The organism is Telluria sp. BA11 (assembly GCF_056680305.1).
Genome location: NZ_CM155275.1, coordinates 518,131 through 748,816 on the forward strand (window position 1 = coordinate 518,131; position 230,686 = coordinate 748,816).

Consider the following 230,686-nt stretch of genomic DNA (forward strand, 5'->3'; position numbering starts at 1 on the left):
AATATGGCCGCCGAGATGCGGGCCTACACGCTGACCGACCGCGCCACCTACGGCGCGTACAAGGCCAGGACGGGGCTGGCGATCGTGGTCGAAGGCGACAAGCGGATGTACAACCCGTACGGGATCATCGCGGTCAACCCTGCGAAGCACCCGGGCGTGAACTACAAGGGCGCGCAGCAGCTGATCGAATGGATCACGTCGCCGCAAGGGCAGCGTCAGATCACGGGGTTCAAGCCAGCGGGCGAGCAGTTGTTCTTTCCGCCAGCGCGCTGACAGCGGTATCGCCAGTGCCGCATGAAAGCTATCGCGCCCACATGCGGCAAACTGGCGTTACCGGTGTTAAAACGTGCTGCCGGCCGCGCCATGGGCCGGATCGACGTCGATCCCGCCATGGTATTCCAGAATGGCGGCAGCCCGCTCGAGCTGGAAGGCTTCTGCAACGGTGACCGTCATCATGCACAGATCGCCGCGAACGGCAGGCTTGAAGACATCCTCGTAATCGGTGCCGCCTTTGACAGCGGGCGAGTCGCCTACATAGAAATTGCTTTCGGCAGGACCGGCCTCGTCGGTGGTGACATTGACATTGATGCCGTCGCCGTCGAAGCCCTCGGCCAGCAAGCCATTGCGGGCTGCCTCGGCCGCTTCGAAGTTGGGCAACATGCGAACGATATGGTGATTCATGTTATCTCCTTGTTTCATTAGCAACCACCGTATCAGAATCCTGTGGCACGCGGCGCAGGCCACCCGAAGTCCGTGAACGTACTCATCGCTAAGGCTGGATCCAAGTCAATTGCCATGCGGCAAACGAACGCCGGGAACGCGAAACCGTGGTGTATGCTGAATGCAATGCACGCAGATACCTGCGCGGCTTCACCAAACCAACGGCGTCACGAACGGCGTGGTATCGGTGATGCTCGAGAACGGCGTACTGCTAATGATCCTGCAAAAAGCGGGGTGACAAAGCACGTCGTCTGACCATCTACTGCGCATCGGGTTCTGCCCGAATCGCGTGATGGTTCGCCGGAACGCACTGCAACGCATGACTGCGAAGCGGTGCGTTTTTTTATGCGTGCAAGTGACGCTGCACAGCGACGCTGCAAAGCACGATGAATCGTCAGTAACAGACCAGTGACGGACCGGATATGCCGTGGCACCGCCAGGCGACAAGGTCCAACACGACACAGTACAACTAACCGAGAGGAGTCGACATGAACGAATCGAACGATCAGGGAAACAACGCAGGTAAATGGATTGGCGCCGCAGTGGCTGGCGCCCTGCTGATGTATGCCTTTGACCCCGACCGCGGCCCGAAACGCCGTGCACGCGCCAAGGGCGCACTGCGCGACGCGCGTCACCGCGGCGCCGACAAACTCGAACACGCGCTGCATACTGCCGGCGAGCGCTTCGACTCGGCGCGCGAGCGTGCCGAATCGGTGTACCTGCGCGCCGGCGCGCGCCTGGCCGGCGCCGCCCACGCTGCCGGTGACCGCCTGGCCGAGGCATCGCACGAAACGCGCGACCGCCTCGAACGCGCACGCGGCCGCCTGGCCGAAGCATCGTACGATGCGCGCGACCGCGCCTCGCACGCTGCTGACTACGCCCGTGACCGCGTATCGCATGCTGCCGACACCGCACGTGACCGCGTGTCGCACGCTGCCGACACGGCCCGCAGCACCGCCGCCCGCGCCGCCGACGATGCACGTGACTACGCGGACGACGTCCGCTCGCGCGCGCACCACGTCGCCAACGACGCACGCGACCGCGCCAACTACGCTGCCGACAAGGCGCGCAGCAGCGCCAGTGACGCTGCCGACAAGGCTCGCAGCAACGCTGATGACGCTGCCGACCGCGCACGCGAACGCGCCGATATCGCCCGTGAAAACCTCGCACATGCCGCGCACAGCGCTGGCAACGGCGCCCGTGCCCACGCCAACGACGTGGGTAACCAGGTACGCGAATGGACCGATCACCTGACGCAGGCCTTCGGCTCGCGTGGCCCGACGCTGACCAACTCGGCGCTGCTGGGCACCAGTGCGCTGAGCATCGTCGGCCTGGCGCGCCGTTCGCCGGCCGTCGCCCTGCTGGGCCTGGGCGCGCTGGCAGTGCTGCTGCGCAGTGACCGTGGCCGCAACCTGGTCGACTCGCTGCGTCACCGCGGCGAAGCAAGCCGGGTCGAAGTCGAGAACAGCGTCTTCATCGATGCCTCGCCACGTGAAGTGTTCGATGCGTGGGCCGACGTGGAAAACTTCCCGCGCTTCATGTCGCACGTGACCGAAGTGCGTGACCTTGGCCACCGCCGTTCGCACTGGGTCGTGCGCGGCCCGGCCGGCATGGAATACGCATGGAACGCGGTCATGACCGAGCAGTCGCGTCCGGATCGCCTGTCGTGGCGCAGCGAGCCGGGCTCGGAAATCGAACAGGACGGCAGCGTCACGTTCGAGTCCGTCAATGGCGGCACGCGTGCAACGGTGCGCATCAGCTATGCGCCACCAGCGGGCGTGCTGGGCCACGGCGTGGCGCGCATGCTGGGCGTCGATCCACAGCGTCAGATGGATGACGACCTGGCGGAGATGAAAGCGTTCATTGAACGCGGTGGTGCGCGTGGCGCCGGCCGCCGTTAACCCGACCCGGCCCCCGCATCGCCGCGCCGAGCGGTAAATGGCACGGCGGTGCAAGACCATGAATGGCCCCCAAGCGGGGCCATTCGTTCGTCCGGGCGGCCCTCAATCCGGAATGATGGCCGTGACCTCGATCTCCACCCGCGCGCGGTCTTCCATCAGGCCTGCCACCTGCACGGCCGTCATCGCCGGATAATGGCGCCCGATGACGTCGCGGTAGGCTGCGCCCAGCGCCGGCCCGGCATCGAGATATTCGCGCTTGTCGAGCACATACCAGGTCATGCGCACGATGTGTTCCGGGCCGGCGCCGGCTTCGCGCAGCACGGCCACGATATTGGCCAGCGCCTGGCGCGACTGCCCGACGAAATCATCCGTCTCGAACCGGCCTGCCGGCGTCCAGCCGACCATCCCGCTGACATGCACCTGCCGGCCGCGCGCGACAACGCCGTTGGCGTAGCCTTTCGGGCGCGGCCAGCCGGGCGGTTGCAAGAATTCCATCAAATCTCCGGGCATGTGGCCTCAGTGTTGCGACGCGAGCAGTTCGCGCGCGATGATCAGGAGCTGCACTTCGCTGGCTCCTTCGTAGATGCGCAGCGCGCGGATCTCGCGGTACAGGCCTTCGACGACCTGGCCCTGTTGCACGCCCTGCCCGCCAAACAGCTGCACGGCGCCGTCGATCACGCGCTGCGCCGATTCGGTTGCGGCCAGCTTGGCCATCGCCGATTCTTTTGTGACGCGCTTGCCGCTGTCGCGCAGCCACGCCGCGCGGTAGGTCAGCAGCGCGACGGCGTCGATCTCGAGCGCCATCTGCGCGAGCCGGGCCTGCGTGAGCTGGAAGTCGGCCAGCAGCTTGCCGAACATGGGGCGCGCCTGCGCATGCGCCAGTGCTTCGGCCATGGCGCGCCGCGCGAAGCCCAATGCCGCAGCCGCCACCGACGTGCGAAATACATCGAGGGTGGCCATCGCCACCTTGAAGCCGTCGCCCTCGCCGCTGATCAGGCAGGCAGCCGGCACCCGGCAACCGTTAAAGCGCAGGCGCGCCAGCGGATGCGGCGCGATCACGTCGATGCGCTCGGCGACCTCGAGGCTAGGCGTGGCCGCATCGACGATGAAGGCCGAAATGCCACGTGCGCTGCGCTCGGTCGCTTCGCCCGTGCGCGCGAATACGACGTAGAAGTCGGCGATGCCGCCATTCGAGATCCAGGTTTTTTCGCCATCGAGCACCCAGACATCGCCGTCGCGGTGCGCCGCGCACTGCAGCGCCGCAACGTCGGACCCCGCAGCAGGCTCGGACAGCGCAAAGGCGGCAATTGCGTTCCCCTTGGCCACGCGCGGCAGCCAGGTGCTGCGCTGCGCAGCGCTGCCGAACAGCGAGATCGCGCCACTGCCCAGGCCCTGCATCGCGAACGCAAAATCGGCCAGACCGGCATGGCGCGCCAGCGTTTCGCGAATCAGGCAAATGGCGCGGGTGTCGATGGTGGCGTGCGCGCCGCCATACTCGACGCCGGCCACGGCGTGGCGCAGCCAGCCGCCCTGCCCCAGCCTCGTGACCAGTGCGCGGCAGACGGCGTCGACATCGGCCCCGTGCGCATCGGCCAGGTTCGCCGCAGCCCAGACGTCGAGTTCACGCGCCAGGACGCCGTGGTGCGCATCGAAAAACGGCCAGTCGAGGACATCGTGTTCCATCAATTGCCTTCGAACTGCGGCCGCTGTTTGCTCACGAACGCCTGGTAGGCGCGCTGGAAATCCTGCGTCATCATGCAGATGGCCTGCGCCTGCGCCTCGGCCTCGATGGCTTCGTCCACGCCCATATTCCACTCCTGCTGCAGCATCTTCTTGGTCATGCCGTGCGCGAACGTGGGGCCGGCCGCCAGCTGCGCAGCAAACCCCTGCGCCTCGGCGAGTACGTCGCCCGGTGCGCACAAGCGATTGAAGAAGCCCCAGCGCTCGCCCTCTTCGCCATCCATCGAGCGGCCGGTGTACAGCAGTTCGGCCGCGCGGCCCTGGCCGATCACGCGCGGCAGCAAGGCGCAGGCGCCCATGTCGCAGCCGGCCAGGCCGACGCGCGTGAACAGGAAGGCGGTGCGGCTGCGCGCCGTGGCGTAGCGGATGTCCGAAGCCAGCGCCAGGATCGCACCGGCACCGGCGCACACACCATCCACTGCCGCGACGATCGGCTGCGGACAGGCGCGCATCGCTTTCACGAGGTCGCCCGTCATACGGGTGAAGGCCAGCAGGCCCGGCATGTCCAGTTGCGTCAGCGGTCCGATGATCTCGTGCACATCGCCGCCCGAACAGAAGTTTTCGCCCGCGCCGGTAAGCACGACCGCCTTGACATCGTCGGCGTATGCCAGCGCGCGAAACAGGTCACGCAACTCGGCGTAGGCGGCGAACGTGAGCGGATTCTTGCGCTCGGGCCGGTCGAGCGTCACGGTTGCTACCCGCGTCGCCGGGTCAAGCGCCAAGCCGACGTGCTGCGCCACGTAGCCGGTCAGGCCGGTTCGATTGCCCGCTAGATCATGCATGCCTGCTCCTGATGACGCGTTGAAAAATGGACGAACCGGTCACGTTTTTGGCCGCCCGCGCGCCAGATTGCGCTCGAGCTGCTGCTTGCCGGGGACGTACTGGCGCGGCCACGCGGCGCCAGTGTAGCCGATGCGCGCTGCCTCGTTCAGCGTCCACGCGGGATTGGCCAGGTGCGGGCGCCCCACCGCGCACAGATCGGCGCGGCCGGCGGCGATGATGCTGTTGACGTGGTCGGCCTCGCTGATGCCACCGACGGCGATCGTCGCGATGCCGGCCTCGTTGCGGATGCGGTCCGAAAACGGCGTCTGGTACATGCGGCCATACACGGGTTGCTCGGCCTTGCTCACTTGCCCGGACGAGCAGTCGATCATGTCGGCGCCGGCTGCGCGAAACAGGCGAGCGATCTCGACGGCGTCTATCGGGGTAATCCCGCCATCGACCCAGTCATGGCTCGAGATGCGCACGCTGATCGGCAGGTGCGCGGGCCAGGCTGCGCGCGCGGCGGCAAACACGCGCAGCGGAAAGCGGCAGCGGTTTTCAAGACTGCCACCGTAGACATCGCCCCGCCGGTTGGTCAGCGGCGAGATGAAACTCGAGAGCAAATACCCGTGCGCGCAATGCAGTTCGAGCCAGTCGAAGCCCGCCTCGCCCGCAGCCAGCGTGGCGCGCACGAAATCGGCTTCGATCTGCGCCATGTCGGCCTCACTCGCCTGGCGCGCCATCTGCGACACGCCGGCCAGGTATTGCTGGGGCGACGCCGCCACGAGCGGCCAGTTGCCCTGCGCGAGCGGCTGGTCGATCCCTTCCCACATCGGCCGGGTCGAGCCCTTGGCGCCAGCGTGCCCCAGCTGGATGCCGATTTTCGCGTCGCTTGCCGCATGCACGAAGTCGACGATGCGGGCCCAGGCCTGCGTGTGTTCGGGCAGGTACAGCCCGGGGCAGCGCGGCGTGATGCGCGCGTCGGCCGACACACAGGTCATTTCGGCGATCACCAGGCCGGCCCCGCCCAGCGCGCGTGCGCCGAGATGGGCCAGGTGATAGTCGCCCGCCACGCCATCGACGCAGGCGTACTGCGCCATCGGCGAGACAACCACGCGGTTCCTGAGCAGCACGTCGCGCACTCTGAAGGGCGTAAACATCGGCGGCGTGGACGCCGCTGGCGCGGCCACGCCGGCCTGCGCTGCCGCCTGCACGGCAAAGCGGCGCTCGAAGCCTTCTATATAGGCGGGGTCGCGCAGGCGCAGGTTTTCGTGCGACAGGCGCTGGCTGCGCGTGAGCAGCGAGTAGGCGAAAGCGTCAGGCGGCATGGCACTGTAGCGCGCCACATTCTCGAACCACTCGGTCGAATTGCGCGCCGCGCTTTGCAGCTTGCTCACGTCGATCACGCGCGCAGCCTGGTAGCGTGCCAGCGCGGCATCGAGGTCGCCATCCGTTTCAACAGGCAGCTCGCTGGCCAGCGCGATGGCGTCTTCCAGCGCCAGCTTGGTGCCCGAGCCGATGGAGAAATGCGCCGTGTGCGCGGCGTCGCCCAGCAGCACCAGCGGCACGCGCCGGCCGTCGACGTCAAGCGCACCCACCCACTCGCGGCAGATCAAACGCGCAAAGCGGTGCCACATGGCACCGCCGCCACGGGTAGCCTGGGTCAGGAGCGGCACGCCGCCAAGAACACGGGCGAACAGGCGCTCGCAAAACGCCAGCGTGCTCGCTGCGTCCATCTCGGCCAGGCCGCTGGCGTGCCAGGTCGACTCCAGCGTCTCGACGATGAAGGTCGCGTTCTGGTCATCGTATTGGTACGCGTGGGCCTGGAACCAGCCATGCTCGGTCGCTTCAAAAGCGAACGTGAACGCGGCGAAGCGGCGCCGGGTGCCAAGCCAGACGTAGCGGCATCGCCCCTCTTTTAGATCGGGCTGGAATACGGCGGCATGGCGCGTACGGATTGCGCTGTGCACGCCGTCCGCAGCCACCACCAGGTCGGCGCCATGGCGGCGCGCCAGCGACACCTCGTCCGTCACGTCGGTGTCAAACACGAGCGCCACGCCCGCTTCTTCGCAGCGCGCCTGCAGGATGCCGAGCAGGCGCTTGCGCGCGATGCCGCAAAAACCATGGCCATGCGAAGTGACGGTGGCGCCGCCGATCTGCACGTCGATTGCATCCCAGCGGTTGAACGCGCCCTCGATGGCGTGCGCGCTGGGCGCGTCGGCCAGCGCAAGATTGCCCAGCGTCTGGTCCGAAAACACGACGCCCCAGCCGAACGTGTCGCCGGCCCGGTGGCGCTCGACGACCGTGATGTTGCGGCGCGGGTCGCGCAGTTTCATGAGCAGGCCGGCGTACAGACCGGCCGGCCCGCCACCGATGCAGACGATGTTCATGGTCTCTCCTGATACTGGCATGGGCCTATCTTACCTGCGCCGATGCTTGACATGGCAACGAGGCGTCGCGCGCACGCGACTGATTCGCTGTGGATAAGCCAATTTTTAGTACAATCAGGAAACGTTACGCCTGTATTCCCGCCATTTTTGGCGGGTCCTATCGATCAATCGTTCGCCACACATGTTCCACATCGCCCGCACATTCGCGCTGTCCATCGTCACCACCACGCCGCATCCGGCGCCGCAGCGATGAACAAGTCACCCGGACGTTTTCGCCTGAACAGCCTGCGCAGCAGGCTGATGCTGCTGGTGCTGCTGGCCATCACGCCGATCGCCATCGTCACCGTGCTGGGGGGCCTGCGCGAACGCGAAGCCGCAATCCGCGCGACCGAAGACAACCTCAAACGCCTGACGGCGCTGGCCGCCGCGAATGAGGCGCAGTCGATCGACCGCGCGCGCCAGATCCTGGTCGACCTGGCCAGCGTGCCGGACCTGATGGGCGACACGGCTGGCTGCAATGCACTGCTGGCCAATGTCCTCGACCGCAATGAACTGTATGTCAACTTTGGCCTCATCCAGCTCAATGGCGACGTCAGTTGCAGCGCGGTGCCGATGGTGCACGCGGTGAACCTGGGCGACCGCAGCCACTTCAAGCGCGCCGTGGCCGAACGCCGCTTCATCGCCGGCGACTATGTGTTCGGGCGCGTGATCCGCCGCCACACGATCAACCTGACCTATCCCGTCACCGACCGCGACGGCAAGGTGGTGGCGGTGGTGTTTGCCGCAATGGACCTGGCGGGCCTGGACACCTTCGTCAACGACATCAGCCTGCCGGCCGGTTCGATCCTCGAGACGGCCGATGCCACCGGCAAGCTGATTTCACGCCGGCCCGACCCCGAGCAATGGTTCGGCAAGCATGTTCCGGCACCGCTGTTTGCGGCGATGCGCGGCCCGCATGACAGCGCCCGCGTGATCCAGGGCGAGGATGGCGTCGAGCGCCTGCACGCATTCGCGCGCGTCGGGCCACCAACGCTGTCCGATTACACAGTGACGATCGGCGTGCCGACCGAAACCATCACGCGCGTGGCGCGTGAAGCGCAGCTGATGTCGCTGCTCGGCCTGGGCCTGACGACGATTCTGGCCTTGCTGGCCGCTTGGCTGGCGGGCGACAAGCTGATTGTCCGGCGCGTGCGCAAGCTGATGACGGTGGCGCGCCGGATCGCCGCCGGCGAACTCGATGCCCGCACCGGCATCGGGTCGAACAGCGAGGAAATCGGCCGGCTGGCCGCGGCCCTGGACGAGATGGCCGAGCACCTGCAGCAAAAAGAAGCCCAGCGCAGCCTGGCCGAGCGCGAACTGCGCGCGGCCGACCAGCGCAAGGACGAATTTCTGGCGATGCTGGCGCACGAACTGCGCAACCCGCTGGCGCCGATCAGCACCGGCGCCCACCTGCTCAAGCTGCTGCATTCGGATAATGCGCAGATCACGCAAACCTGCGCCATCATCGCGCGCCAGGTCGAGCACATGACGAGCCTGGTCGACGACCTGCTGGACGTCTCGCGCGTGACGCGCGGGCTGGTGACGCTGTCGACCCAGATCCTCGACCTGCGCAAGGTGGTCGACGATGCGGCCGAGCAGATTCGCCCGCTGATGCTGGCGCGGCGCCACAAGGTGGTACTCGACATGCCGCCGGAACCGGCAAGCGTCAAGGGTGACCACAAGCGCCTGGTGCAGGTCGTGGCCAACCTGCTGGGCAATGCAACCAAGTACACGCCCGAGGGCGGCCACATCACCCTGCAGCTGGCGCAGCAGGGCGAGACGTGGGTCATCGACGTGACGGATGACGGCATCGGCATGGATGCACGCCTGGTCGAGCGCGTGTTCGATCTGTTCACCCAGGCCGAACGCACCCCGGACCGGTCACAGGGTGGCCTGGGCCTGGGCCTGGCGCTGGCCCGCAGCCTCGTCGAACTGCATGGCGGCAGTGTCGGCGCGATAAGTGCCGGCCCGGGCCTGGGCAGCACGTTCACGGTGCGCCTGCCGTGCTATGCGCAAGCAATCCCGGCGGGGCCGGTCGCGGCGCCGCTGGCCAGCAGCGCCAGCGCCGTCGGCGCCCTGCGCATCCTCGTGGTGGACGACAATCTCGACGCCGCCCAGACACTGAGCCTGTTCTTGCGCGCGAGCGGCCATACCGTGGAAGTGGTCTATTGTGCGCTCGACGCGCTCGATGTCGCTGCCGTGTTCAATCCGCAGGTGTGCCTGCTTGACATCGGACTGCCCGACATCGACGGCAACGAACTGGCGCGGCGCCTGCGCGCGTTGCCCGGAATGGAGGGCGCCATGCTCATTGCGGCGACCGGCTATGGACGTCAGCAAGACCGCGAACAGGCCCGCCAGGCGGGGTTCGACCACTATCTGGTCAAGCCGCTCAACACGCTGCAACTAGGCGATCTTCTGGCGCAGGCGAGCCCTTACTGAGGCGGGCTCCGTGACTGAACCGCCCTTTCGGGCGGGGTCGTTTCATCGGCACAACAGAGCCGAAAATATTGCGTGACAGGTATCATTACACCTGCATAGAATTTGCTGGAATAAAATTTATTATGCTCCGGAGAAATTCCGTGCGGCGTGCCGAACAGGATGCTTCATGCCAATTCCTCCAGATGACATCGCGCAGTGGCGCATCAAGGTCTTTACCACCATCCTGCCGATCGTCGTGGCGCTGGGATTCGTTGCCGCCCTGCCCAGCATCCCGCTTCTGATCAGCAAAGGCAAATGGCCGGTCATCGTCATGGACATGGTGGCAATGGCATGGCTGCTGGCCATCTGGCGCTTCGACCGCATCTCGCACACGGTACGCGTTCTCAATTTCATTGCCATGCTGTTCCTGGTGTCCGTCGGCCTGCTGTTTGCGGTGGGTCCGGTTGGCCTGGTCTATATGACGGCGCTGCCCGCGCTGGCCGTCCTCCTGCTTGGCATGCGTCAGGCGCTCATCGGCCTGGCCCTTGGCGCTGCCTGCGTGCTGCTGCTGGGGCTGAACGGCCAGGTGCATCTGTATGTCCCTGGCCTGGAACAGAACGGCCTGGCATCGGCGGTCGTCGTCGTCATCAACTTCTGCTGCGTCGGCGCGTTGATCACGATTACCAGCGGCACCCTGCTCAAGGGGCTGGACCGGTCACTCCTCGAAGCGCGCACGGCCGCTGCCGGGCTCGAAGCGGGCCAGCTACGCCTGCACGCCGTCAACGACGAGCTGCGCCTGACGTCGGCAGCGGTCGCGCGCCTGAACGACATGGTCATGATCGCGCGCATGGTCGACGTACCCGGCGCCGAGCAGCCGATCATTTTTGCCAACGACGCCCTGCTGCGCCACACCGGCTACACCCGCGAAGAAATCATCGGGCGCAGCGTGCGCATGCTCGAAGGACCGGACACTGACCAGGAGACGGTCCGGCGTGTCATCACGGCCGTGATGCACAAGGAAGCCGCCAGTGCCGAAATGGTCCTGTACACGAAACACGGCACGCCGTATTGGGTAGAGGCCGAGATGGTGCCGTTCTCCGGCGACAGCGGCGCGATCACGCACTGGCTGATTGTCAGCCGCGATGTGACGGAGCGGCGCAACGCCGCCGATGCGATCCACCGGCTGGCCTTCTATGACGTGCTGACCGGCCTGCCGAACCGGCGCCTGCTGATGGAGCGGCTCGATGTGGCGGTAGCCGGCGCCCGCGCGGGCGGGTCGATGGCTGCCGTGCTGTACGTCGACATCGACAACTTCAAGACCGTCAACGACGCGCGCGGCCATGCCATCGGCGACCAGCTGCTCAAGAACGTGGCCGATCGCCTGGTGGCGATGACGGGCAACGACGGCTGCGTGGCGCGCCTGGGCGGGGATGAATTCGTCGTTCTGCTCGACGCGCTGGGCCAGCATGCGGGCCGGGCCACCGACCGCGCGCTGGCCGTGGCCGAGCGGATCCGGGCTGCGCTGGCCGACAAGATCGTCATCGACACCCAGCGTTACTACGCCACCAGCAGCATCGGCGTCGCGCTCACCGCATCCGCCAACGCGCAGCAGACCGTGCACGACCTGCTGCGCGAAGCCGACACCGCGATGTACCACGCCAAGTCGCGCGGCCGTAATGGCGTGGCGCTGTTCGAACCGGGCATGCTGTCCGACGCCGAAGGCCGCCTGACGCTCGAGCGCGACCTGGGCCAGGCGCTCGAGAACGGCGAGCTGTCGTTGCACCTGCAGCTGCAGGTCGACGGCGCATGCGTGCCGAGCGGCGCCGAACTGCTGATGCGCTGGCGCCGCAAGGACGGCAGCAGCGTGCCGCCAGATGTCTTTATTCCGGTGGCCGAATCCAGTGGCCTGATCGTGGCGCTGGGCGACTGGGTGCTGCGCGAAGCGTGCCTGGCCTGGCACGTGCTGGACCGCGCCGGCCACCGCTTCCCGCTGTCGGTCAACGTCAGCCCGATGCAGTTCCGCCAGCACGACTTCGTCACGCGGGTCGAGGCGATCCTGCACGAGACGGGCGTGCCGCCCGGCCAGCTGATCTTCGAGATCACCGAAGGCTTGCTGGTCGATCGCCTCGACCAGACCATCGAGCGGATGCACGCGCTGGCCGCACTCGGGATCCGCATCTCGATCGACGATTTCGGCACCGGCTATTCGAGCCTGTCGTATCTGACCCGGATGCCGCTGTATGAACTGAAGATCGACAAGAGCTTCATCCGCGACACCCCGCACGACAAGAACGGCACCGCCATCGTGCAATCGATCCTGGCGATGGCCGGCCACCTGGGCCTGCGCGTCGTGGCCGAAGGCGTCGAGACGTCGGCCCAGGCCGAGTACCTGGCCGCGCACGGCAACGCCTGCATGCAGGGCTACCTGTTCCACCGGCCCATGCCGCTCGACGCGTTGTTGGCCGAACTGCAGGCTGCGCCCCAGGCCAGTTTGTCCGCCGCCTGATCAACAGCGTCGCCACGGGCGGCGCCAATCCCTTATCATCCTGTCTTGAACAGGGAGATGTTGATGGATGAAGTGGGAATCGTGCTGGCCATGCTGCTGGCGGTGGTGGCCAGCGGCTACCTGGTGCGCATGCTGCCGTTCGCGGTGCCGCTGCCGCTGATGCAGATCGCGCTCGGCGCGGCCATTGCCGGCAGCACTGGCCACGGCGTGCGGCTCGAACCGCACATCTTCTTCCTCGTGTTCCTGCCGCCGCTGCTATTTCTCGACGGCTGGCGCATCCCCAAGATCGGGCTGTTCCGCGACCGCTCCACGATTCTCGAACTGGCCCTGGGCCTGGTGCTGTTTACGGTGCTGGGCGCGGGCTTTTTGATCCACTGGCTGATTCCGTCGCTGCCGCTGGCCGTATGCTTCGCGCTGGCCGCCATTCTGGCCCCCACCGATCCGGTCGCGGTGTCATCGATCGCCGCGCGCGTGCCGATCCCGCCGCGCCTGATGCACATCCTCGAGGGCGAATCGCTGCTGAACGACGCCAGTGGCCTGGTGTGCTTCCGCTTCGCCGTGGCCGCCGCTCTCACCGGCACCTTTTCGCTGGGAGAGGCCACGCTCACCTTCCTGTGGGTCGCGCTGGCGGGCGTGGCCATCGGCGTGGGTATCACGGTGGGCGTGAGCTGGGCCCAGCGCCAGCTGGCCGCGCGCATCGGCGAAGAAAGCGGCTCGCCGATCCTCATCAACCTGCTGCTGCCGTTCGGCGCCTATCTGGCAGCCGAGCATCTGGGCGCCTCGGGCATCCTGGCAGCAGTCGCGGCGGGCGTGACGATGAGCTACGTTGAATTGAGCGGGCGCGCGGCCGCCACGACGCGCGTGCGGCGCGCGGTGGTGTGGGACACGGTGCAGTTCGCGCTCAACGGCATCATGTTCGTGCTGCTGGGCGAGCAGCTCCCCAATATTCTCGAAGCAGCGCTGGTCGCACCCGAGCTGCCGCGCGCAAACGATGTCTGGTGGCTGGCCACCAACGCGCTGGCCATCAGCTTCGGCCTGATCCTGCTGCGCTTTGTCTGGGTCTGGGTTTCGCTGCGCCTGACGCTGCTCAACGCCCGGCGCCAGAAGCTGCCGGAGTACCGCCCCAACCCGCGCCTGATCCTGGCCACGTCGCTGGCCGGCGTGCGCGGCGCGATCACGCTGGCCGGCGTGCTCACGCTGCCGCTGGCGATGCCGGGCGGTGCGCCGTTCCCTGGCCGCGACCTGGTGATTTTTCTGGCCAGCGCCGTGATCGTCGTCTCGCTGGTGCTGGCCAGTGTCGGGCTGCCGCGCGTGCTGCGCGGCCTCGAACTGCCGCACGATTCGGCGCATGAAAGCGAAGAAGCACGTGCGCGCCATGCCGCCGCGCTGGCCGCGCTCGAAGCCATCGCCAATGCACCGCCACCGCCACCCACCTCGGGCTGCGACGCGCAAGGCGCGGTGGAGATGCATGCGAGTGCAGTCGACCAGGTGCGCAGCCTGTACCAGTACCGGCTCGATGGCGGCAACGGCAACGATGTCGATCCGGCGCACGCACGCGCCGCCGAAAGCGCCGAGCGCCACTATCGCCTGGCGGCGCTGGAGCATGAACGGGCCGTCCTGCTGCGCATGGCGCGCAACAACACCTTGTCCGACGAAGTCGCGCGCAAGCTGCTGCGCGAGATCGATCTGGTCGAGGCCCGCTATCGCTGAACCGGGTCTGTATCTGCAGCCCTTCCCGCCTGTCCCGCACTCCGTTATCTTGCGAACAGTGCAGGCCCTGGCCCGGGCGTAGCATCGACGCGATATCCACCATTCGCGAAGCAGCCATGCCCAGTCAGACAACCGACGCCGTCGACGCACTCGACACCAAAGATTCCACCAGCGCCGCGCGTGCGGCTGGCCTGCGCTACGTGCACGATGGGCGCGCCGGCATCCACCGCGAGGCCATCAAGGACGGCTTTCGCTACCTGGACGCGCACGGCGAGCCGGTGAAGGACGAAGCTACGCTGGCGCGCATCAAGGGCCTCGTGATCCCGCCCGCGTGGCAGGACGTCTGGATCTGCGCGCAAGCCAACGGCCACCTGCAGGCAACCGGGCGCGATGCGCGCGGGCGCAAGCAATACCGCTACCATCCAAAGTGGCGCACGGCGCGCGATGAAGTGAAGTACGAACGCATGCTCAAGTTCGGCGACGCGCTGCCGGCGATCCGGCATGAGGTCGACCGCGCCCTCAAGCTGCCCGGCCTGCCACGTGAAAAAGTACTGGCCACGATCGTCTACCTGCTCGAAGCGACGATGATGCGGGTCGGGAACGAGGAATATGCGCGTACCAACAAATCGTTCGGCCTGACGACGCTGCGCAACCGCCACGTCAAAGTCGATGGCAGCGACGTGCAATTCAGCTTCCGCGGCAAGAGCGGCGTGTACCACAAGGTCAAGGTGCACGACCGGCGCCTGGCCGGCATCGTCAAGCGCACGCGCGACCTGCCGGGACAGGAACTGTTCCAGTACATCGACGACGATGGCGAGACGCACAGCGTTGACTCCAGCGACGTCAACGACTACCTGCGCAACATCACGGGCGAAGAGTACACGGCCAAGGATTTCCGCACCTGGTCCGGCACCGTGCTGGCGGCGCTGGCCCTGCAGGAATTCGAAAAATTCGACTCCGAAACGCAGGCGAAGAAGAACATCGTGCGCGCGATCGAGTCGGTGGCCGAAAAGCTCGGCAACACGCCGACGATCTGCCGCAAGTGCTATGTGCACCCGGCCGTGCTGGACGCCTACCTCGAAGGCGCGCCCCTGGACGTGATGCGCGAAAGGACCGAAGAAAAGCTGGCCGAAGACCTGCACGCACTGCAACCCGAAGAAGCAGCGGTACTGGCGATGCTGCAGCAGCGGCTCAGGCACGAAGAAGAAAAGCCACGCAAGAAGGCACCGGCAAAGGAGGCACCTGCAAACAAGGCGGCACCCCCGCAGCGCCGCGCAGCCGCTAGCGGATCACGTACGTGATCGTCTTCCAGTTGCCGTCTGTCTCGCGCATCACGATCACTGTTTCGGTTACGGTCGGCCGATTGGAAAAGCTGGACTGGTATTGCAGCACGACGTAGTCGCCTTCGGGCGCGCCCGGCAGCGTGCGCGTGGCTCGCGCGTCGGCCAGGGTCCGCCTGGTCAGCGCGCCGTATGGCGTGCGCGCCTGCTCGAGCGCGGCCGTCCATTCCCTCTGGCTCACTGCCGCCTGGAAGACCGCGCCTGCGGCATGCCACGTGGCCTCGCCCTTGCCCGCATCGGCCAGTGCCAGCCAGCGCCCGGCCGCTTCGGCGCCTGCCGTGGTCTGGTCGGCCTGCTGGGCATGGACGGCCACGGTTGGGGTAGCGAACAACACGGCGATGGCGAATGGGGCGAGCTGCTGCATGGCGGTCTCCTGGGCGATGGCGGGAAACCGAGAGCATAGCGCGCGTGGCGCTGCCATAAACTCACACAATCTTGCGCACGGCTAGACCGGGTGGTTGAACACCTGACGCAGATAGGCGATGTAGGTCACGTCGGTGCACTGCGACTTGCCCGGTTCGTCCGACAGTTTGGCCACCGGCTGGCCGTTGCAGCGCACGAGCTTCATGACGATATTGATCGCCGGGAAAGGCGTGTCGTTGGTCAGCTTGGTGCCGATGCCGAAGCCCGTCATCACGCGGTCGGCGAAATGGCGGTACAGGTCAAGGGCCTTGGGGATGGTCAGCGCGTCCGAGAACACGAGGCGCTTGGTGCGCGCATTGATGCGCAGGCGCGCGTAATGGGCCAGCGCTTTTTCGCCCCACACGACCGGATCGCCCGAGTCGTGACGCAGGCCGTCGAACAGCTTGGCGAAGTACAGGTCGAAGTCGGCCAGGAAGGCGTCCATGCCGACGACGTCGGTGAGCGCCGTACCCAGGTCGCCCCGGTATTCCTGCACCCAGTTCTCGAGCGCGGCGCTCTGGAAATCGACCAGACGCGTGCCGAAGGCCTGGTGCGCCTGCAGGTATTCATGCGCCATCGTGCCGATCGGGACCAGATTGAACTTGTAGGCCAGGTAGACGTTCGACGTGCCCTTGAAGTACACCGGCAGCTCGCGCGCCAGCGTCTGCACCACTTCGTCGTGCCACTCGCCCGAAAAGCGGCGGCGCACGCCGAAGTCGAAGAACTCGAACGGGTTGGCGCGCGGGGCTTCTTCGCCAAAGGCGCGCAGTTCGTCGATCTTCTGGCGCAGGCGCGCACGCGCTACTTCCATGGCCTCGGCCTGGTCGAAGCGGCGGAAATACAGCTCGTTGACGATGTAGAGCACGAAGATTTCATAGCCCATCACGTGCACCAGCGGGCCGCTGGCGCGGATGCGCAGATGCGGGCCGTCGGTCGTGACCTGGATGAACTTGCGCTGGAAGCGAAACAGCGTGAGGAAGTCGGCGAAGTCGCCCTTGATGAAGCGCAGTCCGCGCAGGTAGGCGACTTCGTGCTCGGTAAACATCATCGAGCACAGGTGATCGAGCTCGCGTTCGATGTCTTCCTTGAGCTCCGCCAGCGGATAGGCCGGCTCGTTACGGCAGCGGAATTCATACTCGCCCGTCGCGCCCGGGTGGCTGTGCAGCAAAGCCTGCCACATCGTGAATTTATACAGATCAGTTTCAAGCAGGCTGCGAACTACTGGTTTCATCGTTGCTCCAGGTCGATGATGGGGCGGGCCGGCCTGACCAGGCCAGCCGGGGCTTGGTTCATTTGCCGGCGGCTGGCGTGCGGGTGCGGCGCTTCGGCGCAAGCATCGTGCCCGTGCAGCCGGGCGTACCGCAGCGGCAGGCGAACAGTTTCTTGAGCTTGGGCGTATGGCGCTCTTCGTAGATCAGGGCGTAATTGTAGTTCAGCTCTTCACCGGCGTCGATGTCGTGCATCGCATGGATGTAGACCTTGCCTTCATCCTCGAACGCTTCGCAGTTGGGCGAGCAGGCGTGGTTGATCCAGCGCGCTTCGTTGCCACGCCGGCCGCCGTCGATCACGCGGCCGTCGGCCAGGCTGAAATAGAAGGTGTGGTTGACCGGGCCGCCGGCCTTTTCGGCGCGCTCGGTCGCGAGGTCCCAGCTGATGCGCTCACCGCGGTACTCGATGATGCGCTCGCCCGCGGCGATGGGCTTCCTGGCGAAAACGCCGTTACCGTGGATCGGCGACTGGCGTACTTCGTACGACGGGCCGTTATCTAGCGTGGCCGTGGCGGTGCTGGTGTCAGCCGGCGTGGCTGGGGTTCGCTTGGTGGTCATCGAGGTGGCGCAAGGACGAGAAAAAGAGAGCATCCATTATGGCTGCATTCGTCCAAAACGCCACGCACTTGCCGCTAGACGGGGAAATCCTCCTCGCGGTATTCAGGCGCATCGCCCGCGCCGCCACTCCGCCCTGCTTCTTCGCGCCGCAACTCGACGCGCCGGATCTTGCCCGAGATGGTCTTGGGCAGCTCGCGGAACGTGATGCGCCGGATCCGCTGATACGGCGCCAGGCGCGCGCGGCTGAACGCGAACAGCGCAGCCGCCATTTCGCGGCTCGGTGCAACGCCGGCGCGCAGCGTGACGAAGGCCTTCGGCACCGACAGCCGCAGCGGATCGGGACTCGGTACGATCGCCGCTTCGAGCACGCTCTCGTGTTCGATCAGCACACTTTCGAGCTCGAAGGGGCTGATGCGGTAATCGGCCGACTTGAACACGTCGTCGTTGCGGCCCACATAAAAATAGTAGCCGTCGCTGTCGATCGCCGCCGTGTCGCCCGTGTGATAGTGGCCGGCGCGCATGACATCGCGCGTCTTGTCGGCATCGCCCTCGTACCCCGCCATCAGGCCAACCGGATTGGCTGCCAGCACCACCGCGATCTCGCCTTCGGTGGCCGGTGCGTCGTCGATGTCGAGCAGCGCGATGCGGTACCCCGGCAGCACGCGGCCCATCGAGCCGGGCTTGAGGGGCTGGCCTGGAGAATTGCCGATCTGGCAGGTGGTCTCGGACTGGCCGAAGCCGTCGCGGATGCGGATGCCCCAGGCGCGCTCGACCTGCTCGATGACTTCGGGGTTGAGCGGCTCGCCCGCCCCCACCAGTTCGCGCAGGGCCGGTTTGCAGGCCGCCAGGTCTTCCTTGATCAGCATGCGCCAGACGGTCGGCGGCGCGCACAGCGACGTCACGCGGCAGCGCTCGATCACGTTCAGCACGGCCGCGCCGGCGAAGCGTTCGTAGTTGTAGACGAACACGGTGGCGCCCGCGTTCCAGGGCGCGAAGAAACAGCTCCAGGCATGCTTGGCCCAGCCGGGCGAGCTGATGTTCCAGTGGATGTCGCCCGCCTGCAGGCCGATCCAGTACATCGTCGACAGGTGGCCGACGGGATAGCTCTGGTGCGTGTGCAGTACGAGTTTCGGCCGCGCCGTGGTACCGGACGTGAAGTACAGCAGCAGCGGATCGGTGGCCAGCGTCTCGCCCTCGGGCACGAACACGCTCACCACGGCGTGGCTGGCGGCGTAGTCATGCCAGCCTAAATTGCTGCCTTCGTGCGCGCCGCCCACCGCGATGCGGGTAAAACAGCCTGGCAGCGCGGCGAACTTGTGCGTCTCGGATGCCTGCGTGATCACGTGCTTGATGCCGCCGCGCGCGATCCGGTCGGCCAGGTCGTCGCCGGACAGCAGCATCGTCGTGGGTACCAGCACGGCGCCCAGCTTGATCCCGGCGAGCATGACTTCCCACAGTTCGACGCGGTTCGGCAGCATCAGCAGCACCCGGTCGCCACGGCGCACGCCGCAGTTGCGCAGGTACTCGGCGACCTGACTGGAGCGGGCGGCCATGTCGGCGTACGTGATCTTGTGCTCGGTGCCGTCTTCGTCGACGACCCACAGCGCAATGCCGTGGTTGTCCCGGGCCTGGTGGTCGAAAAAGTCGAGCGCCCAGTTGAAGGTGGACAGCTGCGGGGGCTGGTAGTCGCGGCAGGCGGTCTCGTAGTCGAGCCGGTGCTGCTGGAGGAAATCGCGCGCCTGCACGAAGCGCTGGGTGGGCGTCATGGTGGTCTCCTGATGGGGTTGCAGGGGGCAGGCTACGCCACGGCGCGCCTGCTGTCGTGCTGCCACGCCCATCATGCCACCAAATGCGCGCCGCTTGCCAATTCCCGTTGGTGGCCCGTTTCAAGAGTAGAATTCGGCTCCAACAAACTAAAGGCACGTGATGAAAAAGACTGACATGGCAAAAGGCGACGCCAAGAAGATTCAAGGCCAGATGGCTGCCCGGGGCGCCGTCGTCGGCGCGCCAGCGAAAGAGGCGGCGCCGGATCGCCGCGAACAGCGCGAACGCGACCGCGCGCTGGGACTGGTGCCGTTCGCCGTCAAGCTCAATGGCGATCTGGTGGCGCAGCTGCAAACGCTGAGCAAAGAGCGCGGCGTCGAACTCAATGCGCTGGTAGCCGAACTGCTGCAAAAAGGCCTGGCCAACTAAGCACGATCCGCACGGTCGGGATGTTCGCAAAATCGCTTGACAATACTTTCTGGCAATCCTAAAGTGATATCACTTTGATGTCACACCCACCCAGAAGAGGTTCAAGCATGAACGCATCGCACACCCGCCGCGAAAAGGCATTTTCGTCCGCGAATGGCTACCTGGCCGCTTGCGCCGGCATTGTTTTCCTGCTGGGTGCAGCCTACCTGTTCAAGACTGGCGTCGAAACGCCCGCCGGCTTGCCGCTCCTGGGTGCCGTCGCGCTGGGACTGGCCGGTCTGCTCTGCCTGACAGGCCTGTTCATGCTGCAGCCGAACGAAAGCGCGATCCTCACCCTGTTCGGCAAGTACATCGGCACCGACCGCAGCGAAGGCCTGCGCTGGGCCTTCCCGCTGTACGTCAAGCGGCGCCTGTCGCTGCGCGCCCGCAACTTCAATGCACCCACGCTGAAGGTCAACGACAAGCGCGGCAACCCGGTGGAAATCAGCGCGGCCGTTGTCTGGCGCGTGCGTGACACGGCGCAGGCCGTGTTCGAAGTCGACGATTTCGAGCGCTACGTCTCCATCCAGGCCGAAGCAGCGCTGCGGCACCTGGCCTCGCAGTACGCGTACGACGAAGGCGAAGATCTGCCGCAGGGCGAGACCACGCTGCGCGCCGGCATGGACGTCGTTGCCGACGCCCTCAAGACCGAGTTGCAGGCGCGCTTCGAAGCGGCCGGTGTCGAGGTGCTCGACGCCAAGCTGACGCACCTTGCCTACGCCGCCGAAATCGCCCAGGTCATGCTGCGGCGCCAGCAGGCCGAAGCCATCATCAGCGCCCGCAGCAAGATCGTGCATGGCGCCGTGAGCATGGTCGAAGCGGCGCTGAAAGGATTGTCGGAGCGCGGCATCGTGGAGCTGGACGACGAGCGCAAGGCGGCGATGGTCAGCAATCTGCTCGTGGTACTGTGCTCGGACAAGGAAACGCAACCGATCATCAACACGGGCACGCTGTACAACTAGCGGCCGACCAGCATGGCAAGTCCAGGAAAAAAAGCATTCGCGCTACGCATCGACCCGGCGCTGTGGGATGAACTGCAGCGCCTGGCCGCGCGCGACCTGCGCAGCGTGAACGCGGAAATCGAATTCCTGCTGCGCGAAGGCCTGGCCCGGCGCGGCGTGAAACTGGCCGAACCAAAGGGCCAGAGCGATACTGACGGGGAAAGCTGACAGCGGGACTATAATCCGGGCTGAACCTCTGCCGGCCTATCCCATGATTCCAGCTTCCTCTTCCCCTTCCGAACCGCTCGTGAGCATCCAGGCACTCAAGTCCTGCGCCAGTTGCAGCATGCACCAGCTGTGTCTTCCGATGGGCCTGGAAGACGCCGACATCGTGCGCCTCGACCAGATCATCGGCCGGCGCCGGCGGCTGGCGCGCGACGAGCGCCTATACCAGGTGGGTGAGCCGTTTCGCAACCTGTATGCGGTGCGCTTCGGCCACTTCAAGACCTTCCAGATCAACGCCGCCGGCGAAGCCCAGATCACGGGCTTCCAGATGGCCGGCGAATTGCTGGGCATGGACGCAATCAGCGGCACCCACCATTGCGACGCCGTCGCGCTCGAGGACAGCGAAGTGTGCGAGATCCCGTTCGTGCGGCTCGAAGAACTGTTCGGCGAAGTGCCGGCACTGCTGCGCCACTTCCACCGCATCATGAGCCAGGAAATCACGCGCGAGCAGAACGTCATGCTTTTGCTGGGCAATATGCGCGCCGAACAGCGCTTTGCCGTCTTCCTGGTCAACCTGTCGGCGCGCTACGCGGCGCGCGGCTACTCAAGCACGCAGTTCCAGCTGCGCATGTCGCGCGAAGACATCGGCAATTACCTGGGCCTGACGATCGAGAGCATCAGCCGCCTGCTGTCGCGCTTCAAGAAACAGGGCTGGCTCGCCGTCGACAAGCGCGAGGTCACGCTGCTCGATCCGGTCAAGCTCAAGGCGCTGGCGGCGGGCACGGATGTGTGCAGCCCGATGGAATGACGCGGGGATCGATGCAGGTAGCGCCGGGCGCACCCTCGTAGCGCAAGTTGTAATACCCGGTTTCAAAGCCAGCAGGCGCAGCCAGGCGGACGTAAGATCGGCATCGAATCGTCGTGACGATTCACCGACGATTTATCGACGATGCCCTGACTACCTACCTGACTATTTGCCATGATGCCTGCCCGCCCGTTCCTTCCCTTGCTGTTGTCTGCACTGATCCTCGCTGCCCCGCTACCGGTGGACGCGTCGATCCTGCCCGAGGTGCCGGACATCAGCGCCGTCACCGACTACCGCCCCAAGATTCCGCTGCGCGTCTACAGTGCTGACAAGGTGCTGATCGGGGAATTCGGCGCCGAGCGGCGCGACTTCGTGCAGATCGCGAAGGTGCCCGCCCTGATGAAGACCGCCGTGCTGGCGATCGAAGACACGCGCTTCTACGAGCATGGCGGGATCGACTGGATCCGGGCACTGGGCGCGGCCAAAGCGAACATCACCGACTTCGGCAGCCAGGGCGCGTCGACCATCACAATGCAGGTGGCGCGCAACTTCTTTCTGTCGCGCGACAAGACGCTGCCGCGCAAGCTCACCGAAATCGCGCTGGCCTACAAGATCGAAAAGGCGCTGACCAAGGACCAGATCCTTGAGGTCTACCTGAACCAGATCTATCTGGGCCAGCGCTCGTACGGCTTTTCCAGCGCGGCGCGCACCTACTTCGGCAAATCGCTGAACGACCTGACACTGGCTGAAACGGCGATGCTCGCCGGCCTGCCGCAGAATCCTTCCAGCAGCAATCCGATCACGAACCCGGCGGCGGCAACGAAGCGCCAGCATACGGTCCTGCGCCGCATGTTCGAGTTAAAGGCGATCACCGAGCCGCAGTACCGGCGCGCGCTGGCCGAGCCGTTGACCCTCAGGCGTGACGGCGCCGGCTACGGCGGGCGCGCCGCCTGGGTCGCCGAGATCGCGCGCCAGGCTGTGCATACGCGCTTTGGCGCGGCGGCCTACGAACGGGGAATCACGGTGACGACGACCGTCATCGCCGCCGAACAGGAGGCCGCCTGGGATGCGGTGCGCCGCAACGTCGTGGCGTACGACCGGCGCCACGGCTACCGCGGCCCGGAAGCGCGCATCACGCTGCCGGCCGCGGGCGAGGCGCGTGACGATGCAGTGGCCGCCGTACTGCAGAAACGCCCGGCCGTGGACGGCTTCGTGCCCGCCGTCGTCGTCAGCGCATCGGCCAAGCGCGTACGGGCTGCCACGACGAGCGGCGAGACGATCGAGATCACCGGCGCTGGCCTGAAGTTCGCAGCAGGTGCGCTGGCATCTGCTGCGAAAGCCGGTGTGAAACTCTCTCCCGGCGCCGTCATCCGCCTGAGCAAATCGGAAGGCGACTGGGCGATCACGCAACTACCCGAAGTGGCGGCCGCCTTCGTCGCGGTCGACGCCGGGACGGGCGCCTACCGCGCGCTGGTCGGCGGCTTCGATTTTGGACTGAACAAGTTCAATCACGTGACGCAAGCCTGGCGCCAGCCGGGATCGAGCATCAAGCCGTTCGTGTATTCGGCGGGCCTGGAACGGGGCTTCTTCCCTGGCACGCCGATCCTCGATGCACCGCTCGACCTTGGCGGCGACAACGGCGCTGCCGGCTGGTCGCCGCGCAATGACGACAATACGTTTGAAGGTTTGGTAACGGTGCGCCATGCGCTGACGCGCTCGAGAAACGTGCCCACCGTGCGCATGCTGCAGGCGATCGGCGTGGACGACACGCGTGCGCATCTGGCGCAATTTGGCTTCGACGCCGCGCGCCATCCGCGCAACCTGACCATGGCCCTTGGCACAGGCGCCGTCACGCCGCTGCAGATGGCAGGCGCCTATACGGTGCTTGCCAACGGTGGTGACCGGGTCGAACCGTGGCTGATCGCCCGCATCCAGGATGGCGACGGCAAGGTGGTCTACGAACACGCCCGCAAGGAACCGGTTCGTGTGCTCGATGCGCGCAATGCCTTCATTACCGACAGCATGCTGCGCGACGTGGCGCGCGTGGGCACGGCTGCTGCTGCGTCACGTCAGCTCGGGCGGAGCGACCTGGCTGGCAAGACTGGCACGACGAGCAATGCGATCGACGGCTGGTTCGCCGGCTACAGCGGTCCGGTGGTGGCGGTGGCGTGGATGGGCTACGACGAACCGCGCTCGCTGGGCGGGCGCGAATTCGGCGCGACGCTGGCGCTGCCGATCTGGGTCGATTACATGCGCGTCGCGCTGGCCAACGCCCCAGAACGCGCGCCGCTGGTGCCCGATGGCGTCGTGAACGTCGCTGGCGACTGGGTGTATGCGGAGTATGCAGATCAGCAGTTGGAACAGCAGCAGCGGCAGCTGGAACAGCAGCCGGCCGAGGTGGACAGCATCGACACACTGATGGAGAACCTGTTGCAGGAACGTTCGCCGCGCGAGTGACTACAGCTCGATGACCAGCGCCGGACGATACCCTTCCTGCTCGCCCTTGCTCAGATACCCGAGCGGGTTGGCCACCACGCGGCAGCCCCAAGACAGCGGGCCGTCGCGGCCCTCGACCACGTAATCGTTCGCGCAGTGCAGGTGGCCATGCATCCACACCTGCGCGCGCTTGAACAACGCGTCCAGCGAATTGCAGAAGCCGGCCGTGCCGGGCGTCTTGCCGTAGCGCGGGTCGGCGCTTTCGAGGCTCGGGGCAAAATGCGTGACGACGACCGTCTTGCCCTCGAACGGCGTGGCCAGCGCCGCGCGCAGCCAGGCCTGGCAATCAAGCGAGAGCGCGCGGATGCCTTCGGCCAGCACCGGTTCCCCATCCTTGATGGTCGTGTTCTTGCTCAGATAGTAGTTCGCGGCGCGGAAGGCCTTGGTGCGCTGCTGCAGCTGCTTCGTCAGCGGCGCGCCCTCTTCCACCAGCGCATCGAAGTCGCTCCACAGCGTGGTGCCGATGAAACGCACGCCATCGATCGTGACGATTTCGCGATCGAGCCAGGTGATGCCCAGGCGCGTGCAGGTTTCCTGCAGGCGCGCGTAGGTGGCATCGTAGTCGAGCGCGTCGAATTCGTGGTTACCGGGGATGAACAGGACCTGCGCCTGCGCCAGGGCAGGCACGAGGAGCGGTGAAAAACGTTCCAGCCCGAAGTCCTGCGTGAGCAGGCGCGAGCCGGGTTGGTACGAGCCGATGTCGCCGGCCAGCACCACGACATCCGTGCCGGGGAGGATCTGCGGCTGGAAGTCGGGGTACCGTTCGAGGTGGAGGTCGGAAAAAAGCTGTATGCGCATGGCCGGCGAGTATAGCGCAAGCGCCCTCCGCCGGCCCGCAACGCACGCGGGTCAGAAGCCGATTTCAGAACCCGATATTGGCCGTCAGGCTGGCCGAACGCGCCACGCCCGGCGTGTAGCGGTAGCCGCTCTTGTTGATCGCGACGACGTATTTTTCGTCGGTCAGGTTATAGACGTTCAGGCGCAGGTCGATGTTCTTCGTCAAGCGGTAACCCAGCATCGCATCGACCACCCAGTACGAATCGGTGTAGGCCGGGGTGCCGATGGCGCCGTCGGTGCCGCGTTTGAGCTTGTCCGAGAAGCGCGCGCCGCCGCCGATGCGCAGGCCCCATGGCAGGTCGTACGAGGTCCAGGCGGTGAACGATTGCTTCGGCGTGTAGGTCAGGCTGTTCTCCCCCGAGGCAGTCACGTTGCGGCCACGTTCGACGCTCGTGTCCATGTAGACGTAACCGGCGCTGACGAGCCAGTGCGGCGCCAGTTCGCCCGTTGCGCCCAGCTCGATGCCCTGCACGCGCTTCTCCCCCGTCTGGTAATACTGCAGGTTGACCGGATCCTGCTCGACCTCGTTCTTGACATCGGTGCGGAACAGCGCGCCCGACAGCGACAGCTTGGACTTGAGCAGATCGAGCTTGCCGCCAAATTCGGTGGTGGTCGACTCTTGCGGATCGTAGATCGGATTCTGCGCGCTGTTGGCATTGCCCGAGACGGTGAAGTTGCCGCCCGGTGGCTGCTTCGAGCTGGCCACCATCGCATACACGCTGCTGTTGGCGGTCGGCTTGTACAGGGCCGACAGCTTGCCGTTGACCAGGTTGTCGCCGACCTTGAAGCGGTTCGGCACGAGCACGTTGTTGGTCAGCGCCACGGTCGAATAATCGGCGCGGAAATGATCGACCCGCACGCCGCCATTGATGATCCAGCGCTCGCCGATCTTGGCGGTGTCAAACACGTACAGGCTCTGGGTATCGACCTCGCCTTCGTTATAGGCGCCGGTGCGGCGCGCATTCACGGGCGTGGTCGGGGCGTCGTTCGGGTTCGGGTTGTAGATGTTCGCAGCCGGCAGCGTGCCCAGACCCGTCAGGCCCCAGGTGGTCTGGCGCTCGCTGGTCAATTCCAGGCCAGCCACGAGCGTGTGCTTGACCGCGCCGGTGTCGAACTGCGACGTCAGCGTCGTCACGTTGGTCAGGATTTTATTTTCCTGATCCTTGCCGGTGCGGATGCTGCGCGCCAGCGTCCACGTGTTCGGGTCGGCCGGGTTCGGGGTGCCCAGGTTGGCGGCGCTGGTCAGGAACGCGCTCAGCAAGTAGTCCTGCGACGTCTTGCCGTAGCGGCTCGTGTTCTGCAGCTTCATCGTCGGCGAGAAGTCATGCTCGATGCGCACCGTGGCCATGTCGGCCTTCACGTCGTCATAGTCGCCGGTCGAGCCATAGAAGTTCTTCGGATCGACCTTCTTGCCGTCGGTGACAAAAGGTCGGGTGCGGTCCGGGCTCGTGTAGCCAGGCAGGCCGATGACGTAGACGCCACCGTCGGGGATGTTGTTCTGGTCGACGTGCAGGTAGTCCAGATGCACGCGCGTGGCGCCGTTCAGGCCAAAGCCGATGCTCGGCGCGATTGCCCAGCGCTTGTTTTCGACCACGTCGCGCGAGGCACTGCCCGCGTCCTGGGCCAGCACGTTCAGGCGCAGCGCGATGCCGCGCTCTTCGTTCAGCACTTTGTTGACGTCGGCCGTGACGCGCTTTTGCGAGCCGCTGCCGCCGGTGATCGCAGTGGACATAGCGTCCGTCATGCTGGCCTTCTTCGACACCAGGTTGACCGAGCCGGTTGGCGAGCCGCGGCCATTGTCGGTGCCCGCCGGGCCCTTGAGCACTTCGATCTGTTCGAGGTTGAAGACGTCGCGCGAGATCGAGCCGATGTCGCGCACGCCGTCGACGAAAATGGAGCTCGACGTATCGAAGCCGCGCATGAGGATCGCGTCGCCGGTGGTGGTGTTGCCGTTCTCGCCCAGGAAGAATGCGCCCACGCCTGGCGTGTTGCGCAGCGCTTCGGTGAGCGTCAGGGCGCCCTGCTGCTCGAACAGTTCTTTCTTGATGACCTGGAGCGTCTGCGCGGTATCGACCAGGCGCTCGGTGTACTTGGGCGACGACGCCTGTTCGGCGCGGAACGCGTTTTCGTATTTGCCGACGATCTCGACCTTGGTTTCTGGAACGACGTCGACGGGGGCCGCTGCATCGATGCCGGCTGCCTGCGCGCCGAGCGGCAGCAGGACAGCGGCCAGCGCGGTGCGCATGACCTGGTTGCGGGTGGACGAATGCTTGCGGCTTGTTATTGCTTTCATGGCGAGGCGGTCTCTTCGGTATGAGTGGGTGGAAACACTGCTTGAAAAACAATGATTCTAACGGGAATGTAAGGACATGTAAACGATAATCATTATCATTTGCATTCGTACCACAGCAACTTGAAACGGGTCAATACCCACGGAAGCATGCGGTTGGCCACACATGCCGCATGCCAAAAGTGTGCAGTCAGAACCAGTTGTTGGTGAGACTGAGTGCGATTCCTATCAATTTCTTTGTGGGAGGAGTTGGTCGAGGACACGGTAGATTGGCGTGCAGCTGCCTTCACCCTGTTAGCATGTCAGGCATCCAGGATAAAAGGAGAGACAATGAGTGATGTGCGCACTCCGGAAAATGCCCCCCCGTCGCGGGCCGCGAGTATAGGCTTGTGGCTGGGCCCGGCCTGGCTGTTGATGGTTCTGCTCACGCCTGCCCCTGCGGAAATGCCCATTACCGCTTGGCACTGCGTCGGTCTCGCTCTGTTGATGGCGACCTGGTGGGCGACCGAAGCGATCCCCATACCCGCCACCTCACTGCTTCCCATCGTGCTTGTCCCCATGCTTGGCATTGCGAAGCTTGATGTGACAACAGCCACGTACGGGAATCCGATCATCTTTCTTTTTCTTGGCGGCTTCCTCCTCGGCATTGCCATGCAGCGCTGGAACCTGCACCGGCGCATTGCGCTTCGTGTGCTGCTACTGGTGGGATCGCAGCCGAAAAACCAGATCGGCGGCTTCATGATCGCCACCGGCTTTCTCAGCATGTGGGTGTCCAATACGGCGACCGCCATCATGATGTTGCCGATCGGGCTGTCGGTCGTCAGCCTCCTGGGGGCGGATAACGATGAGGCGGAGACAGAGCGCTACGCCACTGCGCTGCTGTTGGCAATCGCCTACTCCGCCAGCATCGGCGGCATCGCGACCCTGATCGGCACCCCGCCGAATGCATTGCTGGCTGGCTATTTGGCGAAAAATCACGGAATCGACATTGGTTTCGCACAGTGGATGGCGATAGGCTTGCCGGTCAGCATAGTAATGATGGCCATTACCTGGTGGTGGCTGACGCGCGGTGGCTTCAAGTTCCGCACTGATAGCGACAGTGCGGGTGTGCTGCGTCGCGAATTGGCGCGGCTGGGCCCACTCAGTCCTGCGGAGCGTCGCGTGGGCATCGTCTTTGCTGCCGCTGCCGCAGCCTGGATGGTGCGTCCCATGCTCAATGATGTCGGCGTTGCATGGCTGTCTGACACAGCAGTTGCACTGATTGCCGGCATCACACTGTTTCTCGTACCAAGCGGCACCGGCGGCAACACGCGCTTGCTGGACTGGGAGGCAGCACAGAAGCTGCCATGGGGTGTATTGCTGCTGTTCGGCGGCGGTCTGGCGCTGGCAGGCGTGGTCAAGAGTTCCGGCCTGGCCGAATGGATTGCCATGCAGTTGTCGGTATTCAACATACTTCCGCTGCTACTGCTGGTCGGGATCATCGTACTGGTGATTATCTTTCTCACCGAGATCACCTCCAACACTGCAACCGCAGCAGCTTTCCTGCCCTTGCTGGGTGCCCTTGCGGTCTCCCTCGACATCGACCCGCTTCTGATCACGGTTCCTGCCGCCATCGCAGCAAGCTGCGCATTCATGATGCCGGTGGCAACCCCGCCCAATGCGATTGTATTTGCAACCGGGCATATGAAAATCCAGTCCATGATCCGTGCTGGACTTTTCCTCAATGTGGTTGGCACGGTATTCATTACTTTTCTGGTCGTCTTCCTGATCAAAGCGTTCTGGATCTGAAGGATGGATAAGTTCAGCTTTTGTCTTCACGGACAGGATTGATATCAGATCTGACATACGGGCACTGCCTCTGCACTAAACCAACCGTATCCATCCGACTGGAATACGTGTTTGTGTTGAGCTTGCGTCCGAATGCCAGATCTGCCACATCAATCAGCCTGATACCTCCATGCGCGCGCCTCTTAGGCTGAGAACAGGGTTTCTCGGGGTTGTCTTACGGATTGCGGCAACAGGCTTGCGTGCAACCGGTGTGGGCGAGCCACTGGCAACCGGCTGCACGTTGCCGCCTCGCGTTGTCTGCGCACCCGAAACCAGTTTGAAACTGTCGACCAGCTGGGTCAATTTTCCTGCCTGGCTCTGCATGTTTTCGGCAGCGGCTGACGCTTGTTCGACCAGCGCCGCATTTTGCTGCGTCACCTCATCCATTTGCGTGATCGCATGGTTGACCTGTTCGATGCCTTCACTTTGCTCCTGGCTGGCCGAGGTGATGTCGCTCATGTAGCCGGCGACCTGCTGCACCTGTGTGACGATTTCATCCATCGTCTTGCCGGCATCGTCAACCAGCTTGCTGCCGGCTTCAACTTTCTCCACCGAGTCGCCGATCAGGGACTTGATCTCTTTGGCGGCGCCTGCGGAGCGCTGCGCAAGATTGCGCACCTCGGCGGCCACCACGGCGAAGCCGCGGCCCTGTTCACCGGCGCGCGCCGCCTCGACTGCTGCGTTCAGGGCCAGGATGTTCGTCTGGAATGCGATGCCGTCGATGACGCCGATGATATCGACGATCCTGCGCGAGCTTTCCCTGATCGACCCCATCGTGCCGACCACCTGGCCAACCGCCTTGCCGCCTTTTATCGCCGTTTCGGAGGCAGACGCAACCAGTCGGTTCGCCTCGCGTGCACTGTCAGCGTTCTGTTTGACGGTGCTCGTCAGTTCTTCCATCGAGGAGGCGGTTTCCTCCAGCGAACTCGCCTGCGATTCAGTGCGTGCCGACAGGTTGGCATTGCCAGTTGCGATTTCCGCCGCACCGATATTGACGACATCGGTGGCTTCCTTGATCTGGCCGACCAATAGCTTCACATTCGTTTGCAGCACGCGCAGCGTTTGCATCATCTGCGCAAACTCGTCGTCACCATTGGCGTCGATCCTGGCACTCAGGTCGCCAGCGCTCATTCGTTCGATATCCTGTTTGACGTTTCGCAGTGGCACGACGACGGCGCGGTACAGCAGGAATCCGGACACCAGTCCCAGGACGATGCCGAGAACGGAAGCAGCGACCGACCACGCGTCGAATTGCTGGTTTCCAGACGCCGAGAACAGCAGATTTGCGATGAACAACAGCGTCAGCAGACCGGACGACAGCATGATTTTCGACCTGATCGACAGGATCGCCAGCAAGTCGAAGCGCCGGAAGAATGAGCGTGCAACGATCGAGCCGCCGTGCACCTCGAATTCGTTGCTGCCACTCTTGATCGCCCGATAGGCCTGCTCGGCGGCAGCCACCTGCTCCCGGCTCGGCTTGACCCGAACCGATGTGTAGCCGACCATTTTGCCGTCTTCCAGCATCGGCGCTGCATTGGCCTCGACCCAATAATAATCGCCGTTCTTGCAGCGATTTTTCACCATGCCAGTCCATGCTTTTCCAGCCTTGATCGTGCTCCAGAAGTCCTTGAACGCTTCCGCCGGCATATCCGGATGCCGCACGATGTTTTGGGGGGAACCGATGAGTTCTTCTTCCGAAAATCCGCTGATTTTGCAGAAATCATGGTTGACGTACGTGATATTTCCGTTCAAGTCAGTTTTGGAAACAACCGTTTCCGTCTCCTTCAGGATGTATTCGGAATTGGTAACTGGCATATTGGTTCGCATGGCTGTCTCCCTGGATAGTGCGTTGTCATTCAATCGAGCTGTATTACATTGTCATTGGCGCGTTTGGGCCGCCGGTGCCATGTCAGTACTGCACATCAGCGTTCGGCATTCGATGGCAGCGGATTGGGTGGCCGCCTTGACCGCTGCGAATACTTTGCCCGGCCATACTTACGCACTGCATCGATCACATCGTGCAAGGTCAGCAATAACCTGATGCCTCTGGGCGAACGGTCCAATCCTGTCGCACCTGCACCGCCTATCCAGATTTCCATGCTCTGCGGTACCACGCTGCGCAGTTCTTTTAAATAAGGAAGAATCCGTCGCTTTGGAAATGCTGCGCTAAAGCATAGACAGACGATATCCGCGCGATAATCGGCGGCGGCAATTGGTATTTCTTGAACAGGCGTCTCGGGGCCCAACGAAATGCAGCACGCGCCGTGTAGCGATGCCAAACCATTCACCATCAGGATGCCCAGCGTATGCAGCTCGCCAGATGGCGTCGTGATCAACATGCGGGGGCGGCCGTCGGGTTTTGTTACCTGTGATATTGCCTCTCGGATCAAGCCCTGTATCATTTCTGAATACACATGCTCATCTCGAATGCCGATTTTTCCTTCTTCCCAGGCTGTTCCGACAGCGCCGTTCAGCGGACACATCACTTCCAGGACAAATTTTTCCAGGCCGAGGTGTCCGACTTCCTGCCTGAGTCGGGATTCCAGAGCGATGCGGTCCCGCGACTCAAGCAGCGTCATCAACTCGTTCACTACCTGGGATTCTGTAGCAGGCACTGATGTCGCGATGCTCTGTTCGTGGAGCAGCGATTGCAACGCTTCCTCGCTCATTGGCACCAGCTGGGACGGACGCATGCCGTTGTCGATCAGCCGTTTGATCAGCTTGAGGCGTGCCGTTTGGTGCGCCGCGTAGACCCGATGGCCGCTGGCGTCTCGCTCTGGCACAGGAAAACCATAGCGTTCTTCCCACTTGCGTAACACTTCCTTCGAAATGCCACTATCAAGGGAAATTGCTGCAATTGTGCAAACATCCGACATGGAAACCTCGGTCTTTATCTAAATGTCTTAGACAAAAGTATGATTTATTCCTTGTTCTAGTGCAACATGTATTTACGTATGCAATTTATTATTGCGAACAATTAACTTTAGAATATAAGTGGATTGTTCGATAATGTCGCAACTACTCCCAGCATTGGGGTCTGCGTTTGAGATCGGGTCAGGCCTCGTATTCAGTCAGTGACGATTACGAACCGACAGTTTTCCAAGCTGAGGCTAACAGCCGGGTTCCGCCAAGAGCGAACATTTGAGTCAGATGCGCTGGTTTCCCATTCACTGCAATGCGTCGATCAATCAGACCGAGGTGCCAATGCGTCGCTACGAGCTCACGTTATTTGCCGATTATCACCAGTTCTACATTCAGGACGAGAAAGCCGACGGCGACCTCTCTGATGCCTGGACCGATGCTGCCGTCGAACGTCTTCTGGCGGTTGCCCCAGGTACTGTCGGAATCGGCACAGTCAGGAATGTTGACGTGCCCGTGACGATCTCCGTCCTGGAGCGAGAGCCGGTACTCGACGCCGACAAGTTCGATCACATCGTCGAATGCTCTGTCGCAGTGGAAACCGGAACGATCGTCGCGGCAGGCTGCACGGATTATTTTCCAGACGCAGTGCGCATCAAACTACCGGCAGTTTCTTACCGTGTTCGTGCCAGCTTTGAAGGGCTTGACTCCGTGTCAGCGAATGGGCTTGTGGGCAGCGACCATTACCACCTCCAGCTTTGGCCTGCCCCACTGGGTCCGGTCCAGGTACGCAAGCGACGTGGTGGACGCCGCTGAACGTCATGTTGCGATACCCGCTTCGGAGCGATTCACGTCTGTTGTGACAGTGGGTGACTTTTACTACCGGGCAATCTGATACGCTGAGGCAATCGGCCAGGTTCGGTCAATCGTCGTTATTAAACACTGGGGAGGCCGACTATGTCAGCACGCTCATGGCTTGGGTACATTGCTGCATTCTTTTTGGGAATGCTCGCCATGCTTCCGTATTTCCTCTTCGGCGGAACAGCCTCGTCGAGACTGTTCATCTGGTGCAAGTTAATAACCTGTGCGACTCTTTTATTCAGTCCACTGAGGCTCTTGGGACGACCGCAGTTTCGACTGGTGCCCATCTTCTGCTTGCCGGTCGTCGCACTCAGTTCGGCAATTGGCCTTCCGGGACCACACGCTTTATCCACCGGACTGCAAATTATTGCAGAGCCAATTTTATGCGTCTGGATTGGGGCATTGCTCGCCTGGATTGCGTTAAGCTTCAGGTCATCCAACGCAGTCATCCCGACACCACCACGAACGAATTCATGAAACATCTTGCTGTCGCTGTTGCGCTCATCCTGTGTTCACTCCAGGCTGTTGCATGCCCCTTGTCCGAGGCTTTATCGACCCGTTATGGCATCTCGTTCTCAGGTTTTAAAACGCCGATTCCGGCAGCGACAGCGCCGGACATGACGGATTCTGGATCATTCATTCGGTTTACGGTTCGGGACAACAGCAAGGTGGCAGATGGCTTCCGCCACACGATCGTCATGAACACCAAGACAAAGACAGCGTGGGTCCTTCGCACTGGCGGTTTCGCCAGCGTGTATGACTGGTTCGGCCCGGTGGATGCGCGTCATGTCTCGATCCAGAATTGCAGGTCGGACCATATGTCAGCGAACATACGCGGCTAATGAAACATCCCCGCGCAGGCCAGGCCTGCGCGGGGATGTCGTCATCACACCAACTCTGTAAATAACGCGCTAACGCACTGCGCCCGCCATCACGCCTTCTTCTGCCCCGCAATCCAGTTGTCCACCAGATTACCCAGCACATCCAGCGGCACCGACCCGGCGCCCAGCACCAGGTCATGGAATGCCGGCAGCGAGAACTTGTCGCCCAGTTCGGTCTGCGCCTTCTGGCGCAGTTCCAGGATGCGCAGCATGCCGATCATGTAAGCATTGGCCTGGCCCGGCCAGACGATGTAGCGCTCGGTCTCCTGCACGCCCATGCCGTAGTCGATCGCCTGCTGACGCGTCCAGTTCTTGGTATGCAGACCGGTGTCGGCCACGAGGCGGCGGGCGCGGAACAGTTCCGACCCCAGCGCGCCGAGCAGGCCCGGCACGTCGCCTTCATACCAGCCCTGCTCGACCGCCAGGCGCTCGGTGTAGAGCGCCCAGCCTTCCGAGTGCGCGCTACCGCCGCTGAAGATGCGCTGGCTGCGGAACTTCGGCAGATCTTTCATCTCCTGCTGGATCGCGAGCTGGAAGTGGTGGCCCGGCACGGCCTCGTGGTACGACAGGCTGCGCATGCGGATCATCGGGAACGTCGGGCCGACCAGCGGCACCCAGAAGATGCCCGGGCGCGTGCCATCCGGCGCCGGCATGCTGTAGTGGGCCGCGGCCGACGGCTCCGTCATCGGCGGGACGCGGCGCACATCGACCGGTGCGCGTGGCTTCAGGTTGAACAGCGGCGCACTACGGCGCTCGGCGTCGCGCACCATCTCGTTGTAGCTGGCGATGATGCCCGGGCGTGGATCGCCCTCGCCTTTCGGCTGGAAGCGCGCGTCGAGCTGCTTCATGCGCGCTTCGATGCCGCCTTCGCTCAGGCCCAGCGACTTCAGATGCTTGTCCATCTCCGCTTCGATGCGCGCCACTTCGCGCAAGCCGATCGTGTGGATCTCGTCGGCGGTGAGCTTGGTGCTGGTGAAGTTTTCCAATGCGCGGGCATACGCGGCGGCGCCGTTCGGCAGGCGCGAAATGCCGGCCACGTCGGTGGTCGCCGGATGGATCTCGGCCATGAAGGCCTGCACGCGTGCATAGGCCGGGCGCACTTTCGTCTCGACGATCCTGGTGGCGCGGGCGATGGCGGCGCTGCGCGCTTCCGGGGTCAGGTCTTTCAGCCCGGCGCTGCGCTCGGTCAGCGACGTCACGAACACGTTCTCGGCCGCCGGGGGTTTCAGGAAGTGGTCGACCTGGAACTGCGCGCGCTCGAGGATGAAGCGCGGCGGGATCAGCTTCTTGGCCGCGGCGCCCCGTGCGCGCACCAGCGCTTCGTCCATGCGCATGCCCACCTGGTCCAGGCGCGCCAGGTAGCTGTCGACGTCCTGCTTGTTGCGCATCGGGTGCGTGTTGGTCATGAAGTTGACCAGGCCATTCTGCACGCCGCTGAACTGCGAGAACACGAAGTTGTAGTCTTCGAACGGCTCGTTTGCGATCACGTTTTCCAGCGACCAGCGCATCACCGATGCCGAGATCTTCTGGGTCGCGTCCAGCGGGGCGTTCTTGAAGCCATCGAGGCGCTTGAGGCCTTCGCGGGCCAGCGCCACGGCCTTCTGGCGATGCGCGGCGGTCAGTGGCGTCAGTTCGCGATCCAGACGCGCCTGCTCGGCGCCGCTGAAGTACTGGGTCGACGTGGCCGATTGTGGCGACAGGCGCACCCAGTCTTCGGCGAAGCGGTCGGCCCAGACGTTGAACGCGGCGTCCGGTTTGCTCGCGCTGGCCTGCGCGACGGGCGCCGGCGCGGCTGCTGCCGGCAAGGCCACCCCGGCAAGCATGGCGGGAACAAACAGGGCGGCGATGATGGCGCGCGTGCTGCGCTGGCGGGTCAATGGCATGTCGTGGGCTTCCTTGTGATTGTCTGTCGTCGGCGGTGGCTGCTTTTTGCCGTCAAGAATCTAACATGGAAGTAAACAGATCGACAACATGGGTGTTGCGGTACGGCGTAAGTACCGCGCTACCGACAACGATCGTCCGTCAATCGGTGTAACCGCGCGCCGCCGTGATCATCCGGTCCTTGAAGACGCTCTCGCCGCAGTAACACAGCAGCGCGGCTGCGATGCAGGCCAGCACCTTCCAGCCCAGCAGCAGGCTGCCGATGCACACCACGGCTGCGCCGATGGCGAGGCGGATTGCGAAGGTGCGCCGCGTCATGCCGAAGACGAAACGGCTGCGCGGTCGCGTGTGCAGGAACACGACGAACATCAGCCAGTAGGCAATCGCATAGACAAAATACAGCAGCGCGCCGATGCCCAGCGCGAAGCCGACACCGGGCACGCGAAAAGCCAGCAGCCCGCCAAGGCCAAGGGCCAGCCAGTACAACATGAGGTTCCGGTACTGCACATGTTCTCCCGATCGATCGACAGCGGCATCTTACAATACCGCCACCATTCATCCGACGAGGCGACACACCCATGCAGGCATTGCGCGACAAGCTGGAACACCGGCAGATCGCCATCTACTTCGGCGCCGTTGCGATGGCCGCCATCGTGGCGGGCTTGACGCCGGCAACCTCCAGGCTGGCCGCCGTCGTCAATCCGGCCCTGGCCTTCATGCTGTTCGTGACCTTTCTGCAGGTGCCGCTGGCGCAACTTGGCAGCGCCTTCACGCACCTGCGCTTCCTGGCCGCGCTCCTGGTCACCAACTTTCTCGTCGTTCCCCTGCTGGTCGCGTGCCTGCTGCCGCTGACGCCGCCCGACCCCTTGATCCGGCTTGGTGTTCTGCTCGTGCTGCTCGCCCCCTGCATCGACTACGTGGTCACGTTCTCGCACCTGGGTCGCGCCGATGCGCGCGCCCTGCTGGCGGCAACGCCCGTGCTGCTGGTGGCGCAGATGGCGCTGCTGCCGGTCTACCTGCGCATCCTGCTGGGCGACGCTGCCGCCTCTCTGATCCAGCCGGCGCCATTCATCGACGCCTTCCTCTGGCTGATCGCCGCACCGCTAACACTGGCGGGCGCCGTGCAGTATTGGGCAGCGCGCACGCGCACCGGTGCGCAGGCCGCCGCGGTGCTGAGCGTGCTGCCGGTGCCGGCCACGGCGCTCGTGCTGTTCGTCGTGGTGGCGTCCGTGCTGCCGCAACTGGGTCAGGCGCGCGCAGCCGCGCTGGCCGTCATCCCCGTCTACTTTGCCTTCGCAGTGCTGGCGCCACTGGCCGGCTGGTTTGTCGCGCGGCTGTGCCGGCTGACAGCGCCCGCTGCGCGCGCCGTCGCCTTCAGCGGCGCCACGCGCAACTCGCTCGTGATCCTGCCGCTGGCGCTCGCCGTGCCGGGCGCGCTGCCGCTGCTGCCGGCGATCATCGTGACCCAGACGCTGGTCGAACTGATCGCCGAACTGGTCTACGTGCGCGCCATTGCACGCCTGGGCGCCGGCGACGCCGACTGACGCTTGGGCCAGCGCAGAGCCTGGTGCGGCGTCTTGGCGTGACCTGCCCGGCATCAAGGATGATCCATCGGCGCAAGGCCATGATGTTTCCATATGGAAACCAATGGAGACTGCCGTGGAAACCCTTCTTGAGGTCGCACCGGATGCGCCCCCGACGACGCCCAGCAAGGCCTGCACCCTCGACGCGAGCCTGCCCCTGTGGAATCCGCGCGCGGCGACGTATCTGGGCCTGCTGCTCTCGCCTGCCTTCAGTGCCTATATCCACATGTGCAACTGGGATACGCTGGGCGAAGACGACCAGTCTCTCGAAGCGCGGGCCTGGTGCTGCATGTTGCTGGGTTACTTCGTCACGTTCGGCGTCCTGCTTGGCGTGAGCGACATCGTCGGACGCAACCTGGCCCCGCCCGTCTCGGCCACGATCGGCCTGCTGGCGGGCTGGCATGTCTGGGGTGGTCGCGCCCAGGAACGCTATGTCGCGGTCATTACGGGCGGTGCCTACACGCGTCGCCCGTGGTATGGCGTCATCCTGGCGGCGCTGGGCGTGCTGGCGGTGCTGGTCGTGTTGGTGGCGGTCGTGGTGCGCGTCGTACGGGGCTGACGCAGCGCCTAGATCGTGCGCGAAAAGCGCGGCCCACCGACCTGCTGGCCAAGGTAGTGATCGAACACCATGCACAGGTTGCGGATCAACAGGCGCCCCTTGGGCGTGACGCTGATCCACGCGTCGTCCACCTGCACCAGGCCATCGGCCTGCATCTCGCACAGCGCCGCCAGTTCGGCCGCGAAGTAGTCGGCGAACACGATCGGAAACGCCTGCTCGATGGCGGCGACCGACAACTCGAACTGGCACATCAGCTTCTGGATGATCGCGCGGCGCAGCAGGTCGTCCATGCCCAGACGGATGCCGCGCTGGAGCGGCAGCGCGCCGGCGTCGATCAGCGCGTAGTAGTCCTCGAGCGTCTTGGCGTTCTGGCTGTAGGTCGCGCCCACGGCGCCGATGCTCGACACGCCGCACGCGACCAGGTCGGCGTCGGCATGCGTGGAATAGCCCTGGAAGTTGCGGTGCAGCCGGCCCTGGCGCTGGGCCACGGCAAGGTCATCGCCCGGCTTGGCGAAATGGTCCATCCCGATATACACATAGCCGGCCGCCCCCAGGCGCTCGATGCACAACTGGAGCATGCCGAGCTTGATGTCGGTATCCGGCATGTCGGCCTCCAGGATGCGCCGCTGCGGCTTGAACAGGTGCGGCATGTGGGCATAGTGGTAGACCGAGATGCGGTCCGGGCTGGCCTGAATGACCTTCTCGAGCGTCTGCGCCATGCTGACCAGCGTCTGCTTGGGCAAGCCGTAGATCAGGTCGATGCTCACCGAGCGGAAACCGGCGGCGCGCGCGGCGTCGATGATGGCCACGGTCTCGGCTTCGGGCTGGACGCGGTTCACGGCGCGCTGCACGTCCGGATCGAAATCCTGCACGCCCAGGCTGATGCGATTGAACCCCTGCTGGCGCAGGCTGTGCACCCGCTCGGGCGACACGGTACGCGGATCCACCTCGATCCCGTACTCGCCAAGAGCATCCGGCGCAAAACGGAAGCTGGCCTGCAGATGCGCCATCAGGTCGTCCATTTCTTCGTCGAGCAGAAAGGTCGGCGTACCGCCGCCAAAGTGCAGTTGTTCGACCTCGTTCATGCCGGCAAACAGCTGGCTTTGCATCGTGATCTCGCGCTTGAGGTAATCGAGGTAGGTGGCGGCCCGCTCGTGCTTGCGCGTCACGATCTTGTTGCAAGCGCAGTAATAGCAGACCGTGTCGCAAAATGGGATGTGCACATACAGCGACAGCGGACGCCCGCCGCGCTGGCGCCGCGCTGCGACAGCGGCGAGATAGTCGCCGGGGCCGAAGTCGGCGCCGAAGCGGTCGGCAGTGGGATACGAGGTATAGCGCGGCCCCGACTTGCCCAGGCGGGCCAGCAAGGCACCATCGAACTGGGCGGCAGGAAAGACGATGGCGGAACGTACCGCAGGAGGGATTTCGGCGTGACCCGGCATGATGAACAACTCCAGCAAAAATTTTCAGCAAACTGCGGCAATGATCGCGTTGCAGGAAGCAACGCGGCGCCAACAGCGATCAGCTTATTGATCCATGCCGGATGAATCCATGCGGTGCATCAAACGCGGCCAAGTCGGCTGTAGCCGCCCTCCCCGTGCTCCGGAATTTGAAGACCGACAGCGCCAGCGACAGGCGCGCCGCCTCATCGGCCACGTTGCCCGAGGCCGCAGCGGATTCCTCGACCTGGGCCGCATTGCGCCGCGTGATCGCATCGAGTTCGACCATGGCCGCATTCACGCCGTCGATTTCCAGCGCCTGCTCGCGGCTCGCAGCCGTGATCGCACTCATGATTGCGGCCGCATCCGCCACCTTGCCCACCACGTCGCGCATCGTCTGGCCGGCGGCGCCCACCAGCTGGCCGCCCTGGCCCACGTGCGCCCGTGACGCTTCGATCAGTCCCGTGATTTCGCGGGCGGCGCCGGCCGTGCGCTGGGCCAGGCTGCGCACCTCGCCGGCCACGACCGCAAATCCCCGGCCCTGCTCGCCGGCGCGGGCCGCTTCCACGGCAGCGTTCAGCGCCAGCAGATTGGTCTGGAACGCGATGCCGTCGATCAGACCGATGATGTCGCCGATCCGGCTCGACGAGGCGCTGATTTCCTGCATCGTCGCGCCGACCCGCTCGACGGCCTGACCGCCATGCCCGGCGACGGTGGTTGCATCCAGCACCATGCCATCGGCGCGCACGGCGCTGTCCGTGTTGCGGCTTGCTGCCTCGGCGATCGTGCCCAGGCTGCCCGCGGTCTGTTCCAGGCTCGCGGCCTGCGCTTCGGTGCGGCTGGCCAGATCGGCATTGCCGGCGGCAATCGCGCGGGTGGCGTGTTCGATCGAGCTGACGTTGTCGCGCACGTCGCCGATGATTGCCGTCAGGTTGACGGTCAACTGGCGCAGCGCCAGTTGCAGGCGGCCCATCTCGCCACTGCCGGCCGCCGACGTGGGCGCCGGGTGCGCCAGGTCGCCGCCGGCCAGCGCGTGAACGGTGGCGATCGCGTCGTGCAGCGGCCGCACGATACTGCGTTGCAGCCCGTACCAGGCCGCCAGCGTCGCCAGCGCGCCCACGCCGGCGGCCGCGCGCCAGACGCCGCCCCCCGCCGCCAAGCCCAGCGCCGCCAACAGCAGCGCCTGACCGCCCATCAGCCAGGCGAGCCGCTGACCGAGCGGCGCATCGCGCAGCAAACGCAGCAGACGCTTCAGGCCCAGACCAGTACGCACGACGCGCCCCCGCACAATGGCCAGTCCGCGCGCCTCGTTATCCGTAAACTTGCGGTACAGCGCGCCGGCCGTCTCGACCTGTTCGCGCGTGGGCGCAGTGCGCACCGACATATAGCCCGTTATCTGGCCGTGCTCGCGGATCGGCGCCACATTGGCCACGACCCAGTAGAAGTCGCCATTCTTGCGGCGGTTCTTGACCAGGCCAGTCCACGGCTCGCCGCCCTGCAACGTGCGCCACATGTCGGCGAATGCCTCGGGCGGCATGGTCGGATGGCGCACCAGATTGTGGGCTTTGCCCAGGAGCTCGGCTTCGGAAAAACCGCTGACCTCGACGAAGCTCGGGTTCACATAGGTGATGCGGCCCTTGGTATCGGTTTTCGAGACGATCGACTGCCCCGGTTGCAACCGGTATTCGGTCGTGGTGACGGGCTGGTTGTGACGCACTGCGCTCTCCTTAAAATTTCCTTAATGCAATTTTTTGATTGTACGGACAACTTTCCGAAAAAAATTTGATCTGGATCAAAAATGGGCAGGTCACTTCCCTGTAGCGCGTGCGTGATCATTGGCTGGGGTCAAGGTGTTGCTTTTCAGGATAAACTTTGCAAATGGATAATTTGACCCACTCCCTCGTCGGCCTGGCCCTCGGCGAACTCGTCGACCGCGCCCTGCCTGCCCACCCCGATCCGCAGCGCGGGCGCACCCGTCGCCGCGTCCTGCTGGCCACCGGCGCGCTCGCCAGCAATTTCCCCGACCTGGATCTGGTGCTCACGCCGCTGCTGGCCCCGCCGCTGGGTTATCTGCTGCATCACCGGGGGCACACGCACACGCTGCTGTTCGCGCTGCCGCAGATCGCCCTGCTGCTGGGCCTGATGTGGCTGCTGTGGCCGGGCGCGCGGCGGCTCATGCAGGGCGACCGGACGGCGCGCAACGCGATTCTTGCCACGGCCGCGCTCGGCATGGTGCTGCACCTGTCATTCGATTTTTTGAACGTGTACGGGGTGCACCCGTTCTATCCGCTCGATGCGCGCTGGCTGTATGGCGACATCGTGTTCATCGTCGAACCCGTGTTCTGGACCGCCCTGGGCGTGGCGCTGGCGCTGCAGGTGCGGGGGCGCGTGCTGCGCCCGCTGCTCACCGGGCTGATGCTCGCCGCGCCTGTGCTGTTTTTCGCGATGGGCTTCCTGCAGTGGGGTTCGCTCGTTGGCGTGCTGGTGCTGGCCGGTGTGGTCGCGCTGGCGTCGCGCCGGGGCGGCGCCGCCGGCCTTGTCACGGCAATCGTCGCCTGCATCGGTTTCATCGCCATCCAGGGAGTGGCCGGGCACCTGGCGCGCGAACAGATCCGCAGCGCACTGGCCCAGGTGGAACCGGGCAGCCGCGTGCTCGACATGCCGTTGTCGGCGTTCCCGTCCAACCCGCTGTGCTGGTCGTTCGCGACCGTGACCGACAATGGCGGCGCCGGCAGTTACGCGATCCGCCTTGGCGTGCTGAGCCTGGCGCCGGGTGTGACGGGCGTGGACGCCTGCCCCGCCCGCTTTGGCGGCATGCCGGGCAGCGCGCCCGCCGAATTCGCCTGGAAGTATCGCGAAGGCGGCAGCCTGGCCGGCTTGCGCGGCCTGCAGCGCGACAATTGCCAGTTCGACGCGTGGCTGCGCTTTGCGCGCGTGCCGTCGCTGATCGACGGCAAGGCCACCGACATCCGCTTTTCTGCACCTGGCGAAGACAATTTCTCGACGCTGCCGTACGGTGCGATGGCCAGCCAGCCATGTCCGGCGCCCGTGCCCCAGTGGGGGCGTCCACGGGGCGACCTGCTGGGCGAGGGGCAGGCTCGCCCCTGACCTTCCAGCGGGCCGGTCAGCAGTGCGCGCCTGAACACGGGAAAGGCGCGACACTGCTCCCGTCTACCCACATAACAAGGAAACAACAATGACGACCGAACTGACCCTGCTGGCCTGGACCCTGGTGCTGGCCCTGGTCCAGATCATGCTGACCGCCAACCTGCGCACCGCCGAGACCGGCATCCAGTACAACGCCAGCGCCCGCGACGGTGAAGCCCCGCCACCGCGGCCCGTCACGGCGCGCCTGCAACGCGCGCAGGCCAATCTGTTCGAGACGCTGCCGCTGTTCATCGGCGCCGTCCTGATCGCGCACGTGTCGGGCAGCGAAGGCGACCTGACGCTGTGGGGCTGCTGGATGTATCTGATCGCGCGCATCGTCTACATCCCGCTGTATGCGGCCGGGATTCCGTACGTGCGCTCGCTCGTGTGGCTGGTGTCGCTGGCCGGCCTGGTCATGGTATTGGCGGCTGTGCTGACTGCTTGACCTGCATCAAACGCGCGCCTGACATGGGCGCGCGCCGGGCGTATGCTTTTCGTGTCGTGCATCGTTGCACGCCCCATACGAACGGAGTCAACCATGTTCAAGACTATCCTGCTGCAGGTCGACGGCGGTGCGGGCCAGGCCAGCCGGTTGCGCGCGGCGGCAGTGCTGGCCGAGATGCACGGCTCCCACCTCGTCGGCGCCGGCGCCACCGGTATCTCGCTGGCCAACTATGCGGTGCTCAATGGCGGCATGGCCGTGCCACTGTCCGACCGCGCATTCGAGGCGCTGCGTGACGATGTCCGCATCCGGCTTGACGCGTTCATCGAGCAGGCGCAACGCCTCGGGATCGTCGGCGCCGAAACGCGCCTGTTCGAGGGCAGCACGCACGACGGCCTGCTGCTGCAGTCGCGCTACGCCGACCTGATCGTCGTCAGCCAGCCAGACCCCAACGATCGTTTCGGCGTCGAACATGGCCTGCCGCAGACCCTGGCACTGGGCGGTACACGTCCCGTATTGGTGGTGCCACCGCCTACGACGGCGCGCCGATCGCCGGCAACGTGCTGGTTGGCTGGGATGGCTCGATGCCGGCCCAGCGCGCCATTTGCGCCGCCCTGCCCCTGCTCGCGGGTGCCGGCAGCGTCACGCTCGGGCTGATCAACCCCGAACGCCAGTCCGAGCTGCACGGCGACGAACCGGGTGCGGATATGGCGCTGTACCTGGCGCGTCACGGCGTGAAGGTCAATGTCGCCGTCGCGCATACCCGTGCACGGGAGAGCGACGCGCTGATCGACATGGCGGGCGAGGTCCACGCAGGCCTCATGGTGACGGGCGCCTTTGGCCACAGCCGCTACCGCGAATGGTTCCTGGGCGGCGTCACGCGCGACCTGCTCGGTAGCGCGCCGGTGCCGCTGCTGATCGCGCACTAATCGCGCACTGATCGCGCACTGATCACACCATGGGCTTTCGCCATTATCCGGGCGGCGGGGCGGGCGCCATCGGCGCCGCCATGCGCCATGCCCGGCGCCGCCTGTGCGTGCGCCTGGCGTGTGCGCTCGATCCTGCCCGCACGCCGGATGCCGATTTCGTGCGCGAGTTTACCGTGCTCGTGGCCATGGTCGAAGCGGGATTCCGGCACGAAGAAACGATGATGGAATTGCTCGACTATCACCGTCGGCACGATCACCTGGCCGACAACGCCGTCGTCCTGGCGGCGCTGCACCGCGCCTTGCCGCTGATCGAAGACGGCGACATCGCGCTCGGCCGGCGGCTCGTTGCGGCGCTGCTCGACCTGCTGTCGCTCCATCGAATTTCCACCGACCTCGCGCTGGTGACGATGCCCGGCGCGCCCCCGGGCCGCCAGGGCAGCCACCTGGCGGGCGCACTGAAGCGGCGCGACTACTTCAAGCCGTCGCGCTGACGCCGGATCACCTTGCCCGCCACCATGAACGTGCCATCTCCCTTGTAATGCAGCGTCTCCGGATGCCGCGGCCGCGCCGCCGCGCGCGCCGCCACCACTTCCCAGATGAAAAAGCCGTAGCGCTCGACCAGGCTGTCGTCATGCAGCCGGCACTCGAACTGGGCATGGCATTCGCGAATGGACGGCGCTGCCACCAGCGCGCTGGCCTCCGGCGTCAGGCCGAACGCGGCGAACTTGTCGGTGTCGACACCGGACGTCGAGCCCACGCCCAGCACCGCCTCGAGCTGGCTGCTGGTCGGCAGGTTGATCACGCATTCGCCGCTGGCGCGGATCAGGCCGTGGCTGTGGTTGGCGGACGAGATCACGCAGCCGATCAAGGAAGGGCTGAATTCCATCACCGTGTGCCAGCCCATCACCATCACGTCGCGCTCGCCCGCGTGGGCGGACGTGACCAGCACCACCGGTCCCGGCTCCAGGAAACGGCGCACCTCGTCCAGCGGCAGGTCAGGTTTGCGCGCCATCTCAGGCCTCCGGGGTGACGTGCATTTCTTTAACCAGCAGCGCCACGAGCTGCGCCGCCGGCATGGGCCGCGCCAGCGCATACGCCTGCCCGGCCCAGTTGACCGAATAGTCGGCGAGCCCCTTGCTGCTGGCCGCGGCATGCAGCGCCTTGGCGGCGTCATAGGCGATCGGATAATCGGGCGCGGGCGGATGCCCGGGCGCACCGATCTCGCTGAAGAACCGATTGATGATGCCGCGCGCCGGCCGGCCCGAAATCGTCGCCGTCACGGCCGTGCCAAGATCGGGCTGCGCGAGCAGCGCGCGGTGGTGCGCGGATGTATTGGCTTCGGGGCAAGCCAGGAACGCCGTTCCCATCTGCACGCCGTGCGCGCCCAGGCGCAGGCTGGCGGCAATCCCCTGCCCGTCCATGATGCCGCCCGCAGCGATTACCGGAATGCGCACGGCCTGCGCCAGCAGGCGCACCAGCGCGAACGTGCCAAGGGCCGGATCGGGCACCGACGGATCGAAGATGCCCCGATGCCCGCCGGCCTCGTAGCCTTGTGCGACGACGATGTCGATGCCGGCCGCCTCGATGGCGCGCGCTTCGGCCGGGTTGGTGGCGGTGGCCATCAGCACGCAGCCGGCGGCGTGCAGCGCGTCGATCTGCCGCGCGCCGGGCAAGCCGAAATGAAAGCTGACCACGGCCGGGCGTGTGCGCACCAGCACCTCGAGCATGTCGGGGTCGGCCAGGAAGCTGCGGTAGATTTCGCGCAGCGCCGTCGGCGGCGCCTGGCCCGTGCGCGCGAAGTGCGGCGCAAGATGATCGAGCCAGCGCGCCTCGCGCGCCGCGTCAAGCTGCGCCGGCGCGTGCGTGAACAGGTTGACGTTGAACGGGCCGCTCGTGATCGCCTGCAGCGCCGTGATCGTGCTTTCGGCCTGCGCCGCCGTGCCGGCGCCCAGCGCCAGCGAACCCAGGCCGCCGGCATCGGTCACGGCCGCTGCCAGCTGCGGTGTGCCGAAACCGGCCATCGGCGCCTGGATGATCGGATGGCGGATGCCGAGCAGCGAAGTCAGGGTGTTCACAGGCACTCCATGGGCGGTTGAGATTGGTCCACCAGTATAGAGTGTCACCCGGTGCGTCGCCTGCTGCCCTGCGCTAGCGCGGAATCGACAGCGCCAGCGTCTCCTTCAGTTCTTCCATCACCACATAGCTCTTGGACTGGCCCGCATCGGCCACGTGCAGGATCTCGCCCAGGAGTCGCCGGTACTCGGACATCTCGGGAATGCGCGCCTTGATCAGGTAATCGAAGTCGCCCGACACGAGGTGGCATTCAAGCACCTCGGGAATAGCCAGCATCGCGCGCCGGAAGCGCTCGAAGGCCTTGTCCGATTTCTGGTGCAGGTTGATCTCGACGAATACCAGGATCTGCATGCCCAGCGCCTGCGGATTGACGCGCGCGTAGTAGCCCATGATCACGCCGTCGCGCTCCATGCGCTTGACGCGCTCGATGCAGGGCGTCAGCGACAGCCCGACCTGCTCGGCCAGATCTTTCATGACAATCCGCGCATCCTGCTGCAGCACCGACAGGATATGCAGGTCGATGCGGTCGAGGATGCGGTTCGAGGCCTTTTGTACGCGCATGGGCAAACTCCGTAATTTTTGCTGAAAACTGCCGTATTAACAGAAACAATTATCAGCCTTCTGGCGGTACGATGGCAAGCTTTACCAAATCCTGATTCTTTTCGAGGAAATTATGCGTGTCATCGTATTGGGCAGCGGCGTGGTCGGCGTCACCACCGCGTATTACCTGGCCCTGGCCGGGCATGAGGTCACCGTGATCGACCGCCAGCCCGGTCCCGCCCTCGAAACCAGTTTCGCCAATGCCGGCCAGATTTCGCCCGGCTACGCGTCGCCCTGGGCCGCGCCCGGGATCCCGCTGAAAGCCGCCAAATGGCTGTTCCAGCGCCACGCGCCGCTGTCGATCAAGCCCGACGGCACGCTGTTCCAGCTGCAGTGGATGTGGGAGATGTACCGCAACTGCGACCCGGCGCGCTACGCCGTCAACAAGGAGCGCATGGTGCGCCTGGCCGAATACAGCCGCGATTGCATGCGCCAGCTGCGGCGCGACACCGGCATCGCCTACGAAGGCCGCCAGCAAGGCACCGTGCAGCTGTTTCGCACGCAGCAGCAGTTCGACAGCGCCGCCAAGGACATCAACGTGCTGCGCGACGCCGGCGTGGCATACGAAGTGCTGCAAGGCGCGCAACTGGCGGCGGCCGAACCGGCGCTGGCCAATGTCGCCCACAAGCTGGTCGGCGGCCTGCGCCTGCCGAACGATGAAACAGGCGACTGCCAGCTGTTTACCACCCGCCTGACCGCGATGGCGCGCGACCTGGGTGTGCGCTTCGAATTTGACACCAAGGTACGGCGTCTGGAACAAGCCGGCGGCGAGATCGCCGGCATTGTCACCGACAAGGGCGTATTGACGGCCGACCGCTATGTGCTGGCCACGGGCAGCCACACGCGCGCCCTGTTGCAGCGCTGGTTCCCGGTGCCGGTGTACCCGATGAAGGGGTATTCGCTGACCGTGCCGATCATCGACGCGGCGCGCGCGCCCGTCTCGACGATCCTCGACGAAACCTACAAGATCGCCGTGACGCGCTTTGATGATCGCATCCGCGTGGGCGGCATGGCCGAGCTGTCGGGCTTTAATCTGGAGCTCAATCCGCGCCGCCGCGAAACGCTCGAGCTGGTGGTCAACGACCTGTTCCCCGGCGCGGGAGATACCGCGCAGGCGAGCTTCTGGACCGGCCTGCGCCCCATGACGCCGGACAGCACGCCGATCGTCGGTCCCACGCCGCTGCGCAACCTGTTCCTCAACACGGGCCACGGCACGCTGGGCTGGACCATGGCGGCCGGTTCGGCGACCGTCATCGCCGATCTGGTTGGCGGCAAGACGCCGGCGATCCGCGCCGACGACCTGGCCGTGTTCCGCTATGCCGGCGCACGCGACGTTTCACCTGACGCCGAACTGGCGCGGAACTGAAGCGATGCCTTCCGCAACGCGCGCTGGCGCGTATCTCACCGTCGACCTGCACGCGGTGCGGGCCAATTACCGCCATCTGCGTCGCCTTGGCGGCGGCGTCGAATGCGGCGCCGTCCTCAAGGCCGATGCGTATGGCCTGGGCATGGCGCCGGTGGCGGCTGCGCTGGTGGCCGAAGGCTGCCGCACGTTCTTCACGGCGCACCTGGACGAAGGCATCCGCCTGCGGACGCTGCTGCCGGCCGGGACCACCATCTATGTGATGCACGGCGCGATGCCGGGCGCAGCGCGCGATTGCCTGGCGCACGACCTGGTGCCGGTGCTGAACGATCCGGGCCAGCTCGAAGAGTGGCGCGCACTGGCGCGGGAAACCGGCCGCGTGCTGCCGGCCGCGCTGCAGTTCGACACGGGCATGGCGCGCATGGGCCTGGCCGGCGCAGATGTCGACCGCCTGCGCCAGGACCCGGCCTGGCTGGATGGCCTGCAGCCGCAACTGGTCATGAGCCACCTGGCCTGCGCCGACGAAGCGCAGCACCCGCTCAATGCGCGCCAGTGCGAGCGTTTTGACACTGTGCGCGCGCTGTTTCCCGGCGTGCCGGGCAGCCTGGCCAATTCGTCGGGCGTGTTCCTCGGCCCGGCCTTTCATCACGACCTGCTGCGCCCGGGCGCGGCGCTGTACGGCATCCACCCGCAGCCGGGCGGCGTCAATCCGCTGGCGCAGGCGGTGTCGCTCGCTGCGCGCGTGGTGCAGCTGCGCAGCATCGACGCGGGCGACATCGTCGGCTACGGCGCGCGCTACGTGGCGCCCGGCCCGCGCCGCATCGCCACGATCGCCATCGGCTACGCCGACGGCTGGCTGCGCGCGCTGAGCGGCCGCTCGTACGCGTACGTCGACGGCGTTGCCGTGCCCTTCGTCGGCACCGTATCGATGGACAGCATCACGCTCGACGTGACTGGCGTTCCGGACGAGCGCATTGCGCCGGGCCAGAGCGTCGACCTGCTGTGCGCGCAGCAGACGGTGGACGATGTGGCGGCGCAGGCCGGCACGATCGGGTACGAGGTGCTCACGCGCCTGGGCAGCCGTTTCCACCGAGAGTACATCGGCTTGTAACCCGCGGGGCTTGATCCATCGTCCACCGGTTACACTATTCGCCCGGCGACCCGCCGTATCCTGGTGAAGAGGTAACCCTTGTTTGAAATCAGCCAGCTGCGCTGCTTCGTCGCGGTCGCCGAGGAACTGCACTTCAGCCGCGCGGCCGAGCGCCTGAACATGACGCAGCCGCCCCTGAGCCGTCAGATCCGCCTGCTCGAACACAGCGTGGGCGTGGCCCTGCTCGAGCGCACCAGCCGCTCCGTCACGCTGACCGCCGCCGGCGCGGCTTTCCTGCCCGAGGCGACACGGATCCTGCGCCTGGCGCAGGAAGCCGCGGTCAAGGCGCGCCGTACCGCCAGCGGCGAACAGGGTTCGCTGACGATCGGCTTCAGCGCCGCATCGGGTTACAGCCTGCTGCCGGCCGTCGTGCGCGGCATCCGTCAGGCCTGTCCCCAGGTCGCCCTCAATCTCAAGGAGCTGGTCAGCACCGCGCAGGTCGAAGCGCTGAACGCCGGCGAAATCGACCTTGGCCTGATGCGCCCCCACACCATCAACAGCGAACTGGAAAGCATCCTGATGGTGACCGAATCGCTGATGCTGGCCATCCAGGAAAGCGACGCCCACTTGTGGCCCGAGGCCCCGACGCTGGCGTGCTTTCACGGCAAGCCGTTCGTCATGTACTCCCCCTACGAGGCGCGGCCGTTCTATCAGATGCTGAGCGAACGGTTCGCCAGGGCCGGCGTGGTGCCCGACATCGTCGAGCACATCGGCCAGGTGCACACGATGCTGGCCCTCGTCGGCGCCGGCATGGGCGCGGCCCTGATCGCGGAAGGCGCGGCGCGGCTGAAGTTCGAAGGCATCGTCCTGCGCAAGGTGGCCACCGACCCGGTGCACCTGGTGGCCACGTACCGGCGCGACAATGACAATCCTGTCCTCGCACTGCTCAAGCAGCAGGTACTGGCGCCGTTCCACCCTGCCTGACCGCGGCATTGATTCAATTCCTGTATTGGTGGCGACAGCCTTTGGATTGATTCGGCATTGATCTCCGCTCTATGATGGACCCAGCCCCAGGCATGTGACTGCTGAAGGCTGCGTACGGATCACATAAGGTCCGACCACATAACAAAGGAGACAGTCTTGAAAACAGCAGCAGCGCTTGTCCTGTTACTCGGCGCCGGCACGGCCCATGCCCAAACATCGGTCGCGTTCTATGGCCTGGTGGACGCCGCCATCGTCGTCGAGGATGGCGGCACCGCCGGCCGCGTCACCAAGGTCACCAGCGGCGCCGCTGCCGCCTCGCGCTTCGGCCTGCGCGGCGTGGAGGAGCTGGGCGACGGCATGGCCGCCTTCTTCACGCTCGAAGGCGGCACCAAGATCGACACCGGCGAAATCGATGCTGCCGGCACCATCTTCAATCGCCAGGCTTACGTCGGCTTGCGCACCAGGTTCGGCTCGGTGGCCCTCGGGCGCCAGTACACGCCGTATCACACGGCGATGGTCTCGATCGTCGACCCGTTCAACACCGGCTATGCGGGCAGCGCCAAGAGCCTGTTTCCCCACAACGGGACCAATATCCGCACCAGCAACACGATCACTTACGCCACGCCGAAGAAGAACGGCTTCGACGGTGAACTGGCGTACAGCGTGGGCGAGCAAAGCCGCTCGGCCGCGGGGCGCCAGTTCGGCGGCGCGATTGGCTACGCGGCCGGCCCGCTGGCCGTACGCCTCGTGTACAACAACAAGAATACCGATGTCGCCGCTAACGGCGCCACGCCCGCTGTTGACCGGTCGATCGGCCGCAACATCCTGCTCGCGGCTTCCTACAACGCCGGCTGGATCAAGCTGCACTCGGGGATCAGCAGCGACAAGGGCGACAATGCCGCGCCGCTGATCAACCCCAACAATCCGTACGGCGGGACGCGGCCGACACCATCGCTTGATGGGCGCAGCTACCTGCTCGGCATCTCGGCCCCGGTCATGGGCGGCACGCTGCTGGCGTCGGTCCTGCACAAGGATGATCGCACCCGTTTCAACCAGGACGCCAATGCCTGGGGCATCGGTTACCTGTACGCGCTGTCGAAGCGCACCGGCCTTTACGCCGCCTACGGCCACGTCGACAACCGCAATGGCGCCGGCTACACGGTGGCGAACAATACCGAATCGGGCAGCGGCGACACCGCGTACAACCTGGGCGTGCGCCACAGCTTCTGAGTTCTGACACCACAATAACGAGGAGACACAATGACGATCCGTACCAAGGTTTCATCCCTGTTCATCGGACTGGCAATCGCGGGCAGCGTGCAGGCAGCAGGTTTTCCCGACAAGGCGATCAATGTCGTCGTGCCGTTCCCGGCGGGCGGCTCCACCGACGCCATCGCGCGCGCCATCGGTCCGAAGGTCAGCGCCAAACTGGGCCAGCCGTGGGTGGTCGACAACCGTCCGGGCGCCACCGGCGCGCTGGGCGGCGGCTACGTCAAGCGCGCAGCGCCCGATGGCTACACGCTGATGGTCGCCTCCATCGGCGTGTATTCGGTCAACCCGCTGCTGCAAAAGACGCTGCCCTACGATCCGTCGAAAGACTTCGACTTGCTGACCGTGGCCGTGCAGGCGCCGAACGTGCTGGTGACGAATGCCACGGTGCCGGCCAACACGGTCGCGGACTTCGTCGCTTACCTGAAGAAAAATCCGGACAAGATCACGTTCGCCACGTCCGGCGCCGGCAGCTCGGACCACCTGACGACGGCGCTGTTCTGGCAAAAGACCGGCACCTCGGGCCTGCACGTTCCGTACAAGGGCGGCGCACCGGCGATCACCGACCTGCTGGGCGGCCACGCCAACGCGTCCTTCCAGAACATCAACGTCGTGCTCAGCCACATCAAGGCGGGCAAGCTCAAGGCGCTGGCCGTCACGGGCAGCAAGCGCTCGGCGGTGCTGCCGAACGTGCCGACGCTGGGCGAAGCCGGCGTCAAGGAAGTCGACGTCTATTCGTGGCAAGGCATCGCGGCACCAAAAGGCTTGCCGAAGGATGTCAAGGCCACGCTGCACACGACGATCACGGGCGCACTGCACGATCCGCAGATTGCGGCCAAACTGACCGAACAGGGTTTCGAGGTCGTGGCCTCGACGCCCGAGCAATTCGCCAGGTTCCAGGCGCAGGAGCTGGCGCGCTGGCGCGAAGTGATCATCAACGGCAAGATCACGCTGGACTGACGCCAGATTCGTTCAACATTTATTTTCAAGCAGCCCATCATGTCCCCTACTTCGGCAAATGCCCCCGTCATCACCAGCCTGCGCGTCGTCCCCGTCGCGGGCCAGGACAGCATGCTCCTGAACCTGAGCGGCGCGCACGGCCCCTGGTTCACCCGCAATATCGTGATCCTGACCGACAGCGCCGGCAATACCGGCCTGGGCGAAGTGCCCGGCGGCGAAAAGATCCGCCAGACCATCGAGGATGCCGGCCCGTTCGTCATCGGCGCCACGCTGGGCGACTACAACAAGGTGCTGAACGCGATGCGCAGCGCGTTTGCCGACCGCGACCTGGGCGGCCGCGGCCTGCAGACGTTCGACCTGCGCACGACCATTCACGCCGTCACGGCCGTCGAATCGGCGATGCTCGACCTGCTCGGCCAGTTCATGGGCGTGCCGGTGGCGGCGCTGCTGGGTGAAGGCCAGCAGCGCACGGCGGTCGAGATGCTCGGCTACCTGTTCTACGTGGGCGACAGCGGCAAGACACCGCTGGGCTACCGCAGCGAGGCCGATGCGCTTGACCCCTGGCTGCGCCTGCGCAACGAGCAGGCGCTCACGCCGGAAGCCATCGTGCGCCTGGCCGAAGCGGCGCGCGAGCGCTACGGCTTCAATGACTTCAAGCTCAAGGGCGGCGTGCTGGGCGCCGATGAAGAGATGGAAGCCATCGTCGCGCTGCATGAGCGCTTCCCGCAGGCGCGCGTGACGCTCGACCCGAATGGCGGCTGGCTGCTGGCCGACGCCATCCGCGTCTGCCGCGACAAGCACGACATCCTGGCCTATGCGGAGGACCCGTGCGGCGCCGAGAACGGGTACTCGGGCCGCGAAGTGATGGCCGAGTTTCGCCGCGCCACGGGCCTGCGCACGGCCACCAACATGATCGCGACCGACTGGCGCCAGATGGCCCATGCGATCCAGCTGCAGTCGGTCGACATCCCTCTGGCCGACCCGCACTTCTGGACCATGCAGGGCTCGGTGCGGGTGGCCCAGTTGTGCGAGATGTTCGGCCTGACCTGGGGCTCGCACTCGAACAACCATTTCGATATTTCGCTGGCCATGTTCACGCACGTGGGCGCCGCCGCGCCGGGGCGCGTCACGGCCATCGACACCCACTGGATCTGGCAGGATGGCCAGCACCTGACCAAAGAACCGCTGCGCATCGAAGGCGGGATGGTCCAGGTGCCGGCGCGTCCAGGACTCGGCATCGAACTGGATGCCGACAAGCTCGAGACAGCGCACCAGGCCTACAAGAATCTGGGCCTGGGCGCACGCGACGATGCGGTGGCGATGCAATACCTGATCCGCGACTGGAAGTTCGACAACAAGCGCCCTTGCCTGCTGCGCTGATCAGAACAACTCGCCATTGACAGGCACCGGCGCTGCGGTCGGCGCTGCTGCGCGCCTGGGCGCCAGCGGTGCCGGCCACGCCGTCATCGCCTCGGCCGGGAAATGGCGCAGGAAGCTGTGCGCCACATCGAGGTCGCGGCTGCCCAGCCAGTCGCGCACCTCGTCGTCGCCCAGCAGCACCAGCGAGCGCTTTTCGTCGCCCGGCCGGTGCATGCGGCGCATCAAGGGATGCGTGTCGGCGTTGATCGTGATCTGCGTGAAGGCACTGGTCATGCTGCCGTCGGCTTCCTGCCATTCGCGCCATAGCCCCGCCACCCAGAAGAGCGACTTGTCGCGCATGCCGATCGCCGTGCGTTCGGCGCGGCCGCTCTCGTAGCAGGGTTCGTAAAACCACAGCATCGGCACTGCGCACAGTTGCAGGCGGCGCCAGGCCGACGCAAACGACCGGCGGGCGACGAGTGATTCGGCGCGCGCATTCATCGTGTCGAACGGTTTCACGTCGGGCGGGATATGGCGGCGCGGGACCATGCCATAGCTCGCCACGCGCGCCTGCGGCGCCAGCCCGGGCGCGGCGCACAGGATCGGCGCATCGTAATCCTTCCATGTTTCTTCGGGCCACTGCCAGTCGTGCGGCAACTGGCTGAACGCACCAATGCGGCCGTTGAACATCTCGGGCGTCGGGGGATGGTAATTCACGCACATGACGCAGCTCCTGAAATATTTCTTAAAAGTAATGACGCGGCACTGCTCGGCAGTAGAAGTGTAAAATACCAGCGTCCTTTTTTAGCATTCTACCCACGATGCCAGCCAGCCTGCCCTTCCTGCCCGAAATCGACGAAACCTCGCGTTTGGTCCTGGCCTACCCCTGGCAAAGCACCGATCTCGGCCCGATCGACGCCTGGCCAACAGTGCTCAAGACGACCGTTGCGCTGATCATGGCCACGCCGACGCCCATCGTCACGCTGTGGGGCGCGGACGGCTACATGATCTACAACGACGCCTACCGGGTGTTCGCGGGCGGGCGCCACCCAATGCTGCTGGGCTCGAAAGTACGCGAAGGCTGGCCCGAAGTGGCCGAATTCAATGACAACGTGATGCGCGTCGGCCTGGCAGGCGGCACGCTCAGCTACCAGGACCAGGAACTCACGCTACACCGCAGCGGCGCGCCCGAGCAGGTCTGGATGAACCTCGACTATTCGCCGATCCGCGACCAGGATGGCGTGATTGCCGGCGTCATGGCGGTGGTGGTCGAGACCTCCAGCAAGGTCAAGGCCGAACGCCACATCCAGGCTGAGCGCGCGCGCCTGCACACGATGTTCGAGCAGGCGCCGGGCTTCATCTGCCTGCTCGACGGCCCGGAACACCACTACGCGCTGGCCAACGACGCTTACCGCGCGCTGACCGGCAGGCGCCCCCTGCTCGGCATGCCGGTGGCGCAAGCCCTGCCCGAACTGGCCGCGCACGGCCTCGTGGAACAGCTCGACCGCAGTTTTGCCGATGGCACGGCGTTTCGCGCCGAAGGTGTCGAACTGGTGCTGAACAATCCCGGCCAGGACGGGCCGAGCAGCACCTTCATCGACGTCGTGCTGCAGCCGCTGCGCGACGCCGATGGCGCCGTGTTCGCCACCTTCGTGCTCGGCAACGACGTCACCGAGCGCGTCCACGCCGAGCGTGCGCTGCGCGCGAGCGAGGCGCGCTTTCGTACCTTCGCCCAGGCGATGCCGAACCATGTGTGGGCCGCGCATGACGACGCCAGCGTTGAATGGATCAACGACCGCGTACGCGAATACGCCGGCTGCAGCGCGTCGCCCGACGCGGCGCTGGGCCTGGGCTGGAAGGCGATCGTGCATCCGGACGACATGGAACGCTACCGCGCCGTGTGGCAGGCCAGCGTGGCGACGGGCGCGCCGATCGACGCCGAAATCCGCCTGCGGCGCCACGACGGCCAGTACCGCTGGCATCTGGTGCGTGCCCACCGCTCGCCTGGCGAGGCTGGCGAAGCGTCGCTCTGGATCGGCAGCAGCATCGACATTGAAGACCAGAAGCGCGCGTCCGACGCGCTGGCCCTGTCCAATGCGAGTCTGGAAGAACGGGTCGAACGCCGCACCGCCGAACGTGACCGCATGTGGCGCCTGTCGAAGGACATCATGCTAGTGGCCGACCTGCATGCCACGCTGTTCGCCGTCAATCCGGCCTTCACGGCCATCCTCGGCTGGACCGAGGCCGAGGTGCTGGGCACGCCGATGCTGGCGCTCGTGCACCCCGACGACCGCGCCGTGACGGCGCAGCAGATGGAGGCGCTGCGCGCCGGGGGCCAGGTGTACCGCTTCGAGAACCGCTGGCAGCGCAAGAACGGTTCATGGTGCAACCTGTCGTGGACCGCGTCGCCCGACCTGCAGTACGTGCACGCCGTGGGCCGCGACATCAGCGCCGACCTGGCGCAAATGGACGTCATGCGCCGCACCGAGGCGGCGCTGCAGCAGTCGCAGAAGATGGAAACGATCGGCAAGCTCACCGGCGGCGTGGCGCACGACTTCAACAACCTGCTGCAGGTCATCGGCGGCAACCTGCAACTCATCGCACGCCGCGCCGACGGCCTGCCCGAGATCCAGAAGCGTGTCCAGAACGCGATGAGCGGCGTCGAACGGGGCGCCAAGCTGGCCAGCTCCCTGCTGTCGTTCGCGCGGCGCCAGCCGCTCGAACCCAAGGCAGTCAAGATCGGCCGCCTGCTGGGCAATATGGACGACATGATGCGGCGCGCGCTGGGCGAAGAGATCGACATCGAGATGGTGATCTCGGGCGGCCTGTGGACCACCGAGGTCGACCCGGCGCAACTCGAGAACGCGATCCTGAACCTGGCGATCAACGCGCGCGATGCGATGGAGGGCGCCGGGCGCCTGACGCTCGAAGTGGCCAACGCGGCGCTGGACGCCACCTATTGCCTGGCACACCCGGAGGTCACGCCCGGCCAGTACGTGATGCTGGCCGTGAGCGACACCGGCAGCGGCATGCCGCAGGACGTCATCGACCAGGCCTTCGAGCCGTTCTTCTCGACCAAGCCCGAAGGCAAAGGCACGGGCCTGGGCCTGTCGATGGTGTATGGCCTGGTCAAGCAATCGGGCGGCCACGTCAAGATCTACAGCGAGGTCGATGAAGGCACCACGATCAAGATCTACTTGCCCCGCTCCCTGCAGGTCGAGGATCATGCGGGCGAGCCGCTGCTGCAACCGGTCACCGGCGGACACGAGACGGTACTGGTGGTCGAGGACGACGAGCAGGTGCGCCTGACGGTGGTCGACATGCTGACCGACCTGGGTTATCGCGTGCTGCGCGCCAACGACGCCAGTGCGGCGCTGACGGTGGTCGACAGTGGCATCCACATCGACCTGCTGTTTACCGACGTCGTGATGCCCGGGCCGCTGCGCAGCCCCGAACTGGCCAGAAAGACGCGCGAGCGCTTGCCGAACGTGGCGGTGCTGTTCACGTCGGGCTATACCGAGAACGCGATCGTGCACGGCGGCCGGCTCGATGCCGGCGTCGAACTGCTCGGCAAGCCGTACACACGCGACAACCTGGCGCGCAAGGTGCGGCATGTGCTGTCGAACCAGCAGCAGAAGAATGCGCTGCTGGCGGCGAGTCTGCCGGCCACTGTGCCGACGCCGGTGGCGGCAAAGGCACGCGTACTGCTGGTGGAAGACGACGACGCCATCCGCGAGAACACGGCCGAACTGATGCGCTTTCTGGGGTACGAGGTATTGGAAGCGGCCGACGCCGAAGCCGCGCTGGACTTGCTGCACCAGGCGCCCGACATCGTACTGACCGACCTGCACCTGCCGAAGATGCAAGGCGATGAACTGGCCCTGAAGGTCAAGGCGCGCCTGCCGCAGGCGCGCATCGCGTTTGCCAGCGGGGCCAGTCAGGCATCCAGCGTCGCGGATGCGATTCTGGCCAAGCCGTATGATGCGCAGCAGCTCGAAGCGTTGCTGGTGCGGCTGGCGTAGGGACGCCGCCGTTACGCACCCGGCCCAGCAACCGCGCGGGGATGCCGCCCCATACCTCACCGGGGCCAATCCGCTCGCCCTTCAGGACGACCGCATTGGCCCCGATGATTGCACCATCGCCGACTGTGACGCCGGCCAGCAGCAGTGCGCGTGCGCCAATCGTGACATCGTTTCCGATTGCAATCGGATAGTGCGCCAGCGTCGTCCCTTCGATCACATGCGGTATCAGCAGTGTAGCCTCCCCCAACAGGCTGTTGGCCCCGACCGTCACGAACATGGGGTCGAACATGATGCCCGCGCAATGTGTATTGGCTCCCATGCGCGCGCCAAGCGCCAGATAGACCTGGCGCATCAGCGGAATCGGGATCAGACGGCAATGGAGCAGCGAATTGAACAAAAACAGATAGGACAGGATGTACACCTGGTACCGGAACTCCTGGCACGATCCGGCTTCGATGACCCCCGCATGCAGCGGCGCGAGGGCCAGCAGGGCTCGCAGCGCCGCGATCGCATACAGGTAGGTAATGAACATCGCTGCGCCGGCGATGACGATGCCCCTGAATTCGCCGAGTCCCGGCAGCAGTCCCGCGCCATGCCAGGCGCTGGCCAGCGCAGCCGCCAGCACCACACCTGCCAGCAATGCGAACCATCCTATCGCCGTCCACCGCATCCTGCGCATCGCGTTCCGCCATTTCAAGAAGAAAATCGTACGCAGTCCTGCGCCACCGCCATGTCGTGAGGCGATGTCCCTCTGATGCAAGACGTTGGATGGCATTGCCCGGCGTGCCGTCCAGACGCCAGAAAATTGCCCGCACCTCCCAGATGCCGTTTGTGCACCAGGGTCCCTGCCGTTCGTTCTGCATCGGACGCGCCGCCAGCGCCGCCGCCCTGCCAATCGTGCATGACGTTCAGGACATGCTGCGGCGCGCCGTGGAAACGGACGTATTCGGGGCCGCCGCAATCGGTGCGCGTAAACAAGAGGATGGCTGTTGGTGCGGCGGGACAAGCAGGTGAAAAACCACAGGTAACGCCGATGACCCCATCCACCTGCTGCTCCTCCATCAGGCTGCGGCGCAGCGCCAGATGGGACGCCGACGTGCCTGTCAGGATATGGCGGGGCACGACGACGGCGGCGCGTCCGCCGCGTTTCAGCAGGCTCAGACACCGGGCAACCATGCGTATTTCGGCCTGTACGATGCTGGACGGACTGGCGGTGACAGGCAGGTGAGACGTCGACGGATGGGCCAGCAGGACCGTATAGCGCCCTTCTGCGCGTTCCGTGTCAGGCGCGACATTGCTGGTATAGCGGATCTCCGGATTGATCACGCCGTGCAGCGCCATGCTCATGCAACCGATGCGCAGCAGGGCGCGGTCGGCGTCATGGGCGTGGAACATCCGATGGTGAAAATGGTTCCGGTCGTCAAGGTCGTCCAGCAGGCCGGGATGGCGTTGCAACAGGTACTCGCTGGCTGCAACCAGGAAATCACAGGCGCCGCCCCCCGGACTGCAGACGATATCCGCCGGACCCGGCGCAACGAAATCGACCATCAGCCGCACGATATGGCGCGGCGTGTGGTAGCGGCGGCGATGGCCAAGCCGGGCCAGCCCGGCAGCCAGACAGTCGTAGGCCGGGCAGGTGCGTTCTTCGTCGATCGGACGCGGCAGTGCCTCGATCAAGCGCACCACCCGCGCCAGCGCGGCAGCCGTGGGAATCTCGAGGCGCGCACCCTTCATGATCTGGGCATAAGCGGAACCGGGGCCGCCCAGGCAGCGCAGACGGGGAAACACGTGATCGGCGAACAGGGCGAGCATCTCCGGCCCGGCGAGATCCTTGAAGCTGGACCAGCGCATCTGCTGGTCGTGCGCAGGGGACGGACTCCAGCACGGGCCGCCGCGCGCGTCATGCAGCGCTGCGGAGCGCGCCTGGACGTCGTCGAGGCGGCGCAGGAACATCAGGTACAGCATCTGTTCCATGATGACGGCCGTATCGTGGATGCCGGCATGCCAGAACTCTTCCCATATCGCGCGGATCGGGGTGCGGATGTCGATTGTCGGCACGGGATACCTCCGCACCGGCTAGACGGTCGCCGCCGTCGCCGCGCTGTGCGCGCCGGCCCGGCCAGGCTGGGGATAGGTGATGCCGACATGCCCCAGCACATCGGCGGCCATGTTGTCCACGCTGAATCGCGCTGCCACATTGCGCGTCTGGCGCGCCAGTTGCCGGTGCAATTGCCGGTCCAGCAGCAGCCGTTCCAGCTGGTCGGCCAGGTCGCCGCTGTCCCAGGCCTTGAACGTGAGTCCGCCGATCCTGTCGCCAGCGCGCACGACTTCGGCAACGCCGCCATAGTCCGGCACCAGCACCGGTGCGCCCTGGGCCATCGCTTCGGCCACCACCATGCCGAACGGTTCGCGATTGACCGATGGATACACAACGCAGTGGCTGTGTGCGAACAGCGCGTCGCGCACCTCTCTCGAAACCGAACCGGCCTGGAACACCGGCAGGCCGAGGTGTCCGGCCAGATCGGTCAGCACCTTGCGGTAGCCGATGCCCTTGGCCGTCGAACCACAGACGACGAGCTGCGCCCGTACGTTGCGGCGCGCCAGCATGCGCATTGCGTACAGCAGCAGGTCGACGCCTTTCTCGACATCCTGGCGGCCGACATACACAACGATCGGAAAATGCGGCGACAACCCGGGAAAGACCGCCTGCAACGCGGCGAACGAATGCTGAATACCGGCCACAGCTTGCTCGACGCCGTTGTACACGACCGCGATATCAGCGCGCGCCACCTCGATCTCGTCAACGATGCGATTGGCGTAATCGGCACTGACGACGATGGCGGGCCACGGCGATGCACGCAGGCTCTCGGCGACCAGGATACGAAACCGCTCGAACACGCCGAGCCGCCTGGCATGGGCGGCAAACTCCTCGTCGCCCTGGAACGTCAGCAAGTAATCGAAGTCGTGCCCGCCCATTTGTTTGGCCTGCAGCGCCAGTGGGCCAATCGATGCGAAGCTCATCATCAGATGGGTGATCTGGTCGCCCGCGAGCAGGTCGCGCAGGCGCCGCGCCAGCGCAGGATCACCCTCGGAACTGCCGTACAGCGAATTGACCAGATTGCCCAGCAGGCGGTCGACATAGCCGCTGCGCCCCTGTACCGAGCGCACCCGGACCCGCTTGGGCAGCAGGAACAGCAAGCGGCCGAGCACCCGGTCCAGCAGCGCTGACGGGCGCGCGAAATGATAACGGGTACCGTGACACAGGATTCGTTGTTCGATGCCGGGGTCAGCCAGGTCGGCATTGATTTCCATCATCCAGTACACCACGACCTTGAAGCCGCGCCGGTGCAGCGCGTTGGCAAGCATCAGGTCGCGCACGGTGGAACCCAGGAAATCGCCGCTTCCCATCGTCACGAAAGCAAAACTCGGTGCAGCTGTCATCGTATTCTCCAAAGGTCGTGCCGCATGCCGTACACGGCCCGCCGGGGGGCGGGCGCGAGCGGGATCGGGATACGGCGCTAGAACGTGTAGGAAGCCCCGGCGAACAGGGACCGGTTCAGCAGGCTGCCGAACTCGCTCTCCCGCGTACCGTGGTACCAGGTCGGAATCACATACAACTGCCAGTGCTGCCCCAGCTCATACTCGAGGTTGACCGTCAGCTGGGACGAGCGGTCATCCAGGTTCCTGGTCGCGCGCGCGTAGACGTTCAGCTTGCCCGCGATCTCCGTCTTGACGAGCTGGAGCATCGCGTAGCGGCGGCGTACCAGCGGCCGGACGGGGTCAAGCAAGGTCCCGCGAAGCAGTACACACACCTGGATCGGGGCGTCAGCGCAACCGTCGTTGTTCCAGAAAAATTCAGCCGACAGCGTCGGACCGGATTCCAGTGTGTAGGATCCGCCCAGCAGCAGCTGGCGATCGCGCCGGCGCGTTCCGAGACGATCGTCAGCGCCGTTTCCGGCTGCACTGACCTCGGCGCGCACGCTCAACGCGTCCGACACGTTCCAGCCGGCAAAACCGCCAAGACGGACGCGCTCGCCGTCCGCCTTCGACGCGATCACGGAAAAGAACGCGCCGTCGCTGGTGTAATCCATCTTGATCGCGCTGGCCTTGCGATAGCGTTGGCCGGCATCCAGCCTGCCCTTGCCGGTATTGACGATGACCGACGCCGTCAGCGCCGGGCTGACTACCCACACGGCGCGCGCGTAATCCAGCCCGGGCAGCTCCAGGTTCGGATTGACCCTGCCGTTGTTTGCATTGAATGGATTGGATGGCGAGAGCAGCGCCGATGGTCCCCACTGCAGGTTTTCCCTGCCGTAGCTCAGCACCAGCCGCTCGCCGGCGAGAAAGCGCACCGTGCCTTCATTGATGTAGGAACTGTCCCGACTCTCGTCGGCGAGAAAGCGCACGATGCCCTGGTAGACGAAGGGAAAGTCGCGACGCAGCGCTCGCGCGACGGGGCCGGTGTACACCACGCTCGCGCGCGAAGTCTGGAAGCGCGGTTTGAGGTCGAATTCGAACTTTTTCCACTTGAGGTTGAAATCGGGACGGAACTGCAGTTCTGCCTCGTTGTGCGCGATGCCGAGGACGTTGCCGGGATTGAGCAGCGACTGCTCCACGTCCTGATACAGATCGTAGCCCAGCAGATTGATGCGCGAATAAAAGCCATTCGCCAGTTCATCGGCAAGGGTCTCGGCAGCGACCGCCGCGCCGGCACCGCAGAGTCCGAAGCCGAGCATGGGAATCAAGGCAAGGTTGCGCATTGTCGGCCTTATCGCATGAACAGATTGAGGTCGAAGACATAGTCCGGGATCGGCTCGATCCGCGGACTGCGTAATTGCAGGTACGTCACGGTGCCGTTCAGCAGTTCACCGCGCAGAGCGATGCGCGACAGGAAGGGCCGGCGCTGACCGTGGAATTCGACACTGTTCCCGTATTCCATCGAGGCCGACTTGAATTTCTTTCCGGACACCGTGAGGTAATCGGCCTTGAGCCCGAGCTGGCGCTGCTTCGACACCCAGTAGACGATCCGGTCATAGGTGACCTTCCCGATCCGGGCCTTCAGGTCGAACACATAGCACTCTTCGCCATCGACGACTTCGTCGGGGAGTCGGGTCGCGCTGTAATGCTCGGCATAATTGGTCGATGCAATGTCGCCGTACGAGGCGTCACCCATCAGCTTCTGGCGCTGCGAGATCGGCACCGGCCGGCTCAGGCCCGGTTTGTAGAACCACATGCTCGTATTGAGCATCAGTATCTTGTTGCCCCGGTACTTGGGTGGCGCCAGGCTGGTACCTGCGATGTTGAACGCCCGCACCTTGATGTCGTACTCCAGCGTATCGAGCACGCGCTCGTTCTCGGTCGATTCGACCGCTACCTGCCAGACCAGTCCACTGATGCTGCCGCGCGCTTCATCAGCTGCCTTCAGGATCGCCTCGGAAGACGGCTCGGCACCGGCGCCCGGGGACAGCAGCAGGCCCAGCAACAGGGACAGCAGCAGCGCGCCCGGCATGGCGGCCCGGCCGCGGCGCGCCGGACGGGGAAAGTGATTCAAGTTCATGGCGGTCCTTTCATGGCGCCCGGAGCAGCATCCGGGCACGGGTCGCTCAGGCATAGCCCAAGGCATGGGTAATCGGCATGCGCGCTGCCTTGCGTGCCGGCACGATGGCGGAAAAGATCGAGAGCAACATCAGCAGGACCGTACTGAACAGCCAGTACGCGGGCACCAGGTGGATCTGCAGCGGGACCCGGCGTGCCATCTGCGGCGGAATCCAGGTCGGCTGCAGCCAGCCGACGATGGCCACGATCAGCAGGGTCAGCCCGATGCCTGCCAGCGCCCCGAAACCGCCCAGCACCACGCTCTCCAGCCCGAACAGCCCGACAATGCCGCGCCGCTTCATGCCCAGCGCGCGCAGCGTGCCGATTTCGCGGGTACGCTCGAGGACCGCCATCGTGAACGTGTTGACGACGCTCATTACCACGATCGTGAACACGATCAGGAAGCTGACCACGAAGATCACGTCGAACATCTTCTTGGCCTTGGTATAGAACGGCGACAGTTCGGTCCAGGTGCGCATGTCGAGCTCCAGACCGGCCTCGCGGAACTCGGCCGCGAGGCGCTGGCGCAGGGTCTCGGGCAGCGCGCTGCGCGTCAACAGCAGCGTGATGCGGTCGACACCGGCCGTGTCGTACAGCTCCTGGGCGAACGCCAGCGGCACCACCGCCAGCTTGTCCTCCAGCGCTTCGATCGGGGCATCGACCAACTGGACCAGACTGGCGTCCAGCGCATTGATCTGGCCGCCGACGGTGGGCGCCATCGCCACTGCGGTGGTGCTGAGTTTCAGGCCGAGCACTTTTGCCAGGCCATGGCTGACGCCGATGCCCTGGCGGTTTTCGTCGGCCAGGGCCCGGCCGTCGTACATCCTGACGCCCTGGCCGTCGTTTGCCAGACCGGCAATCTTCGCGATATCGGACGGTACCCTGCCCGACGCCACGAAGATCGTCGATACCTGGCCGTTGCTCAACAACCCGGAGATCTGCAGTTGCGGCGTACTGACCAGCACTTCCGGGTGTTGCGCGAGCACCTGATGAATCGTGGCCTGCTGTTCGCGGGTCAGCAGGTAGCGGGTCGGGTCGAGTTTGCCCTGGTCGAGGAAGCCGGCACGAAACAGCGTCATGTGCCCGTTGGCCTCGGCATAGATGTAGCTTTCCTTGAGACTGTTGAAGATATAGGTTGTGAAGCCGCCCAGCACATTCACCGCCACAAAGCCGAGGGCGATCGCCAGGACCGTGAACAGGGAGCGCCGTCCATTGCGGAACAGGTTCCTGACAGCCAGTTTCATCCAGGTCAGCATATGTGCTCCCGCAGTGGCACGATGCCTGGCACAACTTGCAGGTCATCGACGATGAGACCGTCATGCAGCATCAGGCGCCGGTCCACGCGCTCGAGCAGGCGCTGGTCGTGGGTGGAAAATACGAACGCAGTCCCCTCGCGCCGGCTGATCGCGCGCATCAGCGCAATGACCTTCAACGCGTTCTCCGAATCGAGGTTGGCGGTCGGCTCATCCGCCACCACCAGCGCCGGCGCGCCCACCAGCGCGCGGGCGATCGCCACGCGCTGCTGCTGGCCGCCGGACAGCTTGGCCGGGCGATGCGCGAGGTGGCTGCCCAGGCCCATCTCGTCCAGGCGCCGGGTCGCAGCCTCGCGCGCAGCGCGTGCGCCGACATGGGCCAGTTGCAGCGGCAACATGACGTTCTCAAGCGCCGACAGAACCGGGATCAGGTTAAACCCCTGGAACACGAAGCCGATGGCGCGGTTGCGCAGCATGCTGCGCTGGTCGTCGCTCAGGCACGAGACATCCCGGCCCTCAAAATGCACACTGCCCGAGGACGGGGTATCGAGCAGGCCAATGAGATTGCAGAACGTCGATTTCCCCGATCCGGACGGCCCCCAGATCGCCGCGAATTCCCCCGCCCGGATCGTCGTGTCGATGCTTTGCAGGGCATCGATCCGGCTCTCCCCCATCAGATAATGTTTGTTTACGCTGCGCATCTCGAGCAGCGGTGCGGCAAGTGACGTCGTCATTGCGCCTCCTCGGTTATTCGCGGTTTCCATTACATTGCCGACAGGTCGACCGCCAGCATCATGTCGCCATCGCACAGGGTGGCGATGCAGGCCGCTACCCCGCTCGGCCAGTGCACCAGCTGCAGGCTGCCGTCTGCACCCAGCGCATGCGCTTCGAAATCCTGGGGAGCGCCATCAACGCCGCTGCCCATGCGTTTGCCCATCGCTTCCTTGGCACACCACAGGCGCGTCACCCAGGTGTCATGCTCCGGGTGGGCGCAGCCGGCGAGCAGGCGGCGCTCGGCCGTGCTGCTGAACGCGGCCAGGAAGCCATCATCGTGCGCGACGACCTGCTCGATATCGATCCCGACCGGGCCTGCTGCGGCCAGTGCCACTGCCTGCCCGGCGCAGTGCGCAATGCTGATGAACGGGACCGGCATGGCGTCCGGCCACGCGGCCAGGTGCGGCTGGCCACGAGCGTCGTTGATGATGGCGAACGCGGCGGGATGCAATTGGGGACCGCCATGCTGCGCGGCGCGCCAGGCCCGGGCTGCGTCCTTGGCCGCGATGCGGCCCAGCAGCCATTCGAGCTGACGCTTCGGCAGCGCCTTCTTGGCGAGAAATTGCGCCATTTCAGTGGTGTGCAGATAATGACGTGCCAGCAATGCCAAGTCGAAGCCGGCGATCTGCGCCTCCGTCACGCGTTGGCAGACGGCGCCGACACCCGCGCCCACGCCAGGCAAGGCTTGCGCTGTGCTGAGCAGCACCTGGCCGGGCCGGCGCTGAAACGCAACCAGCTGCGCCGGCCACTGGAATTCCCAGGATTTCCAGCCGCGAATGCGCATCCAGGTACCGCCGGCACCATCGCCAATGTCGACGTCGGCGCCAAACATCTTCAGTTGGCGGCTGGCGACGTGGAACACGACCGGCACCCGGGTGCCCGGCGCGGGCGTGGGACCATGGAAATCGATCCGGTCGAGGCCGATCGGAAAGGTAGTACCGCCATGTTGCATGCACCAGACCCCAATCAGCTGGCCGACCGTATCGAGCAATGCGGGATCGCACAGCAGCTGCGGGCACGGCTGTCCGGCGAACCAGTCGTGCGCCGGCCTGAGCAGCATCGTCGCGCTGGCGCCCTCCGGGCCGAGGCGGATCGGACCATCCAGGCCCTGGAAACGCGGACCATGGAACAGCTGGCGCGTCGCGTACACGGCGCTACCATCGAGTGTGACCGCATCCGGCGCGGCGCCTGCCGTGCGCGCATCGAAAGCCGGCGGCGCGGCATCATAATGCGTGGCGAACAGCAGCGTTGCCTCGATCGCGGCCGTCGCCTCGCTTCCTGCATGGACCTGCACCGTGATCCGCGCGCAGCCGTCATGGTCCCCGGCCGGTGCCTGGCGCACTACCCTGCCCTCGATCCGCAAGTCCAGCGCGCCGCCATCGGTCACGGCAATCCAGCGCCGTGCAATGACACCTTCGATCCCGACCAGCCCGTATCCGGGTGCCAGGCAGGCCGCGGTTTCGGCCATGACTTCCAGGCTCACCGTCATCGGCAGCACCGGGAAGCAGTCGGCCAGAGGCTTGACTTCCGGCGCGACGAAGTTATGGTCGGCCAGGAACAGGTCGCGTTCCAGCACCAGGCGCCGCGCCACGGTAATGCTTGCACCAGGCCGGCATGCCAGGATGTCGGCAACGAACGGAAGCCGGTGCGGGCTCTCCTCGCCCGCCGGCGCGGATGCAAGTGCAGACGCGGGTGCAGGTGCGAGGCCAGGTGTGGCCGCGTCGTCGTCGTACATGGCGGCTTCGAACATGCGGCCGACGACCGGCGCCGCGCCGGCGGCAAGATGGTGGTGGGGGTGTGCCATCAGATCTTCTCCAGTACCAGGCCGGTTACGGTCAGGCCGGGGCCGAAGCCGAGGCACACGACCCTGGTCCCCGGCGGGATCGCGGTCTCCGCGATGATTTCCTTCAGAATGTGCGGCACCGTCGCCGACGACATGTTGCCGTTTTCGCGAAACACCGCTTTGCTGACGGCGACCTGGTCGTCGCGCAGGCCGAGCTCGTCCTGGATGTGCTCGACGATCTTCGGCCCTCCGGGATGAATGGCGAACATCAGGCTTTCCTTGTCATCCTCGAAATCGATGCCGATCCCCTGCAACAGCGCTTCGACGAAGCGGTACACATGGCGCTTGATCACGATCGGCACCATCACCGACAGCGTCATCTGGAACTGATGCGAGGCAGGCACCCAGGTCATGTCCTCGGCCGAGTCGGGCAACAGGTGCTCATTGAACGCAAGGATGCGCAGCCCCGACAGCCCGCGTTGACGCGCATAGTCGTCCGAGCACATCGAATAATTGATGAAGCCGTCGGCGAACAGGGTCATCGTGATGATGTTCTCGATGCCGAAGTCTTCGACGTTGGTATGGCCCGACAGCAGTTCGGTGTGCACGATATCGACCCGCTGCTTGGGCCGCGTGACCCCCAGACGCGATGAGGCCAGGAAGCCGTGCGCCATCTTGATGGCCGGGAAAGCGCCATAGCACCCCATGTGGTAGCTGTGAGTGACGGTGGTGGCAAACCATTCCTTGCGCGCGACCATGCGTTCGACCGGACTGGGCGCGAGGTAGCCGGAACAGGTGACGTGGATCATGTCGTCCGGTGCAGACTCGGCATCGGCATACATGCGGGTCAGGCAATCCCCGACGATCTTGCCGTAGCTCTCGTGGCGCGCCTTCAGGTCGACGCCCTTGATGTCATCCGGACCGGTAAAAATGCGCAGGTATTCATGTTCCGGCTCGGCCAGCACGAGTTCGCCTTCGGAAAAACGCAGGTCGCTGATCCGGGGGAAGAAAACCAGCTGGCGTCGCTTGATCTGTTCGGCCGACACGGCGTATTTGTCGAATTTGCTCTGAATCTCGGCCAGTATCTGGCCGCGGCCCGCCACATCGTCGATGCCGCGCGCCTTGCAATAGCCGCGCGCCATGCCATAGGCAGACACCTGCAGCGCGATCCTTTGAGAAACTGGCTTCGAGACCTGTACCGGCTCGAAGTTGACCAGTACCGGCTTGGCGTTCGTCGTCATCTGCTGCTCCTGTCTGAAGGCGTGATGGATCGGTGAGGGATGGGCGAACCCGCGGCAGCGCCGCTACGACACCAGGCGCAACGCTGCGATCTGGCTGATGCTGGAAGTAATCACGATCTCGGCCTGACGCTGCGGACCATGCTCGAGTTCTTCGAGGAACAGGCGCCGTCCCGTGGCCGGTGCAATCGGCCGGATGTCGCGCGCCGCATACAGCCGGCGCAGATCGTCGTTGACCATGCCCGCATCCCATGGCCCCCAGTTGATCGCCAGCGCGTGCAGGTGCGGCCAGGCATGGCTTAATTGCCCGGCCAGTTTGTTCAACACTTCGTTGGCGGCACTGTAGTCGGCCTGTCCGATGTTGCCGAAGCGGCCTGCGACCGATGAAAAGAATGCAATGAAGCGCAGCCCTTGCATGCGCAGCCGGCTCGCCATCACCAGTGCGGGAACGACCTTGGTGTCGTACACGGCATCGAACGCAGCCAGCGGCTTGTTCGCGATGAGCTTGTCGCTGATGACGCCGGCACCATGCAGGACACCGTCGATACGGCCCAGGCGCGCATACACGTCGTCAACCAGCGCGCCAAGGGCGGCGCCGTCGCGCACGTCGAGGCAGTGGTACTCGAGCGCGCTGGCGGCCTCGCGCAGGGCCGCAAGGTTGACGCGGATCTGGCGCTCCTTCAAGACCTTGCCCATGGCCGCTTCCACCTGCACCGGCGTTACCTTGCCCCCGTCCGCCTTGAGCTCTGCGGTCAGACGGCGGCGCAGCTCGGCGCTGTCGACGATGCCGCGCGTTACCCCGCTTTCGTCGCCGGGTTCCGGGCTGCGCCCGACCAGCACCAGTCGAGGACGGTATTTCTCGGCCAGCATGCGGGTCAGGTCGGCCGTGATGCCGTAAGCTCCGCCGGTCACCAGCACCACCGCATCGTCGCCCAGCATCAGGTCGGACAACGCGCCGCTCTCGATGGTGCGCGGCGCCAGGCAGATCCGGCAGCGTCCTTGCGCGCTGAAGCCGATTTCGACCTCGGGATCGTCGCTGAACATTTCCTTGAGCACCTGTTCGGCCAGCCAGTCCGGCGCCAGCGCCGGCGCGGCGTCGATGCACTTGACGCGTATCTGGCTCCACTCCCGCGCGGCCGACTTGGCCACACCGAGCGTACCGGCGCTGCCGGGCCCCTGGCCGCCCGGCCCGTCCAGGCCAAAGCGGCCATCGAACGCGGTCACATTCACCAGGCGGCCGGCGCCGTCCGCTGTGTCGCGGCGCAAACCGGGGCCCAGCACTTTGAGCAGCAGGAACAGTGCCCGCGCATCGTTGCGATGGTCCGTTCCGGCCGCAGCCTCATCGTGGCCCATCAGGTTGATCAACGCCGCCACCGGTTCCCCTTCCGCCGCCACCAGTTGCGCGATGGGGAGCACCGATTCAAGCGACGACAAATCGACGTCGAGGCGCCATGTATCGACGGCGCGGGTGGCGGCGCCCGGCACCAGCTGCCGCACCGTGCAGCCCTGCGCAGCAAGTCGCTCATGCAGGGCGTTGGCCAGCGCCGAGACAGCGCCCACCAGCACGATCCTGCAACCTGGTGGCCAGGCCGCAGCGCCGTCAGCCGTGGCGTCAGCGCTGCGCGCCTGAACCACGTAGCTGCGCACGGGGTCGGGCTGTGGCGACAGGTCGAACGACTCCACTTCCTCATCCAGCCGAGAAAGTGGAGCCAAGGCTTTTTTTGGCAGGGCACCTCCTGCCAGTGCCACATCGGTAGACAATGCGGCCGTTGTGGCTTGCGCGAACAGCTGCGCATACCAGGCCTCGACCTCGCGCAAGGTCTTGAATCCGCTCAGCTCTTCGATCATCTTTTCTTCGTCGCGATCACCCACCAGGCTATTGCGCTGGGTCAGGCCGCTGAAGATTTCGATCCGCTTGATCGAATCGATCCCCAGGTCTGCTTCCATATGTGCGTCCAGGTCGAGCATGTCGACCGGATAGCCGGTGCGCGCCGATACCGCCTTTAACAACTCAGCGGAAAATTCGGCGACGGTCGCCGACCCCGCACTGGTCGCCGTGTCTGGCGCGCTCGCCCCGCTGAGAATGGCGGTGACCGGTTGCGGCGCGGCTGCCGGTTCGTGTGAAAACAGCATGGGCACGAGGGGCGCCTCGATGGGCTTGCGCGGCGCCGCGGATGCGGCGGTGGCCAAGGCCGATGGCGCGACCGCAGGCACGGGCGAGAACATGGGGGTTGCTGCAGGTGTGGCCGGCGACATCTGCATGGGTAACGGCGCATTGTCGATCTGCAAGCGGTCGTGGGATGGCGCCATCGTGCTGGCGGACCACATGGCCTGCGGTGGCGGCGCAAGACCCGCCAGTTGCGCCTGGAAGTCGAGGAAATGGCGCAGGCTGTGCTGCTGGTCGGACTGGAACGCAAGCAGGCGCGCCAGGCCATCCTGTATCTGCAACAACTCGTTGGCCCCTGCCGGGCGGGTCGCCAGCGGCGCCGTGGCATGCCGCGCAAGATCATCCGGAACAAACTCGTTGGTGCTCATGGTGGATCTCCTGAAATGATGGGAAACATCGCGCGGCGCCACTGCTGGCACTGGCGGTGGGTTGGCGAAAACCTGGATCGGACGGGCCGGTAACGCTGCACTGGAAATAGTGGCCGCAGGGGCAGCCGGGGCGGCTGTACCCGGGGCGAAAGAGGCAGCTGTTCCCGGGACCGGCGTGGCGGCCACCGCTGCGGCGGTCGGGCCTGCCCAGGGCACGGCGCGGCCACCGTTCACCCGCCAGATCAATGGCCCGTGTTCGGTGCGGCGGCGTTCATGCGCGAAGACGTCGTCGATCCCCTGCACAGCAAGGCCGCGCCCGGCAAACCATGGCGCCATGTCCACCAGCAGGCCAGCAGCCATTGCCTGCGAGAGCAACTGCGCCAGTTGCTCCCATCCATCCCGTTCGGGCGCATCCAGCGCCAGCACCGTATGCGCCCGCACGCCCAGGATGCGCCCCACCAGTCCGGTCAGGATCAAGCCGGGGCCGCACTCGATAAAGACCCGCACGCCGGACGCGTACAGCGCCTCGATTTCATCGACGAATCGCACCGGTTCGGCGATGTGGCGCGCCAGCAGCCTGCGAATCTCGTTCTCGTGTTCCGGATACGGTTCTGCCGTCAGGTTGCTGAACACCGGAATGCGCGGCGCCGCGAAGGGGATGTCGGCCAGTGCGTCGGCCAGCGCGCTCCTGGCCGGCGCCATGTGGCTGCAGTGAAACGCGGTCGACACCGCCAGGCGCTTGACCCGCATGCCGTCCTGCGCCAGTGCCGTCTGCGCCGCCTCGATCGCATCCTCGCTGCCGGCGATAATCGTCTGGTCCGGCGCATTCAGATTCGCGGGCGACACCGCCAGGCCGTGGCGCGCAATCGCGGCCGCCGCCGCTTCGCCGCCGACGTCGAGCGCCGCCATGGCGCCGCCCGGGGCCATGGCCGACAAACGGCCGCGCACCATCGATATCCGTATCAGGTCGTCACGCGAGATGGCGCCGGCGGCGCACAGGGCCACGTATTCGCCGTAGCTGTGCCCGGCCACGAAGTCGGGCCGCAAACCGTAGCTGGTCAGCACGTCGAATGCCGCCAGGCTGGTCATCCCGAGCGCTGGCTGGGCAATGTCGGTCGCATTCAGCGCCTGGCGCTGGGCGTCGCGCGTGGCGTCATCGAAGGCAGGCAGCGGATAGATCAGGTCGGCGATGCGCGGCTGCGACGCGTCGCCTGCCGACGGCTGCTCGAAGCACGCATGCAGCGCGGGAAGGCTCGAGACGAGTTCGCGCAGCATGTTGACCCGTTGCGCCCCCTGGCCGGGAAACAGGAAACAGATGCTGCCCACCGCCCCCACGCTTTCGCGGTAGTGCAGCCCCGGCGCCTGGCGAAACTGGCCCTGCTCGGCCAGCAGCGCCAACGCGCGCTGCAGCTTCTGGCGCAGGTCGGCGCACGATCCGGCCACCAGCACCAGCCGGCACGGCTGACCACCGTTGGCATGGCGCACGACATGCTGTTCGCTGTAGAGCGCGAAGGCCAGCCGGGCAAGGTCGACCTCCGGTGCGCCCGCCAGGCCTTCGAGCAGGCGCCGCACCGTCCCCTGGATCTCGTCACGAGTGGCGCCGGCGAAGGCGAACAGCTCCACGCCGCGCGGCTGCAGGCTGACCACGTCTGCCGGCCGGTAGGTGCCGGTATATTCGGACAGCACCGCGTGGAAATTGGTGCCGCCAAAGCCAAATGCGCTGACCCCGCAGCGCCGCGGATGGGCGCGTCCCAGGTGCAGCCAGGGTCTGGTTTCGCTGTTGACGTACAGCGGCGAGCCGGCCGCCTGCAGTTCGGCGATCGGCCGTTCGACCCCGATCGTTGGTGGCAACACCCGGTTCTGCAGCGCCAGCGCGGCCTTGATCAGGCCAGCCAGACCCGCGACCACCTTGGTATGGCCGATCATCGACTTGACCGACCCGATCGCGCAGGCGGGCGTCGGGGTTTGACCAAGCACCATGCCGAGCGCCGTGATTTCGGACTTGTCGCCCAGCGCCGTGCCCGTGCCGTGGGCCTCGATCAGCGTGACGCTGGCCGGATCGAACCCGGCTTCGCGGTAGGCACGCCGTATTGCCGCCACCTGCCCGGGCGGATGGGGCGCTGTCAGGCTACGGTTGCGGCCGTCGCTGGCGCTGCCGACACCATCGATGACGGCATAGATGCGGTCGCCGTCGCGTTCGGCGTCGCTCAGGCGCTTGAGCACCACGGCGCCCACGCCTTCGCTGATGGCAATGCCGTCGGCGCCCGCGTCGAATGGCCGGGAGCGGCCGCGCGGCGACAGCGCGTGGGTCTGGGCAAACGACATGTAGCCAACCGGGCTGTTGGTGCAGTCGACGCCGCCCACCAGGGCGACATCGGCATCGCCGTCGCGCAGTTGCCGAAAGCCGATCTCGAGCGCAGCGAGCGACGATGCGCAGGCGGCGTCCACGGCGAAGTTGCTGCCGCCCAGGTCGAACCGGTTGGCGACCCGTCCTGCCACCACGTTGCCGAGGATGCCCGGGAACGTATCCTCGGTCCACTTCGGCAGTACCTGCTCGAACAGCGTGTCGACGATGTGGCGCCGGGTCTCTTCCGGCAGGCCGTCGACCTTGTCCAGGTACAGGGGCAGCAAGGTCCGGAAATTGTAGATTGTGCTTAGCTCGTTCACGCCGCCGACGGCCATGATGCAGGCGGTGCGTTCGCGGGCGAACGGGCGCTGGACAAAACCGGCGTCCTCGAGGGCCTGGCGCGCCACCTCGAGCGCCAGCAGCTGCGCCGGCTCGATGACGCTCAAGGTCGCCGGCGCGATGCCATAGTGCTGCGGGTCGAATGCGATGTCGTCGAGGAAGCCGCCCCATTTCGCATAGATCCGGTCGGGCGCGCGCCGGGTATCGAACAATCGGGCGGACGCAAAGCGCTCGTCGCTCACCTCGGTGATCGCATCGACGCCGTGCAGGATATTCTGCCAGTAGGCGCGTAGTCCGTGTGCACGTGGAAAATTGCACGCCATACCGACGATGGCGATTGGTTCACGCGCCCGCGGCGGCGGCGCGGCCGGGATGGCCGCGGCGCGTGCGCGCAGCAGGCCTACGCTGTCGACCGACACCGCGGCGTGCAGCGCGGCCAGGGTGCAGGTACTGCGGCGCAGGCGCGCCACGTCGCCCAGCATGTACAGCCCTTCGCGACGCTGCCCTTCCGGGTCAATCGACACGTAGCGCGGCGCAGCCTCCCCTTCTGGTGCAGTGTTGCGTGTGATGCCCTTGGAGGCGATCCGCAGGCGTCCGATGTTCATCAGCTCCAGCGCCATCAGCGTGTCTTCCTCGGACTTGCTCTCGACGATCAGTTGGCGCCGCATGGCGCCGAATTCGTCGCAGAACGCGGTTCGGGCGCAGCGTGTGTAGATACCAACCCCCGACTGCAGCAGCGCCGTGTCCTCGCAGGCGATGGCCTGGCGCTGGAATTCCTCGACGATGGCACCGCTGGCCACGATCTCGTCCGTGAAGAGATAGGCGGTACCCATCAGGACGCCGACCTTCATGCCCAGCGCAGCCAGCGGCGCGGCCATCAGTGCCACCATCGCCGCCGACGCCGCGTCATGGATACCGCCGGCAAACAGCACCTGCACCGCGCCCGGGTCTTTCAGTCCGGCCTCGAGCAGGATGTCGATGGCCTGCTGCCACAGCACGAAGCTGGTGCGGGGACCGGTATGGCCGCCGCACTCGCTGCCCTCGAACACCAGGCGGCGCGCACCGGCATCGAGGAAGCTGCGCAACAGGCCGGGCGATGGCACATGCAGGTAGGTGACGATGCCCAGTTCGTCGAGTTCGCGCGCCTGGCCCGGGCGCCCGCCGGCGATGACGGCGAATGGCGGCCGCACCTCGCGCAACACCGCCATCTGTTCGTCGCGCAGCTCGCGCGGCATGAAACCGAGGATTCCCACGCCCCACGGCAGATCGCCCATCAGCGCCCGGGTCGCGCTCAGCAGCGTGGAGACCTCAGGACCGCGCAGCACGGCCAGCGCAACGAATGGCAGCGCGCCTGCCTCGGCTACCGCCCGCGCAAAGGGCGCAACGTCGCTGACGCGGGTCATCGGGCCCTGGACGACGGGGAACCGGGTGCCGTGCGCCTGCGCGAGTGCTGCATCGGGCGCCAGGACTTGCTGGGCGGCCGCCTGCACCAGCCGGTCTCCGATGGCCGCACCGATGGCCGTCACGATGCGGCCCACGGTGCCGTAGCGGCGCGCCAGCGGACCGGCCAGGGCGATATCACTGCCGACGGCGAGCAAGCCGTCCTCGGAAGCGAGCAAGCCATCCAGCAGCAGCGCCCGCCAGTCGGTCCCCTGCGCGACTGCGCGCTCGATGGCGCGCAGCCGGCTGCGCCCGCTTCTGGCAAAACAGCGGTAGCTTTCTCCGTCGCTTCCCACGAGCGCGGTTTCCGTACCGTCCAGTCCGTCCCAGTTGGCCGCGCCGGGCGCCGGCGGCGCCTCGGCAGCCAGCCACAGCTGTTCGCCAAGCACCACGCCAGCCGCGCCCGACAGCATGACCGCCGCCGCGCTGTGTATGCCGATGCCCCCCTGGATCCAGTAGGGAATGTCCAGCGCCCCGCTGCACTCCTGCGCCAGCATGAACGACGAACGGTCGCTGACCTGGCCGCCTGCTTCATGGCCTTTCAGGATCACGCCATCGGCCCCCGCCTCCTGCGCCGCGCGCGCCCCGGACAAATCGCGCACCTCGAGGTAGATCAGGCGTGCCAGCGTGCGTGCCAAGCCCACATCGCGGGCCAATGCGCCGGTGCCGACGCCGGCGCCGGCCAGCAGCAGGACCGGCACGGGCTCCTGCAAGCCGATCAGGGCGGGCAAGTGCTCCAGGGTGTCGGCAGCAGCCTCGAACAGGTCGCAGCGCAAGCCCCAGTTGGCCGTCGCACCGGCCGAACGAACGAGTTCGGCCACGGCCGCCAGCATGGCGCCACTGTCCGTCCGGAGCCCCAGATCGAGCAGGCCAAGCGCGCCCGCGCGGCTTGCGGCAATGGCCACCTGGGGCGCAAGCCGGTGTTGCGGGCTGATGGCGATCACCGGCGGCGCGTGATGAACGGGGTGGGCGAGATTCATCGGATTCTCCATGGTTGTGAGTGACAGAAGTCGCATGAACGCCTATGCGCACGAAGGGATCGTCAGTAACGCGCCGGACGACAGCGGACGCCACATTGCGGCGGGATCGGCGCCGCAGCCGGCCAGGGGCGCAGGACTGGGCATCCCGTCCAGAGACCGGGCAAGCCCGAGATGGGTACAGATCCAGATGCACATGCCGCCGCTGTGGGAAAGTCCTGCGAATGCATGCGCTGGTGTGGCGGGTCCCACCGGGACTTCGTCCGGCCAGCCATACGGCAGTTGCGCCGGCTTGTCCTCGCAGTACACAACGCGCATGGCGCCGCCGCCCGGCAGATCGCACGTGGTGCCATGCACGAACATCATTGCCGGACACAAAAGCGCCAGGACTGCTGCCATGCGCGGGGCCGACAGCGCCGGATCGAACTGCAGACAGACGGCGCCGGCCTTCAGGATGGCGAGGATTGCGCGCACCTGTGCCAGTGACGGTTCCATCCGGATGATGCAAAAACTGCCAGCAGCAAGTCCCTCGTTTTGCAGATGGAGCGCCAGTTCGTCAGCCTCGGTATCGAGTTCGCCGTAACTGAGTACCTGATCGCGGCACCGCACTGCGGGAGCGCCGGGATACGTCTGGGCAATGATCTCAAACCGCCGCTGCAAGGGAATGAGCCTCTGAGATAGTGGCCCGTGTGCGCTGCGTAAATGGGCGTTCAGAATGCTGCCCATGCACGCAATGGACTCTGCATCCGTCGAAAAGGATTCGGACGATGGGTCCATATCATTAACCTGCTGCTGTGCAGCATATAAAACCTGATTATCAGCGCACAGATAGAATTCATTAACGCAATGCGCTGAGTTATTATTACTGTAGACGTTCATTGGATTCTCCACATTCACAGCAGTGCAGCTATCAGAATCAATCGGCGTGGCGCTGCGATGCAATTGCTGCATCGCTGGCGTCTTCACGGATTTTCTGCAACATGGATTCCCGCGAAACAGATGGCTAAGTGATTATTTTGAGCGAATCGCCAATATCGTTCGCGCGTTCTTTTTTCCTGGCACTATGCTTGCGCAAGCTGGTAGAAAGTTCCGAAATAACCTCGGTCGCCGCAAACAGGATCTGATTGAAATCGAAGCCTGCCTTGAGCATTTCACGATAAAACGCTCTGGCCAACAGCCTGGCAATCTGATTGGGATGATCAACGATGCCGCCTGTCAAATTGCCGGTAGTCGACTCGTCCATCCTTGAGAGTGCCAGTTGAGCGAATCTGGACTTCAGGATATTTTGCAATTGGTTTACCTGGATGGACCTTGCAACAATCGGCGTCACGACATTGAAGGAATAGAGGTCGTCCATGCTGAAGTCGCGCTGGTGCAATGGACCACGGGCGTGAATGACGCCGACGGTTCTCCCATGCAGAACAATGGCTGACACCATGCTTTCCTTGTGCCCATCAGCATCTCTGCCACTGGCACCGCCCCTCCCTGCGAGCGGAATAACGGGGCTGGCTCCCTTCCCGCGTGCCGACCGCTGGCTTGCCAATGAGCCAAAGCATGCCTCTTCCGGAAAAGCGGCCACAGGCACCTCAGCCTCGTCGAAGAGCAGAATGATGCAATCCCTTGCGCCAACGATGGCGGCGGTCAGCTCCGAAAGCCTGCTCAGGCATTCCTGCATGCTGCCGTCTGTCGATAACTGGGCGAATCCCTCGCGCAGTGTAGAAATCGCACTTTTACGCATTCTCATGGCCAGTCCCTTTTGGTTGCCAATCCAGCTTGCGAAAAACCATCACTACGAATTCACGTCGAGTGTTGCTGCGATTAAAACAGACGAGAGCGATGCCGATGGAATGGCACGGATCCGTGAAATTCCATTAAGAAATTTCGCTCTTGAAATTTTTTATTAAAAATATTCACCAAACTGATGCGTATAACTTGTTACTCCTCAAAGTGGTGCAGTGCCATATAAGTTAATGCCGACCACATGATGACCGTAGCATAGGAAACTTAGGATTTCAACATTTTTTGTGGCGTTTTTTTTCTTCAACACGGGCAAGGCAAGGTGCATCTCCATCACCTCCGTCACTCTCAAAAACCTGTATTTACAGTGATTAAACATTCGATTTTTATTTGAAAAATCCATGCAAGATATTCCATAAAAACGACATTTTTTGTGCGTCGCACAAGATGCAAATACTAGAGGGAAACTTTTAACGGAAATCGAGCCTTCGACGCAAGCACGGACTCGCGCAGATGGCGATCGACCTGCGTGTGAGGGTGCGTGTAAAGCGTCTGGGCAATAGTGCCCTTCACGTGGAGAACGTGAACGCCTGTCAGCAGCAGTTCATCAGCTGGGGTAACGGCGCGCTATCTGCCACCTGCCGAGGTGGGCGCTGGATGCTGGGTGGCGAACGGGTGAGTTCGCCAAAACAATTGCTTAGGGTGGCTATCAGGGTCATCACCAGATAAGGCTGACTGCGCCCCGAATCACATCGAAGCGCCTGGTCGCATGTCAATGCACCGCGCCCAACTGCTGGCGTAACGTGATGATGAACTTCTCCTTGTCGAACAACGTCAGCACGTCCTCGCGCCCGTCGATGCCGGGCACTTCGAGCACTTCGGCGCTGTCCTGGCGCATGTCTTGCGGGCCGTTTACGCGCAGCAGTTGCGGTGACGGGCGGCGCTGGGTGTCCGGCAGTGACAGGATGGTGTCGACGCGGTCGACGATCAGGCCGAACCGCTCGCCGTCGTGCTCGAGCACCAGGATGCGGCGCGCTGCATCGGTCGCCGGCGCTGCCGCCAAGGGCGCCATGCCGTACAACAGGCGCAGGTCGATCACGCATACCATCTGCTGGCGTACCTGGAGCATGCCGTGCACGCAGGCCGGCATGCCGGGCGGGCGGGTGACGAGGCCGTCGAAATCGACGATCTCGCGCACCTGGCTGATGTCGGCGGCCCAGCCGGTATCGAGCGAAAACGCCAGGTACACCTGGCGCGCGCCGGTCATCTTGCGGGCAGCGCACGCGGCGCCGGCTTCTTGTGCATACAGACGGCGATGGCCGGCGCAGATGTCGCTCACTTCCGACTCCGAGAACAGATGGTCATGGTCCAGGAACAGGCTGTCGCCCAGCTCCCCGTTGGGCAGGCAGCCGCGGTACATCGCGCCGCGCGCAGTGCCCAGCAGCGGGATGGGCAGGATGTCGGTGTCGAAGTACGGGCGGATGTCGTCGACCGCATCGACCAGCAGGCCCAGTTGCTCGTCGCCGATGCGCACGATCAGGACGCGCGCATCAAGGGGCTCCGACTGCGACGGGCCGCAACCGAGCAGCGCGCCGAAGTCGACCACGCCGACCGGCACGCCGCGCAGGTTCAGCCAGCCCTTGCACAGGCGGCCAACCATCACCGATGGCAGCAGTTCGGGTACGCGCATGATTTCCTGGATCGCTTCCATCGCCAGCGCGAAACGCAGGCCGCCGACAGTAAACGAGATGCACTTGCGGCCCTGCGCCTGGCGCAAAAAACGCATGCGCCAGGCGTCGCGCGCCACGCTGGCGTGGGCGCGCACCTGGGGCACGTTATCGATCCGCACCAGCGCATCGGCGTCCAGCAGTTGCAGCACGCGCGCGCCATCGGCCAGCGTGATCGTGCCGGCGACAACACCGCGCGCAGCGCCCTGTTGCCAGTGCAGGCCGGCGCGCTGCTCGGGCCGCACGCGCAGCACTTCGCCGGTGGCGTCGAACACGAGGCCCACCTGGATGTCGTCGACATCGATGATTACCACGCGCTGCGCGCCCGTCACACCAGGTGCGGCCGGATCGAAAATGCGGCCCAGGTTCAGCAGCGGGATCGCCGCGCCGCGCAGCGTGAAGATGCCCTCCAGGCAGCGTGGTGACAATGGGATCGGCGTGATCCGCACCGGCATGCCCACCACTTCGCGCACGTTCAACGCCGGCAGCGCGAACTCCTGCCCGGCCAGGAAGAACGTCCCCATCACTTCCATGCCGGCTGCTTCGCGCAGCACGCGCGCGGCAGACGCCGTTTGTCGTTCGATGGCCGTCACGGCCGCGTGCACATCGCCCATCGTTGCAGTCATCATTGCAGTGTCTGTATTCATGCCGCCAGCACCTCCTGTTCGCGCGCGATGCGTACCACGCTGAACGTCTGCTGATCGCAATCGATCGACAGGCGCCGGCCCTGCGAGCCGCCCACATCCTGGAAGCTCACCTGCAGACCGCGCAGTGACAAATGCGAGCGGGCCGCTTCGATATTGCGCGTGCCGACCGCGCCGCCCACCGGGCGCAGGTTCAGCATGCGCGCGCCGCCGGCGATGACGACGTCGACTTCGTCGTACTGCTCGCGCCGCACACCCATCATTGCCAGCAGGCGCGGCACGGCAGCACTCACGTAGCGGGCTGAGCCCTCGCCTGCTTCGACGCCATCAGGCAGGAAGCAGTGCGCCAGGCCGCAGCGGCCCTGCTTGCGCCAGATCATGCCGATCCCGACGCAGGAACCCAGCAGCGCGGTCAGGACCTGTTCGCCCTGGCCGATCTGCATCTGGCCGGACAACACATGCGACATCTGGCTCAGGCTTTGCATACTCATGATGGTTCTCCGCCAATACGATAAACATGGGCCTGCTCGAACGCGAACGCGGTCTGCAGGCGGGTGATGGATTCCTGTTCGCCCAGGACCAGGCGGGCGCTTGGTCCCATCGCGGCCCGGGCGCCGGCCAGCACCTGTTGCTGGTGCTCGGCGTCGAAATAGATCAGCACATTGCGCAGCATGACCAGGTCGAACGCGGCGCCCCGTGGCGGGCGGCCCAGCAGGTTGTGCTGGTCGAAGCGCACGTGCTGCGCGACATCCGGACCGACCTTCACGCCGTCGCCATGCGCGACCAGGTACTTGCGAAACAGGGCCGGGCGATCGGCCTCGAAGCGTGCCACGCTGCGGCCGCAGTAGGCGCCGGCGCGCGCCGTGGCCAGCGCCGCATGCGAGATATCGGTGCCGAGGATCTCGAAGCGCAGGCCGGGTGCGTGCGACTGGTATTCGAGGCAGCTCATGGCCAGCGAATAGGCTTCTTCGCCGGTGGCGGCAGCGGCCGACCAGATACGCAGCGGCGCCGCGCGGTGTTGCGCCGCGAACGCCGGCAGGAACGTCTCCGACAGCCAGGCCCAGACGGCCGGCGTGCGGAAGAACACCGTGTCGTTGGTGGTCACCGAGTCGATGAACGACGTGACCTCGGTGCGGTCGCTGGCCAGGCGCTCGATATAGCCGGCCCACGAGGCGATGCCCAGCGCGCGCAGGCGCGGGAGCAGGCGCCCCTGCAACAGCACACGCTTGTGCTCGTTCATCGCGATGCCCGTGTGCTGGCGCACCAGGGCGATCAGGGCGGAGAGATGGTCGTCGCGCAGTTCCATGGCCGTTTCCTCGTGCTTCAGACCACGAAGCGGGCGACAGTGTTGTTCAGGTGGGTGGCGTGCTCGTTCAGGCCCTCGGTCGAACGGGCGATGCTGTCGCACGAACCGGCCGACCGCTCGGTTTCCTGGGCAATGTAGAGGATCGCGGCCGAGACTTCCTTGGCCGTGAGCGACTGCTCGCTGGCGCTGTCGGAGATCTCGGCGATCGCCAGCGAGGTCTTGCCCACGCCGCTGGTGATGCGGTCGAACGCTTCGCTGGCCTGGCGCGAGATTTCGCTGCCCTGCGCCACGCGGCGCACCGATTCGTTGATCAGCTTCGAGATTTCCTTGGTCGCCTGCGACGAACGCTCGGCCAGCTTGCGCACTTCGTCGGCCACGACCGAGAAGCCCAGGCCGTGCTCACCGGCGCGCGCCGCTTCGATGGCCGCATTGAAGGCGAGCATATTGGTCTGGCCAGCGATCTCGCCGATGACCTTGACGATCTCGCCGATGTCTTCGGACGACTGGTTGATCATCGCCATCGCTTCGATCGAGCGGGCAATCGCCTTGGCGCCGATCTCGGCTTCGTCACGGGTCGACTGGGCCAGGCTGTTGGCTTCCTGCGTGCTGCGGGCAATCGTGTTGATCGATGCGGTCAGGCCGTCCACCGAGGCATTCATCTGTTCGACCGTCGCGCCCAGGGCCTGGGCGCTGGCGGCCACCGTGTTGGAGCGCTCGGCAATCGTGCGCGACGAGACATTCAGTTTGCCGGCGGCCGAGACGGCGTCGCCGATCACGCCGCGCAGGTCGCCGATCATCTTCATCACGCCGCGGCCCAGTTCGTCGAGGGGCTCGGCGCCGCTGGTGTCGATCGTGCCGGTCAGGTCGCCGGCCGAGGCGCGCGCCACCTGCTCGAGCAGCAGGCCGACCTTGCGGCGCTCGTCTTCGGCGCGCTGGACGGCAGCTTCTTCGAGCATCACCTGGGCGGTGATGTCGGTGGCGAACTTGACGACTTTGACCGGCTTGCCGTTGGCGTCGAAGATTGGGTTGTAGGTCGCCTGGATCCACACGGTCTTGCCGTTGTTGCCGTGGCGCTTGTAGCGACCGGCGTCGAATTCGCCACGGTTGAGTTTGCCCCAGAAGCGGCGGTAGGCCGCGCTCGACGCGTATTCGTCGTCGCAGAACACGCGGTGGTGTTCGCCGCGCACGTCTTCCAGCGCGTAGTCGAGCAGGTCGAGGAAGTTGGCATTGGCGTCGAGCAGCACGCCGCTCATGTCGAATTCGACCACGGCCTGCGCGCGGCCGATTGCCGACACGAGGCCGGTCGTCTCGGCGGCCCGAACTTTCTCGGCCGTGATGTCGGTGGCGAACTTGATGATCTTGGCGACGCGCCCCGAGCTGTCCTTGACCGGATTGTAGGAAGCATTGATCCAGAATTCGCGCCCGCCCTTGGCGATGCGCTTGTATTCGGCGCGGTCCGCCTTGCCGGCGCCCAGGTCTTGCCAGAAACGGGCGTAGGCCGGCGAATCGATCAGCTCGCGCTCGCAGAACATCGAGTGATGTCGCCCCGCCAGCTCGGCGTCCGAATAGCCCGTCACGCTCAGGAAGTTGTCGTTGGCGCGCAGGATGTTGCCGTTCAAATCGAATTCGACGATGGCCTGGGCGCCATCGAGCGCCGAGTAGATCGCACGCAGGTCTTGCAGCGCGTCAGGCGATTCCAGATAGATCGTTTCCATAAATTCAGTGAGATAGGTGAGTAAGGCGCTGCGGGCGACGACGCAACGGGTGCATGTCTCCATCATGCGTCATTTCGCACAAACAGTAAATCCAGCAAAGTCAGAGTATTGATTCTGCCAGATTTATCGTTGCCTTACAACAACAAACCAACGCCTTTCAGGGTGTTGAACCCATTTTTCGCGAGATCAATCGGCTTGGTTTGTTGTTCAAGATGTTCCCTCCGCGCAACCAAATCAGTCAAAACGAAATATTTTTCTTGAGAAATTCAGTAAAGACGATAAAATTCATCGCATCAACAATCCAGTAAAAACGAAACCATGACCACTTCCAACCAATACCGTTTGACTGAAACGAATCCCCTGCTGATGCGCATCGTGATGATCCTGCTGTTCTGGACCACGGTGCTGGCCGGAACGAAAGTATTCGCTGCCGATGCGCAGGCGGTCGATGTCCGCCTGCAAGCGTTCCAGGTCGTGACCCAGGACAAGGGCGGCGAAATGCTGGTGCCTGCCCTTGAGGCCAACCCCGGCGACACCATCGAGTACCAGGTCACCTACCAGAACCATGGCAAGTCGACCGCAAAGGGAGTAGCAGCGACGCTGCCAGTCCCCGAGGGCGCGATGGTCTACCTCGACGGCAGCGCTGCCCCGAAGGCGGTCCAGGCCAGTCTTGATGGCAAGCAGTTCAGTCCCCTGCCCCTGACCCGTGAAGTGATGCGCAACGGTCGCCGAACCGTCGAGCCGGTCCCACCTGAGCAATACCGCTTTCTGCGCTGGGACCTGGGCGATCTCGCGCCCGGCAAGGCTGCCACCGTGACATCGCGCATGCGTGTCGGTGTCCCACCGTCGGCCAGGCTCGCACGCTCCTGACCCTTTGATGTCCTGACGTTTCGGCGTCGCTCTGCAACACTGTGCAAAAAGTTGTCTTTTTATTAACACAAACCCCTGATCACCCTGTTCGATCCTGACTCACGCAAGTCCCATTCCAAGGAAGCAGCCATGAAAACCCATCTCAAGCTCGTCGCCGCAGCAGCGCTGCTGGCAACCGCCAACGGCGCCTACGCCGCCACCGCGGCCGGCACCCAGATCACCAACCAGGCCACCGCCACCTATAACGATTCCACCGGCACCAAGACGGTCCAGTCGAACACCGTGATCACGACCGTGCAGCAGGTCGCCAGCCTGACGATGCCGGCCGGTACCGCCAAGAGCGCCGGCGCCGGCGCCTCGGTCACCTACGCCCACAGCGTGACCAACACCGGTAACGGCAGCGATACCTTCGCCCTGTCGCAAACCAATACCGGCACGCTGAACATGACCGGCGTCGTGTTCTACCTTGATGCCAACGGTGACGGCGTGGCCGACAATGCGACCCCGATCACCAGCACCGGCCCGCTGGCTGCCGGCGCCACCTTCCGATTCGTGGCCGTCGCCGCGCTGCCGGCCGGCGCCGCCAACGGCACCACCAATGCGATGACCGTACGCGCCACCAGCGGCTTCAACGGCGCGGTCACCGCCGCCAGCGTCGACACCACCACCGTCTCGGCCGGCGCCGTGATCGACATTACCGCCAACTCGGCCGGCGCCGGTGCACCGGGCGCAGGCCCTGGCGTCGAAGCCGCTGCCGTGGAAACCAAGACGACGACGGCCGGCACGATGACCTCGTTCGTCCTGTTCCTGAACAACACCGGTGGCAGCCCGGACACCTTCAATCTGCAAGCGAGCACCGATGGCACCTTCGGCACGCAAGTCCTGCCAACGGGTTGGACCGTGGTCTTCAAGGACGCCAACGGCGCGGTCATCACCAACGCCACCGTCGCCGCCGGCGCCAACGTGCGCGTGACGGCCGAAGTGACGCCGCCAGCCGGCACCGCGCCAGGTACGACCGACCTGTACTTCCGCGCGATGTCGGGCACCACCGGCGTGGCCGACCGCATCCACGAAGCCGTCACCGTTGCCGCTGCCGATTCGCTCGTCGAGCTGGTCAAGACCCAGGCCCTGGACGCCAACTGCGACGGCACCGCCGATACCGCATTCAGCAACGCACCGATCACGGCCGGCGCCGTACCGGGCGCCTGTATCCGCTACCAGATCGTCGGTACCAACAAGGGCGTGACCACCATCAACGCAATGGTCATGACCGACACGATCCCGGCCAACACGACCTACCACGCCGGCGCCCCGGCCAACACGCTGCTGGGCTCGATCCTGGCGCCGGCTGCCGGCCTCGTCGGCAGCGTCTCGGCCAGTGTCGGCAATCTGGCCCCGGGCCAGTCGAACACGATGGCCTTCGGCGTGAAGATCGACTAAATACACCAACGTAACCCATCGCCACACCAACGCAGCGCCGCTCCGGCGGCGCTGCCTTCGAATTCCCGGACTCCCGCGCGCGCCATGACGACCCTCCTCCGACACCTCGTATTTCTCTGCATGAGCTTTGTCCTGTGGTTGGCCTGCGACGCGGGCGCCGCCATCAACAACCGTGCCAGCGCGACCTTCGTCGGCGCGGCCGGCAACAGCGTTACCATCGAATCGAATACCGTGCGCGCCGTGCGCCCCGATGCGATCACCTATTTCACCTCGGCCGCCTACAGCCGCGTGGCGCGCGCAACCGAACTCAACGGTAATCTGTTCCTCCAGGTCGATGCCGCCGAGTGCAACATCGACAAAAATGTTGCCGAGCAGGTCAGCGTGACGCTGGTCTCCACGCTGACGGGCGACCGGCAAGCTTTTCCGGCGCGCGAGACCGGCGCCGACACGGGCGAATACCGCTTCAACGCCGTCGCGGCGAGCCACAGCGAAGACGAAGACCATGAGGACGACGCTGGCGACGGCATCATCGAAGTCATGAAAAACGACACCCTGCTGGCCAGCGTCGAAGGCTGCGGCAGCGGCATGATCCAGACCGCGATCCTGGTCGACCCGATCGGCATCGTCTACGACAGCCGCAGCAACCTGCCGCTGCCGGGCGCAACCGTGACCCTGATCGACATCACCGGCGAAGGCAACGGCGGCGCGCCGGGCGCACCAGCCCGCGTATTTGACGTGGATGGCGTCACCCCGGCGCCAAGTACCGTCATCACCGATCGCGGCGGCATGTATCAGTTTCCGCTGGTGGAACCGAGCCTGTACCGCCTGCAGGTGACCCCGCCGTCGAACTACGGCTTCCCGTCGAAGCGCGAGATCGGCGAACTGCCGGCTGGCCGCACCACCAACCTGTACGGTTCGTATGGCGGCGAGTTCACCGTCAGCGAAACCTCGGGCGTGGTCACGATCGACGTGCCGCTCGACCCGATTCCCGGCGTGCTGTACGTGGAAAAGAATGCATCGCGCGCCGTCGTCGAGGTGGGCGACGTGCTCGATTACACGGTGCGCGTGCATAACACCGCCGAACAGGCGCTGGTGGACGTGATGGTGGAAGACCGCCTGCCGGCCGGCTTCAGTTTCGTGCCGGGTACGCTGCGCATCGATGGCGCACTGGTGACCGACCGGTTCGAGAACCGCGGCCCGACGCTGCGCATTCCCCTCGATACGCTGGCCGCCAGATCGAACCGCGTACTGCGCTACCGCGTGCGCATTGGCGGCGGCGCGCTGCAGGGCGACGGCATCAACCGCGCCCAGGCCACCAGCGGCGCCCCGCTGGCCCTGGTCTCGTCGGTGGCGGCGGCCAAGGTCAAGGTCGAAGCCGGCGTCTTCAGCAGCAAGGGCTTCATCCTGGGCGACGTGTTCGCCGACTGCAATGTCAACGGCCAGCGCGACCTGGGCGAGCCGGGCATTCCCGACGTGCGTATCTACCTGGAAGACGGCAGCTTCTCGCAGACCGACGCCGATGGCCGCTACAGCTTCGCCGACGTTACCCCGCGCACCCACGTGGCGAAAGTCGACCTGAGCACGATGCTGGCCGGCCAGCTGGCCGTGCTGTCGAACCGCAATGCGGGCGACGCCGGCAGCCGCTTCGTCGACCTGAAGGACGGCGAACTGGCGCGCGCCGACTTCGCGCTGAGCGGCTGCAATCCCGACGTGCTCGATGCGATCAAGGCCCGGGCTGCCCGTCTGCGCGCCGTGCTGGCCTCGGCCGCCGTGCTGACCGCCCCAGGCCCGGCCGCAGCAAAATCCGCGCCCGCGCTGGACCTGGCCACGGTGACCAACCGCCTGGGCTTCGTCGGGCTGACCGATGGCGCGGTGCTGCCGCACGCCCAGCCGACCATCCGCGTCAAGGGCGGCGCCGGTTCGAGCTTCACGCTGCTGGTGGGTGGCGTGGCCGTGGACGACAGCCATATCGGCAAGCAGGACACGGTGGCGGCGCAGGCGCTCGAGCTGCGCGACTATGTCGGCGTGACCCTGAAACCTGGCCACAACCTGATCGAAGTGCGCGAGACCGACAGCTTCGGCAACCCGCGCGGCAGCAGCGTCGTCGACGTCATCGTGCCGGGCGCCCTGGCGCGCCTGTCGGTCGCCCCGCTCACCGAATCGGCGCCGGCCGATGGCCGCTCGCTGGCGATGGTCGCCGTGCGCCTCGAAGACGCGAACGGCGTGCTGATCGCCGAACGCACCCCGGTCACGCTGGAGGCCAGCGCCGGCCAGTGGGACCAGCCCGACCTCGATCCACGCGAGCCTGGCCACCAGGTCTTCGTCGAAGGCGGCAGCGCCGAATTCGCGCTGCGCACGGCGCCGGACGCCGGTGAAGCCCGCCTGCAAGCCACCAGCGGCCTGCTGCGCGCGAAAAACACGCTGCGCTTCCTGCCGGCCCTGCGCCCGATGGTGGCAGCCGGCGTCGTCGAAGGCGCCTTCAGCCTGAATCGCAGCCGCGGTAATACCGCGACCCCGCTGCGCGATTTCGACGGCTTCGAAGACCGCCTGCGCCACGTGGCCGGGGGCGAGACCGTCAATGCCGGCGGCCGCGCCGCGATGTTCGCCAAAGGCCAGATCGGCGCCAATACGCTGCTGACGATGTCGTACGACTCGGACAAGGACACCGAGCCGAAGATGTTCCGCGATATCAACCCGTTTGCCTTCTATCCAACCTATGGCGACGATGCGCGCCGCGGCTTCGAGGCGCAATCGGCCGGCCGCCTGTACGTCAAGGCCGAGCGCAACCGCTCGTACGTGATGTTCGGCGACTTCGTGCCGCCCGGCGTGACCCCGGCGCGCAACCTGGGCGCCTACAACCGCAACCTGACGGGCCTGCGCCAGCACGCCGAACTGGACGGTCTGACAGTCGACTCGTTCCTCAGCTACGACAGCACGCGCCAGATGGTCGAAGAATTCGCCGCCAACGGCACCTCGGGTCCGTTCCTCAGCGGCGGCGGCCTGATGGTCATCAACAGCGAGCGCATCGAAATCATCGTGCGTGACCGCGACCAGACCGGCGTGATCCTGTCGCGCCGCGCCCTGGTGCGCTACGTCGACTACGACATCGATCAGCTCAGCGGCCGCATCCTGCTGCGCGCCCCGGTGCCGAGCCTGGACGAGAACCTGAACCCGGTCAGCCTGCGCCTGGCGTACGAAGTCGACCAGAACGGCGCGCGCTTCCTGGTCGGCGGTGTCGCCGCCCAGTACCAGATCGGCAGCCACGTCGAGGTCGGCGCCAGCGCCGTCGAAGACCGCAACCCGGCCGCCCCGACCCGCCTGGTGAGCGTCAACGCCAGCGTCAAGCCGGATGAAAAAACCGTCGTCATCGTCGAAGCGGCGCAGATGGAAAAAGCCGGCCTGTCGGGTCGCGCCGCACGCTTCGATGCGAACCGCACCGACGGCAAGCTCGAAAGCCACCTGTTCCTGGGCCGCGCCGACGCCAACTTCGACAATCCATCGGCCAATCTGCCGAAAGGCCGTACCGAAGGCGGCGCCAATGTGCGCTACCGCTTCACCGAGCGCACCAGCGTCGGCCTGGAAGGCCTGCACACGGCCGACCTGACCACCGACGCCACCCGCAACGGCGTGCAGCTCTTCGCCGGCTACGCGTTCGAAAATGGCCTGCAAGCCGAAGTGGGCATGCGCCATTCACGTGAAGAAGGCGGCGCCGGGGTCATCGTGGCCCAGCCCGACCTGACCAGCGTGCGCGCCAAACTGGGCATGCAGATCCCTGGCCTGCCGCAGGCCGGCGTGTTCGTCGAAGGCGAACAGGATATCCACGACAATGGCCGCCGCATGGTGGCGCTGGGCGGCGACTACCGCTTCGCCGGCGGCAGCCGCGTGTATGGCCGCCATGAACTGATCAGCAGCCTGGGCTCGACCTATGCGCTGAACCAGGGCCAGCAGCGCCACGCCACCGTGTTCGGCGTCGACACCGACTACATGCACGACGGCCGGGTGTTCTCGGAATACCGCGCCGGTGGCACCTCGCCAGCGGGCACCGTGACCGGCGAGCGCCAGGCCGAAGCAGCCCTGGGCCTGCGCAATCTGTGGACGCTGGGCGACGGCGTGCGCGCCAACACCAGCTTCGAGCGCGTCAAGGTGCTCTCGGGCGCCAACAACAACGAAGCCATCGCGCTGACCGGTGCCATCGAAGTGAGCCGCCATCCGACCTGGACCGGCAACGCCCGCCTCGAACTGCGCCACGGCGCCGACAGCGACGGCCTGCTTTCGACGCTGGGCCTGGCCTACAAGATCGACGACAGCTGGACCTTCCTGGGCAAGAACACGCTGGCCGCCACCCGTTCGAATGCCAGCAAGACCATGCGCGTGACCGAGCTGCTGCAAAGCGGCGTGGCCTACCGCGCGCTGCAGTCGATCGGCCTGAACGGCCTGGCCAAGTACGAGTACAAGCTCGAACGCGACGACGGCCTGGCTGACCTCAAGCGCGCCGTGCACGCCGTCTCGGTTGGCGCCAACTGGCAGCTGCGCCTTGATACCACCGTCAGCGCCCGCTACGCCGCCAAGATGGCGATGGACCAGTCGAGCGGCTTGTCGAACCGCACGGTCAGCCACCTGGTGGCCGGCCGCGTGACCCACGAGATCAATGCCGACTGGGACATCGGCGCCACCGCCCAGATGCTGATGGACCGCGACACGCGCGGCCGCCAGTACGCCGCCGGCATCGAGGCGGGCTACCAGCTGCAACGCAATATGTGGGTCTCGGCCGGCTACAACCTGCTCGGCTTCAAGGAACGCGACCTGGCCGGCGCCGACGCGACCGCCAAGGGCGTGTACTTCCGGGTACGCATGAAGTTCGACGAGAACACGCTGCAAGACCTGCTCTCGGGCGACCTGCTCAAGTAATCAAGGATACCGACATGACTTTCGCACTGCTCTCGTCCCGCCTTCGCCACGCCTGGCTGCGCGTCTTCGTGGCCCTCGCCTGCCTGCTCGGCGCGTTGCCCGCCAAGGCCGACTGCACGGTGACCGGCGCCTGCATCACCGCCGGCCCGCGCCTGGCCAGCGTCGACACCGGCAAGAGCGCCCTGCTCGGCCCGCTGCTGGGCGGCATGCTTGGCACCGGCACGTCGCTGGGTGCCGTTGACTGGAACGCGCTGGCCGGCGGCAACCTGAACCTGCTGAATTTCCTGAACGTGCTCAAGACCGACCTGGGCGTATCGACCCCGGCGCAGGCACTGAGCACCAACGTGACGCTGGTGCAGATCGCCAATGCGCTGGCCATCCAGGCGCAGGCCGAGGCCAAGCCGCAGCTGGCGGGTGCGTTATCTGGCCTGGCCTCGCAACTCAATGGCGTGGGCGGCACCGTGCGCCTGGGCGACCTGCTCAAGGTCACGGCCGATACCGGATCGCTCGGCACCAGCACGGTCAACGCGCTCGACATGTTCACCGGACTGGTCCAGCTGTACAACCGCCGCAACGTGCTGACCACGCCGCAGCCGGTCGGGATTTCGGGTGGCCTCTTGGGTGCGACCGGCGTGGTCAACAACCTGCAACTGTATGCGCAGGCGATCGAGCCGCCGGTGTACGTGTGCGGGCCGACCGGCTCGACCTTTCATTCGGCCGCGATCCGCCTCAAGCTCAAGATGGATCTGGTATCGCTGACCCCGGCCACCGATTCGCTGATCGGTGCGGGGCTGCTGCAAAGCGCGTCGGTTGGCATCGGCAAGCTCGACGTGTACGTGGAAGTCGCGCGCGGCCAGGGCAGCCTCAGCGCCGTGAGTGCCGCGACCAAGGCGGTCACGCTGCAGGTGGCGCCGGGCGTGTCCGACATCTTCATCGGCAAGATCGACGACAGCGTGTTCTTCAACCGCAGCCGCGCGATCCTCGACTCGGACGTCGACTTCGGCACGATCGGATCGCTGCGGGCCGCCGCGCTGGGGCTGCTGCCGGTCGATATTGCGCTCGACATCAAGAGCATCGTGCGTGGCCAGGCGCCGTTCTCGACGAGCGTGACGATGTCGGGCACGTTCCCGCAGACGCGCACCGTGAGTTCGAGCACGACCTTCATCACGAATGCGGCCAACAGCCTGGCGACGAACCTGCAGATTCGCAGCATGCCGGCCCTGGGGCTGTTGCAGGGCGCGGTCGAACCGCTCGTCAAGACGCTGGTCAAGAACGTGGTCAGCCCGCTGCTCGCGCCGGTGCTCAGGGGCGTGGCCGATCCGCTGCTCAAGCTGCTCGGCATCGGCCTGGGCGAAATGGTCGTCACGGTCGAAGGCATTTGCCAGACCTGCGACGAGTTCAAGCTGACCAAGGCAGTCGACAAGGCCAATGCCACGCCGGGCAGCACGATCCTGTACACGATCACGTTCGAGAACAGCGGGACCACCACGCTGACACAATTGAAGATCGAAGACACCACGCCGGCCTTCACGACCTATGCCGACAGCAGCTGCGGTACGCTGCCCTCTGGCCTGGCCTGCGCAGTCGCCGCCAAACCCGATGTGGGCGCCAATGGCAAGATCGAGTGGGGCATCACCGGTACGCTGGCACCGGGGGCCAGTGGCACCGTCACCGTGACGGTAAAAGTACAATAATGCGCCGTTGTTCATGACCGCAAGTTACAATACAGAAACGAGTTATCACGTTTCACTATCGTAATTTGTGATAATTTGATAGATTGTTGCCTTGCCTATGCGTATTGTTACGTATCCAGGTGGCTTGATCCCGCTGTTTCCGACGCGCTGTCGCCCTCACGACAAGCGACGGGGTGGATCGTCGGCCCCCGGTCGGGAGGCTTTTAACCACCTGCACAATTCTATTTCATGATATCGCACAGCAGTCCAGCGCCCGCGCCGACCGACCCCGCTTCCGCAGAAGTCTGCTCGACCAAGGAGGCTGCGAGCCTGCTTGGCGTCTCGCACCGGACCGTGCAGCTCTGGGTCGAAAGTGGTGTGCTGCAAGCCTGGAAGACCGCCGGCGGCCACCGCCGTATCCTGCTTACCTCGGTACACCGCCTGGTCGCACAGCGCAACCACGCGGTCACCGGCGCCCAACCAGCACCGGCGCCCGCTGCCAAGTCAACGCCGGCAGGCCGGCGCATCGTGATGGCCGACGACGACGCGACCCTGCTGCGCCTGTACGAGCTGGAAATGTCAGGCTGGGGCCTCGACGCCCAGCTGATCAAGGCGCGCGACGGGTTCGATGCGCTGATCCGGATCGGCGAAGCGCAGCCCGACCTCTTGATCAGCGACCTGAACATGCCAGGCATGGATGGTTTCCGCATGGTACGTACACTGCGCGCCGACCCGCGCTATGGCAATATGGCAATCATCGTCATCAGCGGTCTTGACCCTGCGACCATCAAGTCGATGGGGCTGCCCGATGACATCCCGGTATTTGCCAAACCGGTGCGCTTCCCTGAACTGCGCGCCCGGATCGAACGCATCTTCAGTGACATCGACGCGGCGGCTGCGCGCGACTGACAGGATCAACATCATGCATTCCGAGCCGGACCGACACCCCCTTGTTGCCCCGACTTTGCCTGCCCCGCAATCCATCCCCCAGTCCGACCAGGCCCGTGTGCGCGCGCTGCACGAACTCGCCCTGCTCGACACCCCGCCCGAAGAACGGTTCGACCGCATCACGCGCCTGGCCTGCCGTTTGCTGGGCGTGCCCATTTCGCTGATCGCGCTGGTCGACACCGACCGCCAGTGGTTCAAGTCGCGCGTGGGCATCGATCTGCACGAAACCACGCGCGTGACCTCGTTCTGCACGCACACGATCGAGCACGAGGACGGCCTGGTGATCGACGACGCGCGTCTCGATCCCCGCTTTGCCCACAACCCGTTCGTGACCGGTGCGCCGGATGTGCGCTTCTATGCAGGCATTCCGCTGGCTGCGCCGGACGGCAGCCGGGTTGGTGCGCTGTGCGTGATCGACCGCGAGGTACGCCATTTTGATGAGGATCAGATGGCCACGCTGCGCGACCTGGCCGCCATCGCCGGAGACGAATTGCGTGCGCGGCCGGCTGGTCGCCCCGCGCCCGAAGGCTGGGAAAAGGCACTGGTGGGCCACCTGCCTGACGGCATCCTGATGCTCAATGCGCAAGGCAATATCGTGGCCGCGAACCCGGCGGCCGAAAGACTGTTCGGCGCATCCGGCCCGCTGCTTGCCGGCCGGCCGCTGCGCGAATTGATGGATGAAGACCTGTTGCGGATGCGCCGCACGGGCCAGTTGCGCGAAGGCGCGCGCTACGAGGCGCTGGCGCGGCGCCTGGACGGCAGCCGCTTCCCGGTCGAGTTTTCGTATTGCCGCATGATGTGGGCGGCGCGGCCGAAGTTCGCCGTGACGGTGCGCGACATTTCGCAGCGACGCGCCGCCGAAGAACGCAACCGCGCCACCGACGAACGGCGCCGGCGCCACTTCGCCACCGCCACCCATGAACTGCGCACGCCGATGTCGAGCGTGCTGGGCTTTTCGGAACTGCTGCTCAAGCGCGAATTCGATCCTGCCGTCAGCCGCGAACTGGTGGAAATCATCCACCGCGAGTCCGGCCGCCTCGTCAGCCTGGTCAACCAGATGCTCGACCTGGCGCGGATTGAAGCGGGCGGACGGGACGACCTGAAGATCGACGCCGTCCCGGTGGGCGATCTGGTCAGCAGGACGCTGGCGTCTCTCGAAGGTCTCGGCCAGGCGCACCGCGTCAGCACCGACATCCCGCCCGGGCTGCCGCCACTGGCGGCCGACGCCCAGAAGATGCAGCAGGCGCTGACCAATATCGTCAGCAACAGCATCAAGTATTCCGCCCCCGGCACGCCGATTGTGCTGCGCGCCGCGCCCGAACGGTGGGGCGACCGGCCGATGGTGGCGATTCGCGTGCGCGACCGCGGCATCGGCATGACGCCCCAGCAGCAGGCCCAGGTCTTCGACGCCTTTTATCGCGTCGACAGCGATTCGGCGGCGCCAGGCAGCGGCCTGGGGCTGACGATCCTCAAGGAGATCGTCGATCTGCACGGCGGGCGCATCGCGCTCGAATCCGAGGCTGGCGTCGGTACTGAAGTCACGCTATATCTGCCGGTGGCGAATGCCGATGACGGTCCCGCATCGGTCCGTCTCTGAGGCGAGTGTTGCAAGTGCCCATCAGTGACGACGAGACCTTCCGGTTTGCCTTGACAGCCCAATGCGAACCGGTAAAATCAGCAAATATGAACATTGCCGACCGTCAAGATATTACTGAGCCCGCCTGTGACCGCTCGGCCTTCTGTACCACCCGGCAAGCGGCCGAACGAATCGGCGTTTCGCACCGCACGGTGCAGATGTGGGTCGAGAATGGCGCGCTGCAGGCATGGAAAACGGCGGGCGGCCATCGCCGCATCACCAATGCCTCGGTCGAGCGCCTGCTCGACGGGCGTCGCGCCGTGCTCGCTGCGCCGCCCGTCGTGGCGAGCAGCGCCCGCCCGATCCTGCCGCTGGGCGCGGCGCGCACGGTGCTGATCGTCGACGACGACGCAACGCTGCTGCGCCTGTACGAACTGGAAATCGCAACCTGGGGCATGGATCTCGCCGTGCGCAAGGCGAGCAACGGCTTCGAGGCGATGATGTGCATCGGCCAGGCGCGTCCCGATGTCCTGGTGAGCGACCTGCACATGCCGGGCATGGACGGCTTTGGCATGATCCGCAGCCTGCGCGACAACCCGGCCACCGCGTCCATGCCGATGGTGGTCATCAGCGGCATGGACAAGCCGACCGTGCTGGCCATGGGCCTGCCCATTGACGTACCTTACCTGACCAAGCCGGCGCCGCTCGCGGCCCTGCGCGCCGCAGTGACATCGGCGCTGCCACCGGCTCCCTGAGACCGCTCCCGCAAGCCCCGATAATGAACGAGACGCCGACGAACCACTTCCCCGCACCCACTTTAGCCCCCCTGCCACCGGATGAAGCCCGGCGCCACGAGGTGCTGCTCGACCTGAACCTGCTCGACACGCCGCCGCAAGCGTCGTTCGACCGCATCACGCGCATGGCCACGCACCTGTTCAAGGTGCCGATCGCGCTCGTGAGCCTGGTCGACACCGACCGCCAGTGGTTCAAGTCGCGCGTCGGCGTGGCGCTGGCCGAGACGCCGCGCTCGGTGTCATTTTGCGCGCACGCCATCCTGCAGGACGACGTGATGGTGGTGCGCGATGCGCGCGCCGACGCGCGCTTTGCCGACAACCCGCTGGTGCGCGGCGAAACGGCGGCGCGCTTTTACGCCGGTTCACCGATCGATGTCGGGGACGGCATACGAATCGGGACACTGTGCATCATCGACAGCGTACCGCGCGAATTTTCCGACGCCGACCGCGCGATGCTGCGTGACCTGGCGGGCATGGTGGCGGGTGAAATCGCCACCATCGAACTGCGCGCTGCGTGCGAGCGTGAGCGCAGCAGCGCACGCTCACTGCGCACGCTGCTCGAGCACCTGCCCGACGCCGTGCTGCTGCTGGACGCGGGAGGCCGGATCCTTTCGTGCAATCCGGCGGCCGAGCAGTTGTTCGGCGCGCCCAATCCCGACCTGGCGGGCCGCTCGTCGGCCACGCTGATCGGCATGGCGCCGCAGGTGGTCTCGCGCCACGAGGGCACTGCCCGCCGGGTCGATGGCAGCAGCTTTGCCGCCGAAATCTCGATTGCCAACATGACGCTCGACGGGCATGTGCACCTGGTAGCGACCGTGCGCGACATGGACGGCCTGCGCGCGGAACGCGACCGGGTGCGCGCCGCCAACCAGCGGCGTCACGATTACTTTCGCACCGCCAGCCACGAATTGCGCACGCCGATGGCCAGCATCCTCGGGTTTTCGGAGCTGCTCCTCAAGCGCGAGTTCGACCCGGCCACCGGGCGCGAGCTGATCGACATCATCCACCGCCAGGCCACGCGCCTGATCGGCCTGGTGAACCAGATGCTCGACCTGGCGCGCATCGATGCAGGCGGCGCGGCCCAGTTGCAACCGACCTTGCTCGACCTGGCCGACATGATGGCCAAGATCCAGGGCGCGCTGGCCAACGACGCGCACGCCGCACGGATCGCGCTGGCCGTGGCGCCCGGCCTGCCGCACGTGACGGCGGACGCCGCGCGCGTGCAGCAGGCACTGGGCAATATCGTCAGCAATGCGCTGGCCTACTCGGCGCCGGACAGCATCGTCGATGTCAGCATCTCGCAGCAGGAACGCGCCGGGCAGGCAGGCGCCGCAGTGCGGGTGCGCGACCAGGGCGTGGGCATGACGCCGGAGCAGCGCAAACAGGTGTATGACGCCTTCTGGCGCGCCAACGCCCTGCCCGACGTGCCTGGCAACGGCCTGGGCATGACCATCGTGCGCGAGATCGTGACGGCGCATGGCGGCGTGATCGAGATCGTGTCGGCGCCGGGGGATGGGACTGAAGTTGCGTTGTGGCTGCCTGCGCGTGCTGGTGTTGGGGATGCAGCAGCTGTCTGATGCACCGGATTCTGCTGGGCGACGGCCAGGCCGGCCTGCGATGGCTGATTGGCCTGAGTCTGCGCACTTCGCAGTCAGGCAAGAAGTACCCCAACGCTGGCCGCTCTGTCGGCTGTCGCCAGGCCTTTGCGGCGCCTCGCCGATCTCCATGCGCAGATACCGGATGCCCCAGCCGTGAAACCGGCTGCACCAGCAATTGCAACGGCCAGTGGTTTAAGGGGAATGCGCGCCCCGGCAGCGCGTGGCCCCGGACTGGTCACTCGCGCTCCGCAGTGCAATCGCCAGCATGCTTGACCTGATCGGGAGTCACCGATACCAGAAGGTCAGCCACGACGTCGCCCCGAAGTGGGCCTTCGACAAGTTCAGCGAATTCACGCATCCGGTCTCGCAGCTCGACCATGCGGGCGGTCGCCTCGGGTTGTGCAGCCCAGAAGGCTTCAGATGGCCATTGCGCATAGGCGAAATAATAGCCATCGGCGCACCGATGCAAGCGCGACCCCAGACCGCCTCGCTCATCGCGTATCAGTTCGGTAAGTGTCAGCCAAGCGCTCTCGAAGAGTCGTTCATTGCCAGAGGCTACTTTCCATTTAAAATAAATAGCGTGCATACCATCCTGTCGCGTTAAGACCTGACCCCGCAGGCCGGAAGTGAATGCCAGCTTGCCGTTATTCGTGCAATCAACAAGGCGCGTCGGCATCTTGATAACCGCGACGACACCCTTCTGGCCAAACGGGGAATGCGTGACAGGATGCGCATCGCCGTCTTTCGTGTCAAACGTTATTATTATGTTTTCAGCATGGGCACTGTGACGCTGAACGATAAGAGAACCAGAGGGCTACTGTGGGCGAACAATAAAGCCTGAAAGTGCAACAATAAAATTGCACGCAATCTGCTGGTTCCTTCGCCTTATACGACCGGTTGAATCCAAGGTCGTTTCCTGCCCTTCGTGACATTCCGCGACTTTTTCAACGTGGTGGTCTGATATGCTCAGCTGAACGGCCGGGTTCGGCCAAGAGCGGATGTCTGGCCGTCGCCATGGTAGTCAATGGATGATTACCCATTCCTTAATACGCTACGCTTCTGCCGTCGCGCTGTTCTCCATTTCTGCATACCGATTGATTTCAAGGGATACCTCCACGCTTACAACCGGAGTATTCTTGATTTCGGCTGCGACACTGTTTTTTCTGAGCTGATACGGCGAAAAAACTAAAGTAAAAAATCAGGGTTAGACCAACTCATGCGTGCATGCTCCAGCGAGCAAATGAGATTTCGCCCAAGGACAGCTACGATGCTGATCTGAACGGCGCTAATCGGCCAGAACCGGTCGGTCAAAGCGGGGGGAACTAATTTCGAAATTAACGATCTGCTAACGTCACAGTTAGTCAACCCGGCCACTCTTGGCGCAAATTCTGTCGTTCACACATTGAAAGATTTGGTAACCCAATGCTACTTTACGTTGATTCTCAGTACACAAGCCCCTATGCGATGTCAGTATTTGTAGCGCTTAAAGAAAAAAAAATATTTCCTTCGAGTTAAGGACCATCGACTTGGAGAATGGGGCAAACCATGGCCCTGAATATGCAACGGCGTCTTTGACCGGGCGGGTGCCCACGTTAGTAGACGGCAGTTTCTCACTATCTGAGTCTTCAGCCATCACCGAATATCTGGATGAAGCCCATCCAGGCGTGGCTCTTTACCCGACTGATCCAACAGCGAAAGCTCGTGCACGGCAAGTTCAGGCGTGGATCAGAAGTGACCTCCTGCCGATCCGCCAGGAGCGCTCAACAGTCGTCGTGTTCTACCAACCTAGCCACGTTCCCCTGTCGCCCGCTGCAGAAATCGCAAGCCGCAAACTGTTCCGGGCGTCGGAGGCCCTGCTTGCGCACAACGGCGATCATTTGTTCGGCAGCTGGAGTATCGCCGATGTCGACCTGGCACTCATGTTGAATCGGCTTGCTCTGAACGGCGATGCTGTACCTGAAAAGCTTGCTGAGTATGCCCGTAGGCAGTGGCAGCGACCATCAGTACAGGAATGGGTGAGCTTGAAACGCCCAAAACTCTGACGAAACCAGCGCAGTCTGAGGTTAACTGCGCCAATCTTTACTTGCCCGCCAGGCTGCCATGGGGCGGTTGCAGCCTATCGTGGTCAGGAGACGAATTTTTGACAAAAGGGCTGGGGCGCGTGAAGACCGAAATGAGCCTGCACGTACTCGCTTATTACGTCAAACGGTTGATGAATGTTACGGCTTATGCAACTCCTGGAGACGGGTAGCAGGATTGGCCAGACGTGGATCGGCACTGAGCGCCTGTTCGTATGCACGTATTGCCAAGCCTGTCTCGCCCAGCGCTTCATAGGCCTGGCCCAAGCTGTCGAAGGTATCGCCGTAGCGCGGATTGATGAAACCGGCTAGTTTGAACAGCTCGACCGCCCCTTTGGCATGTTTGCGCGCCATGAGTTCACCACCCCACGTATACAGCTGCAATGGGCGCAGGGCAAACTCGGGGGACTGTGCACGCATCGCTGTGTAAATCGCTTCTGCATCTGTGAAACCGTGTGCCACGAACGTGGTGACGAAGCTCTCAGCGGTGAGCAAAGGCACGGAGGCGGGGCGTATTTCGAGCGCCATCATCTGCGCAGGTACGCCGTTTTTCGATGGCTGGTCGTGCAGGAATGCCAGTGCGCCGCGGTCCTGACGCAGATAGGCGTCGAGAAATGCCTTCACGTAGCGCAGGCTCCACCGATATGCGGAGGTAACGTCAACCCGGCTATCGTTGGTAGAGCGCGCCTCGCCGTTGAAGCGCAGCGCCCACGATGAAAAGTCCATGTGCAGCATGGGCGCCAAAGTCGCAAGATAGACATCGGAATAGTGCATGCCTTTGAAGTAGTCGGTGGCCACGGCGCGCCCTTGTTCGAACCGTGGGTCGGCTGGCATTGGACGCGAGCCGATCCACAGCAGTGGCATCGCCGTACGCGCTGGCGCGATGGTACGGGACCTGGTAAACAGCTCTGTGTGAGAGCGCGCCGATCCATCCAGGCTGACCAGTGCCTTGATCTTGTTCGAGCTGGCTGCCGCAAGCACGTTGGCTACACCACCCCAGCTAAAGCCCACCACCGCCAGACGGCTGCTGTCGGCATGTGGCAGCGAGTGGGCGAAGGCAACCAGGAACGTGATGTCGGCCGCCTGCGCTTCCAAGCCTTCGACGTCGTCGCTCATATCGGCGCCGCGTGGTCCAGTGCTGGGGCTGGCGATAACGATATAGCCGTGACTGGCCAGGTATTCACACAGGTCGGCGTTTTCATGTGCTCGCGCGCGGTAGCTGGGTGCATAGATCACGACCGGGTACCTGCCCCTCGCCATTACGGCATCGCGCATGGCCAACATTGGCGCGTTAAACAGGGCACGATCTTCACTGCGAAGCAATGCGTCCCGCTCCTTTGCAATTGCGGTGCTGGTGACGCTGAAGTCGTTATCGGAGAGCGCTGTCAACTCATAGTCAATCGCCTTCATTGACATGCCCCCCGCCTTGGCCGGGTACCAGAGCAGCGTTTGCACAGGGCGCGATCCGGCGCGGCGGGCAAGCTCGCCAACCGCGTTCACGGCTTGCTCCATGCCGCGCGCATGGTCGTGTTGCTGCACCACGCGCATGCCCACAGGGTAAGGCCCGATTTGCGGGATCAAGCCAGGGCCGGATGCAGCATGGGCGATAGACGGGGCGATGCAAAGGAAGAGGACGAGAAGAGCGCGCATGGGAACTGTGGCGGATGACGGCGCAGCGCGCGAAGGGATCGAGTATATCGCGACGCTTGTGCGGACAGTGAGGCGAACTGCGACCTTCTGAAACAGATACGACGAAAGGTACTGCGGCACCGGGCTGCGCCCATCAGATTTTGCTCACAAAGTTGCAACCCACTTCGTCCCCGACCTGATAGCGTCGCAACGCCACCAACAGAGGCAGGGACTTGGCCCCCCTGCTTCCGACCCATTGCGGTCATTCATGTCATGCGCTGGCCACGCCTGATTCACCGCAATATGCCATCCTCATAGATTCCATTCGTCGCTTGTACTGCTATTTGCACATCTCCATAATGTTCGCTGTTCACACAAACCACATAGAGCGCCGATGCCCGCTGAATACCCCGCCGCTTCCCGTTTCCTTCTGCTCGTCGCCGTGCTTGCGACGCTGTCCTCCGCCCAAGCCCACGCCGACGACGACGCCGCCATTGCCCGCGTCGAGGCGGGCCTGCGCCCGACGATCGCGCTGTCCAACATGCCTGTCAAGACCGAGACGCTGCAGGACGCGATGGCGCGACTTAACGTACCGGGCGTGAGCGTAACTGTGATCAAGGCCGGCAAAATAGCCTGGTCACGCGGCTATGGCGTGGCATGGGTTGGCGGGCCGGCCATCACGCCCCGGACACTGTTCCAAGCGGCCTCGGTCAGCAAGCCGGTCGCCGCGATGGCGACGCTGCGCATGGCCGAACAGGGCCAGCTCGACCTCGACGGCGACATCAACACCGCTCTCACGAGCTGGAAGCTACCGGAAGGTAAAGGCAAGCCGAGCGTGCGCCAGCTGCTGTCGCATACTGGCGGTATGACAGTCTCGGGCTTCCCTGGTTATGCGGCGGACAAGTCGGTGCCGACGCTGGTGCAGGTGCTGGATGGCGTCTGGGGCGCCAATTCGAAGGTGATCAGGGTCGATACGGCGCCTGGATCGGCAATGCGCTATTCCGGTGGCGGCTACACGGTACTGCAGCAGGCGATGATCGACCGCAGCGGCAAGCCCTTCGACGTGCTGCTACGGGAATCGGTCCTGAAGCCGCTGGGCATGAACGACAGCAGCTTCTCGCAGCCGTTGCCAGCGGCTTTGCAGGCTCAGGCCGCCCGCGCCCATCATCAAGACGGCAAACCCTACCCTGGTGGTGCCCACACCTATCCCGAGCTGGCGGCGGCCGGCCTGTGGACCACGCCGGAAGACCTGGCCAAGTTCGTGATCGCGATCCAGCAAGGTGCAGCGGGCAGCGACAACGGCGTGATTTCGGCGGCCATGACGCGCACCATGCTCACCCCGGTGATGGGCGACTATGCGCTGGGTCTGCAGATTGGCGACGGCGGCAAGGTCTTTGAACACAGCGGCAGCAATATGGGCTTTCGGGCCGTAATGGTCGGCTCGACCGACAGCGGCGATGGCGCGGTGATTTTGACCAATGGCGACGAGGGAGGCAAACTGGCGGCGGGCCTGTTGCGCGCCATCGCGCATGAGTATAAGTGGGCAAGCCACCAGACCCGGCTCCGCACAGCGGTCACGCTGCCGACTGAGACGGCAGCGTGACCGGCCATTACAAGCTCGATGGACTGCCCGACTTCCACATCGCCGAGCGCGACAGCCAGCTAATGATCGCTCCGCGCCCGGACCAGTGGGAGCCGCTGTATGCCGAATCTGACAAGCTGCTTTTCATCCTGTCGCGCGATCTCGAGATATTGCCGACTGATGCCAATAGCGGCTTCAACGTACTGGGCACCTCGAAGCGCTCGTACAAGCGCGCAAGCAGCTGGAGCCTGTTCCGATAGGCAGGAGTCGTTTCTGGCGCGCATATGACAAAGTCTGCCTGGATCAACGAGGGAGCCGGGTGCCATGCCTTTTGATACGCCTGCGCGCCAAGGCCTTTCAGCGAAGGTCGGAACATTCCGGCAATTCGACCTCTGTTGGATTCACGATCACAGATCCGTTCTGATGACAGAATCTCACCAGGATCGCGCCGGACCCAGGGGAAATGGCTCGAGTAGCTCGCCGTTCGACCTTTCACGCATCAGCTTTGCTGAAGAAATGACTTGATCAGCGTTCCCCTGGACGGCTCAGACTTGTCTCGACCATCCGCTTCTGGCCGAAAGCGGAAGGTTTCAGAGCATGTCCACCCGGCCCCTTGTGTCAAACTTTATTGCCTTGTATCCGGCTTTATTGTTCGCTCATAGTTGCGCAGGCGTTCAAAGCTCGGCCCTGTTCGACGCTGGCAGCGTTAACATTAACGATATTTAACGAATTAACCACCCGCGCTTAAGCCTGCGCCGGGCATAGTCGAAGGTAGGGAACAATACGCTCTCCACCTTGCAAACGGATCCGACACCCATGCCCTCGATGACCCTTCCGCGCCGCCCGGCGCTGGCGACCGCCATAACGGCCGCCGCGCTGCTCTCCGCCTGCGGCAACGACCCCAAGCCTGCCCCGCCTGCGGTGCCCGAAGTCGCCATACTGACCATGGCCACCACGAACGTGGCGCTGAACATCGCCCTGCCCGGCCGCACGGCGCCGTTCCTGCTGGCCGAGGTCCGGGCCCGGGTCGACGGGATCGTGCAGGAACGCCGCTTCACCGAGGGCGCGGACGTGCGCAAGGGCGAGCCGCTGTACCTGATCGATCCGGCGCCGTACCGCGCCGCCGTCAAGAGCGCCGAAGCCGAGCTGCAACGGGCGCAGGCGACGCTGGCCAGCAATGTCTCGCAACTGAACCGCAACCGCGTGCTGGTGAAGGAAAATGCGGTCAGCAAGCAGGAATTCGAGACTGCCGAAGCAGCGCAGCTGGAAGCAGCGGCCGATGTCGCAGCGGCGAAAGCAGCCCTGGACGTGGCGCGCATCAACCTCGGCTACACCACCGTGACCGCGCCGATCGCGGGCCGTAGCAGCGTGTCAGCCGTGACCCAGGGCGCGTATGTGCAAGGCAGCGCCGCCACCCTGATGACGACGATCCAGCAGATCGACCCGATGTACGTCGACCTGCAGCAATCGAGCAGCGAAGGCCTCGCGCTGCGGCGCGAGATCGCCGCCGGTCGCGTGCGCATGGAAGGTACCGATGCCGCCAAGGTCAGCCTGCAGCTGGAAGACGGCAGCACCTACAGCCGCAGCGGCACGCTCGCGTTTTCCGGTGTGACGGTCGACCAGGCCACCGGCTCGGTCACGCTGCGCGCGCGCTTCCCGAACCCCGACAAGCTGCTGCTGCCCGGCATGTTCGTGCGCGCGAGCGTCAGCCAGGGCGTGCGCCAGGGGGTCATGCGCGTGCCCGCGACGGCCGTGACGCGCACGCCGCAGGGCACGGCCACCGTGATGGTCGTCGGCCAGGACAACAAGGTCGCACTGCGCACCGTGCGCACCGGCGCGCTGGTCGATGGTTTCTGGCTGGTCGACGACGGCCTGAAGGCCGGCGAACGCGTGATCGTCAGCGGCGTGCAGAAGCTGCGGCCCGGCACCGTGGTCAGGGCGGCCGCGCCGGCAGCGCCAGCCAGCGCCGCAACAGCCAGCGTCGCAGCACCAGCGGCGGCGCCGGCCGCGGCCACCGCCGCGCGCCAGGAATAATCCAAGATGCCAAAGTACTTCATCAACCGTCCCATCTTCGCGATCGTCATTTCGCTGCTGATCATGCTGGCCGGCGGCATCGCGCTGCTCAAGATGCCGATCGAGCAGTATCCGCCGGTCTCGCCGCCATCGGTGCAGATCCAGGCGACCTTCCCCGGCGCGTCGGCCGAGACCATGCAGAACACCGTGATCCAGGTGATCGAGCAGCAGATGACGGCGATCGACAACCTGCTGTACATGCAGTCGACCAGCGATGACACGGGCCAGTCGACGACGTCGCTGACGTTCGCCGCCGGCACCGATCCCGACATCGCCCAGGTCCAGGTGCAGAACAAGTTGCAGGCGGCGGTCCCGCGCCTGCCGAGCGAGGTCCAGCAATCGGGCCTGCGCGTGACCAAGTCGACGTCCGACTTCCTGATGGTGGCGGCGTTCGTCTCGGACGACGACAGCATGACCAAGTTCGACATCGCCAACTACGTCGCCTCGAACATCCAGGATCCCCTCTCGCGCATGCCGGGCGTGGGCAGCATGAACCTGTTCGGCACCCAGTACGCGATGCGCATCTGGCTCGACCCGGTCAAGCTGACGAGTTTTGCACTGACGCCGATCGACGTGACGGACGCAATCCGCGCCCAGAACGTGCAGGTTTCGGGCGGCCAGTTGGGCGGCCTGCCTGCGGTGCCAGGCCAGACCCTGAGCGCCACCATCAACCAGGCGACGATGTTGCGCACGCCCGAGGAATTCAAGCGCATCCTGGTCAAGGTCCAGCCGGATGGATCGTCCGTGCGCATCGGCGACGTCGCGCGCGTGGCGCTGGGACCCGAAAACTACAACGTCGATGTGCGCTACAACGGAAAGTCGGCGTCAGGCCTGGGCATCCAGCTCGCGCCGAACGCCAATGCGCTCGACACCGCGGATGCCGTGCGCGCACGCCTGGAAGAGCTGGGCGAATTCTTCCCGCCCGGCCTGCGCACCGTGTATCCGAACGACGTCACGCCCTTCATCGAAACGTCGATCAAGGGCGTGACCCACACGCTGATCGAGGGCATCGTGCTGGTGTTCCTGGTCATGTACCTGTTCCTGCAAAACTTCCGTGCCACCCTGATCCCGTCGATCACGGTGCCGGTGGTGCTACTGGGAACCTTTGGCATCATGTCGGCGCTGGGCTTTACCATCAATACGCTGTCGATGTTCGGCCTCGTGCTGTCCATTGGCCTGCTGGTCGACGATGCGATCGTGGTGGTGGAAAACGTCGAGCGCGTGATGCACGAAGACGGCTTGCCGCCGAAGGAAGCGACGATCAAGGCCATGAGCCAGATCACCAGCGCGCTGATCGGCGTGGCCCTCGTGCTGTCGGCCGTGTTCGTGCCGGTGGCCTTCTCGAGCGGCACGGTGGGCGCAATCTACCGCGAATTCTCGCTGACGGTCGTGGCCTCGATGCTGCTGTCGGCATTCATCGCGCTGACGCTCACGCCGGCGCTGTGCGCGACGATGCTCAAGCCGGTCGACCCGGACCACCATGAAAAGAAGGGTTTCTTCGGCTGGTTCAACCGCTCGTTCGACGCGACGCGCGACCGCTATCTGGGCGGCGTGACCCGCATCCTGGGCCGGCGCGCGCTGTGGATGGTGGTATACCTGGTGCTGATCGGCGCCGTCATTGCGCTCTTCATGCGTCTGCCGGGCGGCTTTTTGCCGAAGGAAGACCAGGGCTATATGTTTGTCCAGGTGCAGACGCCGGCGGGCAGCACGCAGGAAACGACAGGCCGCGTGCTGGAAGAAATCAGCCAGTATCTGCTGAAAAATGAGTCGAGGATGGTCGAGGCAACGCTGATCGTGAATGGCGCCAGCCAGCCGCAGCGCGGCCAGAACCAGGGCCGCCTGTTCGTGCGTCTGAAAACCTGGGATGAGCGCAAGGACGACGCGTTGGGCGTGTCGGCGCTGGCCAATCGGATTACAGCGCGCTACGCCAACTACCAGGGGGCGACCATCAACACGGTCGAACCGCCATCGATCCGCGGCCTGGGGTCGGCCAGCGGCTTCTCGCTGCAGCTGCAGGACCGCGGTGGCAGGGGGCACGATGCGCTGGCCAAGGCGCGCGACCAGTTGCTCGAGCTGGCGCGCAAGGAACCCAACCTGCAGCGCGTGCGCTTCACGGGCCAGGCCGATAACGCCACCTACAAGATCGATATCGACCGCGAAAAGGCCGCCGCGCTGGGCGTGAACCTGACCGAAGTCGACCAGACCTTCTCGACGGCCTGGGGCTCGCGCTACATCAACAACTTCCTCGACACGGACAACCGCATCAAGCGTGTTTACGTGCAGGCCGATGCCCAGTTCCGCATGAATCCGGACGACATCAAGCTGCTCTATGCGCGCAATGGCGCGGGTGAGATGGTGCCGTTTTCGAGCTTCGCCAGTGCGCGCTGGGCCTGGGGTTCGCCAGCGATGGCGCGCTACAACGGCATCGAGTCGGCCGAAATCCTCGGCCAGCCGGCGCCCGGTTTCAGTACCGGCGAAGCAATGGTAATCATGGAGCGCCTGGTGGGCGAACTCCCGGAAGGCATCGGCTTCGAGTGGAGCGGCATCTCGCTGCAGGAGTCGCAAGCCGGCTCGCAGGCGCCGCTGCTGTATGCGCTGTCGATCCTGGTGGTGTTCCTGTGCCTGGCCGCGCTGTATGAAAGCTGGGCGATCCCGATCTCGGTCATCATGGTGGTGCCGGTCGGTATCCTCGGCGCCCTCAGCGCAGCGACGGCCTTCGGCATGGAGAACGACGTGTTCTTCCAGGTGGGCCTGTTAACTACCATCGGCCTGTCGGCCAAGAACGCGATCCTGATCGTCGAATTCGCGCGCGAACTGCAGATGCAGGGCATGGGCATTGTCGAAGCGGCGCTGGAATCGGCCAAGGTGCGACTGCGCCCGATCATCATGACGTCGATGGCGTTCATCCTGGGCGTGCTGCCGCTGGCCTTGTCGAGCGGCGCCGGTTCGGGCAGCCAGAACGCATTGGGCATCGGCGTCATCGGCGGCATGCTGACGGCGACATTCCTGGCCACGTTCCTGATTCCGCTGTTCTACGTGATCGTCGCGTCGCGGGCCAAGACGCCGACCCACATCGACGACACCCCTGCCGACGGCGAGGCGGCCGCGGAAACGTCTGAACCGCAGCCGCAAGCGCATTGAGGTTGCCGTGAAACTGCTCCTCATCGAAGACAACGAGCGCGTCGCGCGCTTCGTCACCAAAGGTTTGAGCGAAGCCGGGCACACGGTCGACCATGCCGACAATGGCCGCGACGGCATGGTCTACGCCGTCAGCGAGCCGTATGACGCGATCGTCATGGACCGCATGCTGCCCGGCGGGATCGATGGCCTGGCGCTCATCGAAACACTGCGCCAGCAGGGCAATCGGGTGCCGATCCTGATCCTCAGCGCCCTCGATGGCGTGGACGATCGCATCCGCGGCCTGCGCGCTGGCGGTGACGATTACCTGACCAAGCCGTTCGCGTTCGGCGAACTGCTCGCGCGCCTGGACGCCCTGCTGCGCCGCTCGCAAAGCCAGGCCGTCGAAACCGTCATGACGCTGGGCGACCTGAGTGTGGACATGCTGGCGCACCGTGTCACGCGCGCCGGCAAGACCCTGGCACTGCAGCCGCGCGAATTCAAGTTGCTGGCCTATCTGCTGCGCCATGCGAACCAGGTCGTCACGCGCACGATGCTGCTCGAGAATGTGTGGGACTACCACTTCGACCCGCAGACCAATGTCATCGATGTCCACATCAGCAAGCTGCGGCAAAAAATCGACGCTGGCTTTCCTTCGGCCCTTTTGCGCACAGTGCGCAATGCCGGCTACATGCTGACCGACCAGCCTTGAGCGAGGCGCACACGATGCTCAGGCTCCCCAGTTTTTCCGCACGCACGATCGCCATCGGTTATGGCTTCGTGACGCTGCTGGTGCTGGCGATGTTCGCCGGGCCGCTATGGTACGCGTGGCATACCAATATCGGCGAAGTGCGCAGCCAGTTGCTCAAATCCGATGCCCAGCATCTGAGCAACCTGTTCATCCGCCAGGGCCCGCCCGCGCTGGCCGCAGCGATCGACAGCCAGGTCCACGGGGTAAACGACGGCGTGCGCAAGATCATGCTGTTCGTCGCGCCCGATGGCACCAAGCTGGCAGGTAACCTGCAGGCGTGGCCCGAGGGCGTACCCGACCGCGATGGCCTGTGCCGGGTGACGATCGTGGTCGACGACGTGCCACGCAACGTGGAGCTGGTGCGCGTGACGCTGGAAGACGGCTACCGGCTGCTCGTGGCCAGTAACCTGAATCGCTTCCAGAAGCTCGAACGCCTGTTTGGGTATGGCTTGCTGGGCTGCGCGATCACGGTGCTGCTCAGCGCCGCGCTGGGCGGCATCATGATCCGCCGCGCGCTGCTGGGCCGCATGCAGGGTATCAGCGACACCACCGCTTCGATCATCGAGGGCAAGCTGTCGCACCGCCTGGTCGAACCGGGCGATGGCGACGAGCTGCAGCAACTGACGCGCACCGTGAACCGCATGCTCGACCAGATCGAGCATCTGGTGACCGGCGTGCAGGATGTCTCGAACGCGATCGCGCACGACCTGCGCACGCCGCTGTCCGAACTGCGCGCGCGGCTTGAGGAGTTGTCGGTGGCGCGGCCAGCGCCGGACGAAACCTTCGTCGAGATCGACGCCGCGATCGATGACGTCGACCGCGTGATGGGCATCTTCAATGCCTTGCTGCGACTGGCCGAAATCGACAGCGGCAGCCGGCGCGCCGGTTTTGTCGATGTCGACCTGGCGGCGCTGGGTGCCGAAGTGACCGAGTTCTACGCGCCGGTCGCCGAACTGAAGGACATCGCGCTGGGCTTTGACGGCCCGGACGACCTGCACGTGGTGGGCGACCCCGTGCTGCTGGCGCAGGCGCTGGGCAATATGGTCGACAATGCGCTCAAGTACGCGCCGGTGCGCGGCGCGATCGCGATCTCCGCACAGCGCATCGATGCCGACACGGTGCAGATCGTCGTGGCCGACAATGGTCCCGGCATCCCCGTGCACGAACGCACGCGCGTCATCGAGCGCTTCTACCGGGTGGACGCGAGCCGCGGCACGCCCGGCGTGGGCCTCGGCCTGAGCGTTGTCTCGGCAGTAGCGCGGCTGCATGGCGGCACGCTGACACTGGACGACAACCATCCCGGCCTGCGGGCCACGCTGCGTATCGGCGCCATGACGTTGGCGGCATCGAGCTCCACTCAATCTTCCGCTTCGGCTTCTGCTTCGGCTTCGGCTTCGGCTCCTGGCGCCTGACCGGCTGGCCGCATTTGCGCTACAGTGTGGCCTTTATTGGCGCCCCACTCTGTCGGGCCACATTCACGGGAGAGCCCCATGCCTGAACCAGTTCCACCCAACGGCGGCCTGACAAGACGCGCCGACGACCACTTCCTGCGCCACCTCGGCATCGCCTTCGAGGCGCTGGCAGCGCCGGTGGATTCCGCCAATCCGACAGGCCTGCCGGCCCGCGCAACGAGCGTGTACCGCGCCATCATCGAAGCGCGCCAGGGTGACGAAGATATCCAGCCGCGCGGGGTCTGGCAGCGGCAACCGAAGCGCTCGGACTGGCCGCATGTCAGCAACCTGGCCGCTGGTGCCTTGCGCACCCAGGGCAAGGACCTGCAACTGGCGGCGTGGCTGTGCGAGGCCCAGGTCCACGAACATGGCCTCGGCGCGCTGGCTCCCTGCCTGCTGCTGGCGCACACGCTGTGCGAGCGTTACCCAACCGCCCTGCATCCGCAACTGGAAACCGACGACACTGAAGCCCGCGCGAACATCCTGCGCTGGCTGGACCAGAAGCTGGCCCCGACGCTGCGCCAGTCACCGCTGTTCACAACGGAAGACGGCCGCGCTACGACGTGGGCCGACTGCGAACAAACCGCGCACGAGCTTGATGGCGACGCCACGACCCGCAGTACGCTGGCAGCAATGCCACCAGCAACCCTGACCGAGCGCATCACCGCACTGGAAGACGCGCACGCCACGATCACCCTGCTCCACGGCACCTTCAACACTCCCCAAAGCGCCACCGCACCGTGCCTGACGGCCATGGCAAACCAGGTACAGGCGATCCTCACGGCACTCCACAACGAACGCACCGGACGAGTCCCAGCACCAGCAGACGCGCCAACCGAAGCGCCAGCAGAACCGTCCGAAGCACCAACCACCGCAACCGCAACGAACACCCCCGCCCCCCACCACTTCCGCGACCGCGCCGACGCCTACGCCTGCCTCGCCGCCGCCGCCACCTACCTCGCCCACCTCGAGCCGCACAGCCCCACGCCCTACCTGATCAAGCGCGCCGTCGAATGGGGCAATATGAACACCGGCGCCCTCTACCAGGAACTCTTCATCCGCCTGGGCGGCCAACTGAGCATTTTCGACATGGTCGGCACCGACATGCTCCCCACCCCGCAAAAACCCACCCCACCCCAATAACCCAAATAAAAATTAGGGTCAGAGTCGAATTGTTTGCCAACTTCGATAAATCAATTGTTTATTAATTCGACTCTGACCCCAATTGATTTGCAAGATTAACTGCTGAGCTTAGGGTCGGAGTCGATTTGTTTGACAACTTTGGGTAATTGCCCATTAATTCGACTCTGACCCTAATTGTTTGGAATGATTTTCAGGAGCGTACCGATGCCCTTGGGCCATTAATTGCACAAGAGGCTTTGTCTGGTACGGGATAGCGCTAACAATCGCAAAAAATAATGAGGGTCAGAGTCGAATTGTTTGTCAATTTTTATAAATCAATTGAAAAACAATTCGACTCTGACCCTAATTCTCATGCAACGTTTTACGGGCTCATCTTTAAGAGACCGAATATGGCCGTTTGCTAAAGGCTATTACCCAACAATTCGACTCTGACCCTAATTGTTGGGGGTTAGCTGCCGAAGTAGCGGCCGGCGCGGTGCCAGGCCATGACCATGCCGCTCATGGCGACGGCGCTCAGGGCGGACCAGGCGACCTGGTGGGGGGCAACCAGCAGCAATGCCAGCGCCAGGATGACGCTGTCGATCATGATCTGGGTGCGGCCGGCGTTGATGTTGTATTGCTTTTGCAGCCACAGCGTGACGATGCCCGTGCCGCCGACGCCGGCGCCGTGGCGCGCGAGTGCGAGGATGCCCATGCCGCAGAAGGTACCGCCGCCCAGGGCTGCCACCGCTGGATGCACGCGGTCAATCACCAGTACAAATGGCATGATCTTGAGTAGGCCCATGATCATCGCGCTGCCGGCCAGCGACTTGATCGTGAAGCGCGCGCCCATGAAGAAGTAACCAAACAGGAAGAACGGCACGTTGATCATCATGAACAGCGTACCGACCGGCACGCCGGTCGAGTACGACGTCAACAAGGCGATGCCGGCGACACCGCCGGTCAGCAGGCCGGCTGCGTGCAGCAGCACGATGCCAATGACAACGAACAGCACGCCGACGACGATACCGTAGACGTCATCGAGCGTCGAATGCGGCTTGACCTCGATGATCGGACGCGATGGCTTGCTGGGAGAGCCTGGATACATGACGGACTGACTCACGCGCGCACCATCGCGCAGGCAGGACCGGACCGCGATGCGCACGTCGGCGCGAGCGATATCACCACGCAAGCGGGAAATTGGCGGCGCGGAGCTGCGCACACGGAATCGGCAAGCGTCGGGCTGGAGTTCATGGTCCTCGGATGATCGGATGGGTAAGAGAAGCTGCAGGCGGCGCAGGTCTGGTCAAAAGACGCAAACACGCAAGTTACGGCGCGCTACAGCCCGCCATTATCGCCCATGTTGCGGCGCAGTGTCGAGCTGCACGAACTCGCCATGTCGCGAATGAGCGAATGGATGGTGCGCTGCACCTTGCCGGTGCACGAACAGCGCCCATTGCGCCGCTGCGGTGCGCTACGCGACAGCATCTGGTGCCCGATCCGCGGCCATATCCGCCGCCAGTTCGCGCTCGAGAAATTCAACGCACACCCGCACCTTCGCCGAATTGCCCAGCCGCTGCGGATACACGGCCCACACATTGGCCTCCTGCGCAAACTCGGGCAGGATCTGCACCAGCTGCCCGGACGCCAGCAGCGGCTGCGCATGCCAGCGCGAGCGCAGCACGATCCCGGCGCCGTCCAGCGCCCAGCGCAGCGCGACTTCGCCATGATTGGTCGACAGCGCGCCCGACACCTTCACCGTCTCCTCACCGCCTTTCGCGCGCAGCCGCCACACGCCGAACGGATGATCGCGCTCCTTGATCACCAGGCACTGGTGGCCCGCCAGATCCTGCAGCGTGCGCGGGGTCCCGTGCTGCGCCAGATACGCGGGCGCCGCGCACAGGATGCGGTGATTGACCATCAGGCGCCGGGCGATCAGCTGCGGCGCGATCTCGTCGCCAATCCGCACGTCCAGATCGAACCCTTCAGCCACCGGATCGACCAGCCGGTCAAACACCTCGAACCGGATCTGCAGCGCCGGATACACGCGCGCCAGCCGGGCAATCGCCGGTGCGACGACCTGGCGACCGAAGCCGAAACTGCTGCAGACGCGCAGCTGGCCGCTGGGCGCCCGCCGCCGCTCGGCCGATTCCTCGATCAGGTCATCCAGGCTATCGAGAATTGCCTGCGCCCGTTCAAACGCCTGCGCGCCGTCCTCGGTGATGACGACGCGCCGCGTCGTGCGCTGGAACAGCCGCACGCCCAGCGCGGCCTCGAGCACCCCGATCCGCTTGCTGACATACGCCGCCGACATGCCGAGCGCCTGCGCCGCGCTCGCAAACGATCCCTGACGCGCCACGGTCACGAACACCCGCAAATCAGCATTCTCCAACAGATTATTCACGCTCCGTGTTCCTTAACACCACAAGAACCAGCATTATAAACGCACCGTTTTGCCTTATTCTTGACGCATTCAGATCAGCTCACAGGAGACACCCATGAAAACCCACAAGATCGCCGTGATCGCCGGCGACGGCATCGGCAAGGAAGTCATGCCAGAAGGCCTGCGCGCGCTGGACGCCACCGCCAAACGCTTCGGCATCCACCTCGAATTCACCACGTTTGAATGGGCCGACTGCGACTACTACGTCAAGCACGGCAAGATGATGCCGGACGACTGGCGCGCGCAGCTCTCGGGATTCGAGGCCATTTTCTTCGGCGCGGTCGGCATGCCCGACATCGTCCCCGACCATATCTCGCTGTGGGGCTCCCTGCTCAAGTTCCGGCGCGAGTTCGACCAATATGTGAATCTGCGCCCTGTGCGTTTGATGCCCGGCGTGCCCTGCCCGCTCGCCAACAAGAAGCCGGGCGACATCGACTTCTACGTCGTGCGCGAAAACACCGAGGGCGAATACTCGTCGGTTGGCGGCAAGATGTTCGAAGGGACCGATCGCGAATTCGTGCTGCAGGAATCGGTTTTCACGCGCCACGGCACCGACCGCATTCTCAAGTATGCGTTCGACCTGGCCCAGAGCCGTCCTAAAAAACACCTGACCGCCGCCACCAAATCGAATGGCATCTCGATCTCGATGCCGTACTGGGACGAGCGCGTGGCCGCCATGGGCGAGCAGTATGCCGATGTCAAATGGGACAAGTACCACATCGACATCCTGTGCGCGCGCTTCGTGATCTCGCCCGAACGCTTCGACGTCGTGGTGGCCTCGAACCTGTTCGGCGACATCCTGTCGGACCTCGGCCCGGCCTGCACCGGCACGATCGGCATCGCGCCGTCGGCCAACCTGAACCCGGACCGCACCTTCCCGTCGCTGTTCGAGCCGGTGCACGGTTCGGCCCCCGACATCTACGGCAAGAACATCGCCAACCCGATCGCGATGATCTGGTCGGGCGCGATGATGCTCGAGTTCCTGGGCCAGGGCGACGCCAACTACACGGCTGCGCATGACGCCATGCTGGGCGCGATCGAGCGCTGCCTGGTCGAAGGCCCGCGCACGCCCGACATGGGTGGCACAGCCAACACCACTGACGTGGGTCAGGCCGTTACGCGCTACCTCACGACTTAAGCCACGCCCCGGTTGGCCAGTGCTATTGTGGAGGTTCTTACAGCACAACCAACCGGAGCCCCCATGCAGCCGCACGAATCGACCGAACTGGAATACGTTGGCTTCTGGGCGCGCACCGGCGCGGCGCTCATCGACAGCATCCTGGTGATGATCGTCGCGCTGCCACTGCTCTACGCGATCTACGGCGCCGCGTATTGGGACAGCACAGAGATGGTCATGGGCCCGGCCGACTTCATCATCAACTGGCTCCTGCCGGCCGCCTTCGTACTCGCGCTATGGATCAAGCTCTCGGCCACGCCGGGCAAGATGGCCGTTGGCGCGATCATTGTCGATGCGCGTACCGGCGGCAAGCCAAGCACGCGTCAGTTCATCATCCGCTACCTGGGCTACTACGTCTCGATGATCCCGCTGTTCCTGGGCATTCTCTGGGTCGGCTTCGACGCGCGCAAGCAGGGCTGGCACGACAAGATCGCTGGCACCGTGGTTGTGCGGCGCAAGGGCGGCGCGACACAACCCGTCAAATTCGACGCCACTGACCCTGCCTGATCATTCGGTCAGGCGCCGCATCTGCGCAATCAGATCGGCCTTGCCTTCAAAACCAATCCCCGGCAGATCGGGCATCGTGATGTGCCCATTCTCGACCTTCACGCCATCCGGGAAGCCGCCGTAGGGCTGGAACAGGTCGGGATACGATTCGTTCCCGCCCAGCCCCAGGCCGGCCGCGATATTCAGTGACATCTGGTGCCCGCCGTGCGGGATGCAGCGCTTGGCCGACCAGCCGTGCTCCTTCAGCATGTCGAGCGTGCGCAGATACTCCACCAGGCCATAACTGAGCGCGCAATCGAATTGCAGCCAGTCGCGGTCAGCGCGCATGCCGCCGTGGCGGATCAGGTTGCGCGCGTCCTGCATCGAGAACAGGTTCTCGCCCGTGGCCATCGGATTGGCGTAGTAGTTGCGCAGCGTCGCCTGCAGCTCGTAGTCGAGCGGGTCGCCCGCTTCTTCATACCAGAACAGATCGTACTGCGACAGCGCCTTGGCGTAGCGGATCGCCGTGTCCAGATCGAAGCGGCCGTTCGCGTCGACCGCCAGCTTCTGGCCGTCGCCCAGCACACTCAGGATCGAATCGATGCGGCGCAGGTCTTCGTCAAGTGAGTCGCCGCCGATCTTCTTCTTGACCACCGTGTAGCCGCGATCGAGATAGCTGCGCATCTCGTCTTTCAGCTTGCCGTGGTCCTGCCCGGGATAATAGTAACCACCGGCCGCATACACGAACACGCGGCGCTCCGGCTGGCCATTCCCATAGCGGTCGGCCAGCAGCTGGAACAGCGGCACGCCCGCGATCTTGGCCGTCGCATCCCACACCGCCATGTCAATGGTGCCGATGGCCACCGAGCGCTCGCCGTGACCACCCGGCTTTTCGTTGGTGAACATCGTCTGCCAGATCTTGTGCGGGTCGAAATTCGCGCCCGTGTCGTCCTGCAGCGCGGCCGGATCTGCCTCGAGGATGCGCGGGATGAAGCGCTCGCGCATCAGCGTGCCCTGGCCATAGCGGCCGTTGGAGTTGAAGCCATAGCCGATCACGGGCTTGCCGTCGCGGATCACGTCGGTCACCACGCCGACCACGCTCAGCGTCATCTTGCTGAAATCAATGTAGGCGTTACGGATCGGGGAGCTGATCGGAACGGTCTGCTCGCGGATGTCGACGATTCTCATGGCGGTGTCTTTCGTGTGCTGGTTGAACGAGACACCAGATTATTCGCTGCGAAGGCGGTTATGATTGAATCACTTTCACAAGATTCTTCACCCAAAGTGAATAATGACCTCGCCTCCCATCTCGAATTCTTTGTGCTGCTGGCCCGCCACGGCAGCCTGAGCGCCGCTGCGCGCGCGCTCGACCTCACGCCGCCGGCAGCTACCAAACGCCTGGCACAGCTCGAAGAACGCCTCGGCGTGCGGCTCGTGAACCGCACCACGCGCACCAGCAGCCTCACGCCCGAGGGCGAAACCTATCTGCACTACGCGACGCGCATCCTGGCCGACCTGCACGAGATGGAGGAAGCGGTATCGAGCACGCGCGCCGTGCCGCGCGGCCTGCTGCGCGTGAATGCATCGCTCGGATTCGGGCGCACGACGATCGCGCCGCTGGTATCCACCTTCGCGCAGCGCTATCCACAGGTGGAGGTGCAGCTCGACGTCACCGACCGGCCGGTAGACCTCGTCGCAGACGGCATCGACCTGGCGATCCGTTTCGGCGACCTGCCCGACCAGCGGCTGGTCGCGCGCCGCATCATGTCGAACCGGCGCCTCCTGTGCGCGTCGCCGCGCTACCTCGAGCGGCATGGCATGCCGGCCAGCCTGGCCGATCTGGCCAGCCACCGCTGTATCGTGCACCGGCAGAACGACGAGGCGCACGGCGTCTGGCGCCTGGAACATGAAGGCCGCGCGGTGTCGGTTAAAGTTCAGGGTGCGCTGTCGAGCAACGACGGCGACATCGTGCTGGGCTGGGCGCTCGATGGCCACGGCATCCTGGTGCGCTCGGAATGGGATCTGGCGAAGTACGTCGACAGCGGCCGGCTGCGCATCGTGCTGCCCGGGTACGCGCAGCCCGAGGCCGACCTGTTCGTCGTCTACCCGAGCAAGCGCCGGCAATCGGCGCGGGCACGCGCCTTCATCGATTTTCTGGTGGCGCACTTCGGCGCCTGACATCGCGCTGCTCGGACGCAAAAACGGCCCCGATCGGGGCCGTTTTGTTGACAATGTTGCTGACAATTCTTCTGACAACGCACCGGGGCGCGGCCCCGGAGATTGTCTTTACTTCACGGCCGCCGCTGCCAGCGCCGTCATGTTGACGATGCGGCGCACGGTGGCGCTCGGGCTCAGGATGTGCACCGGCTTGGCCGCGCCCAGCAGGATCGGGCCCACGGTCACGCCCTTGCCTGCGGCGACCTTGAGCACGTTGAACAGGATGTTGGCCGCGTCCAGCGACGGCATCACCAGCAGGTTCGCGCTGCCTGAATAGCCGGCGTCGATCTTGTACAGGTCACGGATTTCTTCCGACAGCGCAGCGTCGCCGTGGATTTCGCCGACCACGGCCAGCTCGGGCGACTGCTCGGCCAGCAGCGCGCGTGCTTCGCGCATGCGTTTGGCCGACGGCCGCTCGGACGAGCCCTGCGACGAGTGCGACAACAGCGCCGCCTTCGGCTCGAGGCCGAAGTGCTGCAGCGTCTCGGCTGCCAGGCGCGTGATGGCGGCCAGCTCCTGGGCGCTCGGCTGCTCGTTGACATACGTGTCGGTGATGAACAGCGTGAACTTGTCGAGCACCAGCGCGTTCATCGCGGCCAGCACTTCGGCGCCCGGCGCCACGCCGATCTCGCTGCGCACATGCTCCAGATGGTCGTCGTAGCAGCCGGTCATGCCGCAGATCAGTGCGTCGACCGTACCCGCCGCCAGCAGGCGCGTGCCCTGCAACGTCGTATCGGCTTCGGCCGCAACAACGGTGTAGTCGGCGCCTTCGCGCAGGCGCAGGCCCGCATCCTTGATGGCGCGCTGCAGGACCGACGTGTCGCCGATCAGCACCGGATGGGCGATGCCCTCGTCGACCACGGCCTGCACCGCGCGCAGCACGCGTGGCTCGGTTGCTTCGGCGTAGGCCACCTTGCGCACGTCGGCGCGCGCCTTATCGAACACCGGCTTCATGAAGAAACCGGTGTGATAGATCATCTGGCCCAGCTTGTCGCGGTAGGCGTCCATGTCGGTGATCGGGCGCGTTGCCACGCCCGATGCGGCAGCTGCTTCGGCCACGCGTGGTGCGATCGCGCCGAGCAGGCGCGGATCGAACGGCTTCGGAATGATGTACTCGGGGCCAAAGGCCAGGTCCTGGCCTTCATAGGCCAGCGCCACGACGTCGCTCGCTTCGGCTTCGGCCAGTTCGGCAATCGCCGTCACGCAGGCGAGCTTCATCTCGTCGGTGATGCGCGTGGCGCCGCAATCAAGCGCGCCACGGAAGATGTACGGGAAGCATAGGACGTTGTTGACCTGGTTCGGGTAGTCCGAACGGCCCGTGGCGATGATGACGTCCGGGCGCGCGGCCTTGGCCACTTCAGGACGGATCTCAGGTTCCGGATTGGCCAGCGCCAGGATGACCGGCTTGTCAGCCATCGTCTTGACCATCTCGCCCGTCAGCACGCCGGCGGTCGAGCAGCCCAGGAACACGTCGGCGCCCTGGACGACATCGGCCAGCACACGCGCATCGGTCGCCTGCGCATAGCGCGCCTTGTTCTCTTCCATATTGGCGTCGCGGCCCTGCCAGATCACGCCGCGCGAGTCGACGACGTAGATGTTCTCTTGCTTGACGCCCAGCAGCACCATCATGTCCAGGCAGGCAATCGCCGCCGCGCCGGCGCCGGAGGCGACCAGCTTGATCTGGCCGATGTCCTTGCCGACGACTTTCATCGCATTGAGCAGCGCAGCGGTCGAGATGATCGCGGTGCCGTGCTGGTCGTCGTGGAAGACCGGGATGTTCATGCGCTCGCGCAGCTTCTTCTCGATGTAGAAGCACTCCGGCGCCTTGATGTCTTCGAGGTTGATGCCGCCGACGGTCGGCTCGAGCATCGCGATGGCGTCGATCAACTTGTCCGGATCGAGTTCGTCCAGTTCCAGGTCGAACACGTCGACACCGGCAAATTTCTTGAACAGGCAGCCCTTGCCTTCCATGACCGGCTTGGCGGCCAGCGGACCGATATTGCCCAGGCCGAGCACCGCGGTGCCGTTGGTGATCACGGCCACCAGGTTGCCACGCGACGTGTAATCGAACGCGGTGGCCGGATCGGCGGCGATTTCTTCGCAGGCGTATGCCACGCCCGGCGAATACGCGAGCGACAGGTCGCGCTGGTTCGACAGCGGTTTGGTGGCGATGACTTCGATCTTGCCGCGGGTGGGGCTGCGGTGGTATTCCAGCGCGTCGATCCGCAGTTGGGTGTTCTGTGCTTCGTTCAGCGTACTGTCGGTGCTCATGTTCTTCCTATGCTTATTGGGTGATGCGGCGTGGGAGGCGGGGCCGCCACAAGGCGCGCGCGCAACGATCCTCCCATTGTTGGGCAAACATTCTAGCCGAACCGACACCATCGCGTGCGCGACCGGTTCCCGCACGATCGTTCACATTTGCTGTGCGTTCAGCAGTCCGATGAAGCGCGTTGCCGCCATGCCCAGCGGCCGTTCTTCGGTCCATACGATGTCGACGAAGAAGCGCAGCACGTTGGTGAGATTGGCCATGGGGATCTCGACCAGGTCGCCGCCCTGCACGGCCTCGCGCACCTGGCTCGATGGCAGCCACGCCCAGCCCAGGCCCGCCTTGACCAGCGCCAGCGCGGCGATCGGGCTATCGGTCTTCCACTGCAGCGACGACATTGCGATGCGCTGGTCCACCTGGCCGGTGTCGCGCCCCGCCACGATGATCTGGCGCTGCAGCAGCAGATCGGTGTCGCGCACCTGCGCCTGCTCGGCCCCCTTGAACATCGGATGGGAGCGCGCCGCCACCGCCACCAGGCGCTCCTCGGCCACCTCCTGGAATGCCTGATACGGCGCCGCGCCGTAACGTTCGAACACCAGCGCCAGGTCGGCACGCCCGCTGCGCACCATGGCCAGTGCATCGGCCTGCGGCGCGGTCAGCACTTCGACCTGCAGCAGCGGATGCTCGAGTGCCAGCGCGTGCAGCGCGGCGCTCCATGGCACGGTGCCCAGCAGTTCGGGCACGAGCGCCAGCGTCAGCGACGCTTCCAGGCCGCGGTTCAAAGACAGCGCATGCACGTTCAGGCGCTGCAGTCCCTCGGCCAGCAGGCGCGCCTGCGGCAGCAGCGCCAGCGCCTGCGCTGTCGGCACCGGATTGCGACCGGTGCGGTCGAACAGCTGCACGTCGAGCTGCGCTTCGAGATTTGCGATCGCCATGCTGACGGCCGATGGCACGCGACCGAGCGCGCGCGCGGCCGCTGAAAACGAGCCATGGTCGATCGCCGCCAGGAAGGCCTTTACGTTGTCGAGGTCAAACGCCATCGTTCAATTCCATTGATAGGTGCTGACTTTTTTCATCACCAGATTCGACATAGTATCGAGCCTCACGCAATCGGAGGCAATATGGTCTGGATACTGCTGGTCCTTGCAGGACTGTTTGAAATTGTCTGGGCCGTTGGCCTGAAATACACGGAAGGCTTCACACGCCTGTGGCCAACGGTCGGCACGGTCGCCGCCATGATCGTCAGCTTCGGCCTGCTCGCCCACGTGCTCAAGACGCTGCCAATCGGGACCGCCTACGCAATCTGGACGGGGATCGGCGCCGTCGGCACGGCGCTCGTGGGCATCATCGTGCTTGGGGAATCGGCGTCACCGGCGCGGCTGGCGTGTATCGGCATGATCGCGGCGGGCATCGTCGGGCTCAAGCTCGTTTCTGCACACTGAGATCGATTCGGGGAATCAATCAAGAAATGACTAGGACATTCTGGAAAAGCCGTGTATCTTCAACGATGCACCACATCAAGTCGTTGTTATTGTTGGCTTTTCTCTCCCGCCTCGCCCCTTCCGGCAGTCCAGTTTGATTCCCCCGCTTTTATCTTCTCTTGGTTGAACGTGCGTATTGGGCGATTTTGCCCATGTCACTGCAAAGGAATTCAACATGACTACCCAAACCGGCACCGTAAAATGGTTCAACGACGCAAAAGGCTTCGGCTTCATCACGCCTGATGGCGGCGGCGACGATCTGTTCGCGCATTTCCAGGACATCCAATCGGAAGGCTTCAAGAGCCTGGCCGAAAATCAGCGCGTGTCGTTCGAGCGCTCGACCGGCCCTAAAGGCGAAAAAGCCGGCAACATCTGCGCAATCTGATGCTGCTGTCGTGACGCCGCAGCGCGCACCACGCAGATAGCGTGGGCGAAGCCGCAGCGCACATTGAAAAGCCCGCCAATCGGCGGGCTTTTTGCTGTCTGGGCGTTCGGGGGTCGTTGAACGCGTGGACGGGAAACCCGTCCACCCTACGTCAGGTCGGTGGCATGACGACAGTCCCCATGCCGGTAGGGTGGACGGCTCTGCCGTCCACGCGTTCAAACATATTACAAACTGCTGAGAAACTGCCTCAAATCCGGCCGCGCGCGCGGCGCCTTCACGGTCGACGCGGTACCCAGACCGATGAAGCAGATGGCCCGCTCGTGCGCCTCCAGCCCAAGCAACGTGCGCATGCCAGCAAAATCCATCGCCGCGCCGCTGGCCAGGCCACTTGCAAAGCCCAGCAACTGAGCTGCCACCAGCATGTTCTGGATGGCGCAGCCAAGCGACACCAGTTTTTCGTGCGCCGGGATGATGGTGCCCGGTTCGTCGCTCAGCACCGCCACCAGCAGACATGGCGCGCGCAGGGCCTTGTCGTGCGCCGTGGCGAGCGCCTCGTCGCCGCAGGCCGGATCGCGCGCCAGGACGGCAGCGGCGAACACGTCACCCAGCAGATGCCGCTTGTGCTGCGGGATCAGGATGAAGCGCCACGGCCGCAGCAGGCCGTGGTCAGGTGCCTGCGCACCGGCTTCGACGATGTGCAGCAGGGCCGCGTCGTCCGGGCCGGGCGCGACGAGACGGCGCAGCGTGTAGTTGCGCCGCGCGGCCAGGATGGTCAGGAAATCGTCGGCGCCAGCCGGATACTCGGTTTGCATGGCGCCAGTATAGCGATAGCGCCGCCTACTCGCCGGGATGGGACGAACACCGCCAGACACACACAGCACGTGCTCAATAGACGTCGCGCCGGTAACGGCCCGCATCGATCAGGCGATCGCGCCCGGCCTCGCCCAGAATCGCCGCCAGCGCCGCATCGACCTCCCCCGCCATGCCCTGCAGGCTGCCGCAGACATGGATGACGGCGTCGCGTTCGACCCACTCATGCAGCGTATCGGCGCGTGCGCGCAGGCGGTCCTGCACATACTCGGGCGCGTCATCGCGCGAAAATACCAGATCGCATTCCGGCAGCGCGCCTGCGTCGCGCCACGCGGCGATCTCGCCCATGCACAGGCTGTCGAAGGCACGCTGACGTTCGCCGAACAGCAGCCAGTTGCGGTGCTGGCCGGCCAGAACGCGGCTGCGCAGGTGCGCGCGCAGGCCGGCCATGCCCGAGCCGTTGCCGATATAGATGCAGGGCCGCGCATCCTGCGGACCATGGAAACCCGGGTTCGTCGCCAGCCGTGCGCGGACCATCGCGCCGACGGCGAGATGCGCAGTCAGCCAGCCGGATGCCAGGCCCATGCCCTGCTCGTGGCGCTGCTGGCGCACGAGCAGCGTCAGTGCGCCATCCTGCGGAATGCCGGCGATGGAATAGCGGCGCGGCGCCAGCGGCTTGAGCGCATCCGCACACTTCTGGGTCGATGCGAACGGATGCCCGGCGCCGGGCAGCTCGCTCCAGGCCAGCGCGTCGCGCAGCGGCTGCGGTTCGCCCTGCCAGGTAACGCGCGCCGTGCCATCCAGGCCGCTGGCCGCCAGCCAGGCATCGACGGTCGCCGCCGTATGGCACGCGGCGACGTCCAGCAGGTCGCCAGCCTGCCACTGCTGATCTGCCGTCGTCTGCAGCACGATTTCATACAGCGGCGCGCCCAGGCTGCCGGGATTCAAGTGGGTACGCGCGACGAGGCGCCAGTCGGTCATCGGTGCCGCGTCATTGGCAGCGGCGGGCAGCGTACCGGCGGCCGCACCCAGTGTGCCCAGCGCATGCATCCAGCGGCCCAGCGCCGCGGCGTCGCCCTGGTCGACGTCGATCCTTGGGAATAGCGCAGTGGCGCCCAGCGCACCAAGGCGCTCGTCAAGCGCGATGCCGTAGCCGCAGTAGCGCGTGTAGTTGCGGTCGCCCAGGGCCAGCACCGCGTACTTGCAGCCGGCCAGGGCAACTGGCCCTGCATGCAGCTCGCGCGTGAAGCGGCGCGCGGCATCCGGCGCCTCGCCGTCGCCGAAGGTCGCCGCCACGAACAGCGCGTGGTCGTAGCCGGCCAGTTCGCCCGGGCTGAGCGCGGACACCGCACGCAGGTCGACCGCGCGGCCACCGGCGCGCAGTGCGGCGGCGCTGTGCAGCGCAATCCGCTCTGCCTGGCCGCCCTGGCTTGCGAACGCCAGCAGGATCGGTGCGCCGGCGCCTGGCGTGGTGGATTCGCTCGTCATGGCCAGCGCCCGTTCGCGCGCCAATGCGCGCTTCTGGCGGCGCCGGCCCAGGTACAACAGCCAGCCGGTGATGGCAAAGCCGGGCAAGGCCAGACTGGCAAGCATCATGATGACCCGCCCCGGCAAGCCGAAATAGCTGCCCGTGTGCAGCGGCCGGATCGTGGTCAGGGCGCGCTGGCCAAGTGTTTGGGCGCCGTAGGGTTCGTTCTTGAGCAGTGCGCCGTCGCTGGCGCGCAGCGACATGCGGTTGCGGGCGCGCTCGTGCGGGCCGTCCTGCGCGATCCACGTCAGCTGGTAGGCGCTGCTGCCGCGTTCCGGCAGGCGGATCGTCGCGCTGGCCCAGTTCGGGGCGTGCGCGAGGAAGGTGTTCCAGGCCGGATCGAGAGCGGCAGGGCCATCCGGCGTTGCTGCGCGCTTGCGTTCACGTGGCTTCGCCATCGTCCCGGTTGCGGCGCGACGCTCGTTGCCGGCCCACGCCTGCACGGTGTCGCGCACGACGTCAAAACTCCAGTAGATGCCGGTGCCCCCCACGATCAGGTAAGCCACCAGCGCCCAGGTGCCGGCAATCGCGTGCAGCGCCCACAGGAACGAGCGGCCACGCAGGCTGGTATTGAAGGTCAGCCACGTGCGCCAGTTGGCGGGTTTGCGCGGCCAGCGCAGATACAGGCCGCTGAGCGCGAGCCCCACGAGGCACAGCGCCAGGATGCCCAGCACGAGACGGCCCGGCGCGCGCGGCAGCAGCAGCCAGCGATGCAACTCCTCGACCCAGTTGAACGCGGCCTCGAAACGCAGCGTTGGCAGCACGGCGCCGCTGTATGGGTGGACCCGCACGTCCGGACCGCGTCGCTCACCCGACGGCGCGGCAAAGCGCACCAGCGCCGTGCTGCCCGGATCCGCTTCCAGCACGATGCTCACCACGCGCTCCCCGGGACGTGCATGCTGCGCTATCTGCAGCAGCTGTGCGGGCTCGAGAGGCGGACGCGCTTCGGCATCGACCGTCATGACACCCGGATTGAGTACGTCCAGAAGTTCGTCCTCGAACGCCATGATGGCGCCGGTCAGGCCAATGACGGCCAGCAGCGTGCCGGCCGTGATGCCGACGAACCAGTGCAGCTGGAACCAGACTTCGCGTGGCGTCGGCAAGCGCCAGAGGCTCACAGCGCGACCTTCATCGACAGCTTGATCAGGCGCGGCAAGCCTGCGCTCAGGCGCGTGCCGGCGCCGGCCCAGTACTGTTTGTCGGCCGCATTGTCGACGTTGAGCTGCCACGTGGTGCGCTTGCCGGCGAACTGGCCGATGTAGCGCGCGCCCACGCCCAACAGCGTCGTGCCACCCAGCCAGGCCTGGTTCAGGTCATTCACGGGCCGCCGGCCCGTGTAGTACGCGCCGGCCGTCAGCGCCAGGCCGGGCACTGCATCGAGGTCCCAGGCCACGAACGTGCTGGCGGTGCGGCGCGCCGCATTCTCGGGCAGCTTGCCGTCATACGTCGCGTTGATATTGCGGAAGGCCGGATCGAGCCACTGGGCCGACGCCTGCCAGGCCACACTGCGCAGGATGCGGCCCTGCGACGACAGCTCCAGGCCGCGATAGCGCTGCTCGCCGTCGGCGGTGAAGACATTGGCGGCGTTGGTGTAGTAACCGGGGCGCTCGATCTCAAACAATGCCGCCTGCGTCAGCAAGCCGCCGGCCGTGCGCCAGCGCGCGCCGACTTCGCGCTGCTTGCTCACGCCCGGCGCCATGCGGGTTCCTTCATTCGCCGTGCCGGCCGGTGCGGCCTCGCCCTCTTCCAGGCCTTCTGCCGCCGATGCATACACGGAGAGATCGTCACGCAGGCGGTAGACGACGGCCGCCATCGGCGTCGTCTCGCGCGCGTCGTAGTCGTTCACGCCCTGCGTGCTGCGGTAGTCGACGCGGCGCACGCCGCCAATGAATTGCCACTTACCCACGCTGATGCGATCGACCAGATACAGGCCCTGGTCGCGCGAGTCGAGGGCCGCCGTCGTGGGCGTCACCGGCCGCGCGCTGACCGAGAAGTTCGTCACCGGCAGCGGCGCATACAGGTTCTGTGCGGGGATCGTGTAGTTGGCCTGATAGATCGGTGCCTGGCGCTTGTCGGTGTCGCTCGCGCCGATCGTCAGCTCGTGCGTCAAGGGGCCGGTGCGCAACTGGCCCGCCAGTTCGGCACGCAGCATGCGCGAATCGACGTCGGCATGCTGCAGATTACCGGTGATACGGCCCGCGCCGGTCGCGACGCTCGCCACATTATTGAAGCGGAAGATCGGCAGCGAGCGGTCGCGCTTCGTTTCGGCGTGGCCCGCTTCGAGCGTCAGTGCCCAGTCATCGTTCAGCGCGATGTCTGCGCGCAGCTGCGCATTGCGTGCATGCGTTTCGAACCTGGCCCAGTCGGGGCCGACGAGCCGGCGTGGATCGACCGCGCGCGGCAGCGTGATCACGCCGCCCACGGCCGGCGGCAGGTTGATACCGGCCTGCTCGGTCACGCGGCGCTTGTCGTATTCAAGGTCGGCGCGCAGGCGCACGCGCGCGTTGACGCGCCAGTCGAATGCGCCTGAGGCAAAGCCTCGGTTGCCGTTGCCGACGCCATCGAGGTGCGAGCCGAGCGTGCCACCGGCAGCGTTGATGCGCACGCCGACTGCGTCATCAACGCCGAAGCGGCGCGCAGCGTCGAGCGTGGCGACGACCGTCCCGTTGCTGTCGACCTGGGCGCCGACGGTCGTCAGCGGCGTGCTGCCGGCGCGCTTGGTGACGAAGTTCACGACGCCGGCCGGCGACGTGAAGCCGTAATACAGCGCCGTTGCGCCCTTGAACACTTCGACGCGCTCCTTGTTCTCCATCGACACCTGGCCGAAGTTCATGAGCGGCAGCGAACCGTTGAGGCGGTAGTTGGTGCGGTTTTCGACAGCGATGCCACGGATGACCAACTGGTCCCACGTGTCGCCACCGTTCTGCTGGCGCGTCACGCCGGCCGTATTGCGCACTGCGTCATACAGGCCGGCGGCGCCTAGCAGCTCCAGCACGTCGCGCGTGATGACGTTGACGGTCGACGGCACGTCCATCACGTCGCTGCCGCGAAAGCTCCCGGCTTCCACCGTATTGGGCATGAATCCCTGCGCCTTCACCGCCGTCACGCGCACTGCCGGCATGGCGCCACCATCGGCTTCCTGCGCCATGGCTGCCGCCGGAAACGCGTGAGGAAACACCAGGGACAGCGCAAGAACGAGACGCGACGGACGCAGGGAAAGGGACTGGGACATGAGAGGAAACAGTGATCAGGAGCAAACCGAGATTCTATCGTGAATGAGAATCATTTTCAATGACGGCTGCAGGTACACCTGGACTTGCTGCAGATGCACACTGTGTAGTGGTCGTACCTATCGCCTTTTTTGATGGAGGCATCAGAAAACGCTATTTACATGTGCATGTCATTCAATTCTATGATGACTTGACTGCATCAAACGCCACGCGCGGGGCAGCTTCGAGCACAAAAGCCTACAACAGGAGACACGCATGCCGACATACGCAATCACACGCAGAGTACTGACCACCGCCATCGCCTTGCTCGCTTCCAGCGCCGCCCTGGCCGCTGACTATCCGGAAAAGACCATCACCCTCGTCGTCCCGTTCTCGGCCGGCGGACCCACCGACGTGGTGGCCCGGATCCTCGGGCAGACCATGGCGAAGTCGCTCAAGCAATCGATCATCGTGGAAAACGCCCTTGGCGCGGGCGGCACGCTGGCCGCCGGCCGCATTGCGCGCGCCACGCCGGACGGCTACACGCTGCTGCTGCACCATAACGGCATGGCCACCAGCACGACGCTGTACCGCAAGCTCGCGTTCAACCCGATGACCGACTTCGAATACATCGGCCAGGTTGCCGACGTGCCGATGGTGCTCATGGCGCGCAAGGACCTGGCGGCCAATACGCTGCCCGAGCTGATTGCGATGATCAAGTCGAAAAAGGACGCGATGACAATGGGCCACGCGGGCCTGGGCGCCGTGTCGCACCAGTGCGGCATGCTGTTCCTGAGCGCGATCGGCGTGCCGCTGACGACCGTTCCGTACAAGGGCACGGCGCCGGCGTTGAGCGATATGCTGGGCGGCCAGATCGACCTGTTATGCGACCAGACGACGCAGACGACGTCGTACATCCGTGCCAACCGCGTGAAGGTGTACGGCGCGACGACGAAAACGCGCATCCCGTCGCTGCCGGCCCTGCCGACGCTGGCCGAACAGGGCATGGCCGGTTTCGAGATGTACGTGTGGCACGGCATGTACGCACCAAAAGGCACACCGCCAGCAGTGGTGGCGCGCATTGGCACGGCGCTGCGCGAGGCGCTCAATGATCCGAACGTGAAGGCGCGCTTTGCCGAACTGGGCGCCGAGCCGGTGTCGGATGCGAAGGCCACGCCCGAAGGTCTGCGCACGCACCTGAAGGCCGAGATCGACAAGTGGGGCCCGATCTACAAGAAGAACGGCGCGTTCGCCGACTGATAGGTGCCACACAAAAAGCCCGCGCTGCCATCACGGCGGCGCGGGCTTTTGTTATCGCTGGTCGCTAGACCGCGCCTTGCGCGTGCATGGCCGCGATGGCCGCCGCGTCGTAGCCCAGTTCCGCCAGGATCGCATCCGTATGCTGGCCCAGCGCCGGCACCGGGTCCATGCGCGGCGTGACGGTGTGCGGCAATCCGGGCGGCAGCATGGCCGGCACGCGGCCGTTGGCGGTGTCCACGTCGGTCCACCGGCCGCGCGCCTTCAGTTGCGGATGATTCCAGACTTCGTGCATGTCGTTGACCTGGGCATTGGCAATGTGGGCCAGCTCCAGCCGCTCGCGCACCTGCTGCGCCGTCAACGTCGAAAACACCGCCACGATCAGTGCTGCCAGTTCATCGCGCGCTGCGACGCGGCGCGCGTTGGCGTTGAAGCGCGGATCGTTCGCCAGTTCGGGCGTCTGCAGCACGATGGCGCAAAAAGCCGCCCACTCACGTTCGTTCTGGATGCCCAGCATGACTGACTTGCCGTCGCCGGCCAGGAACGGCCCGTACGGGAAGATGGTCGCGTGCGAGGCGCCCGTGCGCGGTGGCGGCGCCGCGCCGTCAAACGCGTAGTACAGCGGATAACTCATCCACTCGGCCATGCTCTCCAACATCGACACGTCGATGCGGCAGCCTTCGCCCGTGCGCCCACGCTGCAGCAGCGCAGCCAGGATGTTCGTGTACGCGTACATGCCGGCTGCGATATCGGCAATGGAGCAGCCGGCTTTCGATGGGTCGTCCGGCGTGCCCGTGATCGACAGGAAGCCCGATTCGCTCTGGATCAGCAGGTCGTAGGCTTTGCGGTCGCGGTACGGGCCATCGCTGCCATAGCCCGAGATGTCGCAGACGATCAGGCGCGGATGGCGTTCCTTCAGCGTCTCGTACGACAAGCCAAGGCGTTCCGCTGCGCCGGGCGCGAGATTTTGCACCAGGACGTCGGCGCGTTCCAGCAGGCCTGCCAGCACGGCGTCGGCCTGTTCGTGCTTGACGTCGAGCGTGAGGCTTTCCTTCGAGCGGTTGGTCCAGACGAAGTGCGAGGCCAGGCCATTCACGCGTTCATCGTAGCCGCGCGCGAAGTCGCCGCTGCCGGGCCGCTCGACCTTGATGACGCGCGCGCCCAGGTCGGCCAGCTGGCGCGTACAGAACGGCGCCGCGATGGCGTGTTCGAGCGTGACGACGGTGATGCCGTCGAGGGGTCGTATTGGTGTCATGAGCCTCCTCCTCAGAACGAGCGTGGCAGGCCAAGCACGTGCTCGGCGACGTATGACAGGATCAGGTTCGTCGAGATCGGCGCCACCTGGTACAGGCGCGTCTCGCGGAACTTGCGCTCGACGTCGTACTCGGACGCGAAACCGAAGCCGCCGTGGAACTGCAGGCAGGCGTTGGCCGCTTCCCACGACGCTTCAGCGGCCAGCATCTTGGCCATATTGGCTTCGGCGCCGCACGGCTTGTGCGCATCGAACAGCGCGCAGGCTTTAAAGCGCATCAGGTTCGCCGCTTCGACATTGATATACGCGCGCGCAATCGGAAATTGCACGCCCTGGTTCTGGCCGATGGGGCGCCCGAACACGACGCGCTCGTTGACGTACTTGCTGATCTTGTCGATGAACCAGTAGCCGTCGCCGATGCATTCGGCGGCGATCAGCGTGCGCTCGGCGTTCAGGCCATCGAGGATGTACTTGAAGCCCTTGCCTTCTTCGCCGATCAGATTCTCGGCCGGGATTTCCAGGTTCTCGAAGAACAGCTCATTGGTTTCGTGATTGACCATGTTCTGGATCGGCTGCACGACCATGCCCTGCGCAATCGCGTCCTTGATATCCACCAGGAAGATCGACATGCCTTCGGATTTCTTCGTGACCTCACTAAGGGGCGTGGTGCGCGCCAGCAGGATCATCAGGTCGGAATGCTGCACGCGCGAGATCCACACCTTCTGGCCGTTGATCACGTAGCGGTCGCCCTTGCGCACGGCCGTCGTCTTGATCTTGGTGGTGTCGGTGCCGGTGGTGGGCTCGGTCACGGCCATCGATTGCAGGCGCAGTTCGCCGCTGGCGATGCGCGGCAGGTAGTGGCGCTTCTGCGCTTCGGAGCCGTGGCGCAGCAGCGTGCCCATATTGTACATCTGGCCGTGGCAGGCGCCGGCGTTGCCGCCCGAGCGGTTGATCTCTTCCATGATGACCGAGGCTTCGGTCAGGCCGAGGCCCGAGCCGCCGTACTCCTGCGGGATCAGCGCTGCGAGCCAGCCGGCCTGCGTCAGTGCGGTGACGAAGGCTTCGGGGTAGCCACGCTCGTCGTCGACCTTGCGGAAGTACTCGGCCGGGAATTCGGCGCACAGGGCGCGCAGCGCGTCGCGGATGTCTTCAAAATCGTGCTCGGTGTGCATGCGGTCTCCTGATAGTTGTTTGGATGGCTCACGCCAGTTGCGCCTCGGCGCGCATGGCCAGCTGGCCGTCGTGGGTCTTGGCCCACAGGGTGATCGTGTGGCCGTCAGGCTCGACGCGACCGCAGACGCTGAAGCGGTGGATGTCGAACAGTGGTTGCACGGCGCGGAAGGAAAACGCGGTGACGACAGCGGCTGGCCGTTCGCGCCGCACCAGGTCAAGCAGCAGGCTCGCGATCAGCGGGCCATGCACGATCAGACCCGGATAGCCCTCGACCTGCGTCACGTAGGGCTGGTCGTAATGGATGCGGTGGCCGTTGAAGGTCAGCGCCGAGTAGCGAAACAGCAGCACCGGGTCGGGCGTGATTTCGCGGACCCAGTCGTGGTCAAGGTCCGCCGCCACCGGGGATGGCGCTGGATCGCCCGGCTGCGGATTGGCGCGGTACACGATGTCGTGTTCTTCCTCGATCGCCACGCCGGCCGCACCTTCGATCACGTGGCGCACCAGCACGAACACCAGCTTGCCGCTGCGGCCTTCCTTGCTCGTGATGTCGGCGATGGTCGACACGCGCCGCGCCTGATCGCCCACCTGCAGCGGCGCGACGAAGCGCAGGCGCCCGCCGGCCCACATGCGGCGCGGCAGATCGACCGGCGGCAGGAAGCCCCCGCGCAGCGCGTGGCCGTCCGGGCCGAGTTGCGATTGCCGGTGGACGGGCAAAAAGTACAGCCAGTGCCACAGCGGCGGCACGGCGCTGCCGGGGTGCGGGGCCGGGTCATCGCGATCGAGCAGCGCGGCCATCGCCGCGAGCGGCGCCGCAGTGATGGCGTCCAGCCGTTCTTCGGTGCGGCCCTGCCAGGCGGTCAGATTGTCCATGGGATGTCTCCTGTCGTTGTCTTGTTCTAGTGGGCTGCGTCGTCGACGATGCGCTGCGCCCTGAGGATCACGGGGCGGTCGACCATCTTGCCGTCCACGGCGACAGCGGCGCCGTTTGCCTCGCGCGCCGCAGCCAGCACGCGCGTGGCCCAGGCCACATCAAAGTCCGTGGGGCGAAAGCCTGCATTGACAGGCGCCACCTGGCGCGGATGGATGCACAGCTTGGCGCCGAAGCCGAAGCGGCGGGCGCGCAGGGTGTCCGCGCGCAGTTGGGCTTCATCGTCCAGCGCCACGGTCACGCCATCGATGGGGGGCGCCAGGCCGGCCACGCGCGAGGCGAGCACCAGCATCGAGCGGAAGTACAGCAATTCCTGGTCATCGCCCTCGATGCCCAGGTCGAACTGGAAATCGATCGAGCCGAATGCAAGGCGCGCGACGCCTTTGACCCGCGCCAGCGCATCGACCGCCGCCATACCGGCGGCGGTCTCGATCAGCGGCAGTACCGGGAGGCCAAGCTGCGCAACACGCTGCAGGTTTTCCACCGACTCCGCCTTCGGCAGCATGATGGCGGCCACGCCCGCGTGGCGGCACAGGGCCAGGTCGGCCTCGAACCAGGGCGTGCCTTCGGCGTTGATGCGCACGACGACGGGCATGGACGGATCGAGCGCCCCTGCCACCTGCATGCGCGCGGCGTCCTTGTCTGCGGGCGGCACGGCATCTTCCAGATCGACGATGACGGCGCCGGCGCCGCTGTCCGCTGCGCGGGCAAAACGCTCGGGGCGGTTGCCAGGGACGAACAGGTAGGAACGGGGGATGGCGGGCATGACGGACCAATCGTGTGGTGGAGTCGATGCCCATCATAAATTTGAATGACGGCGAGCCAGAAATAGAAAAACGTGATTCGACGATCACGTGAGCGCATGGCTGGCAGGGATCAGGATCCGGTATTGCAGGCTGAGGAGGAATAGCTTATGTTGATGGCACAACCACTTGAAGGACAACCATGGACATCAAGCAGATCCGCACGCTCATCGCCATTGCCGAGACGGGAAGCGCCACGAAGGCCGCGGAACTGCTGCATCTGGTGCAGCCCGCCGTGTCGCGCCACATCCGGATGCTGGAAGAAGAATGCGGCGCCCTGCTGTTCGAGCGTGAACGTCACGGCATGGTGCTGACCGACGCCGGCCGCACGCTGGCCGAATACGGCCGGCGCGCGCTGCGTGAACTGGACAAGGCGCGTGCCGAGATCGGCCCGGCCGCCAATGCGATCTCGGGCCGCCTGATGATTGGTTTGCTGGCCAGCACCAGCAATCTGCTGGCAACCGAACTGGTGGCGCGTGTGCGTGCCAAACATCCTGCCGTCACGGTTGGCATCAATGTCGGGTACGCGGGTAATGTGGTGCAGTGGCTGGAAGCCGGCGAAGTCGAACTGGCGCTGCTGTACGACACGCGTGCCTCGAATGGCTTGCAGGTCGAAGCGCTGCTCGATGAGCGTCTGTACGTGATCGGGCCACCTGGCGAGATCGATGCGTCGACGCCGTTTCCGCTCAAGCAGCTGCGCGACCGGCCGATGATCCTGCCGAACGCACCGCATGGCCTGCGCAGCATCATCGAGCACGCGCTGGCGGTGGCCGGCATCAGTGTGGATGTGGTGGCGGAAACGAACGCGCTCGACCTGCAGAAATCGCTGGTCAACAAAGGCTTCGGCTACAGCATCCTGCCCAGCTCCGCGATCCTCGACGAACTGCGGGACGGCACGCTGTCCGGCGCACCGGTCGGCACCCCCGACCTGTCACGCCGCATCGTCTTGGCACGCGCCGCCACCCGCCGTGCGTCCCCCGTCAGCGTGGCCGCCGCCCCCGAACTGGTCGGCCTGATGAAAGAAATGGTGCTCAGCGGCGCCTGGCCCGGCGCCGCCTGGATCGGCCGCTAACCGCACCAGCCGCAGCCACTAGCCAGCTGCCAAAGCAATTGCCCAACAATTCGACTCTGACCCTAATTATTAAGCAGCCTCGGCCATCAAAGAAACAATTAGGGTCAGAGTCGAATTGTTTGACAACTTTTGGGAATTGCCCAATAAATCGACTCTGACCCTACTTGTTGGCGGTGCCGAGCAATTGCCCAATAATTCGACTCTGACCCTCATTGCGGAGAAATCGGATCAATTGCTCAACAATTCTACTCTGACCCTAATTAGGGGTTGGGGTTAGAGGGATTGGCCGAGTTTGAGTGTGGCGGCGACGTTGCGGGCGGTGGTGCGCAGGTTGAATTCGGCGTTGGCGAGGGCTTCAGCGACCGTGCCGGCTTTCATGATCGTGCTGAAGGTGGCGTCGATGCCGTGGGCGTGGACGGCGCTGGCGTCGTGGCCCAGGCAGCCACCGATGGCGATCACTGGTTTGCCGTGGCGCGCGGCAACGCGGGCCACGCCGATCGGGGTTTTTCCGTTGACTGTTTGGCTGTCGATGCGGCCTTCGCCGGTGATGACCAGGTCGGCCAGCGCGACGGCGGCGTCTAGGCCGACCGCGTCGGCGACGATTTCGCTGCCCGGCCGCAGGCGGCCCTTGAGGAAGACCAGCATTGCGGCGGCGATGCCGCCACCGGCACCGGCGCCCGGGACGTCGGCCACGTCCTGGCCCAGGTCGCGTGCGATGACGGCGGCGTAGTGGCGCAGGTTGGCGTCGAGCTGGGCGACCATCGCCGGCGTTGCACCCTTTTGTGGGCCGAAGATGGCTGAGGCGCCAGTCGGGCCAACCAGCGGGTTGCTGACATCGCACGCTACCTCGAATACCGCGTCCTGCACGCGTGCGTCGAGCTGCGTGATGTCGATGCGCGCGAGGTTTGCCAACGCTGCGCCGCCGGGCGCCAGCGGTGCATCCTGCGCATCGAGCAGCCGCACGCCCAATGCTTGCAGCATCCCGGCGCCGCCGTCGTTGGTGGCGCTGCCGCCCACGCCGAGAATGAAGCGGCGGGCGCCCGCGTCGAGCGCGGCGAGGATCAACTCGCCCGTGCCACGGCTGGTCGCGTTCAGCGGATCGCGTGCGGCCGGTGGGACCAGTTCCAGGCCGCTGGCGGCGGCCATCTCGATCACGGCGATGACGTCGCCGCCCGTCAGGCCGTAGAAGGCGTCAACGGGCGTGCCCAGCGGACCGGTGGCGCGCAGGTCGACGCGGCGGCCGGCCGTCGCGGCAATCATCGCGTCGACGGTGCCTTCGCCGCCATCGGCAACGGGAATCTTGACGTAGCGGGCGTCAGGGAAGATGTCGCGAAAACCCGCCTCGATGGCGCTGGCTGCTTCCAGCGCCGACAGGCTTTCCTTGAATGAATCGGGTGCGATCACGATGTGCATGCTGCGCTCCGATCAACGATTGACGAGGCGCGCAGGCACCACGAGCACCAGCATCGCGCCGATGAACAGCACGGTCGACAGGATGTACAGCGCCATGTCCGTGCTGCCGGTAGCGTCCTTGATCCAGCCGACCAGAAACGGGCTGAGGAAACCGGCGATCTGGCCCATCGAATTGATCAGCGCCAGGCCCGCGGCAGCGGCCGCGCTGCCCAGGAATGCCGCCGGCAGCGGCCAGAACATCGGCAAGCCGGTCAGCGCGCCCATCGTCGCCAGACTCAGGCCGATCATCACCAGCACCACGTTATCCGAGAAGTTCGCAGCCAGCAGCAGGCCGACCAGCGCCATCAGCAGTGGCGCCGACAAGTGCCAGCGGCGCTCGCGCCGACGGTCGGCCGAGCGGCCCACCAGCACCATGAAGACACCGGCGAACAGGTAGGGAATCGCGCTGAGCCAGCCGACCGTCGTCGCACTTTCAAAGCCCAGCGACTTGATGATCGACGGCAGCCAGAAGTTGATCGCATACACGCCCATCTGGATGCTGAAGTAGATAAAGCCGAGCATCCACACATGCCAGTCGCGCAGCACGGCGCCGAACGAATGCACCGCATGCGTGCCGCTCGAGCGCTGCGCTTCGTCTTCGTCAAGCGCCGTCTGCATCGCCGCCTTTTCTTCGTTCGTGAGCCATGGCGCCTGCGCCAGGCTGTCGTTCAGGTAGAACAGCACCGCGACACCCAGCAGCACGGTCGGGATGCCCTGCAGCAGGAACAGCCACTGCCAGCCATCCATCCCGCCCTGGCCGGCCGAGAAGTGACTCAGCATCCAGCCCGACAACGGGCCGCCGATCAGGCCCGAGACGGGAATGGCCGACATGAACAGCGCCATCACCTGGCCACGCTTGTGCGCCGGGAACCACTTGGTGAAGTACAGGACCATGCCCGGGAAGAAGCCCGCCTCGGCCACACCGGTAAAGAAGCGCAGCACATAGAATTCGACCGGGGTGCTCACGAACAGCATGCAGGCCGACAGCGCGCCCCAGGTCATCATCATCACCGCGATCCAGCGCCGCGCGCCCAGCTTGTGCAGGATGAGGTTACTCGGCACGCCGAAGGTCACGTAGCCGATGAAGAAGATGCCAGCGCCCAGGCCATACACGGTTTCGCTCAGCTGCAGCGCGTCGAGCATCTCGAGCTTGGCGAAACCGACGTTGACGCGATCCAGGTAATTGAAGAAGTAGCAGACGAAGATGAAGGGGATCAGGCGCCACGTGGCCTTGCGGTAGGCGCCTTCGAGCAGGCTCGCGCCGGGGGTGCTGGCAATGGTACTCATGCTGTCTCCGAATATATGGTCATGTAATCATCGAGATTATCAACCAAACAAGGGCTGCCAAGCGTCGGCGACACGCACAATTCAAGCTGCCTGATTCCCGCCTTTTTTCAGGCATGTGCACAAATTGATGCCCAAGCCACTGTTCACATATCCGATCAGCATGCCAGCCCGACTCACCCGGGCCGCCCACTGCCCCGGCATAATTGTGCATAATCACAAACGCTCCTTCCCATCCAGAGATCGCCATGCACATCCTCGACACCGGCCTCGCCCAGGAAATCGTCGCCCGCACCATGCGCATCATCCCGTTCAACGTCAACGTGATGGACGCCCACGGCGTGATCCTCGCCAGCGGCAACGCGGCGCGGGTTGGCGAGCTGCATGCCGGCGCCCTGCTGGCGCTGGCCAAGAAGCTCACCACCGAAATCGATGCGGCGGCCGCGCACAAGCTGCATGGCGCCCAGCCGGGCATCAATCTGCCGCTGTGCGTCGGCGGCGAGATCTGCGGGGCGGTCGGCTTGTCGGGTGCGCCCGACGCCGTGCGCCAGTTCGGCGAGCTGGTACGCCTCAGCGCCGAGATGATCCTCGAGCAGGCCGCCCTGACCCAGACGCTGCAAAGCCACTCACGCTACCGCGAAGCGTTTGTGCTCAACCTGATCCGCTACGAGCCGGGCGCACGGGCCGAACTCGAAGGCTGGGCGCAGCGCCTCGGGATCGACATCGAGCGCATGCAGCTCGTGTTTCTGGTCGAACTGCAGGGCGTGCCGGCGACGGTGGACCATGCCCCGAGCGCCGTGCAACTGCTGCAGATGCGGCTCCTGGCGCGCCGCGACGACGCCCTCACCGCCACCGTCGGCCCTGCCGAACTGGTGCTGCTCGAAGCCTGGGAGCCGTCCCGCAAAGGACTCGAGACACCGCCCCAGCGCCGCCTGGACGCCGTGGCCCAGCTGCTGCGCGAAGAATGCACGCTGCCGTTCACGCTGTCGATGGGTATTGCCCTGCCCGGCATCGACGGCGCCGCGATCTCGTACGGCAGCGCGCGCACGGCCAGCCGGCTCGGGCGCGCGCGCCATCCGCAGCAGCAGGTCTTCAGCTATTACGAGATGGCCTTGCCGGTACTGCTGTCGGGCCTGGACAGCGGCTGGCACGCGCACCAGCTGCGCATGCCGATCGCGCGGCTCGCACACGACAAGAGCCGCGCCATGCTGCGCGCGACACTCTCCGCATGGTTCGCGCAGAACGAAAATTCGGCCGCCACCGCGAAGGCGCTGGGCATCCACCGCAACACGCTCGACTACCGGCTGCGCCGCATCGGCGAGCTCACGGGCCTCGACCTCGGCGCGAGCGAAGACAAGCTGCTGCTGTATGTGTCGTCGTTGTTAAGCCCGACTCTGAGCCCGACACTGAGCCCGATATTGAACGCGGCGGTCAGCTCCGACGACCCGCCGGCATAGCCGACAATCCGCCGGTCGCCAACGACGCCGGCATGACGCCCGACTTGTCACTACGTTCACGCCGTGCTTTTGCAGCAGCTGCGATGCGGCGCGCCTGGGCAAGGGCAGCCGCCCGCTGCTCCTGCGTCAGTTGCCCCCCAAGCGCGGTCAGCAATCCACTGCCCTCGGCGAACATCTGCGGCGACCGGTCGCCAGGCTGCGCAATCTGCGCGTCGATCAGGCCAACCGCGAGCAGGTAGCCGTACCCCTGCACCGGATGCCTGTCTGTCAGGTCCGAGCCGCCCAGCTTCTGCATTCCCCACAACATCAGTGCGGTCGTGTCGCCCGCCTCGGCCGCCGCGTCGAGCTGGCTGGCCGCCGTCGCCTTCCATTCGCGCACCAGGGGGTCGTCGGGCCGCGTCGTCAACGCACTCGGATCGCCAAACGGGCCTTCAACAACATGCATCCACGCCGCGCCCGGCACGCCGGCCTTGACGGCCGTGGCCAGGTAATCGAGCCGCGCCAGCCGCTCGCGCTCGGTCATCGCGCCGCACATGCGCGTCATGTTCCGGCGTTCATCGGCATTCAGCGCGCGTTTCGCGCCCAGCTTGTTGTCGTGCATCTCGAGATCCTGCCGCCGGTTGAACGACGCGCAGGTGGAAACGAGCATATAGGCCGCGTAGGCATCGTACGGATCGTGCGATGCCAGCAGATCGGCCACGTGCGCGCTCAGGTTCGGGTTGACGGCAGCCGCCAGCACCGACGCCGGCACTGCTGCCGACACTGCCTGCGCCGGCACGGGCACGGCGGCACGTGGTGCATCCGGCGGCGGTGCGCCCGCCACATCGACGACCGTTTCACGTGTTGAGCTGTTCCACATGAGCCCTGCCGCGCCAATGCCGGCCACCACGAGCGCACCGACCAGCCATCGTTGCAGACGTTTTTCCATCACAGCGCCTCCCGGTTGAATACATTGATCGAACCGAGTATATCCAGCGCCGGGACGCTATTTCTCACACATTATGGCGACAGCCGGCACGGATACACTTTGTAGCATTGCTTACTGGAATTCTTAACATGTTAGGCGGTGCCCGTAGTCTAATGAATTCATCGATTCAACGGATCGGCCACCAGGAGAAACAATAATGAAAACTAAGTTCATCGCCGCACTGATTGCATTGACCTTTACCGCGAGTGGCAGCGCTTTTGCACAACGCGGCGATCACGGTAACGATCGCGATCATGACCGCAACGGCTATTCGCAACAACAGCATCATGATCGCCGTGACGATGATCGCCGCGACGACAAACGAAACGACCGCAATGACCGCCACGACGGCCCGCGCGCCAACCATGGCAAGCACCGCAACGACAGCGCCCAGTATTATCGTCGTGACGATTCGCGCGGTGGCGGTCCACGCCACGACCTGCGCCGTGGCGGCAGGCTGCACAAGGAATATCGCCACGATCGCTACGTGGTCAATAACTGGCGCGGTCGCCACCTGAGCGCGCCACCCCGTGGATATCACTGGGTCCAGACCGGGAACGATTATGTGCTGGCGGCGATCGCCACCGGTATTATTGCCCAGGTATTGTTCGCGAATTAAAAGCTGGCTGATGCCCCTATAAACTGCCCGTCGAAAGACGTGGCGGTTTTTTTACGCACGCGCGTACCATATTTACAACATCCATTCATCCCTCTCCATTCGTTGCATCCCTTCAACCCTGCGCACGTTTACTATCAATCAATGCGCTTTATGTGACAACGGAGAATTGATGAATACGAATTTGAAACCAGGCGCCCGCGCCGTGCGCGGCGTGCTCCTGGCGTGCGCTGGAACGATCGCTCTGGCCAGCCTGCCCCTGGCCGCGCAGACGTTGCCTGCGATGTCGGCAGCCGAGTTGCCGCGCGTCGAAGTCACGGGCTCGGCCATCCGCCGCGTGCAGTCTGAAACTGCGCTGCCGGTGCAAACGATTTCACGGGCCGAGATCGAGAAAACGGGCGTGACCACCGCCGCCGAACTGATGGGGCGGGTTTCGGCCAACAGCAATGGGTTGACCGACGGCGCCAGCATCAACGTCGGCGGTGACCAGCGCGGCTTCAACAGCGCCAACCTGCGCGGTATCGGCACCTCGTCGACGCTCGTGCTGCTCAATGGCCGGCGCATGGCCAACTTTGCTTCGCCCGGTGACGATAGTGGCGTTGACCTGAACAATATCCCGGCGGCCGCGCTCGAACGCGTCGAAGTGCTGCTCGACGGCGCATCGGCGCTGTATGGCACCGATGCCATCGGCGGCGTCATCAACTTCATCACCCGCAAGGACTTCCAGGGACTCGAGGCGAACGTGTACGTCGGCACGACCGACGAAGGCGGTGCCGGCAAGCGCACTGCCAGCCTCAGCGCCGGCAAGGGCGTACTCGAGCGCGATGGCTACAACGTGTTTGCCGTGGCCGACTTCCAGCGCACCAATCCCCTGAGCACATCGCAGCGCAGCTTCATCCCTGGCCTGCAGGTCGAGCAGCGCCTCGGTCACCTGCTCTCCAGCTACACGAGTCCGGCCAATATCCGCCTCACCTCGGCCCAACGCGACCACTTGCAGGAGATCGGCTTCACACTCAATGGCAAGCCGATCACGAACCGCCTGATCAACCTGTCGATCCCGGGCTGCGCGCCGCCGGCCAATGTCTATCTGCCGGATGGCACGGGCGGCGTCGACGCCTGTACCTATAACTACATGGGCGACACCGAGCTGTATCCGAAGTCCGAAAAAGCCAGTGTACTCAGCCGCGCCGTCATCAAGCTGGGTGGCTCGCATCAGGCGTATGCCGAAGTGGCGCTCAGCCGCGCCAAGACCGACTACACCGGCTCGTCGGCGCGCGTGGCCGGCTACGTCGATTATTCGCGGGTGCCGCAACTGGCCGGCACCGGCCTGGACCAATTGGACGACGACATCCCGGGCGAACTGGAATTGCGCATGCGCCTGAACGAAGCGGGCCAGCGCACCAGCACGCTCACCAGCGAAGGCGTGCGTTTCGTCGTTGGCGTGACGGGCACCGTGGGCGGCTGGGATTACGACACCGCCTACAACCACAGCGTCAACACGGTCAAGGACCGCGACACCCATGGCTACCTGCTCTACAACGAGCTGCTCGAAGGAATCGCCGACGGCCGCATCAACCCGTTCGGCCCATCGAGCCCGGAAGGCCAGGCGCTGATCGACAGCATCCAGGTCGATGATGTCGTGCGCCGCGCGCGCGGCACGCTCGACGCCGTCGACGTCAAGTTGTCGCGCGCCCTGATGCCAATGGCCGGCGGCGACCTGGCGGTGGCCATCGGTGGCGAAGCACGGCGCGAAAAAAACCAGTTCACGCCATCGGCCCTGCTCCTGAGCGACAACATCAACAATGACGCGGCGCCCGAAGGCGGCCGCGCCACCAGCGATAGCCGCGATGTGGCTGCGGTGTACGGTGAAGTCCTGGTGCCATTCGCCAAACAATGGGAAGCGCAGCTGTCGGCACGCTACGACCACTACGAAAACGTGGGCGGCGCGGCCAGCCCGAAGATCGGCCTGACCTACCGCCCAAGCGAGGCGCTGCTGCTGCGCGGTTCGGCCGGCCGGGGCTTCCGCGCGCCGTCGATGACGGAGCTCTACCGCCCGACCGTCTACAGCAGCACGGCCACCCTGCCCGATCCGGTCTACTGCGCCACGGTCGAGAACAATTATTCGGACTGCGCCGACAACTGGGACACGCGCCGCTACAGCAACGACGCGCTGAAACCCGAGCGCAGCCGCCAGTTCTCGCTGGGCGCCGTGTTCGCCGCCGGCAAGCATGTGAGCGCATCGCTCGACTACTGGAACATCAAGCGCACGAACCTCATCAGTGAAATCGGCGACGACATCATCCTCGGCAACCTGGCCAAGTATGGCGACCTGGTGTATCGCGACGAGGATGGGCTGATCGACTACATCGAACTGCGCAAGGACAACCGCGGCGCGCAACTGGCGCGTGGCCTCGACCTGGCGCTGACGGTACGCGGCGTCGATACTGCCATCGGCCGCTTTGGCGGGCGCCTGAACGGCACCTATGTGCTGACGTCGAAAATCCAGAATGCGCCCGGCGATGCGTTCGTGAGCAATCTGAACCGCTTCGTGACGAAAGGCGTGGTCCAGCGCTGGCGCCATACGGTGAGCGTCGACTGGGATCGCGGACCGCTGTCGACCAGCCTGCAAAATACGTTCTCGAGCGGCTACGAAGACCAGAATACGGCGATCAATATCGACAATGGCAGCGTGGTTGCCGCCAACCGGGTCAAGCATTACTCGTTGTGGGATTTGTCGGGCGCGTATGCGGTCAATACGAACCTGAAACTGCGGGTAGGCATCCAGAATCTGTTCGACACGAGTCCGCCTTATTCGAACCAGGCGTATTACTTTTTGTCGGGATATGATCCAAGCTATACGGATCCGCGCGGGCGCCGTTTTTATGCGAGTGCCAACTACTCGTTCAGATAAGCCCTGATCGGTTTTCCCGGGATTCCACCAACCAGTGGAATCCGGGCTTTACGAGGCGGCGTCATAGAGACTGGTTCTCGATGCGGACCAGTCTCCAGCAATCGTCCATCTTGAAATAATACGACACCAGGTAATCGGTATCGGGGTTGGCCAGCTTGACCCGCGCATTCGATGCCGTCACGTCTTCCAGTTGCATGACGAGCGCGTTGTCCTTGCGCTCCTGCACCAGAGGCATCACGGGAAATTCACCTGACTGGACCGTGGTGTAGCTGCGTTGCACCGCCTCGTCGCTGGAAAATCGCTGAATGAAAAATGAAATGTCCTGAGCCGGACAAACAGACATCGACGTGTCCGTCGGCGAATCTGACTGGGTGCTCAACTGAGCCGCCTGCCCATGGCTTGCTGACATTAGCAGCAGCGCAAAGAATAGCTTGTTCAAATCACCCACGTTGACCTCCTGGATCGACTCCTTCGGAAATGGCGCGCCGCAATCAAGCCGACAGCCGGTTGACCGATCGACCGATGAACGTGCCTTGCAGCATGTGTCCAAGTTTATCAGAAGAGCAACGCTACCCTGAACACGATCGCCTGGCTGGCAAAGACCGGACCTGAATAAAACAGCAATCTTGACAGATCACCATCAAGGAAAAGCAGCGCGTGCTGCGGCGTTTTTGTCGTCATACAGGCACGAAACCCATCTGACATGACGCATTTCTGCACACGATTGCATTGTCATGCATCAAATGCAACGAATAAGCTGGCATTATGTGGAAGATAAGACATGAACGTCTGCAGTGCTCACGGGCAGCAGGCACAGAAAATCGCACGGCTTTGACAGAATGACGATGAATCGATTTCGAACTACCGGACTCCCGGCCAGCATCCGGGGCACGCTGCCCACTCATCTTGACGTATCCACTACCCCACCTCCCCACCGTCCCCGCCTGCTGCTGGTCGATGACGAACCGCGTGTACTGGCCTCGCTGCAGGAAATGCTCAAAGGTTGTGGTTATGCTATCAGTACGGCTGCCAGCGGCAACGAAGCGCTGGCGTGCCTGGCAGAGCAGTGCTTCGACCTGGTGCTGCTCGACCTGCTCATGATGGATGTCGATGGCCATGAAGTCATGGACTTCATCAACCAGCACGACATGAAGGCCGACGTCATCGTTGTCAGCGGCACCGTCGGCATCGAATCGGCCATCGGAGCCTTGAAGCGCGGCGCCCACGATTACCTGCGCAAGCCATTCAGCCGCGAAGAATTGCTGCGCACGGTGGACAACGCGCTCAGGCAGCGCGACCTGCAGCAGATCAATCGTCGCATGGTGGCGGCGCTCGCGCTGTCCGAAAAAAAATACCGCTACCTGGTCGACGCCTCGCCCGACATGATCTACATGCTCGGTCATGAAGGCCGCTTCACCTACGTCAACGATCGGGCCTGCCAGATGCTGGGTTACGAACGGGAAGAACTGCTGGGCCAGCACTACACGGCGCTGCTGCATGCCGAAGACCACGAGCGCGCACTCTACGTGTTCAACGAGCGGCGCGTCGGCGAGCGGGCCTCGCGCGACGTCGAGTTGCGCGTGACATGCCGCGCGGGCCAGCAGCACACGCACGACGCCGTCGACACGTCCGTGATGACGATCTCGCTCAACGCGATCGGCATGCACCGTGAAAAACGCGACCCGCACACGCCGACCTATGTCGGCACCTACGGCATCGCGCGCGACGTCAGCGCGCGCAAGCGTGCCGAAGCGGTCATCCATCACCAGGCCTATCACGACATCCTGACCGACCTGCCCAACCGCGTGCTGTTCAAGGACCGGCTCGGCCTGGCGATGCTGCAGGCCCGGCGCAAGCACACCGAGCTGGCGGTGATGTTCATCGACCTGGACCGCTTCAAGCTCGTCAACGACACGCTCGGCCACGGCCACGGCGACAAGTTGCTGCAGCAGGTGGCGCTGCGCCTGAAGGAATGCCTGCGCAAGGGCGACACGCTGGCGCGCCAGGGGGGTGACGAATTCACGATCGTGCTGCCCGACCTGCGCTCGCGCGACGATGCGCGCGTGGTCGCCGACAAGTTCATCGAGCGGCTGCACCAGCCCTTCGACCTGGGCGGCACCGAGGTGCATATCTCGGCGTCGATCGGCGTGGCGATCTACCCCGAGCACGGCGAATCGATCGACGAGCTGCTGCGCAATGCCGACATTGCGATGTACCGCGTGAAGGACCTCGGCAAGAACGGTCACGCCTTCTACGATCCGTCGATGCACGACGCGCTGCACCAGAACGTCGCGCTGGAACAGCATCTGCGCCGCGCGCTCGAGCGCAACGAACTCGAGATGTACTACCAGCCGCAGATCGACGCCGCCAGTGGCCGCATCATTGGCGCCGAGGCGCTGATGCGCTGGAACCATCCGGTGCGCGGCCTGATCATGCCCGCCGAGTTCCTGCCATTCGCCGAAGAGAGCGGCCTGATCGTGCCGATCTCGGAGTGGATGATCGATACGCTGTGCCGCGACATGGCGCAGTGGGGCACGGACGGTGCGGACCAATTGACGCTGTCGCTGAATCTGTCGCCGCATTATCTCGACCACAGCAAATTCTTCGAAACGATGCGCAGTGCCTTGCAGCGCTACGATATCGGCCCCGGCCGGATTGCCGTCGAGATCACCGAAAACATCTGCATCCGCAATCCGCAATATGCGATCGAGCAGTTGAAAAAGCTCGGGCAACTGGGCGTGTCGGTGGCCATTGACGATTTCGGCACCGGGTATTCGTCGCTGGCGTATCTGCACCGGTTTCCAATCCACACCATCAAGATCGACCAGTCGTTCGTGCAGCAGATCAGCGACGAGGACGGGCATTACCCGGTCGTGCTGGCGATCATCTCGATTTCACGCGGCCTGAATCTCGATCTGGTGGCCGAAGGCGTGGAAACGGAAGTGCAGGCGCGCTACCTGCGTGCGCACGGGTGCTCGACGATGCAGGGCTTTTTGTTCCACCGGCCGATGCCCCTGGGGGGCTTCGTCAACGTGCTCAATTCGTAGCACTGTGGCGCCAGGCCATGGAAGGCCTGGCACTCTGACACCACGGCCCGCACTGTCATCATGGAGACAGTCCCTCCAGCCACATCGTGTCCTGCAGCCTTGGACCTGGGCACCGAAGCGCTGATCCGACAGCACCGTCTACGCCGATTGCATGTCGACTCCCGCCAATGTTCCATCGATGGCGTACAGCCGGCTCGCGGGCTTGTTATTGGTTTTTGGGACGTGGCCGCAATACTTTCTCAACGAAGCGGACCGTTTGACCTCTTTGAGCAGAAACGGCGCGCCGGCCCTTGAAGGCAGGGCACGCATGGGCAGCGGCCATCAGCCAGGGCGACCTGCCGCCCCCGTCGGCACCTTGGCCGGGATCCATCATGTATCCAATCCTCTCGGCAATGACTTCGTTGCGGAGCAGGTCAATAACTTTGAGCGAGCTACCCGCAATCCAGTAACGGCGATCATCGGCTATCGAAATATCCTCATAAGTAACGCCATAGCGTGGTGCTGGCTCACTGGTAGGGCTGGACACCAGTACCACTCTGAAATAACCCTTCAAATAGCGCGGGTCTTTCAAACCTGGTTGCTCGATGAAACCTGTGTAGCGATATCGTTTCCCATCCTTGGGGTCACTGGCGTCCACGTACATATATCCAACTTGCCTCTGAGGAGGAGCGATCCGCCCTTCTGCGCGCTCAATATGGCCAGGCAAGTCATGGTGCGCCCCAAGAAAACCCTCGATATAGCCATCTCCGGTAAGGTCTTTCCCATACGGATCATCAAGGACGAACTGTTGGCTGTAGTTGATGTTGCGAGAACGGATCTTCAGTAGCAGCAGACCGTCCACATCCTCGACGGTCCTTTTGATTGTCTCTCCAGCCGTATTGCAACGCTGCTGGAACAGAGTTCGCGCCACTGCAATATCTTTGGGTTCTGCATAAACATGTGACGTTATGCTCGATAGAATCAATGCAACAGCAATTCCAGTTAGCACCAACATATTTTTTTCTTGATCGTGACGAGACCTTCGGAATTCTTAATTGACACGCATAAAAAGTGCGCCAATTCCTGGTAATGAATCTTGACGCTGCAAAGACAACCCCATTTTTATGGTTTGACGACTAAGGAGAACGGCATCATCGAGAACATCAGCAACCTGGCCTGCTCATGAAAAGGTCGACGAAGCGGATAAGTAAAGACGCAGATATATCCTAACGGAAAATTTCTGGAAATTACTCACCGATTGTCGCAAGGCAAGTTGTAAATTTTCAGTTCCTGCAATCGTTTCCTCGTCGCAGTACGGCGTTGTTTCGTGCAAAACCCGTGCTCGATGAATGGACTGCCGGCTTTTCGCCGCGATCATTCCCTTGACGTTGATACACCCAGTAAGCTGATTCACGCAACAAAGCCCGTACCACGCAATCCTTGGACGACACGGGCACTCACTCCCCCGTGATCTTCGCATCCTTCACAAACTTGCCCCACGTCTGATATTCCTTGCTCGTATGCGCCGCCAGTTCCTGCGGCGTCATGTAGACCGCGTACGCACCCTGCTCCTGCGCCTTGCGTTTGAATGCATCGGTCGCCATGATTTTCTTGATTGCCCCCGTCAGCTTGTCAACGATCGGCTTGGGCGTATTGGCTGGCGCGTACACGGCGAACCACGAGCTCACGTCCAGCTTCTCGTACCCTTTGATCGTCGCGGTGGTCGGCACATTGGGCAGGCTCGGCAGTGCCACGTTGCCGGTGACGGCAATGGCGCGCAGCTTGCCGGACCGGATGTGGGCCAGCAGCGGCGGCGCCGTCGTGAAGGTCATTTCGACGTTGCCACCGAGCAGATCGGTAATCGCCGGGCCCGTGCCTTTGTAGGGCACGTGCGCGATGTTCGTGCCGCTCATCTGGTTCAGCATTTCACCCGTCACGTGCTGCAGCGAGCCATTGCCGGACGACGCGTAATTGAGTTTGCCGGGGTGTGCCTTGGCATAGCTGACCAGCTCGGGCAGCGTCTTGATCGGCAGATCGGGCCGCACGACAAACACTTGCGGCGCCACGATCAGGTTGGCAACCGGGGTAAAGTCCTTGATCGGATCGAATCCGGCCTTGACCACGTGCGGCGTGATGACGTGAAAGCCCGAGTACTGCACCAGCAAGGTATAGCCGTCCGGCCTGGCCCGCTTGACGGCCGACGCAGCGATCGCGCCCGCCCCGCCCGGCCGGTTCTCGACGACGACCGGTTTGCCCAGTGCCTTGGACAGCGGATCGGAGATCATGCGCGCGGCCAGGTCGGTCGTGCCGCCCGGCGCGGCCGAGACCATCAGCGTGATGGCGCGCGCGGGATAGTTGTCCTGCGCTTGCGCGCCGATGCTGGCAAGTGCTGCGCCGACGGCGAGCAGACCTGCGCGAATGCGCAGCGAGTGAATCGATTTCATGGTGTCTCCTGAATTATTAAAATAGTTTTGTTCGTGCGGGCGATGGCATGGGTTCAAGCCGGACGCGCTTCTGCGCGCTCCCTGATCGCTTCAAAATCCCTGGGTGGCCGGTGCAGATCGAGCCGCCGGCCTGCCTTGACGATCTGGCTCGGCGTCTCGTGCCCGATCAATGCCGGCAGCCGTGCCGATGCGTCCAGCAAGCAGCCCAGATCGACTCCCGTGTCGTAACCCATCAACTGCAGCGCGTGCACCACCTCTTCGGTGCAGACATTGCCCGAGGCGCCGGGTGCGTACGGGCAGCCGCCGATCCCGCCAAGCGACGCGTCGAAGCGGTCGGCGCCTGCATCGATCCCGGCCAGCACATTGGCCAGGCCCATGCCGCGGGTATTGTGAAAGTGCAGGCTCAGTTCGGTTTCTGGCCAGGCTGCGCGAAAACGCGCCGTGAGCGATGCCACCTGGCTCGGGTACGCCATGCCGGTCGTGTCGCACAGGGTGATGCCGCCGGCGCCGGCCTCGTCGATGAAGCGCGCGCACCAGGCCAGCACCGTGTCTTCGGGCACGTCGCCTTCCATCGGGCAGCCAAACGAACACGACAACGAAATATTGACGGCCAGCGCCGCCTGTCGCGCCAGCGCCGCCACCTCGCACAAGCCCTGGAACGATTGCGCCTGCGTCATGCGCAGATTGGCCAGGTTGTGCGTTTCGCTGGCCGACATCACCAGGTTCAGTTCGTCGGTGCGGCTCTCGATTGCGCGTTGGGCGCCGCGCACGTTCGGCACCAGCGCGCTGTAGGTCACGCCCGGCACGCGCTCGATGCCGAGCATCACTTGCTGGGCATCGGCCAGCGCCGGTATGGCCTTGGGCGAAACAAACGCGGTCACTTCGATCTTGGCCATGCCAGCCTGCGACAGGCTGTTGACCAGGGCGATCTTGTCAGCGGTCGGTACGAACACGGACTCGGCCTGCAAGCCGTCGCGCGTGCCGACTTCCTGCATGTGGATGCGGCGGCCAGTGCCGTTCCACCGGTTCATGCCACCACTCCCTTGGTGCGCAAGGCGGCGATGTCAGGTTCGCTCAATCCCAGTTCGCGCAGCACGCCATCGGTATCGTCGCCAAGACCCGGGGCGGAGGTGCGCACGCTGCCTGGCGTGCCGAGCAATTTGGGGACGATGCCAGGTACCTCGAGGTCGTAACCGTCGCGCGTGGACTGGGCCAGAATCATGTCGCGCGCCCGGTAATGGGGATCTTCCGCGATGTCTTTCGCCGTATAAACCTTGCCGGCCGGGACACGGGCGCCGCCGAGCAACTCGAGGACCTCGGTGATCGGGCGCGTTGCCGTCCAGACGCTGATGGCGGCGTCGATCTCGGCCACGCGCACGACGCGGCCGGCATTATCGGCCAGCGCCGGGTCGTGGGCCAGATCGTCGCGCCCGATCACGGCCATCAGGCGCTTGAAGATGCTGTCGCCGTTACCGGCAATGAGCACATAGCCGTCGTTGCAGCGGTACGCGTTCGACGGCGCGATGCCGGGCAGCGCGCTGCCGGCTGCCTCGCGCACGGCGCCAAAGGCGCTGTACTCAGGCAGCAGGCTTTCCATGACATTGAACACGGCCTCGTGCAGGGCAACGTCGATCACCTGACCCTTGCCGCCATTGACCTTGCGGTGGTACAGCGCCGTCAGCACGCCGATGGTGCCGTGCAGCGCGGCCAGCGTGTCGCCAATGGACACGCCACAGCGCACCGGCACGCGGTCGGGTTCGCCCGTCAGGTGGCGCAGGCCGCCCATCGCTTCGCCGATGGCGCCAAAGCCCAGCAGGTCGCGATACGGCCCGGTCTGGCCATAGCCCGAGATGCGCAGCATGACGAGGCCGGGATTGATGGCCGACAGCGCCTCCCAACCCATGCCCCAGCCTTCCAGGGTCCCGGGGCGGAAGTTCTCGATCAATACATCGGCTTCAGCGATCAGCTTGCGGGCGATGTCCTGGCCTTCGGCGCTGCGCAGGTCAAGGGCGATCGAGCGCTTGTTACGCGACTGCACCTGCCACCAGACCGATGTCCCTTCCTTGATCATGCGCCAGTTGCGCAGCGGGTCGCCGCTGCCGGGCGCCTCGATCTTGATGACGTCGGCGCCGAATTCGCCCATTGTCTTGCCGGCGAACGGGCCCGCGATCAGTTGGCCCATTTCGATCACGCGCACGCCGCGCAACGCGCCGTCGGGAATGTTGTTGTTGAGGTTCATGCTGGTCTCGTCGATGGTTGTAGCTTGTCGACCCAGCATAGAGACAACGGGCCCTGCCCGTCCAACCGTTTCTTTTCAACGAGCCTTCGTCAACCGCGAACGCTCTTCGGCAGATCCCAGATGCGCGAGCAGCGCCCGCGTCACCGGCGACAAGCCCTTTTGTTCCCGCACGACGATGCGCAGCTCGCGCTCAGCCCACGGCTCGTCGATCTCGACCGCAACCAGGCCCAGCGGCTGGCCAATGGCGGTGAAGACTTCGTGCGGAATCACACCCAGGCCCATGCCCACCTGCGCCATGCGGCACACGGCGTCAAAGCCGGGCACGTGGATACGGGTTTTCAATGGCCGGCCACAGGCGCGCGAGGCCAGGTGCGTGCGCTTGTTGATCGAGCTGTCCGCATGCAGGCCGACATGATCGAAGTCGAGCGTGTCGGCGAACGGCACGCGCCCGCGCCCGGCCAGCGCATGGTCGTGGCGCATGACGAGCACGATGCGGTCGCGTCGGTACAAGTGGCTGTGCAGGTCGCGGGTATCGGTGTCGCCCGAGCAGATGCCGATCTCGGCAAAGCCGTCTTCGACGCCCTTGACGACGTCGCCGCTGGGGCGCTCTTCGAGGTCGAGCCGGATCTGGTCGTGCAGGTTCAGGAACGCGCGCAAGTCTTCCGGCAGAAATTCCACGATGGCCGACAGGTTGGCCACCATGCGCACGTAGCCGCGCAAGCCCTGGGCATGCTCGGCCAGTTCCTGGCCGATCTTGTCGACGCTGAGCAGGATGCGGCGCGCGTGCGTCAGCAGCGATTCACCGGCCGGGGTCAGGGTCATGCCGCGCGCCGTGCGCACCATCAGCGCCACGCCCAGCGCCCCTTCCATGTCGGCCAGCCGCTTGCTGGCGGCCGAGACGGCAATGGCTTCGCGCTCGGCAGCGCGGGTGAGTGAACCTTCTTCGTGGATTGCCAGGAAAAGCTGGAGGCTGGTGAGGTCCAGCCTTCTGAGGATATTGTTCAGTGCCATCGAAAAGCTGATACAGCGGGAGACGAGAGTGCCACGACTGTATCAGGTCTTCTCAGGCAAACAGGTTTCCCACCCTGGGCGCGTCCGCCAGGCTCCAGATGCGCGCGGCCAGCGCGTGCATCTCGGCCTCGCTCGCGGCTTCGCCGAACAGCGCCAGCCGCAGTGCTTTTTGTTCGAGTTCAGCGCGCGACAAGGTGTTGCCGGGGTCGCCCTTCGGTTCGTCCACGCGGCCGGTGAGGCGCCGGCCATCGGTTGTCTCGACGGTCACCTTGCCGATCCAGCGCGCCGGATACGCGGTGTCGACTTCGTCGTCGAATTCCATGCCCACCTTGCCACGAAACGCCGTGATCGGCGCTGCATTGAAGCTGTCCTCGAACTGCGTCAAGCCGGCCACATCGTAATGCGCGATCAGCCCCAGCACCGTCCCCATCGAGAATTTGGCCTGGTGCACCGTTTGCGGATCGACGACCGCGCCCAGCACGTCAATTGCGCCCTGGTGCACGTGCGCGACGACGCGCGTGATCTGCTGGGGTTGCAGGCCATGGGTTCGCATCACCTGCTGCAAGGCGTCGGCGGCCGGATGCGTGTGCCGGCACGACGCGTGGAATTTGAAGGACGTCTCGGCCAGCGCCCAGCGCTCACCCAGGCGGTCAGTCAATTTGGCCGGATCGGCGTCGCTCGACATGCCCGCCGCCATGCCCTGCGCACCCTCGAGAATGCGGCGCGCACCGGTAAAGCCGTCCTGCGCCAGGTAGGCCGACGTCAAACCGTTAGCAGCTGCCGCTGCCGTGTGCAACTGCTTCGAGTCGGCGGCGTCGCGCAGGAATTCCCACAAGCCCGCCGCCTGCGTACCGGCCGAGCCGAAGGCATGCAGCATCTGGTCCGGCGTGAGCTTGAGCAGGTGCCCTGCTGCTGCAGCGGCCGCCAGCGTCCCGGCCGTGCCCGTCGTGTGGAAGATGCGGTAATGCGAGCGGCCGAGAAATTCGCCCACGCGAATCCCGACTTCATAGCCGGCCACGGCCGCCGTCAACAGGTCACGCCCGCTGGCGCCGATCGACTGGGCAACGGCCAGTGCGGCGGGAAACACGACCGCGCCCGGATGGAATACCGAGCCGTTGTGCACGTCATCCTGCTCGGCGACGTGCGAGGCAGCGGCATTGACCATCGCCGCGAACAGCGGCGTGGTGGTGCGGCGCGAGATCAGCACATCGCAGGAACCGCCCCCCGGCCCCATCGTCTGCGCGTAGCGGTCGATGGTTTGCACGGCGCGCGAAGTGCGGCCGGCCAGCGCAGAACCAATCCAGTCGAGAAACAGATCTTCGGTGCGCATGCGCACGGCGTCGGGAATCTGCTCGTAGCGCAGGTTGGCGGCGAAGTTGGCGAGCAGCTGGCTCGGGTGCTGGTGATCAGCCATGTGGTCTCCTGGAATATTCATATCGGTGGTCGGCACGCTGCGGCGCCGCTGGCGCAGTCTGACCATCATAGAGAGCAATAGCTGACAATTAGAAATAGAAAAAATTGATACCAGCATGACGCTGTTGGATCAGTCGCTGGCTGCGAGGTCGGGTCTTATTCTGACAAGAAACCTCATTCTCTCCCAGTAATGAGATATCATTATCAATAAGGTCGTTATCCATCCGTTAGTCCGGCAACCCGCATGCCGCTGCCATCCGACCTGACAAATTCTGTTTTCACCTGCCTTCCACTCTGGAGTATCGATCTTGCAATCCGCTACCCGTCCGACCCGCCTGCGTGCGATTTCCCACGCCGTCATGCTCACCTGCCTGTTTGGCGGCGCCGCCGTCGCGGCTGACGAGACGCCTGACCTCGCCCCAATGGCTGCACCCTCGGCGCAGGTTGTCGAAGTACGGGGCCAGCGCGGCGACGATGAACGGCTCGCGCCTGGCCTGGGCGCCACCTCGCTGCCGGGCAGCGTGACCACCGTGACGGCCGAAGACCTCGCCACGCTCGACATCGGCCGCGACATCTCGAACGTGTTTCGCCGCGTGCCGGGCGTGGTTGCCAACAATATCGACCAGGGCGACACCGGCAATGGATTCCGGATGCGCGGCTTCGCCACCCAGGGCACGCACGGCGCCGACACCGCCATCCATATCGACGGCGTGCCGCAGAACATTCCATCGAGCCAGGGCGGCGCGGGCCACGGTCCGGCCTTCCTCGAATGGATGACGGGCGACATGATCGACACGTTCGACGTCATCAAGGGCCCGGTCTCGGCCCTGTACGGCGACCAGAACCGCGCTGGCGCGGTGGCGATCCGCACCCGCGAAGGCGGCGCGGCCACACCGTCGAGCGCCACGGTGACCGTGGAAAGCTATGGCGGGCGGCGCGGCTCGCTCGTGCTGTCGAATGACTTCGGGCGCATCCGTTCACTGGTGGTGGCCGACCGCTACAGCCTCGACGGTTTCCGCCACGGCGCCAGCCTCGACCGCAACAACCTGTTCTGGAAGCTCTCGACCAATATCGGTGACGGTGTCTACAGCCTGCGCGCCACCTATTACAAGTCGGACTATGCCGGCGCCGGCTACCTGTCGCTGCCGGCCATGGAAGCCGGGCTGGTCGATCCACACGACACCATGTTCAACCTGCCGGGCTTTGGCGACGCGCACCGCAAGACGCTCGTGGCCAACCGCAGTCCGGCATCGGGCGACGCGGGCTGGTTTGCCACCGCCTATGCGGAGGACTTCGCCCGCAGCCGCGCGATCCAGACCAGCACCACGCTGCACACCTATGGCTATGACGAGCGCGACATCTTCGGCGCGCGCGGCGGCAATACCTGGGTCTTCGGCTCAGCCGGCGTGCTGACGGCCGGCTTTGAGGCGCGCCAGGACAAGGGCGATGCGTTCCGCCAGCAATACCGCAACCGGCGACCGACCGCCAGCTACGTCAACAACCAGGACCTCGACCTGCTAACCTACGGTGCGTTCATCCAGGGCCAGTACCGCATCCTGCCCACGCTCAAGCTGCACGGTGGCGCGCGCTACGACCGCTTCGACTATGACCTCGTCAACCGCAAGCTGCCCGCCGCATCGACCGGCTACGAAGCCTCGGTGGTCACGCCAAAATACGGCGCGATCTGGAACGTCCTGCCCACCGTCGAGCTGTACGCGAACATCGCCCAGGGCTTCCGCTCGCCGGCGGCCGAGCAGATCAGCACCAGCGGCAGCCTGGGCCCGCTGGGCGCGCTTGGCGGGCGCAGTAATCCCGGCATCGATCCGAGCCGCGTGCGCTCGCATGACCTCGGTTTCAAGGCAGCGCCACTGGACGGCCTGAGCGTGTCCGGCGCGTTCTACTACATCCAGAATGACGACGAGATCATCAACACGGCGCCGGACGTGTTCGTCGCGTCCGGCCAGACCACGCGCCGGGGTCTCGAACTTGATCTGCACTACCAGCTCAGCAGCGCGCTGAACACCTACCTGAGCTATGGCCGCATCCTGCGCGCGCGGCTGGACAACCCGGTGCCTGGCGCCGGCCCGCGCCTGTCGGTTCCGGAACACACGTGGAAAGCCGGCGTCCAGTACCGCACCGCGATGGGCCCGGGCCGGTTGTCGCTGAGCGGCGACGTGTACGTCACGGCCGGCAATCCTTATTACATGGGCACGCCGCTGTACGAGCGCGACATGCCGACCTATGTGCGCTATGACATGAAGGCGACCTACGATCTGGGCAAGTTCCAGGGCGCGCTGTTTGCCACGCTGCAGCCGCACGAGTTCGCCAGCGACATCGCGTATGGCACGGCCGGTGGCTTGCTGGTGACGACCGTGCCGCAGGCCACGGCGGGGGCGTCGCTGCGTTACTACTTCTGATTTACTACGTCTGATCGCCGAGGAACCGCGTCCTTCATGGCGCGGTCGTTGCACCGGGCGATCCACTGGATTGATGCAGATCAACGACTGCCATACGCTGCAGGGTGTAATTTTGACGCCTGTCACATTACCCTCCATCACAGCGCATGCACCACACCTCATGGTAGTTCCCCGTCTGACCTGGCCCGCCAAAGCACATGGCGGCGCCGCGCATCTCCTCCTGCTGTTGCTGCTTCAGGCTGCCACGGGTTCCGCCGCGTTTGCCCGCGATGCCGTCGCGGGCACCGACGTCCCGGCGCCCGTGGTCAATCCGTGTGCCCCGATCGCCGCAACCGACGCATCCTGGCTGTCGGGCGCGCAGGAACTGGCGCCGCTGGCACTGCAACTGCTGCGCGCGGCGCCCGAACACGGCCTCGACATCCGCCGCTATCAGCTGGACGAGCTGACCCGGCGGCTGGCCGGCCCGGAGGGCACATCGGCGGCATTCGTGCGCGATCTCGACCGCGCAATGATGCAGTACCTGTGCGATCTGCACGGGGGCCGCGCGGCCTGGGCCAGCCGGGTTTCCGCAGCACCCGACACCGGCTTCGACCCGCGCCAGCGCCTGGCCACCGTGCGCGACGCGCAAGGGCTGGCGCAGGCCATCGACGCCGCCGCGCCCGCCATTCCACTGTATGGCAGGGTCAAGGCGGCGCTGGCACAGTACCGCGCGCTGTCACTGGCAACACCGGCCTGGCCCGCGCTGCCGCCGGTCGCACGGTCGGCCATCCACGCTGGCGAACCCTACGCGGGCGCGGCCCTGCTGCAGGCGCGGCTGCAGTTGCTGGGTGATCTGGACGCGCAGGCGCCCGTGGGCAGCGACGGCATCTATACGCCGGCACTGGCTGGCGCCGTGCGGCGTTTCCAGGCGCGGCACGGGCTGGATGAAGACGGCGTACTGGGCGCCGCGACGGTCACGGTCCTGTCGGTGCCGCCCGCGCATCGCATCGCCCAGCTGGCGCTGACGCTCGAACGCCTGCGCTGGCTACCCCCGCCCCCGGCGCACGGGCGCGTCGTCGTCGTGAACGTGCCCACCTACCGCTTGTGGGCCTTCGATGCCAGGGACAACTTTGCGGCGCCCGCGCTGGAAATGCGCGTGATCGTCGGCGCGCGTGGCCGCACGCCCACGCCCCTGTTCATCGGAGAAATGCGCTACCTGGAATTTGCGCCTTACTGGAATGTTCCTGCCAGCATCCAGAAGAATGAAATCCTCCCGAAGCTGGCGCGCAATCCTGCCTATCTGCAGCAGAATGACATGGAACTGGTGGGGTCGGACGGGCACGTGCTGCAGGTTGGTGCCGGCGATGCGGCAAGCCGCCTGCGGGCCGGCGGTACCAGGGTCAGGCAGCGCCCCGGCTCACGCAATGTGCTGGGCGACGTCAAGTTCGCGCTGCCCAACCCGATGAATATCTACCTGCATTCGACGTCGGCCAGGGAACTGTTCCAGCGCACGCGCCGTGACCTGAGCCATGGCTGTATCCGCGTCGAACAACCGGCCGAGCTCGCGCAATTCGTGCTGGCCGATCCGCAGCAGTGGAGCGGTGCACAGGTGACGGCCGCCATGAGCGCGGGCAAGAACCGCTTCGTCAAGCTGGCCGAGCCGGTGCCCGTCGTGCTGTTCTATGCAACGGCCCTGGTCGATCGCCAGGGCCGGGCCTTGTTTGCACCCGACATCTACGGGCGCGACGCCGCGCTGATCGCGGCGCTGCAACTGGAATGAACGAGCCGCTGGGACGCAACCTTCACTTGGCGGGCTCAGCGGCCGCAACGAGGGCATCGACCAGTGGCGCGGCCTGTGGATTGTTGGTCGTTCCCTTGATGACATCCGTCGCCGACAGCGTGCGCTCGTAGTACGCGTTCGTCACGTTCTGGTTGAAGCGGATGTCATTGACTTGCACCGTCGCGACATCGCCGAACAAGCCCTGAGTATCGCTCCAGGCCACGACGTCACCAGCGCCAGCGGTGCCCTGCACCATCTTGTTCCACCTGACCACCGTGAGGCCTGCCTTCGCATTGACCGAGAAATTGTTTTTCTTGAGGAAGGCATTGACCGCCTTGTCGTTGTTCAGGACCAGCACCAGGTTACCGCCCTCGACGCCCGCCTGCAGGCCCACACTGAGCCCGCCCGTGTTGTAAAAGACGGGGTCGCTCCAGCCGCCATTGGCGCGCCGCACCAGCAGGATGCCGGTGCCGCCAGCCGCGCCCACGCCCACGGCCGCGCGCCGGTAATTTGGTACGATGAAGATGCCCTTGGCGCTTGTCAAGACACCCTGCATCCGCTCGACGGCGTCAAGCTTGCGCACCACGGCAACCGCGTCGCGCACGTGTTCGCTGGCGATCGCTTCCTGTTTCGCGGACGACGAGGTGGTGTCCACCGGCGTCTGCGCTGCGGCGCCATGGACGACGACCGCATGCGCCAGCAATGCATAGAAGATCGTGTTCATGCGGCGCTTTTGCTTGGTATTCATGGGGACTCCCTGATGGATGAATGGACGCCAGGATAGGTACCGGGCGCAAGATCCAGTGTGGAGAGAACGATGACGACTTTGAATGATGCACGTCAAATACTGCCGTCACCGTGCCCCATCGAGGGGAGGCGCCGGCTGCGCGTTTATCGCACCAGCACGTAACTGCCCGGTGCAGCGTCGAACACCGTGTCCGGTCCGGCAGGATCGGCCGGCGCAACAGGACTAGAGGCGATCTGCACGGTGGCATGGCTGCACAACCAGTGTTCCCAGGCTGGCCACCATGAGCCGGATTGCTGCGGCGCCGCGGCGCACCAGGCGTCGGGATCGAGATAGCGGCCATCGCGGGCGCGCGTGGCGATCTGGTAACCGTGCCCGCCGCTTGCCAGCGGCGGGTTGACGACGCCGGCATTGTGCCCGCCGCCCGTCAGGCAGAACGTGAGTTCAGCGTCGGCCAGCAAGTGCAGCTTGTAGACCGACAGCCAGGGCGCGACCGTGTCGCGCCGGGTGCCAAGCACGAACATGGGCAAGTGCAGATCGGACAGCGCGACCGGCCTGTCGCCGACGCGGTAGCGACCCTGCGCCAGATCGTTGTCGAGATACAGGCTGCGCAGGTATTCGCTTTGCTGGCGATACGGCATCCGGGTGGCATCGGCATTCCAGGCCGCCAGGTCGCTGGTGACGCGCCGGCCCTTCCCCATCAGGTAATTCTGCACCATGCGCGACCAGACCATGTCCTTCGAATTGAGCAGCGCAAACGCGCCTTCCATCTGCGTGCCATCGAGATAGCCTTTGCCGGCCATGACGTTGTCGAGGAAGTTCAGCTGGCTTTCGTCGATGAACAGGCCCAGTTCGCCCGGCTCGGTGAAGTCGACCTGCGCCGCCAGCAGCGTCAGGCTGGCCAGGCGCTCGTCGCCGTCGCGCGCCATCGCAGCTGCGGCAATCGCCAGCAGCGTGCCGCCCAGGCAGTAGCCAAGCGCCTGGATGGCGTACCCGGGGCGCCGCGCAGCGACCTGGTCGATGGCCGCCATCACGCCCAGGTTCAGATAATCGTCCATCCCCAGATCGCGATCGGCCGCGTCCGGATTTTTCCAGGAAATCATGAAGACGGTGTGGCCCTGGCCGACCAGGTAGCGCACCAGGGAATTGGCCGGAGACAGGTCGAGAATGTAGTATTTCATGATCCATGGCGGCACCATCAGGACCGGCTCGGCGCACACGGTGGCGGTCGCCGGCTCATACTGGATCAGCTCGATAAGGCGGTTGCGGTACACCACCTTGCCCGGTGTCAGGGCCACGCCCCGGCCGGGCTCGAACCCCGTTGGCGCCGTCGTAGCAGCACCGCTCGCATCCTCGATCGCATTATGCCAACCCATGACCAGATTCATGCCGCCGGAACGCCAGGTTTCCCTGAGCACGACTGGATTCGTCAGCAGGAAATTGGATGGCGAAAACATGTCCAGCGCCTGGCGCACGGCAAAGGTCCACACCTGCTCGTGATGCCGCGTCACCCCGGGTACGCCGGTGGTGGCGTTGTACCACCACTGCTGCTCGAACAGGAACGCCTGGTGGATCAGGTTGAACGGCCACGCCTGCCATTCGGGCGCGGCGAAGCGGCGGTCTTGCGGCAGCGGGGCGATGCAGGGCGCACTGTTCTGGCCGGCACTTGCTGCGGCGCCTGCCGCCAGGCGCAGCAGCTTGCGCTGCGCCTTGATCACCAGTTCAAGCTGCTTGTCAGGAGAGCCGGCCAGATGCACCAGCCAGTCCGTGGCGGACGCCGCCAGCGAGGCCGGGGACAGGCCCTGTGTCCACCAGGCGAGCTGGGCGTACAGTGCGCGGTCGAGTTCGCGCACCGGCGTGTCGCCAGGGGCCGCGGCCCCGGTCGCAGGCTGGGATGGCAGATCCGAAATGCGCATACCCCCCTCTCAGCGAAACAGTAGAACAGGCAGATGCGCGTGCTCGATCACCCGCGCCGTCTGGCTTGCCAGAATGTGCTCGCTGGCGCCGTGGCGGCCATGCGAGCTCATGCAGATGAGGTCAGCGTGATGGTCGAGCGCGGCGCGCACGATTTCACGCCACGGTTCGGCGCCGGTCAAGACCTGGCACTCGCACGGCACGCCCAGCGTGCGCGCCGTCTCGGCCACGTTCTGCAAGATGCGGCCGGCGTGGATGCGGCCGGCGCCAGAATCATCGGCGTCCGTCACGACATGCACGGCGACCACAGCCGCACCAGTGCCGGCGGCATACGCCAGGCAGGTGCGCGCCAGGGGCGTCATCGACAATGAGCCATCGACCGGCAACAGGATGCGCCGGAACATGGGCTGGTGTTCAGGCGCCGCATGCGCAGGCAAGGTCGGCACGTGCAGGGCGTCCGGGGTCACGCGATCGCCAGCGGCGTGCCGCTGCCGCCCGCTTTCTTGGGCAGTTCCAGCTGCAGGACACCATCCTTGAATTCGGCCCGGGCCGCAGCATCATCGACCGCTTGCGGCAGTGTGAAGCTGCGGTAGAACTGGCCCCAGGCACGTTCGGCGCAGATGGTGGTGGCGCCTTCGTGCGTGTTCTGCGATGACGTGTCGGCACTGATCGACACCTGATTGCCGTCGATATTGACCTTGATGTCTTCCTTCTTGACCCCCGGCAGGTCGGCCTTGACGCGGTAGCCGTCGCCATTTTCGGTGACGTCGATGCGCATGCGCGGCGCCAGGTCGGCAAAGAAGTCATCGAAGGTGCGGAACGGATCGGCACGCAGCATGCGTGCGACGGGATCGAAACGGGTCATGGAATGGGACATGGTCATTCTCCGGAAGATGGTCTCTGCGCCTGCCGTCAATGGATCGTCGGGCATCGAATTGATCCTAGTCGTGCTGGCGCAAACACCGATATGACATGCATCAAAAATCGCGGCGACGCGAAGCCTGGCAGACGCCCTTCGCCGTGTCTCGCCCTGTAAGTTTGATGCAGGTCAAATTCGGTGAAACCGGTTGCACCAAGCGCAAACGTCGCGCTGGACTGACCGCCACGACGCGCCGTACGCTGGCTGTCACGGCCATCCGGAGGTGCATCATGTGTTACAAGACCATCGTCGTTCACGTCGACCATTCCCTGCATGCCGAGGCGCGCATACGGTACGCAGCGCAACTGGCCGCGCGCTGCGGCGCGCACCTCGTCGGCAGCGCATTTTCCGGCATCTCGCGCTATGCCGAGGCCGGCAGTACCATGCTGCTGACCCAGCAGCACGAACGCCGGGGCGACCACGACACCGCACTGGCACGCTTCGACGCCATCGCCGCTGCCGCGGGCGTGGCCAGTCATGAGCGGCGCTATGCCGACGACGACCCGGCCGGCGGACTGGCGCTGCAAGGCCGTTACGCCGACCTCGTCGTCGTCAGCCAGACCGACCTCGACGATCCGGCGGCAGCCCACCTGGCCGGCCCAGTGCCGGCGCAGGTGGTCCAGGGCAGCGCGCGCCCGGTGCTGGTGCTTCCCCATGTACGCCAGCACGAGACGATCGGCGGACGCATCATGCTGGCATGGGACGGCAGCCTGCAGGCAACGCGCGCCGTCGCCGGCGCCATGCCGCTGCTGCGCGATGCCGGCCTGGTAGCGATCGTCCTGTTCCAGCCGTTCGAGGCGACCGGCCGCGAGCCGGGCACCGATCTCGCGCTGTATCTGGCACGCCAGGGCGTGCGCTGCGAGGTGCACGTCGAACCGTCGCCAATCGACGACGGCGCCGCCTTGCTGGCCTGCACGGATTGCCTGGATGCCGACCTGATCGTGATGGGCGCCTACGGCCGGCCGCGCCTGCGCGAGCTGGTGCTGGGCGGCGTCACGGAAACGCTCCTGGACCGCATGACGGTGCCGGTGCTGATGGCGCACTGATGGCCGCCGACCCGACGGCCGATGGCTTGAGCGCCGCCGAGGCCGCGCACCGCATCGCCACGGACGGGCCGAACACGCTGGCCGAGACCGAGCGCCGCACCTGGCGCCGCATCCTCGCCGACAGCGCCCGCGAGCCGATGTTCCTGCTGCTCGTGGGCGCGGCCCTGCTGTACCTGGCGCTGGGTCAGCTCGACGAAGGGCTGCTGCTGTGCCTGATGGTCGCCGTCAGCCTTGGCCTGGGCCTGTACCAGGAAGGCAAGACCGAGCGCGCACTGGCCGCACTGCGCGACCTGGCCAGTCCGCGCGCGCACGTCCTGCGCGACGGCTGCTGGCACGTGATCGACAGCGCCGGGATCGTGGCCGGGGATCTCGTCGCCGTCCACGAAGGCGACCGTGTGCCGGCCGATGCTCACGTGCTCAGCAGCACCGGACTGCAGGCCGACGAATCGCTGCTGACGGGCGAATCGATGCCGGTCGATAAGGACGCGACGGCCATGCTGTTTGCCGGGTCCCTGGTGCTGCAGGGCCACGCGATCGCCCGCGTGGCCGCTACCGGCGGGCGCAGCCAGCTGGGCCGGATTGCCGCGTCACTGCAGTCGCTGCGGCCCGCGCCCTCCCCGCTGCAGCGCCAGAGCGCTGCGCTGGCGCGTGCCTTTGCCGTGCTGGGCATGGCGTTCAGCGTCGTCCTGGTGCTGGTCTATGGCCTCATGCGCGGTGACTGGCTGCAGGCCGTACTGGCCGGCATCGCGCTGGCCATGTCGATGCTGCCCGAAGAACTCGCGATCGTGATGACCGTGTTCCCCGCGATTGGCGCCTGGCGCCTGTCGCGGCAGCAGGTGTTGGTGCGGCGCCTGCCGGCAATTGAAACGCTGGGCGCCATCTCAGTCCTGTGCGTCGACAAGACCGGCACGCTGACGGCCAACCGGATGGACGTCGTGGCGCTGTACGCGCACGGTGCGCGCCATCCGGTGATGGACGAACCCCTGCCGGCCGCGCTGGCGCCGCTGCTTGAAACAGCCGTGCTGGCAAGCACTGCGACGGGCCCCGACCCGATCGACCGGGCCGTCCAGCGACTCGGCGCGGCGAACCTGCCGCCGGCGCAGCGCCATCCGGACTGGTCGCTGGTGCACGAATACGGTGTGAGCGCGCAGCAACGGGCACTGGTGCAGGTGTGGCAGCGGCCCGATGGCGTCCTGATCGCTGCGGCCAAGGGCGCGCCGGAAACCGTGCTGGGGTGGTGCAATCCAGATGCCGATACCGGGGCCAGCGCCGGGCTGCTGGCTGCGGCGTCGTCCATGGCGCAGGACGGCCTGCGCATGCTGGCGGTGGCGCAGGCCACGCTGCCCGGCGCCAGCTGGCCCGCCCGCCCTGCCGATATCCCGTTCGTGCCAACTGGCCTGCTGGCCCTGGCCGACCCGCTGCGGCCCGAGATCCCTGCCTGCGTTGCCCGCTGCGCCGGGGCCGGCATCCGGGTGGTGATGATCACGGGTGACCATCCGGACACGGCGCGCGCCATCGCGCGGCAGGCTGGGCTGGCCGACACGCCGGTCCTCACCGGCGCCGCGCTCGATGCGCTGGACGATGCCGCGCTGGATGCGCGCATCGGTGCACTCAGTATTTGCGCGCGCATTGCCCCGACGCAGAAACTGCGCCTGGTCCAGGCATTCGCACGGGGTGGCGCCACGGTTGGCATGACGGGGGACGGCGTCAATGACGCACCGGCACTCAAGGCCGCCCACGTGGGCATTGCCATGGGCGGGCGCGGTACCGACGTGGCGCGCGAGGCAGCGGCGCTGGTGCTGCTGGACGACCGCTTCGCGTCGATCGTCGATGCCATCGGCGCCGGCCGCCGGATCCACGACAACCTGCGCAAGTCGATCCGCTACGTCATTTCGATGCACGCACCGATCGCCGGCATGGCCATCCTGCCGATCCTCGCCGGCTGGCCGCCGTTGCTGTTTCCAATGCACATCGTGTTCATGGAATTGATCATCGATCCCGCCTGCACGCTGGTGTTCGAAAACGAGCCGGCGGCGCCCGGTGCGATGCTGCGCCCGCCCCGCGATGCGCAGGCACCGCTGTTTTCGCCGAGCGCCCTGGCCCGCACGCTGGCCATGGGCCTCGGTCCGCTGCTGGGGGTGGCCCTGGCGTATGGCTGGGCACTGGGCGCACTGGCGCCGGCGCAGGCACGCGCCTTCGGCTTTACCACGCTGGTTTTTGCCAACCTGTCGCTGATCCTGGTCAACCGCGCAGCTGGCGCGAGCCTGTTCGGTTCACTGCGCCAGCCCAACCGGATCCTCTGGCTGGTCGTGGCGGCAGCCCTGGGCCTGCTGGCCCTGGCGCTGTACGTGCCGTGGCTGGCGGCGGTATTCCAGTTTGCGGCGCTGGCGCCAGCACTGGTCGCTGGCGCGGGCGTCATTGGTTTGGCAGGCGCGCTGCTGCCGGCGCTGCTCATGCGGCGACATAAACACTGATCAGCTCGCTGCACGTGCAGATTTACATCAATAACCAATCAGTTTCTTTTTGATGCAAATCAAAACTCAAGAAAATATATGGCCTCTCTAGCAACTTAATCTCGACGCGGTGCGCTGATTGGCCTATTGTAAATACATTCAGCACACCAAGCCGGAATGTCATGACATCCACGCCAGCCATGCAACCAGCCTGTGCCAGCTCTGCCGGGGAACTGGCGGCGTCCGTGTTCCATCACAGCCGCGACGCCATCATGATCACGGCCCTGGATGGCACGATCCTCGCCGTCAACCGCGCATTTTGCACCATCACCGGGTACACCGAAGATGACGTGTGCGACAAGAATCCGCGCATCCTCAAGTCGGGCGTGCAAGACCAGGCATTCTATGCCCGCATGTGGCAAGCGATCACCAGCCAGGGCTACTGGCAGGGCGAAGCCTGGAACCGGCACAAGGATGGCACCCTGTTTGCCGAGCGCCTGACGATCGTCGCAGTCCCGGGCGCTGACGGCAAGCCGCACCACTACATCGCCATGTTCGCCGATGTCACCAGCGCCAGCATGCAGCGCCGCCGTCTCGAAGAACGCGCCAACTACGACGCCTTGACCGGCCTGCCCAACCGCGTCCTGCTCGGCGAGCGGCTCGAGCAGCTGCTGGCATGTGCACGTGAAGCCTCGTCCAGCGTGGCGCTCGCTTTTATCGACCTCGACGGTTTCAAACAGGTCAATGACAGCATGGGCCATCCGGCCGGCGACCGCCTGCTGGCCAGCATCGGCCAGAACCTGCGCGCTGCACTGCGCGGGTCCGACACACTGGCGCGCTTTGGCGGCGACGAGTTCGTCGCCGCACTGCCCGGCATGCACGACGACGCGCTGCTGGCCGCCTTGCTCGCCCGCGTGGCCGTTGCCGCGCGCGCGCCGATCGTCATCGATGGCAGGGCAATCTGCCTGTCAGCCAGTATCGGCGTCGCCGTGTTTCCACGCGATGGCACCACGCCGGCGCAACTGATTGCCCATGCCGACGCCGCGATGTATGCCGCCAAGCGTGCACGCAGTGACGCGAGCCCTATCCATGTTTCCGCCGCCAGCCTGGCAGGCGGAAAGCGTCATCACCATGAGGTACTACCACCATGAATGCACCGTTACGCGTATCCCCCGGCCCGGCCCCACCCGGTTTACCAACAGTCATGAAGGGCCAGTGCGGCGACTGCAACACCGGTGGCCTGTGTCTGTCCACCGGTCTGGACTCGGGCAGCAAGATGCGCTTCGACCGCCTGGTTGGCCAGCATCGCCGGGTCGCGGCCGGTGACACGCTATACCGCACCGGCCAGCCACTGCGCAGCCTGTACGCGCTGCGCTGCGGTTTCTTCAAGACCCGCCGGCCCGGTCCTGCGGGGGACCAGATCACCGGCTTCCCGATGGCCGGCGAACTGATGGGGCTGGAAGCCGTGGGTACGGGCATCCACCAGTCCGACGCCATCGCGCTCGAGGACAGCATCGTGTGCGAACTGCCGTTCGCGGGGCTCGAACGCCTGTTCGAGGACATTCCCGGCCTGCATCGTCGTTTTTACCGCTTGATGAGCTGCGAAATCAACCGCGAACAGCATCTGATGCTGTTGCTTGGCCATATGCGGGCGGAGCAGCGGATGGCGACATTCCTGGCCGACATGGGAGCGGCCTACGCGGCGCGCGGCTATTCTCCCGCGCAATTTCAGCTGCGCATGTCGCGTGAAGACATCGGCAGCTATCTTGGCCTGACCATCGAAAGCATCAGCCGCCTGCTGGGCCGCTTTACCAAGCTGGGGCTGATCACGGTCGACAAGCGCGCCGTCGTGCTGACCGATCCGCAACGGATCGCCGCGATGGCAAACGGTTTCTCGCCCTGCAGTCCGATGGTGTGACTGGCCGCAGCGCCAGGGCACGCTGGCGGTTTTGATGCACGTCATGGAATTTGCGGCCCCTCCCCGTCATCCTTGTGAACGACACGACAGATCGGCACGTCGTTGCCGGCAGCGCGACAGCAAGCACGAAGACACCGGAGGTTTTCATGAGCATGATGAACGCAGCAGTCTTCACCGGCCCCGGCCGCATCATCCTGGACCGCAAGCCCGTTCCGGTCGCCGGGCCCGGCGAAGCCGTCATCAAGATCACGCTGACGACGATCTGCGGCACCGACGTCCATATCCTGAAGGGCGAGTATCCCGTCAAGCCGGGCCTGACAATCGGGCACGAGCCGATTGGCACGATCCACGAACTGGGCCCCGGCGTGACCGGGTACCAGATTGGCCAGCGCGTGGTCGTGGGCGCCATCACGCCGTGTGGCCAGTGCCATACCTGTCTGGACGGACGCCATTCGCAGTGCGGCGGCCACGCCATCGGCGGCTGGCGCTTCGGTAACACGATCGACGGCTGCCAGGCCGAGTACCTGAAGGTGCCGTTTGCGATGGCCAATCTCGCGCCGATTCCCGACGGCCTGACCGATGAGCAGGTACTGATGTGCCCCGACATCATGAGCACCGGGTTTGGTGGCGCCGAACACGGCGGCATCCGGCTGGGCGATACGGTCGCCATTTTTGCGCAGGGCCCCATCGGCCTGTGCGCCACCGCCGGTGCACGGCTGCGCGGCGCCAGTTGCATCATCGCTGTCGACGCCGTCCCGGAGCGCCTGAAGATGGCCCGGCAACTGGGGGCCGATCACACCATCGATTACCGCGAAACTGACCCGGTCGGCGAAATCATGCGGCTGACCGGTGGCCAGGGCGTCGATGTTGCGATTGAAGCGCTCGGCACTCAGCAGACGTTCGAGAACTGCCTGCGCGCCCTCAAACCGGGCGGCACCTTGTCGAGCCTGGGCGTGTACTCCGGCAAGCTGTCGCTGCCGATCGACGCCTTTGCGGCCGGGCTGGCCGACCAGTCGCTGGTCACCACGCTGTGCCCCGGCGGCAAGGAGCGCATGCGCCGTCTGATGGCCATCGTCGCCTCCGGCCGCCTCGACCTGCAACCGATGATCACGCACCGCTTCCGGCTCGAGCAGATCGAAGAAGCGTACGACCTGTTTGCCAACCAGCGCGACGGCGTGCTGAAGGTAGCGATCACGCCCTGACAAGCAGGCGTTGTTCGGCCCGCCCGACCATGTTCGCCACGTCACCAACCCAGGGGAAATCCATGTCCTACCAATCGATTCTCGTCCACGCCTGCCAGCCGGAACTGGCGCAAGCACGCTACCGGCTGGCAGCGGCGATTGCGCTGGCCGAAGGAACGCGCCTGACCGGCATCGCCCTCTCGGGCGCGATCGAATTCATCGTCCGCTGCAGCGCCGCCGCTGGCGTCGCGCCCATCGGACCGGACGACTACAATTTCCTGACCGACAACGCGAAACGCACGTTGACGGACTTCGAGCACGCGGTACGCGCCGCAGGCGTCGTGCCGCTGGAAAGCAAGCTCAGCGATGAATCAGCCATCCGCGCCTTGCCGCTGGAGGCGCGTTATTGCGATCTGCTGCTGATCGGCCAGGTCACCCACCCCGATGCGATCCTGGCCGACGATTACTCACTGGCGCGCACTATCCTCATCCATGCGCCGTGCCCGGTGATGGTGGTGCCCTCCACGACCACTGTCACCAGGGTACCCGTCCGGCCCCTGATCGCCTGGGATGGCAGCATGGAGGCAAGCCGGGCCGTGCGCGCCGCCCTGCCCCTGCTGCGCCGTGCGGCCAGCGTGACAGCGGCATGCTTTCACCCACAGAAATACAGTGGCACGCAAGTCCAGGCGGGCACCCAGCTTGCCACCTACCTGGCCAGTCACGGCATCGACGTCGACATACTGACGCCAGCGCCAGCACCGACTGGCAACGTCGGCGAGGCGCTGCTCGGACTGGCCGCCACGGGGGCGCACGACCTGATCGTCATGGGCAACTTCGGCCATTCGCGCTTCCGCGAACTGGTGCTGGGCGGCGTCACCGAAACCGTGCTGGCCGGTACGGTCGTGCCGGTACTGACGAGCCACTAGGCGCATGGGGTATGCAGCGGCAGCAATGGCGCCGCGCTGGTTGCTGGCGACTGTTCGCACCCACAGAAATTCTTCATTCCCACCCGGCCAAGGAGCCATCATGCACAGCCTCACTGCCGACGAAGCGGCGAACGCCCTCGGCACTGCCCTTCGGCACACCCACACGCAATTGTGCCGCCAGATCGACGCGCTGGCAGCGCAGCCGGAAGCTTCCTTCGCAGCCGGCTGGACCGACCTGGTGGCAGGGACCGAAACGGCCTTCCGGGATGAAGAGCGCGTAATGGAGCAGGTCCGGTATGCCGGACTGGCGGAGCACCGGGCCGAGAATGCCTGCATTCTCAGCGCGTTGCATCACGTGTCGCCGCGCGTCGATGACGGTGACCACGGCATCGGACGTGAGGTCTTGTCGGCACTGGCGGCCATCATCTCGTCGCACCGGTGCGGCGTCAGGATCCGGCCGCTGGCCGCTGTGCAGTTGCGTGGGTATCAGCCGCCGCTCTATGGCTAAAGTGCTGGGTCGCGGCGATATCGACAGTATCGTCTGCGCAAACGCAAAACGGGCCCTGAAAGGGCCCGTGCGATACGTTCTGGAGGCGAGGATCGGAGTCGAACCGACCTAGACGGCTTTGCAGGCCGCTGCATAACCGCTTTGCTACCTCGCCAGAGGATTTGATGCGCTCGTGATGCGGGCGGTTATGCACCGCATCAACAAGGGAAGAATGGATCTTCCTGGAATTCTGGAGCGGGAGAAGAGGCTCGAACTCTCGACCTCAACCTTGGCAAGGTTGCGCTCTACCAACTGAGCTACTCCCGCTGGGGAGTACTACGTTACTACGCCATTTGCAGGACACTGGAGCGGGAGAAGAGGCTCGAACTCTCGACCTCAACCTTGGCAAGGTTGCGCTCTACCAACTGAGCTACTCCCGCTTAGAGCCATGCAATTACTGATTACATCTACTGCTTTACTACGCCAATGCTACGTTCTGCAACAACCAGCCGAAACTGGAGCGGGAGAAGAGGCTCGAACTCTCGACCTCAACCTTGGCAAGGTTGCGCTCTACCAACTGAGCTACTCCCGCGTACAGAACAACGATTATGACAGGTTTCAGACGTTTTTCCAAGATCGCGTGCCAACTTTGCAATCTTTGGAGCGGGAGAAGAGGCTCGAACTCTCGACCTCAACCTTGGCAAGGTTGCGCTCTACCAACTGAGCTACTCCCGCTTCGTCTTTCAATCTGTCGCGTTGTTGTCGCAACAGGCAGGCATTATAGAGATTCTATTCCGTACGTCAAGGATGCTCGGAAACTAATTAAATCGGGCCCGCTTTTTCCTTGATCAGGGGCCAGGCGCGGCGCAGATAGTAGAACATCGACCACACCGTCAGCACGCCCGCGATCCACAGCAGGTACTCGCCCCAGAAGTGGATATCGATGCCGAACAGGCGGTCGTGGAACAGCAGCATCGGGATCGCCGTCATCTGGGCCGCCGTCTTGATCTTGCCGATCGAGCTGACCGCGACCGAGCGCGTCGCGCCGATCTGCGCCATCCATTCGCGCAGCGCCGAGATCGTGATTTCGCGCCCGATGATGATGCCGGCGATGATGGCGTCGACGCGGTCGAGCTGGACCAGCACGAGCAGCGCAACGGCCACCATCAGCTTGTCGGCGACCGGGTCGAGGAAGGCGCCGAAGGCCGAGGTTTCGTTCCAGCGGCGGGCCAGGAAGCCGTCGAACCAGTCGGTGATGGCGGCCACGATGAAGACAGACGTGGCAGCCAGGTTACGGTCCTGCATGCTCATCCAGTCGGAGGGAAGATAGAACAATCCGACCACCAGTGGAATCAGGGCGACACGTAACCAGGTCAGGAGAATCGGGATATTTAAAGGCATGGGGGAGCTGATTACCGTGGAAAATGCTTGGCCGTAAGTCTACATGGCTAAGGGGGTTTGGGCCAGTTGACTCGTCGGTAATGTCGACGAACAGCGGACGCTGCAGTGCGTGCAAGCTCAACGGCTGTGGCGCGATGCCGGTTGACACCGGCTGCAGAGATTGGCGGCGCCGTGGGACGCCGCGGGTCTCTGCCACCCTTCAGTGCAATTGCCGGTAAATCTCTTCAGCCAGCGCGCTGGAAATGCCCTCGACCGTCATCAGGTCTTCGACACTGGCGTCGATGACCCCGCGCAGGCCACCAAAGCGCGCCAGAAGGCGCTGGCGGCGTTTGGCGCCAATACCCTCGATCTCTTCCAGGCGCGACGCCTGGCGCGTCTTGGCGCGCTTGGCGCGCATGCCGGTGATGGCGAAGCGGTGCGCCTCGTCGCGGATCAGGGCCACCAGCATCAGCGCCGCCGATTCCTTGCCCAGTTCCTGCGCCGGACGGCCATCGGCGAAGATCAGGGTCTCCAGGCCAACGCGGCGCCCTTCCCCCTTGGCCACGCCGACGATCATCGACAGGTCCAGCCCCAGCTCGGTAAACACCTGGCGCGCCATCTCGACCTGGCCCTTGCCGCCGTCGACCAGCACGATGTCGGGCATCACGCCGGCGCCGGCCAGCACCTCGGCCGCTACTTTCTCGTAGCGGCGCATCAGCACTTGCCGCATCGCTGCGTAATCGTCGCCCGGCGTAATGCCGTTGATGTTGAAGCGGCGATATTCGCCATTCTGCATTGCGTGATGGTGGAACACGACGCACGACGCCTGCGTCGCCTCGCCCGCCGTGTGGCTGATGTCGAAGCATTCGATCCTTAATGAATCAAGATCTTCTGCCTCCAGCCCCAGCGTGTCAGCCAGCGCGCGCGTGCGCAATTGCTGCGAGCCCTGCTCGGACAGCAGGCGCGCCAGCGCGATCTCGCCGCCCTTCTGCGCCATCTCGAGCCACTGGCGGCGTTGCCCGCCCGGCTGCAGCACGAGGTTGATGCGGTGGCCACATTGCTCGCTGAGCGCCAGGATCAGCTCGGGCTGGTCGAACTCCACGTTCAGGATCAGCGTGCCCGGGATGAACTGCCCCGCATAGTGCTGCGCCAGGAACGCGCACAGCACCTCGACGTCGAGCGGGCATTCGCCCAGCGACTCGCCGACATGGCTCGGGAAGTAGGCCCGGTCGCCCAGGTGCCGTCCACCGCGCACCATCGCCAGGTTGACGCAGGCGCGCCCGCCCTGCAGCACGACGGCAATGACGTCGACATCGGCGTCGCCCACGGTTTCCATGCTTTGCGCGTGCAGCACTTTTGACAGCGCCTGGATCTGGTTGCGTACACCGGCCGCCTGCTCGAACTTCAGGTCCATCGCGTAGGTCTGCATCTTGTTCTGCAGGTCGGCCATGACTTCGCTCTGGCGCCCGCGCAGGAAGCGCGCGGCGTTCTCGACGTCGAGCTTGTACTGCTCCGGCTCGATCAGCTTGACGCACGGCGCGCTGCAGCGGCCGATCTGGTGCAGCAGACACGGCCGCGTGCGGTTGGCGTACACGCTGTCTTCGCAGGTACGCAGCATGAAGACGCGCTGCAACAGCTGGATCGATTCCTTGGCCGCCCACGCGCTCGGAAACGGGCCGAAGTACTGGTTGCGCTTGTCGAGCGCGCCGCGGTAGTACGCCATGCGCGGCGCTTCGCCGCCCGTGATCTTGATGTACGGGTACGATTTATCGTCACGAAACAGGATGTTGTAGCGCGGCTTGAGCGACTTGATCAGGTTGTTTTCGAGGATCAGCGCTTCGGCTTCGCTGCTGACGATCGTCGTTTCCAGGCGCGCGATCTGCGACACCATCATCGCGATGCGTGGGCTCGACAGATTCTTCTGGAAATAGCTCGAGACCCGGTTCTTCAGGTTGCGCGCCTTGCCCACGTACAGCACATTCTCGGCCGCATCGAAGTAGCGGTAGACGCCAGGCAGTCCCGGCAGGCGATTGACCGTCGCGAGCACCTGCGCGCGCACGTCGGGTTCGACCTTCGGGCTCAGTTCGCGGTTGGCCTCGGCGCGCGACTGATCACGCGCCTCCGCCAGGCGTTCGCGCCCCAGGCGCGCCGTCAGTTCGGGCGTGAGTTCGACACCGCTGTCGGTGGGCGTGGTGGGTACGACAGGCTTTGCTTCGGACATGAATCTCTTGAAAAGGGGTCAGGCTGCCGGCGCGGGGGCCTGGGTGACGATGACGAACGCGACGCCGTAATCGGCTTCGTCGCTGATCGACACCTGGGCGCTGAGCCGGTTCTGTTGCATGAATTCTTCGAGCGCGCCACTGCAGACGATGATCGGCTTGCCGCTCGGGGCATTGAGCATCTGCATCGAGCGCCAGGTCATCGGCATGCGGATCCCGGTACCGATGGCTTTCGAGAACGCTTCCTTGGCTGAAAAACGGGTGGCCAAAAAGCGCAGCCCGCGCACCACGTTCTTGGCGCTGCGGGCGTGGTACTTGGCCAGCTCTTGCGGGCCGAGGACTTTTTCGGCAAAGCGCGGGCCGCTGCGCGCCAGCGCTGCCTCGACGCGCGAAATCTGGACGATATCGGTGCCGATGCCGTAGATCATGCCGACTCGGTCCCGCCCGTATAGGCCGTGCCCAGGCGCGCCGCGACCATGATCGCCTTCATCTCGCGCACGGCGTTTTCAAAGCCCACAAACAAGGCGTGGCCGACGATGGCGTGGCCGATGTTCAGCTCATGCAGGTCCTTGATGGCCGCGATCGGCTGGACGTTGGTGTAGTGCAGGCCATGGCCGGCATTCACGCGCAGGCCGCGCTGGACGCCTTCGCGCGCGCCGGAGCGGATGCGTTCAAGCTCGTGCGCCACTTCGTCCGGCGTCGCCTCGGCATAGCGGCCCGTGTGGAGTTCGATGACGGTGGCGCCGACGGCGGCAGCAGCTTCGATCTGGCGCGCATCGGCGTCGATGAACAGCGAGACGCGGATGCCCTCGTCCTTCAGCTGCTTCACGGCCGCCTCGACCTCGTTGTAGTAACGCACGACATCGAGGCCGCCTTCGGTCGTGACTTCTTCACGCCGCTCGGGCACCAGGCACACGTCCTGCGGCTTGACGCGGCAGGCGAAATCGATCATCTCGCGCGTGACGGCCGCTTCCAGGTTCATGCGGGTGGCCAGCAGCGGACGCAGCGCAATCACGTCGGCGTCGCGGATGTGGCGACGGTCTTCACGCAGGTGCAGCGTGATCAGGTCAGCGCCGGCTTGCTCGGCCAGCAGCGCGCCGCGCAGCGGGTCGGGATAAGTCGTGCCGCGCGCATTGCGCACGGTGGCGATGTGGTCGATGTTCACGCCCAGGTCGATCACCTGGCCAACGGGTTGCAGGAAGCTCATGGTGTTTGCTCTTGTTTTACAGTTGCATCAAGTCGATCAGGATCTGGCGCGTGTTGAGCGGCTGGCCGCCCAGGTGGTGCGCCAGCAGGAAGCGCATCAATTGCTTGCTCTGCGCCTGCGTGGCCGGGTCAGTATAGTCTTCCCGCTCCATGTCCAGCAGTGTCTTGCCCAGCACCACGGGCCAGACTTCGCCCGCACCGGCTTCACGGGCGCCGCGTTCGGGGTCCACCACATAGTCACCGCCCGCCTCCACCCGGCTGCGCGTGGTGGTACAGCGGCTCAGGTCGGCAGCGACCCCTGTCTCCTTAAGTAAGGCCCGTTCGAATTTTCGCAAGACAATTTGCGCAGGTTCGCCGTGCGCCAACTGGTTCAAGGTCGAGACATAGTGGTCGAACAGGGCCGGATGGCGGTCGTCGCGCGCCAGCAGCTTGACGAGGAGTTCGTTGAGGTAGAAGCCGCACAGCAGCGCCGTGCGCTCCAGCGGGAGCATGCCGCCGACCCATTCGGCGTCGATCAGCGTGCGCAGCTCGGACTTGCCGCTCCACGATACGGACAGTGGCTGGAAGGTTTGCAGCACGCCACGCAGCTTGGAGAACGGGCGTTTGGCACCCTTGGCCACGACACCCACGCGACCATGGTCGCGCGTGAACATGTCGATGATCAGGCTGGTTTCTTTGTAGGGATAGCTGTGCAGCACGAAGCCGGGCTGGCCGATGACACGGCCGTCACGCGCCGAGGTCCTGGAAGATGCGTTGGTAGGTGCGCTGGCCGATGTGCTGGCCGACGCGCGGGTCCGCTTGACGGGCGGGGGCGCCGCCTGCTCGGGCGCGTCGTCGATCAGGTCATCGTGGCTCGGCATGCTGTGTGGGCGCGCTCCGGGAACTTACTCGTAACCGTAGGCGCGCAGGCCCATTTCATTGTCAGCCCAGCCCGATTTCACCTTGACCCAGATTTCCAGGTACACGGGGCCACCGAACAGCTTTTCCATATCCAGACGCGATTGCGTCGAGATTTCTTTCAGGCGCGCACCCTTGTTACCGATGATCATCGATTTATGGGTGTCGCGCTCGACCAGGATGGCAGCGAACACGCGGCGCAGATTGCCCTCTTGCAGGAACTGCTCGATCAGCACGGTGCTGGTGTACGGCAATTCGTCACCCGACAGGCGGAACACTTTTTCGCGGACGATCTCGGCCGCGAGGAACTTTTCGCTGCGGTCAGTGATGTCGTCCGGACCAAACACGGGCGCATTCTGCGGCAGGTGGTTCTTGATCTCGTTTTCCAGCGCATCGATCTGGAAGCGCAGCTTGGCCGACACCGGTACGACGGCGGCAAATTCACGCATCGCGGCGATCTTTTGCGCGAACGGCATCAACACGGCCTTGTCCTTGACGTGGTCGGACTTGTTCAGCACCAGGATCACCGGCACGTTCTTTGGCAACAGTTCCAGCACTTGCTGGTCGGCCGGGCCAAAGGTGCCGGCTTCGAGCAGGTACAGCACGACGTCGGCCGAGATCAGCGTGTTCGAGACGGTCTTGTTGAGCGTCTTGTTCAGCGCATTGGCGTGCCGGGTCTGGAAGCCCGGCGTGTCGACGTAGATGAACTGGGCGTCGTCGCGGGTCTGGATGCCGGTGATGCGGTGGCGGGTGGTCTGCGCCTTGCGCGACGTGATCGACACCTTGGCGCCGATCAGGACGTTCATCAGCGTCGACTTGCCGACGTTCGGACGGCCAACGATAGCGATATAGCCGCAGCGGAAATTGTCGGGGATGGCGTTCATGCTTTTTTGCTTCCTGGTTGTTCTGGCTTTGCCGCAGCCGGCGCCAAGGATTGGTCTGGGGCGCCGCCCTGATTGGTGGCGATGCCGGCCAGCTTGAGCTGGGCCGTGCGCGGCTTGGCCTTGCGGCTCATGGGCGACTTGGCCAGCGCCTTCTGGGCGGCGCCCAGGGCCAGGCTGGCCGCTGCCTGCTCGGCAGCGCGGCGGCTGCCACCGCGCCCGAACACTTGCACACTCAATTTGGGCACCAGGCATTCGACTTCGAATTCCTGGCTGTGTGCGGCGCCGTGCGTGGCCACCACATTATACGTCGGGAGCGCGATCCTCTTGGCCTGCAGGAATTCCTGCAGCAGCGTCTTGGCGTCCTTGCCCAGCGTGCCCGGGTCGACCGTATCGAGCAGCGGGATGTAAAAGGCGCGGATGACGTCGCGCGCACTGTCGAATCCGGCATCGAGGAAGATCGCGCCCAGCAGGGCTTCGAGCGTGTCGGCGAGGATCGATGGGCGCCGGAAGCCGCCCGATTTCAGTTCACCCTCACCCAGGCGCAGGAACTGCGACAGGTCGAGCTTCTGAGCGATCTCGAACAGCGCCTGCTGCTTGACGAGATTGGCGCGCAGGCGCGACAGGTCGCCCTCATCCAGGCCGCGATAGCGTTCGTACAGAATCGAGGCGACGACGCAGTTCAGGATCGAGTCGCCCAGAAATTCGAGGCGCTCGTTATGCAGCGCGCTATGGCTACGGTGGGTCAGGGCTTGCTGAAGCAGCCCGGCATCCCGGAATGTGTAGCCCAAGCGCGTCTGCAATAACTGATGATTCATTGTCGGTGTCGTGTGCGTGGCCGGCGCCAGGCGCCCTGCCACGAAGTCCATATGGCGTGAAAGTACGGTTACGGTGCGGCGGTGCTGGCCTCGGCGACGATGCCGCTCGGGTCCGTGGTGCCGGAAAAATCGATGAGGATGCTGACGTTGCCGGCCAGGGGCAGGCGTTTTTCGTAGGCGAAGCTGATCTCGAGGTCGCCATCGTCGCGCGTGAAAACCAGATCGGCGCCGCGGATCGCTTCGACGTCGTTGATGCTGGTATTGCGATCGAACGCTGCCTGCATCGCCCGCACGGTGCCGCCTTCGGCCTTGGTCTTGACGATCGCGGTCTTGATCGCGTTGTATTCGATATAGGCCGGAATCATGCGCATCGCAAAGACCAGCACGAGGCCGATCACGGCAAGGGCCACGATCAGGCCGGTCAAGGTGACGCCCTGCTGCTTGCTCCGGACCATATGCACCTCTTTAATGAATGCCGCCAACGCGCTTGAAGTTGCCAAAGTTCATCCAGACGACGAATGCCTTGCCCACGATATTCCGGTCCGGCACGAAGCCCCAGTAGCGGCTATCGGCGCTGTTGTCGCGGTTGTCGCCCATCATGAAATACTGGCCAGCCGGCACGACGCAGGTGAATTTGTCTTCCGTATAGTCGCAGGCTTCGCGCAGCGGGAACTGCTCGACGCTGGGGAAGTCAAAGTTGCGACGATCGGCCGTGTTCAGGATGCGGTGCTGCGTGAACCCGCCCGGGCTCGGCAGTTTTTCTTCGAGCTGTTTGTGGTAGACCGGATGCTGGTCGTCCAGGTAATCGTCCAGCGGCGTGTACTCGACGGCCTTGCCATTGACGGTCAGGCGTTTGTCTTCGTAGGTGATGGTATCACCAGGCACGCCGACGACGCGCTTGATGTAATCCTGGCTCATGTCCTTCGGATATTTAAACACCATCACGTCGCCCCGCTGCGGGTCATTGATCTGGATAACTTTCTTGTTGATGATTGGCAGGCGGATACCGTAGGTGTATTTGTTCACCAGGATGAAGTCGCCCACCAGCAGCGTCGGCACCATTGATGACGACGGAATCTTGAACGGCTCCCACAAGAATGAACGCAGGATGAACACCATCGCAATCACCGGGAAGAAACTGCCCGAATACTCGACCCAGGTCGGCTGGCGCACGTGCGCTGCTTCGATCGCGGCGCGGTTGCCGTTGTGGTCGACCTTGATGCCCTCGGCCATCAGCTTTGCATTGCGCGCATCGTACTCGCGCAGCGCGGCATCGGCGGCGCGCCGGCGCTGCTTTGCCAACACAAACCGGTCCAGGCACCAGATGATGCCCGTGATGACCATCAGCACGAACAGAATCAGGGCGAAATTGCTCAACACGGGTTGCAGGTTCATTATTTGTCTTCCACCTGGAGGATCGCCAGGAACGCTTCTTGTGGAATCTCCACCGAGCCGACCTGCTTCATGCGCTTCTTGCCTGCCTTTTGTTTCTCAAGCAGTTTCTTTTTACGGGAAATATCGCCGCCGTAGCACTTGGCCAGCACGTTCTTGCGCAGCGCTTTCACGTTTTCACGCGAAATGATCGTCGCGCCAATGGCGGCCTGGATCGCCACGTCGAACATCTGGCGCGGGATCAGTTCGCGCATCTTCGCAGCCACCTGGCGGCCACGGTATGGTGCGTTGGCGCGGTGCACGATGATGGCCAGCGCATCGACTTTCTCGCTGTTGATCAGCATATCGACCTTGACGACGTCGGCAGCGCGGTTTTCCTTGAACTCGTAATCCATCGACGCGTAACCGCGCGAGGTGGACTTCAGGCGATCGAAGAAGTCCAGCACGATCTCGGCCATCGGAATTTCGTAGTGCAGTTTCACCTGGCGGCCGTGGTAGGCCATGTCCATCTGGATGCCGCGCTTGCCGTTACACAGCGTCATCACGGCGCCCACGTATTCTTGCGGCATGTACAGATTGACGTCGACGATCGGCTCGCGCACTTCGTTGATTTTTGACGGTTCCGGCATCTTCGACGGATTGTCGACGCGGATCATGGTGCCGTCGCGCATTTCGACTTCATACACGACGGTCGGGGCCGTCGTAATCAGGTCCATGTCGAATTCGCGCTCGAGGCGCTCCTGCACGATTTCCATGTGCAGAAGACCCAGGAAGCCGCAGCGGAAGCCGAAGCCCAGCGCCTGCGAGACTTCCGGCTCGTACATCAGGGCCGCGTCGTTCAGCTTGAGCTTTTCCAGCGAATCGCGCAGCGCGTCGTACTGGTTGGCCTCGACCGGGAACAGGCCGGCAAACACTTGCGGCTGGACTTCCTTGAAGCCCGGCAGCGGTTCGGCAGCCGGCTTGTTGGCCAGGGTCACCGTATCGCCGACCTTCGCGGCGGTCAGTTCCTTGATGCCGGCGATGATGAAGCCCACCTGGCCAGCCGACAGCGACGGCAGCGAGACCGAGCGCGGCGTGAACACGCCGATACTTTCGACCAGGTTCACCGAGCCGGTCGCCATCAAGAGGATCTTGTCTTTCGGACGCAGCGTGCCGTTGATCACGCGCACCAGCATCACGACGCCGACGTACGGGTCGTACCACGAGTCGACAATCAGCGCCTGCAGCGGCGCATCGGCGTCGCCCTTCGGTGGCGGCACGCGGGCGATCAGCGTTTCCAGCACGTCTTCGATGCCCAGGCCCGTCTTGGCCGAGCACATCGTCGCGTCGCTGGCGTCGATGCCGATGACGTCTTCGATTTCCTTGCGGGCGTTGTCCGGGTCGGCGTGCGGCAAGTCGATCTTGTTCAGGATCGGCACCACTTCGACGCCCAGATCGAGCGCGGTGTAGCAGTTGGCGACCGTCTGCGCTTCCACGCCCTGCGACGCGTCGACGACCAGCAGCGCGCCTTCGCAGGCGGACAGCGAGCGGCTCACTTCGTACGAGAAGTCGACGTGACCCGGGGTGTCGATCAGGTTCAGGTTATAGACCTGGCCATCGCGCGCCTTGTAATGCAGGGCCGCGGTCTGGGCCTTGATGGTGATGCCGCGCTCGCGTTCCAGGTCCATCGAATCGAGCACCTGGGCATCCATTTCACGGTCCGACAAGCCGCCGCACAGCTGAATGATGCGGTCAGCCAGGGTCGATTTACCGTGGTCGATGTGGGCGATGATGGAGAAGTTACGTATGTTGTTCATTAACAGAGCTCAAAACCAAATAGACCGCGAATGCGGCGGATACGACTGAATCAGGGTGCACGTGCCGCGCGCGGCAAACAGAAAAAGCGCCGCGCCGGGGCCGTGCCGGTCCCCAGGCGAGCGCCATGGCAAAGCAAACAATTCTGGGGAGGGCCGTCTTGAAACACGCCAACCCGGCATTTTACCGGATTTCGGGACGGCCAACGGGATTTCCGGCCTGCCCCTCGAGGTAGGCCAGCACCGCGGCGCGGTCGAGGAAGTAATGGCACAGCTCGGGCCGGTCGAGCGCGCCATACAGCACCGGCACCAGCTCATCGAAGCGTGCCACCAGTGCGGGATCGGCGTCGACGTCCAGCACGCTGATCGCGAATGGCCGCGCCGGGGTTTCCATGGCCCGCAGCGCTGCCAGCATGTCGTCGCACAGGTGGCAATACCCGCGCGCGTACAGCGTGAACGGTACTGGTGGCGCGGCGGGCACTGCGTGCATCAGGGACGCGGCTTGATGGTCAGGTATTGCGTGGCGCCGTCGCGTTGCACCAGCAGCGCCACTGGCTTCGCCTTGTCATGCTTGGCGAGCAGGCCCGCGAACTGTTCGACGCTCGTCAGCGGCGTGTTGTTCCACTGCAGGAGCACATCGCCCGGCTCGATGCCGGCGCTGGCTGCGGCGCCGGTCGCGTTCTCGACCAGCACGCCGCCCTCCACGCCCAACTGGCGGCGGTCGGCCTGCGGGATGGCTGACAAGGTCAAGCCAAACGCATTGGCCGTCGCGCCCTGTGCCGGCTTTTTGGCCGCAGGCTTGCCGGGCGTCGATTTCTCGTCCTGCAGCTCGACGATCGTGACCGGCACCTCGACCTGCGCGCCACGACGCCAGACGGTGACGCTGGCGCGGCTGCCGACCTTGGCGGCGCCGACCAGGCGTGGCAGGTCGCGTGTGGTCTCGACCGGCTGCTTGTTGAAGGCCAGGATGATGTCGCCAACCTTGATGCCGCCCTTCTCGGCCGGCCCGCCCGCCTCGACCATCGACACTTCGGCGCCGCGCGCCTTGCCCAGGCCCAGCGATTCGGCCACGTCGCGCGTGACTTCGCTGATCTGCACGCCGATGCGGCCCCGCGTGACCTTGCCGGTGGCCTTGAGTTGTTCGGAGACGCGCGTGACTTCATCGATCGGTACCGCAAACGAGATGCCGTTGTACGCACCCGACAAGGTGGCGATCTGCGAATTGATGCCGATGACTTCCCCGCGCATATTGATCAGCGGACCGCCCGAGTTGCCGGGGTTGACCGCCACATCGCTCTGGATCAGCGGCAGGTATTCGCCCGTGTCGCGCGACTTGGCCGAAATGATGCCGGCCGTGACCGTGTTTTCGAGGCCGAACGGCGAGCCGATCGCCAGCACCCATTCGCCGACGCGGATCTTGCTCGAGTCGCCCGTGCGCAGGTACGGCAGGTTGGTGGCGGTCAGCTTGAGCAGTGCGACGTCCGAGCGGCGGTCGGCGCCCAGCACCTTGGCCTTGAATTCACGGCGGTCAGTCAACGTGACCGTCACCTCATCGGCGCCTTCGACCACGTGGGCATTGGTCAGCACGTAACCATCGCCAGAAATGATGAAGCCCGAGCCGACGCCGCGCTGGACTTCACGCTCTTCGTCGGCCTGCGGCGGGCCGCGCCGGCCGCCGCGCGGCGGCATCTGGCCACCGAAGAAGCGGCGCAAAAATTCCTGCATTTCTTCTTCGCCGGGCGCCCCGCCGCGCGTGCTGACGCGTTCGGTAGTGCGGATATTGACGACGGCCGGGCCGACCTTGTCGATCACATCGGTGAAGTCGGGCAAGCCCGTGACGGTGGGCGCGGACACAGGCGCGGCGCCGGCAGCGTAGGCCGACGAGAGGGTGAATGCAGAGGTGCCGGACACGAGCAGTGCCGACAAGAGCAGGCTGGCAGTTTTACTGGTCATGGATTCGCTGTTGAATGGCTAAGATTAATCAAATGGTAAGCCAAAAACGGCGCTTTGTCGCGTCGCCAGGCGTCGCGTGCAGGACAGCCCGGGCTGCACAGCGTGACAGCGCGGACCGTGGAGGAAGCGCAGCTCAGGAAGTGCCGGGGTTGGCGAGAATGGCCGCCTGGCCCGTTGACTCGGTGGCGCCGTTGGCACTGCCATTGCTGCGATCGCCGCTGTCGCCAGCCTCGGGCGGCAACGCCGACTCCGCCGCCAGACGCGCCGCCAGCCGCTCGGCAAAGCCGGGCGACAACGCCGGCGCCGGCGTGGCGCGCAGCGTGTCCCTGATCAGGTGATACCGGTCCCACGCCACTTTGCCATCCTTCTCCTGAAGTGCAGCAAACGCCAACTCCACATCGGCCTGCGGCAATTCGCCGTCGACCAATGCGGAGATATGCGCGCGTAGTGTCTCGTTGGTGTCCATCGGAGTGTCCGTCGACGTCGGTGTGTTCACGGTAAGTTCAATCTTAATGCTGTGTTCGTACGATCCCGCTACCTACCGTCGTTTGTCAACCGGAAATTCAAGCAAAGGCCGCAATTTTTCGGCAATGACTTCGCGCGCCCGAAAAATACGGCTGCGTACCGTACCGATAGGACAGGCCATTACTTCGGATATCTCTTCGTAGCTGAGTCCTTCTATTTCGCGCAAGACAATTGCCGTGCGTAGTTCCAGGGGCAGCGCTTCCATGGCTGCGTTCACCGTGTGGGCGATCTGCTTACTGGCCAGCATTGACTCCGGCGTATTAATGTCACGCAGGCTGTCCGCATCGTCGAAGCCTTCGGCCCCTTCCGCGTCGGTCTCCGTCGAGGTCGGCGCACGCCTGCCCTGGGTCACCAGGTAATTCTTGGCCGTGTTGATGCCTATCCGGTACAGCCAGGTATAAAACGCGGAATCACCGCGAAAATGGCGCAGTGCCCGATAGGCCTTGATGAACGTTTCCTGCACGACGTCTTCGGCCTCAGCCGGATCGTGAACAAGACGCGACACCAGGCGCATCAAGCGGCGCTGGTACTTGGAGACGAGCAGATCGAACGCCTTCTGTTCTCCTGCCTGCACGCGCTCCACCAGCAACTGATCACTCTCGCGTTCTGTCGTCACGGACCATGCCCCATTGGCGACCCTCTCCTAAGAGTTGATCCCCTGCAATAAGTTCAAAGTATTTTTGTCGCTTCGGCCCGCGCACCCTGCGCCAACGACCGTACGGCTACGGACAGCGCACGAAAGTCGCCTGACGACAGGCTGTCGCGCAGTACGACGAGCGCTACCGTCTTGCCAGCCGCCGTGCGCAGACGCAGCAGAATGCAGGCCGGCCAGACTGTGGCGCCCGGCAGCAGCGTCACCGCAACCCCTTCGGCTGTGGGTCCGGATGAACCCGCTACGTGCGGTGCGCCCGCCGCGCCGGCTGCGCGCATCTCTTGTTGTACCGTCAGGCGTAGCTGCCCAAGTCCAGAAATATCAAGGCGGTGTGCCGTTCCAAATTTGGGCAAAAGTGCATGGGAATCAGCCTGTGAGCAAGCCTGCAGACGATGCCGTGTGCGGACCAATGGCCACCCCAGCGCCACAGCGCCGGCCAGCGGCACAAGGGCGACCAGCCCGCCCAACGCGAAGCGTTCAGGTGTGCCGAGGCCGCTGACCAATGCGGTCGCAATGAGGGCGCCACCGAGCGCAGCGCACAGCCAATACAGGCAACGCGACGGCCGGACGATGACAGACACCGCACAGTTCATACAACGAGGGAAGCATGAATAACAAGAATCGGCTAGCCCGGCGGGCAAGCTGCGGACGTTGCCGCCAGCACCGGGACACTACCGCTGTAGGACAACAAGCGGGCAATGCACCGGGCTACAGAAAGCGCCCATCCCGTTCGACCGGGATGGGGCTGGTCAAGTTCAGATTTTCGCGAAAACGAGCGTACCGTTGGTACCGCCGAAACCGAACGAGTTCTTCACCGCGTAATCGATCTTCATCTCACGCGCCGTGTTGGCGCAAAAGTCCAGGTCGCACTCGGGATCCTGGTTGAAGATGTTGATCGTCGGCGGCGAGATCTGGTTATGGATCGCCAGTACCGTGAACACCGATTCCAGGCCGCCGGCGCCACCAAGCAGGTGACCGGTCATCGACTTGGTCGAATTCACGACAATCTTCTTGGCATGGTCGCCAAACACGCGCTTGATGCCGCGCACTTCTGCAGCATCGCCCAATGGCGTCGAGGTGCCGTGCGCATTCACGTACTGCACCTGATCGGCATTGATGCCGGCGTTGTTGAGGGCATTGACCATGCAACGTGCCGCGCCACTGCCATCCTCGACCGGCGAGGTGATGTGGTTGGCGTCCGCGCTCATGCCGAAGCCGATGACTTCAGCGTAGATGCGGGCGCCGCGCGCGACAGCGTGCTCATACTCTTCGACGACCATGACACCGGCGCCCTCACCCAGCACGAAGCCGTCGCGGTCGCGGTCCCATGGACGCGAGGCCGTGGCCGGATCATCGTTGCGGGTCGACAGCGCGCGTGCCGAGGCGAAGCCGCCCAGGCCCAGTGGCGACACGGTCGACTCGGCGCCGCCCGCGATCATCACGTCGGCGTCGCCGTACTCGATCAGGCGCGCTGCCGCGCCGATGCTGTGCAGGCCGGTGGTGCAAGCGGTGACGATGGCCAGGTTCGGACCACGCAGGCCGAACTTGATCGAGAGATCGCCCGAGATCATGTTGATAATCGAGGCTGGCACGAAGAATGGCGAAATACGGCGTGCGCCGCGGTTCATGTATTCCTCTTTGGTGGCTTCGATCAGCGGCAGGCCGCCGATGCCCGAACCGATCACCACGCCAATGCGATCCGCATTTTCTTCGGTAACAACCAGGCCCGAATCCTGCAGGGCCTGGATCCCGGCTGCCATGCCGTAATGGATAAAGCTATCCATATGGCGGCCTTCTTTGCCCGGCAGGTAATCCTCGACGACGAAGTTCTTTACTTCACCAGCGAAGTGGGTCGTGAATTGCGACGCATCAAATTTGGTGATGGCGGCAATACCCGACTTGCCAGCCAGCGCTGCATCCCACGCTTCGGTAACGGTGTTACCGATTGGTGAAATGCAGCCCAGGCCAGTGACGACGACACGGCGGTTGCGTGAACGACTCAAGCGATTCTCCCAAAAACTGTAAAGCGACTACTAGACCCCGACTCAGGCTTTGACGTGCGCGGTAGCGTAGTCGATGGCTTGCTTGACGGTGGTGATCTTCTCAGCCTGTTCGTCAGGGATTTCCATTTCGAACTCATCTTCCAGAGCCATCACCAGCTCGACGGTGTCCAGCGAGTCAGCACCGAGGTCGTCAACGAACGAGGATTCGATTTTGATGTCTGCTTCAGCAACACCCAGTTGCTCAGCGACGATTTTTTTAACGCGTTGTTCGATATCCGACATGTTGTAGCTCCATTAAGGTATGTGTTGCGGAAAGTGCGCGCATTTTATCAGGTTTGCGACCTGAAAAACTATTTTCGGCGACTGCGCCTAACTCGCCGGAAAGTCCTGCTAAAAGTCGGGATTGCACCGATATCGTCCTGTTCAAACGGGGCCAATTATCGTGCAATCCATCCCTTTATTGCTTCTGATTTCCTGCTTGATGCTTAATATACTTAATTCATGTACATGCCGCCGTTCACGTGCAGCTCGGTGCCCGTGATGTAGGCCGCCTGCGGTCCGGCCAGGAACGCCACCGCATGGGCGATGTCTTCCGGCTGGCCCAGGCGGCCAAGCGGAATCTGGGTCAGCAGTGCAGCGTGCTGATCGTCGCCCAGCGACTTGGTCATGTCGGTATCGATGAAGCCCGGCGCGACGCAATTGACGGTGATGTTACGGCTGCCGATCTCGCGCGCCAGCGCGCGGGTCATGCCGGCCACGCCGGCCTTCGCCGCCGCGTAGTTCATCTGGCCCGGATTGCCCGAGGCGCCCACCACCGACGTAATGTTGATGATGCGGCCGGCCTTGGCCTTCATCATCCCGCGCAGCACCAGGCGCGACAGGCGGCCGACGGCGGTCAGGTTGGTGGCGATCACGCCGTCCCACTCTTCGTCTTTCATGCGCATGGCCAGGTTGTCCTGGGTAATGCCGGCATTGTTCACGAGGATCGACAGGCTGCCGAATTCCTTCTGCACATCCGCCACGACGGCCGCGCAGCGTTCGCTGTCGAGCACGTTCAGGACGACGCCCTTGCCGCCGAACGGCGCCAGGTAGTCCGAGATCGCCTGCGCGCCGGCGTCGCTGGTGGCGGTGCCGACGACTTTCGCGCCCTGGCGGGCCAGTTCCAGAGCGATGGCCTTGCCGATGCCGCGCGATGCGCCGCTGATCAGGGCGACTTGGTTTTCCAGATTCATGGTGATCCTCTTGTTGGGGTTGTTGGTGCTGCGCCGGCGTTACGCGTTGAACGTGGCCAGCACGCGCTCGAGCGCGGCCTGGTCGACCAGCGCGTCGCCGACCAGCGCCGGGTCGATACGCTTGGCCATGCCCACCAGCGTCTTGCTCGGTGCGCACTCGATGACCTGCGTGACGCCGTCCTGCGCCATCTTCTGCATCGTCTCGACCCAGCGCACCGGACCGGCGGCCTGGCGCACCAGCGCATCCTTGATCTGCTCCGGATCATTCAACACGACGACATCGACGTTGTTGATGACGGGGATCTGTGGCACGGCAAAGGTCAACGTGCGCATGTACTCGCGCAGACGATCCGATGCGGGTTTGAGCAGCGACGAGTGGAACGGCGCCGAGACCGACAGCTTCATCGCGCGCTTGGCGCCTTTCGCCTTGGCGATCTCGCAGGCGCGTTCGACCGCCGCCGTGTGGCCGGCGATCACGATCTGGGTCGGCTCGTTGAAGTTGACCGCTTCGACGACCTCGCCCTGTGCGGCTTCAGCACAGACTGCGCGCACGTCGTCGGCCTGCAGGCCGAGGATGACGGCCATGCCGCCCTGCCCGACCGGCACCGCGTCCTGCATCGACTGCGCGCGAAAGCGCACCAGCGGCACGGCGTCGGCAAACGGGATCACGCCAGCGGCGACCAGCGCCGAGTATTCGCCCAGGCTGTGACCGGCGACAACGGACGGTATCGGGCCGCCGGCCGCGATCCAGGCGCGGTACACGGCCACGGCGGCGGTCAGCATGACCGGCTGGGTGTTGGTGGTGAGATCGAGGTCTTCTTTCGGGCCGTCGGCGATCAGGCGCTGCAGATCGAAGCCGAGGGCGTCTGAGGCTTCTTGCACGGTACGGTCGACAACCGGGTTGCCGGCGAAACCGTTCAGCATGCCCACTGCCTGGGCGCCTTGTCCGGTAAACAGGAATGCGAAGTTGCTCATCGTGATGTATCCGTAGTAATTGGTTCTTGGGAGTGCCGCCGGTGAGTGCGACGCAGCGTGCGACTCGTTACATGCGCGCCAGCACGGCGCCCCAGGTAAAGCCACCGCCCACGCCTTCCATCAGCACGTTCTGGCCCGGCTTGATGCGGCCATCGCGTACCGCCTGGTCGAGCGCCAGCGGAATCGACGCGGCCGAGGTATTGCCATGCTCATTGACGGTGACGACCATTTTTTCCAGCGGCAGGCCGAGCTTCTTGGCAGTGCCGTTCATGATGCGGATATTGGCCTGGTGCGGCACCAGCCAGTCGATCTGGTCCGGCGTGACGCCGGCCGTATCGAGCACTTCGTGCGCGACTTTTTCGAGCACCGACACGGCCAGCTTGAACACGGCCGGGCCGTCCATGTGCAGGAAACCGCTGCCGGCAACGGCGCCGCCCGCCAGGTTGCCCGGGATCGACAGGATGTCGGCGTGGCTGCCGTCGGCGTGCAGTTTGGTGGCCAGGATGCCCGGCTCATTCGACACTTCCAGCAGCACGGCGCCGGCGCCATCGCCGAACAGCACGCAGGTGCCGCGGTCATTGAAATCGACAATGCGCGAGAAAATCTCGGAACCGATCACGAGCACGCGCTTGTGGTTGCCGGCGCGGATGAACGCGTCGGCTGTCGACAGCGCATAGACGAAGCCGCTGCAGACCGCCTGCACGTCGAAGGCGGCGCTGCCATTGGCCATCCCCAGCTTTTGCTGGACGATGCAGGCCGTGCTCGGGAAGCTGCCGTGGAAATCGGGGGTGGAACTGGCGACGATGACGAGGTCGATGTCGCCCGCCTCGCGGCCGGCCATCTCGAGCGCCCGGCGCGCGGCGTGCACGGCCAGGTCGGACGAGAGTTCATCGGCGGCGGCGAAGTGGCGCGCCTCGATGCCGCTGCGGGTAACAATCCATTCGTGCGACGTTTCGACACCTTGCGCAGCCAGCCGCGTGGCCAGCGCTTCATTGGTGACACGGTTGGCCGGCAGGTAGCTGCCGGTGCCGGTGATTTTGCTGTACAGGGTCATTGCTTCACCATCCGCTCGGTTATTGCGCCTGGCGCTCGATCGTGGACACGGGCTCGAGCACCGGCATGGGCGCTTCGGCAGCGCCCGTTGAATTCGGCATCAGCTCGGTAATTAATGCCGACAACTGTTCTTGCACATTATTGTGCGCGGCCTCGTAGGCACGCTTGAGCGCCCATTCGAACGAATAGGCGTTGGCGCCGCCGTGGCTCTTGAACACCAGGCCCTTCAGGCCCAGCAGACCGGCGCCATTGTAGCGCTCGGGATTGAGTTTCTTCATGGCCTTGCGTGCGAGCACGGCGCCGACCATCGACATGATGTCGGACTTGAACGTCGTTTTCATGAAGCGCGACAGGCCTTCGATCGCCTTGAGCATCACGTTGCCGACGAAACCGTCGCAGACGACGACGTCCACGGTGCCCTTGAAGATGTCATTGCCTTCGACGTTGCCGTAGAAATTGAGCTTGCCGCGGGCAGCATCGTCGCGCAGCAGCACGCCGGTGGCCTTGACCACTTCGTTGCCCTTGATGTCTTCGGTGCCCACGTTCAAGAGGCCAATGGTCGGGCGGGGGATGCCTTCGATTGCCGAGCACAGCACCGAGCCCATGATCGCGAACTGGTGCAGGTGATGCGGTTCACAATCGACGTTCGCGCCCAGGTCGAGGATATAGGTCGGGCCGTTCTTCTGGTTCGGCATGATCGAGCAGATCGCCGGACGGTCGACGCCGGGCATCGTCTTGAGCACGTAGCGCGAGACGGCCATCAGGGCGCCGGTGTTGCCGGCCGAGACGCAGGCATTGGCGCTGCCGTCTTTCACCAGCTCGATCGCCACGCGCATCGACGAATCCTTCTTGCGGCGCAGGGCTACCTCGATCGGATCGTCCATCGCGACAACTTCGGTCGCGTTCTTGATCGTGAGACGCGGCAATTTGTCGCCGTGGTGTTTCTTGAGTTCTGCGCGCAGCACCTCTTCGACGCCCACGAGCACGAGCTCGGCGTCATCCTGCTTCTTGAGGAACGAGATTGCTGCCGGAATGGTTACTGACGGGCCGTGATCGCCACCCATGCAGTCAATGGAAATTTTTATGGTCATGTATTGGGAATGCCGCGGCTCACACAGGACTGGCGGCCAGATGGGATCGATTCGTCGCCAGGAGGCGCACAGGATCCGCGCTGCTCAACATGACGGGGCGAAATGCATGCCCGTGATGCCAACAATGCCTGAGCAGATGCCAAAGAAAAAGCGGCGCCACGCAGATAACATACGTTGCGCCGCTTTCATGGTTCTAAAAGCCAGGACGTCGATTACTCGTCGTTTTTGGTCTTCAGAACTTTGCGACCACGGTAGAAACCGTTAGGGCTGATGTGGTGACGCAGGTGCGTTTCGCCGGTGGTTGGCTCGACTGCCAGGTTTGGTGCAACCAGGAAGTCGTGCGAACGGTGCATACCGCGCTTCGATGGGGATTTTTTATTCTGCTGAACAGCCATGATAACTCCTAATACTAAGTTCTAAAATTTTAACACATTCGACGTGCAACGATTTGCGCATCGAGTATCCCAGCAGCAATCTTCAAGGATGTCCCCCGGGATTGCCGACACGTTTCCGTCTACTTCTACTACCAATGCCATACTCGAGCGCTGCACGCGTCTGACACATTCTTTGCAAATTTTGGGCGACATTCTTTCTACGCTGCCGCCACCGTACTGCGAAACCGATCCTGCTATGTTTGGTACTACATCATTCTGTCTTGAGATTCTTGAGGCCGGCAAATGGCGACGGCTTCTCGTTCTTCAGGCTGTCCAGCAGCTTGGTTTCTGGGCAGACATCGTGCTTTGGCGACTGCGGCAATGCCAGCAGGGCCTCGTCTTCGAGCAACTGGCGAATATCGCAGGTGCGGCTGCCGACGATCACATCGATGCTATCGTCGTCGAGAACGATCTCGATGGCATCGGCTTCTTCGTCATCCTTGCCCAGCACCAGCATGGTCGACGAATCGATGTCGTAATCCATAGGCTGCAGGCAACGCTGGCATTCCAGCTTCACGTGACCGGCGACCTCGAGGGTCAGCGACGGATAACCGTGACGGGTTTGACCACCTTGCATCGTCCAGCGGATGTCGCCGCCTTTTTCGGAACTCTCTGCGGCCAACCGGGTCATCTCGACCAGGGGCGTGCTGCCTTCACGAAAACCATCGCTCTTGCAAAACTCGAAGGCATCAATAATGAAAGCGCTCATTTAGAAAGTCGTCCCGGAAAACCTGCGATAATAGCAGGCTTTTCACCGCAGCGCCATGAAACTGTGGCTTCGCTGCCGATTTATCCCGAGGGCCGCATGATAACTAGCTCTACCCAGCCCCGCCTGATCCTCGCCTCGAGCTCGGCCTACCGGCGCGAATTGCTGGGCCGGCTCGGCCTGCCGTTCGAGGCCATCTCACCCGATCTCGATGAAACCCCGCTGCCAGGCGAAACGCCGCCGGCAACCGCTCTGCGCCTGGCGCGCGCCAAGGCCGAGGCCGTGGCGCGCCTGCATCCGGATGCGCTCGTGATCGGCTCCGACCAGGTCGCCACGCTCGACGATCTGCAGATCGGCAAGCCGGGTGACCATGCACGCGCGCTGGCGCAGCTGCAATTGATGCGGGGCCGTGAAGTCGTGTTCCATACGGCCTTGTGCCTGTGGGACGGGCGCGCTGCCAACCCCGCCGCCGCCCAGGTCGACAATGTGCAGGTCCGCGTGCGCTTTCGCGACCTGCCGGATGCCGAACTCGACGCCTACCTGCGCATCGAACAGCCATACGACTGCGCTGGCAGCGCCAAGAACGAAGGCTTGGGCATCGCCCTGATAGAACACATCCACTCGCTTGATCCGACCGCCCTCACCGGCTTGCCGCTCATCGCCCTGACCGGCATGCTGCGCCGCGCCGGCGTGCGCTTCTTCGGCACCTGACCACTTACCTGAAACGACCCATGCCCGGCACCCTGTACCTGATTCCCAATACCCTTGGCCCACTCGACGCCGCGCCCGGCTGCCTGAATGGCTTGCTGCCGACGCAAGTGCAGGCACTGACCAGCTCTCTCGACTATTTCGTCGCCGAAAACGCCAAGACGGCGCGCGCGTTTTTAAAACTGATCGCGATCGACCATCCGCTGGCCAAGCCACTGCAGGAAATCGAGATCGCCGAACTGAATGTGAACACGCCGGCCGCGGCGCTGACACAATTGCTGGCGCCGCTGCTGGCAGGGCGCGATGCGGGCCTGGTGTCAGAGGCCGGCGTACCGGCCGTGGCCGACCCAGGCGCCGATCTCGTGCGCCTGGCGCATCAGCACGGGATTGCCGTGCGGCCGTTGGTCGGCCCGTCGTCATTGCTGCTGGCCGTCATGGCCAGCGGCCTGAACGGCCAGAGCTTCGCCTTCAATGGCTACCTGCCGACCGATGCGGCGCTGCGCACGAAACGCATCCGCGAACTGGAAACCCGTTCACAGGGCGAGCGCCAGACACAGCTGTTCATCGAGACGCCGTATCGCAATGGTGCGATGCTCGAAGCACTGGTAGCGGGTTGCCAGCCGGGCACGCTGGTGTGCGTGGCCACCGACCTGTCGCTGCCGAGCGAGTCGGTGCGCACCATGACGGCGGCGAAGTGGAAGGCGGCGTTGGGGGCGGACAAGGGGCCGGACTTCCACAAGAAGCCGACCGTGTTCCTGCTGCTGGGACAATAAGGGGTAGGTTGGACTCAGCGCACTTCGTGGGTCAGCTCGCGGACCCAGTCGAACGCTGCCAGTTCGATCTCGCGTACCTCGGGTACGGTCAGCCCGATCTTCTTGAGTTCCGCATTGAGCTTGCGGCCGCCGACAGCGGTCTCGAGCAGCTCGGCGATGCGCAGCATCGTGCCGAAGTCGCCATCCCGGTCGATCAGCGCATCGCGTACGTCATGCGCGACCTCGACATGCACGAGGATGTCGGCCATGCGCACCGAGAACAGCGCTTCAGCCAGCGACATGATGCCAACAGTAAAGGCGCGGTCGGCGCTGGCCGTGTCGCCGGGGCGTACGCGCAGCGTCATCAGTTCGAGCAGCTTGCCGCGCGTGGTGGCCAGTTGCAGCAACGGCGAGTGAAGCGAAACCTGCGCGCCCGCCGCCGTATACAGCAGGATCTGCAGCCAGCGCCCCAGCTGGCGCCGGCCCAGCACCGCGAGCGCCTGTGACAGCGATTCGATGCGCGGACCCGGCACTGCGCGGCTGTTGACCAGGCGCAGCAGGTTCAAGCTGACCAGGGCGTCGCGCTTGACGGCCGTCTCGATGGTCTGGTTGTCGGCGTTGGAATTGACGAGCTCAAGCAGGCGCAGCAGCACGACTTCGGTCGGGGCAATCTTGCGGCCGCTGAGGATCACGGGCCGCGCAAAGTAATAACCCTGGAAGTATTCGAAACCGAGTTCCATGCACAGCTTGAATTCTTCGATCGTCTCGACTTTTTCAGCCAGCAGGCGCTTGCCGGTCTTTTTCAGCGACGCGACCAGATCGCCCAGCGCATCCGGGGCCACGCCCTTGATATCGACCTTGATAATGTCGATCAACGAGATCAGCTGATCGAGTTCGGGCGAATGTTCGATGACGTCGTCGACGGCGAACTTGAAGCCGAGGTTTTTCAGTTCGTCCACCCGCGCCAGCAACTCCGGTGTTGGCTTGACGGTTTCCAGGATTTCGAGAATGACTTTATGCGGCTGCAGGAAGCGCACGAAGTCGCTCATCAGGACGACAGCGTCGACATTGACGAAGGCAAGCTGATCGCCCACCACCTGCTCCATGCCGAGCTGGGACGCATGCGAAATGACGGCCGCCGTCGCGGCGGCGCCATCGGTCAGCTTGGCGTCTTCGTCCTCGCCGGCAGCACGAAACAGCAGCTCAAACGCGAGCAATTGCTGGTCGCGCCCGAGAATGGGTTGCCGTGCGAGGAAAAAATCGTCAGACGGCACCAAGACCGCTGCCGTTGCATCAGCATGCATTGAAATATTACTCCTGGAAACTGTCACAGCGGATCGCGGCGCGCTGGCAGCACGCACCCGCGCACCACCTGCACCGACTATACTACAAAAACATCAATCTTAGCATTTCGACATCAAATCGAACGCTAGCTGCGACCGCCGCCCTGGCGGGTGCGGCCGGTGCGCGGTGCACCCGGCGTCGCCGGGCGATCGCCACCGGTGCGGGGTGCACGCGGCGCGGCAGCATCCGACGCCGCGCGCGATGGGGCGCCGGGCGCACGGGGCGCACGAGGTGAAGCAGTCTTTGGCGCACTCGAGCGCGGTGGCGCGCCCGGCCGGCCAGCATCCTGCGTCGGACGGCCTGTGCCAGTGCGGGATGGCTTGACCGGCGCTGCCGGCTCGTCGCCTTCGCGCGGCATGACCTGGCCCGGCAGGCGCAGACTGCCCTTGCCCGACAGCGGGCTGGCGCGGCGCGCATTGCCGATCGGCTGGCGCGGCAAGCCGGCGGCCCCATCGGTGCGGCTGGCGCTACGGCCGAGGGCCGTGCCCGTGACCTGGGTGCCCTTTTCGATCGTGAAGCGTGCGCCGGCATCCTTGCCCAGCACGCGCACCAGGTACGGCAGCACTTCGCGCAGGATCGGCTCGAGCGTGTACGGCGGGTTCAGGATGAACATGCCGGAGCTGTGCAGGCCGGTGCCGTCCGGGGTCGGGGTCTGGATCGTCAACGTGACGTTGAGCCACTCCTTGGCCGGCACGCGCTTCAGGCGGTCGGCAAACTGGCGCGATTCCATGCGCTGGAGTACCGGATACCAGACAGCGTAAATGCCGCTCGGGAAGCGCAGCAGCGCGTCGTCGAGCGCTTCTTTCACACGCTTGTAGTCATCCTTGACTTCGTACGGCGGGTCGATCAGCACCAGCGCGCGACGCGACGGTGGCGGCAGCAAGGCCTTCATGCTGTCGAAACCGTCGCCCCGGTCGATCATCACGCGGCGGCCGCGCGAGCGTTCGCCCTGCTCGGCCTTGTGGGCGTCGAGCTTGCGGAAGTTATCTGCCAGGATCTTGCAATCGGCCGGGTGCAGCTCGAACAGGCGCAGGCGGTCCTGCTCGCGCGCCATCTGCTCGGCAACATACGGCGAGCCCGGGTAATAGCGCATCTTGCCGCTCGGGTTCATCCCCTTGATCAGGTCGAGGTATTCCTTGAGGGGTGCCGGAACGTCGGTGAGCGCCCACAGCGGGCCGATGCCGGTATCGAACTCGGCGGTCTTGGTCGACTGGAAACTGTCGAGTGCGTACACGCCGGCGCCCGAGTGGGTATCGATATAGGTATAGGCGGCATCCTTCTGGTTCATGTACTGGTGCAGTTGCACCTGAATGAAGTGCTTGAGGACATCGGCGTGGTTACCCGCGTGGAAGGCGTGGCGGTAGCTCAACATAAGCTGGAATTCCTAAAAGTGACGTTGCCGCGCGAAACTGGCGGCGATATTAGGCGCCATTATCCACTACAACCGACCGCGGCTGGGAATGCGGGTACGAACTTTTGGGAATGCAGGTACGGACTTGCGGGAATGTGGGTACGGACTTGCGCAGATGCGGTACGGACTTCGCGAATTCGGGTACGGACTTCCGGCAATGTAGGGTGGACGGCTCCGCCGTCCACCCTACGTCGGATCGATCAGGCGACTTTCTTTTCTTCGAAGAACTGTTCGTCCTCGGTCGAGCCGTGCAGCGCCGTGGTCGAGCTCTGGCCCTGCTGGATGGCCTGGGTTACGGCGTCGAAGTAGCCGGTGCCGACTTCGCGCTGGTGCTTGACCGCCGTAAACCCTTTTTCGGCGGCGGCGAACTCGGCTTCTTGCAGCTCGACAAAGGCCGACATGCCGGTGCGTGCGTAGCCGTGGGCCAGATTGAACATGCCGTAGTTGAGCGAGTGGAAGCCGGCCAGCGTGATGAACTGGAACTTGTAGCCCATCGCGCCCAGCTCGCGCTGGAATTTGGCGATGGTTGCGTCGTCCAGGTTCTTTTTCCAGTTGAACGACGGCGAGCAGTTATAGGCCAGCATCTTGCCCGGGAACTTGGCATGGATCGCGTCGGCAAAGCGACGGGCAAACTCGAGGTCGGGCTTGCCGGTTTCGCACCAGACCAGGTCGGCAAACGGTGCATAGGCCAGTCCGCGCGAAATCGCTTGCTCGACGCCCGGCTGGACGCGGAAGAAGCCCTCGACCGTGCGCTCGCCGGTGCAGAATTCCTTGTCGTTGGCGTCGACGTCCGACGTGAGCAGGTCGGCCGCTTCGGCGTCGGTGCGGGCGATCACGAGCGTCGTGGTCCCCATCACGTCGGCCGCTAGGCGGGCCGCGTTGAGTTTCTCGATGGCTTCGCGAGTCGGCACCAGCACCTTGCCGCCCATGTGGCCGCATTTCTTGACCGATGCCAGTTGATCCTCGAAGTGCACGCCCGATGCGCCGGCTTCGATCATCGACTTCATCAGCTCGTAGGCATTGAGCACGCCGCCGAAACCGGCTTCGGCATCGGCCACGATCGGGGCGAAGTAATCGATGTCATCCTTGCCTTCTGACCATTGAATCTGGTCGGCGCGCTGGAACGTGTTGTTGATGCGGCGCACGACCAGCGGCACCGAGTTGGCCGGATACAGCGACTGGTCGGGATACATTTCGCCAGCGGCGTTGGCGTCGCCCGCCACTTGCCAGCCCGACAGGTAGATTGCCTTCAGGCCCGCTTTCACCTGCTGCATGGCCTGGTTGCCGGTCAGCGCGCCCAGGGCGTTCACATACGGCTCATCATTGACCAGGCTCCACAGCTTCTCGGCGCCACGCTTGGCCAGCGTGTGCTCGATGCGCACCGAGCCACGCAGACGGACGACGTCAGCGGCGGTGTAATTGCGCACGACGCCTTTCCAGCGTGGATTGGTGTCCCAGTCTTGCTGCAGTTCGGCGATTTGCTGTTCACGGGTAGTCATGGTGTGTTCTCCTGAAGGGTGGTAAGACGTTTGATCAAGCCTGCGAATCCGTTGAGACAATCATAAAGCCGTTTGTGCGTGGCACCATCAGTCTTCTATAAGACATACGAGTAAAATAATTACTAGCAATATCAATGGCTTGTATCGCGTATATCATGATGCGAAATGAAATTTCTCACAATGGTAAGGAATGGCGTCGCTGTCATGCTGCGCATTCCGCATTGCACGACGATCATTTCGCATCCTGAAATCTGGCGTCTTATTTCCGGTCAAGAAACGACAAAGGGCGCGGCAATTGCCGCGCCCTTTCATTTCAACCGAACCGGCTTACTTCGCCAGCTCGACCGTCTGCTCGCCAAAGGCCAGCTCGCCACCCCGCACCCGGACCGGAATCACGTCCTTCGGTCCGAAGCGGCCCGACAGGATCGCTTTCGACAGCGGATTCTCGATCTGTTGCTGGATCGCGCGCTTGAGCGGCCTTGCGCCATACACCGGGTCATATCCTGCTTCGGCGATCTTCTGCAGCGCTTCTTCGTCGATGTCGAGCGTCATGTCCATCTTGGCCAGGCGCGCTTCCAGGATCTGCAGCTGGATGCGGGCAATGGCGCCGATGTTCTTCTCGTCGAGTGCATGGAACACGACGATCTCGTCGATGCGGTTGATGAACTCGGGGCGGAAGTGCCCGCGCACCTCGGCCATTACCGCCATCTTCACGACGGCCGGCTCATCGCTCTCCATCGCCTGGATCCGGTGCGAACCGAGGTTCGACGTCATCACGATCACCGTGTTCTTGAAGTCGACCGTGCGGCCCTGGCCATCGGTCATGCGGCCATCGTCCAGCACCTGCAGCAGTACATTGAACACGTCCGGGTGCGCCTTTTCGATCTCGTCGAGAAGGATCACGCTGTACGGCTTGCGCCGCACGGCTTCGGTCAGATAACCGCCCTCTTCATAGCCCACATAGCCCGGTGGCGCGCCGATCAGACGGGCAACCGAATGCTTCTCCATGAATTCGCTCATGTCGATGCGGATCATTGCGTCCTGCGTATCGAACAGGAAGCCGGCCAGCGCCTTGCACAGCTCGGTTTTACCCACACCCGTCGGCCCCAGGAACATGAACGAACCGTATGGGCGATCCGGGTCGGACAGGCCCGCGCGCGAACGGCGGATCGCATCCGACACCGCTTCGATGGCTTCGTCCTGGCCCACGACGCGCTTGTGCAGCTCGTCCTCGATGTGCAGCAGCTTGTCGCGCTCGCCCTGCAGCATGCGCGTGACAGGAATGCCGGTCGCGCGCGAGACCACTTCGGCGATTTCCTCGGCGCCAACCTGCGTACGCAGGAGCTTTGGCTTCTGGCCGTCGAGCTCGGCGCGCGCGGTGCTCGCTTCAGCCTCGCGCAGCTGCGCTTCGAGTTCCGGCAGGCGGCCATACTGCAGCTCGGAGGCCTGCTGCCAGTTGCTCTGGCGGCGCGCTTCCTCCATCTGGTAGCGGATGCGCTCGATCTCTTCCTTGATGTGCGTGGTGCCCTGCACCGCGGCCTTCTCGGCTTTCAGGATTTCTTCGAAGTCGTTGTACTCGCGTTCCAGGCGCACGATTTCCTCGCCCAGCAGCTCGAGGCGGCGCTGCGACGCTTCGTCGGTTTCGCGGCGCACGGCTTCGCGCTCGATCTTCAGCTGGATCATGCGCCGCTCGAGGCGGTCCATGACTTCGGGCTTCGAATCGATCTCGATCTTGATCTTGGCCGCCGCCTCGTCGATCAGGTCGATCGCCTTGTCGGGCAGGAAGCGGTCGGTAATGTAGCGGTGCGACAGCTCGGCCGCTGCGATGATCGCCGCGTCGGTGATGTCGACCTGGTGGTGCAGCTCGTATTTCTCCTGCAGCCCGCGCAGGATGGCAATCGTCGCCTCGACACTTGGCTCGTCGACGATGATCTTCTGGAAGCGGCGCTCGAGCGCGGCATCCTTTTCGACGTACTTGCGGTACTCGTCGAGCGTGGTCGCACCGACGCAGTGCAGCTCGCCGCGCGCCAGCGCTGGCTTGAGCATATTGCCGGCGTCCATCGCGCCCTCGGCCTTGCCCGCGCCAACCATCGTGTGCAGCTCGTCGATGAAGACGATCGTCTGGCCTTCGTCCTGCGCCAGCTCTTTCAGCACGCTTTTCAGGCGCTCTTCAAATTCGCCGCGGAACTTCGCGCCGGCCAGGAGCGAGGCCATGTCGAGCGACAGCACGCGCTTGCCCTTGAGCGAATCGGGCACTTCGCCGTTGACGATGCGCTGGGCCAGGCCTTCGACGATGGCCGTCTTGCCCACACCCGGTTCACCGATCAGCACGGGATTGTTCTTGCTGCGACGCTGCAGCACCTGGATCGCGCGGCGGATTTCATCGTCGCGGCCGATCACCGGATCGAGCTTGCCGGCGCGGGCGCGCTCGGTCAGGTCGAGGGTGTATTTCTTGAGCGATTCGCGCTGGCCTTCGGCTTCGGGCGAATTGACGCTTTCTCCACCGCGCACGGCCTGGATCGCCGCCTCGAGCGACTTCTTCGCCAGACCGTTTTCACGGGCCAGTCGGCCGGCGTCGGACTTGTCTTCCAGCAGCGCCAGAAGGATCATCTCGGACGAGACGAAACCGTCGCCGCGCTTTTGCGCTTCGCGATCGGCCAGGTTCAGCAGACCCATCAGGTCGCGCCCGACCTGGACGTTGCCGCCGGTACCAGTGACCTTTGGCTGACGCTCGAGCGAGGTTTTCAGCGCATTGGACAGCGCGCCGACGTTCACGCCGGCGCGCTGCAGCAGCGAGCGCGCACTGCCGTCGTCCTGATTCAACAGCGCCACCAGCAGGTGGACTGTTTCAATGTATTGGTTGTCGTTGCCGACCGCCAGGCTCTGGGCATCCGCCAGCGCTTCCTGCAGCTTGGTCGTCAATTTATCTTGTCGCATGGTGTGACTCCTGAGTTTGTTCTTGGTTGCGATACAAGATTGGGATGACGGGATGCTTTTCAAGCACCCCGTTGGGCCTGGCGTAAGAAAAACACCTACAAAGAGAAAAGCACTTAGCTGTCAGATAACCTGGACTCGGGCGCCGGCCCGGCGGCCTGCAGATCGCGCACGTTCTTTTGCACGGCAACCACGGCAAACAATGACAACGCAAACGACATCGCATAGAAGCCTTTTTCGCTCAGCGCCAGCGTGGCGTTGATGAGGCCGATGCCCAGCAGCCCGATCGATGCCATCAGCGAGAACCAGCACAGCGACACGTACAGTCCGGTGACGGGCAAGCCTTCTGCACGATCACGCACTGTTTTTTGCAGGGAAATTGCGGCGAACAGGCCGTACAGCAGCAGCACGAGGTAGTAACCTTTTTCATTGAGCTGCATCTGGGCGTTCCAGAGGCCAATGAGATAGGCCGCCATGCCGATGATGAGTGCGCCCCAGGAGGCGCCGACGAAGGCCGCAGTCGGCCGGTAGTTGGTATTCATGATCGAGCTCCTGTGTAATTACTCGACGGGAACTCTAGCATGCTTCAACCGAACCACATATGCGTTGTCAGGGGAAACCGCCCCGCGCTGCCGACTTTACCCGCGCAGGGTGCGCAGCAGGGCAAAACCGGCCATGCAGCACAGCAGCGCGCCGATCAGGTGCAACGCCGTATGCGCCAGCGCCCAGCCGATCTCGCCACGCTGCAGCAGCGTCATCGATTCGCCACTAAAACTGGAGAAGGTCGTCAACCCCCCCAGGAAGCCGGTAATGATGAACAGGCGCCAGTGCGGCGCCAGCCCGGGCTGATCGGCAAAGAACGCGAGCGCGCAGCCGATCAGAAAGCCGCCGACCAAATTGGCCGCCAGCGTGCCGACCTGGACAAAGCCGTGCAGGCTGCCCAGCCACAGACCCAGGCCCCAGCGCAGCCAGGCGCCAATGGCGGCGCCGAGCCCGACCGCGAGAAAATTTAGCGGGCTTGCCACCGCGCCCGCGCTGTATCGTCCGTCACGCGCGCATCGACCCAGCGCGCGCCGTCCGGCGTGTCTTCCTTCTTCCAGAACGGTGCTTCCGTCTTCAGGTAATCCATGATGAATTCGCAGGCCGCGAACGCATCGCCCCGGTGCGCGGCGGTCACCGCCACGAGCACGATCTGATCGAGCGGCAGCAGCGGCCCCACACGGTGGATGACCAAGGTCGCGAACAGCGGCCAGCGCGCAGCGGCCTGGGCCGCGATGTCGTCGAGCGCTTTCTCGGTCATGCCGGGATAGTGCTCGAGTTCCATCGCGGCGACCTGCGCGCCGTCATTCAGGTCGCGCACGGTGCCGACGAACGCCACGACGGCGCCGACGCGGGCATCGCCCTCGCGCAGGCGCGCGACTTCGAGGCCGAGGTCGAAGTCGCCGGTTTGCACACGGACATTGTTCATGACGCCTCCTTCGGCTGACGCAGCATCAGGCATTCGATGCGCGTCTCGGTGCGCACGTCAGCCAGGGCCGGCAGCGCCAGCAATGCGCGCAGCTCGGCCGTATTGCCGCCCGGCTTCTGACCCGACTTGAGGGAGCTTTGCAGCACCTCGACCTGCAGGCGCAGGCGGTCGCGGGCAAATTCCGCGCCGCTGTCGATGCCAGCAGCGATCTCCAGGCGCAGCAGATCGTTCAACAGGCGCGGCCGGTTTTCCTGGAGCTGGCGCGCATACGCGGCGCGATCGCCTTCGAGCGCCGCGAGCGCCGCATCGAACCGCTTCTGCAGGATCGGCTCGTAACCACCGTCGACCGGGGCCAGTGCCGCCCAGCGGGTACGCCAGTCGTCGCCCTGCGTGTGGGTGCCGGCATTGCTGTCCGGATCGGCGATTGCTGTTTCGAGCGCCTGGATCAGGCGCAGCTTGTCGCGCACGACGCCGGCCAGGACCGTGTCGGCAGCGCGCCGCACCTCTGCCACCTGCGCCTGCACCTGGGCCACGGCAGCCTGATAGCGCTGCTCAACACGCGCCTCGTGGGCGCGCGGCACCGGGCCGATTGCCTGCCATTCGGCGGCGGCTTCGCGCAGCATCCTGGCGACGTTGGACGGCGTCGCATCACCTGCGGCTGCTTCGAGGCGGGCGCACAGCGCTTCTTTGGCCGCTTCGTGGGTGCGACGTTCGCTGTCAGCCGCGTGCGCATGCTCCTTGCGGGCCGCAAACAACGCGTCGCAGGCAGCGCGGAAACGCTGCCACAGCGCCTGCTCGGCCTTGCGTTCGAGCGGCAGCGCGCGCGCATGTTCTTGCCAGCGGCTTTGCAATTCGCGCAGCATGTCGACCGCGTGCCGTTCGTTCGGGTCGAGCTTGTGGACTTCTTCGATCAGTTGTTCGCGCACGGCGACTTCGACCTTGCGCTGGTTTTCCAGCGGCCGCTGCAGCGTCGTCAGTGCCTCGGAGAACAAACCGTCGAGACGTTTCTTTTCCTTGCGGTCAACCGCGCCCAGATGGCTCCAGGCGGTGCGCAGGCGCTGCACGGTGGCCGACACGTGCTTCCAGTCGGCGTTGTCCTGCTGCAGGTTGGCGATCTCGGCTTGGGCTTCATCGACCAGCGCCTGACCGCGCGCGGCATTCGCGTGGCGCTCGTCGGCCAGCTGGCGGAAATGCGCGGCGGCCGGTGCGTAGGCAGCGCTGCAGGCGGCGTCGAACCGCTCCCACAGGCTGCGCGGCGCCGGGCCGGACAAGGTGTCGAGCGCCTTCCAGCGCTCGCGCATGCTGCCGACCTTCTTGGCCAGTTCGCCCATCGCCAGACTCTGCGTGGCCAGCGTTTCAACTGTCTTGATCAATTCTTCGCGCGACACGTTGCCGCCCCAGCGCGCCCAGTCCGACAAGCGCTTCAGGTCGGCGCGCAGATGGGTCAGGTGATCTAGCTGGGCGCCCGTCAGGCGCACGCCCTTGTCCTTGGCGTCCTTCAGCGATTTGTCGATCTCGGCAGCGGTGCCAAGCGAGCCCTGCTGCAGGGCGGCTTCGAGCGCCTCCATCTGGTCGAGGAAGGCCTGGTCGGCGCCTTTGTCTTTGGCGTGCGCGGCGCCGCTATCGGCTGGCGCTGCGACCTGAACTGGTTTCGGCTTGCGGATCGCTTGCGGGAACGACGCGAGCAAGGCGTCGAAGCGCGCTTGCAGCGCTTCAGTAGCGGCGGCGTTGGCAGGCATGGCCGGCAGGCGCTGCCATTCGCGGCGCAGGGCATCCGGCGTCAATTCTTCTTGCGGCTGCGCCGCCCATGCGGTGAGCGCCGCGTCACGGGCGGCCAGCGCTGCGGCATCCTTCTCGGCGGTGGCCAGGCTGGCCGTCAGGCGTGCCAGTTCATTGCTCACCTCACCGACCAGCGCGCGCGGCAGCGATGGGTGGCCAGGGTCGGCCAGTGCCGCTGTCTGTTCCTGCTGCAGGCGGGCCAGCGTCTCGCCAAGCGCGGCGGCGTCCAGCCCCTGCCCGTCGAGCTGGCGCAGTGCGGTCAGGCGATCAATCATGGCGCGCTGCAACTGCACCTGCGCTTCGAGACGGGCGCCAAGCTGGGCGCGCACGGCCTCGAAGTCGGCAGCGAGCTCTGGCGCGCGGATGACCGACCATTTGCGGTCGAGTTCGCCAACGTGGTTGGGCGTGAGCAACGCATCGGCCAGCATGGCGCGCGCCTGCGCCAGCGTGTCTTCACCACGACGCAGTTCGGCTTCATGGTGGCGGATCGCATCCAGCCGGCCATGCACGAGCTTGGCAACGCGGCGGTCGACATTGCGCATCGCGCCGTACACGCGCTCGAGGTGCTCACGGCCATGGAGCAGCTCGGCGGCGGCCAAGCGCAATTCGGAAAACGGGGATTGCAGGATGAACTCGGCGGCAGCAGCTTCGTCGTTGCCAAGCGCCTTGAGCTGCGCGGCCTGGCGCTCGCGGGCGCTGGCCACGGCGGCGCGCGCCTCGGCGGCCTGCGCCGCGGCCTGGTTTGCCGCCTGCTCTGCTGCTGCGGCTGCTGCCGCCCTGGCCTTGTTATTGGCTTTGCTACCAACCTTGCCAGCGGTATTGCTACCGACGGGCTGGGCAGCGCCCGATTTCGCCGGGGCCGGCTTGACGGCGCCCTGTTGCTCGCCGGACGCGGCCGGCTTGCTGCCCTGCCGCTTGAAGAGAAAATCGAACATAGGAAATTCGCACCGCTAAAACTACCATCATAGCAAAGAACATGACGCCAACCGGCGCGCACGCCCTGCTCCAGCGGCTAATTCACGATGGGCACGACGGGTGACATGGCGGGTGATTTCCTGGTTGAAACTTCTTGGGAAAGGCTGGCACGCACGATGCCACGCCCCGTGTCACGGTGTTCGTTCTGCACCGTGTCGTGGGCCAGCATCTGGTTGGCGATCGTGAACCATTGCTCACCGGGAATCAGCGTGCGCGCCAGCGGCAGCAACTCGCGCTCTTCGCGTTCGAGGCGCTCGAGCAGCAGTTCGCAGCATGCTTGCAGCGCTGCCAGGCAGCCGGGATCGCCTTCGGCAGCGGCGGCCTGGGCCGCCATGCGCGCCGCGTGCGCGCGCCGGCTCAGCGCATCGAGTTCGGCCAGCAGCGCGCCCGCATCGGCGCCACGCCGGCGCAGCGCGGGCAGCACGAACTTGTCGAGCTTGCGCCACTGGCACGCGTCGCTGACCTGGCGCAGCGCCGCGCACGCCGCTTCGTACTGGTGCGCCGCTGGCGGCTCGCCCCACCAGGCGGCGGGCCTCCAGCGGTCAAGAAGTGCTTGCAGGTCGACGCGCGCCCGGGCTTGTTCGACGGATAGCGCCACCAGCGTGTAGGTGGAAGTGAGCATGATGTCTCCTCTCAATGCGCCGCCAGCGCGCATGGCGAGGCCATGCCGGATCGGCTGGGGATGCGGGTATCGGGGTAGCCGGCGATGGATTTTGTAGTAGTAGCCGGCGACAAGAACTAGCTAGTGTAGAGACACGGTCCTGGCCAGGTTTGATGTTCGTCAAATGCGATTTGACAACAAGAGCGGGGTCAGGCACGACGAATTTCCCCACACAACATGCTTGCGAGATGGTATTGCACGGCGCGCCACGACCGGTGGCCGGCTGCGTTATAGTAGGCCCCGATTTCGGCTTTCTCAACGGTAGAACTCCCCCATGCGGCTGCTGCACACCTCCGACTGGCATCTTGGCCAGACCCTGCACAATTTCGACCGGATCCACGAACACCAGCGCTTCCTCGACTGGCTGGTCGGGACGCTGGACGAAGAGCGCATCGACGTGCTGCTGATCGCGGGCGATATTTTCGATAACGCCAATCCGTCGTCGGCCGCCCATCGCCAGCTGTATCGCTTCCTGCAGCAGGCCCGCAGCCGCGTGCCCCATCTGCAGGTGGTGGTCATCGCGGGCAACCACGATTCCGCCGGCCGGCTGGAAGCGCCCACGCCACTGCTCGAGGCCTATGGCACGATTGTCGTCGGCAACGTGCTGCGCAGCAGCGATGGCGAGGTCGACCTCGACCGGCTGCTGGTGCCGCTGCATGACCGTACCGGCAAGGTGGCCGCGTGGTGCCTGGCCGTGCCGTTCCTGCGTCCCGGCGACGTGCCGCGCCTGCGCGCCGCCGCGGGCGATGGGGCCAGCGATGCGCCAGGGCTCGATCCTTATCTGCAGGGCACGACCCTGCTGTACCGCCAGGCGTATGCGCTGGCGCGTACCCGCGCCACGGACGGCCAGGCCATCATCGCCATGGGCCACTGCCATATGGTCGATGGCCAGGCGTCGCTCGACTCCGAACGCCGCATCGTCATCGGCGGCACCGAGGCGCTGCCCAGCAGCATGTTCGATCCGGGCATCGCCTACGCAGCGCTGGGTCACCTGCACCTGGCCCAGAAGGTCGGCGGGCGCGAGAACGTGCGCTACAGCGGCAGTCCGCTACCGCTGTCGTTTTCCGAAGTGAATTACCAGCATCAGGTGCTGCGGATCGACCTGGAAGGCGATCGTGCCGTGGCGATCACGCCGCTGTTCGTGCCACGCGCGGTGGCCCTGCTGCGGGTGCCGGCCAAACCTGCGCCGCTCGACGAGGCACTCGCGGCCCTGGAGGCACTCGAACTCGATCCCGACCTGCCGCAGCACGCCTGGCCTTTTCTCGAAGTCAGGGTGCTGCTCGACGGGCCAGAACCCGGCCTGCGCGCGCGCATCGAGGCGGTACTGACCGGCAAGCCCGTGCGCCTGGCCAAGATCGAACCGACGCGCAAGCACGTGGCCGTTGACGACGCGGAACTCGCGCTGAGCCTGGACCAGTTGGCGCAACTGCAACCCGACGACGTGTTCCGGCGCCTGTGGCTGCAGAAATACGGCGCCGAGGCCCCGCCCGAGCAGATTGCGTCGTTTGCCGAGCTGTTCCACGCGGTGGAGGGCGAGCCGCGATGAAGATCCTGCGCATCAGCGGCAAGAACCTCGCTTCGCTGGCGGGCGAGTTCGCCATCGATTTCGAATCCGAGCCGCTTGCCTCCGCCGGCCTGTTCGCCATCAGCGGCCCGACCGGCGCCGGCAAGAGCACCCTGCTCGACGCGCTGTGCCTGGCGCTGTACGGCGACACGCCGCGCCTGCTGAAGCGTTCGAGCACGCGCCTGCCCGATGTCGGCGAAGAAACCGTCACCGCGCAGGATGCCCGCACGCTGCTGCGCCGGGGCGCGGCCGAAGGCTGGGCCGAGGTCGACTTCGTGGGGAGCGATGACCGCCGTTACCGCGCCCGCTGGGCCGTGCGGCGCTCGCGCAACAAGCCGAACGGCGCGCTGCAGCCGGTCAAGATTTCGCTGAACCGGCTGCCCGAACTGATCCCCGTGGGCGGCACCAACACGGAAGCCGCGGCAGAGATCGTGCAACGCATCGGCCTGTCGTTCGAACAGTTCACGCGCGCCGTACTGCTGGCCCAGAACGAATTCTCGGCGTTCCTCAAAACCGACGAGAACGAGCGCGGCGAACTGCTTGAAACGCTCACCGGGACGACGATCTACAGCGACATCTCGCGCCGGGCGTTCGAGCGCTACAAGGCCGAACAGATCCGCACCCAGGTGCTGCAATCGAAACTGGCCAATGCCGCCCCGCTGTCGCCGGAAGACCGCGCGCTGCTGGACGCCGAGCGCACGAACGCCGACCTGGCCCGGCAAGCGCTGGACGATCGCCACGCACTGCTCGAGGGACAACTGCGCTGGCACCAGGAACAGGACAAGCTCACGCGCGGCGAAGCGCAGGCCGAACAGGTACTGGCGGCGGCCAATGCGCAGCGCGTCGAGGCCGGGGAGCGGCGCCAGCGCCTGGCCACCCTCGACGCGGTGCAGGCGGCGCGGCCGCTGAGTCTGGAAGTGCAGCGCCTCGAAGTCGAGCGCCGGCAAGCCCATTCCGCCATCGAGACGACGCAGGCCCAGCTGGCCGCAGCGCTCGAGGTGCGGCGCACCAGCGTGGCCGAGACCGATGCCGCCACCGCGCAGCTGGACGCCGCCGAAGCGGCACTGCGCGCGGCCGCGCCGCAACTGGATGAGGCCAAGGCGCTCGATGCTGCGCTGGCGACATTGGCGCCGAACCACGTGCAGGCGCAGTCGGCACTCGACGCCGCGCGCACGCAGGTGCAACAGGTCCGCGAGCAGCACCAGGTCAAATCGACTGCACTGGCACGTGCGCAGCAAGCCCGTGATAACGCTGCCGCCTGGCTGGCAGCCCAGTCGCGCCTCGACGCCGTGGCCGGTGCCTGGGGCCAATGGGAACGCCTGCTGCGCCAGGGCGAAGACACGCTTGCCACGCTGGCCGCCAGCAAGGCGGCGGCAGAGACAATCCAGGCCCAGGCACTGGGCGCTGCCAAGCGCGAAGCGCAAGCCACGAGCGCGCTCGCGGCCAGCACCGCACGTCTCGATGCGCTGGAGACGACGCGCCGCACGGCAATGGCTGCGCTGGCCGGTGTCGATGCCGACGCCATCGGCGCCGAGCGCCAGGGTCTCGATATGCGCCGCGAACGCCTGACGCAGGCCGAGCGCACCTGGAATGACCTGGCCGCCGCTGCCTCCACGCTGGCCAGCCTCGCGCGCGACATCGATCGCGTGGAGACAGCGCGCTCAGGCGCCGAACAGGGGTTGGCCGAGGCACGCGCTGGCGCCCTGGCGCTGGAGGCGGCGATGACGCAGGCCGAGCGCTCGCTGGCGGCAGCGGAACTCGCATGCGCAGCGGATGTCGAACAGTTGCGTGCGAACCTGGAGGACGACGCGCCCTGCCCCGTCTGCGGCGCCCATGAGCACCCGTATACCCATCAAGCTGCGCCGTTAAAGAACATGCTCGCCAGCCTGCGCGCCGAGGTCGACGGCTGCCGCCTGCGCGTGCGCGACAACAACGCGCTGCAGGCGCAGCATGCGGCGGCAGCGGGCGCGGCGCACGAGCGGCTGGCGGCGCTGGCGCACGAACGCAGCATGCTCGCCACGCGCGTTGCCAGTCTCGAACAAGCCTGGCACGCCGACCCACTGGCCGCGGCCGCGCCACCGGCCGCCGAACGCGCCGACTGGTTCGGCGCCCAGCGCAGCGCGCTGCGCGACGCGTTGGACGCATTGGCCCGGCAAGAGCAACAGTGGCGCGCCGCTGCCGCCGCCCGCGACACGGCCCAGCACGATGTCGACGCCGCCCAGTCCGACCTGGCCCGCCGGCGCTCGGCAGCAGAAGCCGAGCGTGAGGCCGCAGCCGGGCTGCAGGCCGCGCTCAAGACCCACACGCTGCGCTACGAAGCAGCAAGCGCGCAACTGGATGCGCTGCTGGCCGAACTCGATGGCCCGCTGGCCGATGCGCATGGGGACGGCTGGCAAGCGGCATGGCGGTGCGATCCGGCCAGCTGGCGCGGGGCGCGTGCGCAGGAAGCCGCAGCGTGGCGTGAGCAGACCGACGCACTGGCCCGGGCCACCGCCGCGATTGCGACACTGGACGTGGAAACGACGGCGCTGGCCACGCGCATCGCCGAGACGGACGCTGCCAGCGCGCGCAGTGCACTCGACTTCGAACGCATCGACGCCGAGCTCACGCAGAAACGCACGGCGCGCGCCGCGCTGTGGGCCGGTCGCCCGGCACGTGATGTCGAGCGCGAACTGAACGCCGCCGTCACCGGCGCGCGCGAAGCGCTCGCGGCGCGCCAGCTGGTGGCGCAGCACGCGGCCCAGGGCGAAACGACGGCGCGCACCGCGCTGGCGGGCCTCGTCGAGCGCGTGGCGCAACTCGACAGCGCCGGCGCGGCGGCGGCCACCGCCCTGGCCGATTGGCTGGAGGACTACCGCAAGGATCCCGATGGCGTGGATGACATCGCCAATCTGGATGTGCTGGCCCGCCTGCTGCAAGTGGGCGCCGCCTGGCTGGCGCAGGAACGCACGGCTTTGAATGCGATCGACACCGGGGTCGGCCAGGCCACCGCAATCCTGAACGAGCGGCGCGCCCAGCGTCTGGCGCATCTGGCGTCGGCACCGCCGGACGGCCAGCCGGTCGAGGCCGTCACAGCGGCGTTCGACGCGATCCAGGCCGAGCGCCATGCGGCCATCGAAGCGTCGACCTCGGCGCGCTTGCGCGTCATGCAGGACGACGAGCGGCGCGTGGCCGCCGCGTCGAGCCTGCGCGAGATCGAGCAGCAGCAGGTACAGGAGCAACGCTGGGGCAAGCTGTCGGAGCTGATCGGTTCGAGCGACGGCAAGAAATTCCGCAACTACGCGCAGCAGTTCACGCTCGACGTGCTGCTTGGCTATGCGAACGCGCACCTGGCGCAGCTCGCCAAACGCTATCGCCTCGAGCGCGTCAGTTACGCGGGCATGCCGTCGCTGGCGCTGATGGTGCGCGACCAGGACATGGGTGGCGAGGTGCGCTCGGTCAATTCGCTGTCGGGTGGCGAATCGTTCCTGGTGTCGCTCGCGCTGGCACTGGGCCTGGCCTCGCTGTCGTCAAACCGGGTGCGGGTCGAGTCGCTGTTCATTGACGAAGGTTTCGGCAGCCTCGACAGCGAAACGCTGGGCGTGGCGATGGATGCACTCGATGCGCTGCAGTCACTGGGCCGCAAGGTGGGCGTGATCTCGCACGTGCAGGAGATGACCGAGCGCATCGCAACCAAGGTGCTGGTGCGCCCGGCAGGCGGCGGCAGCAGCGCCGTGGTGGTCGAATGAGTGCGGGCCGGGCGGTGTAAAATGCCGCCCTCCTTCCCTTTACCTGCTCCGTGATCATGAAACCAGCCCGTACCCTGACGTTCAAGTGCGCAAAGTGCACCAAGCCAGTCACCGTCTATCTGCAAAAAGTCTCCGCCTGCTCGCACATCCAGCCTTACCAGGGCATCTGCGGCTGCGGTGAAGTCAAGCGCCACGCCACCGGCAATGCCGACGCCGTGGCGTCCTATCTTGCCTCGAGCCACGGCAACTGGAACCACCATCACTAATACTAATAGGGATCAAGCGATGGCACGCATCGAATGGGTCGAGGACGACGTCGAACGCTCGGCCGTCTGGCGCTCGGAGAGCGGCTGGCCCGCGCCAAAAAAAGTGGTGCTGGCCGACGACACCATGAGCGCCGACACTGCCTACCGGCTGGCGCTGGACGGCACGGCGCTGCTGTGGCGCGGCGACTTCCAGAACGCCCGCCAGCTGGTGCAGGCGCTGGCGCGCCGGATCGACCACAAGGGCGAGCGTCCACGCCGCGCCAAGGCCGGCAAGGCGGTACCCACGCCGCTCGAAGCCTTCCACCGCCATCGCCTGTCCCAATTACAACGTGCCCGCACGCTGGCGATGCTGGTGCTGCCGTTCGAAGCTGATCACAGCATTCCTTTGCGCCGCGCCCCCGATGCGCAGCAGGCGTGCCTGGAAGCGTACGGCCCGGTCGACGCACCGTATGTCGCCTCGCTGCGCGAACTGCTGGGCGTGATCGGCGCCCATGAGTGGCGCAGCAAGGGCGTCATGATTCCGGCGCTGAACGACCGGATCCACCCGTGGTACGGTGTGTTCTCGCCCGTGCGCGGCGAATATGTCGAGCTGGTTGCGCAGGCGCCGCTGCCTGCCGGTGCCCGGCGCGCATTTGACATCGGCGCCGGTACCGGCGTGCTGTCGGCCATGCTGGCCCGGCGCGGCCTGCAGGTGCTGGCCACCGAGGTCGATCCACGGGCGCTGGGCTGCGCGCGAGAAAACATCGAGCGCCTGGGCCTGGCGGCGCAGGTCGAGATCGCGCAGACCGACCTGTTCCCGGATGGCCGCGCACCGCTGGTTGTCTGCAATCCACCGTGGTTGCCGGGCAAGCCGAGTTCGGCGATCGAGTATGCGATCTACGATCCGGACAGCCGCATGCTGCGCGCGTTCCTGGCAGGCCTCGGTGCGCATCTGGAGCCCGGTGGCGAAGGCTGGCTGATCATGTCGGACTTCGCCGAGCACCTGGGCCTGCGCAGCCGTGATCAGTTGCTTGGATGGATTGCGGCGGGCGGCCTGGAAGTGATCGAGCGCCACGACACCCGGCCCGTGCACCCGCGCGCGACCGATGCCGACGATCCGCTGCACGCGGCCCGCTCGCAGGAAGTCACGTCGCTGTGGCGCCTGCGCAGCAGCGCCATTTGAGGGATTTACCCCCTCTGCACGTCGCGCATTGCATATTGCTGCGCAGCGCGCTATAATTGCGCTGCGGGGTGGAGCAGTCTGGCAGCTCGTCGGGCTCATAACCCGAAGGTCACAGGTTCAAATCCTGTCCCCGCAACCAATTCAATACAAAAGCCCGACTCACAGAGCCGGGCTTTTGTTTTCTATGGCAACAAAATGCAACCTCGAAGGCAGAGGATGAGAGACAAGAAAGACCACGCAACGTTCGACCTGCCTGGTTTCGAGCCGGCAGCGCCGCTCGATACGGTCACCGAACCCAAACGCACCGGCCCTCGTCCCCGCCGCAGCTCGCTCAAGCAAGAACAACTCTGCCTGATCGACGAAACCGACAACTCCGGCCTGCCTGTCTGGCGCCGCGACGACAAGCTCGACCTGACCGGCCTGCCGGTCTGGGCGCCCGATCCCCAATAGCGTCGGCCCTGCCGGCTGGAGGCTTCCATGCAATCCGATTCGTTTACCTCGCTGGCCCTCACGCCGCAATTTCTCGCCAACCTGACCACCCTCGGTTACGACCACATGACGCAGGTGCAGGCGGAAACGCTGCCGTCCGTCCTGGCTGGCAGTGACCTGATCGCCCAGGCCAAGACCGGCAGCGGCAAGACCGCCGCATTTGGCATCGGCATCCTGCACAAGCTCAATCCAGCCTGGTTCGCGATCCAGGGTCTGGTGCTGTGCCCGACGCGTGAACTGGCCGACCAGGTTGCCGGCGAACTGCGCCGGCTGGCGCGCGGCGTGGGCAACGTCAAGATCCTGACGCTGACCGGCGGCGTCTCGATGCGTCCGCAAATCGCCTCGCTCGAGCACGGCGCGCACATCGTCGTCGGCACGCCGGGCCGCATTCGCGACCACCTGGGCCGCGCGACGCTCGACCTGGCCAACGTGCAGACGCTGGTGCTGGACGAAGCCGACCGCATGACAGACATGGGCTTCTACGACGAGATCGCGGGCATCGTGTCGGCCACGCCGAAGCATCGCCAGACCCTGCTGTTCTCGGCCACCTACCCGGACGATATCCGCTTTGCCACGCAAGGCTTCCTGCGCGATCCGCTGGAAGTGAAGGTCGAGGGCAAGCACAGCTTCGAGCAGATCGACCAGCGTTTCTATGAGATCGGCTTCGAAGGCCGCGAAGATGCGGTCGGGCGCCTGCTGCGTCATCACCGTCCGGTGTCGGCGCTGGCCTTCTGCAACACCAAGGCGCGCTGCCGCGAACTGGCCGACGCCCTGCAGGCGCAAGGCTTTTCGGCGCGCGCGCTGTATGGCGAACTCGAACAGAGCGAACGCGATGAAATCCTGGTGCTGTTCGCCAACCGCAGCTGCTCGGTACTGGTGGCCACCGACGTCGCTGCGCGCGGCCTGGATATCGCCGACCTGGACACCGTGATCAACGTCGACGTGTCGAAAGACCCCGAAGTCCACGTGCACCGCATCGGCCGCACCGGCCGCGCGGGCGGCAGCGGCATGGCGCACACGCTGTGCGCGCCGAACGAAAAGAAATGGGTTGGCCTGATCGAGCAGTACCAGGACCAGCCGGCCGTATGGGAAAGCCTGGCTGCGCTGGGCGACGACGCCGAACCGGCCGCACCGGCGCCGATGGTCACGCTGGTGATTGCCGGCGGCAAGAAAGCCAAGCTGCGTCCGGGCGACCTGCTGGGCGCGCTGACGGGCGACGCCGGCCTGACGAAAGACCAGGTCGGCAAGATCAATATCGGCGAATTCAACAGCTACGTCGCGCTCGAGCGCAGCGTGGCGCAGGCCGCCGTCAAGCGCCTGGGCGAAGGCGACGCGCCGGGACCGGGCTTTGGCGTCATCAAGGGCCGCTGGTTCAAGATGCGTTTTCTCGACGCCTGAACGGTTGCGCGGCAGCGTATTAGATGCGCCCTTGCCGCGCACGCTTAAGTTGGGGGTACCGTCTTCCCCACAAATCTGGCATTATTTGCAATAAATAAACATTCGTTCGGCCCGCGCAAGCGGCGACCGGCAAGATGCCATGAACCCCAGCACGCCCCCGCAGCAACTCGACGGCCGCACGGTCCGCGAGATCGTCGAGTACAACCACGAGATGGTCAGCGAGCCATGGTGCCGCCGCATCATCCGTCAGGTGCTGCAATCGCTCGAAGTCCAGTACGGCATGAGCGTGCCGCACCGCCGCATCACGCCTGACAGCCTGCATATTCTCGAGGCCGGTGACCCGATGCTGGTGCCGGGCTACAGCGAGTTGCCCGACACTGCCGTGCCCGCCGACTATGAAGCACGCGACCTGTACGACCTGGCCGCCGTGATGCACTACGCGATCTCGCAGGAACTGGCACCGGTCACGCTGTTGCGCACGCTTGGCCTCACTGAGTACAGCGAGAGCTTCCTCGCAGCACTCGACCGTTGCCTGTCGCCCGATCCTGCCGTACGGCCGCAAACCATCGAGCAGATGCGCGGCTTGCTGGGCATTGCCGTCATCGCGCCGAAGCCCGCCATCTCGCTGCCGCCGATCGACGACGAGCCCATGGCGCCAGTGGTGTCGCTACCAACGCCGGCGCCGGCACCGGCACCGACGCCAGCACCTCCGCCGACGCCAGAACCTGTCCGCGCGCCTGAACCAGTGGCGGCGCCAAAGCCAGCGCCGGCAGCGCCAGCCCCTACCCCCGCTCCCGGTCCGCTCCCGATGCGCGCTGCCGCCAATGCATCGACGCCGATGATGCCCGCAGCGCCCCCGGTCGCTGCCCGGCGCACCAATACACGCTGGCCGCTGATCATCGGCGCCATCGTCCTGATCCTGGCCGCGCTGGCCGCCTTGTTCGCACTGATGCCCCAGGCCGACCTGAGCGGCATGAAAGACAGGTCCGCGCTGCCGGCAACGCCCGAGGCACCTGTTCCGGCAGCTGCCCCGGCGCCGCTGGTCACGCTCGCCGAAGAGCCGACACAACTCGACGCGCCGGTCATCGACGCGACCGAACCGCGCACGGCCACGACCACCCCGCCGCCAGCCAAACCGGACGTCGCCGTGCCGCCTACCGCGGTGCGTCTGGCGCCGCAGGGCACGCCGCCCGAAGCGGCCATCGCCGGCACCACCTATAAACTCCTGATCCAGCCATGGGGGACGATCGTCGTCGACGGCGTTGAGCGTGGCGCAACGCCGCCGCTGAAGCACATCACGCTGCCGCCGGGCGAGCACACGATCCGCATCGTCAACCCGGGCTTTCCCGAGCACACGGTGACCGTGCAGTCGGTAGAGGGCCAGAGCGGCACGATCGAACTTGATTTCACCGAGGAGAAAACGCCTTGAATACCTGTTTCATGAAACACCTGCCTGCGGCGGCGCTGATCGCCGTGATGACGACGGGCTGCGCCGAATTCGGCCCGGCACTGGGCGGCAAGGAAGCCGCGCGCGCCCACCCACGCGCCGACGACGCGCGCCCGCGCGCCGAACGCGCCCAGCGCGCAGACCGCACGAACCGCCCTGCTGCCGGCACGGTCGACCGCAGCGATGTCGCGCTGCGCGAAGGCATCGCGCTGTATAACGAAGGGGACTACAACGGTGCGATCCGGCGCTTGACGAGCTCCGACATGAAAAGCGGCACCCCGCGTGAACGCCTGTCCGCCGCCAAATACACGGCGTTCAGCTATTGCGTGAGCGGGCGCCAGGCGCTGTGCCGCGAGACGTTCGACGCCGCCTTCCGGCTTGATCCGGGCTTCGACCTGAGCCCCGGCGAACACGGCCACCCGCTGTGGGGCCCGGTCTTCAGCCAGGCCAAGGGGGCGGCGCGCCGCTAGCGATTTACACGCTGACGCGCGCCCGGTAGGTCGGCGCGCGGCGGCACCGGCTGGCTTGCTCGTAGGCGTACGCCATCCCGATCAGCGCCGGCTCGCTCCACGCTGTGCCAACGAACGACAGCCCGACCGGTAAACCGTGGATGAACCCTGCGGGCACCGTGATATGGGGATAGCCGGCCACCGCTGCCGGCGATGAAAAACTCGCGCCGTAATGGTCGCCATTGACGGTGTCGGTCAGCCAGGCCGGCCCGCCGGTCGGCGCCACCAGCGCGTCGAGCTTGTAGGCGCGCAGCACCTGATCGATCCCCTTGTCGCGCGAATAGCGCTGGTTGTTGGCGAGCGCCTTCACGTAGTCGCGCGCCTGCAGGCCGCCGGCCGCCTGCGCTGCGATCAGGTGCTCCTGACCGAAAAACGGCATCTCCCGCGCTGCGTTGCGCAGGTTGAACGCAATGATGTCGGCCATGGTCTTGACCGGCGCATGCGGCGCGTACGCCGCCAGCCACGCTTCGAGATCGGGCCGGAATTCGTGCAGCAGCACGGTCAGCTCGGACGCACCGTATTTGTCGGTATTGGGCACCGTGACATCCACCAGCACCGCGCCCTGCGCCTTGAGCACGCCCAGTTCCTTCTCGATCAGCGCATTGACGCCGTCGTGCCCGCCAAAAAAGTCACGCGCCACACCGATGCGCTTGCCGCGCAAGCCATCCTTGCGCAGCGCGTTCGCATAATTGATGGCGGGGGCACGCGCCGTGGCGCCATCCTGCGGGTCGGCGCCGGCCAGCGCCGCCAGCAGCAGCGCCGCGTCGGCCACGCTGCGCGTCATCGGCCCCGCCGTGTCCTGCGAATGCGCGATGGGGATAATGCCGCTGCGGCTGACCAGGCCCAGCGTTGGCTTGATGCCGACGATGCCGCAGGTCGATGCCGGCGAGACGATGGAGCCATCGGTTTCGGTGCCGACGGCCAGCGTGGCCAGGCTAGCGGCCATCGCCGAGGCCGAGCCGGAACTCGAGCCGCTGGTATTGCGGTCGAGCGCATACGGATTGCGGGTCAGGCCGCCGCGTCCGCTCCAGCCGCTGGTCGAGCGGGTCGAGCGCATGTTCGCCCATTCCGACAGATTGGTCTTCCCAAGGATGACGGCGCCAGCATTGCGCAGGCGGGCCACGATGTGGGCGTCGCGCCGGGCCTTGACGCCATCCAGCGCCAGCGAGCCGGCTGTCGTGCTCATCTTGTCGGCAGTGGCGATATTGTCTTTCAGCAGCACTGGAATACCATGCAACGGGCCGCGCAGCTTGCCCGCCTTGCGTTCGCGGTCGCGCTCGCGGGCGATCTCGAGCGCATCGGGATTGGTCTCGATGACCGAGCGCAGGCGTGGGCCGGCGCGGTCGATGGCCGCGATGCGGGCCAGGTAGCGCGAGGCCAGTTCGTGCGCCGTGAGCTTGCCAGCGCGCATGGCTTGCGCCTGAGCGTGGACGCCGGCTTCGAGGATGGCGGCCGGTGCCGTCTTCGATGGGGCGGCGTGTGCCAGCACGCTGGTGCCGGCAACTGTGCCGGATACCGTCCCGGCCACGCCCATTCGTACAAAATCCCTGCGCTCCATGCCTGTGTGCTCCTTCAAATGGCCAAGCAATAGCATAGCAGCAACGTGACCGGCGGACTGCCCGGCTGTGATAGGTGAAACGACTCACAGACGCGTCGATCATATATTGGACAAATCCAGCGCCTGCCGTCACTCTGATCCAATCATTGTTTTTGCATTATTCTGGGAGATTGCCATGCCGACTTACCGTTCACACACCACGACCCAGGGTCGCAATATGGCAGGGGCCCGCGCCCTGTGGCGCGCCACCGGCATGAAAGACGGTGACTTCGACAAGCCGATCATTGCGGTGGTCAACTCGTTCACGCAGTTCGTGCCGGGCCACGTCCACCTGAAAGACCTGGGACAACTGGTTGCGCGCGAGATCGAAGCAGCAGGCGGCGTGGCCAAGGAATTCAACACCATCGCCGTCGACGACGGCATTGCGATGGGCCACGGCGGCATGCTGTATTCGCTGCCTTCGCGCGACCTGATCGCCGACTCGGTCGAATACATGGTCAACGCGCACTGCGCCGACGCGATGGTCTGCATCTCGAACTGCGACAAGATCACACCGGGCATGCTGATGGCCGCGATGCGCCTGAACATTCCGACCGTATTCGTCTCGGGCGGCCCGATGGAAGCCGGCAAGGTCATCAAGGTCGTGAACAACGAACGCAAGGTCATCAAGCTCGACCTGATCGATGCGATGATCAAGGCCGGCGACGCGACCGTGTCGGACGCCGACGTGGCCGAGATCGAGCGCTCGGCCTGTCCGACCTGCGGTTCGTGCTCGGGCATGTTCACGGCCAACTCGATGAACTGCCTTACCGAGGCGCTGGGCCTGGCGCTGCCGGGCAACGGCACGATCGTCGCGACCCACGCCGACCGCAAGGAACTGTTCCTGCGCGCCGGCCGCCTGATCGTCGAGACCGCCAAGCGCCACTACGAGGAAGACGATTACTCGGTGCTGCCGCGTTCGATCGCGACCAAGACCGCGTTCGAAAATGCCATGGCGCTCGACGTGTCGATGGGCGGCTCGACCAATACGGTGCTGCACCTGCTGGCCGCCGCGCACGAAGCCGAAGTCGACTTCACGATGGCCGACATCGACCGCATCTCGCGCCTGGTGCCCTGCCTGTGCAAGGTGGCGCCGATGACCGACAAATACCATATCGAAGACGTGCACCGCGCCGGCGGCATCTTCTCGATCCTCGGCGAACTGGCGCGCGCCGGCCTGTTCGACACATCGCTGCCGACGATCCACAGCCCGACGATGGCGGCGGCCATTGAAAAATACGACATCGCGGTCAGCACCGACGAAGCCGTGCACCAATGGTTCCGCGCGGCGCCGGGCGGCGTGCCAACCCAGGTGGCGTTTTCGCAGGCCGAGCGCTACGAGAAGAACGACCTCGACCGCGCAATGGGTTGCATCCGCGACCGTGAACACGCGTATTCGAAGGATGGCGGCCTGGCGGTCTTGTACGGCAATATCGCCGAAAAAGGCTGCATCGTGAAGACGGCCGGCGTGGACGAGAGCATCCTCAAGTTCTCGGGCAAGGCGCGTGTGTTCGAGAGCCAGGACGCGGCAGTCGAAGCGATCCTGGGCGACAACGTGGTGGCGGGCGACGTCGTCATCATCCGCTACGAAGGCCCGAAAGGCGGACCGGGCATGCAGGAGATGCTGTACCCGACCTCGTACATCAAGTCCAAGGGCCTGGGCAAGGCCTGCGCATTGTTTACCGATGGCCGGTTCTCGGGCGGTTCGTCGGGCCTGGTGATCGGGCACGCGTCGCCCGAAGCGGCCGAAGGCGGCGCAATCGGGCTGGTGCAGGAAGGCGACATGGTCGACATCGACATCCCCGAGCGCACCATCAACCTGCGCGTGACGACCGAGGAACTGGCGCACCGCCGCGCGGCGATGGAGGCGCTGGGCGCGGATGCCTGGCAGCCGCTGGGGCGCGAGCGTTACGTGTCGCAGGCGCTGCAGGCCTATGCGGCGCTGACCACGTCGGCCGATCGCGGCGCGGTGCGGGATCTGGCGCAGCTGCGCCGCAGGTAGAGTTGGGTAGTACTGCTGGCTGTAGGGTGGGCGGCTACGCCGTCCACGCGTTCAAACCAAACCGGCGCTGTGTTAGATCGCGGGGTTCGATGGGCTTGATTGAACGCGTGGACGGCAGAGCCGTCCACCCTACGTCACTGCACCATCCGATATAGCACGGATTGGCTTGCCCCGCCCATAAAAAAAAACGCTGCCGAGGCAGCGTTTTTTTTATGGGGAAACCCGTGCTTAGTTACGCACGACTTTCTTGTACTCGTTGGTACGGGTGTCGATTTCGATCATGTCGTCGCCGCTGACGAACAACGGCACCATCACGGTGTGCTGCTTGCCTTCGATGGCGTTTTCGATCTTGGCTTCTTTCAGGACGTTGCCCGACGTGTTGCCCTTGACTGCTGGCTCCGAGTACACGATCTGGCGTGCGATCGTGGTTGGCAGTTCGACCGAGATGGCCTTGCCGTCATAGAACACGGCTTCGCATTCCATACCGTCTTTCAGGTAGTGCAGTGCGTCGCCCAGGTTCTCTTCTTCGATTTCGAACTGTTCGTAATCGGCGTCCATGAAGACATACAGCGGATCGGCGAAGTACGAGTAGGTCACTGGCTTCTTGTCCAGCACGACGACGTCGAACTTGTCATCGCCACGGAACACGTTTTCCAGCGGTGCATTGGTCAGAAGATTCTTCATCTTCCACTTGTAGGTGAAGCCCGTGCGGCTCGAGCCGTTGACGTCGGAACGCAGCACGATGAACGGCTTTTCATCAACCATGATGATGTTGCCAACACGAATTTCTTTTGCGGGTTTCATAGATATTTTACGTAAAAAGATAGTTGCATTAAATCATCGCCGGCTGGTGGGCCGAAGGCCCCGGACCTGCGTTTGATCGTCGGAATCCGTTAGAAACTAACCGGGCATTATACGCTGTTTTCCTGGGCAAACTGCAGATCGCGCACGAAATCGAGCAGTTGCGTGACCAGATCGCCCTGCGCAAGCACCGTCTGGTGCCAGGCATCGGCTTGCGCCGCGATGTCGGGCAACGCGGCGTCGAGCGCATTCCATGCGGCCCGGTGATCATCCATCGGCTGCGCACCGTTCCAGCCAAGCATGTACGCCGCCAGTGCCGGCGCCCCTCGCGCGTACAGCGCCAAGAACGCGTGCAGCTTCTTGTGGTGCAGACTCTCGTCCTGCGGATAAATGTGCCAGACGAACGGGCGACCGGCCCATTGCGCCCGCACCCACGAATCTTCGCCACGCACGAAATTGACGTCGCAGGCCCAGAGTAACAGGTCGTAATCGGCCTGGGGCAGGAATGGCAGCACGCGTACCGTCAATTGGCCATGGCTCGCGCTCGCGCCGGCCACTGGCGCGGTGCCCAGGAAGGCGCCGACCTGCCCGGACGCGACGCCTTCCGGCACCAGGCACAGCGTGGGGGTGGCGCCGCCCCGCCAGGTGTCGAGCAGTGCGGTTACCGGCGCGTCAAGGTAGCAGAACAGCGACACCTTGCGCCCTGCTGCCTCGGCCGCGGTAACGCCGAAGCGGGCCAGGAAATCGGTCACCGCAGCGCCATCCTGCTGAAATGCACGACGGCGCGCGTCCAGTCCCGCTTCGTACAGCAGCCCGCCGGTACGCGCATTAAAGCCCGGGAAATAGAAATGCTTGGTCAGGGGCAGACGCGGATGCATCGACGGCAGGCGGTGGCAGCCCTCGACCCAGTCCTCGGCCGTCAAGCCCTCGTAGTTCAGCCATACGGGGCGCGGCGTGCGGGCGGCCATCGCCCGCTGGTAGTCGGGCGGCAGCTCACAACCGAAGAACTCGATGACGACGTCGGGGATGTCACGAGCGTGGAACTGGCCACCCTGATCCTGCCAGTGACGCACTGTGACGCCTTGTATCGCTTGCCGCGTTTCCACCGGATCCACCTCGGGGCAGATGCGCCGGAAACTGACCAGGTCGTCGACCCACAGCGTGACCGCCAGCGCATGCTCGTGGCACAGCTGGCGCGCCAGGCGCCAGCAGATGCCGATGTCCCCATAGTTATCGATGACCTTGCAGAAGATCGCCAGCGACGGCGCGGAGGAAGACAGGGACATGGATGCGGGCGGCGCCGTGATGCGCGAAGACGAAGGTCGTCATTCTAACCCGGATTTACGTGGTGATTTTTCTCAAGCCCCAGTGCGCATCGCGAAGAAAGTTGGGCCTTTCTGACGCGCGTCTGCGCTACCGCAAAGCGCGATTTTAACGTTGCCCACATCGCCATAAGACCAAAACTTCACCGCCAGACACCGGTCGAACGCCTACCTGCAGGAAAAGCAGCCTCGAAAGGCCGCCATCCTGCCCTTCCCTCGCGCCACCGGTCACGCCGCGGCGCGAATCATATGAACACGGTCGTTTGTGGCAGGCCCTTGCTGTTTCAAGCCAGTCTCAACGCGACCGATCAACCGGAGGCTTAGCACCATGAACGAATTTCAACAACCATTTGGTCAACCACAGTTTGCACCACAAGGCCTGGGCAGCATGTTCGGCGGCGCGCTAGGCGGCGCCGTTGGCCGCGGCATCGGGGGCTGGTTTGGCAATAGTGGCGCGGGCGGGCGCATCGGCGAAATGGCCGGCAACTTCCTCGGTCACCTGTCGCCATTCTCGGTCGATCCGGCCGCTGCCATGGGTGTGCAGCAGCAGATCGATCCGCAACAGCTGCAGCAACTCCAGCAGATGCAACAGCTGCAGCAACTGCAACAACTTCAACAGCAACAGCAGATGCAGCAGCTGCAAGGGCAGTTGACCCCGCAGGGTGGTTTCTTCGGCAATCTGATCAGCACGATCGGCAAGCCTGCCGGCGCCCTGGTCGGCAACCTGACCGGCAACCGCCACCTCGGCAATATGATCAGCGACTATTCCGGCTATGCCCGGCTATTGCCGCTCGGCGCCGACCCGCTAGCGCAGCAACAGGTCCAGCAGCAACACCCGATGGTCCAGCTACAGCAGTTGCAGGCCCAGCAGCAGCAATTGCAACAACTGCTGCAGCAGGTCCAGCAGCAGGCCGTCATGCTGCAACAGCAGATCGTGCAGCAAGGCGGTCAACTGGCGCCGCAGGGTTGGCTCAGCAATGCGATCACCCAGTATGCACGGCCGGTCGGCGGCTTCATCGGCGAGCAGCTGGGCAACCAGGGCCTGGGCGCCGCGATCGGCGGCGTGGCGGCGCAGCTTGGCCGTTATATACCCGCATCCGTTGATCCGTACGGGCAGCAGTTCGGCAACCAGCTCGGTGGCCAACTCGGTGGACAACTCGGTGGCCAGTTCACCGGTCAGCAAGCGCAGTACGGCCAGTCTGGCCAGTTCGGCCAGCAAACCGTGCACTAAACCATGAGCCACACCACACCATGACATACAGCCAGGTTATTGCAGGCAATTGCCTGCAGTGATCTGGCGCCGAGGAGTCCCCGCCATGCCGGCTTCCCTGCCCCCTGCTTCTCCCGGCCGCTACATCGTGCGCGCTGCAAACGACGACAACGAACTCGTCCGGTTCCTGGCGACCCTGAGCGCCGAACCCGGCGTGCAGGTCGTCGACCTGATCGGTCCGTCGTCCGGCCCGCCACACACGGCGGTCGTCGAAACCGACGCACCCACTGCCGAGCGGCTGCGGCAGCAGACTCTTGACCAGTTAACGATCGAACCCGACCAACCCCTCTCGCTGTCCGACTGAACGGCGCCGGGCAAAGGACACACTATGGCCAAACAAGCAAAAGGCGGTGCTGCCGATTCGCAGCAGACGCCCACCGAGTTGCATGACGGTGCAGGAGACGCCCGCGCCGATACCGGCAGCAGCCCCGCCCCTGCGCGCGGGCGCCCGGTCACCGAGCGCAAGAAAAAATACCTGGTGGCGCCGCGTGCCGTGCTCGGCGCATTCGGCACCAGCAGCTGGATGACGCCGCTGGGCCTGTCGGCGGTGCAGCAAGCGCTCACCGCCATGCCCGATATCGACGTGGTCGACACCATCACGCCGCGCGCCGGGCTGACCACGGCCGGTTTCGGGCCATCTTCGATGGGTGACGGCGCCGAGGGCATCGTCGTCGCGCGCATGACCGATCAAAAAGCGGGCGAACTGCTGCAGCGCGGCCAGGGCCAGTTGCTCGTCGAACGCGACCAGCACCTCGCATTGCTTGACCCCATGCTGCGCCGCCCCGACCTGGTGAGCGCGCTCACGCCCTATCAGGGACCGCAGTGCGAACTCTTGCTGGCGGTCGTGGGCACTGACGGTGCGCCCCTGCCCGAGGTCGAGGTTTCGCTGTTCGGCGGCGTGCTGCCAAGTACCGCCGTTACCGGCACCGACGGCGTGGCGCGCCTGCGCCTGTATGGCGACGATCCACACACGATCAGCGGCCTGTATGTGAAACCACGCGCCGATTACTGGAGCTTCTACCAGCGCGATCCCGACCTGAGCCTGCAAGAGGCAAACGTCGTCATGCTGCGCCCCCTGGCCGAATGGCCGGCGCTGCGCGGCCTGCCGCAGCAAAACGCCATGGGCTGGGGAGCACGGGCCATGCGCCTCGATCAGGTACCCCAGCATTATCGCGGGCGTGGCATCAAGGTGGCCGTCATCGATTCCGGCGCCGCTACCACGCATGGCAACCTGAACGAGATCCACGAAGGCTTCGACGTCATCAACAAGCGCACCGACCGCAGCACCTGGAATGTGGACACGCTTGGCCACGGCTCGCACTGCACCGGCGTGATTGCCGCCACCGATCCGACCTGGGGCATCCGCGGCTTCGCGCCCGAAGCCGAAATCCACGTTTGCAAACTGTTCCCCGGCGGCCAGGTCAGCCAGCTGATCGACGCGCTCGAATACTGCATCGAGCAGGGCATCGACATCGTCAACATGAGCCTGGGTGGCTCAGCGCCCTCCGAAGCGCTCGAGCGCCAGATCGTGCGCGCCAAGCAGGCCGGGGTCGCCTGCATTGCCGCCGCCGGCAATTCGGCCGCTGCCGTGCAATATCCGGCGTCATCGTCACATGTGCTGGCCGTCGCGGCCATCGGCAAGATCGGCGAGTTCCCGGCAGACAGCTACCATGCCGAAACCATCGGCGCCGACATCGACGTGTATGGCTACTTCACGGCGCGCTTCAGCTGCTTCGGGCCGCAGGTCGATGTGTGCGCGCCCGGTGTGGCCGTCGTGTCGTCGGTGCCGCCAAATAATTTCGCCGCATGGGACGGGACGTCGATGGCGGCGCCGCATGTGTCGGGCCTGGCTGCACTCGTGCTGGCACACAGACCCGAATTCGGGTCGATGCTGCAAGCCCGCTCGCCGGAACGGGTCGAACGGCTATTCCACGTTCTACGGATGAGCGCGCGCCCTGTCACGCTGAATGATCCCAACCACATTGGCTATGGCTTGCCCGATGCGCTGGTGGCGCTGGGCTTGCCTACGGCGCAGCAAACGATGCCCTGGCAGAGCACGGCAGCAGGGTTTGGTGCGCCGGTTGGCATGCATGGCATGGCAACCCATGACGGTGGATGGCTCAGCGCGGCGGGGGTCAGCATGCAGCATCAGGGCATGCAACAGCAGGGCATGCCGAATCAAGGCCCGACGCTGCCATATCCGTTCGGCACGCTGCGGGTGTCAGGTTGGTGAAGTACGAAGCGCCGCGCGACCGTGTCGCAGACGAAAAAAAACCGGAGCCCCACTGTCGTGGCCGGCTCCGGCTTTCTGTCTGGCGTCCCCACGGGGATTCGAACCCCGGTACTCACCGTGAAAGGGTGATGTCCTAGGCCTCTAGACGATGGGGACCTAAAACTGGTGCTGCATATTACCGACTGCGTGTTGCCCGATGCTGCTGACTGCAACGCAGAACATCACGAAACTGTCGCAACCTTCGCAAACCATCACAATGACGATCCTGCGATCCTACTTTACAACCAAACCATTGCGCACACAAATGTAGCGTCACAATAGAAAAACCGGAGCACCTCTCCGCGCAAGCGCGTTGGTCTACCCCGGTTTTAAACTGGCGTCCCCACGGGGATTCGAACCCCGGTACTCACCGTGAAAGGGTGATGTCCTAGGCCTCTAGACGATGGGGACCTAAAACTGTTTTGCTCTGACGAGCGCACTGCAACTACATGATGCTACTGGCTTTGACGCGCCGCCGCTGGCGCGGCACATCTGCCAAATTCTTGGCGTCCCCACGGGGATTCGAACCCCGGTACTCACCGTGAAAGGGTGATGTCCTAGGCCTCTAGACGATGGGGACCCTGGACTTGCTGAAACTTTTACTGCGCTTGCTTTACTACTACTGCGGTACTACTCAATGTCGTTTTCTTTTACGTGGTGGAGGTAAGCGGGATCGAACCGCTGACCTCTTGCATGCCATGCAAGCGCTCTCCCAGCTGAGCTATACCCCCCACGGGAAAACAACATTTTACTACACTGCACCTGCTTCGACCAGTAGCGCATGCTGCTCGCATACTGTGTCTTGTTATTCTAACCAGCAAGCTGGCGTCCCCACGGGGATTCGAACCCCGGTACTCACCGTGAAAGGGTGATGTCCTAGGCCTCTAGACGATGGGGACCATGAACAACCGATTACTGCATTACTACTTCACAACTACTTTGCTGCTGGCTACACAGCGTCACATCATTACCGAGGCAAAACCACTGCCACACTTCAGAGTTGGTGGAGGTAAGCGGGATCGAACCGCTGACCTCTTGCATGCCATGCAAGCGCTCTCCCAGCTGAGCTATACCCCCGCAGCGCTGAAGTGCGAGCATTATATAGGACACCCTTGCATTTCGCAAACAACGTTTTGAGACGTTGAAACGGGGTGTCCCATGCGGGCTGTTACAGCCCCTTCTGCACGCGCGCCAGCACGACGTCGCGGCCGAACAATTCCAGCACCACATCGATCGCCGGCGTCTGCAACTGGCCTGTCAGCAGCAGGCGCAGTGGCATGGCCAGTTGCGGCATCTTGAGACTGTGGGCCGCCAATACTTCCTTGATCATGGCTGCCAGCGACGCCTTGTCCCACGCGACCGTGGCGCAACGCTCCGCGAACAGCGCCAGTGCCCCGCGCACGGCTTCGGTCAGGTGCAGCGCCAGTTGCTCTGCATCCGGCTGCGGATCGCGGTAGAACAGCATGGCAGCATCGGCCAGCTCGTTGATCGTGTTCGCGCGTTCCTTCATCAGGCCCAGCACGGTTGGCAGTGCCGGCGCGCCATCGAAGCGCGCACCGTCGCGTTCGAGCTTTGGCAGCGCCAGTGCGGCCAGGCGCTCGTTGTCGGCTGCCTTGATATAGTGGTTGTTCAGCCAGTTCAGCTTTTCCGGATTGAACTGGGCCGCCGATGCGGTCAGGTGTTCCAGGTTGAACCACTCGGTGAACTGCGCCATCGAGAACACTTCGTCGTCGCCGTGGCTCCAGCCCAAACGCGCCAGGTAGTTGAGCATCGCTTCAGGCAGATAGCCCTGCTCCGGATAATCCATGACACTCACGGCGCCATGGCGCTTGGACAGCTTTGCGCCATCGGTGCCTAGAATCATCGGCAGGTGGCCATACAGCGGCAGCTCGGCGCCGAGCGCGCGCAGGATGTTGATCTGGCGTGGCGTGTTGTTGACGTGATCGTCGCCGCGCAGTACGTGCGTGATCTTCATGTCCCAGTCGTCGACCGCGACGCAGAAGTTATAGGTCGGCGTGCCGTCCGGCCGCGCGATAACCAGATCGTCGAGCTCCTTGTTGCCGATCGTGATCGTGCCCTTGACCACGTCCGTCCAGGTCACGTCGCCATCGAGCGGATTCTTGAAACGCACCACCGGCTTGACGCCTTCCGGCACGGCTGGCAGGGTCTTGCCATCTTCCGGGCGCCAGGTGCCGTCGTAGCGCGGCTTCTCGCCGGCTGCGCGCATGCGCTCGCGCATCGCTTCCACTTCGTCAGGCGACGAGTAACACAGGTAGGCGGTGCCGGCGTCGAGCATGCCAGCGACCACTTCGCGGTAGCGGTCCATGCGCTGCATCTGGTAGAACGGGCCTTCGTCGTGCTCCAGGCCCAGCCACTTCATGCCGTCGAGGATGGCCTGCACGGCTTCCGGCGTCGAACGTTCGAGGTCGGTGTCTTCGATGCGCAGGATGAAAGTGCCGCCGAAGTGGCGGGCATAGGCCCACGAATACAGCGCGGTGCGCGCGCCGCCAACGTGGAGATAGCCGGTCGGGCTGGGAGCAAAACGGGTGCGGACGGTCATGGCGGAAAGCAATCAGGTAAAAGGCGTATTCTACCCCGACGCCCGGCCGGCCAGCATGCATCCCCCATGGCCCCTCGCCCAGTCTGCCTGACGGCGCACAACGGCGCACAACGGCGCACCACGGCGCGATTGGCCGAGCGGCCTTGCCGGACACGCCCAGCACCACCGGCCGCCTCCCCACACGACATCGGCCTGCAAAATGAACAAAGCCCCTGCACAACAGCGTTGCGCAGGGGCTTTGTGAAACGGGTCCGGGCACCAGGCCCGGCCAGGCTTATGGTCAGTCGTTCCTGACGACGATGCTCGGGAACTTGCTGCTCATGTCCTTGGCCTTGTCGGCGATCTTGATCGCGACCTTGCGGGCGATCTGCTTGTAGACCGCGGCAACGGCGCCATCCGGATCGGCGACGACGGTCGGACGACCGGCATCGGCCTGCTCGCGGATCGACATCGTCAACGGCAGCGCGCCGAGGAATTCGATGCCGAAATCGGCGCACATCTTCTCGCCACCGCCGTGACCGAAGATCGCTTCGGTGTGGCCGCAGTTGGTGCAGGTGTGGGTGCTCATGTTCTCGACCACGCCCAGGATCGGGATCCCGACTTTTTCGAACATCTTGAGGCCCTTGCGCGCGTCGAGCAAGGCGATGTCCTGCGGCGTGGTGACGATCACGGCGCCCGTGACCGGCACTTTCTGCGACAGCGTCAGCTGGATGTCGCCGGTGCCTGGCGGCATGTCGACGATCAGGTAGTCGAGATCGCGCCAGTTGGTCTGCTCGAGCAGCTGTTGCAGCGCGCCACTGGCCATCGGGCCGCGCCACACCATCGGCTCATCGGGATCAATCATGAAGCCCACCGACGACACCTGGATGCCGTGGTTTTCCAGTGGCTCCATGCTCTTGCCGTCATTGGTCAGCGGGCGACCGCTCACGCCCAGCATCATCGGCTGCGACGGACCATAGATGTCCGCATCCAGGATGCCGACGCTGGCGCCTTCGGCGTGCAGCGCCAGGGCCAGGTTCACGGCCGTCGTCGATTTGCCGACGCCGCCCTTGCCCGAGGCAACCGCGATGATGTTCTTCACGTTCGGCATCACCTTCATGCCGCGCTGGACCGTGTGCGACACGATCTTGCTGTAGGCGCGAATTGCCACGCCTTCGACGCCTGGCAGGGCCAGCACGGCGCTGGCCGCCATCTGGCGCAGCATCTCGACCTGGCTGGCGGCCGGGTAGCCCAGTTCCAGCTCGAACGTGACCTGGCCATTGTCGATATTGATGTTCTTGATCGACTTGGTGGTGATGAAATCCTTGGTGGTATTGGGGTCGATCACGCTCGCCAATGCCGTCTTGATATCGCTTTCAGTGATGCTCATGGTGCTCTCCGGGTGTTCTCCGATTGATATTGGGGCGAAGTGTAGCGCAAAACGGCAGGGCAGCCAGCCTGTTGGTCGTAAACCACGGGGAATACCCCCTGCGCGCACAGGGCCATCCGCTGTTAAAATGCTTCTTTTCATATAACCGAAGCGTTTCAACCATGACCCGCAAGCTGTTCGTCACCACCGCACTGCCCTACGCCAATGCTGCCTTCCATATCGGCCACATGATGGAGTACATCCAGGCCGACATCTGGGTCCGCTTCCAGCGAATGCAGCGCGAAGGCAATGCGCAGGGCGGCCAGAAACGCGAAGTGCATTTCGTCTGCGCCGACGATACGCACGGCACGCCGATCATGATCGCGGCCGAAAAAGAAAACATCACGCCACAGGAATTCGTGGCCAAGATCGCCGCCGGCCGCGCGCAATACCTCGATGGCTTCCACATCGCCTTCGATAACTGGTATTCCACCGATTCGCCCGAGAACGTCGAACTCTCGCAAGACATTTACCGCAAGCTGCGCGATGCCGGCCTGATCGTCACCAAGACCGTCGACCGCTTCTACGATCCGGTCAAGGGCATGTTCCTGGCCGACCGCAACATCAAGGGCGAGTGCCCGGTCTGCCACGCCAAGGACCAGTACGGCGACAACTGCGAAGTCTGCGGCGCCGCCTACCAGCCAACCGAACTGATCAACCCGTTCTCGGTCTTCACCGGCTCCACGCCCGTGCTCAAGCCGTCGGAGCAGTACTTCTTCAAGCTGTCCGACCCGCGCTGCTTCGCGTTCCTCAAGGAATGGCTCAATACCCCAGGCCGCCTGCAGCCGGAAATGGTCAACAAGGTGTCGGAATGGCTGGGCGAGTCTGGCGAAAAGCTGGCCGACTGGGACATCTCGCGCGACGCGCCCTACTTCGGCATCCCGATTCCGGATGCACCCGGCAAGTTCTTCTACGTGTGGCTGGACGCGCCGGTCGGCTACCTGGCCAGCCTGAAAAACTACTTCGACAAGCAGGGCCTGGATGTCGAGGCGTTCCTGAACGACCCGGCCGCCGAACAGCTGCACTTCATCGGTAAAGATATTGTCTCGTTCCACCTGCTGTTCTGGCCGGCGATGCTCAATTTCTCGGGCCACCCGATCATCGACAACCTGAAGGTCGCCGTCCACGGCCACCTGACGGTGAACAATGAAAAAATGTCGAAGTCGCGCGGCACCGGCATTTCGCCGCTGCGCTACCTGGAACTGGGCATGAACCCGGAGTGGCTGCGCTACTACCTGGCCTTCAAGCTCAACGCCAAAGTGGAAGACCTGGACTTCAACGGCGACGACTTCGTGGCCCGCGTCAACAGCGACCTGATCGGCAAGTACGTGAATATCGCCAGCCGCTGCGCCGGCTTCATCGCCAAGCGCTTTGACGGCAAGCTGGCCGACAGCGTCTCGCCGCTGGGCCGCGACTGGATCTGCAAGGCGCTGATGCACGACGGCGCCGAGCGCCAGGCATCGGTGGCCGCCAGCTTCGAGGCGCGCGAGTATGGCCGCGCACTGCGCGAAATCATGGAAATCGCCGACGTCATCAACCAGTACGTCGATGAACACAAGCCATGGATCCTGGCCAAGGACGAGACCAAAACGGCCGAACTGCATGACGTCTGCACGACCGCGCTGATCCTGTTCCGTCAACTGACGATCATGCTGCAGCCGGTGCTGCCGCAAGTGGCCGCGCGCGTTGCCGAATTCCTGGGCGACGCTGAACTGAGCTGGGCCGATACCCATGGCGCCGCCGTCTACGAATCGATGCTCGGCCGCACCATCGGCACCTACACGCACCTGATGCAGCGCGTCGATGCCAAGATGGTCGAGAACCTGTTCGACAAGCCGGTCCCGGCGGCGCCTGCTCCGGCGATCGCCGCACCGGCAGCCGCTGCGGCGATCGCCCCGGCGTCTACGCCAGTGACCGACGCGTCGGACGAAGGCGACATCGAAGCCCTGGCCCCGACCATCACGATCGACGACTTCGCCAAGATCGACCTGCGCGTCGCGAAAATCGTCAACTGCGAACACGTCGAAGGGTCGACCAAATTGCTGCGCCTGACGCTCGATGTCGGCGAAGGCCGTCACCGCAATGTGTTCTCGGGCATCAAGTCGGCATACCAGCCGGAAGACCTGATCGGCAAGCTGACCGTGCTGGTGGCCAACCTGGCCCCACGCAAGATGAAGTTCGGCGTGTCCGAAGGCATGGTGCTGTGCGCATCAAGCGCTGACGAAAAAACCAATCCCGGCCTGTACCTGCTCGACCCGATGCCGGGCGCGACGCCAGGCATGCGCATCCGCTAATGCTCCACGCCGGCGCCTGGCCTGGCGTGCCACGATGATGTGGCCGCCAGCCTGCCGTCGGACGGTCCCGGAAGCGAATTCCGGGGCCAGTACCGGGTGTACAATGCCATGTTTAAACTATGACAAGACGCCCTACAAACTCTTTTGATAGGTAGCCAAGAACCATGACCGATTTGACTCCCCTGCGCCATATTCCGACCGCCAACGTGTTCCGCAAAGGCGACGTGTTCGTCCTGTTCGGTGAACTGTTCGGCCGCGGCTACGTGAATGGCCTGATCGACGAAGCGCGCGCCGCCGGCATGACGATCGTCGGCATCACCGTCGGCCGTCGCGACGAGACCGGCGCACTGCGCCCGCTGGACGCCGCCGAGCTGGCCGAAGCCGAAGAAAAGCTGGGCGGCCGCATCATCAATGTGCCGCTGATGGCCGGCTTCGACATGGATGCACCGGAGGGCGAAAAGAACCCGACCGAAATGCTGTCCGGGATCACGCTGAAAACCTGGCAAGAAGAAACGCTGGACTGGGAGCACATCGAGCGTTGCCGCGAAGCCGGCGTGCGCCGCTTCACGACCTCGGCTGCGCAGGTCATGCAGGAAATCGACAAGCTGGTGCCGCAGGGCGCGAACGTGTTCTTCGCCCATACGATGGCCGGCGGCATCCCGAAGATCAAGGCCTTCCTGGCCATTGCCAACCGCATCTACAAAGGCCGCGGCGAGCGCTTCATGTCCTCGCGCGCCCTGCTCGAGAGCGATCTGGGCAAATTGATCCTGATGAACTTCGACGAAGTCTCGGCCAACACGCTCAAATACCTGATCGACGCGTCGGCCACGATCCGCGACCGCGTGACCCAAAGCGGCGGCGAAGTGCGCTACACGGCCTATGGCTACCATGGCACCGAGATCCTGATCGGCGGCGAGTACCACTGGCAGACCTACACCAACTACACGCAGGGCTATGCCAAGATGCGCCTGGAGTCGGTGGCCGAAGCAGCGTGGAAGAACGGCATCACTGCCACCGTGTTCAACTGCCCGGAAATCCGCACGAATTCGTCGGACATCTTTGTCGGCGTGGAACTGTCGCTGTTCCCGTTGCTGGTCGCGCTCAAGCGCGAAGGCGGCGGCGCCTGGGCCGATGAGCAGTGGCGTATCTGCGAAGAATTGCTGGGCGAAGGCACGTCATTGCAGCAATTGCTCGACACCATCGAGGGCTACAACAACGACGCCACCAGCGCCGAGTTCCGCAATTTCGAGGCCTGGCCGATGGACAACACGCCGGCCCTGGCCGATGTGATGATCGGCACCTCGGAAGCGATCACGGCGCTGCACAAGGACAAGAAAGCGCTGATCACCGATCACCTGTCGAGCCTGGTGCTGGAAGGCGCCGGCCCGCTGATGTTCCATGGCGCGTCCGAAAAAATTGCCCCGGTGCTGTGGCTGAACCACGACATCATCGCGCGCCAGCTGAACGCGCTGCACAAGTAAGCGCAACATCGTCATACTTGACGACACCCACGGCGGGGCGCAGGAATCTACCCCGCCCCAGGTGTCGTCAAGCCGCTGTTCCATTGCACCCACGAAGCCAATCATGATCTTCTCGAAAAAACACGTGAACTACGAATCCGAGCATACCAAGTTCATCTCGGAACTGAAGAAACAGCATCCAGAGATGGATGCCGGCCAGGTGGCCGGTCGCGCGCTGCTGTGGGACAAGTCCCCCGTCTCGCTCGACGAACAGGCACGCACTGAAGAGTCGCGCCTGCGCCAGCAAGCTTATCCGTACCAGAACAAGGTCTGAGGACGGTCGCGCGCATGATGCCCGACGGGGCGGCTGACGGACACGATGAGGTACACACTCAGGCTGTCCAGCCCGCCATGGAAACACCGCATCCTGCGCCGGTCGACGCCACCCTGGCACGCCTGTACGGCGAACCGCTCACGCGCTTGCCGAATGACCTGTACATCCCGCCCGATGCGCTCGAGATTTTTCTTGACGCATTTGAAGGCCCGCTCGATCTGCTGCTGTACCTGATCCGGCGGCAAAACTTCAATATCCTCGA

185 protein-coding genes, 12 tRNA genes and 2 pseudogenes (2 of these 199 running past the window's edge) are annotated in these 230,686 nt (G+C 64.9%); 85 read left to right on the top strand and 114 right to left on the bottom strand.

The window, feature by feature from the left end:
- On the top strand, nucleotides 1–273 hold the end of the coding sequence (locus tag AC1MGT_RS02215) for an ABC transporter substrate-binding protein (RefSeq protein WP_499502821.1). 531 nt of this gene lie to the left of the window's left edge; 273 of the gene's 804 nt are visible here — the last part of the coding sequence; its start codon lies beyond the left edge, outside the window; the stop codon is at nucleotides 271–273.
- Nucleotides 274–339: 66 nt separating this feature from the next.
- Here AC1MGT_RS02215 and AC1MGT_RS02220 read toward each other — a convergent pair whose 3' ends face one another.
- A complete protein-coding gene (locus AC1MGT_RS02220) occupies nucleotides 340–681 on the bottom strand; it encodes a hypothetical protein (protein ID WP_499502822.1) in 342 nt (113 codons plus the stop codon).
- Between the two features lie 527 nt (nucleotides 682–1,208).
- On the opposite strand from AC1MGT_RS02220, the gene AC1MGT_RS02225 reads away from it, so the two are divergent.
- On the top strand, nucleotides 1,209–2,621 hold the full coding sequence (locus tag AC1MGT_RS02225) for an SRPBCC family protein (RefSeq protein WP_499502823.1): 1,413 nt from the start codon (nucleotides 1,209–1,211) through the stop codon (nucleotides 2,619–2,621).
- A 102-nt stretch (nucleotides 2,622–2,723) separates the two neighbouring features.
- On the opposite strand, the gene AC1MGT_RS02230 is transcribed toward AC1MGT_RS02225, so the two are convergent.
- The 4 genes from AC1MGT_RS02230 to AC1MGT_RS02245 are packed head-to-tail and all read right to left on the bottom strand — an operon-like array spanning nucleotide 2,724 to nucleotide 7,513.
- Nucleotides 2,724–3,116 (bottom strand): RidA family protein, encoded by a 393-nt coding sequence (locus AC1MGT_RS02230; protein ID WP_258834625.1) that lies wholly within the window; start codon nucleotides 3,114–3,116, stop codon nucleotides 2,724–2,726.
- A 21-nt stretch (nucleotides 3,117–3,137) separates the two neighbouring features.
- The gene (locus tag AC1MGT_RS02235; RefSeq protein WP_499502824.1) at nucleotides 3,138–4,304 is read right to left on the bottom strand and encodes an acyl-CoA dehydrogenase family protein; all 1,167 of its coding nucleotides are present in this window, start codon (nucleotides 4,302–4,304) and stop codon (nucleotides 3,138–3,140) included.
- The gene (locus AC1MGT_RS02240; RefSeq protein ID WP_499502825.1) at nucleotides 4,304–5,143 is read right to left on the bottom strand and encodes an enoyl-CoA hydratase family protein; all 840 of its coding nucleotides are present in this window, start codon (nucleotides 5,141–5,143) and stop codon (nucleotides 4,304–4,306) included. Before AC1MGT_RS02240 ends, AC1MGT_RS02235 begins: the two co-directional genes overlap by 1 nt.
- 39 nt (nucleotides 5,144–5,182) lie before the next feature.
- On the bottom strand, nucleotides 5,183–7,513 hold the full coding sequence (locus AC1MGT_RS02245) for a bifunctional salicylyl-CoA 5-hydroxylase/oxidoreductase (protein ID WP_499502826.1): 2,331 nt from the start codon (nucleotides 7,511–7,513) through the stop codon (nucleotides 5,183–5,185).
- 249 nt (nucleotides 7,514–7,762) lie between these two features.
- Between AC1MGT_RS02245 and AC1MGT_RS02250 the strand changes: the two genes are divergently transcribed.
- From AC1MGT_RS02250 to AC1MGT_RS02265, 4 genes are all read left to right on the top strand, one after another.
- Nucleotides 7,763–9,991 (top strand): hybrid sensor histidine kinase/response regulator, encoded by a 2,229-nt coding sequence (locus tag AC1MGT_RS02250; protein WP_499502827.1) that lies wholly within the window; start codon nucleotides 7,763–7,765, stop codon nucleotides 9,989–9,991.
- Between the two features lie 166 nt (nucleotides 9,992–10,157).
- Nucleotides 10,158–12,476, top strand: coding sequence for a putative bifunctional diguanylate cyclase/phosphodiesterase (locus AC1MGT_RS02255; protein WP_499502828.1), 2,319 nt, complete (start codon nucleotides 10,158–10,160; stop codon nucleotides 12,474–12,476).
- A 63-nt stretch (nucleotides 12,477–12,539) separates the two neighbouring features.
- Entirely contained in the window at nucleotides 12,540–14,186 is a 1,647-nt protein-coding gene (locus AC1MGT_RS02260) for a Na+/H+ antiporter (protein WP_332530776.1), read from the top strand.
- Nucleotides 14,187–14,302: 116 nt separating this feature from the next.
- Nucleotides 14,303–15,487, top strand: coding sequence for a DNA topoisomerase IB (locus tag AC1MGT_RS02265; RefSeq protein WP_499502829.1), 1,185 nt, complete (start codon nucleotides 14,303–14,305; stop codon nucleotides 15,485–15,487).
- Here AC1MGT_RS02265 and AC1MGT_RS02270 read toward each other — a convergent pair.
- The 4 genes from AC1MGT_RS02270 to AC1MGT_RS02285 all read right to left on the bottom strand — a co-directional run bounded on the left by AC1MGT_RS02270 (nucleotide 15,468) and on the right by AC1MGT_RS02285 (nucleotide 19,520).
- Nucleotides 15,468–15,890 carry a DUF4019 domain-containing protein gene (locus AC1MGT_RS02270; RefSeq protein ID WP_499502830.1) on the bottom strand — a complete coding sequence of 141 codons (423 nt, stop codon included), beginning with the start codon at nucleotides 15,888–15,890 and terminating at the stop codon, nucleotides 15,468–15,470. The two genes, AC1MGT_RS02265 and AC1MGT_RS02270, sit on opposite strands and share 20 nt — an antisense overlap.
- Before the next feature lie 81 nt (nucleotides 15,891–15,971).
- On the bottom strand, nucleotides 15,972–17,159 hold the full coding sequence (gene pncB / locus AC1MGT_RS02275) for a nicotinate phosphoribosyltransferase (RefSeq protein ID WP_499502831.1): 1,188 nt from the start codon (nucleotides 17,157–17,159) through the stop codon (nucleotides 15,972–15,974).
- A gap of 58 nt (nucleotides 17,160–17,217) precedes the next feature.
- Nucleotides 17,218–17,754, bottom strand: a complete 537-nt coding sequence (locus tag AC1MGT_RS02280) for an SET domain-containing protein (protein ID WP_499502832.1) — start codon at nucleotides 17,752–17,754, stop codon at nucleotides 17,218–17,220.
- A gap of 74 nt (nucleotides 17,755–17,828) precedes the next feature.
- The gene (locus AC1MGT_RS02285) at nucleotides 17,829–19,520 is read right to left on the bottom strand and encodes an AMP-binding protein (RefSeq protein ID WP_499502833.1); all 1,692 of its coding nucleotides are present in this window, start codon (nucleotides 19,518–19,520) and stop codon (nucleotides 17,829–17,831) included.
- A gap of 160 nt (nucleotides 19,521–19,680) precedes the next feature.
- Between AC1MGT_RS02285 and AC1MGT_RS02290 the strand changes: the two genes are divergently transcribed.
- From AC1MGT_RS02290 to AC1MGT_RS02310, 5 genes are all read left to right on the top strand, one after another.
- Nucleotides 19,681–19,947 (top strand): hypothetical protein, encoded by a 267-nt coding sequence (locus tag AC1MGT_RS02290; RefSeq protein WP_499502834.1) that lies wholly within the window; start codon nucleotides 19,681–19,683, stop codon nucleotides 19,945–19,947.
- A gap of 107 nt (nucleotides 19,948–20,054) precedes the next feature.
- Complete coding sequence (locus AC1MGT_RS02295) at nucleotides 20,055–20,948, top strand: SPFH domain-containing protein (RefSeq protein WP_183553194.1); 894 nt, start codon at nucleotides 20,055–20,057, stop codon at nucleotides 20,946–20,948.
- A gap of 12 nt (nucleotides 20,949–20,960) precedes the next feature.
- Nucleotides 20,961–21,155: a type II toxin-antitoxin system antitoxin gene (locus AC1MGT_RS02300; protein WP_183553196.1), complete on the top strand. Its 195-nt coding sequence runs from the start codon at nucleotides 20,961–20,963 to the stop codon at nucleotides 21,153–21,155.
- Between the two features lie 43 nt (nucleotides 21,156–21,198).
- Nucleotides 21,199–21,960: a fumarate/nitrate reduction transcriptional regulator Fnr gene (gene fnr / locus AC1MGT_RS02305; RefSeq protein WP_499502835.1), complete on the top strand. Its 762-nt coding sequence runs from the start codon at nucleotides 21,199–21,201 to the stop codon at nucleotides 21,958–21,960.
- A gap of 171 nt (nucleotides 21,961–22,131) precedes the next feature.
- Nucleotides 22,132–24,414, top strand: a complete 2,283-nt coding sequence (locus tag AC1MGT_RS02310; RefSeq protein WP_499502836.1) for a penicillin-binding protein 1A — start codon at nucleotides 22,132–22,134, stop codon at nucleotides 24,412–24,414.
- On the opposite strand, the gene AC1MGT_RS02315 is transcribed toward AC1MGT_RS02310, so the two are convergent.
- Together AC1MGT_RS02315 and AC1MGT_RS02320 are read right to left on the bottom strand one after the other, a co-directional pair.
- The gene (locus AC1MGT_RS02315; RefSeq protein WP_499502837.1) at nucleotides 24,415–25,251 is read right to left on the bottom strand and encodes a metallophosphoesterase; all 837 of its coding nucleotides are present in this window, start codon (nucleotides 25,249–25,251) and stop codon (nucleotides 24,415–24,417) included.
- Between the two features lie 64 nt (nucleotides 25,252–25,315).
- Nucleotides 25,316–27,583 carry a catecholate siderophore receptor Fiu gene (locus AC1MGT_RS02320; RefSeq protein WP_499502838.1) on the bottom strand — a complete coding sequence of 756 codons (2,268 nt, stop codon included), beginning with the start codon at nucleotides 27,581–27,583 and terminating at the stop codon, nucleotides 25,316–25,318.
- A gap of 327 nt (nucleotides 27,584–27,910) precedes the next feature.
- Here AC1MGT_RS02320 and AC1MGT_RS02325 point away from each other — a divergent pair, with 327 nt between their 5' ends.
- Entirely contained in the window at nucleotides 27,911–29,368 is a 1,458-nt protein-coding gene (locus AC1MGT_RS02325; RefSeq protein ID WP_499502839.1) for an SLC13 family permease, read from the top strand.
- A 153-nt stretch (nucleotides 29,369–29,521) separates the two neighbouring features.
- Here the strand turns inward: AC1MGT_RS02325 and AC1MGT_RS02330 are convergent, their stop codons facing one another.
- Nucleotides 29,522–31,234 carry a methyl-accepting chemotaxis protein gene (locus AC1MGT_RS02330; protein ID WP_499502840.1) on the bottom strand — a complete coding sequence of 571 codons (1,713 nt, stop codon included), beginning with the start codon at nucleotides 31,232–31,234 and terminating at the stop codon, nucleotides 29,522–29,524.
- A gap of 95 nt (nucleotides 31,235–31,329) precedes the next feature.
- The gene (locus AC1MGT_RS02335) at nucleotides 31,330–32,283 is read right to left on the bottom strand and encodes a MerR family transcriptional regulator (RefSeq protein WP_499502841.1); all 954 of its coding nucleotides are present in this window, start codon (nucleotides 32,281–32,283) and stop codon (nucleotides 31,330–31,332) included.
- 274 nt (nucleotides 32,284–32,557) lie between these two features.
- Between AC1MGT_RS02335 and AC1MGT_RS02340 the strand changes: the two genes are divergently transcribed.
- Nucleotides 32,558–33,082: a hypothetical protein gene (locus tag AC1MGT_RS02340; RefSeq protein ID WP_499504244.1), complete on the top strand. Its 525-nt coding sequence runs from the start codon at nucleotides 32,558–32,560 to the stop codon at nucleotides 33,080–33,082.
- Nucleotides 33,083–33,201: 119 nt separating this feature from the next.
- Here AC1MGT_RS02340 and AC1MGT_RS02345 read toward each other — a convergent pair whose 3' ends face one another.
- Nucleotides 33,202–33,609 carry a hypothetical protein gene (locus tag AC1MGT_RS02345; RefSeq protein ID WP_499502842.1) on the bottom strand — a complete coding sequence of 136 codons (408 nt, stop codon included), beginning with the start codon at nucleotides 33,607–33,609 and terminating at the stop codon, nucleotides 33,202–33,204.
- On the opposite strand from AC1MGT_RS02345, the gene AC1MGT_RS02350 reads away from it, so the two are divergent.
- A complete protein-coding gene (locus AC1MGT_RS02350) occupies nucleotides 33,601–33,969 on the top strand; it encodes a hypothetical protein (RefSeq protein ID WP_499502843.1) in 369 nt (122 codons plus the stop codon). The two genes, AC1MGT_RS02345 and AC1MGT_RS02350, sit on opposite strands and share 9 nt — an antisense overlap.
- Nucleotides 33,970–34,058: 89 nt before the next feature.
- Here the strand turns inward: AC1MGT_RS02350 and AC1MGT_RS02355 are convergent, their stop codons facing one another.
- Together AC1MGT_RS02355 and AC1MGT_RS02360 are read right to left on the bottom strand one after the other, a co-directional pair.
- Entirely contained in the window at nucleotides 34,059–35,891 is a 1,833-nt protein-coding gene (locus tag AC1MGT_RS02355) for a DUF885 domain-containing protein (protein ID WP_499502844.1), read from the bottom strand.
- A gap of 139 nt (nucleotides 35,892–36,030) precedes the next feature.
- Complete coding sequence (locus tag AC1MGT_RS02360) at nucleotides 36,031–36,378, bottom strand: hypothetical protein (protein ID WP_499502845.1); 348 nt, start codon at nucleotides 36,376–36,378, stop codon at nucleotides 36,031–36,033.
- Between the two features lie 89 nt (nucleotides 36,379–36,467).
- On the opposite strand from AC1MGT_RS02360, the gene AC1MGT_RS02365 reads away from it, so the two are divergent.
- Nucleotides 36,468–37,433 (top strand): arsenic resistance protein, encoded by a 966-nt coding sequence (locus tag AC1MGT_RS02365; RefSeq protein ID WP_499502846.1) that lies wholly within the window; start codon nucleotides 36,468–36,470, stop codon nucleotides 37,431–37,433.
- Between the two features lie 115 nt (nucleotides 37,434–37,548).
- On the top strand, nucleotides 37,549–38,031 hold the full coding sequence (locus AC1MGT_RS02370; protein ID WP_499502847.1) for a hypothetical protein: 483 nt from the start codon (nucleotides 37,549–37,551) through the stop codon (nucleotides 38,029–38,031).
- Between the two features lie 8 nt (nucleotides 38,032–38,039).
- Here the strand turns inward: AC1MGT_RS02370 and hemN are convergent, their stop codons facing one another.
- Together hemN and AC1MGT_RS02380 are read right to left on the bottom strand one after the other, a co-directional pair.
- Nucleotides 38,040–39,473: an oxygen-independent coproporphyrinogen III oxidase gene (gene hemN / locus AC1MGT_RS02375; protein WP_499502848.1), complete on the bottom strand. Its 1,434-nt coding sequence runs from the start codon at nucleotides 39,471–39,473 to the stop codon at nucleotides 38,040–38,042.
- A gap of 79 nt (nucleotides 39,474–39,552) precedes the next feature.
- On the bottom strand, nucleotides 39,553–41,187 hold the full coding sequence (locus AC1MGT_RS02380; protein ID WP_499502849.1) for a methyl-accepting chemotaxis protein: 1,635 nt from the start codon (nucleotides 41,185–41,187) through the stop codon (nucleotides 39,553–39,555).
- A 161-nt stretch (nucleotides 41,188–41,348) separates the two neighbouring features.
- Here AC1MGT_RS02380 and AC1MGT_RS02385 point away from each other — a divergent pair, with 161 nt between their 5' ends.
- The 5 genes from AC1MGT_RS02385 (at nucleotide 41,349) to AC1MGT_RS02405 (ending at nucleotide 44,479) form a co-directional block, all read left to right on the top strand.
- Nucleotides 41,349–42,578 carry a metal-dependent hydrolase gene (locus AC1MGT_RS02385; protein WP_499502850.1) on the top strand — a complete coding sequence of 410 codons (1,230 nt, stop codon included), beginning with the start codon at nucleotides 41,349–41,351 and terminating at the stop codon, nucleotides 42,576–42,578.
- Between the two features lie 88 nt (nucleotides 42,579–42,666).
- On the top strand, nucleotides 42,667–43,062 hold the full coding sequence (locus AC1MGT_RS02390; protein ID WP_183553225.1) for an MAPEG family protein: 396 nt from the start codon (nucleotides 42,667–42,669) through the stop codon (nucleotides 43,060–43,062).
- A 93-nt stretch (nucleotides 43,063–43,155) separates the two neighbouring features.
- Nucleotides 43,156–43,716 carry a universal stress protein gene (locus tag AC1MGT_RS02395; protein WP_499502851.1) on the top strand — a complete coding sequence of 187 codons (561 nt, stop codon included), beginning with the start codon at nucleotides 43,156–43,158 and terminating at the stop codon, nucleotides 43,714–43,716.
- Nucleotides 43,620–43,988, top strand: coding sequence for a universal stress protein (locus AC1MGT_RS02400; RefSeq protein ID WP_499502852.1), 369 nt, complete (start codon nucleotides 43,620–43,622; stop codon nucleotides 43,986–43,988). Before AC1MGT_RS02395 ends, AC1MGT_RS02400 begins: the two co-directional genes overlap by 97 nt.
- Before the next feature lie 29 nt (nucleotides 43,989–44,017).
- The gene (locus tag AC1MGT_RS02405; RefSeq protein ID WP_499502853.1) at nucleotides 44,018–44,479 is read left to right on the top strand and encodes a hypothetical protein; all 462 of its coding nucleotides are present in this window, start codon (nucleotides 44,018–44,020) and stop codon (nucleotides 44,477–44,479) included.
- Here the strand turns inward: AC1MGT_RS02405 and AC1MGT_RS02410 are convergent.
- The 3 genes from AC1MGT_RS02410 to AC1MGT_RS02420 all read right to left on the bottom strand — a co-directional run bounded on the left by AC1MGT_RS02410 (nucleotide 44,458) and on the right by AC1MGT_RS02420 (nucleotide 46,622).
- On the bottom strand, nucleotides 44,458–45,000 hold the full coding sequence (locus AC1MGT_RS02410) for a flavin reductase family protein (protein ID WP_499502854.1): 543 nt from the start codon (nucleotides 44,998–45,000) through the stop codon (nucleotides 44,458–44,460). The two genes, AC1MGT_RS02405 and AC1MGT_RS02410, sit on opposite strands and share 22 nt — an antisense overlap.
- A 1-nt stretch (nucleotide 45,001) precedes the next feature.
- Entirely contained in the window at nucleotides 45,002–46,063 is a 1,062-nt protein-coding gene (locus tag AC1MGT_RS02415; protein WP_499502855.1) for an NAD(P)H-dependent flavin oxidoreductase, read from the bottom strand.
- Between the two features lie 73 nt (nucleotides 46,064–46,136).
- Nucleotides 46,137–46,622, bottom strand: a complete 486-nt coding sequence (locus AC1MGT_RS02420) for an Lrp/AsnC ligand binding domain-containing protein (RefSeq protein ID WP_183553235.1) — start codon at nucleotides 46,620–46,622, stop codon at nucleotides 46,137–46,139.
- A gap of 112 nt (nucleotides 46,623–46,734) precedes the next feature.
- Between AC1MGT_RS02420 and AC1MGT_RS02425 the strand changes: the two genes are divergently transcribed.
- The 6 genes from AC1MGT_RS02425 to gudD all read left to right on the top strand — a co-directional run bounded on the left by AC1MGT_RS02425 (nucleotide 46,735) and on the right by gudD (nucleotide 53,707).
- Nucleotides 46,735–48,027 carry a D-amino acid dehydrogenase gene (locus AC1MGT_RS02425; RefSeq protein WP_499502856.1) on the top strand — a complete coding sequence of 431 codons (1,293 nt, stop codon included), beginning with the start codon at nucleotides 46,735–46,737 and terminating at the stop codon, nucleotides 48,025–48,027.
- A gap of 4 nt (nucleotides 48,028–48,031) precedes the next feature.
- The gene (alr, locus tag AC1MGT_RS02430) at nucleotides 48,032–49,135 is read left to right on the top strand and encodes an alanine racemase (protein WP_499502857.1); all 1,104 of its coding nucleotides are present in this window, start codon (nucleotides 48,032–48,034) and stop codon (nucleotides 49,133–49,135) included.
- A gap of 78 nt (nucleotides 49,136–49,213) precedes the next feature.
- On the top strand, nucleotides 49,214–50,098 hold the full coding sequence (locus tag AC1MGT_RS02435) for a LysR substrate-binding domain-containing protein (protein ID WP_499502858.1): 885 nt from the start codon (nucleotides 49,214–49,216) through the stop codon (nucleotides 50,096–50,098).
- Nucleotides 50,099–50,254: 156 nt separating this feature from the next.
- Nucleotides 50,255–51,328: a porin gene (locus tag AC1MGT_RS02440; RefSeq protein ID WP_499502859.1), complete on the top strand. Its 1,074-nt coding sequence runs from the start codon at nucleotides 50,255–50,257 to the stop codon at nucleotides 51,326–51,328.
- Between the two features lie 30 nt (nucleotides 51,329–51,358).
- Nucleotides 51,359–52,327, top strand: a complete 969-nt coding sequence (locus AC1MGT_RS02445; protein ID WP_499502860.1) for a Bug family tripartite tricarboxylate transporter substrate binding protein — start codon at nucleotides 51,359–51,361, stop codon at nucleotides 52,325–52,327.
- A gap of 39 nt (nucleotides 52,328–52,366) precedes the next feature.
- Nucleotides 52,367–53,707 carry a glucarate dehydratase gene (gene gudD, locus AC1MGT_RS02450; RefSeq protein WP_499502861.1) on the top strand — a complete coding sequence of 447 codons (1,341 nt, stop codon included), beginning with the start codon at nucleotides 52,367–52,369 and terminating at the stop codon, nucleotides 53,705–53,707.
- Here the strand turns inward: gudD and AC1MGT_RS02455 are convergent, their stop codons facing one another.
- The gene (locus tag AC1MGT_RS02455; protein ID WP_499502862.1) at nucleotides 53,708–54,409 is read right to left on the bottom strand and encodes an SOS response-associated peptidase family protein; all 702 of its coding nucleotides are present in this window, start codon (nucleotides 54,407–54,409) and stop codon (nucleotides 53,708–53,710) included. It lies immediately after the preceding gene.
- Nucleotides 54,410–54,507: 98 nt separating this feature from the next.
- On the opposite strand from AC1MGT_RS02455, the gene AC1MGT_RS02460 reads away from it, so the two are divergent.
- Nucleotides 54,508–57,708, top strand: coding sequence for a hybrid sensor histidine kinase/response regulator (locus AC1MGT_RS02460; protein ID WP_499502863.1), 3,201 nt, complete (start codon nucleotides 54,508–54,510; stop codon nucleotides 57,706–57,708).
- A 94-nt stretch (nucleotides 57,709–57,802) separates the two neighbouring features.
- On the opposite strand, the pseudogene AC1MGT_RS02465 reads toward AC1MGT_RS02460, so the two are convergent.
- The 12 genes and pseudogenes from AC1MGT_RS02465 to AC1MGT_RS02520 form a co-directional block, all read right to left on the bottom strand.
- Nucleotides 57,803–58,483 (bottom strand): annotated as a pseudogene (locus AC1MGT_RS02465) (acyltransferase); the annotation flags it as partial.
- Nucleotides 58,402–59,766, bottom strand: coding sequence for a class I SAM-dependent DNA methyltransferase (locus tag AC1MGT_RS02470; protein WP_499502864.1), 1,365 nt, complete (start codon nucleotides 59,764–59,766; stop codon nucleotides 58,402–58,404). The pseudogene AC1MGT_RS02465 and the gene AC1MGT_RS02470, both read right to left, overlap by 82 nt.
- An 18-nt stretch (nucleotides 59,767–59,784) precedes the next feature.
- On the bottom strand, nucleotides 59,785–61,149 hold the full coding sequence (locus AC1MGT_RS02475; protein WP_499502865.1) for a glycosyltransferase family 4 protein: 1,365 nt from the start codon (nucleotides 61,147–61,149) through the stop codon (nucleotides 59,785–59,787).
- A gap of 77 nt (nucleotides 61,150–61,226) precedes the next feature.
- Entirely contained in the window at nucleotides 61,227–62,468 is a 1,242-nt protein-coding gene (locus tag AC1MGT_RS02480; protein ID WP_499502866.1) for a hypothetical protein, read from the bottom strand.
- An 8-nt stretch (nucleotides 62,469–62,476) separates the two neighbouring features.
- The gene (locus AC1MGT_RS02485) at nucleotides 62,477–63,265 is read right to left on the bottom strand and encodes an outer membrane lipoprotein-sorting protein (RefSeq protein ID WP_499502867.1); all 789 of its coding nucleotides are present in this window, start codon (nucleotides 63,263–63,265) and stop codon (nucleotides 62,477–62,479) included.
- Nucleotides 63,266–63,311: 46 nt separating this feature from the next.
- A complete protein-coding gene (locus AC1MGT_RS02490; protein WP_499502868.1) occupies nucleotides 63,312–64,559 on the bottom strand; it encodes an ABC transporter permease in 1,248 nt (415 codons plus the stop codon).
- Complete coding sequence (locus AC1MGT_RS02495) at nucleotides 64,553–65,290, bottom strand: ABC transporter ATP-binding protein (protein ID WP_499502869.1); 738 nt, start codon at nucleotides 65,288–65,290, stop codon at nucleotides 64,553–64,555. The genes AC1MGT_RS02490 and AC1MGT_RS02495 overlap by 7 nt, the downstream gene beginning before the upstream one ends.
- 29 nt (nucleotides 65,291–65,319) lie before the next feature.
- The gene (locus AC1MGT_RS02500; RefSeq protein ID WP_499502870.1) at nucleotides 65,320–67,134 is read right to left on the bottom strand and encodes a polyketide synthase dehydratase domain-containing protein; all 1,815 of its coding nucleotides are present in this window, start codon (nucleotides 67,132–67,134) and stop codon (nucleotides 65,320–65,322) included.
- Nucleotides 67,134–68,354 (bottom strand): 3-oxoacyl-[acyl-carrier-protein] synthase III C-terminal domain-containing protein, encoded by a 1,221-nt coding sequence (locus AC1MGT_RS02505; protein WP_499502871.1) that lies wholly within the window; start codon nucleotides 68,352–68,354, stop codon nucleotides 67,134–67,136. The genes AC1MGT_RS02500 and AC1MGT_RS02505 overlap by 1 nt, the downstream gene beginning before the upstream one ends.
- A 63-nt stretch (nucleotides 68,355–68,417) precedes the next feature.
- Entirely contained in the window at nucleotides 68,418–75,992 is a 7,575-nt protein-coding gene (locus tag AC1MGT_RS02510; RefSeq protein ID WP_499502872.1) for an SDR family NAD(P)-dependent oxidoreductase, read from the bottom strand.
- Between the two features lie 42 nt (nucleotides 75,993–76,034).
- Nucleotides 76,035–76,955, bottom strand: a complete 921-nt coding sequence (locus tag AC1MGT_RS02515; RefSeq protein ID WP_499502873.1) for an AMP-binding protein — start codon at nucleotides 76,953–76,955, stop codon at nucleotides 76,035–76,037.
- A 37-nt stretch (nucleotides 76,956–76,992) separates the two neighbouring features.
- Nucleotides 76,993–77,664, bottom strand: a complete 672-nt coding sequence (locus AC1MGT_RS02520) for a hypothetical protein (RefSeq protein WP_499502874.1) — start codon at nucleotides 77,662–77,664, stop codon at nucleotides 76,993–76,995.
- On the opposite strand from AC1MGT_RS02520, the gene AC1MGT_RS02525 reads away from it, so the two are divergent.
- Nucleotides 77,663–77,893, top strand: coding sequence for a hypothetical protein (locus tag AC1MGT_RS02525; protein ID WP_499502875.1), 231 nt, complete (start codon nucleotides 77,663–77,665; stop codon nucleotides 77,891–77,893). The genes AC1MGT_RS02520 and AC1MGT_RS02525 overlap by 2 nt on opposite strands.
- 346 nt (nucleotides 77,894–78,239) lie before the next feature.
- Complete coding sequence (locus AC1MGT_RS02530) at nucleotides 78,240–78,455, top strand: hypothetical protein (RefSeq protein WP_499502876.1); 216 nt, start codon at nucleotides 78,240–78,242, stop codon at nucleotides 78,453–78,455.
- A 43-nt stretch (nucleotides 78,456–78,498) separates the two neighbouring features.
- On the opposite strand, the gene AC1MGT_RS02535 is transcribed toward AC1MGT_RS02530, so the two are convergent.
- From AC1MGT_RS02535 to AC1MGT_RS02550, 4 genes are read right to left on the bottom strand one after another with little or no spacing between them, the layout of a single operon-like run.
- The gene (locus AC1MGT_RS02535) at nucleotides 78,499–80,100 is read right to left on the bottom strand and encodes a chemotaxis protein CheW (protein WP_499502877.1); all 1,602 of its coding nucleotides are present in this window, start codon (nucleotides 80,098–80,100) and stop codon (nucleotides 78,499–78,501) included.
- The gene (locus AC1MGT_RS02540) at nucleotides 80,097–80,588 is read right to left on the bottom strand and encodes a chemotaxis protein CheD (RefSeq protein ID WP_499502878.1); all 492 of its coding nucleotides are present in this window, start codon (nucleotides 80,586–80,588) and stop codon (nucleotides 80,097–80,099) included. The genes AC1MGT_RS02535 and AC1MGT_RS02540 overlap by 4 nt, the downstream gene beginning before the upstream one ends.
- On the bottom strand, nucleotides 80,585–81,403 hold the full coding sequence (locus tag AC1MGT_RS02545; RefSeq protein ID WP_499502879.1) for a CheR family methyltransferase: 819 nt from the start codon (nucleotides 81,401–81,403) through the stop codon (nucleotides 80,585–80,587). Before AC1MGT_RS02545 ends, AC1MGT_RS02540 begins: the two co-directional genes overlap by 4 nt.
- A gap of 17 nt (nucleotides 81,404–81,420) precedes the next feature.
- Nucleotides 81,421–83,118, bottom strand: a complete 1,698-nt coding sequence (locus tag AC1MGT_RS02550) for a methyl-accepting chemotaxis protein (protein ID WP_499502880.1) — start codon at nucleotides 83,116–83,118, stop codon at nucleotides 81,421–81,423.
- 318 nt (nucleotides 83,119–83,436) lie between these two features.
- Here AC1MGT_RS02550 and AC1MGT_RS02555 point away from each other — a divergent pair, with 318 nt between their 5' ends.
- The 8 genes from AC1MGT_RS02555 (at nucleotide 83,437) to AC1MGT_RS02590 (ending at nucleotide 96,904) form a co-directional block, all read left to right on the top strand.
- Complete coding sequence (locus AC1MGT_RS02555) at nucleotides 83,437–83,988, top strand: hypothetical protein (RefSeq protein ID WP_499502881.1); 552 nt, start codon at nucleotides 83,437–83,439, stop codon at nucleotides 83,986–83,988.
- 129 nt (nucleotides 83,989–84,117) lie between these two features.
- Entirely contained in the window at nucleotides 84,118–85,428 is a 1,311-nt protein-coding gene (locus AC1MGT_RS02560) for an NEW3 domain-containing protein (RefSeq protein ID WP_499502882.1), read from the top strand.
- 84 nt (nucleotides 85,429–85,512) lie between these two features.
- Nucleotides 85,513–90,336: a hypothetical protein gene (locus tag AC1MGT_RS02565; protein WP_499502883.1), complete on the top strand. Its 4,824-nt coding sequence runs from the start codon at nucleotides 85,513–85,515 to the stop codon at nucleotides 90,334–90,336.
- Between the two features lie 14 nt (nucleotides 90,337–90,350).
- A complete protein-coding gene (locus AC1MGT_RS02570; RefSeq protein WP_499502884.1) occupies nucleotides 90,351–92,030 on the top strand; it encodes a hypothetical protein in 1,680 nt (559 codons plus the stop codon).
- 228 nt (nucleotides 92,031–92,258) lie between these two features.
- Entirely contained in the window at nucleotides 92,259–92,918 is a 660-nt protein-coding gene (locus AC1MGT_RS02575; RefSeq protein ID WP_499502885.1) for a response regulator, read from the top strand.
- Nucleotides 92,919–92,931: 13 nt separating this feature from the next.
- Complete coding sequence (locus AC1MGT_RS02580; protein WP_499502886.1) at nucleotides 92,932–94,554, top strand: sensor histidine kinase; 1,623 nt, start codon at nucleotides 92,932–92,934, stop codon at nucleotides 94,552–94,554.
- Between the two features lie 86 nt (nucleotides 94,555–94,640).
- Nucleotides 94,641–95,288 carry a response regulator gene (locus AC1MGT_RS02585; RefSeq protein ID WP_499502887.1) on the top strand — a complete coding sequence of 216 codons (648 nt, stop codon included), beginning with the start codon at nucleotides 94,641–94,643 and terminating at the stop codon, nucleotides 95,286–95,288.
- Between the two features lie 23 nt (nucleotides 95,289–95,311).
- Nucleotides 95,312–96,904 (top strand): sensor histidine kinase, encoded by a 1,593-nt coding sequence (locus tag AC1MGT_RS02590; RefSeq protein WP_499502888.1) that lies wholly within the window; start codon nucleotides 95,312–95,314, stop codon nucleotides 96,902–96,904.
- A 256-nt stretch (nucleotides 96,905–97,160) separates the two neighbouring features.
- Here the strand turns inward: AC1MGT_RS02590 and AC1MGT_RS02595 are convergent, their stop codons facing one another.
- Nucleotides 97,161–97,601, bottom strand: coding sequence for an antibiotic biosynthesis monooxygenase family protein (locus tag AC1MGT_RS02595; protein WP_499502889.1), 441 nt, complete (start codon nucleotides 97,599–97,601; stop codon nucleotides 97,161–97,163).
- A 746-nt stretch (nucleotides 97,602–98,347) separates the two neighbouring features.
- On the opposite strand from AC1MGT_RS02595, the pseudogene yfcF reads away from it, so the two are divergent.
- Nucleotides 98,348–98,967, top strand: a pseudogene (yfcF, locus tag AC1MGT_RS02600) (glutathione transferase).
- Between the two features lie 177 nt (nucleotides 98,968–99,144).
- On the opposite strand, the gene AC1MGT_RS02605 reads toward yfcF, so the two are convergent.
- Nucleotides 99,145–100,653 carry a dienelactone hydrolase family protein gene (locus AC1MGT_RS02605; protein WP_499502890.1) on the bottom strand — a complete coding sequence of 503 codons (1,509 nt, stop codon included), beginning with the start codon at nucleotides 100,651–100,653 and terminating at the stop codon, nucleotides 99,145–99,147.
- 373 nt (nucleotides 100,654–101,026) lie between these two features.
- Between AC1MGT_RS02605 and AC1MGT_RS02610 the strand changes: the two genes are divergently transcribed.
- The 7 genes from AC1MGT_RS02610 (at nucleotide 101,027) to tssA (ending at nucleotide 110,749) form a co-directional block, all read left to right on the top strand.
- A complete protein-coding gene (locus AC1MGT_RS02610; protein WP_499502891.1) occupies nucleotides 101,027–102,235 on the top strand; it encodes a serine hydrolase domain-containing protein in 1,209 nt (402 codons plus the stop codon).
- A complete protein-coding gene (locus AC1MGT_RS02615; RefSeq protein WP_499502892.1) occupies nucleotides 102,232–102,474 on the top strand; it encodes a hypothetical protein in 243 nt (80 codons plus the stop codon). Before AC1MGT_RS02610 ends, AC1MGT_RS02615 begins: the two co-directional genes overlap by 4 nt.
- A 556-nt stretch (nucleotides 102,475–103,030) precedes the next feature.
- A complete protein-coding gene (locus tag AC1MGT_RS02620; protein WP_499502893.1) occupies nucleotides 103,031–104,248 on the top strand; it encodes an efflux RND transporter periplasmic adaptor subunit in 1,218 nt (405 codons plus the stop codon).
- A gap of 6 nt (nucleotides 104,249–104,254) precedes the next feature.
- Nucleotides 104,255–107,428 (top strand): efflux RND transporter permease subunit, encoded by a 3,174-nt coding sequence (locus tag AC1MGT_RS02625; protein ID WP_499502894.1) that lies wholly within the window; start codon nucleotides 104,255–104,257, stop codon nucleotides 107,426–107,428.
- A 7-nt stretch (nucleotides 107,429–107,435) separates the two neighbouring features.
- On the top strand, nucleotides 107,436–108,116 hold the full coding sequence (locus AC1MGT_RS02630; RefSeq protein WP_499502895.1) for a winged helix-turn-helix domain-containing protein: 681 nt from the start codon (nucleotides 107,436–107,438) through the stop codon (nucleotides 108,114–108,116).
- A gap of 14 nt (nucleotides 108,117–108,130) precedes the next feature.
- Nucleotides 108,131–109,567 carry a sensor histidine kinase gene (locus AC1MGT_RS02635; RefSeq protein WP_499502896.1) on the top strand — a complete coding sequence of 479 codons (1,437 nt, stop codon included), beginning with the start codon at nucleotides 108,131–108,133 and terminating at the stop codon, nucleotides 109,565–109,567.
- A 78-nt stretch (nucleotides 109,568–109,645) separates the two neighbouring features.
- Complete coding sequence (tssA, locus tag AC1MGT_RS02640; protein WP_499502897.1) at nucleotides 109,646–110,749, top strand: type VI secretion system protein TssA; 1,104 nt, start codon at nucleotides 109,646–109,648, stop codon at nucleotides 110,747–110,749.
- A 448-nt stretch (nucleotides 110,750–111,197) separates the two neighbouring features.
- Here tssA and AC1MGT_RS02645 read toward each other — a convergent pair whose 3' ends face one another.
- Entirely contained in the window at nucleotides 111,198–111,851 is a 654-nt protein-coding gene (locus AC1MGT_RS02645; protein ID WP_499502898.1) for a YitT family protein, read from the bottom strand.
- Between the two features lie 351 nt (nucleotides 111,852–112,202).
- Nucleotides 112,203–113,132, bottom strand: a complete 930-nt coding sequence (locus AC1MGT_RS02650) for a LysR substrate-binding domain-containing protein (protein ID WP_499502899.1) — start codon at nucleotides 113,130–113,132, stop codon at nucleotides 112,203–112,205.
- Between the two features lie 94 nt (nucleotides 113,133–113,226).
- Here AC1MGT_RS02650 and AC1MGT_RS02655 point away from each other — a divergent pair, with 94 nt between their 5' ends.
- Together AC1MGT_RS02655 and AC1MGT_RS02660 are read left to right on the top strand one after the other, a co-directional pair.
- Entirely contained in the window at nucleotides 113,227–114,309 is a 1,083-nt protein-coding gene (locus tag AC1MGT_RS02655) for a tartrate dehydrogenase (RefSeq protein WP_499502900.1), read from the top strand.
- A gap of 63 nt (nucleotides 114,310–114,372) precedes the next feature.
- On the top strand, nucleotides 114,373–114,855 hold the full coding sequence (locus tag AC1MGT_RS02660) for an RDD family protein (protein WP_499502901.1): 483 nt from the start codon (nucleotides 114,373–114,375) through the stop codon (nucleotides 114,853–114,855).
- Here AC1MGT_RS02660 and AC1MGT_RS02665 read toward each other — a convergent pair whose 3' ends face one another.
- Nucleotides 114,856–116,022, bottom strand: coding sequence for a mandelate racemase/muconate lactonizing enzyme family protein (locus AC1MGT_RS02665; RefSeq protein ID WP_499502902.1), 1,167 nt, complete (start codon nucleotides 116,020–116,022; stop codon nucleotides 114,856–114,858). It lies immediately after the preceding gene.
- Between the two features lie 96 nt (nucleotides 116,023–116,118).
- Here AC1MGT_RS02665 and AC1MGT_RS02670 point away from each other — a divergent pair, with 96 nt between their 5' ends.
- On the top strand, nucleotides 116,119–117,012 hold the full coding sequence (locus tag AC1MGT_RS02670; protein ID WP_499502903.1) for a LysR family transcriptional regulator: 894 nt from the start codon (nucleotides 116,119–116,121) through the stop codon (nucleotides 117,010–117,012).
- A gap of 108 nt (nucleotides 117,013–117,120) precedes the next feature.
- On the opposite strand, the gene AC1MGT_RS02675 is transcribed toward AC1MGT_RS02670, so the two are convergent.
- Nucleotides 117,121–119,322: an NADP-dependent malic enzyme gene (locus AC1MGT_RS02675; protein ID WP_499502904.1), complete on the bottom strand. Its 2,202-nt coding sequence runs from the start codon at nucleotides 119,320–119,322 to the stop codon at nucleotides 117,121–117,123.
- A gap of 141 nt (nucleotides 119,323–119,463) precedes the next feature.
- Nucleotides 119,464–120,357, bottom strand: coding sequence for a LysR family transcriptional regulator (locus AC1MGT_RS02680; RefSeq protein ID WP_499502905.1), 894 nt, complete (start codon nucleotides 120,355–120,357; stop codon nucleotides 119,464–119,466).
- Nucleotides 120,358–120,438: 81 nt separating this feature from the next.
- Between AC1MGT_RS02680 and sugE the strand changes: the two genes are divergently transcribed.
- Both sugE and AC1MGT_RS02690 read left to right on the top strand, forming a co-directional pair.
- Nucleotides 120,439–120,759, top strand: a complete 321-nt coding sequence (sugE, locus tag AC1MGT_RS02685; protein ID WP_258834692.1) for a quaternary ammonium compound efflux SMR transporter SugE — start codon at nucleotides 120,439–120,441, stop codon at nucleotides 120,757–120,759.
- 214 nt (nucleotides 120,760–120,973) lie between these two features.
- The gene (locus AC1MGT_RS02690; protein WP_258834693.1) at nucleotides 120,974–121,183 is read left to right on the top strand and encodes a cold-shock protein; all 210 of its coding nucleotides are present in this window, start codon (nucleotides 120,974–120,976) and stop codon (nucleotides 121,181–121,183) included.
- Nucleotides 121,184–121,407: 224 nt separating this feature from the next.
- On the opposite strand, the gene AC1MGT_RS02695 is transcribed toward AC1MGT_RS02690, so the two are convergent.
- The 3 genes from AC1MGT_RS02695 to AC1MGT_RS02705 form a co-directional block, all read right to left on the bottom strand.
- Nucleotides 121,408–121,995 carry a nitroreductase family protein gene (locus AC1MGT_RS02695; RefSeq protein ID WP_499502906.1) on the bottom strand — a complete coding sequence of 196 codons (588 nt, stop codon included), beginning with the start codon at nucleotides 121,993–121,995 and terminating at the stop codon, nucleotides 121,408–121,410.
- A 73-nt stretch (nucleotides 121,996–122,068) separates the two neighbouring features.
- Entirely contained in the window at nucleotides 122,069–124,639 is a 2,571-nt protein-coding gene (locus AC1MGT_RS02700; protein WP_499502907.1) for a PepSY domain-containing protein, read from the bottom strand.
- A complete protein-coding gene (locus AC1MGT_RS02705) occupies nucleotides 124,636–126,753 on the bottom strand; it encodes a TonB-dependent siderophore receptor (RefSeq protein WP_499502908.1) in 2,118 nt (705 codons plus the stop codon). Before AC1MGT_RS02705 ends, AC1MGT_RS02700 begins: the two co-directional genes overlap by 4 nt.
- Before the next feature lie 253 nt (nucleotides 126,754–127,006).
- Between AC1MGT_RS02705 and AC1MGT_RS02710 the strand changes: the two genes are divergently transcribed.
- Nucleotides 127,007–127,990: a tripartite tricarboxylate transporter substrate-binding protein gene (locus tag AC1MGT_RS02710; RefSeq protein WP_499502909.1), complete on the top strand. Its 984-nt coding sequence runs from the start codon at nucleotides 127,007–127,009 to the stop codon at nucleotides 127,988–127,990.
- 64 nt (nucleotides 127,991–128,054) lie between these two features.
- Here AC1MGT_RS02710 and AC1MGT_RS02715 read toward each other — a convergent pair whose 3' ends face one another.
- Genes AC1MGT_RS02715 through AC1MGT_RS02730 form a run of 4 tightly spaced genes read right to left on the bottom strand, consistent with a single transcriptional unit; the run spans nucleotide 128,055 to nucleotide 132,106 of the window.
- A complete protein-coding gene (locus AC1MGT_RS02715) occupies nucleotides 128,055–129,233 on the bottom strand; it encodes a CaiB/BaiF CoA transferase family protein (protein ID WP_499504245.1) in 1,179 nt (392 codons plus the stop codon).
- A gap of 20 nt (nucleotides 129,234–129,253) precedes the next feature.
- Complete coding sequence (locus AC1MGT_RS02720) at nucleotides 129,254–130,411, bottom strand: acyl-CoA dehydrogenase family protein (protein ID WP_499502910.1); 1,158 nt, start codon at nucleotides 130,409–130,411, stop codon at nucleotides 129,254–129,256.
- Between the two features lie 28 nt (nucleotides 130,412–130,439).
- A complete protein-coding gene (locus tag AC1MGT_RS02725) occupies nucleotides 130,440–131,282 on the bottom strand; it encodes an HTD2 family dehydratase (RefSeq protein WP_499502911.1) in 843 nt (280 codons plus the stop codon).
- 26 nt (nucleotides 131,283–131,308) lie between these two features.
- Nucleotides 131,309–132,106: an HpcH/HpaI aldolase/citrate lyase family protein gene (locus AC1MGT_RS02730; RefSeq protein ID WP_499502912.1), complete on the bottom strand. Its 798-nt coding sequence runs from the start codon at nucleotides 132,104–132,106 to the stop codon at nucleotides 131,309–131,311.
- Between the two features lie 179 nt (nucleotides 132,107–132,285).
- Here AC1MGT_RS02730 and AC1MGT_RS02735 point away from each other — a divergent pair, with 179 nt between their 5' ends.
- Entirely contained in the window at nucleotides 132,286–133,215 is a 930-nt protein-coding gene (locus tag AC1MGT_RS02735) for a LysR family transcriptional regulator (protein WP_332530844.1), read from the top strand.
- Between the two features lie 273 nt (nucleotides 133,216–133,488).
- Here AC1MGT_RS02735 and AC1MGT_RS02740 read toward each other — a convergent pair whose 3' ends face one another.
- Together AC1MGT_RS02740 and AC1MGT_RS02745 are read right to left on the bottom strand one after the other, a co-directional pair.
- Nucleotides 133,489–134,628: a glycerate kinase gene (locus tag AC1MGT_RS02740; RefSeq protein ID WP_499502913.1), complete on the bottom strand. Its 1,140-nt coding sequence runs from the start codon at nucleotides 134,626–134,628 to the stop codon at nucleotides 133,489–133,491.
- A 12-nt stretch (nucleotides 134,629–134,640) separates the two neighbouring features.
- Nucleotides 134,641–135,954 (bottom strand): MFS transporter, encoded by a 1,314-nt coding sequence (locus AC1MGT_RS02745; protein ID WP_499502914.1) that lies wholly within the window; start codon nucleotides 135,952–135,954, stop codon nucleotides 134,641–134,643.
- Between the two features lie 245 nt (nucleotides 135,955–136,199).
- Here AC1MGT_RS02745 and AC1MGT_RS02750 point away from each other — a divergent pair, with 245 nt between their 5' ends.
- Entirely contained in the window at nucleotides 136,200–137,408 is a 1,209-nt protein-coding gene (locus AC1MGT_RS02750) for a sugar diacid recognition domain-containing protein (protein ID WP_499502915.1), read from the top strand.
- Here AC1MGT_RS02750 and AC1MGT_RS02755 read toward each other — a convergent pair.
- Complete coding sequence (locus tag AC1MGT_RS02755; RefSeq protein ID WP_499502916.1) at nucleotides 137,383–138,267, bottom strand: hypothetical protein; 885 nt, start codon at nucleotides 138,265–138,267, stop codon at nucleotides 137,383–137,385. The genes AC1MGT_RS02750 and AC1MGT_RS02755 overlap by 26 nt on opposite strands.
- 265 nt (nucleotides 138,268–138,532) lie before the next feature.
- Here AC1MGT_RS02755 and AC1MGT_RS02760 point away from each other — a divergent pair, with 265 nt between their 5' ends.
- Nucleotides 138,533–138,994, top strand: a complete 462-nt coding sequence (locus AC1MGT_RS02760; RefSeq protein ID WP_499502917.1) for an RcnB family protein — start codon at nucleotides 138,533–138,535, stop codon at nucleotides 138,992–138,994.
- A 169-nt stretch (nucleotides 138,995–139,163) separates the two neighbouring features.
- Nucleotides 139,164–141,902 (top strand): TonB-dependent receptor, encoded by a 2,739-nt coding sequence (locus AC1MGT_RS02765; RefSeq protein ID WP_499502918.1) that lies wholly within the window; start codon nucleotides 139,164–139,166, stop codon nucleotides 141,900–141,902.
- A 61-nt stretch (nucleotides 141,903–141,963) separates the two neighbouring features.
- Here AC1MGT_RS02765 and AC1MGT_RS02770 read toward each other — a convergent pair whose 3' ends face one another.
- Nucleotides 141,964–142,350: a hypothetical protein gene (locus AC1MGT_RS02770; protein WP_499502919.1), complete on the bottom strand. Its 387-nt coding sequence runs from the start codon at nucleotides 142,348–142,350 to the stop codon at nucleotides 141,964–141,966.
- Between the two features lie 397 nt (nucleotides 142,351–142,747).
- On the opposite strand from AC1MGT_RS02770, the gene AC1MGT_RS02775 reads away from it, so the two are divergent.
- Complete coding sequence (locus tag AC1MGT_RS02775) at nucleotides 142,748–144,949, top strand: EAL domain-containing response regulator (RefSeq protein ID WP_499502920.1); 2,202 nt, start codon at nucleotides 142,748–142,750, stop codon at nucleotides 144,947–144,949.
- Nucleotides 144,950–145,154: 205 nt separating this feature from the next.
- On the opposite strand, the gene AC1MGT_RS02780 is transcribed toward AC1MGT_RS02775, so the two are convergent.
- From AC1MGT_RS02780 to AC1MGT_RS02805, 6 genes are all read right to left on the bottom strand, one after another.
- Entirely contained in the window at nucleotides 145,155–145,943 is a 789-nt protein-coding gene (locus tag AC1MGT_RS02780; protein WP_499502921.1) for a hypothetical protein, read from the bottom strand.
- Between the two features lie 442 nt (nucleotides 145,944–146,385).
- A complete protein-coding gene (locus AC1MGT_RS02785) occupies nucleotides 146,386–147,372 on the bottom strand; it encodes a Bug family tripartite tricarboxylate transporter substrate binding protein (RefSeq protein ID WP_499502922.1) in 987 nt (328 codons plus the stop codon).
- 53 nt (nucleotides 147,373–147,425) lie between these two features.
- On the bottom strand, nucleotides 147,426–148,403 hold the full coding sequence (locus AC1MGT_RS02790) for a hydroxymethylglutaryl-CoA lyase (protein ID WP_499502923.1): 978 nt from the start codon (nucleotides 148,401–148,403) through the stop codon (nucleotides 147,426–147,428).
- A complete protein-coding gene (locus tag AC1MGT_RS02795) occupies nucleotides 148,400–149,611 on the bottom strand; it encodes a CaiB/BaiF CoA transferase family protein (protein ID WP_499502924.1) in 1,212 nt (403 codons plus the stop codon). The genes AC1MGT_RS02790 and AC1MGT_RS02795 overlap by 4 nt, the downstream gene beginning before the upstream one ends.
- Nucleotides 149,612–149,686: 75 nt before the next feature.
- A complete protein-coding gene (locus AC1MGT_RS02800) occupies nucleotides 149,687–150,622 on the bottom strand; it encodes a LysR family transcriptional regulator (RefSeq protein WP_499502925.1) in 936 nt (311 codons plus the stop codon).
- Between the two features lie 52 nt (nucleotides 150,623–150,674).
- Complete coding sequence (locus tag AC1MGT_RS02805) at nucleotides 150,675–152,036, bottom strand: MmgE/PrpD family protein (RefSeq protein WP_499502926.1); 1,362 nt, start codon at nucleotides 152,034–152,036, stop codon at nucleotides 150,675–150,677.
- 307 nt (nucleotides 152,037–152,343) lie between these two features.
- On the opposite strand from AC1MGT_RS02805, the gene AC1MGT_RS02810 reads away from it, so the two are divergent.
- The gene (locus AC1MGT_RS02810) at nucleotides 152,344–154,452 is read left to right on the top strand and encodes a TonB-dependent receptor (RefSeq protein ID WP_499502927.1); all 2,109 of its coding nucleotides are present in this window, start codon (nucleotides 152,344–152,346) and stop codon (nucleotides 154,450–154,452) included.
- A gap of 160 nt (nucleotides 154,453–154,612) precedes the next feature.
- Nucleotides 154,613–156,211 (top strand): L,D-transpeptidase family protein, encoded by a 1,599-nt coding sequence (locus AC1MGT_RS02815; protein WP_499502928.1) that lies wholly within the window; start codon nucleotides 154,613–154,615, stop codon nucleotides 156,209–156,211.
- 22 nt (nucleotides 156,212–156,233) lie between these two features.
- Here the strand turns inward: AC1MGT_RS02815 and AC1MGT_RS02820 are convergent, their stop codons facing one another.
- From AC1MGT_RS02820 to AC1MGT_RS02835, 4 genes are all read right to left on the bottom strand, one after another.
- Nucleotides 156,234–156,959: a lipid-binding SYLF domain-containing protein gene (locus AC1MGT_RS02820; protein ID WP_499502929.1), complete on the bottom strand. Its 726-nt coding sequence runs from the start codon at nucleotides 156,957–156,959 to the stop codon at nucleotides 156,234–156,236.
- 143 nt (nucleotides 156,960–157,102) lie between these two features.
- Entirely contained in the window at nucleotides 157,103–158,872 is a 1,770-nt protein-coding gene (locus AC1MGT_RS02825) for a PHA/PHB synthase family protein (protein WP_499502930.1), read from the bottom strand.
- 9 nt (nucleotides 158,873–158,881) lie between these two features.
- Nucleotides 158,882–159,337, bottom strand: a complete 456-nt coding sequence (locus AC1MGT_RS02830; protein WP_499502931.1) for a universal stress protein — start codon at nucleotides 159,335–159,337, stop codon at nucleotides 158,882–158,884.
- A complete protein-coding gene (locus AC1MGT_RS02835; protein ID WP_499502932.1) occupies nucleotides 159,334–159,747 on the bottom strand; it encodes an Hsp20/alpha crystallin family protein in 414 nt (137 codons plus the stop codon). The genes AC1MGT_RS02830 and AC1MGT_RS02835 overlap by 4 nt, the downstream gene beginning before the upstream one ends.
- 272 nt (nucleotides 159,748–160,019) lie before the next feature.
- On the opposite strand from AC1MGT_RS02835, the gene AC1MGT_RS02840 reads away from it, so the two are divergent.
- From AC1MGT_RS02840 to AC1MGT_RS02870, 7 genes are all read left to right on the top strand, one after another.
- Entirely contained in the window at nucleotides 160,020–160,835 is an 816-nt protein-coding gene (locus tag AC1MGT_RS02840; protein ID WP_499502933.1) for a universal stress protein, read from the top strand.
- Nucleotides 160,835–163,309, top strand: a complete 2,475-nt coding sequence (locus tag AC1MGT_RS02845; protein WP_499502934.1) for a cation-translocating P-type ATPase — start codon at nucleotides 160,835–160,837, stop codon at nucleotides 163,307–163,309. The genes AC1MGT_RS02840 and AC1MGT_RS02845 overlap by 1 nt, the downstream gene beginning before the upstream one ends.
- 161 nt (nucleotides 163,310–163,470) lie before the next feature.
- Nucleotides 163,471–164,439 (top strand): diguanylate cyclase domain-containing protein, encoded by a 969-nt coding sequence (locus AC1MGT_RS02850; RefSeq protein WP_499502935.1) that lies wholly within the window; start codon nucleotides 163,471–163,473, stop codon nucleotides 164,437–164,439.
- 53 nt (nucleotides 164,440–164,492) lie between these two features.
- Nucleotides 164,493–165,206 carry a helix-turn-helix domain-containing protein gene (locus tag AC1MGT_RS02855; RefSeq protein ID WP_499502936.1) on the top strand — a complete coding sequence of 238 codons (714 nt, stop codon included), beginning with the start codon at nucleotides 164,493–164,495 and terminating at the stop codon, nucleotides 165,204–165,206.
- A 146-nt stretch (nucleotides 165,207–165,352) separates the two neighbouring features.
- Complete coding sequence (locus tag AC1MGT_RS02860) at nucleotides 165,353–166,408, top strand: NAD(P)-dependent alcohol dehydrogenase (RefSeq protein ID WP_499502937.1); 1,056 nt, start codon at nucleotides 165,353–165,355, stop codon at nucleotides 166,406–166,408.
- Nucleotides 166,409–166,470: 62 nt separating this feature from the next.
- A complete protein-coding gene (locus AC1MGT_RS02865; protein WP_499502938.1) occupies nucleotides 166,471–167,313 on the top strand; it encodes a universal stress protein in 843 nt (280 codons plus the stop codon).
- A gap of 100 nt (nucleotides 167,314–167,413) precedes the next feature.
- Nucleotides 167,414–167,821, top strand: a complete 408-nt coding sequence (locus AC1MGT_RS02870) for a hypothetical protein (protein WP_499502939.1) — start codon at nucleotides 167,414–167,416, stop codon at nucleotides 167,819–167,821.
- 80 nt (nucleotides 167,822–167,901) lie between these two features.
- Here AC1MGT_RS02870 and AC1MGT_RS02875 read toward each other — a convergent pair.
- From AC1MGT_RS02875 to AC1MGT_RS03010, 28 genes are all read right to left on the bottom strand, one after another.
- A tRNA-Cys gene (locus AC1MGT_RS02875) sits at nucleotides 167,902–167,975 on the bottom strand.
- Nucleotides 167,976–168,051: 76 nt separating this feature from the next.
- Nucleotides 168,052–168,127 (bottom strand) — tRNA-Gly (locus AC1MGT_RS02880).
- Between the two features lie 37 nt (nucleotides 168,128–168,164).
- Nucleotides 168,165–168,240, bottom strand: a tRNA-Gly gene (locus AC1MGT_RS02885).
- Between the two features lie 76 nt (nucleotides 168,241–168,316).
- Nucleotides 168,317–168,392, bottom strand: a tRNA-Gly gene (locus tag AC1MGT_RS02890).
- Nucleotides 168,393–168,459: 67 nt separating this feature from the next.
- Nucleotides 168,460–168,535: transfer RNA gene (locus AC1MGT_RS02895), tRNA-Gly, on the bottom strand.
- Between the two features lie 87 nt (nucleotides 168,536–168,622).
- Nucleotides 168,623–169,201 (bottom strand): CDP-diacylglycerol--glycerol-3-phosphate 3-phosphatidyltransferase, encoded by a 579-nt coding sequence (gene pgsA / locus AC1MGT_RS02900; RefSeq protein WP_499502940.1) that lies wholly within the window; start codon nucleotides 169,199–169,201, stop codon nucleotides 168,623–168,625.
- 199 nt (nucleotides 169,202–169,400) lie between these two features.
- On the bottom strand, nucleotides 169,401–171,401 hold the full coding sequence (gene uvrC, locus AC1MGT_RS02905; RefSeq protein WP_499502941.1) for an excinuclease ABC subunit UvrC: 2,001 nt from the start codon (nucleotides 171,399–171,401) through the stop codon (nucleotides 169,401–169,403).
- An 18-nt stretch (nucleotides 171,402–171,419) separates the two neighbouring features.
- On the bottom strand, nucleotides 171,420–171,827 hold the full coding sequence (gene acpS, locus AC1MGT_RS02910; RefSeq protein WP_499502942.1) for a holo-ACP synthase: 408 nt from the start codon (nucleotides 171,825–171,827) through the stop codon (nucleotides 171,420–171,422).
- Nucleotides 171,824–172,606 (bottom strand): pyridoxine 5'-phosphate synthase, encoded by a 783-nt coding sequence (pdxJ, locus tag AC1MGT_RS02915; protein ID WP_499502943.1) that lies wholly within the window; start codon nucleotides 172,604–172,606, stop codon nucleotides 171,824–171,826. The genes acpS and pdxJ overlap by 4 nt, the downstream gene beginning before the upstream one ends.
- A gap of 16 nt (nucleotides 172,607–172,622) precedes the next feature.
- Nucleotides 172,623–173,465, bottom strand: coding sequence for a DNA repair protein RecO (recO, locus tag AC1MGT_RS02920; RefSeq protein WP_499502944.1), 843 nt, complete (start codon nucleotides 173,463–173,465; stop codon nucleotides 172,623–172,625).
- A 24-nt stretch (nucleotides 173,466–173,489) separates the two neighbouring features.
- Nucleotides 173,490–174,386 (bottom strand): GTPase Era, encoded by an 897-nt coding sequence (gene era / locus AC1MGT_RS02925; RefSeq protein WP_332530878.1) that lies wholly within the window; start codon nucleotides 174,384–174,386, stop codon nucleotides 173,490–173,492.
- Complete coding sequence (gene rnc / locus AC1MGT_RS02930) at nucleotides 174,383–175,174, bottom strand: ribonuclease III (protein ID WP_499502945.1); 792 nt, start codon at nucleotides 175,172–175,174, stop codon at nucleotides 174,383–174,385. Before rnc ends, era begins: the two co-directional genes overlap by 4 nt.
- Before the next feature lie 95 nt (nucleotides 175,175–175,269).
- A complete protein-coding gene (locus AC1MGT_RS02935; protein ID WP_343025521.1) occupies nucleotides 175,270–175,656 on the bottom strand; it encodes a DUF4845 domain-containing protein in 387 nt (128 codons plus the stop codon).
- A 10-nt stretch (nucleotides 175,657–175,666) separates the two neighbouring features.
- Nucleotides 175,667–176,596, bottom strand: a complete 930-nt coding sequence (gene lepB / locus AC1MGT_RS02940) for a signal peptidase I (RefSeq protein ID WP_499502946.1) — start codon at nucleotides 176,594–176,596, stop codon at nucleotides 175,667–175,669.
- Entirely contained in the window at nucleotides 176,596–178,389 is a 1,794-nt protein-coding gene (gene lepA, locus AC1MGT_RS02945) for a translation elongation factor 4 (RefSeq protein ID WP_183558236.1), read from the bottom strand. Before lepA ends, lepB begins: the two co-directional genes overlap by 1 nt.
- A gap of 181 nt (nucleotides 178,390–178,570) precedes the next feature.
- Nucleotides 178,571–178,876: a glutaredoxin family protein gene (locus AC1MGT_RS02950; protein WP_499502947.1), complete on the bottom strand. Its 306-nt coding sequence runs from the start codon at nucleotides 178,874–178,876 to the stop codon at nucleotides 178,571–178,573.
- Nucleotides 178,876–180,339, bottom strand: a complete 1,464-nt coding sequence (locus AC1MGT_RS02955; protein ID WP_499502948.1) for a DegQ family serine endoprotease — start codon at nucleotides 180,337–180,339, stop codon at nucleotides 178,876–178,878. The genes AC1MGT_RS02950 and AC1MGT_RS02955 overlap by 1 nt, the downstream gene beginning before the upstream one ends.
- Nucleotides 180,340–180,472: 133 nt before the next feature.
- Complete coding sequence (locus AC1MGT_RS02960; RefSeq protein WP_499502949.1) at nucleotides 180,473–180,835, bottom strand: sigma-E factor negative regulatory protein; 363 nt, start codon at nucleotides 180,833–180,835, stop codon at nucleotides 180,473–180,475.
- 42 nt (nucleotides 180,836–180,877) lie between these two features.
- On the bottom strand, nucleotides 180,878–181,480 hold the full coding sequence (gene rpoE, locus AC1MGT_RS02965) for an RNA polymerase sigma factor RpoE (protein WP_332530885.1): 603 nt from the start codon (nucleotides 181,478–181,480) through the stop codon (nucleotides 180,878–180,880).
- 53 nt (nucleotides 181,481–181,533) lie between these two features.
- Nucleotides 181,534–182,097: a protein YgfX gene (locus tag AC1MGT_RS02970; RefSeq protein ID WP_499502950.1), complete on the bottom strand. Its 564-nt coding sequence runs from the start codon at nucleotides 182,095–182,097 to the stop codon at nucleotides 181,534–181,536.
- A 174-nt stretch (nucleotides 182,098–182,271) separates the two neighbouring features.
- Entirely contained in the window at nucleotides 182,272–183,519 is a 1,248-nt protein-coding gene (gene fabF / locus AC1MGT_RS02975) for a beta-ketoacyl-ACP synthase II (protein WP_332530887.1), read from the bottom strand.
- 42 nt (nucleotides 183,520–183,561) lie between these two features.
- Nucleotides 183,562–183,801, bottom strand: coding sequence for an acyl carrier protein (gene acpP, locus AC1MGT_RS02980; protein ID WP_020653257.1), 240 nt, complete (start codon nucleotides 183,799–183,801; stop codon nucleotides 183,562–183,564).
- 212 nt (nucleotides 183,802–184,013) lie between these two features.
- On the bottom strand, nucleotides 184,014–184,751 hold the full coding sequence (fabG, locus tag AC1MGT_RS02985) for a 3-oxoacyl-ACP reductase FabG (RefSeq protein ID WP_183558214.1): 738 nt from the start codon (nucleotides 184,749–184,751) through the stop codon (nucleotides 184,014–184,016).
- A 39-nt stretch (nucleotides 184,752–184,790) separates the two neighbouring features.
- On the bottom strand, nucleotides 184,791–185,726 hold the full coding sequence (fabD, locus tag AC1MGT_RS02990) for an ACP S-malonyltransferase (protein WP_499502951.1): 936 nt from the start codon (nucleotides 185,724–185,726) through the stop codon (nucleotides 184,791–184,793).
- 67 nt (nucleotides 185,727–185,793) lie between these two features.
- Nucleotides 185,794–186,780, bottom strand: a complete 987-nt coding sequence (locus tag AC1MGT_RS02995; protein WP_499502952.1) for a beta-ketoacyl-ACP synthase III — start codon at nucleotides 186,778–186,780, stop codon at nucleotides 185,794–185,796.
- 19 nt (nucleotides 186,781–186,799) lie between these two features.
- On the bottom strand, nucleotides 186,800–187,870 hold the full coding sequence (gene plsX, locus AC1MGT_RS03000) for a phosphate acyltransferase PlsX (protein WP_499502953.1): 1,071 nt from the start codon (nucleotides 187,868–187,870) through the stop codon (nucleotides 186,800–186,802).
- Nucleotides 187,871–188,082: 212 nt separating this feature from the next.
- Nucleotides 188,083–188,265 carry a 50S ribosomal protein L32 gene (gene rpmF / locus AC1MGT_RS03005; RefSeq protein WP_028104096.1) on the bottom strand — a complete coding sequence of 61 codons (183 nt, stop codon included), beginning with the start codon at nucleotides 188,263–188,265 and terminating at the stop codon, nucleotides 188,083–188,085.
- Nucleotides 188,266–188,515: 250 nt separating this feature from the next.
- Nucleotides 188,516–189,013, bottom strand: a complete 498-nt coding sequence (locus AC1MGT_RS03010) for a YceD family protein (protein WP_332530892.1) — start codon at nucleotides 189,011–189,013, stop codon at nucleotides 188,516–188,518.
- Nucleotides 189,014–189,109: 96 nt separating this feature from the next.
- Here AC1MGT_RS03010 and AC1MGT_RS03015 point away from each other — a divergent pair, with 96 nt between their 5' ends.
- On the top strand, nucleotides 189,110–189,721 hold the full coding sequence (locus AC1MGT_RS03015; RefSeq protein WP_499502954.1) for a Maf-like protein: 612 nt from the start codon (nucleotides 189,110–189,112) through the stop codon (nucleotides 189,719–189,721).
- Between the two features lie 20 nt (nucleotides 189,722–189,741).
- On the top strand, nucleotides 189,742–190,491 hold the full coding sequence (locus AC1MGT_RS03020; protein WP_499502955.1) for an SAM-dependent methyltransferase: 750 nt from the start codon (nucleotides 189,742–189,744) through the stop codon (nucleotides 190,489–190,491).
- Between the two features lie 14 nt (nucleotides 190,492–190,505).
- Here the strand turns inward: AC1MGT_RS03020 and AC1MGT_RS03025 are convergent, their stop codons facing one another.
- The 9 genes from AC1MGT_RS03025 to AC1MGT_RS03065 all read right to left on the bottom strand — a co-directional run bounded on the left by AC1MGT_RS03025 (nucleotide 190,506) and on the right by AC1MGT_RS03065 (nucleotide 202,502).
- The gene (locus AC1MGT_RS03025) at nucleotides 190,506–191,774 is read right to left on the bottom strand and encodes an EAL and HDOD domain-containing protein (protein WP_499502956.1); all 1,269 of its coding nucleotides are present in this window, start codon (nucleotides 191,772–191,774) and stop codon (nucleotides 190,506–190,508) included.
- A gap of 125 nt (nucleotides 191,775–191,899) precedes the next feature.
- Nucleotides 191,900–193,186 carry a 23S rRNA (adenine(2030)-N(6))-methyltransferase RlmJ gene (locus AC1MGT_RS03030; RefSeq protein WP_499502957.1) on the bottom strand — a complete coding sequence of 429 codons (1,287 nt, stop codon included), beginning with the start codon at nucleotides 193,184–193,186 and terminating at the stop codon, nucleotides 191,900–191,902.
- 239 nt (nucleotides 193,187–193,425) lie between these two features.
- Entirely contained in the window at nucleotides 193,426–194,724 is a 1,299-nt protein-coding gene (gene aceA / locus AC1MGT_RS03035; protein ID WP_258834751.1) for an isocitrate lyase, read from the bottom strand.
- Between the two features lie 327 nt (nucleotides 194,725–195,051).
- On the bottom strand, nucleotides 195,052–197,661 hold the full coding sequence (gene clpB, locus AC1MGT_RS03040) for an ATP-dependent chaperone ClpB (RefSeq protein WP_499502958.1): 2,610 nt from the start codon (nucleotides 197,659–197,661) through the stop codon (nucleotides 195,052–195,054).
- A 113-nt stretch (nucleotides 197,662–197,774) separates the two neighbouring features.
- Nucleotides 197,775–198,200, bottom strand: coding sequence for an inner membrane protein YiaA (gene yiaA, locus AC1MGT_RS03045; RefSeq protein WP_499502959.1), 426 nt, complete (start codon nucleotides 198,198–198,200; stop codon nucleotides 197,775–197,777).
- Nucleotides 198,201–198,296: 96 nt separating this feature from the next.
- Nucleotides 198,297–198,683 (bottom strand): fluoride efflux transporter CrcB, encoded by a 387-nt coding sequence (gene crcB / locus AC1MGT_RS03050; RefSeq protein ID WP_499502960.1) that lies wholly within the window; start codon nucleotides 198,681–198,683, stop codon nucleotides 198,297–198,299.
- On the bottom strand, nucleotides 198,668–199,126 hold the full coding sequence (gene moaE / locus AC1MGT_RS03055; RefSeq protein ID WP_183558183.1) for a molybdopterin synthase catalytic subunit MoaE: 459 nt from the start codon (nucleotides 199,124–199,126) through the stop codon (nucleotides 198,668–198,670). Before moaE ends, crcB begins: the two co-directional genes overlap by 16 nt.
- Nucleotides 199,123–201,840, bottom strand: coding sequence for a DUF349 domain-containing protein (locus AC1MGT_RS03060; protein WP_499502961.1), 2,718 nt, complete (start codon nucleotides 201,838–201,840; stop codon nucleotides 199,123–199,125). Before AC1MGT_RS03060 ends, moaE begins: the two co-directional genes overlap by 4 nt.
- Before the next feature lie 77 nt (nucleotides 201,841–201,917).
- Nucleotides 201,918–202,502: a hypothetical protein gene (locus AC1MGT_RS03065; protein ID WP_499502962.1), complete on the bottom strand. Its 585-nt coding sequence runs from the start codon at nucleotides 202,500–202,502 to the stop codon at nucleotides 201,918–201,920.
- Nucleotides 202,503–202,815: 313 nt separating this feature from the next.
- On the opposite strand from AC1MGT_RS03065, the gene AC1MGT_RS03070 reads away from it, so the two are divergent.
- From AC1MGT_RS03070 to AC1MGT_RS03110, 9 genes are all read left to right on the top strand, one after another.
- Nucleotides 202,816–204,087, top strand: a complete 1,272-nt coding sequence (locus AC1MGT_RS03070; RefSeq protein ID WP_499502963.1) for an exonuclease SbcCD subunit D C-terminal domain-containing protein — start codon at nucleotides 202,816–202,818, stop codon at nucleotides 204,085–204,087.
- Nucleotides 204,084–207,833 (top strand): AAA family ATPase, encoded by a 3,750-nt coding sequence (locus AC1MGT_RS03075; protein ID WP_499502964.1) that lies wholly within the window; start codon nucleotides 204,084–204,086, stop codon nucleotides 207,831–207,833. Before AC1MGT_RS03070 ends, AC1MGT_RS03075 begins: the two co-directional genes overlap by 4 nt.
- Before the next feature lie 56 nt (nucleotides 207,834–207,889).
- A complete protein-coding gene (locus tag AC1MGT_RS03080; protein WP_499502965.1) occupies nucleotides 207,890–208,099 on the top strand; it encodes a hypothetical protein in 210 nt (69 codons plus the stop codon).
- Nucleotides 208,100–208,118: 19 nt separating this feature from the next.
- Entirely contained in the window at nucleotides 208,119–209,261 is a 1,143-nt protein-coding gene (locus AC1MGT_RS03085; protein WP_499502966.1) for a methyltransferase, read from the top strand.
- 62 nt (nucleotides 209,262–209,323) lie between these two features.
- Nucleotides 209,324–209,400 (top strand) — tRNA-Met (locus AC1MGT_RS03090).
- A gap of 77 nt (nucleotides 209,401–209,477) precedes the next feature.
- Nucleotides 209,478–209,711 (top strand): hypothetical protein, encoded by a 234-nt coding sequence (locus tag AC1MGT_RS03095; protein ID WP_183558164.1) that lies wholly within the window; start codon nucleotides 209,478–209,480, stop codon nucleotides 209,709–209,711.
- 27 nt (nucleotides 209,712–209,738) lie between these two features.
- The gene (gene dbpA, locus AC1MGT_RS03100; RefSeq protein WP_258834760.1) at nucleotides 209,739–211,148 is read left to right on the top strand and encodes an ATP-dependent RNA helicase DbpA; all 1,410 of its coding nucleotides are present in this window, start codon (nucleotides 209,739–209,741) and stop codon (nucleotides 211,146–211,148) included.
- 139 nt (nucleotides 211,149–211,287) lie between these two features.
- The gene (locus AC1MGT_RS03105) at nucleotides 211,288–212,577 is read left to right on the top strand and encodes a PEGA domain-containing protein (RefSeq protein WP_499502967.1); all 1,290 of its coding nucleotides are present in this window, start codon (nucleotides 211,288–211,290) and stop codon (nucleotides 212,575–212,577) included.
- 11 nt (nucleotides 212,578–212,588) lie between these two features.
- On the top strand, nucleotides 212,589–213,065 hold the full coding sequence (locus AC1MGT_RS03110) for a TssQ family T6SS-associated lipoprotein (protein WP_499502968.1): 477 nt from the start codon (nucleotides 212,589–212,591) through the stop codon (nucleotides 213,063–213,065).
- A gap of 4 nt (nucleotides 213,066–213,069) precedes the next feature.
- Here the strand turns inward: AC1MGT_RS03110 and AC1MGT_RS03115 are convergent, their stop codons facing one another.
- A complete protein-coding gene (locus tag AC1MGT_RS03115; RefSeq protein WP_499502969.1) occupies nucleotides 213,070–214,662 on the bottom strand; it encodes an amidase in 1,593 nt (530 codons plus the stop codon).
- Nucleotides 214,663–214,837: 175 nt separating this feature from the next.
- Here AC1MGT_RS03115 and ilvD point away from each other — a divergent pair, with 175 nt between their 5' ends.
- The gene (ilvD, locus tag AC1MGT_RS03120) at nucleotides 214,838–216,703 is read left to right on the top strand and encodes a dihydroxy-acid dehydratase (protein WP_499502970.1); all 1,866 of its coding nucleotides are present in this window, start codon (nucleotides 214,838–214,840) and stop codon (nucleotides 216,701–216,703) included.
- 228 nt (nucleotides 216,704–216,931) lie between these two features.
- On the opposite strand, the gene AC1MGT_RS03125 is transcribed toward ilvD, so the two are convergent.
- Together AC1MGT_RS03125 and earP are read right to left on the bottom strand one after the other, a co-directional pair.
- On the bottom strand, nucleotides 216,932–217,507 hold the full coding sequence (locus tag AC1MGT_RS03125) for an elongation factor P (RefSeq protein WP_183558142.1): 576 nt from the start codon (nucleotides 217,505–217,507) through the stop codon (nucleotides 216,932–216,934).
- A 107-nt stretch (nucleotides 217,508–217,614) separates the two neighbouring features.
- Nucleotides 217,615–218,790: an elongation factor P maturation arginine rhamnosyltransferase EarP gene (gene earP / locus AC1MGT_RS03130; protein ID WP_499502971.1), complete on the bottom strand. Its 1,176-nt coding sequence runs from the start codon at nucleotides 218,788–218,790 to the stop codon at nucleotides 217,615–217,617.
- A 364-nt stretch (nucleotides 218,791–219,154) separates the two neighbouring features.
- Here earP and AC1MGT_RS03135 point away from each other — a divergent pair, with 364 nt between their 5' ends.
- From AC1MGT_RS03135 to AC1MGT_RS03145, 3 genes are all read left to right on the top strand, one after another.
- Entirely contained in the window at nucleotides 219,155–220,057 is a 903-nt protein-coding gene (locus tag AC1MGT_RS03135) for a hypothetical protein (RefSeq protein ID WP_499502972.1), read from the top strand.
- Between the two features lie 85 nt (nucleotides 220,058–220,142).
- Nucleotides 220,143–220,400, top strand: a complete 258-nt coding sequence (locus AC1MGT_RS03140; protein WP_499502973.1) for a hypothetical protein — start codon at nucleotides 220,143–220,145, stop codon at nucleotides 220,398–220,400.
- 24 nt (nucleotides 220,401–220,424) lie between these two features.
- Nucleotides 220,425–222,329, top strand: coding sequence for a S8 family serine peptidase (locus tag AC1MGT_RS03145; protein ID WP_499502974.1), 1,905 nt, complete (start codon nucleotides 220,425–220,427; stop codon nucleotides 222,327–222,329).
- A gap of 80 nt (nucleotides 222,330–222,409) precedes the next feature.
- Here the strand turns inward: AC1MGT_RS03145 and AC1MGT_RS03150 are convergent.
- The 8 genes from AC1MGT_RS03150 to apbC form a co-directional block, all read right to left on the bottom strand.
- Nucleotides 222,410–222,485: transfer RNA gene (locus tag AC1MGT_RS03150), tRNA-Glu, on the bottom strand.
- A gap of 218 nt (nucleotides 222,486–222,703) precedes the next feature.
- A tRNA-Glu gene (locus AC1MGT_RS03155) sits at nucleotides 222,704–222,779 on the bottom strand.
- A gap of 93 nt (nucleotides 222,780–222,872) precedes the next feature.
- Nucleotides 222,873–222,948, bottom strand: a tRNA-Glu gene (locus AC1MGT_RS03160).
- A gap of 75 nt (nucleotides 222,949–223,023) precedes the next feature.
- Nucleotides 223,024–223,099, bottom strand: a tRNA-Ala gene (locus AC1MGT_RS03165).
- Nucleotides 223,100–223,191: 92 nt separating this feature from the next.
- Nucleotides 223,192–223,267: transfer RNA gene (locus AC1MGT_RS03170), tRNA-Glu, on the bottom strand.
- 102 nt (nucleotides 223,268–223,369) lie between these two features.
- Nucleotides 223,370–223,445, bottom strand: a tRNA-Ala gene (locus AC1MGT_RS03175).
- A 91-nt stretch (nucleotides 223,446–223,536) separates the two neighbouring features.
- Nucleotides 223,537–224,928: a glutamate--tRNA ligase gene (gene gltX / locus AC1MGT_RS03180; protein WP_183558125.1), complete on the bottom strand. Its 1,392-nt coding sequence runs from the start codon at nucleotides 224,926–224,928 to the stop codon at nucleotides 223,537–223,539.
- A gap of 280 nt (nucleotides 224,929–225,208) precedes the next feature.
- Nucleotides 225,209–226,297 (bottom strand): iron-sulfur cluster carrier protein ApbC, encoded by a 1,089-nt coding sequence (apbC, locus tag AC1MGT_RS03185; protein ID WP_183558121.1) that lies wholly within the window; start codon nucleotides 226,295–226,297, stop codon nucleotides 225,209–225,211.
- A 161-nt stretch (nucleotides 226,298–226,458) separates the two neighbouring features.
- Between apbC and metG the strand changes: the two genes are divergently transcribed.
- The 4 genes from metG to AC1MGT_RS03205 all read left to right on the top strand — a co-directional run.
- Nucleotides 226,459–228,630 carry a methionine--tRNA ligase gene (metG, locus tag AC1MGT_RS03190; RefSeq protein ID WP_499502975.1) on the top strand — a complete coding sequence of 724 codons (2,172 nt, stop codon included), beginning with the start codon at nucleotides 226,459–226,461 and terminating at the stop codon, nucleotides 228,628–228,630.
- A 164-nt stretch (nucleotides 228,631–228,794) separates the two neighbouring features.
- A complete protein-coding gene (locus tag AC1MGT_RS03195) occupies nucleotides 228,795–230,111 on the top strand; it encodes an enoyl ACP reductase FabMG family protein (protein WP_499502976.1) in 1,317 nt (438 codons plus the stop codon).
- Nucleotides 230,112–230,214: 103 nt separating this feature from the next.
- Complete coding sequence (locus AC1MGT_RS03200) at nucleotides 230,215–230,424, top strand: DUF3460 family protein (protein WP_332531156.1); 210 nt, start codon at nucleotides 230,215–230,217, stop codon at nucleotides 230,422–230,424.
- A 14-nt stretch (nucleotides 230,425–230,438) separates the two neighbouring features.
- Nucleotides 230,439–230,686: the 5' end (the start) of a segregation and condensation protein A gene (locus AC1MGT_RS03205; protein ID WP_499502977.1), read on the top strand. Its footprint extends 622 nt past the window's final position; only the first 248 of its 870 coding nucleotides appear in the window; its start codon is at nucleotides 230,439–230,441; the stop codon falls past the right edge of the window.

Coding starts and splice junctions, on each gene's coding strand:
- AC1MGT_RS02220 (WP_499502822.1), bottom strand. CDS start 681: ATGAATCACCATATCGTTCGCATGTTGCCCAACTTCGAAGCGGCCGAG.
- AC1MGT_RS02225 (WP_499502823.1), top strand. CDS start 1,209: ATGAACGAATCGAACGATCAGGGAAACAACGCAGGTAAATGGATTGGC.
- AC1MGT_RS02230 (WP_258834625.1), bottom strand. CDS start 3,116: ATGGAATTCTTGCAACCGCCCGGCTGGCCGCGCCCGAAAGGCTACGCC.
- AC1MGT_RS02235 (WP_499502824.1), bottom strand. CDS start 4,304: ATGGAACACGATGTCCTCGACTGGCCGTTTTTCGATGCGCACCACGGC.
- AC1MGT_RS02240 (WP_499502825.1), bottom strand. CDS start 5,143: ATGCATGATCTAGCGGGCAATCGAACCGGCCTGACCGGCTACGTGGCG.
- AC1MGT_RS02245 (WP_499502826.1), bottom strand. CDS start 7,513: ATGAACATCGTCTGCATCGGTGGCGGGCCGGCCGGTCTGTACGCCGGC.
- AC1MGT_RS02250 (WP_499502827.1), top strand. CDS start 7,763: ATGAACAAGTCACCCGGACGTTTTCGCCTGAACAGCCTGCGCAGCAGG.
- AC1MGT_RS02255 (WP_499502828.1), top strand. CDS start 10,158: ATGCCAATTCCTCCAGATGACATCGCGCAGTGGCGCATCAAGGTCTTT.
- AC1MGT_RS02260 (WP_332530776.1), top strand. CDS start 12,540: ATGGATGAAGTGGGAATCGTGCTGGCCATGCTGCTGGCGGTGGTGGCC.
- AC1MGT_RS02265 (WP_499502829.1), top strand. CDS start 14,303: ATGCCCAGTCAGACAACCGACGCCGTCGACGCACTCGACACCAAAGAT.
- AC1MGT_RS02270 (WP_499502830.1), bottom strand. CDS start 15,890: ATGCAGCAGCTCGCCCCATTCGCCATCGCCGTGTTGTTCGCTACCCCA.
- pncB (WP_499502831.1), bottom strand. CDS start 17,159: ATGAAACCAGTAGTTCGCAGCCTGCTTGAAACTGATCTGTATAAATTC.
- AC1MGT_RS02280 (WP_499502832.1), bottom strand. CDS start 17,754: ATGACCACCAAGCGAACCCCAGCCACGCCGGCTGACACCAGCACCGCC.
- AC1MGT_RS02285 (WP_499502833.1), bottom strand. CDS start 19,520: ATGACGCCCACCCAGCGCTTCGTGCAGGCGCGCGATTTCCTCCAGCAG.
- AC1MGT_RS02290 (WP_499502834.1), top strand. CDS start 19,681: ATGAAAAAGACTGACATGGCAAAAGGCGACGCCAAGAAGATTCAAGGC.
- AC1MGT_RS02295 (WP_183553194.1), top strand. CDS start 20,055: ATGAACGCATCGCACACCCGCCGCGAAAAGGCATTTTCGTCCGCGAAT.
- AC1MGT_RS02300 (WP_183553196.1), top strand. CDS start 20,961: ATGGCAAGTCCAGGAAAAAAAGCATTCGCGCTACGCATCGACCCGGCG.
- fnr (WP_499502835.1), top strand. CDS start 21,199: ATGATTCCAGCTTCCTCTTCCCCTTCCGAACCGCTCGTGAGCATCCAG.
- AC1MGT_RS02310 (WP_499502836.1), top strand. CDS start 22,132: ATGATGCCTGCCCGCCCGTTCCTTCCCTTGCTGTTGTCTGCACTGATC.
- AC1MGT_RS02315 (WP_499502837.1), bottom strand. CDS start 25,251: ATGCGCATACAGCTTTTTTCCGACCTCCACCTCGAACGGTACCCCGAC.
- AC1MGT_RS02320 (WP_499502838.1), bottom strand. CDS start 27,583: ATGAAAGCAATAACAAGCCGCAAGCATTCGTCCACCCGCAACCAGGTC.
- AC1MGT_RS02325 (WP_499502839.1), top strand. CDS start 27,911: ATGAGTGATGTGCGCACTCCGGAAAATGCCCCCCCGTCGCGGGCCGCG.
- AC1MGT_RS02330 (WP_499502840.1), bottom strand. CDS start 31,234: ATGCGAACCAATATGCCAGTTACCAATTCCGAATACATCCTGAAGGAG.
- AC1MGT_RS02335 (WP_499502841.1), bottom strand. CDS start 32,283: ATGTCGGATGTTTGCACAATTGCAGCAATTTCCCTTGATAGTGGCATT.
- AC1MGT_RS02340 (WP_499504244.1), top strand. CDS start 32,558: ATGCGCTGGTTTCCCATTCACTGCAATGCGTCGATCAATCAGACCGAG.
- AC1MGT_RS02350 (WP_499502843.1), top strand. CDS start 33,601: ATGAAACATCTTGCTGTCGCTGTTGCGCTCATCCTGTGTTCACTCCAG.
- AC1MGT_RS02345 (WP_499502842.1), bottom strand. CDS start 33,609: ATGTTTCATGAATTCGTTCGTGGTGGTGTCGGGATGACTGCGTTGGAT.
- AC1MGT_RS02355 (WP_499502844.1), bottom strand. CDS start 35,891: ATGCCATTGACCCGCCAGCGCAGCACGCGCGCCATCATCGCCGCCCTG.
- AC1MGT_RS02360 (WP_499502845.1), bottom strand. CDS start 36,378: ATGTTGTACTGGCTGGCCCTTGGCCTTGGCGGGCTGCTGGCTTTTCGC.
- AC1MGT_RS02365 (WP_499502846.1), top strand. CDS start 36,468: ATGCAGGCATTGCGCGACAAGCTGGAACACCGGCAGATCGCCATCTAC.
- hemN (WP_499502848.1), bottom strand. CDS start 39,473: ATGCCGGGTCACGCCGAAATCCCTCCTGCGGTACGTTCCGCCATCGTC.
- AC1MGT_RS02385 (WP_499502850.1), top strand. CDS start 41,349: ATGGATAATTTGACCCACTCCCTCGTCGGCCTGGCCCTCGGCGAACTC.
- AC1MGT_RS02390 (WP_183553225.1), top strand. CDS start 42,667: ATGACGACCGAACTGACCCTGCTGGCCTGGACCCTGGTGCTGGCCCTG.
- AC1MGT_RS02395 (WP_499502851.1), top strand. CDS start 43,156: ATGTTCAAGACTATCCTGCTGCAGGTCGACGGCGGTGCGGGCCAGGCC.
- AC1MGT_RS02405 (WP_499502853.1), top strand. CDS start 44,018: ATGGGCTTTCGCCATTATCCGGGCGGCGGGGCGGGCGCCATCGGCGCC.
- AC1MGT_RS02410 (WP_499502854.1), bottom strand. CDS start 45,000: ATGGCGCGCAAACCTGACCTGCCGCTGGACGAGGTGCGCCGTTTCCTG.
- AC1MGT_RS02420 (WP_183553235.1), bottom strand. CDS start 46,622: ATGCGCGTACAAAAGGCCTCGAACCGCATCCTCGACCGCATCGACCTG.
- AC1MGT_RS02425 (WP_499502856.1), top strand. CDS start 46,735: ATGCGTGTCATCGTATTGGGCAGCGGCGTGGTCGGCGTCACCACCGCG.
- alr (WP_499502857.1), top strand. CDS start 48,032: ATGCCTTCCGCAACGCGCGCTGGCGCGTATCTCACCGTCGACCTGCAC.
- AC1MGT_RS02445 (WP_499502860.1), top strand. CDS start 51,359: ATGACGATCCGTACCAAGGTTTCATCCCTGTTCATCGGACTGGCAATC.
- gudD (WP_499502861.1), top strand. CDS start 52,367: ATGTCCCCTACTTCGGCAAATGCCCCCGTCATCACCAGCCTGCGCGTC.
- AC1MGT_RS02455 (WP_499502862.1), bottom strand. CDS start 54,409: ATGTGCGTGAATTACCATCCCCCGACGCCCGAGATGTTCAACGGCCGC.
- AC1MGT_RS02460 (WP_499502863.1), top strand. CDS start 54,508: ATGCCAGCCAGCCTGCCCTTCCTGCCCGAAATCGACGAAACCTCGCGT.
- AC1MGT_RS02475 (WP_499502865.1), bottom strand. CDS start 61,149: ATGACAGCTGCACCGAGTTTTGCTTTCGTGACGATGGGAAGCGGCGAT.
- AC1MGT_RS02480 (WP_499502866.1), bottom strand. CDS start 62,468: ATGCGCAACCTTGCCTTGATTCCCATGCTCGGCTTCGGACTCTGCGGT.
- AC1MGT_RS02485 (WP_499502867.1), bottom strand. CDS start 63,265: ATGAACTTGAATCACTTTCCCCGTCCGGCGCGCCGCGGCCGGGCCGCC.
- AC1MGT_RS02490 (WP_499502868.1), bottom strand. CDS start 64,559: ATGCTGACCTGGATGAAACTGGCTGTCAGGAACCTGTTCCGCAATGGA.
- AC1MGT_RS02495 (WP_499502869.1), bottom strand. CDS start 65,290: ATGACGACGTCACTTGCCGCACCGCTGCTCGAGATGCGCAGCGTAAAC.
- AC1MGT_RS02500 (WP_499502870.1), bottom strand. CDS start 67,134: ATGGCACACCCCCACCACCATCTTGCCGCCGGCGCGGCGCCGGTCGTC.
- AC1MGT_RS02505 (WP_499502871.1), bottom strand. CDS start 68,354: ATGACGACGAACGCCAAGCCGGTACTGGTCAACTTCGAGCCGGTACAG.
- AC1MGT_RS02510 (WP_499502872.1), bottom strand. CDS start 75,992: ATGAATCTCGCCCACCCCGTTCATCACGCGCCGCCGGTGATCGCCATC.
- AC1MGT_RS02525 (WP_499502875.1), top strand. CDS start 77,663: ATGCTGCCGTCTGTCGATAACTGGGCGAATCCCTCGCGCAGTGTAGAA.
- AC1MGT_RS02520 (WP_499502874.1), bottom strand. CDS start 77,664: ATGCAGGAATGCCTGAGCAGGCTTTCGGAGCTGACCGCCGCCATCGTT.
- AC1MGT_RS02530 (WP_499502876.1), top strand. CDS start 78,240: ATGGCGATCGACCTGCGTGTGAGGGTGCGTGTAAAGCGTCTGGGCAAT.
- AC1MGT_RS02535 (WP_499502877.1), bottom strand. CDS start 80,100: ATGAATACAGACACTGCAATGATGACTGCAACGATGGGCGATGTGCAC.
- AC1MGT_RS02540 (WP_499502878.1), bottom strand. CDS start 80,588: ATGAGTATGCAAAGCCTGAGCCAGATGTCGCATGTGTTGTCCGGCCAG.
- AC1MGT_RS02545 (WP_499502879.1), bottom strand. CDS start 81,403: ATGGAACTGCGCGACGACCATCTCTCCGCCCTGATCGCCCTGGTGCGC.
- AC1MGT_RS02550 (WP_499502880.1), bottom strand. CDS start 83,118: ATGGAAACGATCTATCTGGAATCGCCTGACGCGCTGCAAGACCTGCGT.
- AC1MGT_RS02555 (WP_499502881.1), top strand. CDS start 83,437: ATGACCACTTCCAACCAATACCGTTTGACTGAAACGAATCCCCTGCTG.
- AC1MGT_RS02560 (WP_499502882.1), top strand. CDS start 84,118: ATGAAAACCCATCTCAAGCTCGTCGCCGCAGCAGCGCTGCTGGCAACC.
- AC1MGT_RS02565 (WP_499502883.1), top strand. CDS start 85,513: ATGACGACCCTCCTCCGACACCTCGTATTTCTCTGCATGAGCTTTGTC.
- AC1MGT_RS02570 (WP_499502884.1), top strand. CDS start 90,351: ATGACTTTCGCACTGCTCTCGTCCCGCCTTCGCCACGCCTGGCTGCGC.
- AC1MGT_RS02575 (WP_499502885.1), top strand. CDS start 92,259: ATGATATCGCACAGCAGTCCAGCGCCCGCGCCGACCGACCCCGCTTCC.
- AC1MGT_RS02580 (WP_499502886.1), top strand. CDS start 92,932: ATGCATTCCGAGCCGGACCGACACCCCCTTGTTGCCCCGACTTTGCCT.
- AC1MGT_RS02585 (WP_499502887.1), top strand. CDS start 94,641: ATGAACATTGCCGACCGTCAAGATATTACTGAGCCCGCCTGTGACCGC.
- AC1MGT_RS02590 (WP_499502888.1), top strand. CDS start 95,312: ATGAACGAGACGCCGACGAACCACTTCCCCGCACCCACTTTAGCCCCC.
- AC1MGT_RS02595 (WP_499502889.1), bottom strand. CDS start 97,601: ATGCCGACGCGCCTTGTTGATTGCACGAATAACGGCAAGCTGGCATTC.
- AC1MGT_RS02605 (WP_499502890.1), bottom strand. CDS start 100,653: ATGCGCGCTCTTCTCGTCCTCTTCCTTTGCATCGCCCCGTCTATCGCC.
- AC1MGT_RS02610 (WP_499502891.1), top strand. CDS start 101,027: ATGCCCGCTGAATACCCCGCCGCTTCCCGTTTCCTTCTGCTCGTCGCC.
- AC1MGT_RS02620 (WP_499502893.1), top strand. CDS start 103,031: ATGCCCTCGATGACCCTTCCGCGCCGCCCGGCGCTGGCGACCGCCATA.
- AC1MGT_RS02625 (WP_499502894.1), top strand. CDS start 104,255: ATGCCAAAGTACTTCATCAACCGTCCCATCTTCGCGATCGTCATTTCG.
- AC1MGT_RS02635 (WP_499502896.1), top strand. CDS start 108,131: ATGCTCAGGCTCCCCAGTTTTTCCGCACGCACGATCGCCATCGGTTAT.
- tssA (WP_499502897.1), top strand. CDS start 109,646: ATGCCTGAACCAGTTCCACCCAACGGCGGCCTGACAAGACGCGCCGAC.
- AC1MGT_RS02655 (WP_499502900.1), top strand. CDS start 113,227: ATGAAAACCCACAAGATCGCCGTGATCGCCGGCGACGGCATCGGCAAG.
- AC1MGT_RS02660 (WP_499502901.1), top strand. CDS start 114,373: ATGCAGCCGCACGAATCGACCGAACTGGAATACGTTGGCTTCTGGGCG.
- AC1MGT_RS02665 (WP_499502902.1), bottom strand. CDS start 116,022: ATGAGAATCGTCGACATCCGCGAGCAGACCGTTCCGATCAGCTCCCCG.
- AC1MGT_RS02675 (WP_499502904.1), bottom strand. CDS start 119,322: ATGAGCACCGACAGTACGCTGAACGAAGCACAGAACACCCAACTGCGG.
- AC1MGT_RS02680 (WP_499502905.1), bottom strand. CDS start 120,357: ATGGCGTTTGACCTCGACAACGTAAAGGCCTTCCTGGCGGCGATCGAC.
- sugE (WP_258834692.1), top strand. CDS start 120,439: ATGGTCTGGATACTGCTGGTCCTTGCAGGACTGTTTGAAATTGTCTGG.
- AC1MGT_RS02690 (WP_258834693.1), top strand. CDS start 120,974: ATGACTACCCAAACCGGCACCGTAAAATGGTTCAACGACGCAAAAGGC.
- AC1MGT_RS02695 (WP_499502906.1), bottom strand. CDS start 121,995: ATGCAAACCGAGTATCCGGCTGGCGCCGACGATTTCCTGACCATCCTG.
- AC1MGT_RS02705 (WP_499502908.1), bottom strand. CDS start 126,753: ATGTCCCAGTCCCTTTCCCTGCGTCCGTCGCGTCTCGTTCTTGCGCTG.
- AC1MGT_RS02710 (WP_499502909.1), top strand. CDS start 127,007: ATGCCGACATACGCAATCACACGCAGAGTACTGACCACCGCCATCGCC.
- AC1MGT_RS02720 (WP_499502910.1), bottom strand. CDS start 130,411: ATGCACACCGAGCACGATTTTGAAGACATCCGCGACGCGCTGCGCGCC.
- AC1MGT_RS02725 (WP_499502911.1), bottom strand. CDS start 131,282: ATGGACAATCTGACCGCCTGGCAGGGCCGCACCGAAGAACGGCTGGAC.
- AC1MGT_RS02730 (WP_499502912.1), bottom strand. CDS start 132,106: ATGCCCGCCATCCCCCGTTCCTACCTGTTCGTCCCTGGCAACCGCCCC.
- AC1MGT_RS02735 (WP_332530844.1), top strand. CDS start 132,286: ATGGACATCAAGCAGATCCGCACGCTCATCGCCATTGCCGAGACGGGA.
- AC1MGT_RS02740 (WP_499502913.1), bottom strand. CDS start 134,628: ATGCACATCGTGATCGCACCCGATTCATTCAAGGAAAGCCTGTCGGCG.
- AC1MGT_RS02745 (WP_499502914.1), bottom strand. CDS start 135,954: ATGAGTACCATTGCCAGCACCCCCGGCGCGAGCCTGCTCGAAGGCGCC.
- AC1MGT_RS02750 (WP_499502915.1), top strand. CDS start 136,200: ATGCACATCCTCGACACCGGCCTCGCCCAGGAAATCGTCGCCCGCACC.
- AC1MGT_RS02755 (WP_499502916.1), bottom strand. CDS start 138,267: ATGTGGAACAGCTCAACACGTGAAACGGTCGTCGATGTGGCGGGCGCA.
- AC1MGT_RS02760 (WP_499502917.1), top strand. CDS start 138,533: ATGAAAACTAAGTTCATCGCCGCACTGATTGCATTGACCTTTACCGCG.
- AC1MGT_RS02765 (WP_499502918.1), top strand. CDS start 139,164: ATGAATACGAATTTGAAACCAGGCGCCCGCGCCGTGCGCGGCGTGCTC.
- AC1MGT_RS02775 (WP_499502920.1), top strand. CDS start 142,748: ATGAATCGATTTCGAACTACCGGACTCCCGGCCAGCATCCGGGGCACG.
- AC1MGT_RS02780 (WP_499502921.1), bottom strand. CDS start 145,943: ATGTTGGTGCTAACTGGAATTGCTGTTGCATTGATTCTATCGAGCATA.
- AC1MGT_RS02785 (WP_499502922.1), bottom strand. CDS start 147,372: ATGAAATCGATTCACTCGCTGCGCATTCGCGCAGGTCTGCTCGCCGTC.
- AC1MGT_RS02790 (WP_499502923.1), bottom strand. CDS start 148,403: ATGAACCGGTGGAACGGCACTGGCCGCCGCATCCACATGCAGGAAGTC.
- AC1MGT_RS02795 (WP_499502924.1), bottom strand. CDS start 149,611: ATGAACCTCAACAACAACATTCCCGACGGCGCGTTGCGCGGCGTGCGC.
- AC1MGT_RS02800 (WP_499502925.1), bottom strand. CDS start 150,622: ATGGCACTGAACAATATCCTCAGAAGGCTGGACCTCACCAGCCTCCAG.
- AC1MGT_RS02805 (WP_499502926.1), bottom strand. CDS start 152,036: ATGGCTGATCACCAGCACCCGAGCCAGCTGCTCGCCAACTTCGCCGCC.
- AC1MGT_RS02815 (WP_499502928.1), top strand. CDS start 154,613: ATGGTAGTTCCCCGTCTGACCTGGCCCGCCAAAGCACATGGCGGCGCC.
- AC1MGT_RS02820 (WP_499502929.1), bottom strand. CDS start 156,959: ATGAATACCAAGCAAAAGCGCCGCATGAACACGATCTTCTATGCATTG.
- AC1MGT_RS02825 (WP_499502930.1), bottom strand. CDS start 158,872: ATGCGCATTTCGGATCTGCCATCCCAGCCTGCGACCGGGGCCGCGGCC.
- AC1MGT_RS02835 (WP_499502932.1), bottom strand. CDS start 159,747: ATGTCCCATTCCATGACCCGTTTCGATCCCGTCGCACGCATGCTGCGT.
- AC1MGT_RS02840 (WP_499502933.1), top strand. CDS start 160,020: ATGTGTTACAAGACCATCGTCGTTCACGTCGACCATTCCCTGCATGCC.
- AC1MGT_RS02845 (WP_499502934.1), top strand. CDS start 160,835: ATGGCCGCCGACCCGACGGCCGATGGCTTGAGCGCCGCCGAGGCCGCG.
- AC1MGT_RS02850 (WP_499502935.1), top strand. CDS start 163,471: ATGACATCCACGCCAGCCATGCAACCAGCCTGTGCCAGCTCTGCCGGG.
- AC1MGT_RS02855 (WP_499502936.1), top strand. CDS start 164,493: ATGAAGGGCCAGTGCGGCGACTGCAACACCGGTGGCCTGTGTCTGTCC.
- AC1MGT_RS02860 (WP_499502937.1), top strand. CDS start 165,353: ATGAGCATGATGAACGCAGCAGTCTTCACCGGCCCCGGCCGCATCATC.
- AC1MGT_RS02865 (WP_499502938.1), top strand. CDS start 166,471: ATGTCCTACCAATCGATTCTCGTCCACGCCTGCCAGCCGGAACTGGCG.
- AC1MGT_RS02870 (WP_499502939.1), top strand. CDS start 167,414: ATGCACAGCCTCACTGCCGACGAAGCGGCGAACGCCCTCGGCACTGCC.
- pgsA (WP_499502940.1), bottom strand. CDS start 169,201: ATGCCTTTAAATATCCCGATTCTCCTGACCTGGTTACGTGTCGCCCTG.
- uvrC (WP_499502941.1), bottom strand. CDS start 171,401: ATGTCCGAAGCAAAGCCTGTCGTACCCACCACGCCCACCGACAGCGGT.
- acpS (WP_499502942.1), bottom strand. CDS start 171,827: ATGATCTACGGCATCGGCACCGATATCGTCCAGATTTCGCGCGTCGAG.
- pdxJ (WP_499502943.1), bottom strand. CDS start 172,606: ATGAGCTTCCTGCAACCCGTTGGCCAGGTGATCGACCTGGGCGTGAAC.
- recO (WP_499502944.1), bottom strand. CDS start 173,465: ATGCCGAGCCACGATGACCTGATCGACGACGCGCCCGAGCAGGCGGCG.
- era (WP_332530878.1), bottom strand. CDS start 174,386: ATGAACGCCATCCCCGACAATTTCCGCTGCGGCTATATCGCTATCGTT.
- AC1MGT_RS02935 (WP_343025521.1), bottom strand. CDS start 175,656: ATGGTCCGGAGCAAGCAGCAGGGCGTCACCTTGACCGGCCTGATCGTG.
- lepB (WP_499502946.1), bottom strand. CDS start 176,596: ATGAACCTGCAACCCGTGTTGAGCAATTTCGCCCTGATTCTGTTCGTG.
- lepA (WP_183558236.1), bottom strand. CDS start 178,389: ATGAACAACATACGTAACTTCTCCATCATCGCCCACATCGACCACGGT.
- AC1MGT_RS02950 (WP_499502947.1), bottom strand. CDS start 178,876: ATGCACGCAGTGCCCGCCGCGCCACCAGTACCGTTCACGCTGTACGCG.
- AC1MGT_RS02955 (WP_499502948.1), bottom strand. CDS start 180,339: ATGACCAGTAAAACTGCCAGCCTGCTCTTGTCGGCACTGCTCGTGTCC.
- acpP (WP_020653257.1), bottom strand. CDS start 183,801: ATGTCGGATATCGAACAACGCGTTAAAAAAATCGTCGCTGAGCAACTG.
- fabG (WP_183558214.1), bottom strand. CDS start 184,751: ATGAATCTGGAAAACCAAGTCGCCCTGATCAGCGGCGCATCGCGCGGC.
- fabD (WP_499502951.1), bottom strand. CDS start 185,726: ATGAGCAACTTCGCATTCCTGTTTACCGGACAAGGCGCCCAGGCAGTG.
- AC1MGT_RS02995 (WP_499502952.1), bottom strand. CDS start 186,780: ATGACCCTGTACAGCAAAATCACCGGCACCGGCAGCTACCTGCCGGCC.
- plsX (WP_499502953.1), bottom strand. CDS start 187,870: ATGACCATAAAAATTTCCATTGACTGCATGGGTGGCGATCACGGCCCG.
- rpmF (WP_028104096.1), bottom strand. CDS start 188,265: ATGGCTGTTCAGCAGAATAAAAAATCCCCATCGAAGCGCGGTATGCAC.
- AC1MGT_RS03010 (WP_332530892.1), bottom strand. CDS start 189,013: ATGAGCGCTTTCATTATTGATGCCTTCGAGTTTTGCAAGAGCGATGGT.
- AC1MGT_RS03015 (WP_499502954.1), top strand. CDS start 189,110: ATGATAACTAGCTCTACCCAGCCCCGCCTGATCCTCGCCTCGAGCTCG.
- AC1MGT_RS03020 (WP_499502955.1), top strand. CDS start 189,742: ATGCCCGGCACCCTGTACCTGATTCCCAATACCCTTGGCCCACTCGAC.
- AC1MGT_RS03025 (WP_499502956.1), bottom strand. CDS start 191,774: ATGCATGCTGATGCAACGGCAGCGGTCTTGGTGCCGTCTGACGATTTT.
- AC1MGT_RS03030 (WP_499502957.1), bottom strand. CDS start 193,186: ATGTTGAGCTACCGCCACGCCTTCCACGCGGGTAACCACGCCGATGTC.
- aceA (WP_258834751.1), bottom strand. CDS start 194,724: ATGACTACCCGTGAACAGCAAATCGCCGAACTGCAGCAAGACTGGGAC.
- clpB (WP_499502958.1), bottom strand. CDS start 197,661: ATGCGACAAGATAAATTGACGACCAAGCTGCAGGAAGCGCTGGCGGAT.
- yiaA (WP_499502959.1), bottom strand. CDS start 198,200: ATGAATACCAACTACCGGCCGACTGCGGCCTTCGTCGGCGCCTCCTGG.
- moaE (WP_183558183.1), bottom strand. CDS start 199,126: ATGAACAATGTCCGTGTGCAAACCGGCGACTTCGACCTCGGCCTCGAA.
- AC1MGT_RS03060 (WP_499502961.1), bottom strand. CDS start 201,840: ATGTTCGATTTTCTCTTCAAGCGGCAGGGCAGCAAGCCGGCCGCGTCC.
- AC1MGT_RS03065 (WP_499502962.1), bottom strand. CDS start 202,502: ATGCTCACTTCCACCTACACGCTGGTGGCGCTATCCGTCGAACAAGCC.
- AC1MGT_RS03070 (WP_499502963.1), top strand. CDS start 202,816: ATGCGGCTGCTGCACACCTCCGACTGGCATCTTGGCCAGACCCTGCAC.
- AC1MGT_RS03075 (WP_499502964.1), top strand. CDS start 204,084: ATGAAGATCCTGCGCATCAGCGGCAAGAACCTCGCTTCGCTGGCGGGC.
- AC1MGT_RS03080 (WP_499502965.1), top strand. CDS start 207,890: ATGAAACCAGCCCGTACCCTGACGTTCAAGTGCGCAAAGTGCACCAAG.
- AC1MGT_RS03085 (WP_499502966.1), top strand. CDS start 208,119: ATGGCACGCATCGAATGGGTCGAGGACGACGTCGAACGCTCGGCCGTC.
- AC1MGT_RS03095 (WP_183558164.1), top strand. CDS start 209,478: ATGAGAGACAAGAAAGACCACGCAACGTTCGACCTGCCTGGTTTCGAG.
- dbpA (WP_258834760.1), top strand. CDS start 209,739: ATGCAATCCGATTCGTTTACCTCGCTGGCCCTCACGCCGCAATTTCTC.
- AC1MGT_RS03105 (WP_499502967.1), top strand. CDS start 211,288: ATGAACCCCAGCACGCCCCCGCAGCAACTCGACGGCCGCACGGTCCGC.
- AC1MGT_RS03110 (WP_499502968.1), top strand. CDS start 212,589: ATGAAACACCTGCCTGCGGCGGCGCTGATCGCCGTGATGACGACGGGC.
- AC1MGT_RS03115 (WP_499502969.1), bottom strand. CDS start 214,662: ATGGAGCGCAGGGATTTTGTACGAATGGGCGTGGCCGGGACGGTATCC.
- ilvD (WP_499502970.1), top strand. CDS start 214,838: ATGCCGACTTACCGTTCACACACCACGACCCAGGGTCGCAATATGGCA.
- AC1MGT_RS03125 (WP_183558142.1), bottom strand. CDS start 217,507: ATGAAACCCGCAAAAGAAATTCGTGTTGGCAACATCATCATGGTTGAT.
- earP (WP_499502971.1), bottom strand. CDS start 218,790: ATGTCCCTGTCTTCCTCCGCGCCGTCGCTGGCGATCTTCTGCAAGGTC.
- AC1MGT_RS03135 (WP_499502972.1), top strand. CDS start 219,155: ATGAACGAATTTCAACAACCATTTGGTCAACCACAGTTTGCACCACAA.
- AC1MGT_RS03140 (WP_499502973.1), top strand. CDS start 220,143: ATGCCGGCTTCCCTGCCCCCTGCTTCTCCCGGCCGCTACATCGTGCGC.
- AC1MGT_RS03145 (WP_499502974.1), top strand. CDS start 220,425: ATGGCCAAACAAGCAAAAGGCGGTGCTGCCGATTCGCAGCAGACGCCC.
- gltX (WP_183558125.1), bottom strand. CDS start 224,928: ATGACCGTCCGCACCCGTTTTGCTCCCAGCCCGACCGGCTATCTCCAC.
- apbC (WP_183558121.1), bottom strand. CDS start 226,297: ATGAGCATCACTGAAAGCGATATCAAGACGGCATTGGCGAGCGTGATC.
- metG (WP_499502975.1), top strand. CDS start 226,459: ATGACCCGCAAGCTGTTCGTCACCACCGCACTGCCCTACGCCAATGCT.
- AC1MGT_RS03195 (WP_499502976.1), top strand. CDS start 228,795: ATGACCGATTTGACTCCCCTGCGCCATATTCCGACCGCCAACGTGTTC.
- AC1MGT_RS03200 (WP_332531156.1), top strand. CDS start 230,215: ATGATCTTCTCGAAAAAACACGTGAACTACGAATCCGAGCATACCAAG.